At 49.9% G+C, this 230,686-nt stretch carries 217 protein-coding genes, 5 pseudogenes, 1 riboswitch and 2 other annotated features (2 of these 225 running past the window's edge); of the genes and pseudogenes, 61 read left to right on the forward strand and 161 right to left on the reverse strand.

The features are described 5' to 3' along the window. The 6 genes and pseudogenes from BN1247_RS09700 to BN1247_RS09725 all read right to left on the reverse strand — a co-directional run. Positions 1 to 807, reverse strand: partial view of an IS3 family transposase gene (locus BN1247_RS09700; protein WP_054948914.1) — the 5' portion only. It extends 120 nt beyond the left edge of the window; the window shows 807 of its 927 coding nt (coding positions 1-807); its start codon is at positions 805 to 807; the stop codon falls past the left edge of the window. Beyond that, on the reverse strand, positions 798 to 1,109 hold the full coding sequence (locus BN1247_RS09705; protein ID WP_054948915.1) for a transposase: 312 nt from the start codon (positions 1,107 to 1,109) through the stop codon (positions 798 to 800). The genes BN1247_RS09700 and BN1247_RS09705 overlap by 10 nt, the downstream gene beginning before the upstream one ends. Positions 1,110 to 1,130: 21 nt before the next feature. Continuing rightward, a pseudogene (locus BN1247_RS09710) lies at positions 1,131 to 1,865 on the reverse strand (UPF0236 family transposase-like protein); the annotation flags it as partial. A 94-nt stretch (positions 1,866 to 1,959) separates the two neighbouring features. Next, positions 1,960 to 2,565: a DUF2269 family protein gene (locus BN1247_RS09715; protein ID WP_054950203.1), complete on the reverse strand. Its 606-nt coding sequence runs from the start codon at positions 2,563 to 2,565 to the stop codon at positions 1,960 to 1,962. 329 nt (positions 2,566 to 2,894) lie between these two features. After that, the gene (locus tag BN1247_RS09720; protein WP_054950204.1) at positions 2,895 to 3,398 is read right to left on the reverse strand and encodes a hypothetical protein; all 504 of its coding nucleotides are present in this window, start codon (positions 3,396 to 3,398) and stop codon (positions 2,895 to 2,897) included. A 172-nt stretch (positions 3,399 to 3,570) separates the two neighbouring features. Continuing rightward, entirely contained in the window at positions 3,571 to 4,473 is a 903-nt protein-coding gene (locus tag BN1247_RS09725) for a LysR family transcriptional regulator (RefSeq protein ID WP_054950205.1), read from the reverse strand. 531 nt (positions 4,474 to 5,004) lie between these two features. Here BN1247_RS09725 and BN1247_RS09730 point away from each other — a divergent pair. After that, positions 5,005 to 5,565, forward strand: a complete 561-nt coding sequence (locus BN1247_RS09730; protein WP_054950206.1) for a flavodoxin family protein — start codon at positions 5,005 to 5,007, stop codon at positions 5,563 to 5,565. Between the two features lie 167 nt (positions 5,566 to 5,732). On the opposite strand, the gene BN1247_RS09735 is transcribed toward BN1247_RS09730, so the two are convergent. Together BN1247_RS09735 and BN1247_RS09740 are read right to left on the reverse strand one after the other, a co-directional pair. After that, on the reverse strand, positions 5,733 to 6,311 hold the full coding sequence (locus tag BN1247_RS09735; RefSeq protein ID WP_054950207.1) for a biotin transporter BioY: 579 nt from the start codon (positions 6,309 to 6,311) through the stop codon (positions 5,733 to 5,735). Between the two features lie 189 nt (positions 6,312 to 6,500). Then, entirely contained in the window at positions 6,501 to 6,821 is a 321-nt protein-coding gene (locus tag BN1247_RS09740; protein ID WP_054950208.1) for a metal-sulfur cluster assembly factor, read from the reverse strand. Between the two features lie 187 nt (positions 6,822 to 7,008). Between BN1247_RS09740 and pdxK the strand changes: the two genes are divergently transcribed. After that, complete coding sequence (gene pdxK, locus BN1247_RS09745) at positions 7,009 to 7,821, forward strand: pyridoxine/pyridoxal/pyridoxamine kinase (protein WP_054950209.1); 813 nt, start codon at positions 7,009 to 7,011, stop codon at positions 7,819 to 7,821. Positions 7,822 to 8,094: 273 nt separating this feature from the next. Here the strand turns inward: pdxK and BN1247_RS09750 are convergent, their stop codons facing one another. Continuing rightward, positions 8,095 to 8,784 (reverse strand): RluA family pseudouridine synthase, encoded by a 690-nt coding sequence (locus tag BN1247_RS09750; protein WP_054950210.1) that lies wholly within the window; start codon positions 8,782 to 8,784, stop codon positions 8,095 to 8,097. Between the two features lie 355 nt (positions 8,785 to 9,139). On the opposite strand from BN1247_RS09750, the gene BN1247_RS09755 reads away from it, so the two are divergent. Next, positions 9,140 to 10,270, forward strand: coding sequence for an iron-containing alcohol dehydrogenase (locus BN1247_RS09755; protein ID WP_054951597.1), 1,131 nt, complete (start codon positions 9,140 to 9,142; stop codon positions 10,268 to 10,270). Positions 10,271 to 10,493: 223 nt separating this feature from the next. Next, on the forward strand, positions 10,494 to 11,558 hold the full coding sequence (gene mnmH / locus BN1247_RS09760; RefSeq protein ID WP_054951598.1) for a tRNA 2-selenouridine(34) synthase MnmH: 1,065 nt from the start codon (positions 10,494 to 10,496) through the stop codon (positions 11,556 to 11,558). 2 nt (positions 11,559 to 11,560) lie between these two features. Here mnmH and BN1247_RS09765 read toward each other — a convergent pair whose 3' ends face one another. After that, positions 11,561 to 12,757 (reverse strand): ornithine--oxo-acid transaminase, encoded by a 1,197-nt coding sequence (locus BN1247_RS09765; protein WP_147675222.1) that lies wholly within the window; start codon positions 12,755 to 12,757, stop codon positions 11,561 to 11,563. 164 nt (positions 12,758 to 12,921) lie between these two features. Beyond that, positions 12,922 to 14,469, reverse strand: coding sequence for an L-glutamate gamma-semialdehyde dehydrogenase (pruA, locus tag BN1247_RS09770; protein ID WP_054950212.1), 1,548 nt, complete (start codon positions 14,467 to 14,469; stop codon positions 12,922 to 12,924). A gap of 422 nt (positions 14,470 to 14,891) precedes the next feature. Between pruA and BN1247_RS09775 the strand changes: the two genes are divergently transcribed. Together BN1247_RS09775 and BN1247_RS09780 are read left to right on the forward strand one after the other, a co-directional pair. Then, positions 14,892 to 16,370, forward strand: a complete 1,479-nt coding sequence (locus tag BN1247_RS09775) for a sigma-54 interaction domain-containing protein (protein ID WP_147675223.1) — start codon at positions 14,892 to 14,894, stop codon at positions 16,368 to 16,370. Positions 16,371 to 16,429: 59 nt separating this feature from the next. Then, positions 16,430 to 16,888, forward strand: coding sequence for a hypothetical protein (locus BN1247_RS09780; RefSeq protein ID WP_147675224.1), 459 nt, complete (start codon positions 16,430 to 16,432; stop codon positions 16,886 to 16,888). A 106-nt stretch (positions 16,889 to 16,994) separates the two neighbouring features. On the opposite strand, the gene greA is transcribed toward BN1247_RS09780, so the two are convergent. Further along, entirely contained in the window at positions 16,995 to 17,471 is a 477-nt protein-coding gene (greA, locus tag BN1247_RS09785) for a transcription elongation factor GreA (RefSeq protein WP_054950214.1), read from the reverse strand. A 446-nt stretch (positions 17,472 to 17,917) separates the two neighbouring features. Here greA and BN1247_RS09790 point away from each other — a divergent pair, with 446 nt between their 5' ends. Continuing rightward, the gene (locus BN1247_RS09790) at positions 17,918 to 18,250 is read left to right on the forward strand and encodes a DUF4870 domain-containing protein (RefSeq protein WP_054950215.1); all 333 of its coding nucleotides are present in this window, start codon (positions 17,918 to 17,920) and stop codon (positions 18,248 to 18,250) included. 195 nt (positions 18,251 to 18,445) lie between these two features. On the opposite strand, the gene BN1247_RS09795 is transcribed toward BN1247_RS09790, so the two are convergent. The 3 genes from BN1247_RS09795 to BN1247_RS09805 form a co-directional block, all read right to left on the reverse strand. Continuing rightward, complete coding sequence (locus BN1247_RS09795; protein ID WP_231633418.1) at positions 18,446 to 19,030, reverse strand: rhomboid family intramembrane serine protease; 585 nt, start codon at positions 19,028 to 19,030, stop codon at positions 18,446 to 18,448. Positions 19,031 to 19,039: 9 nt separating this feature from the next. Further along, complete coding sequence (asd, locus tag BN1247_RS09800) at positions 19,040 to 19,897, reverse strand: archaetidylserine decarboxylase (RefSeq protein ID WP_054950217.1); 858 nt, start codon at positions 19,895 to 19,897, stop codon at positions 19,040 to 19,042. A 63-nt stretch (positions 19,898 to 19,960) separates the two neighbouring features. After that, on the reverse strand, positions 19,961 to 20,764 hold the full coding sequence (locus BN1247_RS09805) for a mechanosensitive ion channel family protein (protein WP_054950218.1): 804 nt from the start codon (positions 20,762 to 20,764) through the stop codon (positions 19,961 to 19,963). Between the two features lie 150 nt (positions 20,765 to 20,914). Here BN1247_RS09805 and BN1247_RS09810 point away from each other — a divergent pair, with 150 nt between their 5' ends. Continuing rightward, positions 20,915 to 21,088 (forward strand): gamma-type small acid-soluble spore protein, encoded by a 174-nt coding sequence (locus BN1247_RS09810; protein WP_054950219.1) that lies wholly within the window; start codon positions 20,915 to 20,917, stop codon positions 21,086 to 21,088. Positions 21,089 to 21,207: 119 nt separating this feature from the next. Here the strand turns inward: BN1247_RS09810 and BN1247_RS09815 are convergent, their stop codons facing one another. After that, on the reverse strand, positions 21,208 to 23,178 hold the full coding sequence (locus BN1247_RS09815) for a peptidoglycan D,D-transpeptidase FtsI family protein (protein WP_054950220.1): 1,971 nt from the start codon (positions 23,176 to 23,178) through the stop codon (positions 21,208 to 21,210). 228 nt (positions 23,179 to 23,406) lie between these two features. After that, complete coding sequence (locus BN1247_RS09820) at positions 23,407 to 24,552, reverse strand: S8 family peptidase (RefSeq protein WP_054950221.1); 1,146 nt, start codon at positions 24,550 to 24,552, stop codon at positions 23,407 to 23,409. 90 nt (positions 24,553 to 24,642) lie between these two features. Between BN1247_RS09820 and BN1247_RS09825 the strand changes: the two genes are divergently transcribed. Next, positions 24,643 to 25,038: a hypothetical protein gene (locus BN1247_RS09825; RefSeq protein WP_054950222.1), complete on the forward strand. Its 396-nt coding sequence runs from the start codon at positions 24,643 to 24,645 to the stop codon at positions 25,036 to 25,038. A gap of 43 nt (positions 25,039 to 25,081) precedes the next feature. Here the strand turns inward: BN1247_RS09825 and BN1247_RS09830 are convergent, their stop codons facing one another. From BN1247_RS09830 to BN1247_RS09880, 12 genes are all read right to left on the reverse strand, one after another. Continuing rightward, entirely contained in the window at positions 25,082 to 25,432 is a 351-nt protein-coding gene (locus BN1247_RS09830; protein WP_054950223.1) for a hypothetical protein, read from the reverse strand. 180 nt (positions 25,433 to 25,612) lie between these two features. Continuing rightward, positions 25,613 to 26,125, reverse strand: a complete 513-nt coding sequence (locus BN1247_RS09835; RefSeq protein WP_054950224.1) for a hypothetical protein — start codon at positions 26,123 to 26,125, stop codon at positions 25,613 to 25,615. Between the two features lie 136 nt (positions 26,126 to 26,261). Further along, complete coding sequence (locus tag BN1247_RS09840; protein ID WP_054950225.1) at positions 26,262 to 26,489, reverse strand: alpha/beta-type small acid-soluble spore protein; 228 nt, start codon at positions 26,487 to 26,489, stop codon at positions 26,262 to 26,264. 76 nt (positions 26,490 to 26,565) lie between these two features. Next, on the reverse strand, positions 26,566 to 26,934 hold the full coding sequence (locus tag BN1247_RS09845; protein ID WP_054950226.1) for a hypothetical protein: 369 nt from the start codon (positions 26,932 to 26,934) through the stop codon (positions 26,566 to 26,568). A 112-nt stretch (positions 26,935 to 27,046) separates the two neighbouring features. Next, positions 27,047 to 27,616, reverse strand: a complete 570-nt coding sequence (locus BN1247_RS09850) for a manganese catalase family protein (protein ID WP_054950227.1) — start codon at positions 27,614 to 27,616, stop codon at positions 27,047 to 27,049. Between the two features lie 25 nt (positions 27,617 to 27,641). After that, the gene (locus BN1247_RS09855; RefSeq protein ID WP_054950228.1) at positions 27,642 to 27,908 is read right to left on the reverse strand and encodes a spore coat protein CotJB; all 267 of its coding nucleotides are present in this window, start codon (positions 27,906 to 27,908) and stop codon (positions 27,642 to 27,644) included. Next, positions 27,905 to 28,123 carry a spore coat associated protein CotJA gene (locus BN1247_RS17140; protein ID WP_074011114.1) on the reverse strand — a complete coding sequence of 73 codons (219 nt, stop codon included), beginning with the start codon at positions 28,121 to 28,123 and terminating at the stop codon, positions 27,905 to 27,907. The genes BN1247_RS09855 and BN1247_RS17140 overlap by 4 nt, the downstream gene beginning before the upstream one ends. A 155-nt stretch (positions 28,124 to 28,278) precedes the next feature. Further along, positions 28,279 to 28,659, reverse strand: coding sequence for a hypothetical protein (locus tag BN1247_RS09860; protein WP_054950229.1), 381 nt, complete (start codon positions 28,657 to 28,659; stop codon positions 28,279 to 28,281). Positions 28,660 to 28,780: 121 nt separating this feature from the next. After that, positions 28,781 to 29,074, reverse strand: coding sequence for a cell division topological specificity factor MinE (locus tag BN1247_RS09865; protein WP_054950230.1), 294 nt, complete (start codon positions 29,072 to 29,074; stop codon positions 28,781 to 28,783). A gap of 28 nt (positions 29,075 to 29,102) precedes the next feature. Continuing rightward, positions 29,103 to 29,903, reverse strand: coding sequence for a septum site-determining protein MinD (gene minD, locus BN1247_RS09870; protein WP_054950231.1), 801 nt, complete (start codon positions 29,901 to 29,903; stop codon positions 29,103 to 29,105). A gap of 370 nt (positions 29,904 to 30,273) precedes the next feature. Continuing rightward, positions 30,274 to 31,005, reverse strand: coding sequence for a glucosamine-6-phosphate deaminase (gene nagB / locus BN1247_RS09875; RefSeq protein WP_054950232.1), 732 nt, complete (start codon positions 31,003 to 31,005; stop codon positions 30,274 to 30,276). A 188-nt stretch (positions 31,006 to 31,193) separates the two neighbouring features. Beyond that, the gene (locus tag BN1247_RS09880) at positions 31,194 to 32,543 is read right to left on the reverse strand and encodes an ISLre2 family transposase (RefSeq protein WP_187119684.1); all 1,350 of its coding nucleotides are present in this window, start codon (positions 32,541 to 32,543) and stop codon (positions 31,194 to 31,196) included. A 299-nt stretch (positions 32,544 to 32,842) separates the two neighbouring features. Here BN1247_RS09880 and BN1247_RS17730 point away from each other — a divergent pair, with 299 nt between their 5' ends. After that, positions 32,843 to 33,139 (forward strand): hypothetical protein, encoded by a 297-nt coding sequence (locus tag BN1247_RS17730; RefSeq protein WP_147675225.1) that lies wholly within the window; start codon positions 32,843 to 32,845, stop codon positions 33,137 to 33,139. Between the two features lie 79 nt (positions 33,140 to 33,218). Here the strand turns inward: BN1247_RS17730 and BN1247_RS09885 are convergent, their stop codons facing one another. From BN1247_RS09885 to BN1247_RS17985, 3 genes are all read right to left on the reverse strand, one after another. After that, positions 33,219 to 33,860, reverse strand: a complete 642-nt coding sequence (locus BN1247_RS09885) for a hypothetical protein (protein ID WP_054950233.1) — start codon at positions 33,858 to 33,860, stop codon at positions 33,219 to 33,221. 270 nt (positions 33,861 to 34,130) lie between these two features. Further along, on the reverse strand, positions 34,131 to 34,256 hold the full coding sequence (locus BN1247_RS18410; RefSeq protein ID WP_261796036.1) for a hypothetical protein: 126 nt from the start codon (positions 34,254 to 34,256) through the stop codon (positions 34,131 to 34,133). 151 nt (positions 34,257 to 34,407) lie between these two features. After that, positions 34,408 to 34,533, reverse strand: coding sequence for a sporulation protein YjcZ (locus BN1247_RS17985; protein WP_197278550.1), 126 nt, complete (start codon positions 34,531 to 34,533; stop codon positions 34,408 to 34,410). Positions 34,534 to 34,791: 258 nt separating this feature from the next. On the opposite strand from BN1247_RS17985, the gene BN1247_RS09890 reads away from it, so the two are divergent. Further along, entirely contained in the window at positions 34,792 to 35,925 is a 1,134-nt protein-coding gene (locus BN1247_RS09890; protein ID WP_054950234.1) for a cation:proton antiporter, read from the forward strand. A 167-nt stretch (positions 35,926 to 36,092) separates the two neighbouring features. Here the strand turns inward: BN1247_RS09890 and BN1247_RS09895 are convergent, their stop codons facing one another. From BN1247_RS09895 to BN1247_RS09920, 6 genes are all read right to left on the reverse strand, one after another. Next, positions 36,093 to 37,301 (reverse strand): MFS transporter, encoded by a 1,209-nt coding sequence (locus BN1247_RS09895; RefSeq protein WP_054950235.1) that lies wholly within the window; start codon positions 37,299 to 37,301, stop codon positions 36,093 to 36,095. Positions 37,302 to 37,413: 112 nt separating this feature from the next. After that, on the reverse strand, positions 37,414 to 37,686 hold the full coding sequence (locus tag BN1247_RS09900) for a YlbG family protein (protein ID WP_054950236.1): 273 nt from the start codon (positions 37,684 to 37,686) through the stop codon (positions 37,414 to 37,416). A gap of 96 nt (positions 37,687 to 37,782) precedes the next feature. Continuing rightward, positions 37,783 to 38,493, reverse strand: a complete 711-nt coding sequence (locus BN1247_RS09905) for a hypothetical protein (protein WP_054950237.1) — start codon at positions 38,491 to 38,493, stop codon at positions 37,783 to 37,785. 144 nt (positions 38,494 to 38,637) lie between these two features. Further along, positions 38,638 to 39,060 carry a YlbF/YmcA family competence regulator gene (locus BN1247_RS09910; RefSeq protein WP_054950238.1) on the reverse strand — a complete coding sequence of 141 codons (423 nt, stop codon included), beginning with the start codon at positions 39,058 to 39,060 and terminating at the stop codon, positions 38,638 to 38,640. Between the two features lie 81 nt (positions 39,061 to 39,141). Then, positions 39,142 to 41,067 carry a helicase-associated domain-containing protein gene (locus BN1247_RS09915; protein WP_054950239.1) on the reverse strand — a complete coding sequence of 642 codons (1,926 nt, stop codon included), beginning with the start codon at positions 41,065 to 41,067 and terminating at the stop codon, positions 39,142 to 39,144. Further along, on the reverse strand, positions 41,064 to 42,773 hold the full coding sequence (locus BN1247_RS09920; RefSeq protein WP_054950240.1) for a DNA repair helicase XPB: 1,710 nt from the start codon (positions 42,771 to 42,773) through the stop codon (positions 41,064 to 41,066). Before BN1247_RS09920 ends, BN1247_RS09915 begins: the two co-directional genes overlap by 4 nt. Before the next feature lie 250 nt (positions 42,774 to 43,023). Between BN1247_RS09920 and BN1247_RS09925 the strand changes: the two genes are divergently transcribed. After that, positions 43,024 to 43,422 (forward strand): protease complex subunit PrcB family protein, encoded by a 399-nt coding sequence (locus tag BN1247_RS09925; RefSeq protein WP_187119762.1) that lies wholly within the window; start codon positions 43,024 to 43,026, stop codon positions 43,420 to 43,422. 44 nt (positions 43,423 to 43,466) lie between these two features. On the opposite strand, the gene BN1247_RS17735 is transcribed toward BN1247_RS09925, so the two are convergent. The 7 genes from BN1247_RS17735 to spoVAC all read right to left on the reverse strand — a co-directional run bounded on the left by BN1247_RS17735 (position 43,467) and on the right by spoVAC (position 49,557). Next, entirely contained in the window at positions 43,467 to 43,619 is a 153-nt protein-coding gene (locus BN1247_RS17735) for a hypothetical protein (RefSeq protein ID WP_157360859.1), read from the reverse strand. Between the two features lie 93 nt (positions 43,620 to 43,712). Beyond that, the gene (locus BN1247_RS09930; protein WP_054950242.1) at positions 43,713 to 44,396 is read right to left on the reverse strand and encodes a hypothetical protein; all 684 of its coding nucleotides are present in this window, start codon (positions 44,394 to 44,396) and stop codon (positions 43,713 to 43,715) included. A 415-nt stretch (positions 44,397 to 44,811) separates the two neighbouring features. After that, complete coding sequence (locus tag BN1247_RS09935; RefSeq protein ID WP_054948550.1) at positions 44,812 to 46,107, reverse strand: IS110 family RNA-guided transposase; 1,296 nt, start codon at positions 46,105 to 46,107, stop codon at positions 44,812 to 44,814. Between the two features lie 220 nt (positions 46,108 to 46,327). Next, a complete protein-coding gene (locus BN1247_RS09940; protein ID WP_054950243.1) occupies positions 46,328 to 46,645 on the reverse strand; it encodes a DUF2642 domain-containing protein in 318 nt (105 codons plus the stop codon). Between the two features lie 98 nt (positions 46,646 to 46,743). After that, a complete protein-coding gene (aroF, locus tag BN1247_RS09945; protein ID WP_054950244.1) occupies positions 46,744 to 47,754 on the reverse strand; it encodes a 3-deoxy-7-phosphoheptulonate synthase in 1,011 nt (336 codons plus the stop codon). Positions 47,755 to 47,802: 48 nt separating this feature from the next. Then, positions 47,803 to 48,014 (reverse strand) — a binding site (T-box leader). 73 nt (positions 48,015 to 48,087) lie between these two features. Next, positions 48,088 to 49,098: a stage V sporulation protein AD gene (spoVAD, locus tag BN1247_RS09950; RefSeq protein WP_054950245.1), complete on the reverse strand. Its 1,011-nt coding sequence runs from the start codon at positions 49,096 to 49,098 to the stop codon at positions 48,088 to 48,090. Between the two features lie 15 nt (positions 49,099 to 49,113). Then, entirely contained in the window at positions 49,114 to 49,557 is a 444-nt protein-coding gene (gene spoVAC, locus BN1247_RS09955; protein WP_054951600.1) for a stage V sporulation protein AC, read from the reverse strand. Positions 49,558 to 49,737: 180 nt separating this feature from the next. Here spoVAC and BN1247_RS09960 point away from each other — a divergent pair, with 180 nt between their 5' ends. Together BN1247_RS09960 and BN1247_RS09965 are read left to right on the forward strand one after the other, a co-directional pair. Beyond that, a complete protein-coding gene (locus BN1247_RS09960) occupies positions 49,738 to 49,935 on the forward strand; it encodes a DUF1657 domain-containing protein (protein ID WP_054950246.1) in 198 nt (65 codons plus the stop codon). A 92-nt stretch (positions 49,936 to 50,027) separates the two neighbouring features. Continuing rightward, on the forward strand, positions 50,028 to 50,843 hold the full coding sequence (locus tag BN1247_RS09965) for a DUF421 domain-containing protein (protein WP_147675227.1): 816 nt from the start codon (positions 50,028 to 50,030) through the stop codon (positions 50,841 to 50,843). 126 nt (positions 50,844 to 50,969) lie between these two features. Here the strand turns inward: BN1247_RS09965 and BN1247_RS09970 are convergent, their stop codons facing one another. The 6 genes from BN1247_RS09970 to BN1247_RS09995 form a co-directional block, all read right to left on the reverse strand. Beyond that, on the reverse strand, positions 50,970 to 51,224 hold the full coding sequence (locus BN1247_RS09970; protein ID WP_054950248.1) for a hypothetical protein: 255 nt from the start codon (positions 51,222 to 51,224) through the stop codon (positions 50,970 to 50,972). 152 nt (positions 51,225 to 51,376) lie between these two features. Next, entirely contained in the window at positions 51,377 to 51,583 is a 207-nt protein-coding gene (locus BN1247_RS09975) for a DUF1657 domain-containing protein (RefSeq protein WP_054950249.1), read from the reverse strand. 79 nt (positions 51,584 to 51,662) lie between these two features. Next, on the reverse strand, positions 51,663 to 52,859 hold the full coding sequence (locus BN1247_RS09980; protein ID WP_054950250.1) for a Ger(x)C family spore germination protein: 1,197 nt from the start codon (positions 52,857 to 52,859) through the stop codon (positions 51,663 to 51,665). Continuing rightward, positions 52,816 to 54,015, reverse strand: coding sequence for a GerAB/ArcD/ProY family transporter (locus BN1247_RS09985; protein ID WP_054950251.1), 1,200 nt, complete (start codon positions 54,013 to 54,015; stop codon positions 52,816 to 52,818). The genes BN1247_RS09980 and BN1247_RS09985 overlap by 44 nt, the downstream gene beginning before the upstream one ends. After that, a complete protein-coding gene (locus BN1247_RS09990; protein ID WP_054950252.1) occupies positions 54,012 to 55,601 on the reverse strand; it encodes a spore germination protein in 1,590 nt (529 codons plus the stop codon). Before BN1247_RS09990 ends, BN1247_RS09985 begins: the two co-directional genes overlap by 4 nt. A 125-nt stretch (positions 55,602 to 55,726) precedes the next feature. Further along, complete coding sequence (locus BN1247_RS09995) at positions 55,727 to 56,155, reverse strand: CBS domain-containing protein (protein WP_054950253.1); 429 nt, start codon at positions 56,153 to 56,155, stop codon at positions 55,727 to 55,729. A gap of 175 nt (positions 56,156 to 56,330) precedes the next feature. Here BN1247_RS09995 and BN1247_RS10000 point away from each other — a divergent pair, with 175 nt between their 5' ends. After that, entirely contained in the window at positions 56,331 to 56,684 is a 354-nt protein-coding gene (locus BN1247_RS10000) for a YugN family protein (RefSeq protein ID WP_054950254.1), read from the forward strand. A gap of 33 nt (positions 56,685 to 56,717) precedes the next feature. On the opposite strand, the gene BN1247_RS10005 is transcribed toward BN1247_RS10000, so the two are convergent. Together BN1247_RS10005 and BN1247_RS10010 are read right to left on the reverse strand one after the other, a co-directional pair. Beyond that, positions 56,718 to 57,107 (reverse strand): Asp23/Gls24 family envelope stress response protein, encoded by a 390-nt coding sequence (locus BN1247_RS10005; protein ID WP_054950255.1) that lies wholly within the window; start codon positions 57,105 to 57,107, stop codon positions 56,718 to 56,720. 26 nt (positions 57,108 to 57,133) lie between these two features. After that, positions 57,134 to 57,919: an SDR family oxidoreductase gene (locus BN1247_RS10010; protein WP_054950256.1), complete on the reverse strand. Its 786-nt coding sequence runs from the start codon at positions 57,917 to 57,919 to the stop codon at positions 57,134 to 57,136. Between the two features lie 657 nt (positions 57,920 to 58,576). On the opposite strand from BN1247_RS10010, the pseudogene BN1247_RS18185 reads away from it, so the two are divergent. Next, positions 58,577 to 59,156, forward strand: a pseudogene (locus tag BN1247_RS18185) (VanW family protein). Between the two features lie 124 nt (positions 59,157 to 59,280). Here BN1247_RS18185 and BN1247_RS10025 read toward each other — a convergent pair. After that, on the reverse strand, positions 59,281 to 59,544 hold the full coding sequence (locus BN1247_RS10025; RefSeq protein ID WP_054950259.1) for a hypothetical protein: 264 nt from the start codon (positions 59,542 to 59,544) through the stop codon (positions 59,281 to 59,283). A 214-nt stretch (positions 59,545 to 59,758) separates the two neighbouring features. Between BN1247_RS10025 and BN1247_RS10030 the strand changes: the two genes are divergently transcribed. Then, complete coding sequence (locus tag BN1247_RS10030; protein ID WP_054950260.1) at positions 59,759 to 60,421, forward strand: hypothetical protein; 663 nt, start codon at positions 59,759 to 59,761, stop codon at positions 60,419 to 60,421. 41 nt (positions 60,422 to 60,462) lie between these two features. Here BN1247_RS10030 and BN1247_RS10035 read toward each other — a convergent pair whose 3' ends face one another. Next, positions 60,463 to 60,696, reverse strand: coding sequence for a glutaredoxin family protein (locus tag BN1247_RS10035; RefSeq protein WP_054950261.1), 234 nt, complete (start codon positions 60,694 to 60,696; stop codon positions 60,463 to 60,465). Positions 60,697 to 60,811: 115 nt separating this feature from the next. On the opposite strand from BN1247_RS10035, the gene BN1247_RS10040 reads away from it, so the two are divergent. Beyond that, complete coding sequence (locus tag BN1247_RS10040) at positions 60,812 to 61,219, forward strand: hypothetical protein (protein WP_054950262.1); 408 nt, start codon at positions 60,812 to 60,814, stop codon at positions 61,217 to 61,219. Between the two features lie 72 nt (positions 61,220 to 61,291). Here BN1247_RS10040 and BN1247_RS10045 read toward each other — a convergent pair whose 3' ends face one another. The 5 genes from BN1247_RS10045 to BN1247_RS10065 form a co-directional block, all read right to left on the reverse strand. After that, positions 61,292 to 63,487, reverse strand: coding sequence for a thioredoxin domain-containing protein (locus tag BN1247_RS10045; protein WP_054950263.1), 2,196 nt, complete (start codon positions 63,485 to 63,487; stop codon positions 61,292 to 61,294). Between the two features lie 261 nt (positions 63,488 to 63,748). Then, positions 63,749 to 64,084 carry an AzlD domain-containing protein gene (locus tag BN1247_RS10050; RefSeq protein WP_054950264.1) on the reverse strand — a complete coding sequence of 112 codons (336 nt, stop codon included), beginning with the start codon at positions 64,082 to 64,084 and terminating at the stop codon, positions 63,749 to 63,751. A 104-nt stretch (positions 64,085 to 64,188) separates the two neighbouring features. Then, on the reverse strand, positions 64,189 to 64,944 hold the full coding sequence (locus BN1247_RS10055; RefSeq protein WP_054950265.1) for an AzlC family ABC transporter permease: 756 nt from the start codon (positions 64,942 to 64,944) through the stop codon (positions 64,189 to 64,191). Positions 64,945 to 65,094: 150 nt separating this feature from the next. Further along, the gene (locus tag BN1247_RS10060; RefSeq protein ID WP_054950266.1) at positions 65,095 to 65,910 is read right to left on the reverse strand and encodes a TrmB family transcriptional regulator; all 816 of its coding nucleotides are present in this window, start codon (positions 65,908 to 65,910) and stop codon (positions 65,095 to 65,097) included. Positions 65,911 to 65,928: 18 nt separating this feature from the next. Then, entirely contained in the window at positions 65,929 to 66,126 is a 198-nt protein-coding gene (locus BN1247_RS10065; protein WP_054950267.1) for an alanyl-tRNA editing protein, read from the reverse strand. Positions 66,127 to 66,573: 447 nt separating this feature from the next. Here BN1247_RS10065 and lepB point away from each other — a divergent pair, with 447 nt between their 5' ends. From lepB to BN1247_RS10085, 4 genes are all read left to right on the forward strand, one after another. Beyond that, positions 66,574 to 67,134, forward strand: coding sequence for a signal peptidase I (gene lepB / locus BN1247_RS10070; protein WP_054950268.1), 561 nt, complete (start codon positions 66,574 to 66,576; stop codon positions 67,132 to 67,134). Between the two features lie 130 nt (positions 67,135 to 67,264). Continuing rightward, positions 67,265 to 67,534 carry a hypothetical protein gene (locus BN1247_RS10075; protein ID WP_054950269.1) on the forward strand — a complete coding sequence of 90 codons (270 nt, stop codon included), beginning with the start codon at positions 67,265 to 67,267 and terminating at the stop codon, positions 67,532 to 67,534. 117 nt (positions 67,535 to 67,651) lie between these two features. Further along, complete coding sequence (locus tag BN1247_RS10080) at positions 67,652 to 67,984, forward strand: hypothetical protein (protein ID WP_054950270.1); 333 nt, start codon at positions 67,652 to 67,654, stop codon at positions 67,982 to 67,984. A gap of 181 nt (positions 67,985 to 68,165) precedes the next feature. Next, on the forward strand, positions 68,166 to 68,471 hold the full coding sequence (locus BN1247_RS10085; RefSeq protein ID WP_187119764.1) for a hypothetical protein: 306 nt from the start codon (positions 68,166 to 68,168) through the stop codon (positions 68,469 to 68,471). 89 nt (positions 68,472 to 68,560) lie between these two features. Here BN1247_RS10085 and BN1247_RS10090 read toward each other — a convergent pair whose 3' ends face one another. Both BN1247_RS10090 and BN1247_RS10095 read right to left on the reverse strand, forming a co-directional pair. After that, positions 68,561 to 69,178 (reverse strand): NUDIX hydrolase, encoded by a 618-nt coding sequence (locus tag BN1247_RS10090; RefSeq protein WP_054950272.1) that lies wholly within the window; start codon positions 69,176 to 69,178, stop codon positions 68,561 to 68,563. A 78-nt stretch (positions 69,179 to 69,256) separates the two neighbouring features. Further along, on the reverse strand, positions 69,257 to 69,880 hold the full coding sequence (locus BN1247_RS10095; protein WP_054950273.1) for a fumarylacetoacetate hydrolase family protein: 624 nt from the start codon (positions 69,878 to 69,880) through the stop codon (positions 69,257 to 69,259). Between the two features lie 130 nt (positions 69,881 to 70,010). On the opposite strand from BN1247_RS10095, the gene BN1247_RS10100 reads away from it, so the two are divergent. The 3 genes from BN1247_RS10100 to BN1247_RS10110 all read left to right on the forward strand — a co-directional run bounded on the left by BN1247_RS10100 (position 70,011) and on the right by BN1247_RS10110 (position 74,124). Further along, positions 70,011 to 71,375: a MurT ligase domain-containing protein gene (locus tag BN1247_RS10100; protein WP_074011116.1), complete on the forward strand. Its 1,365-nt coding sequence runs from the start codon at positions 70,011 to 70,013 to the stop codon at positions 71,373 to 71,375. Between the two features lie 170 nt (positions 71,376 to 71,545). Further along, positions 71,546 to 72,904: a magnesium transporter gene (gene mgtE / locus BN1247_RS10105; RefSeq protein WP_054950274.1), complete on the forward strand. Its 1,359-nt coding sequence runs from the start codon at positions 71,546 to 71,548 to the stop codon at positions 72,902 to 72,904. A gap of 89 nt (positions 72,905 to 72,993) precedes the next feature. Beyond that, positions 72,994 to 74,124 carry a serine hydrolase gene (locus tag BN1247_RS10110; protein ID WP_054950275.1) on the forward strand — a complete coding sequence of 377 codons (1,131 nt, stop codon included), beginning with the start codon at positions 72,994 to 72,996 and terminating at the stop codon, positions 74,122 to 74,124. Positions 74,125 to 74,225: 101 nt separating this feature from the next. On the opposite strand, the gene BN1247_RS10115 is transcribed toward BN1247_RS10110, so the two are convergent. Further along, positions 74,226 to 74,921: a DUF421 domain-containing protein gene (locus BN1247_RS10115; RefSeq protein ID WP_054950276.1), complete on the reverse strand. Its 696-nt coding sequence runs from the start codon at positions 74,919 to 74,921 to the stop codon at positions 74,226 to 74,228. A 333-nt stretch (positions 74,922 to 75,254) separates the two neighbouring features. Here BN1247_RS10115 and BN1247_RS10120 point away from each other — a divergent pair, with 333 nt between their 5' ends. Then, entirely contained in the window at positions 75,255 to 75,569 is a 315-nt protein-coding gene (locus BN1247_RS10120) for a hypothetical protein (protein WP_187119765.1), read from the forward strand. A 49-nt stretch (positions 75,570 to 75,618) separates the two neighbouring features. Here the strand turns inward: BN1247_RS10120 and BN1247_RS10125 are convergent, their stop codons facing one another. The 4 genes from BN1247_RS10125 to BN1247_RS10140 form a co-directional block, all read right to left on the reverse strand. Beyond that, positions 75,619 to 77,016, reverse strand: a complete 1,398-nt coding sequence (locus tag BN1247_RS10125) for an MFS transporter (RefSeq protein WP_054950278.1) — start codon at positions 77,014 to 77,016, stop codon at positions 75,619 to 75,621. 247 nt (positions 77,017 to 77,263) lie between these two features. After that, positions 77,264 to 77,557: an Fpa/YlaN family protein gene (locus tag BN1247_RS10130; protein WP_054950279.1), complete on the reverse strand. Its 294-nt coding sequence runs from the start codon at positions 77,555 to 77,557 to the stop codon at positions 77,264 to 77,266. 173 nt (positions 77,558 to 77,730) lie between these two features. Then, positions 77,731 to 79,296: a rhomboid family protein gene (locus BN1247_RS10135; RefSeq protein WP_054950280.1), complete on the reverse strand. Its 1,566-nt coding sequence runs from the start codon at positions 79,294 to 79,296 to the stop codon at positions 77,731 to 77,733. A gap of 327 nt (positions 79,297 to 79,623) precedes the next feature. Further along, positions 79,624 to 79,878, reverse strand: coding sequence for an AbrB/MazE/SpoVT family DNA-binding domain-containing protein (locus tag BN1247_RS10140; protein ID WP_054950281.1), 255 nt, complete (start codon positions 79,876 to 79,878; stop codon positions 79,624 to 79,626). A gap of 264 nt (positions 79,879 to 80,142) precedes the next feature. Here BN1247_RS10140 and BN1247_RS10145 point away from each other — a divergent pair, with 264 nt between their 5' ends. Further along, entirely contained in the window at positions 80,143 to 81,543 is a 1,401-nt protein-coding gene (locus BN1247_RS10145) for an alanine/glycine:cation symporter family protein (protein WP_054950282.1), read from the forward strand. Between the two features lie 123 nt (positions 81,544 to 81,666). Here the strand turns inward: BN1247_RS10145 and BN1247_RS10150 are convergent, their stop codons facing one another. From BN1247_RS10150 to BN1247_RS10170, 5 genes are all read right to left on the reverse strand, one after another. Then, positions 81,667 to 81,864: a cold shock domain-containing protein gene (locus BN1247_RS10150; protein ID WP_054950283.1), complete on the reverse strand. Its 198-nt coding sequence runs from the start codon at positions 81,862 to 81,864 to the stop codon at positions 81,667 to 81,669. Between the two features lie 161 nt (positions 81,865 to 82,025). Beyond that, positions 82,026 to 83,744: a phosphoenolpyruvate--protein phosphotransferase gene (gene ptsP / locus BN1247_RS10155; protein WP_054951602.1), complete on the reverse strand. Its 1,719-nt coding sequence runs from the start codon at positions 83,742 to 83,744 to the stop codon at positions 82,026 to 82,028. 186 nt (positions 83,745 to 83,930) lie between these two features. After that, a complete protein-coding gene (locus BN1247_RS10160; protein ID WP_054950284.1) occupies positions 83,931 to 85,052 on the reverse strand; it encodes an aminopeptidase in 1,122 nt (373 codons plus the stop codon). A 3-nt stretch (positions 85,053 to 85,055) separates the two neighbouring features. Further along, complete coding sequence (locus BN1247_RS10165) at positions 85,056 to 86,411, reverse strand: bifunctional folylpolyglutamate synthase/dihydrofolate synthase (RefSeq protein ID WP_054950285.1); 1,356 nt, start codon at positions 86,409 to 86,411, stop codon at positions 85,056 to 85,058. 113 nt (positions 86,412 to 86,524) lie between these two features. After that, entirely contained in the window at positions 86,525 to 87,145 is a 621-nt protein-coding gene (locus BN1247_RS10170) for a YqaA family protein (protein WP_390622069.1), read from the reverse strand. Positions 87,146 to 87,777: 632 nt separating this feature from the next. Here BN1247_RS10170 and BN1247_RS10175 point away from each other — a divergent pair. After that, positions 87,778 to 88,281, forward strand: coding sequence for a GAF domain-containing protein (locus tag BN1247_RS10175; protein ID WP_054950287.1), 504 nt, complete (start codon positions 87,778 to 87,780; stop codon positions 88,279 to 88,281). A gap of 156 nt (positions 88,282 to 88,437) precedes the next feature. Here BN1247_RS10175 and BN1247_RS10180 read toward each other — a convergent pair whose 3' ends face one another. Next, positions 88,438 to 88,872 carry an NUDIX hydrolase gene (locus tag BN1247_RS10180; RefSeq protein WP_054950288.1) on the reverse strand — a complete coding sequence of 145 codons (435 nt, stop codon included), beginning with the start codon at positions 88,870 to 88,872 and terminating at the stop codon, positions 88,438 to 88,440. Positions 88,873 to 88,893: 21 nt separating this feature from the next. Further along, positions 88,894 to 89,391, reverse strand: a complete 498-nt coding sequence (locus BN1247_RS10185; RefSeq protein WP_054950289.1) for a PaaI family thioesterase — start codon at positions 89,389 to 89,391, stop codon at positions 88,894 to 88,896. A gap of 303 nt (positions 89,392 to 89,694) precedes the next feature. On the opposite strand from BN1247_RS10185, the gene BN1247_RS10190 reads away from it, so the two are divergent. The 4 genes from BN1247_RS10190 to BN1247_RS10205 all read left to right on the forward strand — a co-directional run bounded on the left by BN1247_RS10190 (position 89,695) and on the right by BN1247_RS10205 (position 93,378). Beyond that, a complete protein-coding gene (locus BN1247_RS10190; RefSeq protein WP_054950290.1) occupies positions 89,695 to 91,038 on the forward strand; it encodes a right-handed parallel beta-helix repeat-containing protein in 1,344 nt (447 codons plus the stop codon). Positions 91,039 to 91,042: 4 nt separating this feature from the next. Further along, on the forward strand, positions 91,043 to 91,684 hold the full coding sequence (locus tag BN1247_RS10195; protein ID WP_074011314.1) for a nitrous oxide reductase accessory protein NosL: 642 nt from the start codon (positions 91,043 to 91,045) through the stop codon (positions 91,682 to 91,684). 139 nt (positions 91,685 to 91,823) lie between these two features. Further along, positions 91,824 to 92,648: an ABC transporter permease gene (locus BN1247_RS10200; protein ID WP_054950292.1), complete on the forward strand. Its 825-nt coding sequence runs from the start codon at positions 91,824 to 91,826 to the stop codon at positions 92,646 to 92,648. Continuing rightward, positions 92,638 to 93,378 (forward strand): ABC transporter ATP-binding protein, encoded by a 741-nt coding sequence (locus BN1247_RS10205; protein ID WP_054950293.1) that lies wholly within the window; start codon positions 92,638 to 92,640, stop codon positions 93,376 to 93,378. Before BN1247_RS10200 ends, BN1247_RS10205 begins: the two co-directional genes overlap by 11 nt. Positions 93,379 to 93,999: 621 nt before the next feature. Here the strand turns inward: BN1247_RS10205 and BN1247_RS10210 are convergent. The 3 genes from BN1247_RS10210 to BN1247_RS10230 all read right to left on the reverse strand — a co-directional run bounded on the left by BN1247_RS10210 (position 94,000) and on the right by BN1247_RS10230 (position 99,041). Then, complete coding sequence (locus BN1247_RS10210) at positions 94,000 to 95,526, reverse strand: amidase (protein WP_054950294.1); 1,527 nt, start codon at positions 95,524 to 95,526, stop codon at positions 94,000 to 94,002. Positions 95,527 to 96,528: 1,002 nt separating this feature from the next. Next, positions 96,529 to 98,637 (reverse strand): heavy metal translocating P-type ATPase, encoded by a 2,109-nt coding sequence (locus BN1247_RS10225; protein ID WP_054950297.1) that lies wholly within the window; start codon positions 98,635 to 98,637, stop codon positions 96,529 to 96,531. 29 nt (positions 98,638 to 98,666) lie between these two features. Then, positions 98,667 to 99,041 carry an ArsR/SmtB family transcription factor gene (locus BN1247_RS10230; protein WP_082415890.1) on the reverse strand — a complete coding sequence of 125 codons (375 nt, stop codon included), beginning with the start codon at positions 99,039 to 99,041 and terminating at the stop codon, positions 98,667 to 98,669. 340 nt (positions 99,042 to 99,381) lie between these two features. On the opposite strand from BN1247_RS10230, the gene BN1247_RS10235 reads away from it, so the two are divergent. From BN1247_RS10235 to BN1247_RS10245, 3 genes are read left to right on the forward strand one after another with little or no spacing between them, the layout of a single operon-like run. Then, positions 99,382 to 99,624 carry a FeoA family protein gene (locus BN1247_RS10235; RefSeq protein ID WP_054950299.1) on the forward strand — a complete coding sequence of 81 codons (243 nt, stop codon included), beginning with the start codon at positions 99,382 to 99,384 and terminating at the stop codon, positions 99,622 to 99,624. Positions 99,625 to 99,648: 24 nt separating this feature from the next. Beyond that, the gene (locus BN1247_RS10240) at positions 99,649 to 100,380 is read left to right on the forward strand and encodes a FeoB small GTPase domain-containing protein (RefSeq protein ID WP_054950300.1); all 732 of its coding nucleotides are present in this window, start codon (positions 99,649 to 99,651) and stop codon (positions 100,378 to 100,380) included. Further along, complete coding sequence (locus BN1247_RS10245; protein ID WP_054950301.1) at positions 100,352 to 101,749, forward strand: nucleoside recognition domain-containing protein; 1,398 nt, start codon at positions 100,352 to 100,354, stop codon at positions 101,747 to 101,749. The genes BN1247_RS10240 and BN1247_RS10245 overlap by 29 nt, the downstream gene beginning before the upstream one ends. Positions 101,750 to 101,837: 88 nt before the next feature. Here BN1247_RS10245 and BN1247_RS10250 read toward each other — a convergent pair whose 3' ends face one another. The 9 genes from BN1247_RS10250 to BN1247_RS10290 form a co-directional block, all read right to left on the reverse strand. Next, entirely contained in the window at positions 101,838 to 102,950 is a 1,113-nt protein-coding gene (locus BN1247_RS10250; RefSeq protein WP_054950302.1) for a GerAB/ArcD/ProY family transporter, read from the reverse strand. After that, positions 102,947 to 104,125 (reverse strand): GerAB/ArcD/ProY family transporter, encoded by a 1,179-nt coding sequence (locus tag BN1247_RS10255; protein WP_054950303.1) that lies wholly within the window; start codon positions 104,123 to 104,125, stop codon positions 102,947 to 102,949. Before BN1247_RS10255 ends, BN1247_RS10250 begins: the two co-directional genes overlap by 4 nt. Positions 104,126 to 104,309: 184 nt before the next feature. Beyond that, entirely contained in the window at positions 104,310 to 105,575 is a 1,266-nt protein-coding gene (locus tag BN1247_RS10260) for a Ger(x)C family spore germination protein (RefSeq protein WP_231633423.1), read from the reverse strand. Positions 105,576 to 105,587: 12 nt separating this feature from the next. Then, the gene (locus BN1247_RS10265) at positions 105,588 to 107,120 is read right to left on the reverse strand and encodes a spore germination protein (RefSeq protein WP_054950305.1); all 1,533 of its coding nucleotides are present in this window, start codon (positions 107,118 to 107,120) and stop codon (positions 105,588 to 105,590) included. A gap of 163 nt (positions 107,121 to 107,283) precedes the next feature. Beyond that, entirely contained in the window at positions 107,284 to 108,030 is a 747-nt protein-coding gene (locus BN1247_RS10270) for an ABC transporter ATP-binding protein (RefSeq protein WP_054950306.1), read from the reverse strand. Continuing rightward, the gene (locus tag BN1247_RS10275; RefSeq protein WP_054950307.1) at positions 108,017 to 109,381 is read right to left on the reverse strand and encodes an ABC transporter permease; all 1,365 of its coding nucleotides are present in this window, start codon (positions 109,379 to 109,381) and stop codon (positions 108,017 to 108,019) included. The genes BN1247_RS10270 and BN1247_RS10275 overlap by 14 nt, the downstream gene beginning before the upstream one ends. A 50-nt stretch (positions 109,382 to 109,431) precedes the next feature. Further along, on the reverse strand, positions 109,432 to 110,670 hold the full coding sequence (locus BN1247_RS10280; RefSeq protein ID WP_054950308.1) for an ABC transporter permease: 1,239 nt from the start codon (positions 110,668 to 110,670) through the stop codon (positions 109,432 to 109,434). Positions 110,671 to 110,855: 185 nt separating this feature from the next. Next, positions 110,856 to 112,511 (reverse strand): DUF6583 family protein, encoded by a 1,656-nt coding sequence (locus tag BN1247_RS10285; protein ID WP_054950309.1) that lies wholly within the window; start codon positions 112,509 to 112,511, stop codon positions 110,856 to 110,858. A 539-nt stretch (positions 112,512 to 113,050) separates the two neighbouring features. Next, entirely contained in the window at positions 113,051 to 114,400 is a 1,350-nt protein-coding gene (locus tag BN1247_RS10290) for an ISLre2 family transposase (RefSeq protein WP_187119684.1), read from the reverse strand. Between the two features lie 163 nt (positions 114,401 to 114,563). Here BN1247_RS10290 and BN1247_RS10295 point away from each other — a divergent pair, with 163 nt between their 5' ends. The 3 genes from BN1247_RS10295 to BN1247_RS10305 all read left to right on the forward strand — a co-directional run bounded on the left by BN1247_RS10295 (position 114,564) and on the right by BN1247_RS10305 (position 117,831). After that, positions 114,564 to 116,045: an IS5 family transposase gene (locus BN1247_RS10295; RefSeq protein ID WP_054949221.1), complete on the forward strand. Its 1,482-nt coding sequence runs from the start codon at positions 114,564 to 114,566 to the stop codon at positions 116,043 to 116,045. Between the two features lie 113 nt (positions 116,046 to 116,158). Beyond that, on the forward strand, positions 116,159 to 116,530 hold the full coding sequence (locus BN1247_RS10300) for a DUF423 domain-containing protein (protein ID WP_054950310.1): 372 nt from the start codon (positions 116,159 to 116,161) through the stop codon (positions 116,528 to 116,530). A 533-nt stretch (positions 116,531 to 117,063) separates the two neighbouring features. Further along, positions 117,064 to 117,831 (forward strand): CPBP family intramembrane glutamic endopeptidase, encoded by a 768-nt coding sequence (locus tag BN1247_RS10305; RefSeq protein ID WP_054950311.1) that lies wholly within the window; start codon positions 117,064 to 117,066, stop codon positions 117,829 to 117,831. Positions 117,832 to 117,902: 71 nt separating this feature from the next. Here the strand turns inward: BN1247_RS10305 and BN1247_RS10310 are convergent, their stop codons facing one another. Together BN1247_RS10310 and BN1247_RS10315 are read right to left on the reverse strand one after the other, a co-directional pair. Next, entirely contained in the window at positions 117,903 to 118,691 is a 789-nt protein-coding gene (locus tag BN1247_RS10310; RefSeq protein WP_054950312.1) for a DUF3153 domain-containing protein, read from the reverse strand. A 271-nt stretch (positions 118,692 to 118,962) separates the two neighbouring features. Continuing rightward, positions 118,963 to 120,552, reverse strand: a complete 1,590-nt coding sequence (locus tag BN1247_RS10315; protein ID WP_054950313.1) for a bifunctional metallophosphatase/5'-nucleotidase — start codon at positions 120,550 to 120,552, stop codon at positions 118,963 to 118,965. Positions 120,553 to 120,846: 294 nt separating this feature from the next. Between BN1247_RS10315 and phnC the strand changes: the two genes are divergently transcribed. The 3 genes from phnC to phnE (BN1247_RS10330) are packed head-to-tail and all read left to right on the forward strand — an operon-like array spanning position 120,847 to position 123,189. Next, positions 120,847 to 121,623: a phosphonate ABC transporter ATP-binding protein gene (phnC, locus tag BN1247_RS10320; RefSeq protein WP_054950314.1), complete on the forward strand. Its 777-nt coding sequence runs from the start codon at positions 120,847 to 120,849 to the stop codon at positions 121,621 to 121,623. Beyond that, entirely contained in the window at positions 121,616 to 122,395 is a 780-nt protein-coding gene (gene phnE, locus BN1247_RS10325) for a phosphonate ABC transporter, permease protein PhnE (RefSeq protein ID WP_054950315.1), read from the forward strand. Before phnC ends, phnE (BN1247_RS10325) begins: the two co-directional genes overlap by 8 nt. Continuing rightward, positions 122,392 to 123,189 (forward strand): phosphonate ABC transporter, permease protein PhnE, encoded by a 798-nt coding sequence (gene phnE / locus BN1247_RS10330; protein ID WP_054950316.1) that lies wholly within the window; start codon positions 122,392 to 122,394, stop codon positions 123,187 to 123,189. The genes phnE (BN1247_RS10325) and phnE (BN1247_RS10330) overlap by 4 nt, the downstream gene beginning before the upstream one ends. Positions 123,190 to 123,451: 262 nt before the next feature. Here the strand turns inward: phnE (BN1247_RS10330) and BN1247_RS10335 are convergent, their stop codons facing one another. Next, entirely contained in the window at positions 123,452 to 124,390 is a 939-nt protein-coding gene (locus BN1247_RS10335; RefSeq protein WP_054950317.1) for a phosphate/phosphite/phosphonate ABC transporter substrate-binding protein, read from the reverse strand. Between the two features lie 279 nt (positions 124,391 to 124,669). Between BN1247_RS10335 and coaA the strand changes: the two genes are divergently transcribed. Continuing rightward, complete coding sequence (coaA, locus tag BN1247_RS10340; RefSeq protein WP_054950318.1) at positions 124,670 to 125,623, forward strand: type I pantothenate kinase; 954 nt, start codon at positions 124,670 to 124,672, stop codon at positions 125,621 to 125,623. A 332-nt stretch (positions 125,624 to 125,955) separates the two neighbouring features. Continuing rightward, entirely contained in the window at positions 125,956 to 127,200 is a 1,245-nt protein-coding gene (locus BN1247_RS10345) for a DUF418 domain-containing protein (RefSeq protein ID WP_054950319.1), read from the forward strand. A gap of 100 nt (positions 127,201 to 127,300) precedes the next feature. Here the strand turns inward: BN1247_RS10345 and argS are convergent, their stop codons facing one another. After that, entirely contained in the window at positions 127,301 to 129,220 is a 1,920-nt protein-coding gene (gene argS / locus BN1247_RS10350; protein ID WP_054950320.1) for an arginine--tRNA ligase, read from the reverse strand. Between the two features lie 73 nt (positions 129,221 to 129,293). Then, positions 129,294 to 129,540: a binding site (T-box leader), on the reverse strand. Between the two features lie 215 nt (positions 129,541 to 129,755). Here argS and BN1247_RS10355 point away from each other — a divergent pair. Continuing rightward, entirely contained in the window at positions 129,756 to 130,367 is a 612-nt protein-coding gene (locus BN1247_RS10355) for a DedA family protein (protein ID WP_054950321.1), read from the forward strand. A 22-nt stretch (positions 130,368 to 130,389) separates the two neighbouring features. Here the strand turns inward: BN1247_RS10355 and hpaI are convergent, their stop codons facing one another. From hpaI to BN1247_RS10385, 6 genes are all read right to left on the reverse strand, one after another. Next, entirely contained in the window at positions 130,390 to 131,298 is a 909-nt protein-coding gene (gene hpaI, locus BN1247_RS10360; RefSeq protein WP_054950322.1) for a 2,4-dihydroxyhept-2-ene-1,7-dioic acid aldolase, read from the reverse strand. Positions 131,299 to 131,416: 118 nt separating this feature from the next. Further along, complete coding sequence (gene hpaD / locus BN1247_RS10365; RefSeq protein ID WP_231633424.1) at positions 131,417 to 132,436, reverse strand: 3,4-dihydroxyphenylacetate 2,3-dioxygenase; 1,020 nt, start codon at positions 132,434 to 132,436, stop codon at positions 131,417 to 131,419. A gap of 94 nt (positions 132,437 to 132,530) precedes the next feature. Next, positions 132,531 to 133,988, reverse strand: a complete 1,458-nt coding sequence (hpaB, locus tag BN1247_RS10370; protein ID WP_054950323.1) for a 4-hydroxyphenylacetate 3-monooxygenase, oxygenase component — start codon at positions 133,986 to 133,988, stop codon at positions 132,531 to 132,533. 217 nt (positions 133,989 to 134,205) lie between these two features. Next, the gene (gene hpaE / locus BN1247_RS10375; RefSeq protein ID WP_054950324.1) at positions 134,206 to 135,729 is read right to left on the reverse strand and encodes a 5-carboxymethyl-2-hydroxymuconate semialdehyde dehydrogenase; all 1,524 of its coding nucleotides are present in this window, start codon (positions 135,727 to 135,729) and stop codon (positions 134,206 to 134,208) included. A gap of 47 nt (positions 135,730 to 135,776) precedes the next feature. After that, entirely contained in the window at positions 135,777 to 136,523 is a 747-nt protein-coding gene (locus tag BN1247_RS10380) for a fumarylacetoacetate hydrolase family protein (protein WP_054950325.1), read from the reverse strand. 11 nt (positions 136,524 to 136,534) lie between these two features. After that, the gene (locus BN1247_RS10385) at positions 136,535 to 137,203 is read right to left on the reverse strand and encodes a GntR family transcriptional regulator (protein ID WP_054951604.1); all 669 of its coding nucleotides are present in this window, start codon (positions 137,201 to 137,203) and stop codon (positions 136,535 to 136,537) included. A gap of 288 nt (positions 137,204 to 137,491) precedes the next feature. Between BN1247_RS10385 and BN1247_RS17995 the strand changes: the two genes are divergently transcribed. Next, entirely contained in the window at positions 137,492 to 137,851 is a 360-nt protein-coding gene (locus BN1247_RS17995; protein ID WP_187119767.1) for an MFS transporter, read from the forward strand. 20 nt (positions 137,852 to 137,871) lie between these two features. Here BN1247_RS17995 and BN1247_RS10395 read toward each other — a convergent pair whose 3' ends face one another. From BN1247_RS10395 to licT, 8 genes are all read right to left on the reverse strand, one after another. After that, positions 137,872 to 138,654 carry a 3-hydroxybutyrate dehydrogenase gene (locus BN1247_RS10395; protein WP_231633237.1) on the reverse strand — a complete coding sequence of 261 codons (783 nt, stop codon included), beginning with the start codon at positions 138,652 to 138,654 and terminating at the stop codon, positions 137,872 to 137,874. 36 nt (positions 138,655 to 138,690) lie between these two features. Beyond that, positions 138,691 to 139,302, reverse strand: a complete 612-nt coding sequence (locus tag BN1247_RS10400; protein WP_054950327.1) for a histidine phosphatase family protein — start codon at positions 139,300 to 139,302, stop codon at positions 138,691 to 138,693. 16 nt (positions 139,303 to 139,318) lie between these two features. Beyond that, positions 139,319 to 140,494 (reverse strand): hypothetical protein, encoded by a 1,176-nt coding sequence (locus BN1247_RS10405; RefSeq protein ID WP_054950328.1) that lies wholly within the window; start codon positions 140,492 to 140,494, stop codon positions 139,319 to 139,321. 129 nt (positions 140,495 to 140,623) lie between these two features. Then, entirely contained in the window at positions 140,624 to 141,007 is a 384-nt protein-coding gene (locus BN1247_RS18190) for a histidine phosphatase family protein (protein ID WP_054950329.1), read from the reverse strand. A gap of 8 nt (positions 141,008 to 141,015) precedes the next feature. Continuing rightward, a complete protein-coding gene (locus tag BN1247_RS18195; protein ID WP_054950330.1) occupies positions 141,016 to 141,324 on the reverse strand; it encodes a phosphoglycerate mutase family protein in 309 nt (102 codons plus the stop codon). Between the two features lie 105 nt (positions 141,325 to 141,429). Further along, entirely contained in the window at positions 141,430 to 143,307 is a 1,878-nt protein-coding gene (locus tag BN1247_RS10420) for a beta-glucoside-specific PTS transporter subunit IIABC (RefSeq protein ID WP_054950331.1), read from the reverse strand. A gap of 36 nt (positions 143,308 to 143,343) precedes the next feature. After that, on the reverse strand, positions 143,344 to 144,438 hold the full coding sequence (locus BN1247_RS10425) for a DUF871 domain-containing protein (RefSeq protein WP_054950332.1): 1,095 nt from the start codon (positions 144,436 to 144,438) through the stop codon (positions 143,344 to 143,346). Positions 144,439 to 144,872: 434 nt separating this feature from the next. Further along, positions 144,873 to 145,739, reverse strand: a complete 867-nt coding sequence (gene licT / locus BN1247_RS10430) for a BglG family transcription antiterminator LicT (RefSeq protein ID WP_054950333.1) — start codon at positions 145,737 to 145,739, stop codon at positions 144,873 to 144,875. Between the two features lie 316 nt (positions 145,740 to 146,055). On the opposite strand from licT, the gene BN1247_RS10435 reads away from it, so the two are divergent. Together BN1247_RS10435 and BN1247_RS10440 are read left to right on the forward strand one after the other, a co-directional pair. Next, positions 146,056 to 146,802 (forward strand): ABC transporter ATP-binding protein, encoded by a 747-nt coding sequence (locus tag BN1247_RS10435; RefSeq protein ID WP_054950334.1) that lies wholly within the window; start codon positions 146,056 to 146,058, stop codon positions 146,800 to 146,802. Continuing rightward, positions 146,799 to 148,025 (forward strand): ABC transporter permease, encoded by a 1,227-nt coding sequence (locus BN1247_RS10440; RefSeq protein WP_054950335.1) that lies wholly within the window; start codon positions 146,799 to 146,801, stop codon positions 148,023 to 148,025. The genes BN1247_RS10435 and BN1247_RS10440 overlap by 4 nt, the downstream gene beginning before the upstream one ends. Positions 148,026 to 148,183: 158 nt before the next feature. Here the strand turns inward: BN1247_RS10440 and BN1247_RS10445 are convergent, their stop codons facing one another. The 5 genes from BN1247_RS10445 to BN1247_RS10475 all read right to left on the reverse strand — a co-directional run bounded on the left by BN1247_RS10445 (position 148,184) and on the right by BN1247_RS10475 (position 155,715). Further along, the gene (locus tag BN1247_RS10445; RefSeq protein WP_231633239.1) at positions 148,184 to 150,790 is read right to left on the reverse strand and encodes an endo-beta-N-acetylglucosaminidase; all 2,607 of its coding nucleotides are present in this window, start codon (positions 150,788 to 150,790) and stop codon (positions 148,184 to 148,186) included. 315 nt (positions 150,791 to 151,105) lie between these two features. Continuing rightward, the gene (locus tag BN1247_RS10450; RefSeq protein ID WP_054950337.1) at positions 151,106 to 151,711 is read right to left on the reverse strand and encodes a response regulator transcription factor; all 606 of its coding nucleotides are present in this window, start codon (positions 151,709 to 151,711) and stop codon (positions 151,106 to 151,108) included. After that, a complete protein-coding gene (locus tag BN1247_RS10455) occupies positions 151,708 to 152,871 on the reverse strand; it encodes a sensor histidine kinase (protein ID WP_231633241.1) in 1,164 nt (387 codons plus the stop codon). Before BN1247_RS10455 ends, BN1247_RS10450 begins: the two co-directional genes overlap by 4 nt. Before the next feature lie 102 nt (positions 152,872 to 152,973). Then, on the reverse strand, positions 152,974 to 154,125 hold the full coding sequence (locus BN1247_RS10460) for a DUF418 domain-containing protein (RefSeq protein WP_054951606.1): 1,152 nt from the start codon (positions 154,123 to 154,125) through the stop codon (positions 152,974 to 152,976). A gap of 888 nt (positions 154,126 to 155,013) precedes the next feature. Continuing rightward, positions 155,014 to 155,715, reverse strand: a complete 702-nt coding sequence (locus BN1247_RS10475; RefSeq protein ID WP_054950339.1) for an HD domain-containing protein — start codon at positions 155,713 to 155,715, stop codon at positions 155,014 to 155,016. Positions 155,716 to 156,015: 300 nt separating this feature from the next. On the opposite strand from BN1247_RS10475, the gene BN1247_RS10480 reads away from it, so the two are divergent. The 7 genes from BN1247_RS10480 to BN1247_RS10505 all read left to right on the forward strand — a co-directional run bounded on the left by BN1247_RS10480 (position 156,016) and on the right by BN1247_RS10505 (position 160,164). Next, the gene (locus tag BN1247_RS10480) at positions 156,016 to 156,369 is read left to right on the forward strand and encodes a YwqH-like family protein (protein ID WP_054950340.1); all 354 of its coding nucleotides are present in this window, start codon (positions 156,016 to 156,018) and stop codon (positions 156,367 to 156,369) included. A 72-nt stretch (positions 156,370 to 156,441) separates the two neighbouring features. Next, on the forward strand, positions 156,442 to 156,729 hold the full coding sequence (locus BN1247_RS10485; RefSeq protein ID WP_054950341.1) for a YwqI/YxiC family protein: 288 nt from the start codon (positions 156,442 to 156,444) through the stop codon (positions 156,727 to 156,729). 78 nt (positions 156,730 to 156,807) lie between these two features. Beyond that, positions 156,808 to 158,265, forward strand: a complete 1,458-nt coding sequence (locus tag BN1247_RS10490) for an LXG domain-containing protein (protein ID WP_261796037.1) — start codon at positions 156,808 to 156,810, stop codon at positions 158,263 to 158,265. A gap of 2 nt (positions 158,266 to 158,267) precedes the next feature. Then, positions 158,268 to 158,747, forward strand: coding sequence for a hypothetical protein (locus tag BN1247_RS10495; RefSeq protein WP_054950343.1), 480 nt, complete (start codon positions 158,268 to 158,270; stop codon positions 158,745 to 158,747). A gap of 50 nt (positions 158,748 to 158,797) precedes the next feature. Next, positions 158,798 to 158,896 carry a hypothetical protein gene (locus BN1247_RS18580; RefSeq protein WP_390622070.1) on the forward strand — a complete coding sequence of 33 codons (99 nt, stop codon included), beginning with the start codon at positions 158,798 to 158,800 and terminating at the stop codon, positions 158,894 to 158,896. After that, positions 158,893 to 159,153: an imm11 family protein gene (locus tag BN1247_RS10500; RefSeq protein WP_054950344.1), complete on the forward strand. Its 261-nt coding sequence runs from the start codon at positions 158,893 to 158,895 to the stop codon at positions 159,151 to 159,153. Before BN1247_RS18580 ends, BN1247_RS10500 begins: the two co-directional genes overlap by 4 nt. 459 nt (positions 159,154 to 159,612) lie before the next feature. Further along, on the forward strand, positions 159,613 to 160,164 hold the full coding sequence (locus BN1247_RS10505) for a GNAT family N-acetyltransferase (protein ID WP_054950345.1): 552 nt from the start codon (positions 159,613 to 159,615) through the stop codon (positions 160,162 to 160,164). A gap of 280 nt (positions 160,165 to 160,444) precedes the next feature. Here BN1247_RS10505 and BN1247_RS10510 read toward each other — a convergent pair whose 3' ends face one another. From BN1247_RS10510 to BN1247_RS10520, 3 genes and pseudogenes are all read right to left on the reverse strand, one after another. Continuing rightward, complete coding sequence (locus BN1247_RS10510; RefSeq protein ID WP_054950346.1) at positions 160,445 to 160,912, reverse strand: DUF3995 domain-containing protein; 468 nt, start codon at positions 160,910 to 160,912, stop codon at positions 160,445 to 160,447. A 39-nt stretch (positions 160,913 to 160,951) separates the two neighbouring features. Then, positions 160,952 to 161,155 (reverse strand): annotated as a pseudogene (locus BN1247_RS10515) (transposase); the annotation flags it as partial. A 383-nt stretch (positions 161,156 to 161,538) separates the two neighbouring features. After that, complete coding sequence (locus BN1247_RS10520) at positions 161,539 to 161,985, reverse strand: hypothetical protein (protein WP_231633245.1); 447 nt, start codon at positions 161,983 to 161,985, stop codon at positions 161,539 to 161,541. A gap of 193 nt (positions 161,986 to 162,178) precedes the next feature. On the opposite strand from BN1247_RS10520, the gene BN1247_RS10525 reads away from it, so the two are divergent. Further along, the gene (locus tag BN1247_RS10525) at positions 162,179 to 163,402 is read left to right on the forward strand and encodes an MFS transporter (protein WP_231633247.1); all 1,224 of its coding nucleotides are present in this window, start codon (positions 162,179 to 162,181) and stop codon (positions 163,400 to 163,402) included. A gap of 119 nt (positions 163,403 to 163,521) precedes the next feature. Here BN1247_RS10525 and BN1247_RS10530 read toward each other — a convergent pair whose 3' ends face one another. Together BN1247_RS10530 and BN1247_RS10535 are read right to left on the reverse strand one after the other, a co-directional pair. Next, positions 163,522 to 164,208: a Cof-type HAD-IIB family hydrolase gene (locus BN1247_RS10530; RefSeq protein WP_231633426.1), complete on the reverse strand. Its 687-nt coding sequence runs from the start codon at positions 164,206 to 164,208 to the stop codon at positions 163,522 to 163,524. Between the two features lie 432 nt (positions 164,209 to 164,640). After that, complete coding sequence (locus BN1247_RS10535) at positions 164,641 to 167,715, reverse strand: efflux RND transporter permease subunit (protein ID WP_054950350.1); 3,075 nt, start codon at positions 167,713 to 167,715, stop codon at positions 164,641 to 164,643. Between the two features lie 469 nt (positions 167,716 to 168,184). Between BN1247_RS10535 and helD the strand changes: the two genes are divergently transcribed. Further along, on the forward strand, positions 168,185 to 170,818 hold the full coding sequence (gene helD / locus BN1247_RS10540; RefSeq protein ID WP_074011119.1) for an RNA polymerase recycling motor HelD: 2,634 nt from the start codon (positions 168,185 to 168,187) through the stop codon (positions 170,816 to 170,818). Between the two features lie 89 nt (positions 170,819 to 170,907). Here the strand turns inward: helD and BN1247_RS10545 are convergent, their stop codons facing one another. The 5 genes and pseudogenes from BN1247_RS10545 to BN1247_RS18585 all read right to left on the reverse strand — a co-directional run. After that, positions 170,908 to 171,861 carry an ATP-dependent 6-phosphofructokinase gene (locus BN1247_RS10545; RefSeq protein ID WP_054950351.1) on the reverse strand — a complete coding sequence of 318 codons (954 nt, stop codon included), beginning with the start codon at positions 171,859 to 171,861 and terminating at the stop codon, positions 170,908 to 170,910. A gap of 88 nt (positions 171,862 to 171,949) precedes the next feature. Beyond that, entirely contained in the window at positions 171,950 to 173,323 is a 1,374-nt protein-coding gene (locus tag BN1247_RS10550) for a PTS ascorbate transporter subunit IIC (protein ID WP_054950352.1), read from the reverse strand. Between the two features lie 42 nt (positions 173,324 to 173,365). Then, positions 173,366 to 173,641 carry a PTS sugar transporter subunit IIB gene (locus tag BN1247_RS10555; protein WP_054950353.1) on the reverse strand — a complete coding sequence of 92 codons (276 nt, stop codon included), beginning with the start codon at positions 173,639 to 173,641 and terminating at the stop codon, positions 173,366 to 173,368. 31 nt (positions 173,642 to 173,672) lie between these two features. Further along, complete coding sequence (locus tag BN1247_RS10560) at positions 173,673 to 175,145, reverse strand: BglG family transcription antiterminator (RefSeq protein ID WP_231633249.1); 1,473 nt, start codon at positions 175,143 to 175,145, stop codon at positions 173,673 to 173,675. Beyond that, a pseudogene (locus tag BN1247_RS18585) lies at positions 175,146 to 175,631 on the reverse strand (HTH domain-containing protein); the annotation flags it as partial. Between the two features lie 315 nt (positions 175,632 to 175,946). Here BN1247_RS18585 and BN1247_RS10565 point away from each other — a divergent pair. Beyond that, positions 175,947 to 176,561 carry a DNA-3-methyladenine glycosylase gene (locus BN1247_RS10565; RefSeq protein ID WP_054950355.1) on the forward strand — a complete coding sequence of 205 codons (615 nt, stop codon included), beginning with the start codon at positions 175,947 to 175,949 and terminating at the stop codon, positions 176,559 to 176,561. A gap of 16 nt (positions 176,562 to 176,577) precedes the next feature. Here BN1247_RS10565 and BN1247_RS10570 read toward each other — a convergent pair whose 3' ends face one another. From BN1247_RS10570 to trxA, 18 genes and pseudogenes are all read right to left on the reverse strand, one after another. Continuing rightward, complete coding sequence (locus BN1247_RS10570; protein ID WP_054950356.1) at positions 176,578 to 177,594, reverse strand: LacI family DNA-binding transcriptional regulator; 1,017 nt, start codon at positions 177,592 to 177,594, stop codon at positions 176,578 to 176,580. Positions 177,595 to 177,848: 254 nt separating this feature from the next. Next, a complete protein-coding gene (locus BN1247_RS10575) occupies positions 177,849 to 179,954 on the reverse strand; it encodes an ADP-ribosylglycohydrolase family protein (RefSeq protein WP_054950357.1) in 2,106 nt (701 codons plus the stop codon). A gap of 15 nt (positions 179,955 to 179,969) precedes the next feature. Further along, positions 179,970 to 181,130 (reverse strand): ADP-ribosylglycohydrolase family protein, encoded by a 1,161-nt coding sequence (locus BN1247_RS10580; protein WP_054950358.1) that lies wholly within the window; start codon positions 181,128 to 181,130, stop codon positions 179,970 to 179,972. Positions 181,131 to 181,147: 17 nt separating this feature from the next. Beyond that, complete coding sequence (locus tag BN1247_RS18200; protein WP_082415896.1) at positions 181,148 to 182,818, reverse strand: extracellular solute-binding protein; 1,671 nt, start codon at positions 182,816 to 182,818, stop codon at positions 181,148 to 181,150. A 239-nt stretch (positions 182,819 to 183,057) separates the two neighbouring features. Further along, on the reverse strand, positions 183,058 to 183,972 hold the full coding sequence (rbsK, locus tag BN1247_RS10590) for a ribokinase (protein ID WP_054950359.1): 915 nt from the start codon (positions 183,970 to 183,972) through the stop codon (positions 183,058 to 183,060). 443 nt (positions 183,973 to 184,415) lie between these two features. Then, positions 184,416 to 185,051 (reverse strand): histidine phosphatase family protein, encoded by a 636-nt coding sequence (locus BN1247_RS10595; protein WP_054950360.1) that lies wholly within the window; start codon positions 185,049 to 185,051, stop codon positions 184,416 to 184,418. Positions 185,052 to 185,312: 261 nt separating this feature from the next. After that, positions 185,313 to 185,654: pseudogene (locus tag BN1247_RS10600) on the reverse strand (EamA family transporter); the annotation flags it as partial. Between the two features lie 242 nt (positions 185,655 to 185,896). Continuing rightward, positions 185,897 to 186,469 (reverse strand): RNA polymerase sigma factor, encoded by a 573-nt coding sequence (locus BN1247_RS10605; RefSeq protein WP_054950362.1) that lies wholly within the window; start codon positions 186,467 to 186,469, stop codon positions 185,897 to 185,899. Between the two features lie 362 nt (positions 186,470 to 186,831). Beyond that, complete coding sequence (gene nrdF, locus BN1247_RS10610) at positions 186,832 to 187,806, reverse strand: class 1b ribonucleoside-diphosphate reductase subunit beta (RefSeq protein WP_054951608.1); 975 nt, start codon at positions 187,804 to 187,806, stop codon at positions 186,832 to 186,834. A 66-nt stretch (positions 187,807 to 187,872) separates the two neighbouring features. Continuing rightward, positions 187,873 to 189,915 carry a class 1b ribonucleoside-diphosphate reductase subunit alpha gene (gene nrdE, locus BN1247_RS10615; RefSeq protein ID WP_231633428.1) on the reverse strand — a complete coding sequence of 681 codons (2,043 nt, stop codon included), beginning with the start codon at positions 189,913 to 189,915 and terminating at the stop codon, positions 187,873 to 187,875. A 17-nt stretch (positions 189,916 to 189,932) separates the two neighbouring features. Continuing rightward, positions 189,933 to 190,307 (reverse strand): class Ib ribonucleoside-diphosphate reductase assembly flavoprotein NrdI, encoded by a 375-nt coding sequence (nrdI, locus tag BN1247_RS10620; RefSeq protein ID WP_054951609.1) that lies wholly within the window; start codon positions 190,305 to 190,307, stop codon positions 189,933 to 189,935. Between the two features lie 168 nt (positions 190,308 to 190,475). Then, positions 190,476 to 190,677, reverse strand: a riboswitch (cobalamin riboswitch). A 353-nt stretch (positions 190,678 to 191,030) separates the two neighbouring features. Continuing rightward, positions 191,031 to 192,551 carry a sodium-dependent transporter gene (locus BN1247_RS10625; protein ID WP_054950364.1) on the reverse strand — a complete coding sequence of 507 codons (1,521 nt, stop codon included), beginning with the start codon at positions 192,549 to 192,551 and terminating at the stop codon, positions 191,031 to 191,033. Between the two features lie 115 nt (positions 192,552 to 192,666). Continuing rightward, positions 192,667 to 192,831 carry a hypothetical protein gene (locus BN1247_RS17755; protein ID WP_157360861.1) on the reverse strand — a complete coding sequence of 55 codons (165 nt, stop codon included), beginning with the start codon at positions 192,829 to 192,831 and terminating at the stop codon, positions 192,667 to 192,669. Between the two features lie 531 nt (positions 192,832 to 193,362). Continuing rightward, positions 193,363 to 193,665, reverse strand: a complete 303-nt coding sequence (locus BN1247_RS10630) for a HesB/YadR/YfhF family protein (protein WP_054950365.1) — start codon at positions 193,663 to 193,665, stop codon at positions 193,363 to 193,365. Between the two features lie 156 nt (positions 193,666 to 193,821). Next, positions 193,822 to 194,688, reverse strand: a complete 867-nt coding sequence (locus BN1247_RS10635) for a metallophosphoesterase (RefSeq protein ID WP_074011121.1) — start codon at positions 194,686 to 194,688, stop codon at positions 193,822 to 193,824. Positions 194,689 to 194,755: 67 nt separating this feature from the next. Then, positions 194,756 to 195,235, reverse strand: a complete 480-nt coding sequence (locus BN1247_RS10640; protein WP_054950366.1) for a DinB family protein — start codon at positions 195,233 to 195,235, stop codon at positions 194,756 to 194,758. 184 nt (positions 195,236 to 195,419) lie between these two features. After that, positions 195,420 to 196,340 (reverse strand): thioredoxin-disulfide reductase, encoded by a 921-nt coding sequence (gene trxB, locus BN1247_RS10645; RefSeq protein ID WP_054950367.1) that lies wholly within the window; start codon positions 196,338 to 196,340, stop codon positions 195,420 to 195,422. 83 nt (positions 196,341 to 196,423) lie between these two features. Then, positions 196,424 to 196,738 carry a thioredoxin gene (gene trxA, locus BN1247_RS10650; protein WP_054950368.1) on the reverse strand — a complete coding sequence of 105 codons (315 nt, stop codon included), beginning with the start codon at positions 196,736 to 196,738 and terminating at the stop codon, positions 196,424 to 196,426. Between the two features lie 271 nt (positions 196,739 to 197,009). Between trxA and BN1247_RS10655 the strand changes: the two genes are divergently transcribed. After that, positions 197,010 to 197,681 (forward strand): GntR family transcriptional regulator, encoded by a 672-nt coding sequence (locus tag BN1247_RS10655; RefSeq protein WP_054950369.1) that lies wholly within the window; start codon positions 197,010 to 197,012, stop codon positions 197,679 to 197,681. Positions 197,682 to 197,904: 223 nt separating this feature from the next. Here BN1247_RS10655 and BN1247_RS10660 read toward each other — a convergent pair whose 3' ends face one another. From BN1247_RS10660 to BN1247_RS10685, 6 genes are all read right to left on the reverse strand, one after another. Further along, the gene (locus BN1247_RS10660) at positions 197,905 to 199,077 is read right to left on the reverse strand and encodes a MalY/PatB family protein (protein WP_054950370.1); all 1,173 of its coding nucleotides are present in this window, start codon (positions 199,075 to 199,077) and stop codon (positions 197,905 to 197,907) included. A gap of 126 nt (positions 199,078 to 199,203) precedes the next feature. After that, positions 199,204 to 200,013, reverse strand: a complete 810-nt coding sequence (locus BN1247_RS10665) for a Cof-type HAD-IIB family hydrolase (protein WP_054951611.1) — start codon at positions 200,011 to 200,013, stop codon at positions 199,204 to 199,206. A gap of 148 nt (positions 200,014 to 200,161) precedes the next feature. Then, entirely contained in the window at positions 200,162 to 201,208 is a 1,047-nt protein-coding gene (gene fni, locus BN1247_RS10670) for a type 2 isopentenyl-diphosphate Delta-isomerase (RefSeq protein WP_054950371.1), read from the reverse strand. A 136-nt stretch (positions 201,209 to 201,344) separates the two neighbouring features. After that, entirely contained in the window at positions 201,345 to 203,681 is a 2,337-nt protein-coding gene (locus BN1247_RS17165; RefSeq protein ID WP_074011122.1) for a tripartite tricarboxylate transporter permease, read from the reverse strand. 115 nt (positions 203,682 to 203,796) lie between these two features. Next, a complete protein-coding gene (locus BN1247_RS10680) occupies positions 203,797 to 204,786 on the reverse strand; it encodes a tripartite tricarboxylate transporter substrate binding protein (protein WP_054950372.1) in 990 nt (329 codons plus the stop codon). A gap of 346 nt (positions 204,787 to 205,132) precedes the next feature. Then, a complete protein-coding gene (locus BN1247_RS10685) occupies positions 205,133 to 205,741 on the reverse strand; it encodes a DUF2238 domain-containing protein (protein WP_054950373.1) in 609 nt (202 codons plus the stop codon). A gap of 399 nt (positions 205,742 to 206,140) precedes the next feature. On the opposite strand from BN1247_RS10685, the gene BN1247_RS10690 reads away from it, so the two are divergent. The 3 genes from BN1247_RS10690 (at position 206,141) to brnQ (ending at position 209,771) form a co-directional block, all read left to right on the forward strand. Beyond that, positions 206,141 to 207,124 (forward strand): proline racemase family protein, encoded by a 984-nt coding sequence (locus BN1247_RS10690; protein ID WP_054950374.1) that lies wholly within the window; start codon positions 206,141 to 206,143, stop codon positions 207,122 to 207,124. 119 nt (positions 207,125 to 207,243) lie between these two features. Beyond that, the gene (locus tag BN1247_RS10695) at positions 207,244 to 208,221 is read left to right on the forward strand and encodes a proline dehydrogenase family protein (protein WP_054950375.1); all 978 of its coding nucleotides are present in this window, start codon (positions 207,244 to 207,246) and stop codon (positions 208,219 to 208,221) included. Positions 208,222 to 208,412: 191 nt separating this feature from the next. Then, positions 208,413 to 209,771 (forward strand): branched-chain amino acid transport system II carrier protein, encoded by a 1,359-nt coding sequence (gene brnQ, locus BN1247_RS10700; RefSeq protein ID WP_054950376.1) that lies wholly within the window; start codon positions 208,413 to 208,415, stop codon positions 209,769 to 209,771. Positions 209,772 to 209,836: 65 nt separating this feature from the next. Here brnQ and BN1247_RS10705 read toward each other — a convergent pair whose 3' ends face one another. The 18 genes from BN1247_RS10705 to acnA all read right to left on the reverse strand — a co-directional run. Continuing rightward, positions 209,837 to 211,225, reverse strand: coding sequence for a sigma-54 interaction domain-containing protein (locus tag BN1247_RS10705; RefSeq protein WP_074011124.1), 1,389 nt, complete (start codon positions 211,223 to 211,225; stop codon positions 209,837 to 209,839). Positions 211,226 to 211,469: 244 nt separating this feature from the next. Next, a complete protein-coding gene (locus BN1247_RS10710; protein ID WP_187119684.1) occupies positions 211,470 to 212,819 on the reverse strand; it encodes an ISLre2 family transposase in 1,350 nt (449 codons plus the stop codon). A gap of 471 nt (positions 212,820 to 213,290) precedes the next feature. Then, positions 213,291 to 214,268, reverse strand: a complete 978-nt coding sequence (locus BN1247_RS10715) for a siderophore ABC transporter substrate-binding protein (protein WP_054950377.1) — start codon at positions 214,266 to 214,268, stop codon at positions 213,291 to 213,293. Between the two features lie 276 nt (positions 214,269 to 214,544). Then, on the reverse strand, positions 214,545 to 215,303 hold the full coding sequence (locus BN1247_RS10720; RefSeq protein WP_054950378.1) for an iron ABC transporter ATP-binding protein: 759 nt from the start codon (positions 215,301 to 215,303) through the stop codon (positions 214,545 to 214,547). After that, complete coding sequence (locus tag BN1247_RS10725; RefSeq protein ID WP_054950379.1) at positions 215,297 to 216,247, reverse strand: iron chelate uptake ABC transporter family permease subunit; 951 nt, start codon at positions 216,245 to 216,247, stop codon at positions 215,297 to 215,299. The genes BN1247_RS10720 and BN1247_RS10725 overlap by 7 nt, the downstream gene beginning before the upstream one ends. Next, positions 216,237 to 217,190 carry an ABC transporter permease gene (locus tag BN1247_RS10730; RefSeq protein ID WP_054950380.1) on the reverse strand — a complete coding sequence of 318 codons (954 nt, stop codon included), beginning with the start codon at positions 217,188 to 217,190 and terminating at the stop codon, positions 216,237 to 216,239. The genes BN1247_RS10725 and BN1247_RS10730 overlap by 11 nt, the downstream gene beginning before the upstream one ends. 318 nt (positions 217,191 to 217,508) lie before the next feature. Further along, positions 217,509 to 218,576 (reverse strand): undecaprenyldiphospho-muramoylpentapeptide beta-N-acetylglucosaminyltransferase, encoded by a 1,068-nt coding sequence (locus BN1247_RS10735; RefSeq protein ID WP_054951613.1) that lies wholly within the window; start codon positions 218,574 to 218,576, stop codon positions 217,509 to 217,511. 161 nt (positions 218,577 to 218,737) lie between these two features. After that, positions 218,738 to 219,889 (reverse strand): MFS transporter, encoded by a 1,152-nt coding sequence (locus tag BN1247_RS10740; protein ID WP_315969597.1) that lies wholly within the window; start codon positions 219,887 to 219,889, stop codon positions 218,738 to 218,740. A 167-nt stretch (positions 219,890 to 220,056) separates the two neighbouring features. Beyond that, positions 220,057 to 220,467 carry an endonuclease/exonuclease/phosphatase family protein gene (locus BN1247_RS10745; protein ID WP_054950382.1) on the reverse strand — a complete coding sequence of 137 codons (411 nt, stop codon included), beginning with the start codon at positions 220,465 to 220,467 and terminating at the stop codon, positions 220,057 to 220,059. Between the two features lie 503 nt (positions 220,468 to 220,970). After that, positions 220,971 to 221,504, reverse strand: a complete 534-nt coding sequence (locus BN1247_RS10750; protein ID WP_261796065.1) for a hypothetical protein — start codon at positions 221,502 to 221,504, stop codon at positions 220,971 to 220,973. A gap of 232 nt (positions 221,505 to 221,736) precedes the next feature. After that, positions 221,737 to 222,945, reverse strand: coding sequence for an ATP-grasp domain-containing protein (locus BN1247_RS10755; RefSeq protein ID WP_054950383.1), 1,209 nt, complete (start codon positions 222,943 to 222,945; stop codon positions 221,737 to 221,739). A gap of 105 nt (positions 222,946 to 223,050) precedes the next feature. Further along, complete coding sequence (locus tag BN1247_RS10760; RefSeq protein ID WP_054950384.1) at positions 223,051 to 224,409, reverse strand: LLM class flavin-dependent oxidoreductase; 1,359 nt, start codon at positions 224,407 to 224,409, stop codon at positions 223,051 to 223,053. Between the two features lie 123 nt (positions 224,410 to 224,532). Next, positions 224,533 to 225,495, reverse strand: a complete 963-nt coding sequence (locus tag BN1247_RS10765; protein WP_054950385.1) for a D-2-hydroxyacid dehydrogenase family protein — start codon at positions 225,493 to 225,495, stop codon at positions 224,533 to 224,535. Continuing rightward, the gene (locus BN1247_RS10770; protein ID WP_082415898.1) at positions 225,492 to 226,613 is read right to left on the reverse strand and encodes a dipeptide epimerase; all 1,122 of its coding nucleotides are present in this window, start codon (positions 226,611 to 226,613) and stop codon (positions 225,492 to 225,494) included. Before BN1247_RS10770 ends, BN1247_RS10765 begins: the two co-directional genes overlap by 4 nt. Before the next feature lie 7 nt (positions 226,614 to 226,620). Then, complete coding sequence (locus BN1247_RS10775) at positions 226,621 to 227,907, reverse strand: MFS transporter (protein ID WP_054950387.1); 1,287 nt, start codon at positions 227,905 to 227,907, stop codon at positions 226,621 to 226,623. After that, positions 227,904 to 229,064: an ATP-grasp domain-containing protein gene (locus tag BN1247_RS10780; RefSeq protein WP_054950388.1), complete on the reverse strand. Its 1,161-nt coding sequence runs from the start codon at positions 229,062 to 229,064 to the stop codon at positions 227,904 to 227,906. Before BN1247_RS10780 ends, BN1247_RS10775 begins: the two co-directional genes overlap by 4 nt. Positions 229,065 to 229,177: 113 nt before the next feature. Then, positions 229,178 to 230,677 (reverse strand): DUF6025 family protein, encoded by a 1,500-nt coding sequence (locus tag BN1247_RS10785; RefSeq protein ID WP_054950389.1) that lies wholly within the window; start codon positions 230,675 to 230,677, stop codon positions 229,178 to 229,180. After that, positions 230,671 to 230,686, reverse strand: partial view of an aconitate hydratase AcnA gene (gene acnA, locus BN1247_RS10790; RefSeq protein WP_054951614.1) — the final stretch only. Its footprint extends 2,696 nt past the window's final position; 16 of the gene's 2,712 nt are visible here — the last part of the coding sequence; its start codon lies off the right edge, out of view; the stop codon is at positions 230,671 to 230,673. Before acnA ends, BN1247_RS10785 begins: the two co-directional genes overlap by 7 nt.

Here is a 230,686-nt window from a genome sequence, read left to right on the forward strand (position 1 = left end):
TATGACGGTACGATATGCTTCCTCGTACGTCTCAAAGGAATACTTGTTGAAGCATTCGTCCTCAACGATCCGATGAAACGCCTCAATATGGGCATTTTTATTCGGTGTGTTCGGCGGAATACGTTCGTGCTCACAACCGTAGTGTTCACAAGCTTCTTCGAATACTTTAGATACGAACTGTGGACCATTGTCCGTCCGGATGATCGGCTTTTCTTGTGCCTCCTGAAGCCCGCGTGTCGAAAGCGCTCGTTGTAGCACCTGAACAGCGTCTTGACCTTCGCAAGCTAATCCAACATGATAGTCAATAATCGAACGGTCATAAACGTCAATGTAGGAAAGCAGGAAGAAAAAGCGGTTTTCTCCGGCAATGTACCCATACTTGATGTCTGTTTCCCACAGCTCATTCGATCGCTCAACGAGGCGGTTACGTGCAAGGCGCCTAGGGTGGCGGATTCGCTTCCGTCGCTGCGGCAGTAAGATGCCTAACCGTTTGCAGAGACGGTACACTTTTTTCTTATTAATGACTAAATCGTACGTCGAACGGAGCGCCACCGTTAATTTTCGGTACCCATACGCGTAGCCATCACCCGAGACGAGCTCCATAAGCCATTCTTTAATTTGTTCGTCGGACACTTTTTGCCCGCTGTTTGTGAAGGAGTAACCTGGTGCCGGTCTCCCCCCACTTACTTTCTTCTCCTTCACCCGATAGTGTTTCTGATAGTAATAGGTGGAACGCGGTACGTGGACAATCCGTAAAACGGTTTGGATCGGGTATCCCTTAGAAATCCACTTGTCCGCTACTTCAATCTTTTCAGCAAGTGAGGGTGCTGCTTTTTTACAAGATCACGCAAAATGGCAATTTCTAAATCCTTTTCGCCCAACAACCGTTTTAGCTGATCATTTTCCTGAGCAAGATCACTGAATTCGCGTGGTTGGGCGGATTCGATCGGGACGTCCCCGTAGTGCCCGTCCTTATATTCGCGAACCCATCGGTTAAGCAAGTTAGAACCGAGATCATAGCGGCGAGCAACTAGCGCTTGGTTACCAACCTCCATGGCTTCCTTTGCGACTTGGATTTTAAATTCCTTGGTGAACTGACGGCGTTTCATTTGATTCTGCCCCTTTCATCACTAGTATAACTTAAAGTGTTTAGTGATGTCCAAGTTACTATAGGGGCTTAATAGTCTCAACGTCCCATTGGTAACGCCTTGTTGTACTTTCGCGATAGCTTGAGCCCCTTCTTCACTCCAGTACATGCCACGACGTTTCATGCGGTATGCCAGACGTCTCTGGTTCGATTCCATGCATCCCATCCTACGAGCATTTTTTGGCACGTCTGGACTAACCTCACGCCAGTCGCAGAGGATCTCCCAGTGCCCTTCAAGATACTTCTGCATGTTCTCGATACGCTTTTCCTCTCGCTCCGTCTCTGCATTTCCCTGTGCCGTATCAATCACCGCTTTAAACCTATCCTTATTTTTTTCGGATATTGCCTTTTCAATTTGAGGAATGAGCCTTGGCTGGCGGCTCAACCCGCGACGAATACTCCTCTTTACGTGAAAAGGATCCAATTGGCGGACAACCGATGTCGCTTCAGAAAAGGTATTTTGAACGCGTTCCTCAGAGATCCATGAAGCCGCATCCGCATTAGTCGCCACATGTGTATGTGAGAGATCCCAACGATGTCGAATCGCTGCATAACCTATTTCCCAAAAGTCATCCACCGATTCAACGGTAGAAAAGACGTGACGATCTGTTAACGAGACACGCTGTCCGTTTTGCTCCCACCCGGTATAGGCAAGCATATTTTTGATCTCTATTCCTTTGCCTCTCCCTTTGACGTATAAGCCATCCGCTTCGCAATATAAGTAGCTAACTCAGCCCCGAGCATCTGACGTCAAATAAATTGTTATTTCCCAAATAATTTGAATTAACCTTAATAATCACCCTTTTTTTGTTTTATAAGCTCTTCCTTATCCTTTGCTTAGAATTTCTTTTTCCTTTAGGTTTTAAATAAGAAATAACAACTAAAAAAATTAAAATGCAGAGACAAATTATAATACCACAAAACATCATTAATCGATTATCCAAATATGCCTGATTTTTTAGCGGATGCAAATCAACTGATAAAAGGCTTGGAAAGGTATTATGAATTCTTAAACCTATAATGGTTGAACCTAGCAAAATAGCCAATATATTACCGACCCATTTCATGATGATCCAATAATAATTTGCAAATCCCCAATTTGTTCGTACTGCGATCCATATTCCAGTAATTAGACAACCAAACCCGCCTGGTATGATGAGAAAATTATCAAAAAACAAGATAAACTTATGGGCAGCATAAATTTGTTCATTACTAACTGACAGAGTAGTACCTATAGCCATCATTAATTCGCCTAACAATCCTGCAAAATATAAAATGACAAAGAAAACGTGGGCAATAATCCACCATTTCTTTTTATTGGACTTTAGCTGTCCTTCTTTTTTCGTACCAATAAAAACAAGAAGAAAGACTAAGGCCAAAATTGTAACAGTAATTGCTCCAATAATTATAATTTCCATCGCGTTTTTACTCCTTTAACATTTTTTTTGCAACTTTTTAATTCATTAGTTAGCCATTCCAGCCATTCTAACTCCATAAGATTTTGCTGAAAAGGCTATCGTTTCAGGCACTACGATAAGCAGCGATGCTTATCATTCTTGAGGTGATTTGAGTGCGTATGTGTCAAGCTTTACTCGACGACCTTACAGGATCAAGGATTTAAAGAACCTAAATATATCATTCCCTAACGTTCACTTGTTGTTCGCCCTTGAGCATTAGTAATACACCTTTTACAACTTCGGTAAGCTACATGCTGCCTATAAACGATCCGCCAGATGCTGCAAATGCATCAAACGTTTGATTTCCGTCCAAAAAGCATGGCAATCCCTAGGATCATAATCGCGATCGGAACGATCGGCCACGCGATGGAAGCGTGAGTGAGCAACGTCCCGACGGAAAATACGACAAAAAACAAAAGCGATACCGCTGTCAAAATCGCAATTGGGATCAGCAAGCCTTTATGCCGGCCGCCGAACCAATACAACTCGAACAAACCGACAGCAACAGCAAAAATACACCCAGGCCACATGTAACTCCAACCGTCGACGAGCGTCGCCACTTGAAAGACGATCCCCGTTGTCAGTAAGATGCCTCCCGGAACTAACACCCCCACCCCGCGGCGATCCAATAATGAAAAATACATCCAATGAAAAAACAGTCCTAAAGGTATCACAAACATACTTGGCCAAAATAGTGCAAACATCGTCCCCACACCGTCAATCTCGCCGCGGTTAAACAGCATGTACACACCTAACAACATAAGAAGCACACCAAAAACGTGACGTCCTTTCATTTCTTCCACCTGCCCAGTTCCACATTAGTAAGTAAATTCAGCATACCACAGTTGCGCATGGATTCCCTCCACCTTCGGACGTATTTTTCTCCCTTCCGCAGACGTATGTGGCGCCGGTCGCTGGAAAGAAAGCAAAGAAGTAAGTAGTAGGTAGAAGTGACAATCTACCTCGCTAGCCTCCGTTATAAGTACGGAACGTTTCATGCGTGAACGCAATAAACGTACGTAACGGAAGGGACATCCATTTATCTTTATGCCAAGCGATTTGCGTAAACATGGGCGGCGTATCGTTTTGCCACGCTAGCTCCTTCATCGTCCCCTCCGCCAAATCTGCCGCAACGACCATTGCCGGTAAAACAGCGACGCCGATCCCGGCGATAACACACTGTTTAATCGCTTCGATACTGCCAAATTCGATTTTGTTTAACGGATAGACGTCAGCGGAATGAAAGCTGTCTTCCAGTAACGTGCGGTAGGAGCAACCCGTTTCTGTCAACAAGAGCGTCTCCCGTGCCAAGTCTCGCGGATATACGGTCGTTCTTGTTAGTAGTGGATGGTTAGGGGCTGCGACCATTTTCAGTTGCTCTTGAATGAGCGATTCGACGATCAGTGTGTCGCTCGATTGATTTTTGTCTGTTATAAACGCAATGTCGAGCAAGCCTTGCTGCAGTTGCTCCCTCGCCATTTCATCTGAATGCGCCGGTTTAAACACGAGCTTCACATGTGGGAACGCGGTCTTGAACTTTTTTAAAATCGGCGGCAACCGATACGTACACTGACTTTCCTGCGCGCCGATGACCAAACGGCCAGTCGGTTGCTCCTCTTCGCCCACCACCGTCTTCGCTTCAGCGGCGAGCGCGAGCATTTTGTCGGCGTACACTGTAAACTGACGCCCTGCTTCCGTTAAGGTCAACCGCTTCCCCAACCGTTCAAACAACAATGTGCCTAGTTCCTGTTCTAGCGCTTTTATTTGCGCCGTCACACTCGATTGAGCGAAATTCAATATTTTAGCAGTGTGTGTAAAATTCAAGTTCTCGCTTGCAATTTTAAACGTGAGCAGTTGTTTTATGTCCACGACCGTCCAACTCCCAAATCGTTTTTTACGATTGATATAATCAAAATAATCATCTTTAGTAATGGATGGCTTTAGTATATCATTTGTTTAACGGCTTGCGATCGTCGACCCGGTTTGTCGATCGTAGGCAACGTCATACGTGTCGATCAGTAAAGCGAGCGACAGTACAGGGAAGCAAGGTACATGTCGGTAAGAGTACAGGTAAGTAAGGGACATGTCGGTCAGGGTACGGGGAAGTAAGGTACATGCCGGTCAGGGTACAGGGAAGCAAGGTACATGCTGGTAAGAGTACAGGGAAGTAAGTACATGCCGGTAAGAGTACAGGAAAGTAAGAGACATGTCGGTCAGGGTACAGGGAAGTATGGTACATGCCGGTAAGAGTACAGGGAAGTAAGTACATGCCGGTAAGGGTACAGGGAAGTAAACGTACAGGTAAGAACGGCACAGGTTAAGCAAGGTACTAGTAAGTAAACTGCAGGTAAGTAAACTTTAGGTAAGTAAAGTACAGTATGGTGAAGGAGTAGATGCATCGTGTCTCTTGCAGTCATTTACGGCGGCAGCCGTGAAAATGGCAATACCGAAACGCTAACCGAACGTGCGGTACAAAAATTAACTGTGGAAAAAATATATTTACGAGATTACGCGATTCAACCGATTGTAGACGAACGTCATGCCGCAGGTGGCTTTCAAGATGTGAACGATGAGTATAACAGCATCATCGACCGCATCTTGCCCCACGACATCCTCATCTTTGCAACCCCGATCTATTGGTACAGTATGTCGGGGACGATGAAGACCTTTATCGATCGCTGGTCACACACATTGCGAGATACGAAGTATCCCGACTTTAAAAATAGCATGCAGGCAAAAAAAACGTACGTCATTGCCGTCGGCGGCGACGAACCATCCATTAAAGGCTTGCCGTTGATTCAGCAGTTTCGCTATATTTTCGACTTTATCGGGCTTTCATTCGCTGGCTATATAATCGGAGAAGGAAACAAACCGGGCGACATTTACAAAGATGCGAAGGCACTGTTTGCCGCCGAGCAGCTTAATCATACCTTGCGAGCGCTGTTGGAAACGCCTTTATAGGAATGAATCTGTCGAAACAGATGCAGCAAAAAATGAAGATTATACACCCTCACAATAAAGGAGTTAAGAGGCTATCTTGATCGATTCGGATAGCCTTCTTTTCTGTGAAAAAATACGCAAACCCATTAATGGATGGATTTACAAGCCAAGATCATGTCAGTCTAACATTACGCCGCTTCCTGCTTTCCACCTGTCACCGTCAGTAATCCTAAGTTGTGCAAGCGACGCCTGACGGCAACGCCGATAAATGAAGCCATAACGACTTTCAAAATATCGGTCCCGATGAATGGAACAACCCCTGCCAGCGCCGCTTCAGTCCAACCCATGCCAGTGACAAGCTTAAGCTGTACGATCCCGACAGCATAAATAACGATCGAACCGATTGCATTGGCGAAGACCGCCCACACAATACCTAGATTGTCCCGCCGTTGCATCAGCCATCCCGCAACGAAAGCTGCGATAATAAAACCGAAAATATAACCGCCCGACGGACCGATCAACGTTTGAAAACCGCCGCCAAATCCCGCGAACACGCGCACGCCGACCGCCCCGAGTAACACGTAGATGACCATCGATAACATACCATAAAACGGTCCAAGCACTGTCGCCGCCAAAAGGACCGCCAAGGTCTGTCCAGTTAACGGTACCGGCGAAAATGGAAGCGGGATCGTTATTTGTGCAAATACCGCCGTAATACCTGCAAAAAGTGCTGCCAAAACCTGCATACGCAATCGTCTTGAACCCATTAAGAATCCTCCTCTACTGATCGTCGTCCTGTCGTCGACCGTATGTAAACCTATTGTCAACCATTTATTACATTTAGGTTGACAATAAAAGTGTAAAAGAAGCAACGCCAGTTGTCAATACGCGTTGCTTAAAATTTGTCCATATCCATCATCGTGTGAGTTGTAGCGAAACGTGACTGCGTGCTCTCTTTAGCGGATCCCTAATGCCATGCGAGCCATGCGCGACATGCGCTCTTTCGTCCACGGCGGATTCCAGACGATGTTCACCTCGACCTCTTTTACGCCTTCCACGTCGCTCACCGCCGCTTCAACCATTTGGTTGATCATCCCAGCGAGTGGACAGCCCATCGCCGTTAACGTCATCGTCACCGTCACTTTTCCTTCGTCTGACACGTCGATACCGTAAACGAGTCCTAAGTCGACAATGTTAATCCCTAGCTCCGGATCGTCAACCTCGTACAAGCGCGCTTCCACTTCTTCTTTTATGTCATCTTTTTTCTGTTGTTCCATTTTTTCACTCCCCTTTGTGCGTTTACACACGACTATTTACTTATCGTATGACCAGTTGTCGGCTTTTTTATTAGAAGCCCTAATCGTTACTCCGATCGCCCTATTAACGTAACATACTTTACACTGTCAAACAAATTATAATAAAATAGGCGTCAGACCACTTTTCGTAATTGCTGAAGGGACTGACATGAAGATGTACAAAGCATTGACAATCGCTGGCTCAGACAGCAGCGGTGGCGCAGGGATCCAAGCCGATTTGGAAGCTTTTCAAGAACTCGGCGTTTACGGGTTAACAGCACTGACGACGATTGTCGCCATGGATCCAGACAACTATTGGTTTCACCACGTATACCCGATTGATATAGAAATCGTGAAACAGCAACTAAAGACGAGCGTCACGGGGGTTGGCGTCGACGCTGTAAAAACGGGCATGCTCGGCTCGCCAGCCATCATCGAGCTTGCCGCGGAGGCGATTGAGGCGCACGGGTTAAAAAACGTCGTCATCGATCCGGTGATGGTATGTAAAGGTACGGACGACAGCGAAGAGCTACAGCCTGAAAACACAAAAAGCTTGCGGGAAATTCTCGTTCCGAAAGCGACGATCGTCACGCCGAACTTGTTTGAAGCAGCCAAATTGAGTCAAATGCCGCCGATCACGTCGCGTGAACAGATGAAGGAAGCGGCAGTTGCCATTCACGCCCTCGGCGCCAAAAACGTGTTCATTAAGGGCGGTAGCAAGCTTGACGCGGTCGACCTGCTGTACGACGGCAACGACTTCGAATGGCTGGAGACCGAGAAGCTCGATACGACGTACACCCACGGCGCTGGCTGCACAACTGCCGCAGCGATTACCGCCGAGCTGGCTAAAGGGCGTACGGTGAAAGAAGCAGTAAAAACGGCGAAACAATTCATTACGCAAGCGATTCGCCATTCGTTCAAATTGAATCAGTACGTCGGTGCCGTCAACCGCTTCGCCTATCGGACACACGGGGAACAGTAGTCCGGATTAACTGACACCATCCCTGCCGTGACTCTTACTTAAAAAAGTAAAAAGCTCCAGGCAACACATCCTTCGATCTGAGGGCTACACTTAAGCAAATGCCTTTCCTATCAAGCGATCGGCTAACGAGGTAGAATATGCTCTACCTCGTTTTTATGGTTACGTTCGTTAGAAAATAAACAATTTGTACAGTAAGTGCCGACAATATGAGCGGTAACCAAACAGCGTCAGCGTCTCGTCACCGTGGACTCTCGATAGCAAACCGTTATAGTCTCAGTCGTTGTCGTGCAGCGTCGGCCACCGCACCCACGGTTCTTCCCGTGGCGGAAGTGATTCTACCTTCACGACGTCCTTTTTCGTCGGGTGGGCAAATTGCAGGGAATGGGCCCACAGTGCCAACTGCTGGCCGGGTCGGTTCACCCCTTGTCCATATTTTTGATCGCCGTACAACGGACAGCCACAGGCGGCAAGCTGCACGCGTATTTGATGGGAGCGTCCTGTGTGAAGCTGAATGGACAATAGACTAAAGTTGTCCCTTTGCCCAATTGTTTCGTAAGCGAGTACCGCTTTTTTCGCTTTTTTGTGAGATGGTGACACGGTAAACACTTTATTTTCCCGCTGATTTTTGACGAGATAGTGCTCTAGTACCGCTTGTTTCTCAGGGGGCGTTCCGTGTACGACGGCCAAATACTTCCGTTCAAGCGCCCTTCTGCGCAGCGCATCTGACAGGCGGGAAGCAGCCTTCGATGTTTTAGCGAACACGATAACGCCGCCGACAGGGCGATCGAGACGGTGGACGAGCGCGAGAAACACATTCCCCGGCTTCTCATAGCGAATTTTTAAATCGTTTTTCAAAACGGTCAGTAAATCGTCATCCCTTGAGCGATCTCGTTGTACGGGCACGTTAACCGGTTTTTCTACGACGAGTAGATGATTGTCTTCAAAAAAAATACGGATTTGCATGCAATACTAGAGCTCCTTCAACAACGTTCATGCTTCGATTGTACCGTATAAAATGAAAGGTATGCAACGACGAGGGGAATGACAAAGAAATCGTCGTCGAAATTAACGAAATAGGCGCTACATTCTAAATATGTTCATATAATTGTCGTATAATGTTAAAAATTATATCCTAATCTTTTGCCCAAAATCACTTATACTGTAAACGTATACTTCATTCATGATGACAGCGAACATTGAACATTTTTGCCACGATCCGATTAAAAGATTGCGCTCGTGACACAATGTATCATAACGACATCATGACCAATCTACAAAGGAGACGAACCAATTGACACAATCTCGCAGCGATTTCCAAATGCCGTCGGTTAACATCTTTGGTCGCGGAAGCGTCAACGAAGCAGGTGAGCGGTTAAAAAATTTAGGATGTAAAAAAACGCTCATCGTCACCGACGAGGGACTGTTTAAATTAGGTGTAGCGGAAAATATAGCCAACATTATTAAAAATGCTGGCCTCGAAGTATCGATCTTCCCGAAAGCGGAGCCAAACCCTACGGACAAGAACGTGGAAGAAGGGTTAGCTGCTTATCGCGGAGAAAACTGCGACTCCATCGTTTCTGTCGGCGGCGGTAGTTCGCACGATGCGGCGAAAGCAATCGGCTTAGTCGCAGCAAACGGCGGTTCCATCCACGACTACGAAGGTGTCGATCGCTCGGAAAAACCGATGGTGCCATTAGTAGCGATTAACACGACCGCCGGTACGGCAAGTGAAATGACGAAGTTCACCATCATTACCGACACGAGCCGCAAAATTAAAATGGCCATTGTCGACAAACACGTCACTCCGATGCTGTCGATTAACGATGCTGATTTAATGGTCAAAATGCCGCCAGGGCTTACAGCGGCTACCGGGCTCGACGCCTTAACCCACGCGGTTGAAGCTTACGTCTCTACAGCTGCTACGCCAATCACGGACGCTTGTGCGATTAAAGCGATGCAAATTATACCTACTTACTTACCGCGGGCCGTTGCCAACGGGGAAGACATCGAAGCGCGCGAACAAATGGTTTACGCTCAGTTTTTAGCGGGGATGGCATTCAACAACGCCTCACTCGGTTACGTCCACGCGATCGCCCACCAATTCGGCGGTTTTTACAACTTCCCGCACGGGGTGTGTAACGCCATCTTATTGCCGCACGTCTGCCGCTTCAACCTCGTTGCGCGCGCGGATCGCTTTGCCGATATCGCCGCCGCCCTCGGAGAAAACGTCGCTGGACTGAGCACGCGCGAGGCCGCAGAAAAGGCGATTACGGCCATCGAACGTCTCGCAGTTGACTTAAACATCCCTGCAGGATTCAAACAAATGGGTGCAAAAGAAGAAGACATCGAGACGTTGGCCAAAAACGCCATGAACGACGCCACAGCGTTAACAAACCCGCGTAAGGCGACGCTCGAACAAGTGGCACAAATCATCCGCGAGGCGATGTAACACTTGGCACGCCTTTAAATAACACTCCGATCGTTCTTTGATCGGTGGAAAAGGAACGCGTTCATATGGAACAGATTTGAAAAGGACGGGATGTTCCCCCCGTCCTTTTTTTATTAGGAATTGGCATTATAACCTGCATCACTTGTTTTACCCTGTTCCCATTAGATATACTTTTTAGGAGAGCAAACCTTATTTTATCGAGGTGTGTCCCTTGTTTAACGAAATGACAGTAGTAGAAGCAGAACAACGGCGCCAAGCCGTGCGCTTCATCGACGTGCGTTCGCCCGGTGAATTTGCACAAGGAAGTATACCCGGGGCAATCAACGTTCCGTTATTGGACGATGAAGAACGCGCTCGCGTCGGCACGACGTATAAGCAGGTTGGCCGTGCAGAAGCGACCCGGTTAGCGATGGATCTCGTGTCGCCGAAGATTCCACACTTCGTTCGCTGTATTGACTGCGAACTCTCTGGTGGACAAGCTCCGCTCATTTTTTGCTGGCGCGGCGGTAAACGCAGTGAGGCGATGGCGACGTTCGTCGATCTCGCCGGAACGCCAGTGTACCGTTTAACGGGCGGTTACCGCGCCTACCGCAACTACGTCGTCGAACGGCTAGCGTCGGCCCAGCTGAAAATGCCGTTGATTGTCCTCAACGGGCTAACCGGTGTCGGAAAGACAGATGTACTAGCACGTCTCGCTGCGCGAGGAGAAGCCGTGATCGATTTAGAACAACTCGCCGGCCACCGCGGTTCCGCCTTCGGTAGCTTGGGCGAAATCGAGCCGCGTAATCAAAAACAGTTCGACGCCCTTTTATGGGAAACAATCAAGCAGATTAACGATCGACCATACGTTTTTATTGAAGGAGAAAGTAAACGGATTGGGCGCGTCCTCGTCCCTGATTTTCTCATGGACGCAAAACTGCACGGTGTACAGGTATACTTAGAAGCCCCACTCTCCGTGCGCGTCGCGCGCATCGTCGCGACGTACCACCCACAAGGGACGAACGAAGCGGCGTTTCAGCAAGACGTGCGAGAAGCGATCTCCCGCATCGAGAAGCGGTTAGCGCCGGATGTCCGCCAGACGCTGCACGAAGCAGTCACTGCCGCCGACTATGAAGCGGTCGTCCAACTGTTGCTCACGAACTATTACGACCCGCGCTACGCCCATACGTTTAAACAGTACGACACGATGTACCGCCGCATCGATTCGACTGACTTGGAAGCAGCGACTACCGCGTGTCACGAGGCCGCCCGGGAAATCACAGCTACACAATCCGCGCACGGCACGTGACACTACTTTACTGCCAACACGTGACGGATCTTATCGATCGCCCAATCGAGGTCCGCTTTTGAAATAATAAGCGGCGGTGCAAAGCGAATCACGTTTTCGTGCGTCTCCTTGCATAACAGCCCTTCCTCTTTCAACGCCTCACAGTACGCGCGCGCCGGTTCGTATAACTCGACCCCAATGAACAAGCCTTTGCCGCGGACTTCTTTAATGAGCGGATTGTCAATCGCCCGCAATTGTCGTTGGAAGTAGTCGCCGAGATCGAGCGAGCGCGCGACTAAGTTCTCCTCCTCGATCACTTCTAACGCCGCAACGGAAACGGCACAGGCGAGCGGATTGCCGCCGAACGTCGATCCGTGCGAGCCCGGATTAAACACGCCTAAAATATCGTCGTTCGCCGCAACAGCCGAGATCGGGAATACGCCGCCGCCGAGTGCCTTACCTAAAATGTACATATCCGGGACGACACCTTCCCAGTCACAGGCGAACATTTTGCCCGAACGACCGAGGCCTGCTTGAATTTCATCGGCGATGAAAAGCACGTTTTGTTCCTTACACAGGTCGTAAGCTTCCTTTAAAAACCCTTCCGGCGGGATGACGATGCCTGCTTCTCCTTGAATCGGCTCTAACAAGAAAGCGGCTGTGTGGGGTGTAATCGCTGCTTTAAGTGCTTCTATGTCCCCGTACGGAATGAGCTTAATGCCCGGAAGCATCGGTCCGAAGCCGCGCTTGTATTCCGCCTCTGACGACAGTGACACGGCCGTCATCGTGCGCCCGTGGAAGTTTCCTTCACAAGCAATGACGACTGCTTCGCCGTCCGGAACACCTTTTACATCGTACGCCCAGCGGCGCGCCGCTTTAAACGCCGTCTCTACCGCTTCCGCACCCGTGTTCATCGGCAGCACCATGTTTTTGCCCGTTAACTGCGAGACCTTCTCGTAAAACTTTCCCAATTGGTCGTTGTGGAACGCGCGCGAGGTAAGGGTCACGCGCCCTGCTTGCTCGACTAACGCCTCAATAATTTTCGGGTGACGGTGTCCTTGGTTCACCGCGGAGTACGCACTTAACATATCGATGTACGTATTGCCTTCCGGATCTTTCACCCATACCCCGTCGGCTTCGGAAATGACGATCGGCAGCGGTAAGTAGTTTTGCGCCCCGTATTTTTCCGTCTGTTCAATAATTGCACGTGTGTCAGCCAAGACAGCTCCCCCTTTCCGTATTTAACCTAGAGCACCGTCCACACGCATGTGGACAGTGCCCTAAGAGGATTCGTCGCTTTTTTTCGCTTCATTCGCTATACGTTGCGCTTAACGCGCAACCGCTATCCCATTGCTCGCAGGTGGCAGCATCAGAACATCGAGCTTTAAAGCATCTCCGATACGGTCTTACCTTGCATGTGCAAAAGGAGGTAATCTGGTCCGCCCGCTTTCGAGTCCGTTCCCGACATTTTGAAGCCGCCGAACGGTTGGTAACCGACGATCGCCCCCGTGCAGTTGCGGTTAAAGTACAAGTTGCCGACGTGGAAATCGCGTTTCGCCCGTTCGATGTATTCGCGGTTGTTCGTAATGACGGCGCCAGTCAATCCGTACTCGGTATTGTTCGCTATGTCGAGGGCTTCGTCAAAATTGTTCGCCTTAGCGATTGCGAGTACCGGACCGAAAATTTCTTCTTGCATGATGCGCGCATCCGGGCTGACATCGGCGAACACGGTCGGTTCGATAAAGTACCCTTTCGAGTCGTCGCTGTTCCCACCGACGACGAGACGCCCTTCTCCTTTGCCGATTTCAATGTAGCCCGTAATTTTGTCGAAAGCGGCGCGGTCGATGACTGGTCCCATGTAGTTGTCATACGTTACGGGGTCGCCGACCGTCAGCTGCTTCACGAGTGCTTCTACTTTGCCGAGTAATTCGTCGTACACGTCGGCGTGGACGACCGCGCGCGAGCCGGCTGAACATTTTTGCCCGGAAAAACCGAAGGCAGACACGACAATCGCTTCGGCCGCGACGTCGAGGTCGGCGTCTTTCTCTACGATAACCGTATCTTTACCGCCCATCTCGGCGATGACGCGCTTCAAGTGGAATTGTCCCGGGTGTACTTTTGCCGCCCGTTCGTAAATACGTACACCGACGTCGCGCGACCCAGTAAACGTAATGAGCTTCGTTTTCGGGTGGTCGACGAGGAAGTCCCCTACTTCGGCCCCACTGCCGGGTACGTAGTTGACGACTCCTTTCGGGAGACCCGCTTCTTCTAGTACTTCCACAAACTTAGCGGCGACGACCGGGGTCGCGCTCGCTGGTTTTAAGACGACCGTGTTACCGGTCACAAGCGGCGCGACCGTCGTCCCACACATAATCGCAAAGGCGAAGTTCCACGGGGAGATGACGACTGTTACACCCATCGGCGTATAAAAGTACTCGTTGTGTTCCCCCACGCGACTGTTCACTGGCTTGCCTTCGGCGATGGCGAGCATTTGCCGGGCGTAATATTCCATAAAGTCGATCGCTTCCGCTGTATCGGCATCCGCCTCTTTCCACGGTTTGCCCGCTTCTTTCACTAAGTAAGCAGAAAACTCGTGTTTGCGCCGTCTGACGATCGCCGCCGCGCGGAAGAGGATGCCTGCGCGCGCTGCAGGGTCCCACTTACGCCACTCGGCAAACGCTTCATCGGCGGCGTTGATCGCTTTTTCCGCAATGTCGCGGGTTGCTTTCGACACAGTGCCGATCACTTCTTCGCGATTAGCCGGGTTAGTCGAAACGATTTTCTCTTCCGTTTCGATGCGCTCCCCTCCGACGACGAGGTCATACTTCCCGCCGAGGGCTGCCTCAACTTTAGTTAGTGCCGCTTGAAACGCTTCGCGATTGTTCACATCGGAAAAATCGGTAAAAGGTTCGTGTTTGTATACAGATACCATTCATATCCCTCCACAACTTATATGTATCCAAGGTTTAGCATTCATCAAGTCTAATTGCAAAATACGTGCCAACTACTCTCGAACGTTGTAGGTAGGAGACAAAACGGCGCTAGACAAACAATTTCGCTCGTTTAAACCCGTTGGCGGTAAGGTGCGACCGCCCCCCACGACTGCAAAAATTTCCGCCTCTGCATGATACGTTTGCAGTTAAACGCAAAATGAGTTTGCACCTTTGCAAGCGTTCACCTTATAATGAATGCATCACCTTGAGGCGATGCCGTATATGTCATGCCATGTACGGTAGCGATGCACAGGGCGTCGTAAACGGCCATACGTAGACGTGAGGCAGACTTTAAGCCCGCTACCTTACAACGTAACATCTCCCTCCCAAATACGCAACTTAGAAAGGAGCAACGACGCTTATGGCCATTCATCATCTATCACTCGCGAACGACCAACTGTCAGCGGTCGATCGCCTTCAACTTGAGCGGTTGTTCCGCATATACAAAAATTTACTCGACGAAATCGACGTCGGGATCCACGTCATCGACAACAACGGTAAAACGATCATTTACAATAAAAAAATGATGCACATTGAAGCGATGGAACGGGAAGATGTACTCGACAAACGCGTCCACGACGTGTTTATGTTTACGGAGCAACAAGACAGCACGCTCATGCAAGCGCTCAAACACGGCAAAGTGACAAGTCACACGAAACAGACGTATTTCAACAACCGCGGGAAGGAAATCACGACCGTTAACAATACGCATCCGATTTATGAAGACGGAAACATCGTCGGCGCGATCGAAATTGCGCGCGACGTAACGAAAATCGAGCGGTTAATGCGGGAAAACCGCGCGCGGGGAAATACGCGTTACACGTTTAACAGCATTATCGGGCATAGCGCGGCGATCCGCGAAGTCGTCGACGTCGCTCAGCGAGCGACGCGGACAAACTCGTCGGTGCTCATCGTCGGTGAAACGGGCACGGGGAAGGAAATGTTTGCGCAAAGCATTCACAACTACAGTAACCGCGCCTCAGCACCTTTCGTTTCCCAAAACTGCGCCGCTTTGCCGGAACACCTCGTGGAAGGAATTTTATTCGGGACGAAGCGCGGCGCCTTTACGGGTTCGACGGAGCGTCAAGGGTTGTTTGAGCAAGCAGAAGGTGGCAGCTTGCTGCTCGATGAAATTAACGCGCTCAATCCGAATTTGCAGGCCAAGTTGTTACGCGTCCTGCAAGAAAAAAGTGTACGCCGCATCGGGGGCACCCGCGATCAATTGATCGATGTACGCTTTTTGGCGACGATCAACGAAGATCCGATCGAAGCAATTAATCACGCGCGCTTGCGCAAAGATTTGTATTACCGGCTCAGCGTCGTCACCTTGTTTATCCCCCCGCTGCGCGAGCGAAAGGAAGACATCGTAGACTTAGTCCATCATTTTATTGCGAAGTACAACGACTTATTCCAGATGGACGTCGCCCGTGTAAGTGACGACGTGCTCAACTTGTTTTATGCGTATGACTGGCCGGGCAATGTGCGCGAACTCGAACACGTCATCGAAGGGGCGATGAACTTAATAGTCACGGAAGATACGCTGACGCTGTCACACCTGCCACCTCATTTTGCGCATAAATCGCGCATGCGGCTGGAGCCGTCGTCTTCGCCCAATCCCGCGCATGCTGTACGTCAACGCCCGCGCGGGCATCTACGGGAGCTCGCAAACGTGCGGGAAAAGGAGCCAGAAACGTTACAAGAGCGTCTCGCGCGCGTGGAGACGAATTACTTGCGCGAAACACTTGCGCGGTGCGACTTCAATGTGACACGGGCAGCGAAAGAACTCGGCATTAGCCGGCAAAGTCTACAATACCGCCTGCGCAAATATAATATTAACTGAATACGATAACTAAAAGCATATGAACCGAACGAAAGGGGAAAACTGGGGGTGTAAAGGATGTGACTACATTGAGGACGTTGCACAAATGGGATTACCGCATCCATCTCGTGTTCGCCGTAGCGATCGTCGCCATCCTGTTAGGTTTTAAACCGGATCAGTGGCTAAAGGCAGACGTCGTCACAGGAAAAATTGACGTCTACAAATTTGATGATAACGTACAAACAAAATTACAGCCGTCGCAGTGGACGCAATATGAGCTGTCGAAAGTGCTACGCTCCGTCAAAACGATGAAAGTGTCGAGTTACCGCCAGCTTCCCCCGCGCTATTTGCTGTTCAACTTTGAACGTACGGTCGTACTAGACGATTCACCGGTCCCGTTTGCTTTTAAGCAAATGATTGTTACCTTACCCGACAGCACGTGGCAAAAACCGCAAATGTTACTGAAAAACCCGCAAGGACAGTGGCTCGAATACGACATGTCGCACCCGCTGACGATGTTGTTACGCGACTATCGGTGAATGATGTGAGCCCCCTTGCATAACAGTTACCGCAGCACGCGTCACGTGTTATCATACGTTTCGCATGCTGCGGTTTTTTTGCTTACTTATTATGCAGTTTTTCGTGTCAACTGATCTCCAAAATTTTAAACTGGATCGTGCCGCCCGGTGCAGGTACAGTCACAACATCGCCAATCTGTTTGCCGATTAACTCGGCACCGATCGGCGATTCATTCGAGATTTTTCCGTCGAACGGATCTGACTCCGCACTCCCGACAATCGTGTATTCTTCGGTGTCACCTTGCGGCACTTCTTGAATTTTTACTTTCGCGCCCACACCGACAATGTTTTTATCCTGTTCGTCTTGAGTAATGATCTTCGCATTGCGGAGCACGTTCTCCAACGTGTTGATGCGCGATTCGATAAACGCCTGCTCTTCCTTCGCCGCATCGTATTCGGAGTTCTCGCTAAGATCGCCTTGTGCGATTGCTTCTTTCAACCTAATCGCTACCTCTTGGCGCTTAACCGTCTTCAGCTCATCCAACTCATCGTTAATCTTGGCTAACCCTGCTTCCGTTAGCAGTACTTCTTTTTTATCTACCATAACAACCTCTCCTTATGTATCATTTACCCGTCATTTCATTAATTGTTGTGAAAGAACTACACGTCCCTTAAATCTTCCCTAAAAAAGCGGATTTCATAACTTACCTCGATTTATCGATTCTGCCGCATCTCGCACAAATTTGCAAGCATTTTTTAAAAAACATTTTGTGAACAATTTAAGTGATTACACAAAAAATCATTGGAAACATGCAGCGTTAGTAGCCACTGGCGGCTAATTTCAACACTTTTTTGAATGTATTCCATTTTACTTTTCATTACTTACGTGCAGTTCTTCGACATATTGTAGCACACAGTCGCGCGATGTCCAATAGTTTAGTCGCACAAATACTTGCGTTAGCCGACCTTTCCGGTATACTAAATAAGCGGGCAGCGGATGTACGGACCGTATGCCTGCGATGCGCACGATACACGTAAAGGAGAATATGCATGGAATCTCGTCCGTATGCTACATGGGAAAAACTACTCGCCGCCCTCTGTCACCTAGTGCCAATCGTCGGGCCACTCCTCACGTTGTTGTTCGGAAGAAAATCGGCGTTTGTCCGCCGCCACGCGCAAGAAGCGGTCGTGTTCCAAATTTCGTGCCTCATTGCCTTAACAATTTCTGCCTTCTTGGCGATCATCCTCGTCGGTTATTTGTTAATCGTCTTCTTCTCCCTCGTCTACTGCGTGTCCACGATATACGCCATTGTGCTTTCACTTAAAGGAAAACCGTACACGTATCCGGTGGCGACATACGTCACCGACCAGTTGTTTGCCTGATGGTTCTCGCGGTGCTAGCCTCCGCGGAGCCCCCCAACCCGTTGTGCTAAAGCGCTTGCGCGTGGGAAGGGTATCCCTATGCGACGCCACTTATGCGCAAACAAGCATGATGGCAAACGCGTCAAACATGGCAAACATGGCAATCATGTCAAAAATTATGTCAAAATTTACAGGCGATTAACGTGCCCATATGTTTTAACGGTGCCTCGGAAGGAGAAGCGGCGTCAAAATAAAGCCGGTCACTAATCCACCGACGTGTGCCGCTAAATCAATGCCGGAACTCAAACTCATCAGTAAGTTAATCCCGACTAACACGAGAATGCCTTTCCCCGAATCCCCGTCGACGTACCGCCGCACGCGCAAGTACAAATACATGTAAAAACCGAATAAGCCATAAATCGCCCCAGACGCACCGGCACTAGTCGAATACCAATTAAACAGATAGCTCGCCACGTTGCCACCTATGCCAGCGACGACGTAAAACAGGGCGAAGCGCGTGTGACCGAGTAGCCATTCTACCGTAGGGCCAAACACATACAAGGCAAAACCGTTAAAAAACAAGTGCTCAACCCCGATGTGGAGAAAAATCGGCGTAATGAGCCGCCACCATTGGCCGTCGTCAATGAGGAAACCGACTTTAGCCCCAAAGCGCGTAAGTACTTCCGTCTCCGTCGATCCCCCACTGAAGGTCATCGCCAAAAAAAGGATCACGTTAATGCCTAAAATCACTGTGATGACAGGAAATTGTGTGCGAAAGGCGCGAAACGTCGGCGCAGGCATTCGAAACAATTACTTCCCCTCCTTCAGGGACAATACGTGGGCAATCGGTTCTCCGACGCGGACAGCTTCCCCTGCTTTAATCCTTGGTAAAAACGTTACACATTGCGGCGGAAACAACAGAATAACGGTAGAGCCGAATTCAAAACGACCGAGTTCTTCGCCCTTGTGCACGGCGATTGCCGGTTCGTACAGGCGTTCCGCTGGACGAGCGCCTTTCACATTCGTCCCGATCGTCGGGTCGTAGTCTACTTTAATACTTCCGACGTTTGTCGCCCCGACTTTTACTAACGCGACTGTGCCGCAGTCCGTCAGTAAATATGAAATGAGCCGCTCATTGCGTACGTACAGCTGCCTCACGAGCCGAATGCCCCGCTCGTTTACCGGATACAGCTCGCCCGGTATATAACGCATCGCCTCGATGCCAGCGGCGATTGGCGCGTGAATGCGGTGGTAGTCGCGCGGACTTAAATAAAGGGTAATAAAAGACCCGTTGTAAAAAGAGGCGGCTCGCGCCTCATCGCCCCCCAACAATTGTTCAACCGTGTATGCATACCCTTTAGCTTGGATCAATTGATTGTCGCGAATCGTCCCCCGTTCAGCAACCGTCCCGTCGACCGGACTGACAATCCGCTCGGGATGTGTGTCAATCGGACGTGCGTCGGCACGAAGGCGGCGAATAAAGAAATCGAGCAATGAGTCAAACTCCGAAACGTCTTTCACTACATCGCGCGTATCGATGCGATACATTTTAATGTACAGTGGTATGAGACGCCTGGACCACTTGCGGCGCATTAGCCGTCCGAACTGACGCGACACCCATCGTTTCGGTAACCACTGCATTAATTTAAGCCAACATTTATCGTTCATTTTATCACACCATCGTCAATCATTCGTTCCCATGTATTCATATTGTGATCCTCGCCGCGTGTCTTATGTCGCCTCTCCATCTTCAGGAAACGACTGCTGTAGCTCTTTGATCGCTGCTTGCAGCTGTTTGCGCAGCTCGCGCTCCACGTCCCACTGGGCCATGTTTTTCGTACGTGCAATGATGCGTAATACTGTCTTATCCGCCTCGGCACTCTCGACGCCGACGACATCCGGCCCTTCGACGATGTCGGGAGTCCGCTGCTTCAAGTCGTCGCACGCCGCTTGTAGGACGCGAATTGCTTCATCCGTATCGTAACTGTACGGAATCGTCATGTCGACGAGTGCGCGCCTATTGCCGCGCGAATGGTTCGTCAATGTACTGACGTTGCGGTTTGGCACGAAGTGCAGATCGCCGTTAAAGTCCCGTACCTTCAGTAAGCGCAAACCGACTTCTTCCACAATGCCCGACACCCCGGCGACGGTCACATATTCATCGACGTTCACTTGGTCCTCGAGTAACACAAAAAAACCGGTGACGATGTCACTGACGAGCCCTTGGGCGCCAAAGCTGATCGCGAGGCCTAGGATGCCGACACTCGCGATAATTGCCGACGTCGCGACGCCGAATTTGTCGAGAATCGCGACGACGGCGATAAAGAAAATCGTGTAGCCGATCGCACTCGTCGTCAGCGATTGCAATGTTTTGTAGCGGTGGGCTTGTCCGTTGCTTACTTGGGCGCCGCGGGCGAGTGCGCCTGTCGCGACTTTTTTTGCGACGACGTTTGCGACGAGCGCGACGAGGGCGATCATGACGGAATCGATCACCGGTTGCCAAAAGGATAGTTGTGCGATATTCCAACCCCACATAGACGCGAAATCAACTCCTATTCACTGCTGCAAATTGTACATTACTACTATCATAAAGTTTATCGGCAATACTTTCCATAAAAAAGTAAAAAAACTTGGTGTTATTTTATGAGACTTGGTTACAATAACCGTCAACGGAGGTGATACCAAGTGGCTTTTCAACCGAAAGGTGCTGCGAAGACAAATGCCAATAAGGTTCGCCAACAGAACCGCGCAGCCTCACAAGGCGCTAGCGATGCTGAATTTGCTTCCGAAACGGATGCGCAACACGTACGGCAACAAAATCAACAGGCTGAATCGAAAAAGCAACAAAACCAACAGTAACTGTGCGTAAAATACGAGGGGCCCCTCTTCTAGCGAAGGGCCCCTTTCAACCGTTCTGCATTGCGCTAGTCGTACAAAGGGGTCGCATGTATATATCTCCTCTATCAGATGCGCCCACGTTATTTCTTACCCTTGTGCATAAATTGTTCTTCGTACAGTTGAATTAACTTAAGCACGATCGGCCCGGCCCCTAGGGAACCGTAGCCGCCCTCCGGCACAATCGCCGAGACGGCGACTTGCGGGTCATCAGCCGGGTAATAGGCGAGCATGACCGCATTTTCAACAATGCGACCGCCGACGATTTGCTCAGACGTCCCCGTTTTCGCCGCTGCCGGTTTAGAAAGTACCATTAAATCTCTTCCCGTTCCTTCGGGGGTATTAGCGACTAACTTCATCCCGGCAATGATCGTATCAAACGCCTCCGGCTTCACGTCCTTCGCTTCACTCATCACTTTCGGCTTTAGCTTCTTCACGACCTTGCCGTCGGCGCTAACGATTTTGTCCACCACTTGGGGCTGCATCCGTTTGCCGCGGTTGGCGACAGTGGCCGCGTATTGCGCCAGTTGGATCGCTGTAGCCCGGTTGTACTGTCCGAACGACGCTTGAATGAGCGCCCCTTGTACACTCGTCGTCTTCGCAACGGCCATATACTCTTCTTCACCGCTACTCTCGCCAGGTAAATCGATCCCCGTCTCTGTAAACAAGCCAAATATGCGTGCGTATTTGCCTAACCGCTGCAAACTGTCGCCTTTTTCGCCACCCGTTTTGCCGTACAGTTTATTAGCGCCCCACGCCATGTACGTATTGGATGACTTCTGCAGAGCTGTTTTCGGGGTAAGAAAGCCTAATGAAGCGAATCCAGCGTTCGTAATCGGTGGCGTCCCGTTGGCATATTTGAAATATTGCGGATCCGACCACCCCGTATTTGGTCCAATCACCCCTTCGTTAATCAACGTAAAAATAGTAATCGGTTTAAACGTCGACCCCATCGGCAAAATAGACGACGGATGGTTAAAAATCTCCTTTTCCGGGTCACTTGCACGGCGCACGTCTGGAGGCGCATGTCCAATCGCCCCGTTGTTCATCACATACTGCATTTCTTTACGGTAGAGCTTATCGGAGACCCCTTTATTCCATATGTTCGGGTCGTAGTCAGGGTAACTGATCAGTGCGCGCACTTTCCCCGTTTTCACATCCATGACCGAGGCGTATGCCGTTTGCGGTGGATATTGATTGTCCCGCAAATGCTTTTCGATAAACTTCTCGCCTTCTAGCTGGATCCGTTCGTCGATGTTTAAATAGAGCGAGTTGCCGATTTCCGGGTTTTTGTGGTCCACTTCTTCGATGATTTTCCCGAGGTGATCGACACGTACACTCGTCGACCCGTGCTTGCCGCGCAAGTAGTCTTGATAGGAAAATTCGATGCCGTCATTACCGACTTGCTCCCAATCTAAGTACGCACTTGGGTTCTTCTTCTTAATTTTTTCGTATTTCGTCAGCGATTGCGATCCGGCAAACGGACGGACGTAGCCGATCGTTTGCACCGCAACGGTATCTTTGCGGTAACGGCGCAACGGCTCCATGACGACGTTGACGCCGGGGTAATCTTGCGGGCGCTCGCGGATTTTCGCCACTTGCGACTCTTTAAGGTAGTCCTTAATTTTTTTCGGCGAAAAAGCCGGTTGGATGCGGCCGCGTGCCTTGCCCTTAATATCGATGCCGACGTCCATCGCTTCGATCACTTTCTCCGGCTTCATCTTCAGCAGTTTGGCCAACCGTTTCGCCATAGCGATCTTTTCTTCATCCGATTCGCCCGTTTCGATATACATCGCGGCAAAGATCGGTTCGTTCGAAACGAGTGGCTCCCCCTTACGGTCGTAAATGACACCCCGCGGTGCCGTTATCGGTATCTCCTTAACGTCGTTCTCGCGCGCGATTTTCGAATAGTGATCGCCTTTCACGAGCTGCACGGCACCGACATTCAAATACAACACGGTAAATAATATAAAAATGAAAAACCAAAGTAAGTGCAGCCGATTGAACAACATTTTTTTTCGTTTAATGTGTAACTTTTTTTCTTTATCTATCATTTGTACGTCGCCCTTTTAATTTGTAAAGTGCCTATTACATCATATCACAAGTCGTCCTCCTTAGTATAACGGTACAAACGCAAAAAAGGTTCGATCCATCTCACCAATCGAACCCTTTTAGGGCGATGTGACGCGCACACGTGTAGGCGATCTTGCCTGTTTCGTTAAGCGTGACTTTTCTTCACTTCGGACTCATGCAGTTGCTGATTCACGCAGACACATACGAGCTCAGCCACTGACTGCTTTTACTGAGCTGTAGGCGTCAATCATGCCCATTTTGCGGCTCGATATGCCGGCGATCGGTCGACTGCCCCCTTGCATGATCGCGTCGACGTCCGCAGGGGTAAGCTCCGGATGCAAGGCAAGCAAAAGTGCGGCAGTGCCCGCGACGTGAGGAACGGCCATCGACGTGCCGCTCAACTCTCGCGTGCTGCCGTTGTTCCATGCCGACACGACTTTGTCACCCGGAGCCGCCAAGCTCACCTCGCGCCCAATGTTACTAAACGCCGCCAGTTGGTTGTTCTTACCCGTCGCCGTCACGGCGATCGTTTCTGGATAACGCGCTGGGAAGTCCAACTTCCCTTTCGTCCCTTGGTTGCCTGCGGCCGCCACCATGACGATGCCGCGGCTGCGCGCTTTTTGAATCGCGTATTTAAGGCTCTCGCTCATTTTATCCATGCCGAAACTCATATTAATCACCTGCATGCGGTTGTCGATGCACCAGTTGATCGCTGTGAGTAAGTCGGACAAATTAGCTGTACCTTTGCGGTTAAACGCCTTTACTGCGTACAAATGGGCGCGTGGCGCAACGCCGATCACGCCGCTCGCATTTTTGCGGCCGGCGATCGTCCCGGCGACGTGCGTCCCGTGGCCGTTGTAATCATACGGGGAAAACAGGGGCGACAAGATGTTCACACCACCGCGGTAATTGCGTTCAATGGCAGCGTGGTCGTAAGCGACACCGGTGTCGATCACCGCCACTTTCACCCCTTTGCCCATTGAGTGCCGCCACGCTTGCGGAGCGTTGATACGCTCAATTCCCCAAGGAATTTGCTTCAACGTTTGCGCAACTTTTCCTTTGAGCGGTTCATCAATTTTTATTTCAATATCGGGCTCCGAAATAATAAACCCTGGATGACGTCGTGCAAATTGCCTCGCCCACCTTTCTTGAGGGAAGTCGCCCACAATGGCTCCAATGTGTTTTAAGTAACGGTAGGAGCGACATCCGAATTGTTTTATATTGTGCAAACTCCAACGAATTCGGTCATCGTCCTTTAAATAAAAAATATGCCGGCACTGCTCTTTCTGCGAGAAAAAATGGCGCGGTCTTTCGTCGTACGGCTCGCCCGGCAGCCAGTTTCCGAAAGCAAACATTGCGCGGTCACTCCTCTTCACCATTTAATTTCTGCCCGAATATATTGAAACCGACTCTAAACGGTAATCATCGACAGGAGGTGTCACACGATGCAGACGAGGCGAGGATCAGGAAGACATCGCACATACCGTTCTCGCCGGCAACGACACACAAGGCGCGTCACCGCACCACGCAGTGACACGAGAGCTAATCGATCAAAAATTAGTGTCGCGGATCGCATCGAAGAGGTGCATATTTTATGCCGCGAAATTTCTTCTGCAGTGGCAAACGTCGAAACGTGGATGAATGCAGTCTTTAACGTCACGCGAGCTATTCGCGACAAGAAGGCGCTCAAAGATATCGTTGCGGCCATTTCATCTTTAGAAATGCACGATAACCAAGATGAGTTGAATGAAGCGGCGACAGACGATGGGGGTGAATCGACCGACAATGCGCGATACCGGTCGAATGTCGTGCAATACTTGTTAGATAAAATAAGTCGGTAATTAAGGGAAAAAGTTGGGCTACGTTCTGGTAGCCCTTTTTTTGTTAGCGCCGCTTGCGCCGTTTTTTCGTCACTTTGCTCCCTTTGTTCAACGTTTTGTCGATTTGGCTCGCTTGCGTTTCGTTAATGATCTTTTGGTTTTTTAACGCTTCCAGTGCTTTGTCTGGTCCCCCGGAGTTTTTTACCATATCTGCGATGCTTTTGATTTGTTCGTTACTGACAGGCGCATTCGTAATTTGCCGCAAATAGTTAAACAACCCTTCCGTGCCGCGGGTTTCCTTCGCCCTTTTGGCATCGTATAAAATGCGGTCTAATTTTTTCTCTGTCATCACGTCTTGGCCTAACACAGAGTTTATTAAGTTGGCGAAGTCCTTTTTCGACGGTCGTCCTTCCACGTCACTTACCTCCTTTTCCTTTAACTATGTTACGAACCTATACAAAAAAGAGTGATAGACATTTCCCTATCTAGTCGCAATTAGGCCGGTAAAACGTACCCGCGACGAGAAAAATGCGCACAAAAAAAACCGCTGGTCGTCAGCGGTTCGCGCATAAGCGAGTTCGGTTATTTTTGTTTGTCACTTTTTTAGATCGCAAGCTGCCGGTTTATCGAATGTCAAGTCCGTACCGACTTTGTGGGCGCGAACATAAAAATCGGCGACACAGTCTAACGGATCAGTCACCTCATCAGCTGCCGCGATGTAAAATGTAACAGGTTCATCGCCCGTAAACGACAAATAAAACACTCGGTACGGTACGACGCCACGCTGTTCGTCGTCAATCGGGAACTCGATATCGTGAGTGATGGTTGTACTCGCATACGGGTACGTGACTTGAGCGGTTTCGTTCGTCTCTTCATGACGGAACGTACACGTCCACAGCTGTTTTTCGCCGTCTGCCTCGACACCAGCTAACGTACCGTACTGATAAAGCGCATCCGGGTTTAACGTGATGGCACCAAACAACACGCGCCCGTGCGCTTCTATGTATTCGTTAATGTCTTTGGCGACTTCCTCCGGCGTCATCTCCCGCGACACACCTTGAAAACGACGTACGTATCCTTGTGCAATTTGATATCGCATCGTATTCATGTCCTTTCACATTCCTATTTCGCATACCTATTTCGCATAAAAATTATAACATACGCGTAGCGGGTTGTCCTAAACGACACATTAAAGGGCAGCGGCCGTGACCGCTGCCCAGAAACCATTTATATTTCATTTTTTATTACTGGGGGAATGCTGTGCCTCCGCCTAATTGCTGTTCTGCTAAAGCAACGAGGCGTTTCGTAATTTCCCCTCCGACAGACCCGTTTGCCCGAGAAGTCGTATCCGGTCCTAATTGGACGCCAAACTCTTGCGCAATTTCGAATTTTAATTGATCCAAAGCTTGTTCAGCCGTAGGAACCAGTAACTGGTTAGAGTTCCGTTCACGATGTTGTTGTTGTTGTGGCATAAGTTTCTCACCTCCTTTGGCTGGTGTGATTAGAATGTGAAGAAACGAAGGGCATCATGCGTACTACATTTTGGAATTAACGTAACGCACCGTGTTTTTTTAATACGTGATCCGCTTCTTCGCGGCGCTTCGTCTCTGTCACGACAGTGACGAGCCAGTTTTCCATGCTGTGGTGTGGTTCCCCGCCAGCCATGCCGCTCGCATCGGGCGAAGCGGCAAGAAGGACACCCTCGTCCGGACCTGCCACATCTGTTTCTAATATTTCCGTACCGAGTGAGGCGATCGGTTCGCTGATCGGGTTGTCCAAGTCAGACGCATTAGCGCCAGGATACGGTGACACGACACTTACTTGTACTTCTGTAAAATTGTTCTGTTTCAGCTCTTTCGCCGCGGCGCGGGCAGCAGCTTCCGTTTGAAAATAACGCAATAAGGCGCTTTCGTCCATTAAATACCTCCTCACATCCTCATATATGTGCCCTCTTGTCCAATATGAAAAGCGCTCGGCAGTTCCGAACGCCTTGCAGTACGTATAGTGTGGGTCAGTTGTACACATATTATTAATAGTATTTTTTTCGACCTTGCTCTTCCTTCAAAATTTCCACCGCCTCGCGGAAACGCATAGAGTGAACAATTTCGCGTTCACGTAAAAATTTCAGGCTGTCTTGCAGGTCGGTATCGTCCGTCATGTCGATAAGCCATTGATACGTGGCCCGCGCTTTTTCTTCTGCGGCGATGTCTTCGTACAAATCGGCGATCGGATCGCCTTTCGCTTGAATATATGTGGCGGTCCACGGGACACCGGCCGCATTTTCATAAAAGAGGGCGCGGTCGTGATTGGCGTAGTGTTCCCCTAAGCCAGCCGCCTTAAGTTGTTCGACCGTCGCATCTTTCGTCAGTTTGTACACCATCGTCGCGATCATCTCGAGGTGCGCAAACTCTTCTGTCCCGATGTCGTTTAACAAACCGATCACTTTATCCGGGATCGTGTAGCGTTGGTTTAAATATCTTAACGCCGCGGCAAGTTCCCCGTCCGGCCCGCCGTACTGTTCTAATAAGTACTTCGCCATGCGCGGGTCGCATTTACTGACGCGGACCGGGTATTGCAGTTTTTTTTCATACACCCACATCGTCCGTTCCCCTCCTGTTTAATAATTAAACTTGCCATGGCCACGGCGCCCTTGACCACTCCCAAGGATGTTTAGAAAGACTGTTGCCATTACTCTGTAGCGGACCGAATTGGCGCTCGAACGACTCTTTCATTTTTTTACGGTGCAACGCCAATCGGTTGAACTGTTTGATCGCTTTCAGATCGTCCGGGTGTGTGTCCAAATACAACTGTAACTCCATCAGTACAAAATCGATTGCCTGTAAATCGCCGAGCTCGCGGTAATACTGTTTTGGAAGGGCTTCTTCCTTCATGATCCGTCACCCCTCCCGGAGCTTTCGTAAGGACTGAAAAGGCACGGCCATAATGTGCCGCGCTTGAGCGCTTCGTACGGCCCGTATTGGGGTAAGTTAGGAGGTTGATACACCATATACAGTTGAGGGGGGGTTTCATACGTCTTTACCCGCTGCGGCGGACAAGGATCGAATGGACTAATATACGGATAGTAAGCTTTACGCTGTGTGAACATGACATTGGCCCTCCTTCCGCGTTTGTCAACGTCATAGTATGCGTTTCCGTTAGGTAAAGGCACATTTTCCGCAAAAATGGGCGCAAAAAAAGAACTCGCCCACAGGGGAGTCCCTTTCGCTGATTCGATCGCTATGTACCTGAGCGTTACAACGGCTAATCGCTCAGTTTGACGTTCAGTGCTTTCATCATGCGCGCAGCGTTTACGTCAGTCCACAGCCGCGTACCGGCGACGAAATCTCCGGCCTCGCCGCGACGTAAATAGTCGTATCGGCACAACACGTGTAACACGCGTTGACACTGTTCACGCCCTTTAACGATCGTTTGTAAGTCTATGAGTAGCGTTTGTTCAGAGCAAGAAACTGGCACTGCCGGCGCACATCGTAACTTAGCTAGCAAGGCCGGCAGCACGAGACGCTGCCAAATAAGTGGAAGCGATGCGTTCGCCTGCTTGTACTGACGTGTTTGCTGTAGAAGAATAGCATCTTTCGATATGGCGGCCGCAATAGCGTCATCTGGAACAACTAAGCTCCCCACCGTTGTCCACCCCCTAAAACTCTTACAGCTAAAGCTTACAGTTTTGCTTGCGCAAACCTGTATTAGTTTATTGTTCCCAGGGGCGGCACCCTTTATACGCATACGCTATGGGCGATGATCGTTACAAACCGCGCGCGCGGCGAACTTCTTGTTCGATGTCGGACCTGCCACGCATTTTTACCGGTATATTTGCATTGAGTACCGTATTGCGGGATGTGCTTTGCGGACGCACCTCTACTTGTCCGACGACATCAAATCCGAATCGTTCACATAATGCGATTAGTTCTTTTTCAAATGCTTCTAACCGCTCTTCGTTAATTTGCATCCGCTGGTAACTTAGCACGAGTGACAAGCGGTCGTCGGCTGTATCGGCGGATCGACTCTTTTGACCTAAAATACGTTCAATGAAATTCATCGCCTCGTGCCTCCCTACCGTATTTTTGTCAAGCGGTACTGAATAGCCGCTTGAGCTTCGCTAGAAAACCCTTCTCCTGTAACTCTAAAAACGGAACATCTTCCCCCGTCAAACGCTTGGCTATGTTAAAGAAGGCTTTTCCCGCAGGCGATTTTTCGTCGTTGATGACAGGATCGCCTGTGTTGGAAGAGCGAACAATGCGTTTGTCTTCCGGGACGACGCCGATCAAATTAATCGATAAGTGATTTTGGATCCGTTCGACACTGAGCATATCACCTTCGTCAATCATTTGCGTATGGACGCGGTTGATGACAAGATCTAATTCGTGCAGCTCCGCAGCTTCTAGCAAACCGACGACGCGGTCTGAATCGCGAACAGACGGAATTTCCGGGTTGACGACGAGAATCGCCCGATCGGCGGGGGCGATCGCATTGCGGAAACCACCTTCGATACCTGCCGGCGAATCGATGAGGATGTACTCGAAATCTTCACGCAGTCTGTCGACGACGTCTTTTACTTGTGCGGGTGACACTTCTTCCTTGTAGCGCGTCTGGGCGGCGGGAAGTAAGTACAAGTTCGTGTATTGTTTGTGGCGCACGAGTGCTTGTCTCAATTTACAAGACCCCTCGACGACGTCGACCAAGTCGTACACGATGCGATTTTCTACCCCGACCATTAAATCGAGCTTCCTGAGGCCAATATCGGTATCCATGAGACATACTTTTTTTCCTAAGCGCGCAAGCCCCATTCCGACCGAAGCAACTGTCGTCGACTTCCCGACGCCCCCCTTCCCACTCGTAACCGTAATCGCAACAGATTCGTTCGCCATTTTTACGGTCTCCTTTCTGTCTATCGCTATAACGAAACAGCACCGGTTGATCGCCTTGTACCGGGCTCATTTTCTTCGTAAGCTTTCATTATTCTTATTTTAACAGATTGCACGGCTGCTTGTCGCATAAATACGACGGACTGCTTGTCGCGCAGCGCGATTACTATGCAACTTTTTCAGCCATACGTTTTTCAACCGTGCGTTTTGCAGCCGTGCGCTTACTGTTGTGAACGAGGATAACTGTTTTGAAGTGTCACTAATGCATCGTCGGGAAATATCTTCCATATTTAAGAGGGGGGTGATCCGTTTCCTTTTTTTAATGAATAAAACCGAACCCTCTAACTGAGCAGTCCGGTTTCTCTCTCATCGATTATCGCGCTAATTGCGAAGCTGCTGCGGCATCGACATAAACGTGCACGTGACGGTGTAACCGTAGCAACGTCGCTGGAATTTGCGTCGTAATGCCACTCGTTTGCAGCTTTCCGATGACTGGGGCTTTCGCTTCCCCGTTCGCCAGCAACATAATTTTCTTCGCCTGTAAGATCGATTCCATCCCCATCGTGATCGCCGTACGCGGTACGTCAGCGGCGTTGTCGAAAAACCGTGCATTCGCTTCGATCGTCGCCTCAGCCAATTGTACGCGATGACAACGCGGCGTAAGTTCCTCCCCTGGTTCGTTAAACCCGATGTGTCCGTTCGTTCCGATGCCGAGAATTTGCAGATCAATGCCCCCTACCTCATTAATTCGCGCATCGTAGGCACGGCAGTATGCATCGACGTCGTCTGGAGTCCCTGACGGTATGTTGATGTTTTCCTTAGAAATGTCTATGTGCGAAAAAAGGTTCTCCCACATGAAATGGTGGTAGCTCTGCGGGTGATCCGGTGCGAGTCCGTAATACTCATCTAAGTTAAATGTCTTCACTTGTGCAAAGCTTAACCCTTCTTCGCGGTGAAGACGAATTAATTCGCGGTATAAACCGAGAGGAGTACTCCCTGTGGCCAACCCGAGGACGGCACGCGGGTTAGCGCGAACTTCCTCTGCTATGGCCACAGCAGCAGCTTTACTTAGCGCCTCATATGTATCGAACGTTTGGAATTGCAAGTTGAACGACCTCCCTGAAATAACCTGTCTCTAGTCATCATATCATAGCGCAGAGTGCCTGTTCACGTCTAATCGTGAATTGTATGTGTCAAGCTTTACTCGACGACCTTACAGGATCAAGGATTTAAAGACCTAAATATGTCATTCCCTAACGTTCACTTGTTGTCCGCCCTTGAGGAGTTAACTCTTCAAGGACGGCGATTAACCACCTTATCCAAATACCCAATAGCACTTGAAGCTGATGCGGCACCTACTTGGATCCTGCCAACTTGAACCCCAATGTGATCCGACTTACCTATTCGCCTCGCATGGCGTTTTAGTTTTTGTGTCACTTGGCGGTTGGGCCAGACAGTTAATAATGCCTGTCTCAACGTCCCATTGGTAACGCCTTGTTGTACTTTGGCGATGGCTTGAGCCCCTTCTTCACTCCAGTACATGCCACGACGTTTCATGCGGTATGCCAGACGTCTCTGGTTCGATTCCATGCATCCCATCCTACGAGCATTTTTTGGCACGTCTGGACTAACCTCACGCCAGTCGCAGAGGATCTCCCAGTGCCCTTCAAGATACTTCTGCATGTTCTCGATACGCTTTTCCTCTCGCTCCGTCTCTGCATTTCCCTGTGCCGTATCAATCACCGCTTTAAACCTATCCTTATTTTTTTCGGATATTGCCTTTTCAATTTGAGGAATGAGCCTTGGCTGGCGGCTCAACCCGCGACGAATACTCCTCTTTACGTGAAAAGGATCCAATTGGCGGACAACCGATGTCGCTTCAGAAAAGGTATTTTGAACGCGTTCCTCAGAGATCCATGAAGCCGCATCCGCATTAGTCGCCACATGTGTATGTGAGAGATCCCAACGATGTCGAATCGCTGCATAACCTATTTCCCAAAAGTCATCCACCGATTCAACGGTAGAAAAGACGTGACGATCTGTTAACGAGACACGCTGTCCGTTTTGCTCCCACCCGGTATAGGCAAGCATATTTTTGATCTCTATTCCTTTGCCTCTCCCTTTGACGTATAAGCCATCTGCTTCGCAATATAAGTGCTTAACGGACGGAGAGTTAGGAATTACCGTATCCTCAAAAATTCGATCCCTTTTTTCAGCATCCATGACAGCTTGAGCTTCACCTGCTTCTTTTACTAAGCGCTGAAACGTCGTATGGCTGATCGTTATACCGGCAAGTTTTTGCGTGACCTCTGAGGCGAGGCGGTAGGTCATTCCCGGCGCTGCAGCTAACTCTGCTCCGAGCATCATAAGGTCTGGGCTGTATCTTTTACGGCGTTTTAAACCGATTGCCTCATCGACAGGGTAATGTGCGTTTCCGTTTCGGTCGTACATCAAGTGGCGTTTATAGGACACTGTCCCAAAAAAACTGGTGAACTCCCGGCTGTCCAATCGCTCACTTTTCCAACCGTATTTTTCCTTGTAATGCGTCGTCATCATCTGATCGAGCTGCTCCAAAAATTCTCCGAACAGATCAGCCATCACTTCCATCAGGCGAATACGTAAGCTTTCCCAAAACGACAACATATCTGTAGACTGTTCCAAGATAGTAGCGATTTCTGGTATAATGGTTTTCAAGGAAGACCTCTCCTTTCGTGGTGGTTAGGAGTACTATTTAGGTCTTCCTTTTCTATATTCTCCCTCCAAATTCCTGCTAAAACCCTTCGAGAGAAATGTTACACATACTCGTGAATTTCTGTGGGCGTTCGCTTCTGCGTTCGGGAGAGGGGGCATACGCCTCAATTGATGCGTGGGGGGTCATTTTTTGTTATCAGAAAGACGAGCGAATTCATATGTTATAGTGTTTAAACGAGGAGATGAGGGCGATGTACGATCTACCATACACTGTGCACGGCTTAGCGATCCAATACCATCCGTCACCGATGTGTGACTGTCCCCAATGTCGGTGGTGGTTCTACGGACACCCTTACCCGTTTGATCCTTACGGCTACGTATCTTGGCGCCCCTCGCCCTTTGCGCGGTCGCGCACACTGGACGCTACTCCTCTGACGGAGCGCACACCTAGCGACACGAACAACTTCTTTACTAACCCGCGACGTTTGCTGTTACTCATCTTACTCATCATCGTCATCTTTTGGTTTATTGGGGGCGTACGCTTCTAACGGAGAAACACTGACTAGCCCCGTGAGACAAAAAAAGCTGTTGCCCGTAAGTGGCGGGCAGCAGCTTTCACTTATGTTGCTATAAATTCCTGCTCTCGCTCGGAAAACCCGAGCGTGGAATGGACACTCGCCCCATACCCGGGCTGATCCCTTGCACGCCCGGGGCGAACCCAGGACCAGACGGCGGACCACCCATTCCAGGACCAGGCGGCGGACCGCCCACCCTCGGACCGAATCCGGGTTCGTGTTCGATACCCAATCCGTACCCTTGTGGGCCCATGCCTAGGAAACCATCAGGACCGAACCCGGGACCAAGCGGTGGCCCGCCCATACCAGGGCCATAGCCAGGGCCACCCATACCTGGGCCGTCCATGCCGGGGCCGAAGCCGGGGCCACCCATACCTGGACCGTCCATGCCGGGGCCGAAGCCAGGGCCACCCATACCTGGACCGTCCATGCTGGAGCCGAAGCCAGGGCCACCCATACCTGGGCCGTCCATGCCGGGGCCGAAGCCAGGGCCACCCATGCCAGGATCGCCGTATGGGCCGTATCCTTGACCTGGCGGACCCCCTTTACCTGGTTTAAACAAGCGGCGTCTTTTGCCTTTGCCTAGGCGTCCTTTTTGCCGCATGCCGTACCGGGGAGGACCGGGGCCGGGGCCGAACTTGGAGACGCCCGGATACTTTCCACGCATCCGCCGCATGATAAGCGATTTTAGCAAATCATCCCCTCCTTTCTGCGCCCTTTCCGCCTTAGTTCCAAATGAACCAGAAGAAGATGATGATCAACAGGATTAACAACAACAACCCGCGATAGTTGTAAAAACCGTATCCAGCGTAATTCTTCATAGGCGACAGACCTCCTCTCTCTCTTCGCAATCACCATATCGTATGCCTGTATGGCGAGGTTCGTATGGACATTTGTTTAGCATAAAAGATAAATGTTTGAAAAAAATGCCCAGCTAAACGCCTAACCAGGCATCGTTAGAGGGCTAGTTCCATATGAACCAGAAGAAGATGATAATCAACAGGATTAACAGCAGCAATGCGCGGTAGTTAAAGAAGCCGTATGCTCCTTTCACCGGATAAGAGTAGCCTGCGTATCCATCTACTCCCATGTAGCAAAGTCCTCCTTTGTTATTAAATTCAACATATCGTATGCGTACAATCATCCTGCCGTATAGACGTTAGCGGTGGGCATTCGTTTAATTGTCACTCTAGATAAAAAAAACCCGGCATACGTGCCGGGCGTTACTTTGACAAGAGAGGTTAGTTCCAGATGAACCAGAAGAAAATGATGATCAACAGGATTAATAGGAGCAAGCCACGGTAATTGTAAAAACCGTAACCGCCATAACCTTTGTAACCGCCGTAACCGCCGTATCCCGTACTCATTCGTTTGTGTCCTCCTTCCATGCCAAAGTTATTACACTATATGGAACTGGCGTTAAACCTGTATACGCACTTATACTGAGTGAATGGCCCAACTTTTTTGAAACTGCCTCAAACGGCGACGTGACCCCCTTCTTCCGCTACCGCCGACCGTTCGTAATAGTTGCTATCACCTGACAGGAATATTATAATGTGAGCTGTACAAATCATTAACTCCCCCGGAAAAAATTGTGATTCGGTAGTTAGCGAAAGGAGTATGGCATGTTTTATGTAAAGCTTCTTATTATTTTGGTATGCGTTAAACTAGCTGGGGATTTATCCGCGCGCGTGGGACAACCCCCCGTACTCGGCAAGCTCCTCGTCGGTGTGCTCGTCGGACCGGCTGTGTTAGGATGGATCGAATACGATGATTTAATCCACCAGTTTGCTGAAATCGGAGTGTTATTGCTCATGTTCGTCGCCGGACTAGAAACAGATTTAAACGAATTGAACAGGAACCGTAACTCCTCGCTCGCCGTTGCAGTCGGCGGTGTTATTTTCCCCTTGTTATTCGGTTATTTAGCGGGGAAACTCATCGGGGTGAACGATATCGAGGCGGTTTTTTTCGGTCTTTTACTATCTGCGACATCCGTTAGCATTTCCGTGCAAACGCTGAAAGACATCGGAAAACTACAAACGCGGGAAAGTGTCACCATATTAGGCGCGGCAGTCGTCGACGATATTCTCGTCGTTATTTTACTCGCCTTTATGACGAGCTTCATGCTGGAAACCCCTGGCGCAGACGAAAGCGTCCTGCTCGTCATCGGGAAGCAAGTGCTTTTCTTCGTACTCGTCTTTTTAATTGGTTGGAAACTTATACCGTGGCTCATGCGCCTTATGTCAAAATTAAAAGTGACATACGTCATCGCCAGCGGTGGACTCATCGCTTGTTTCGGCTTAGCTTTCTTAGGGGAAAGTCTCGGTGTCGCGGGAATTATCGGTTCTTTCGCCGCCGGGTTAGCGCTCTCGCGCACCGAATACAAAGCAGAAGTAGAGCGTTCGGTCGAACCGATTGCCTACACGATCTTTGTCCCCGTCTTCTTCGTTAACATCGGATTATCGGTAACGTTTGAAGGGTTAGGCGACCAAATATGGTTCATCGTCGGAATGACAATTTTGGCCATTTTGACGAAGTTGATCGGTTGCGGCTTAGGCGCCCGCATGACTGGCTTCAACACGAGTTCCTCGATCGCGATCGGTTCTGGGATGATCTCGCGCGGGGAAGTGGCGCTCATTATCGCCCAACTCGGATTGACAGCAAAAATTTTACCCGTCGAATACTATACGGCGATGATCATTGTAGTTATTTTAACGACGATCGTGACACCGCCGATGTTGAAAAAAACGTTCGTTTAACGTTCGTTTAGAGAAACGACGACAAATCAATCGAACCACTACATGTCGACCGGACAATGTTACGCCAAACAAAATATGCGCCTCCGCACAGGACGTTGGCACGCGATCGTTACAACATCCTGCTTCGGAGGCGCATTGTCGTTCAATAAGTTCCTACCCGCCTAACGCTAACTACTCCTGATCGCCTTCCGCTTGAAGCTGACGAAGGAGAAACGGAACCACACGCTGTTAATTAACAGAAGCGCTGCTGTCACTAAAAACAACCCTTCAATACCGATCCAGTTAGCCACGTACCCACCAGTAATCGGTCCAAGCATGTTCCCGAGAGCCACGGCGCTGTTACTGTAGCCGTAAGCAGCACTTTCTTTCCCTTCCGGCGCGTGACGACTAATGAGTGAGTTGAGCGCCGGCAAGAGGCCGCCGATAAACAACCCTAACATGAAGCGCCAAATAAGCAATTCCCATACAGAACTGACAAAGGCGTGTGGAATGGAGAACAGACCCGCGCCGATTAAAGCAGCCATAAGGACGTACTGTGAACCGTACTTATCCCCTAATTTTCCGAGCTGTGGGGCGGCCATAATGTTCGCGAGCCCTGTGACTGCAGTGACAAGACCGGCAAAAAAGACGACATACCCGCCCGGGGCACCGAGTTCTAGGACGAACAGCGACATGAGCGGCGACGGACCCATCATCGCGAATTGGATGAGAAAAGCAACAGTAAACAGTGGCACGAGTGATTTGTTGTGCAAAATGAGGGCCGCATCGGCACGTACACTCGCTCTTTTCACTTTTGACGGATCCGGCTTATGCAATTCTGTGACCTTGAATAAGACGACCATCGTCGCGGCCAAGATGACGAATCCCGTTATGGTGAAAATTGCGCGGAAACCGATCCACTCCGCAAGTAAACCACCGAATAGCGGCCCCATAATCGAACCAGACACCCCGCCCGCTTGTAAAATGCCGAGGGCATACCCGACGCGGTGTTTCGGTGTATTCGTAGCGGTTAAGGCGATCGCCGCAGGCATAAAGCCGGAAATGAGTCCGTTGACGAAACGCAACAGCAACAAATGAACAGGGGATGTCGCCAACCCCATGAGGACGATTGTAATCGACATCCCGATCCCGGAGCGGATGACCATTAATTTTCGACCGTACTTATCGGCCAGTGTCCCCCAAATTGGCGAGACGAGAAAAGCCGAGAAAAAGTTAATCCCAAAAATAAAACCTGCCCAGATTTGCACTTTATCCGGGTCAGTGACACCTAAATCACGCAAGTAGAGCGGCAAGAAGGGGATGACCATCGTAACCCCGGCCATCACTAAAAATTGCGCTACGGCTAAAATCCATACATTTCGCCGCCATGAATCCATCAATTGTACATCTCCTTTAAGTCGTTCCCACTTCTACCAGTCATTCGTGCCGGTAATATTTCGCCTATCGAAATTTATCTTCAAATGAAACAGCCTGCTTCTGCAGACTGTCCTATTGTTGTCCTATGAGCGTCAGCCATGGTTGATCGAGTAACCCGTCGTATTCTGTAGGTATTTCCTTACGCTTAGACTTCTCGACGCGAATGACAAACGGCATTTTTTGGATGCGGTTCATGAGTTGACTTTCCTTCCGCGCATCAATATACATGCAGACGTAGTTCAACTTCTTCGACATGTAGTGTATGTTTCCGTAACGCCCAAGGGAACGGGCTTTACGTAGGTCTTTAACCCAAACAGCTAAGCCCGTGCGCTCTGCTATTTGCATTGCAAAAACTCCTTTTCGATAAGAAGGGGAAGTTCAACACTTTGTTTCATAATAGCACGAATAATGGCTGAAGGCAACAATTATTTGTTTAACTTTTCATTCGTTTAACTGTTCCACCTTCACAATGGCGCCACTCTGCGGTGAACGGTATGACACCTCACCTGCGTCAACGCTTAAGTCTCGGTCAGTTATTTTTAACTTGGCGACGACGTGTAACGGTTCGCCTTGCTCTTTTTCTGTCTTCCCGACGACCGTGACATCCCATACGCCCTTCGGGTCACTCGCCGTTAGGTTTTCAAAATAAAATTTCAGGTACACTTTTTTGTTTTTCAGGTTTGGTAACGCCTTGTACGCAGCTTGCCGCACGTGATCCGAACTGCTGCTGGCCATCAATTCCCCGCCATTTACGTTGCGCAATGTCACTTGCGGAAGCCGTTTGTCCTTCCACCAGCTGCCTTTCTCGATCCGAACCATTTTATGTAATGATTCCGTTTGTTCTCCTTCGTTATGATTGCTTTTCTCCCAATCTAACTCGATCTGTATTTCTTTGCTGTTCGCCTGCACATTGCTGACGAGAAGCGGGTACGAACCGTATTTTAGCGTGTCACCGCTAATGAGGATGTCGATGGCTTTGTCGCCAATATTAACGATTTTTGCTTGCGGTGTCACCTGGTCAACATCCGCTTCAGACGCGTCAAGTACTGTAAACAGGACTTGCGCCTGGTCGTTTCCGAAAATAAACTGACATCCAGAAAGAAGTACAATACTGATCGCTAGTACAACAACCATCCACTTTTTCCCCGTCACGGCTTTCTCCCCTCCTATATTATAGGACGATATAGAAGCCTATTCGGTTTCAATCGTTACGTTCTTTTCAAAAAAACCGCTGCCAAACGAATTTGACAGCGGTTGCGCGTTCTGTTTATAGCGCTTGCCGCGATCGCACACTGCTTAGCCACAACTGCTCTTCGACTCTTTTAGACCTTGTCGTTCTAAGCGCGGGTCGTTTGCCGACACTTTTACAGAGGTCGAAACGGCGTGCGCAATCGTCTTACTCACGTGAAACAACAGCTCGTCCACCTCGCGTTCGCTCTTTAAAAAAGCGCCGATTGTCGGATGGCGTTCCATTCGCTGTTGGAACGCACGCGCCTCTTTTTTTGCTTGATGATAATCCGGGTGATAGTGGCCAAACCGTTTGGCCTCTTCAAACAGCTGTTTCTTTTTTTGAAACGCTTGAATTAATTGCTGCGCCGACTCATCTTGGGCTAGTTGCCGCTTTAACTGTAAGTAGCGGGCGACAAGTGGCGTTTTAATTATTTCGTCAGAGACGCTGGAAGCCTCTGCTAAAATTTCAACAAAATCTAAGGAAGCCATCCCATATCCCCCCAAATTTATTGTAACAGCAAGCGCGCTATTTTGCACACTTTTTCTTAGTGCCGCTTGTAACCTTACGCTTTAAAACGTGGGGGTGCGTATGCGGATGTAGGTCATCTCACGCAACGGCAACTGCAGCTGCTGCGCGTCAGCAGCGACGCCTTCCACTAGCCATTCGCCGGCTGCGTTGAAAACCCGCGTCGGCCGGAACACCGTTCGTGTCGCCTCTTTTGTCGCTTGCCATTCGACGTCTAATTGTAACTCGAGGGCGCGGTTGACGATGTGCCGCAATGTCGACGGATGGTACTCGCGCAAGTCGCTCGTCCATACTTTCGGCAGCTGCGCCAAACGTGGAAGGGACTGCGCGACCGTTGGATACGTGTTGACGACTTCTAATTTTGGCCTCTTCCGGTCGTTCGATCGCGATCGGGTATGGTCGTTCAGGGGCGACAAGGCTACGGCGTCGGCGTCTTGCGTCCGCCACGCCGAACGGATCCCCGCCTGGACTAACTGTCGCTGTAGTGGCGCCCAATCGCTTTCTCGTACGAAAAACGCCTTTTCGCCTAGTTGCACCACGTTGCAGCCGTCCGCGATGATCGGCTCGCTAACTTTTTCCGTACGTTGTGTGCATTGACCGAACAGCTGGTTGATGCGAGCGGCGCTTTGCACAGTCGGACATTCGAGCAGCACGACGCGCTCACAGCGAATACACGCATACTGTTCTCCCCATTGGCGGATCGTCGCCGCAACATTTTGCGGGACGTCGGACACACTCGCAGCGCCGATGAACGAAACGATCTCTTCTGCCGTCCAGCCTGCGGCTAGCCCCCGCTGCACCGCTCTTTCGTTAAGCTCGTATACGCACATTTGCTCCGTTTTGATTAAATCGGCAAAGTGAGCGATTTGCCACCGCAGCGAGAGAGGGATGTGCAGCGGTAACAGCCATTCGAAATTCGCTTGCACGTAGCCGCGGTACTCAGCAGGTGCGATTGCTGCGCCGAACGGCGCAAAGGCGGACCAACGCCAATATGTGCCGCCACTATCCCCTTCACCCCATTCGAGCCAGCCAAAACCGAACAGCGGCTGCATCCATTCACCTTGCCATTCATCTTGCCAAATAGGCATTTCCGACGTACGTACCCAGCCGCGCTGTTGTTCCATCCACCAGACGAACGCTGCCATGTGTGGATGGGTCCCTAGTAGCATCGTTTTTATCGCCTCGTACAAGCTGTGCGCGGCATCGCGTAACTTTTGCCCCAGCCAGAGAGACAGGCGACGTGCGTCGAGACGCAACGTTCCTTCGCGTTCCGCTAGAAGGCCCATTTGCTGTGCGACTGTATAGACGAGGGCAAAGTTGCTCCCGCCCCCACTGTCGCAGCCTCTGTCGCTTCGATCGCTGTCTACCTTAGCAGCAGTAGGTAGCCAATTAGACGCCGTAAACGCTTTCTCCGGCATATCTAACTCGACGTCTAACTTGTGCACGGTCCGACGGTGTACCTCTCCTACCTGCGTTAACGGCAGTGGGTCGCGCGCAACCAACACGAGAAAATGAAAAAAGTCGTGCAATAGCCCCGGGGGAGCCAATTCGCGGACAGCGACTCCTTCTGCCGGTTCGCCTACCGGGTCATAAACCGTGCTGAGCCAAGCACTGCGAAGATCCGTCGGAAGCACGTACGCCGTTTCCCCCCAGCTTTGTCGAACCGCAAAAATGATACCGCGTTGCCGTAAGATGGTCAAGGCAATTGTAAAGGCAGTGCTAGGCAAAGGTAACGCCTTACTGGTCAGTTCGGAAAAAGTAAACGGGCGCGCGCCTATTTCCAGGGCAAACCAGCGTAAAACACGCTGTTCATCACCGTTTAACGCGTGCGCGTAAGTCTGCCAATAGGCGTGGTCGGCGAGACTTAGCGGCACTTGACTGCGGTTTAACGGCGCATGATGGGCAGCCATTTTCATTTGTACGTTATCAGACAACTGCTGCCAACACTCCGAGACGTTCATCGCGGTCATAGCCACTCCTCTTCCATGTCTTCGGCGTCGACGACTCGGTACGTATACCCTTGTTCGGCGAGAAACCGTTGCCGATTCAAGGCGTATGCTTGATCCACCGTCCCCCGGCTAACAATGGTGTAAAAATAGGCGCGGTTATTTTTTTTCGGACGTAAAATGCGACCTAACCGCTGCGCTTCTTCTTGCCGTGATCCGAACGAACCGGACAGCTGTACGGCGACAGTCGCTTCTGGTAAATCGACGGCAAAATTGGCCACTTTTGAGACGATGAGGATACGCAAAATCCCTAGGCGAAACTGGCGGTACAGCTCTTCGCGCGCTGCTTGTGCCGTGCGACCGGTGATCAGCGGTGCGCCGATTTCCGTCGCAATGAGCTCGAGCTGCTGTAAATATTGCCCGATGATGAGGATCTGGTGGTTGTTATGGCGTGCGATAATGCGCTTTAAGACGCCGATTTTGCGCGGGTTTTCACACGCTACCCGGTATTTTTGCCGCGCTCCCGCCTTTGCGTAGGCACGACGCCTGTCATACGTTAACGGTGTGCGCACTTCGAGACACGTCGCGGTCGCAAGCCACCCACCCGTCTCTAGCGCCTTCCACGACACATCCATCTTTTTCGGCCCGACGAGTGAAAAGACGTCTTCCTCGCGCCCGTCTTCGCGTACGAGTGTCGCGGTCAAGCCGAGGCGCCGTTTCGCCTGAATGGAAGCAGTAGCGCGAAAGACGGGAGCCGGCAGTAAATGAACTTCATCGTAAATAATTAAGCCCCAGTCCCTCTCTGCAAACAACTGCATATGGGAAAAGGGCTGCTCTTTGCCCTCTCGGTGTGTCAATATTTGATACGTCGCCACGGTAATCGGCTTCACTTCTTTCGCCGCACCGGTATATTCGCCAACGAAATCCCGCGGCACATCTGTTTTTTCTAATATTTCGCGGATCCACTGCCTGACGGACGTTGCATTCGGCGTTAGAATGAGTGTTTCACACTCTACTTTTTCCATAATACCGAGCCCGATGATCGTTTTACCGGCGCCACACGGTAAGACGAGTAGCCCGCTCCCCCCCGCCATTGACCCCTCACGATAAAAGGCGTCAACCGCTGCTCGCTGATAGGGGCGAAGCGCGAACGGTTTTCCGGAAGCCGTCTGTTTGAGTTGAATCGGCAGCCGTTCCCCTGTTGCATATCCGGCGCGATCTTCGACAGGGTAGCCTAATTTGAGCAACTGCTGTTTCACGCGGCCCCGCGCGGCCGCGTCGATTTCGACACTGTCAGTGCAACCGACATGTCCCTCGCCGACCGTATGATCGACAGCGAAACAGCCTCTGAGCGTTGGTTCAGTCACGAGTTTTCCCAACACAGACGGCTCTTTTGCCACGAGGAATATCTTTGTCCCCCGCTTTTCTAAGTAAAAGAGGCCGTAACGATTCATTTGCGTTTCTATTTCCCGTATAAGGGTGAGCGGAATGTCGAATTTGCTCCACTGTGTGAGACAGTGGACGACCTCGCTCGCACTCATAGTTGCCGCAGCGGCATTCCACAAGGAGAGTGGCGTTAACCGGTACGTATGTAAATGCGCCGGACTCTTTACAAGTTCGGCAAAAGTCGCTAGCTCTTCGCGAACTTTCGTCGCCACAGGATGGTCTGTCTCTAGTAAGACCGTATGATCGCTCTGCACAATCAAAGGATTGTTTGGTCGATAGTGCAACCTTTCTCACTCCCAATCGTCTTTATGAATAGCATGGTTCCGAGCGAACCTTTTTATCCATAAAACAGGGAGACTAGTAACGCTAACAGGAAAAATAGCGCAAAAGGTGGTATCAATAGTAATGAAGAGAAGTATAATAAAGCACACAGGACTATTACTAATGTTCGCGATTTTGTTTGTGGTCATCGGGTGTGGTTCACAGGTACCTGCTGCTGACACAAAAACAGACGACAAAGGGGGAACCACTGAAATGGACAAAGAAACAAAGGAAACCCTCGACTTTACGCAAGAGGAAACGACGCACTTGCCGGACAAGGTCGCTGCCGAGGCAGAAAAGCTCGCGCGCGCTAACAAGGACGGCGGTGAGCTAGCGATCCACGACGGCGAACGCACCTATTTTATTGTCGCGCTCGGGGAGCGGCCGACAGGTGGGTTTACGATACAAGTCGTCAAAGTTGAGAAGGAAGACGGACACGTGCACGTTTACGCCGCGGAAGAAGCGCCAGCGAAAGATGCGTTTGTGACACAAGTCATTTCTTATCCGTACACAGTCGTCTCTGTCGAAGGGGAGTATGCGAAAGACGATGTCACGTTTCACGTCGAAGGAACAGAAAAGGCGAAAGAAACGAGTATGACGAACGATCAGTAGTGGAACAGAACGCAACACGACATAAGTGCTGCGTTCTGTTCCTTTTAATCTTTCCGTTCTTTTTCGCGGTCAGGCGTATCTTCAGGGTTAGGGACATCCGTCGTCGGGGGCGACAATATTTCTGGATCCGGTTTAGGGCTATATATTTCGGGTTCGCCCATCGGATTGCCGATGTCAGGTATTTTCAAAAAGAGCACGTGCGGACCCCTCCTTTGCGTAGTACGCTTATTTTAACCGCTCCATCAAAAATTATGTTCCATTTGTGGCATCAAAAAATAAAAGAGGAGCACTTAGCTCCCCGATTGCTCACTTTCTTCTTTTGTCTTATACCACGCCGAATCGGGTGAAGATGACGATTCGTGGGGATCGTACGGCTGCCAATACGGTGGTCGACCATACGGATTGGCCACATATCCGTGCGGTGCGGGCGCTGTGGGTGCATAACCGTAAGTTGTCGCCCGTCGCTCACGACCGTACGGATCGTAATAATTGCCATACGGCATCCCCGGATAAAAGCCATTCTCCATTGGAAAACGGGATGCGGCGCCGCTGTGCGTGCCACTGGGCATACCCGAATGCTTGCCTATACCTGCCGGGTGACTGCCGATCCCTGCTTGAAAGCGCTTGTGGCCGCCGTAATCACTTTGGTAACTGCTATTCATACCGGGGTAGCCGCCGTACATCCAAGGGTAACCACCTGGCCGACCGTCGTAGTGGCCATACATCCAAGGGTAACCACCTGGCCGACTGTCGTAATGGCCGTACATCCAAGGGTAACGACCTGGCCAACTGTCGTCGCCGTACATCCAAGGATTGCCGCCCGGCCGACCGTCGTATCCGCCGTGCATCCACGGATAGGCGCCGTACATCCAAGGGTAACCACCCTGTATGCCGTGGTAGCCGCTTCCCTCAGGAATCGGCTGATTTACCCCGGCTTGCCACTTATTTTCGCGACTTTCATCATTGTGAACCAATCGCCTTCCCTCCCACTATAAATTAGTTTTATCTCGTGTTTCCTCACTCATTCACCGTATTTCAGCCCTTGACATTTGAGTGTGATGGATAATAAGTGCATAACTGTGTTTTTATGGGATCGGGGTTTGGTGCGGGAACAGAGAAATAACACTAAATTCCATATTCCCCCAGTCATTATGCGATGATCGCACCCTGGATCTCCACTTTCACCCTTGCGGTTTACCCTCCCATGTCACACGGGGTCTATTGCCCTTACATTCCTTCGTTCTACCTCTCAAGGGGTGGAGGCCGCTTCTTGCTCCCTTACTGGGTCGTTGCCCTTATGGAAATTGTACTGCGGCTACTCCGTGCTTCAGTTGTCTTTGCCTTCCCTACGGAAAAACTTAAGGTCACACGACGATTGGCTAATTCGTTTTAAGCAGCCATCTGTAACTGTTGCTGGCGCACTGGACCCAGAACATCCTTCGCATCATACGCAATCTGCCTCGTACCGAGCGTATGCAGAACTTTGATCAGTTTGCAGCATAGGGCAATAAGCGATTGCTTCTTTTTCAGGGGATTGTGACGACGTGTCGTGTAGTAACGATGCATCGCTTTAAACTCGGCATTTTTAGCGACCATCGGGAGGACACATCGGAATAGCAGGGCACGTAACCTTGCACGTCCTCGTTTACTAATACTCGCTTTCCCCTTCTTCTTGCCTGAGCTATTCTCTTTGAGATTCAACCCCGCCAAGCGGATGATTTGTTGCCCGTGGTCGTAGTCATTTAAATCACCCACTTCTGCTAGAAAACCAGCGAGTGTGACAATGCCCACACCGGGAATGGTCATCATTGCTTCGGTACCGGGGATTTTCTCAAGCAGTTGCTCCACTTGCCGCATGATCTCTTCTAGTTGGTCAGCTAACAAGGTGTACTGATCTAGCAGCATCGAACATTCAATCTTCGCGGCATACATGCCTTCTGTAAGCCCGATAGAAGTTGTCGCTACTTTCACCAACTTCTCGGCGCGCTTTATCCCGACAGCCCGCTTCACTTCCGATTTCCAATGCTTGAGAATGGCTTCGGCGCCTAAAGCGACAATCTCATTGGGCATTGGAAATTCACGCAAGGTCATTAGCGATGCTTTGCCTTCCCAGTCTTTAAACACTTGATGGTACTCAGGGAAGAAGCGGTCTAGCCAGTTCTGAATACGCAGTTTTGCTTGATTAAAGTTCACCATTACTTTTTCTCGCAGGTTCATGATGATCCGTAAATCGGCATAAACCTGTGTCGGGAACTTCGGTTCAGCGTAGTGACCGTTGCGGATAAGATCCGCGATCACTTTGGCATCTTTGTAGTCGTTTTTCGTCGGTGAGTTGTCTTCCAACTCTTTACTTCGGTTGACATGATGTGGGTTAACCACAACGACTTTGATGCCTTCTTCTTTTAAAAATGCCGCTAAAGGAAACCAATAGTGTCCAGTTGGTTCAACGCCAAACAGCACATCTGTTTTGTTGTGAACCTGTTTTAAGTCCTTCATCCACTTCACCAGTTTGGTTAGCCCTTGGTGCGTATTCTCGAACACGCAGTCTTTTCCGAGTTCGATCCCCCGAAAGTCGATCGCACGAGCGACGTGTGTCTGCTTGGCAATGTCTGCCCCAACGATTAAGGTTTTTTCGGTCATGCGTAAAATGCGTTGATTTTTCTTCTGTTTCATCTTATACTTCATGTGAGTGTCTCCTTTTGCCTTGGGATGAATGAGTGTAGCGCTACATTCTAACCCAAGCTTACTGGAGGCACTTTTTTTGTGCAAACCTCAAATTAATTCATTACAGGAATGGCTCCCTGTCATTAAAATATGAGAAGACTGTTTGGCCCAATTACAGTAATCGTTTCGCGATGGCAATACAGTGGCGTTCGCATTGCGCTGTCAGATACCGTTAATGAACTCACGGATCCATGATCGGACAAATGAAACATATCATTTTTATCCGGATGCAACATTCGCGCCCGTCGACGCGCAGCGTGATGTAGTCTTGTGCGACCTCCTTCAATACGCCCTTCAACGTTTTACAATCAGTCGCTACCTCGCACCTGTGCCCGAGAAAGCGGTGAATCCGCTCTACAAAAAACGGCTCTTTCGGGTGATGGTAGTGGTGCTGACGATGGCGATGGGGACGATGGTGAAACGGCATATACGGCGGTCGATGCATTTTTTTCATGTGACTGCTCGATTCGAACGGCATCATGGGCTTCTTCTCCCCCATAATTGACCTCCTCCATAGTAAAATGTGCCTCTCATCCGCCGATGACTATCGACACTTATACGATATGCAGGAGCCTGCCGTGTTGCCTGGGCATTTGCTTAAACTGCTGCGAGCGCTTGTTTTAGGCGGTGAATATCGTCCATGAGAGCGTTAAATTCCGGAATCGTGAGCGATTGCGGCCCGTCGGACAACGCCTTCTCCGGCTCGGGATGCACTTCGACGATCAACCCGTCCGCCCCGGCGACGATCGCCGATTTAGCCATCGGCGGGACGTAGCGCCGTTTGCCGACGCCGTGGCTCGGATCGACGACGACGGGTAAGTGGCTTAAATGTTTCACGACCGGCACGGCACTCAAGTCGAGCGTGTTACGCGTGTACGTTTCAAACGTGCGAATGCCGCGCTCGCACAAAATGACATTCGGATTGCCCTCACTTAGAATGTATTCCGCCGACATGAGCCACTCTTCGATCGTCGAGGATAGGCCGCGTTTTAATAGGACTGGCTTCGTCGTACGACCGATCTTTTTCAGCAGGTGGAAGTTTTGCATGTTACGGGCGCCAATTTGTAAAATATCGACGTACTCCGCCACTAGCTCTAAGTTTTCCGGATCCATTACTTCCGAGACGACGGGGAGTCCGGTTTCCTCCCGCGCTTCCGCGAGCAATTTCAACCCTTCTTCTCCCAATCCTTGGAAGGAGTAAGGCGACGAACGCGGTTTAAACGCACCGCCGCGCAAAATTTGTCCGCCTGCTGCCTTCACTGCCCTCGCCGTCGTCAGCAGTTGCTCGCGGTTTTCCACGGAACAAGGTCCGGCCATCATCACAGGATTGCCACCGCCGATCGCGACATCGCCGACTAACACGACCGAGTCTTGCGGATGAAAGTCGCGCCCCGCCAACTTGTACGGTTCACTGATCGACACGATTTTCGCCACACCCGGATACGTTTCCAGCGGTAATTCATTAATTTTTCGTTTGTCGCCGATGAGTCCGAGTAACGTCTTGTCAACTCCTTTTGACAGGTGAACTTGCAACCCTTGCTGTTCTAACTTCGCGATCATTTGCTGAATGTCTTCTTCCGCAACGTGCGGTTCTAATACGATAACCATCGATTTCTCTCCTTTACGTTTTTTAATATAAAAAAACCCCTCGCCCAATAAAGGGACGAGGAGTTGTGCTCGCGGTACCACCCTAATTGATTCGCTTAGTAGCGAATCCACTCGAAGTTGTTAACGGCTCATCGCCGGTGGCAAAGTCAAGCCACTGCTCCGGGAGTGTAATTCGAACGAAAACCCAAACTGGTTCGCACTGTCCACCAGCTCTCTGCATTGGGGAAAGTCGCTCTACTTTAACCCATCAACGCGTTTAAGTAAATACGTGTTGTATGACCGTTACTATACTACGGTTGCAAACGCGTGTCAACACACTTTTTTTGCCCAATTTTAACCTAGTTCAAAAGAGACGGCGTGCGCAACGCACGGAATCGATTCTTTTTGTTGGAAAGAAATGGGGCTAAACAAGGCACCGGTGGCTACGACGAGCACTTTGCGATACTTACCGCGCGCCATTTGCCGAAAAATGTGTCCGTACGTGACGATCGCACTGCTAGCACAGCCACTCGCCCCGCCGTAGTCGCGCTGCTTGGGATCATAAATCATTAACCCACAATCTTGGTAATTGTCGCCAATAATAATATCTTTTTTCCGCAGCAGTTCTTTCGTAATGTTATACCCGGACTGGCGTAAATCGCCGGTAACGATCAGGTCGTAATCGTCCGGCGTGCGCCCCGTATCGGAAAGATGCTTTTCAATCGTATGTGCCGCTGCGGGCGCCATTGCCGCCCCTAAATTGAACGGGTCTTTCACCCCGAGATCGATCACCTTCCCGATCGTACAGTGGGTGACGAGCGGGCCCACTTTGCCGTGGCCGAGGACGACTGCTCCCGCGCCAGTCGCCGTCCAACCGGCCATCGGCGGTTTTTGGCCCCCGTATTCGGTCGGATAGCGAAACTGTCGCTCGGATGAACTGTTATGACTGCTCACCCCGGCGACGACGCGTGCCATTAAGCCCCCTTCGATGAACAGCGCCCCCAACGTCACCGACTGCATGGAAGACGCACAGGCAGAAAAAACACCCATATGTGGAATTCCTAGTGCTTTGGCAGAAAAAGACGAGACGATGATTTGGTTCATTAAATCGCCGGCTATGTACAAGTCGATCTCTTGCTTTTTGTAGCCACTTTTGTGTAGCGCAAAATCGACGGCATCTTCAAGCATTTTTCGCTCGGCGCGCTCCCACGTATCTTGCCCGGCGTACGTGTCGGAATAGATCGCATCGTAATCATTTTTAAGTAACCCTTGGCCTTCTTTAGGCCCGACGACGGCGGCACTCGCTAGAACGCGCACGCCACTCGTCACAGCCCACGTCTGCTGCCCTAATTTTTTCTGGGACAATAGTCTACTCCCCTCTCACGTCACAATTGTTTTAATTAATGCGATGATAAAAGAGGCCACCACGCCGAACACGATAACCGACCCTGCCAACTTAAACGCATTGCCACCGACGCCGAGCACGAAACCTTCACTCTTGTGCTCAATGGCGACGGATGAAACAGCATTGGCAAAACCGGTTACCGGAACAGATGTCCCCGCTCCTGCCCACTGTCCAATTTTGTCATACAGGCCAAAGCCGGTAAGTAACGTCGCCAACAACACCATCGTCGCCACCGTCGGATTTCCCGCATCAGCCATACTAAAACCGAACACGCGGACAAAAAAACTTTGTACGACTTGCCCGAGCAAACAGACAAGGCCGCCGCTAAGGAACGCTTTTAAGCAATTTTTAGCAACGGGTCGCCCGGGCGTATATTTGTTCACAATTTTTTTGTAGTATTGTCGTTCTACTTGCTGCATCGCTTGGCGATAATCGCTGTTCGCCACGTACATTCCTCCTTATGCGCGCGGTTACGTATATTTTCTACTACAATGCGAGATTTTATGACTGACGGTGAGAAGTAGTTAGGAAAGGTTGAACGGATGACGCGGATCAGAAAGCTCGCGTATGTGAAAAAACGTGTGTAGGAGGAAGGTAAGGTGACCATTCATACAAAACTAAAGCAGGTACTCGTACAAGCGAAAACGGTCGCGGTACAGTTGGAGCAATTCGCGCTTGACACGGACGACCGACAAATACAGCAACTGTATCATGTGTTAGCGCGGCAGAGCGACGATGTCGCTAGCGTGTTACAGACGCGTATTCTCGCCGTAGAGAGCGAAGAGCCAACGTATTAGACGCGGTTGGCGCCGTTTGTCGTGGAGGATACCCGAAACGCGATGGCGTGGTTAACCCGAAATACGATGACAACGAGGAGCGAAAAAATAACATGATTAATTTTATGACGGAACTGACAGAACACGTGTTGACGCCGCTCGCAATTTTTGCTATATTTTGGATTTCCTTGCGCATTATGGGCAAGCGCGCGGTTTCTGAATTGTCGACGTTCGACTTAGCGATCGTCGTCTTACTCGGTAACTCCTTAACCGAACCGATTGCAAAGAAAGGGTTTTTTTCGAGTATGTTACTCGCAGCGGTATTCGTTCTCTCCCACTTGTTACTCAACTTTTTCTCGTACAACAACCGCTTGCGCAAAAAAGTGATCGGACGCAGTATTGAACTGATTCGTCACGGTAAAATTAACGAAAAAAACTTGAAAAAGGCACGCATGACGATCCCGCAGTTGTTAGGCGCACTGCGCGTTAAAGGGTATGTGAACCCGCAAAATGTCGAATTCGCCTTTCTAGAGGAGATGGGACAAATAAGCGTCATTGCGATGCCAGAACACCGCCCGCTTAAGCCGTCTGACATCGGTTTAACTCCGCCTTACTCAGGCATCCCCGTGCCACTCGTCATTGACGGGGTGATCCAGGATAACGCGTTGCGCCGCCTCAAAATTGACCGCGAGTGGCTATGGCTCAAACTCGTCGCCAACGGCGTCACGCGCGACCTCTTGCCGAACGTGGCTCTCGCCTTACTCGATGCGAAAGGCTCCGTGCACGTCGACTGGAATAACGATCCGCTGCAAGGTGCTTATCAAGACCATGCGAACACGGTGTCAAACCAAGTGAAACAAAGTTTACAGAAGGACCGTGCCTTGCAGGAACTGGGCTTCGCTGACGATTACTTAAAACCCCACCCTTAGCTCACCGGAAATAAACAAACTGGCTATGACGAGAGTAACGAGCGGGTCGGCGGCAAAAGCCGCCAAATGACCTACAAATAAAGCTAAAGCTAAAGCCGGCGTTGTTAAAAGCAAAATCATACGACTTTAGTCGTGTGGCGTCTCAATGGCGCTGTTTTCTGCAAACACGTATGTACGAATATATTGCAAAAACATCTGCCGCGCGTCCTCATACGTTTTAAACTCGATAAAGTCGACTTGATAATCTTCTTCCCCTGTCCGCTTCATCCATTTCACTTGATAACGCGTTTGACTACCGTGCCGCATTTTTGTTAACGAGATCCGCTCATGTGTCGCGTGATCTTCATACTGCAAGATGACGTTCGCTTCTGACTCCGCCATAAGTGCAAAATCCCCCCTCTCACCTTTGAAGTCACTCTTTCGACAAATTATAACATAACTCGGCAACTCCTTTTTGTTTTTTCTATTATTGCACCCGGACAAATGAGATAAGCCTCGGATGCGCGTGCACGCCGAGGCTATTGATGTGATCGTTACATTTGCTTATATTGTGGCTCTTCTTCTTGAATTTCGTTTAGGCGTGTGTTTAGTTGGTTAACAACCATGTCCATATTTTGCGCTAAGTTTTGAAACATCTGTTTCGCATTTTGATTTTGTGTATCGAGTGCAAACGTCTTTAAACTGGCGGCCACACTTTCCGCACTCGCAATCATCTGTTGCATTTTTGTACCTACCGTCATCACTATCCCTCCCTTCTTGCACTGTTAATATAGGGTTAATACGTGTCGGTTATGCGTGCCAATAACCGGCTGTTTCCTGTCAATTGTACTCGGCGCCTCGCCCGCGAATCCTGACCGTGTAAGCCACATCGATGGCCGCCTTCGGAAACGCCTTTTGCCAGTCGATCCGTTCCCACACATCCGGATAAAAAGCGCGTAACATCAACCCGAGCTTCAGTACATCGATATGTTGTTGCTGAAGTTTTCGCACGAGGCGAGTTGCACCTGCTTCGTACTGTTGCTTTAGTTTTTTTTCGACTAACGCAATATGTTTTTGTTGCGCTAAATCGAGCGCACACGTTTTTTCCTCGATAACGCCATCGATGCGAATGGCGATGCGAAACTTAAAGGCGGCTTCGTCGAACGTCACCTTGCGTCGCACATTTCTCGGGTCGACCGTAATGATGCCTTTACAATCATTCGGACAGGGCACACTTTTGTGCGACCCTCTGTTGCCGTCCCCCAGTTGCATTAGCAGCCAACTTTCAACTTCGTTTAACGAAGAAACCATGTGTGTTTTATTAAACAGCGCTGTTCCAGCCCAATTGACTGCTTTATCCGTATGTGCAATATAGTTAAGCATAGGTTGCTTCGAGTGATCCGAAAGGTCGGTAAGGAGATGGATCAGTTTTCGATCGAATATACTTCCCCTTTGTGAATGGCTCTCAAACATGTCCATTAAATAGACGGCGGGAATCGGTTCTAATTTCGGATTCGCATGCAACAAGTCGGACGCTTTCCCTTTGGACACGATTGGCCACAACTCACGGCGAATCTCGTGATTGCGTCTCAACCCGTCGATCACCGGTGCGAGGCCTCGCTCGGCAATCTCTTGGCTAAAGACGATCAGACGTAAATGGCCTAACGTTAAACTTTCGTCCAGCTGTTTCTGAATGCTTCGTAGCGCGTCGTCCAAGTCTTTACCGTTCCCGACAAAAAATTGCACCGCCTCTTGCCCACCCCCGCCACCATTTCCACCTGAACCGGCAATTTTTACGGGGATCGGCACTTGAATCGTCACCTGTAAACCGCTCTTATGTGTGTCAATCCCAAGTGCAGCGACAGATATTTGCTTCTCAATCTTTTGCTCGTCCCAGCAACCACTGAGAGAAACACATAACGTCAAAATGAGTGTAGCTGTGTACACTTTCGCCCAAGAACTTCTATGCGCGCGCCAGCCCCCGGTAACCCCGCTAACGCTTCTCGCTTTTCGACTTTCCTCGCGGCTGCTGCCCATTTCCTAACCTCCTCCGCAAAACCGTGATTAATAACAACAACGGCGGGATGACAATCGCGTAAAAAAAGCCGAACAAGCCCACTCGATCCGCGGCGACAAACGACCGCTGGATATCTTCCGGCCACATTGCCAAAAAGAAGATGACGACGATGACGATGGCGACGATCCAAAACCGCTTCGCCTGACTGATTGCAAAATATTCACCTACTAAATTTACAATGGTAGCCAAAAAGTTTGCCACCGTTGTAAAGATGGCCACAAGCCATACGGCGAGGAACCCGGAATCCATACGTTCGAGAATAAGTCCGGGCATGCGCGTCGATTTCACTAACTCGATTGTCGGCCACATCATTCTTTTTACCTCCTCGTGTCCGAAAACACCGATACAAGCGATCGTCGTGAACAAGTAGATGAAGGTGACCATGGCGACCCCGAGGGTGTGCGAACGGACAGCCTCCTCCGGCTGTTTGTACGACGCCATATAGATGGCGGTGACCGAAACGCCTTGAAAGGCATAGATCGCTTTAATGACTCCCCCCAAAAAACTGCGCCAATCGGTTCGAAATAACGGCAATAAGTTCGTCAGCTCTATGTTGCGCAAGACGAGCAAGCTAATGAGTAAAATCGGAATGACGATGAGCGGAAGTAAAAACTCGTTCAAGCGGGCGATCACTTCCGCCGGATTGTTCGCGACGAGCGCACAGAGCACGAGCATGCTGCCGACCATGAACCAAAGTGGCGTGTTCGGAAAGGCGATCGTACGCTGGGCTTCGCCAAACACGCGCAACACGAAAGAAACACTGAGTAGCCACCAAAGCGCGATGGATAGAATAAACGGGAAAGCGAGAATCCGTCCTAACCGCGGGTTCGACCGCTTTGCAAGTAGTTTTTGCGTATAGCCGACGTACGTTAGGTTAGGAAACTTCTGCCCTAATTTCGTGAACATCCAAATAACGAACAGTGTAAAAAAACCGGCGACGAAGACGGCAACCATGCCGTCCGTTTTCGTCGCTGTCGCTACGATACGCGGCAGTGTCAATATTTCAGCGGAGATTAATGTACAAGCGATGAGTGTCGTCGCTTGCCACGGAGTAAACACTTTTTTCGCTTGGCTCACCTGGTTTGCTTCTTTTTGCTGCGTCGATTCACTGTTCATCTTTTTTCCTCCTGCGGCTCGGTCTGCTCTTGGCGCAGTTCATTGACTGTTTTAAAAGGTTTCGGTCGCACATTCATCCACTTCCACGGCACACGGACGATCGAGTCTTTCATATCGGACAGTTTCAAAGGTGACAGCGGAGCTAAATAAGGGACGCCGAAGGACTTCAGCTTCACTAAATGCAACACGATGATCAGTAGCGCAAACATCGTGCCGTATAACCCGGCGATTGCGGCCGCAATCATCAACGGAAAGCGCAACATACGTACTGCAGTCGCCGCCCCATAGTTCGGATTGGTATACGAGCCGATCGTCGTCAACGCGACGACGATGACCATGAGCGGACTGACAATGCCAGCCGACACAGCAGCATCGCCTATGACGAGCGCCCCGACGATCCCGATCGTCGGCCCGATCGGTCCCGGCAAGCGGATGCTCGCTTCGCGCAGGATTTCTACACTGAATTCCATCAACAGTGCCTCGATGAGCGTGGAGAACGGTACCGTTGCCCGCCCCGCAGCAATCGCAATCGCCAGTTTTGAAGGGATCATTTCGGTGTGAAAGGAGACGAACGCAATGTAAAGCGCCGGTAATAGCAAGGCGATGAAGAAGCTAATAAAGCGAATGAGGCGGACGAGTGACGCAATGAGAAAACGGTTGTAGTAATCTTCCGGGCTGTAGTAAAACTGGGAAAACACAGCTGGTAAAACGAGCGCAAAGGGCGTACCGTCGACGATAATCGCCGCTTTTCCCTCCAACAAGTGGGCGACGACTGAGTCGGGGCGCTCCGTCGCCTGCAGTTGTGGAAACGGCGACCACGTATTGTCTTCAATGAACTCCTCAACGTATCCACTCTCGAGTACGCCGTCGATGTCAATATTTTCTATGCGCTTTCTGATGAGGGATAACGTATCCGCGTTGATGATTCCTTTGACATACGCGAGACAAATGTGCGTCTTTGTCCGTTTTCCGACGGTGAAACTATCGAAGCGCAAATCCGGATCTTGTAAGCGGCGACGAATGAGTGCCGTATTCGTCCGCATGTTTTCGATAAACCCTTCCCGCGACCCGCGTACGACCGCTTCCGTATTCGGCTCCGACACCGAGCGGTGCTCCCACCCTTTCGTGCCAATGACAACCCCTTGTTCACACTGATCGATGAATATGATCGTATCTCCGAATAACAGTGCAGCAACAATTTTTTTCATTTCGGTGGTTAGGGTCACTTCTCCCACGTGGATTAAGCGGTCCTTCAACCATTTCGCAATGTCGTACGTTTCTTCGACTTTCGCCGGTTCGACCGTCAGTGAGTGTAAAATAAAGTCGTCGATGACTTGGGAATCGGCCATACCGTCAATGTAAAAAAGAACTGCCTCGCGGTTAGACTCATGCGGGATGATAAAGCGACGGGAAATAATATCGCCGCTTTTGCCGAGTATTTTTTTTAAGAAGGCCACATTTTTGTCGAGATCGGCATACACTTGCACGTGAACTTTTTCTTGCAGCTTCTGTTCCGATTGTTGCGTAAGCCGTCGCTGTGCGCGCAGTTCGCGCGTTTTTTTCGGGCGAATAAATGACTTTTTCATCCGATCAAACCACCACTTCTTTCCGAGCTCTCCTTAGTTTGTAAGTAATACTAAAAAAATATGCGAAATCCGCTAACAACAATAAAAAAAGGCTACCGCAAGGAGCGGTAACCTTAGTTTGACTGTTACTGTAACGGCTGGCTCGGTTCCGAAATGTCACTTAACGCCTGCCCAGCTTCGTCAGTGTGCATTTGCCGTACCGCTAAGTCGCCAATTGCGACGATGCCAGCCAGCTTGCCGTTCTCGATAATCGGTAAGCGGCGGATTCGCTGTTCCGACATGAGCCGCGCCACGTCGTCGACAGATTGGTCTGGCGAAGCAGTAACGACATTGCTCGTCATTATATGCTCTACCGGGGTGGTGATCGGTTTCTCGTCAGCAACACAGCGCAGAGCGATATCGCGGTCGGTAATCATCCCGACGACCTGTTCATTTTCACAAACGGGAATTGAACCGACGTTATACTGCTGCATTTTTATCGCCGCTTGGTGCACCTGTTCTTGTGGTTCACAGCACGTCACATCGGTGGTCATAATTTCACGGATTTTTCGCATAGTTAATCCTCCTTCACGTAACGTTAACGTCACTTATACATAGACTGTCCGACAATAGAAGAACCTATGCACTCGTGTTTCCCGCTAAGTGGGAAGAATAATTGCACCTTAAGTAAAAACATACTATGATAAGTATGTATCGTTAATCGAGTTAATCGAGGAGGGACACACGTACATGGAATTAGCAAACAGCCACGTCGAAAACATCCAAGCGACGTTCGGCACTTTAAAACCGATTACAATGAAACTCGGTTTTTACCCGTCTTGGGACTACCACAAAGTGTGTTTTGATTTAAAGTTGGAAGACAACGGCACCGACCCGGAATTTTACTTACGCATACCGGCTAAAGTCGTCGAAGGATCGATGGAAAATCCGAAGTGTGTATTGGAATTGATGACGCCTGTATTCGCCCTGCACTACTATCCGCACGGCTTGGACTACGAAGCTGAAGTTCCTGATTACCTGCGGAAAAAAGCTGAAAAAACGGTTAAAAAACTTGTTGACACGTTAAAAAAACAAAGCGCTTAGGCTTATGCCTAGCGCTTCGTTCTTTGCTAGCTTTTACTTCACCCGCTGTTCGACGTCTTCGGGCGCTTTTTTCCCTTCGTCTTGGAGTGCGACACCTTCTACTTTTACATTCACCTCGACGACTTTTAATCCTGTCATCGATTCGACTGCTTGCTTCACGTTATACTGCAACTCGCGGCACACTTCGTGAATCTTGGCCCCGTACTGTACGATGACGCGTAGGTCGATCGCAGCTTCCACTTCGCCTACCTCGACGTTTACACCGCGCGAGGCGTTTTTTCCACTGACGCGCCGAGCCAGCTCCTCCGTGATACCGCCGGACATACCCGCGATCCCTTCGGTTTCAGTAGCTGCAATGCCTGCAATCACTGCGACGACGTCGTCGGCAATTCTTACAAATCCGTCTTGTTCTTTATGTTCCACCTAGCATTCCTCCACAAAAATGTAAGTTATAATGCTTGCACCATGCCACCGTCGACAAAAAATGTCGATCCCGTCATATATGTGTTCGCATCTGACGAAAGAAAGGCCACAACGCGGGCAAACTCCTCTGGTTCCCCGTACCGCCCTAACGGTATTTGACTTTCTACACTTTCCTTAACTTGTCGCACGCTTTTTCCTTCGCGTTCCGCTTTAGCCCCGTCTAGTTGGGCCACGCGGTCGGTCGCAATGCGCCCAGGACAGACGGTATTAACTAGTATACCGTAAGATGCCAGTTCATTCGCTAACGATTTCATCAAACCGGCGACCCCAGCACGCATCGTGTTAGATAATATTAGCCCGGGGATCGGCACTTTTACTGACGAAGAAGCAATGGTAACGATGCGCCCACCCGCTTCTTTCATGAACGGGAGCGCCCCGCGCACTAAGCGAACGACACTAAGTAAGTTCGTCTCGAAAGCCGACTGCCACGCAGCGTCGTCGAACATTTCGAACGTACCGCCTGGCGGCCCTCCCGCGTTACACACTAACACGTCAAGATGGCTATGTTCTTGCGCGATCCGGTCAAATAGAGGCGTTATCTCGCTAGCTGTGCTGACGTCAGCGACGAGTGGGGTTACAGCACGTCCAGTTTCTGCGCTAATTTCACGCGCCGTTCGCTCAATCGCTTCCTGCTGGCGGCTACAAATGTACACATGTGCCCCGCCGCGCGACAATTCGGCGGCAATCGCTTTGCCAAGGCCTTGACTCGCGGCAGTGACGAGGGCTACTTTTCCACTTAACGTTGCATTCATGTTGCGCCTCCCTTCAAAACGGTTACAATTTCCCCCTTAATCATAGTACAAAATCGCGCCTATTTCCATTTATCCATCCTAAAGTGGCGAATTGTTTTTGACTAGGGCATCGCGTGACTTAAAAGTCTACAACTTCATGCGGTGGCCAAACGGATGCATGAGACTGTAACAAACTATGCAAACTAACGGATATTATGAATGGCTCGCCACAAGGGGGGACTGTCGATGTTTCGGCGGCTCGTTATTTTTTGTATATCGTTTACCGCATCTGTTACCGTCATTTGTACTGATGGCACGCCCCCACTATCGTTCGCTGCTAGGGCCGCTAACTTACCTCTCGCGTATGACTCTGTTGGGATACGGTTTTTGAAAAAGCCAATTCCTGTCGCTTCCCAGCTTATTTTTTCGTTAGACGACCAGCTGTGGACGATCGATTTAGCCGCCTACGGCTTTGACGGCATCGACCCGACGACGATCGATCGGGCGCAGTTGCGACAAGAAATTATCGACACGGTCAAACAGAGTGAACGAAAACCGCGTGACGCTTACTTTCAAGGTGAACAGATTGTTCCGCACTTGAACGGGCGCCGCGTCGACCAGCGCCAAATCGCGTACATACTCGACCATCTCATTAGCTTGCAAAACCGGATTGTACCGATGCCCGTTACGGAGACCGAGGCGAAGATCACCGCTAAAACACTCGAGCGCCTATCAGAAAAAGTTCTCGGAAGCTACACGACAATCTACAACCCGTACAATCGCCCGCGTGCGCGTAACATCGGACTGTCGAGCACCGCGATAGATAGTGTCATCATTCCCGTCGGCGGCATTTTTTCTTTTAACGACATTGTCGGACCGCGCACCCCCGATCGCGGCTACAAGCGGGCTACCGTGTCAAGGAGAATACGCCGAAGATTACGGTGGCGGAATTTGCCAGACGTCGTCGACGCTGTTCAACAGTATCGATCAATCCGGCCTCAAAATCGTCGAACGCGCTGTCCATACGAAAATCGTCACATACGTCCCGCGCGGACGCGACGCGACAGTGTCGTGGGGCGGGCCTGACTTTAAGTTTCAAAACAACACGAACCGCCCGATCTTAATTCGCAGCTTTGCCTACGGCGGGTACTTAACGATTAAGATCTATAGTCAAGCCGACGTACAGTTTCAGCAGCGATCGGTGCCGAAGTCACCGCAAGAGAAGCTGCCGTCAGAACAGATTATAAATTTCTCCTAGAAGGGTGAGAGCAGCCAGTCATGACACTCACCAGCCACGACACTCACCACGATATTCGCTCCTCCAATCGACACGCAAAAACCCGCCCGCCTACTGCACAGGCAGCGATGCGGACGGGTTTTTTCTACACTTCGTCGCGTATGGCAGGTTCTCTTGCACTCGTACTCGGAAACCCTTCCTCAAGGGACAGATCGCCTGTCGCATCAGCCGTTAAGCGTGCTTCTGGCTCATCTGGCATTGCGGTCGCACCTTCGATTTGGTCGCGATTGACGCGGCCGCCAGCCATCCCCTCATTAATCATGCGATCAATGTCCATCATCACCGCACGGCGACCGTCGTCGAGGGAATCTTTGGCGCGCAGCCGTTCTTTTTCCTCTTCCGAAATCATCGCACGACCCCCTTCCTTTTTGGCGACAATACGTGTGGTCGTCTCAAACCACCTATGTAGTTATGTCCCCATTTCACACGTCAAACATGCAAGACGTTTTTTTTATCCTTATTTTGGCCTGTAGGGGACTAGCATGCTCGATACATATTAGGAACTTGCTTCACTCATATTATTGAATGCAAGGAAACATTACGCAAAAAGGAGGGTTACAGTCGTGCAGCAACACATTCAGACAATCGTGGGACGGATCAATCAAAACTTAAACCATGCCGCACAAATCGTGCAACAGTTGGCACACGTGGAGCGTAGTAACCAACAGATGGCGCAATCGACGACCAAGCCGCACCAAGTGGCTGGTCAAATGCATACATTCGCACAGCGGGAAGCACAAGCTGTTTCCAAGTTACAGGAAGTCGGCCGGATCATCCAAAACGTCTCGCGGGAAGTACAACAACTGTCGCAAACAGAGCAGTGGGCATACGCACACAGTCCGCAAACAGGCGTTCAGCCGCAAACAGCGATGGCGCCAAGAACGTACGCGTCACACATGCAAGCGCATAAACCCGTCATGCAGCAGCACATGCAGGCTAAACCGTCGACGATGGGGCAGCATGTACCTGCTACTGCGCCCATCGGCAAGCCGGCGCAACCGCGCGTGCAGCCATCGATTCAACCACCACTTCAGCAGCACGCCTATTCGCAACAGGCACAGCGACGGACGCGCACGTATGGCAATATATATGAACGTCTTAAACGGCATACAGAGCAACAGCCCGTGCACCAGTCCGCGTCCACCCAGATGCCACAAGCGGGCGCATCTGCAATCGGTTACCGTCCGCCGTCACAACCTGATCGCCACATCCCTCGCTATATGTAACGAAAAAAACGCAAGCCACTTGACAAGCGAATGTCAAGTGGCTATTCGCCCTTACCAAGCAACTGCAATATTTTTTCCGGCTCCAAGCCTTGCACCGCTTCATCGCCAATTACCGTAACGGGGACGCCAAGAAACCCCAACCGTTTAACCTCTTCGGTATATTCCGGATGTTTACTGCAATCGCGGTTTTCATAAGGAATGCGATAATCCTTCAAGAACTTTTTTAGCACATTGCATTCGAGACAGTGCGTCCGCGAATAAACGATCACTTTCATTACCCACACCTCCCCTCTCCAACATACACAAACGACGAATGATGTGCAACAAGTTATAGGACGAATGTAGCCGCCCATATGTATAAACAAAAAAGATGGAAACGAGGTGCTGTCCGTGAAACAGGCCATAAGACGAGCCGCTCAGTTGCTAGGTGAGAGCGATGAGGATCGCCGCTGGTCGTCATTAAGGCCGTACGGTTACGGTCTGCTATATCCGGGCGAATGGTTTTGGGTTTGGTACGACGACCAGTTGCTCGCTGGCGAGGCGGCGCAAACGGCTGAAGCGCCCCATCCAGCTGTTATGTCACACTCGTCGACTAACACGACACATTTGGCGAATACGACGGACAAGGGAGAGGCAACAAGTACGTCTAATGCAGCGGTGAATACGAAAAATGTGGTGGTTACGGCAGAGGCGATAGATTCGGCAATGGCGGCAGTTGCAACAAAAATGACGAATGCTGCAGGTGTTCCGCAAATCCGAGTCACGTTCCGAGCGAGACTCGATCGGGGGAAACCATAGGCCGGCGTTAAGTTTTCAACTTTGACAACAGAGCGGGCAAAATTGTCCAATGCCTAGTACACCATCTACATGCTACATACGCAACTGCTCGCGCAACTGTGCCGGATCGGTAAGCGGCGCCTGACAGGCGTAGTTTTTACATATGTATGCGGTCGCCTGTCCATCTTGCATTTTTTGCTCCGCGACGCTCGGTGCTAGCTCGACCAATTTCGCGCCTTCTTCCCCAGCGGAGTGGTACAGGAGAACCGCTCCCGGTAAGAACGCTTGCTGCACGTTGCGCAACATATGTGTGGTCGACTGTGTGGTCGACTGTGTCGTCGACGGTATGGCCGACTGTGTCGCCGACGGCATGGTCGACGGTATGGTCGACGGTTGACCGTCCCCAGCGACGACGACCATTTCCATCGGCCCTGTCGCCAATTGTACCGCACATAAGAAAAAGGCTGTACCGGTCGGTGCCCGCTCGGCGACAGCGGCAAACGCCTCGAGCTGTTGATCCGCTTTTTCCGCTAAATCGGTGCGTCCAGTCACATGTGCCAAACGGAATAGATTGTACGCCGCAACCGAATTCCCAGACGGTATAGCCCCGTCGTAAATTTCTTTCGGTCGCGCCAACAATTGCTCGCCGTCCGTCCCCGTAAAATATAGGCCGCCGTGCGCTTCATCCCAAAATAAACGTAGCATGTCATCGTTAAAGCGCTCGGCCAGTTGCAAATAAGTGACGTCCCACGTGGCCTCGTACAGTTCGTGTAGCGCCCACACGAAAAAGGCGTAGTCGTCCACGTATGCGAGATGGGCGGCTTCCCCGTCGCGGTAGCGTGCGAGTAATCGCCCGTCCTCTCGCTGTAGTCGGGTGAGAATAAACTGGACCGCTCGTTCCGCCGCTTCCCGGTAACCAGAATTTTGTAACACTTTTGCCCCTTTTGCAAAAGCGGCGATCATAAGCGCATTCCACGCCGTCAAAATTTTATCGTCCTTATGCGGGTGAACGCGCATCTCGCGCCGCTCAAACAGCTTCTCTCGCGCTTCCGCCAACTGTTCCTCCCACACATAGACGGAAAACCCTTTCGCATCCGCAAACTGCTCTGCCGAGCGCCCGATCACATGCGGAATGCTCTTCCCTTCAAAATTGCCGACGCGATCGATACCGTAATAGTCGCAAACGAGTGCGCCTACTTCACTGCCTAACACATTGAACACTTCCTGCGGCGTCCAAACGTAAAACTTCCCTTCGACTCCTTCCGAATCGGCATCTTCCGCCGAGTAAAAACCGCCGTCCGGATCCGTCATATCCCGCAACACGTACGTAAATATTTGCTCAGCCACGCGGGCATAATGTTCTTTTCCCGTCACTTGGTATGCCTCCAAATAGACGTAAGCTAACAGCGCGTTGTCGTACAGCATTTTTTCAAAGTGGGGCACAAGCCATTTTTCGTCCGTCGAATAGCGAGCGAAGCCGTAGCCGATGTGGTCGTACATGCCGCCGCGGTACATTCCGTCCAGCGTTTTTTCCACCATCTCCAGCGCGTGCTTTTCCTTTGTTTGTCGGTAGTACCTGAGCAAAAACATGCCATTGTGTGGGGAAGGAAACTTCGGCGCCTCCCCAAACCCGCCGTAAACGTCGTCAAATTGCTGCGCAAATTGCCGGTACGACTCGTGGACAGTTTGTTGGAACTGCGACTGTAGCTGCTCTTCTCGCTGATCCCGAGCTGCCTTTCCCTCCTTCGACGTGACAAACGATGTCGGGGTGGCGACGTGTGGTTTCACCGCTTCCGCAATTTTCTCTCCCATCTCGAGGACGTGGTCCCGATCCGCGCGCCACTTATCGGCGATTTGCGTCAATATACTGAGCAACCCCGGTCGTCCCCATTTGTTCTTCTTCGGGAAATACGTCCCGGCGAAAACCGGTTGCTGCTGCGGCGTCAACAAGACCGTTAACGGCCAGCCGCCGTGCCCGGTCATCATTTGGCAAACAGTCATGTAAAGGTGGTCGATGTCCGGTCGCTCCTCGCGATCGACTTTAATCGCTACGTACTCGCGGTTGAGTAGGGTCGCCACTTCTTCGTCGGCAAACGATTCTCTGGCCATAACGTGACACCAGTGACAAGTGGAATACCCACACGAGAGGAAGATCAACTTATCCTGCTTAGCAGCCTCTTTTATGCCGTCAGCCCAGTTGTACCAGTCGACGGGGTCGTAGGCATGCTGTAGCAAATAGGGTGACTTTTCGTTTATGAGGCGGTTCGGTGTTAGGTTCGGTTTTTCCACGCGGTGACACCTCCGTGTAATCGTTCCGTATGATAGCGATTGAGATAGACAGATTCCTCAGTTGGGACCATGGGATACTCCTGTACTTTCCCCAGCTGCTTTGCTTTTTACCCTAGCGGAGAATACGTGCGCTCTTACCGTGTACGTATTAACACTCCAAAAGGGGTACTACCCTTATTCACTATATTATCTTACCACCGCCCGAGATCATACTGATTTATACGCGCCATATGTTATACATGCAACTTTGAAAATCGTTTATTAAAGACCCAACAATGAACCAAAGTTTCGCAATAACATCATTGCCACTAAACCAGTTATGACGGTGGCTAATAAACTGCGTGAAATAAATGCAACGACAAACGCGGGTAGTGCGGCTATTAACCCCTGTGGCGATGGCGCGAAAGACCCATTCGACACGAGCAGCTCCTGTGCCAACAGCGCGGACATGACGGCAATCGGTATATGGTTCAGCCAGCGCATCCCCCACTCGGGCAACTCAATTTTACTTAACACAATGAGCGGTAGTACTCGCGGAATGAGCGTAACGACTGACACCCCAAGTAGCATCAAGAAAAAACTCCATCTCACTTCCAATTTAACGCCATCCTCCCAACTCCCGTTGTTTTAATTCCCTAGTCGGTGTTCTAATCCCTAGCCGCTATTTTAATCCTTGCCCGCCTTGGGCACTTGTCGTATTGTCAGAAGCCAGAAGCTTGACCCGTCCGCCTCCTCTCGCTCCACACCCCGATACTTGCAGCGACGACGGTAGCCATTAACACGCCGGCACTTTCAGACACAAACACCGATCCGACAATAACCATCGCCACCGCGCTCACTGCCACGACGAGATCGACGCCAAACTGGGAACGCTCCGTCAACTGCAGCATTAAGAGGCCGATAAACATCGCTGGCAACGCAAAGTCGAGACCGAACTTCTCGGGCGAAGTGATCCACTGGCCAAAAACTCCTCCGGCGAGGTTAGCGAGCAACCAATTCAAGTAAGCCGTTAGATTAAGTCCAAACATCCAGTACACGTTGCCGTTCTGCTTACCGGACAGTTCCGCGGCAGCGACACCGAACGTTTCGTCCGTTAATTGCGAACCGATTAAGACGTTTTTCCACACAGGCAAATGGCGAAAGTAGGGCGCAAGCGCTGCACTCATTAACAAATGGCGCAAGTTGACAAAAAACACCGTGAAGATAATGGCGGTCGTCGGATTGCCAGCTGCCAGCATTCCAGCAGCGATAAACTGCGCCGAGCCAGCATACAAAAGTAAGGACATTAACGCAATTTCCGCCAAGGACATGCCTGCTGTTTTTTCGACGACACCAGCTGCGAACCCGATGCTCAAATAACCTAAAACGGTCGGTAAGCAATCTTTCACGCCTTGTATGAAACTACCGTCGCCTTTAACGACTGACGGATTTGCTAACTGTATCTCTTTTTTGCTCATCATTCCTCCACCCAAGCCCGTACACTATATTTTTCCTGCTCTGCCCATCTATATCGTGATCACTCATTTGCCAACCGATCGTCGATTGCTCTATCACACTTGGCGATAGGCTGTTAACTGTAACAGCAAGTGTCCAAAAATTATGTGCTGTTAGTCGGAGCGCTTCCCCGTCACAACGTGAACGAGATCGGGATTATTTCGCCATAGGGCGTCCAATTTCTCTGATCCAAACTGTGCGGTAATTTCTTCGATCATAATATCGTGTCGGATGTATTCTGTTGCGACGAGTACGAGCGCCGGATCGTATGTTTTGACCGCCCAGCTCGTCGTTTTATCCGAAAAGTTGGCGATCAACACCTCTTCTCCATCGCGGGCGACAATCGTTAAGTGACCCGCTGTCCGCGCTTTGACGACCTCTGGCGTCATGTAATCGTGGTGGAATGTCACCCCGATTTCTGTATCCGGTGCCCCGAAAAGCACCGAAAACACATGAACCCCTTCTCTTTCGCTAAGATGACGCGCGACTGCCTCTTTTACGATCGGCACTTGCGGTTCCCAGATTGACAACCATAATTCCTTTTCAGCGCGGCTGATAATGTCCGCCATTTCGTGTAAGACGAGGTCGTCACTGCGAATGTGCCAGATGGTGTCCATCTCCCGCTCTTGCTGCAATTTCGGCAGCGTTTGCTCTAAAAATGAAAACGACCGCTCAAATTGATCCCTTAGCCGCCCGATTAAGTCTTCGGCGGGTAGCGGCGAGTACGTGACCGGTTCGGAAGGCACGAGGTGGACAGCGCCTTTGTCCATCAGCTTCCCCATTACCTCGTAAATCATCGAGCGCGGTACACCAGAACGTTTGCTTATTTCGTAACCTGTCACCGGATGGCCCTTCAACAGGCCGATATAAGCTTTGCACTCGTACTGCGAAAAACCGAGCTTTTGCAGTGCTTTAAAAATTTCTTCCATCGCTCACCCATCCGCTCATTAGTTATCGATTGCTCTTACACTTAGGCGCTTGTTGTTTTTTCCTTTACTTTTTACAGCAGTAATTTCCATGCGCCCAATTTCTGCTGTTCGCCCCACGTGCGTTCCTCCGCACGCTTGTTCGTCGACGGAGTCGATCGCGACGAGGCGGATCTGCTTGACCGAAGGCGGAAGCAAACTGACAACGGTCTTAATCATGCCGGGAGTTTTTTCTGCTTCCGCACGGCACTAACTACGTGAATCCTGTCGTAGAAAAACGGTTCAGCCTTAAGCGAACCGCGAATGATTATTCGGACTCTTTTATAAGAAAATGGGTTTCGAAGATGGAGCTTCTAGGAAGAAACTCATACATCTAATCGGGTTGCCCAGAAACCAGTCACTTAGTAGTTAGATTACTACTTACTATAGCTAACCACTTACAGAAAGTCAAGATAAAATAATCTGTGAAGACGGATTGTCCGCTCGATTCTCTCTTATTAATTTCTGGAGGTCGCTGCAATTGTTTGACTTGCGCTAGCCGCGGAAAGAATAGTGAAAAAATTTTAGGTGTTAAAATACCGCTGGCGAGTGAATAGATCATTTGTTTCAATTAAGGCCGTTTTATGGTATTCTTTTGGCGTACAGTTTAGGAGATTGAGGTGTTTTATGAATAAAGGTATGAAAGTCGTTGGAGAATGGCTCGCCGCGTTGTCATTCGCTGTCGTTTTAGCTATCGTTATCGGAATCTTTATCGTGCAACCTTCAATCGTATCCGGACACTCCATGGATCCGACACTGGAAAACGGGCAACGTATATACGTTTCGAAACTATCCCATACATTCAACTATGTGCCCGATTACGGTGACATCGTCATCATAGATAGTCGTGTCGATCGAAAGCGTTCGCTTGCCGACGATTTGTTCGAACACCCGCTGTTTATGTTACTCGGCCTCGGGAATAAGGAAGATCAATATGTGTATGTTAAGCGGGTAATCGGCAAGCCTGGTGACATTTTGGAATTTAAAAATAATCAAGTGTATCGTAACGGCGACCCGTTAGACGAACCGTACATTATGGAAACGATGGCCACCGACGATCGCGTGTTCAACGTTCCGGAAGGGCATGTGTTCGTCTTAGGTGACAATCGAAATGAAAGTGCAGATAGCCGTGAATTAGGCTACATTCCACTGAGCCATATCCTCGGAAAAAAAATATCGTGGAACTAACAGCTTACCATACAATAATTGGCCGGGGCTCAGCGACAACATCGATTAACTGAAGTGTATAAACGCCGCGCGAATGCACATGCTTAAAACTGTTAACTGTTAACGATCTGAACAAGGAGGTTTCACCTTTATGGCTCAGCAAAACCAACAACAGCAACAACAGTTGCAGCAGACGATTCAGGCGGCACAACAAGCGATTCAGCAGGCGCAAACGAGTGCCAATCCAGCACAAATTCAGCAGGCGCAGCAGCAATTGCAACAAGCACAGCAACAACTACAGCAAGTGCAGCAGTCGGCGCAAGCCGATGCCCAGCAGTTACAGCAGCTGCAAAGCGTCCAGCAAGACTTGCAACAGGCGCAGCAGCAACTACAACAAGCACAACAAAATAATTACCAATAGCACAGAGCGCGGGGAGAGCCTTGGAAGGCTTCCCCTTTTTTTTGAACAAAATTTAACGAAGTAGCAAATATGGCCCTAAATAGAACGCGCCGTATGGTAGGAGTGAAATAATAAAAAATGGACAAAAAAACGTACTATATCGCTGTCGGCAGCGGCACAATTCTCGAAGATCAAGCAGATGGGGCATTCGATTTCGAAATTGAAGCGACACCTAAGGAAATCGAACAGCTCCAAAAGTTGTTTACGGAACAATTTGCAACAGATTGGCAGTCATTTCTACGTGCACACATTCCGATTAAGCCGTATAGCGAAGACAAGCCGAACGACGCATACGATGAAAACTTGCACAATGTGTACCGAGCGATTTACCAATTAGGCACGCCGCGTACAAAGCAGTTTATCGAAGAACACGGTTTACTAACTTTAACGGACGACGCACACAGCATTTAAGCGAACAAGTGACGGTCAGCCCGACCTAAACGCCGCGAACCCACTCTGCCTATTCACCACTTTTTTTATTTCCTGCGGGATACTCACCCTTACAAACCCCTGTCCTCGAACATAATGTAAAGGGATCTCACAAAAGGAGGATACACCTTTAGTGCTCACTTGCAGGAGGGGGGTGAATATGGTGGGCTACGACGGAATGATGGGTTTCTGTCATGAGCACATCGGAAAGCCTGTGCAAATGCAATTTAAAGATGGTACCGTCATGGATGGCGTCATTCACGAAGTTCACGATGACGGGATCATGTTTGCGCCGATGGGAGACGGCGCGATATGGATGAAGGGCGGTAAAAAAGGTAAAACTGCTCACGCCATCGGTGACGCTAACAATTCCTCGCCACGGACAAAAACCGTCCAGTTCTTTTTTGCCCCGTTCTTTGTTCCGTTTGCAGCGATTGCGGCGTTTTCACTCGCTTGGTGGTGGTGGTAATTCTTAAATTTCTTCCAACTCGCCGCAATCGGCCCCGCAACTAGCGGGGCCATGTTCTCGCCTATTACCAAAATTAATCGCACACGTCATTAATCGAACAACGTCGCTTGTTCTGGATTTTGTAAGAAGGAAAACATTTGTTCAATTTGTGACTGAGTCACCCGTCTCGTCGACAGCGGCGGTAACGTTTCTACGGAAAAAAACTGCACATCGCTCGTCTCGGTCGTGTCGCGCGTTGCCAACTCCGTAATCTCACACAAGATGAACAGCTTATAGGCGTGATAAATCGACGGCGGGTGCGCGTGTTTCTGCTGATCGAACACCGCCAGCAACTTTACAGGCGTAACGACGTAACCCGCTTCCTCTCTAATTTCCTTTACGACAACTTCTGACGGCGATTGTCCGACGTCAGCCCAACCGCCGGGCAATGACCAAAAGCCATCCGTCCGTTCTTTAACGAACAAGAGCTGATCGTTTTGAAATACGACACCGCGCACGTCAATTTTCGGTGTCGCATAACCGGTACCACTCGCAAACGACTTAGCGATTTTTTCCGGGGCGGTCTGAGTGAGTGCCGCCATCATTTCCACACTCATTTGACGCAGCGCCGTAAACCGTTCAATGTCAAATACGTCTTTGGAATACGTAAGTCCGTTTTGACTGATCGCTTGAATGCGTTTGGCCCACTCGAGCCATTTGTTCGTCATCGTTAAGACCCCACTTTTTCGTTTACTTATAGATAGACGCAGGAAAACATGAGCTCTTGTACATCTTTTACAAAACTACTAACCGAGTCTCACTGTACACGTGCCGAGCGTCTCTGTTCCCCAGCACAAGTCTAAGTGATCCCCGTCCGCGACTGGCCCAACTCCTGCGGGAGTCCCCGTAAAAATAATGTCACCCCTTCCTAAGCCGAAATGTTCCGCAGTAAAAGCAATAATGTGTTGTAAATCGAACAACATTTCCCCGATGTTTCCTTTTTGTACTTGTTCACCGTTTTTGTAAAGAGAGAAGTCTGTCTGCTCGCATGATACGATGCTAGGAAACGACCGGAACGTCGTGATCGCTGCCGAATTCGGGAAACCTTTCGCCAAGAGCCACGGGTGCCCTTTCTTTTTCAATTTACTTTGCACGTCGCGCAGTGTAAAATCGATACCGAGCGCCATCTCGTCGACGACGTCTTCCACTGCCAAGCCTTCTGTGTACGGTTTTGCAATATGTACGACGAACTCGATTTCGTGGTGCACTTCCCCCCGCTTCCCGGGAAGCGTAATCTCCCTACCGTCTGCGCGCACGAGGGCGTGCGTCGGTTTGGAGAACAAAAACGGCTCCTTTGGTACCTCGTTCCCTAATTCCGCCGCATGTAGGGCGTAGTTTCGCCCGACACAATATATGTTACCAATGTCCATATTTGCGCTCCCCTTTTCACTTTTTGACTAAATCATAACATCTTTTCCCCATTTCCAGTACATTTTTTTGTACGCGCATGCTATCATTTTGTAGTAATGTGTGTGTCACTTTTTGTTTGGGGGGACTTATGTGAATCGATTACGCGTACATCTTGCGAACACGGCAGCTAAATTTGTCAAGTGGATACTGCGCATCTCTGGCAAAAAAGGAACGACCTTGCCCGGTAAAGTCGCCCTTTCCATCTGCCCGACGATCCTCGCCTATTACGGTGAAAAACTACAAGGAAACGTCGTCCTCATTACGGGAACGAACGGCAAAACGACGACGAGTAACTTACTGACTCAATTTTTGCGTGCTGACGGGCGCAACGTTATTTCAAACAGTCTCGGCGCCAACCTGATCCAAGGGATTGTGTCAGCACTCATCGACGGTTACGATAAAAGCAAGCCGGGGCAAACGGCGGTCATCGAAGTGGACGAAGCGACAATTTCTAAAGTGATCGAACCGCTGCAGCCGTGCGCCGTGCTCGTGACGAACTTTTTTAGCGACCAATTAGATCGCTTCGGCACGGTGGAAACGGTCGTAAAATTTGTCGAGGACGCCTTAAACAAGGCTCCCCTTCACACCCGAATCGTGCTCAATGCGGACGACCCTCTCGTGTCTTCCATCGCTCCGCAAAAGCAGAACGTCACGTGGTACGGCGTGAACTCTAGCACCCTCCCCTCCTCCGACGCGCGGGAAGGAGCGGACGGGAAGTACTGTCGCAAGTGCGGGACCGAGCTCGCGTACACGCGCTACCATTACGGCCAACTCGGTTTTTATCGTTGCCACGGTTGCGGGTTTAAACGTGCCAAACCAGACTTTGCTGTCGATCACGTCCGTTTGCACGAGGGCGGTATCCAGTTTTCGTTCAACGGACAAACGGGGTTTATTAGCTCCCCGAGCCTTTACAACGTCTATAATGCATCTGCCGCACTTACCGCGGCGCACTTTCTCGGAGTCAACCGCGACGTGCTCAGCGAACAAATAACATCCTTATCTACCGGTTTAGGGCGCATGGAACGGTTAAATGCTTCCGGTAAGCCGGTTCTGTTGACACTCGTGAAAAACACGACCGGATGTAACCAAGTCCTTACTGCATTACAGCAAGATGAGCACCCTTCATACTTAGTCGTCGTGTTAAACGACCGCGCCGCGGACGGAACCGACATTTCGTGGATCGAACAGACGAATTTTGAAAAACTGCGCACATTCTCCCGCCTCGAACGCATTTGGGCCACAGGAACGCGCGCGGCCGATATGGGTACGCGCTTAGAGAAAGCGGAACTCGGTCGTTTGACGAAAGTCGTAGACGGTGACGCGTTGTCCGCTGTCGACCAGGCACTCACGGCATTACCAGACGGCTACCAACTTTACATCTTGTCGACGTATACGTCCCTGTACGCGATTAGGGACCATTTGCTAGCCCAAGAACGCGTGCCGGCTGAAGGGTAAAAGACCTGCGTGTACAAAAATGCACGTCCGTCTATTGACGCGAATGTCTTTTACTTGTAAATTAGAAAAACCCTCCCTCGTCCGGAGGGTTTTTCTAATGATATCGGATGTTTCGCTCACGTCTTGGACAGTGCTATATAAGAAGTACCTAAAAAAGGAGAGGATATTTCATGACTGCCACCGCAACCCGCGAAGCACTGCTCGACGACATTCGCCACATCTTACAGAGCGACGATCCGGCGACCGCCCTACTCGAGCGCGTCGAATCGTTACAGCCGTATGACTTAGACGAAATCTTACAAGAGCTGACGTTAGATGAACAACTGACGTTCTTAAGCGCGTTACCGTTTTCGCTAGCCGCGGAGACGTTAGAATACGCTGAACCGGAACGGCAGTACCAAATTTTACACCACTTAAACGTCTCCATTACCTCACGACTTTTACGGCACATGTCAAGCGATACGGTCGTCGACATGCTCCTATCGCTTCACCCGCTGCAACAGGCGCGGCTATTAGACTTGCTACCGGACGACTACCGCCAAAAAATTGATACGTTAATGACGTTCCCCGAAGACACGGCCGGCAGTTTGGCCACGGTCGAGTACATTTCTGCTCGCGTCTCCTGGACCGTGGAACAGGCGCTTAGCCACGTACGCAAAGTCGGTCACGAAGCAGAACTCATTTCCTATATTTACGTCATCAATGTGTATGGGGAACTCGTCGGTGTCGTCTCGTTAAAAGATGCCATTCTCGCGCCGCCAGACACGCGTCTAAGAGATATCGTCACGAGCGATGTCATTTCCGTAAGCGCCCACTTACCTCAGGAAGATGCCGCCGACATTCTCACCCGCTACGACTTCGTCGCCCTCCCCGTCGTCAGTGAGCAGCGGTTAATCGGCATTATTACCGTCGACGACTTGATTGACGTCATTCATGAGGAGGCGACGGAAGACATCCAAAAATTAGGCGGCAGCCAGCCGCTGTCCGAATCGTATTTTAAAACACCGATCTGGGTGTTATTCCGCAAACGGATCGTCTGGCTCGTTTTTTTGTTCGTCGCTGCCGCATACACGGGCACGATCATGCACTACTTCGAAGACGTCCTATCGCAAATGGTGTCGCTGTCGTTTTTTATTCCACTGTTGATCGGCACGGGAGGAAATACCGGCTCACAGACGGTGAGTACGCTCGTACGCGCCTTAGCCGTCGGCGAGGTGACCTTCCAAGATATGTTTCGCGTCCTAGCGCGAGAAATAGCGACCGGTTTGTTGTTAGGCCTCGCTCTAGGGGCGATCGCTTACGTCCGCGCCGCGATGCTCGGGGTCGACTTCAAAGTGGGGGCCGTCGTCTCCTTAACCGCGTTTGCGATCGTCATTTGGGCCTCGATCGTTGCCGCTGTTTTGCCGCTCATTTTACATCGTTTAAAAATGGATCCCGCCGTCGTTTCTGCGCCCCTTATTACGACCCTCGTCGACGGTACGGGACTCATTTTGTACTTTACGATTGCGCGGCTCATCTTGAACCTGTAACACTGCCGAAATAATTGACCGGACCGCGTTTTATTGATACAACTATTGGGGAGTAGCATTCGCAAACTATTGGAGGGAACGACACTTAAATGTTTTGGTTTATCGTCATTACGATCGGCCTCATCCTGCTGGCCTTTATCATTTTGCGAGTCGGATACATATGGCTGAACACTTGGGTTAGGAAGCCGGATGCCGACTACGTGCTTAAGTTTATTCAAGAAAACCCGGAGCGCTCCTCACTGTCAGTCGTCCGGAACGGCGAAGTGGTCGCCGCCTTACAGGACAACTTCTTACGCCCGCTCGCCAGTACGGTAAAAACGATCCTCGGCATCGAATACGCCAAGCAGGCGGCCAGTGGCGCCATCGATCCCGCGGAACGCGTCGCCTTAGACGATCTTACCGCGTTTTACGTCCCAAATACCGACGGCGGCGCACACGGCGCCTGGCTTAGAAGCATCGAGGAAGGCGGCTTAGTTACTCATGGACGTGTCGCATTAGCTGAAGTCGCTAAAGGAATGCTCGCGTACAGCTCGAACGCAAACACTGAATATTTAATGATGCGCTTAGGCCTCGACCGCATAAACGCTAACTTAGAATCGCTACAATTATCGAGGCACGAACCGTTGTACCCGTTTGTGTCGAGCCTTTTCATCCCTTACGAACTGTGGCAGCGTTTAGGGACAGACTTGCCGAAAAAAGAAGCGCTCGATCGCGTCAAAAAGCAACTTCATCAAATGACGCCCAATGACTTCGCCGCCGAAGCGGAAGCGATCCACGAAAAACTGAAAAACGATCGCGACGGGTCGTACAAAAAAACCGCTGCGCTCAGTGAGTGGTTCGACAACGAGTTTGATCGGCTTCACTCGGTAAAATTTACGAAAGCGACAACGGCGGAATACGTGTCACTGATGCAAAAATTAAATAGCCGTACATATTTCCCGCCCGACGTTCAGTCCCACCTCGATACGATATTCGAGTGGCCGATGCAGCAAGAGAATAACGCCGAACAGTACCGTCACCTCGGCGGCAAGGGGGGCTCGACCGCGTACATGCTAACACAAGCACTCTATGCGGAAGACAACGCGGGGAATAAAACAGAGCTCGCCGTCTTCTTTTACGACATTTTAGGTTATGAGACCTCCAAACTGAAGCATAGTATCGATGCCTTTCTAAAAAAGGTGCTCATCGACGAGACGTTTCGCGGCCAATTGCGAGGATGAGATAGGCATAACCATCGACGCGTTGAGCGCAGAAGCGATTCGCGAGCGGGATCTCGTTTAAGTTGGCTAGCGGCCCTGACACATTGCTTTTTTGCTACGTTTTATTGGTCGACATCGACCGTGCCGTGCCGATTGTACGTCGCCAGCGAAATGCGGGCGACGTCTTTTTCCGTTAGGCCATACGCTTGCAATTGTACAAACAGCCAGTCGCGGTCTTTGTTCAAGTACCGCAAGTTAGGAGCGACAATATCCCCGTCGACGATGAGCGGAAGTGGAATGAACGTATGTTCAGGGACGACCGTCAACTGCTCGCCTGCTGTCGGTTGCACATCGCGCACCTGGAGCGGGCGGGCATGCGCTTTCGGAATGACGCTGACCTTCCCGGACAACTCCATCGTCGCCATTTCGACGTCGTGCACGTCAACATACCCTTTTACCCGCAGCTCTTTCAACAAATCTTCGACGGTTAAGCGGGCGCGGCGTAGCCCGTTCATGTCGATATCGCCGCCCTTCACGAGCACATTCGGCTTTCCTAACACCCACCGTTTCACTGGATTCATTAAGCGCAAGCGAGAAAAAGCGATAAAAAAGAGCGCGACGGCGAGCGAATAGTACGAAGCAATGCCTAAGCGCTTCGTCACGATCGGTTCCGTTACAGTCGTCCCGAGAATGAGCACGACGATTAAATCGAACGCGTCCATTTCCGCAACCGCTCGCCTCCCCATCCAGCGCAACAGCACGGCTCCGACGAAGACGACAACGAACGGCGTCCATACGTAGCGAAAAAAAATATCCATCCACACTCACCCATCCCTGTGCGCCACTTTTGCAGAGCGATCTTTAATAATGATCCTTAGTAAAAATAATTCCCCTAATGCGTGGAATTATTTTGCCACATGACAGAGGGGGGAGTACGCGCACGCATTCGACAAACGAGCACATGTGCGCGTGAATGTGCGAGTGAAGCGTAAAATCGCGCGAATGAGCATCTTTACATGCGGTTTGCGTCATACTAACAGGCGGATAATAACTGTTTGAACGGGTACGAGCTTGCAAGCCTTAAGAAAGAGGTGGCGACGATGAAACGACCATTGCTTACTCGATTAACGATACTTCATATAACACTTCTCATGTCATTAACATTTTACTTAAGCGCTTGCGGCCCAGCCACTCCCACCGACATTTCCGCTAAACTCGCCCGCGCGGAACAGATCATCCGGGAAAAGTCGTGGCAAGAAGCGGCAGATGTCGTGAAAAACATCGACGACGATTGGACGTACGTGCGCGCCGCCTACAAACCGAGCGACGCGCACCGTTTCGAGGAACTGTGCCTCCAGCTCAGCCTCGCCGTCGAAGGGGGGAGCCCCACCTCGATGTCCCTCTGGCAAAAGCTTAGCACCACGTGGAAACAGATGAATCTGCCTCCTTCTGCGAAAGTGCCTTAGTCCATATAAATGTTCCGATCGACGCCATTACCTTAAAGTGAGGCAAAGCTCAAGCCGTCTTCGACTCCCCAGCAGGCACTTTCACTCTCGCCAAGAAAAACCACCCGATCACGATAAAAACGAGTAGCGATGCGACAGCAAAACGGTTGCCGAGCGCCGCTGCATGACGCGGAAACATCGCCGTGACGGCACCCCACACGAGCGGTCCGAGAACGGCAGACATGCGCCCGGAAATGGCGTACAACCCGAAAAACTCCCCTTGCTTCTCTACCGGACTGAGCTCGACGAGTAACTTGCGACTGACGACTGATGCTGAGCCCATCCCGATGCCCGCCAAAATCCCCGTGATCCAAAACATGCTCACCGTGAAACTAAAGGCACCGACGACGAGTGCGACCGTCCACAGTGCTAGCACGATGTACAGCGCCTTCTTCGAGCCGATCCAGTCCGACACGAGCCCGAGGACGAAGGAACCGACGATCGCGAAGGACGTCGAGCCGATCAAAAACAAGGTGAGTTCGCCAGCCGTAAAGCCGATGACCCGCGTCGCATAAATAGACATAAAGGCGACGACTGTATTGACAGCGTCCATATAAAAGAAATAAGCGATAAGAAACAGAAACACACTGCGGTAATTCGTCTTCGCTTCTTTAATCGTTTGCATGACGCGCCGATAGGCAGCAGCGACTGTCCGCTTCTGCTGCGAGGCTGCTTCGACGACCGGCTTCACTTTATCTTTGCCGAAAATAAAAAGTGGCAGCGCAAATAGAAGGAACAGGAGCGCTGTCGGCACAAAGGCGTTGGCGTTGACGTCCTCCCCCTGTCCTGCAGGCAAAAGCAGCAGCAAATCATTTAGCCACTGCGGCGTATTTCCCTTCACAAACGGCTGTACAACGATTAAGCCAGTGACCGTCCCGCAGTAACTGACGGCAATCCCCCAACCGGAAATGCGTCCCAACTCTTCCTTTGCCCCTAGATCGGGCAACATCGAATTGTAAAAAACGATTGATGCATTATAACAGACGTTACAGACGACAAAAATAATGAGACCGAACATCAAATAAAGCGACAAATTACTTCCTTGCGCAAATACGGTCGTCGCCAATAAGCCGAGTACGATCATTAAGGCGATACAGGCCAGTCCGAACAGGCGGACATACGGCACCTTCTTTTGCCGCCAATCAATGAGCACTCCGAGAAGCGGTGAAAGTAAGACGACAATAATCATGGAAACGGAGACGGCGAGACTGTAATATATGTCCGGCGCGCCGTTCGTTTCTGTCACCCACAACGAAAAATAACGAGAGATGATGTTCATTGAAAAAATAGTAGCGCCGAAATCGTACAATGCCCACGTCATGACTGGTACGGAAAACAACAGGGCGATGTTGCGTTTAAAATTGCTGCCAGGCGATTTCTGTTGACCTGGCGGTGCGACTTGAGCCATAGCCTTTCCCCTTTCTATCCTCTGTGTATTATGTATTCACAATGATAAGGGGAAAATCCTGCTTTTTTACCCAACCTTTACAAAAGAATAATATACATGCCCCCTAACCTTCCGCGTATTGTTCCCCCTGTCAAAAGAGACACGAAAACCTTTGAATGTAGACCTGTCCTAAAAAAATAAAAAAGACCCCTGAGCGGAGTCTTTAACTGCTTAGTATGGTGCATGGTATAGGGGATGGATTGACAAATCAGTCTTCTTTCGACTTCGGAGTCGAAAGAGTGTACAAATAAGCAAGTTTTTGCTCTAAATTGTCGAGAATTTCGCGTCCAACTTCCCGCGTGATTAAGCCCGCGCGTACGGCAAAATCAATTTCCCGCGAGAGGCCAAACATTTGCGTATCCAACACATCTTCGTACAGTGGGCAAGACGGCAAGGTCAAATTGTCCAATTGTACTGAAATCAAGTGGTGAATTTTGTTGGCATCTTCCTGGAGAAGCTTTAACGCTAAATGATGTAAATCTGTTTGAGCTGCGGTTGTCAAAGGTATATCCCTCCATCCCAACAAATAACGAAATATATCACACCGTGACACCCGTTTTCCACAGTTAGATTTACTCCCAGTTTATCATGAACGTCGACGCTTTGCAAAACGACCTCAGCACACACGTGTAAGTCTGAGGTCAGCCTTTGCCTAAGCGCAGCCTCTGTCTAAGCTTAGTCTTCCAATTCGCGCAGTAGCTTTTCAAATGTTTTGTTCCGCGAGTCTTTCCGGTCCCCCCGGCGCAACTCTTCGATGAGTGCAGTGGCACGTTCCCCGTGACCGAAGATGTTAGCGATCGCTTCCTCGGTCATTACTGGATCTAATTGTAACGCTTTTTTCCACATGGATTCCACTTTGTCATAGTCGCCTGCAGTCCAGTAAATAATTCCCAATTGAAAGTAAGCCGCGGCGTTCTCTGGATCGATGCGTACGACTTCCTCGTACATCGCTTGCGCCTGTTCAAACCTTTGCTCCCGTAAGAACTGCTCCGCTTTCCAAGAGAGGTGCGTCGGATCTTGCTGCACTTCCTCGTTGCCGTAAACGAACACGCCATACATACCGACGACGAGTACGAGCGCCGCGAGTAGTCGCCACACAGGCCGATGTTGTTTGCGCGGCAAGCTGATCGCGAGCGCTGCCAAATAACCACCGAGCAAGCCACCGATATGTCCATAATTATCAATCGACGGCGTTACAAATCCGATGACTAAGTTTAAAATAAGAAAAAAGATAATGTCGCGTCCTAATGTGCGGAAAAACAACTTCGGGTAAAGCTGCCCGAAAACGAGCATCGCCCCGAAACAGCCAAATATAGCGCCCGACGCACCAGCCGAGATATTGCTCGTAAACGCAAAGCTAGCGAGCGAGCCGCTAATGCCGGCTAACAAGTAAATGGCCAGAAAGCGCCAGCTACCGTAAATACGTTCCACTGCACTGCCGATGAAGTAGAGCGCCATACTGTTAAATAAAAAGTGTAAATGTCCTAAATGCAAGAAAATCGGCGTCACGAGTCGCCACCATTCACCTTCGGCAATGAGAGAGTTAAACTTAACGCCAAAATTGATCAACGTCTCTCTATTGTCGACTCCGCCGTTTAATAACACTAAACCGTAAACGATCGCATTGACAATTAACAGCAACCACGTGAATAACGGTTTACCGTGACGGAATACGGAGAGCATTTTTTGTTCGCGCTCTCGCTCAGTATTGTGAATTTGCAACCGAATCTCTCGCAAGTCGGTCACTTCACGGGCCGCCGCCATACTACCCTGCAAAGCGGGTAGCGCTACACCCCAGCGTTCGAGTGAACTTACTCCTCCTACGCACGTTCCCTGCTCCAAATTGAAAAAGAGCGTTTGGAGTGTAAACGGCGCACGTTCAGGTGCTGCACTCGCCGCACGCGCGCGTTCCACCATCTCGTCAGAAGGACTCTCCGGTAGCACGTAAATATTTACTGCTTCAAGTGCAGTCCGAGCACGCCGCGCCAGTTGCTGAAAACGGTGTTTGCTCTCCATCACATCGCGTTCCACGACTTGGGCCCAGTAACTTTCGAGCGGAACTAAGCGCAAATAAAGAACTTTCTTGTGTCGTTCAGAGACGAGGTGAAGCGCCTTCGCGTAAGGCTCGTCACCTTGTCCACTCGTATCATCTTTTTCGATATAAAAAAGCGAACATTGGTTGTCGTGCACGAGCTTCTTCGCCATTAACCAGATCGCCGATTGTAAATGGGACGATTGCATACAGTTATCTCCTCATAAAACTCATAAAATCACTCATTCTCTTATCATATCAGATATGGCACACTGACAACAGTCCTCGCCTACCGAGCGGATGTATGCTTTCATTTCCTTATTACGACAGGTTACTATGAGAAAGTCTATGAGAAAGTACATGAGAAAGTCCTCGTTACTATGAGAACGTCCACGAATAATATTGAATAACCTCAAATAAAAACGAGGCGTTCCAAAGGTTGGAACGCCATTCATTCGTACGTTTATTATTCATACGCCTTAAATAGCTATCGGATCAATAACGAGGGTTAGTCACGCGGAATACCCGCTGTCACCTCATACCATCGCCCTCACTGTCGCTAAAGATTCGATACAATCGTCACACACCATCTTCCCCTTGTACGGTTCGACTCGGTCGGCACTGCCGCAAAAAATGCAGGATGGACTATATTTCTTGAGCACAATCTTGTCGCCGTCGACGAATATTTCTAATGGGTCTTTAACGTTAATTAGCATTGTCCGCCGTAACTCGATCGGTAGCACGATTCTCCCAAGCTCGTCGACCTTCCTCACAATTCCCGTTGCTTTCACATTTCCTTCCTCCTTATGCTCTTTTTTCTTTTCTCTTCTTCCTATACCACAAAATGGTGTGAAAAAAACCACATTTATGCAAAAGAGAAGATTTTTTTTCGTGCGCGCATCGCGCAAACCTTGGGAGATGCACTTGTAATATTTGGTGGAATCGGTAATTGCTTTTTATTTTTAGAAACAGCAGGAATTTCCCCCCCGACCGCGAATAGTTATCAAAGGCATTTAATTTCATTAACATCTTTAGTGCGAGGTGATAGTATGACGATGAAGGACTGGGAAAAAATAATCGATTCGATTAACGGAGTCGTTTGGGGTCCGGCTATGCTGGTCTTACTCGTTGGCACAGGTATTTTTCTAACGTTTCGACTAGGATTTTTGCAAATTTCTCAACTGCCTTATGCGTTAAAACTCGCTTTTAGCCGCAAGCAAGATAAACAATCTACAGGAGATATTTCTCACTTTCAGGCGTTAATGACGGCGCTTGCGGCGACGATTGGAACCGGTAACATCGCTGGTGTGGCCACTGCTGTCGTCGTCGGTGGACCTGGGGCAATTTTTTGGATGTGGATCACAGCCGTTTTCGGCATGGCGACGAAGTACGGTGAGGCGATTCTCGCCGTAAAATACCGTGTGACGAACCAACGAGGGGAAATGTCCGGCGGTCCGATGTATTACATCGAACGCGGTCTAAAGGAAAAGTGGGGCTTTAGTTGGAAGTGGCTGGCAATTTTGTTCGCATTGTTTGGCTCACTCGCTGCCTTCGGCATCGGCAGCCTCGTGCAATCGAACTCTGTCGCTGAAGCTCTTCACGACTACTACGGAGTCAATCGCTGGGTCACTGGTGTGACTCTCGCCGTGCTTACTGGTTTAGTCATCCTCGGCGGCATTAAAAGTATCGGCCGCGTCACGAGTTATATCGTCCCGTTTATGGCGGTCTTTTACATTATCGGCGGAATGATTATTATTTTTACTAATATCACGCATGTCCCTGACGCCTTTGCCTTAATCTTTAAGGAAGCGTTTACCGGGGCATCTGTCTCTGGCGGATTAATCGGCACCGTCATCCAACAAGGGGTGGCGCGAGGGCTCTTCTCCAACGAAGCCGGCCTCGGGTCCGCGCCGATCGCCGCTGCCGCTGCGAAAACGGATCACCCTGGGCGGCAAGCGCTCGTCTCGATGACCGGTACGTTTCTCGACACGATTGTCGTCTGTACGTTTACCGGTTTGTCCCTCGTCATGGCTGGTAACTGGATCGGGGCAGATAAAGGAAAAGGGGCTGCGCTCACGGTTGAAGCGTTTAGCAGTTTTTTGCCCTACGTCGGTGGATTCATCGTGACGGTCGGTTTAATTTTCTTCGCCTATTCCACCGTCCTCGGATGGTCCTATTACGGCGAGAAGTGTTTTTCTTACCTGTTCGGGGACAGCTCCATTACCTTCTATCGGACAGTCTTCGTTTTCACGACATTTGTCGGCGCCGTACTGTCGCTGAAAGTTGTGTGGGGCTTTGCCGATCTGTTTAACGGACTGATGGCTATTCCTAACTTGATCGGCTTGCTACTCCTGTCGTCGGTGATCGCTTCGGAGTCGCGCGACTTCGCCGCACTCCGCCGCAAGGAAAAGCTGGCTGGGCGGGCGACGACAACAGAGACGACAGTCGACCAGTAACGCAAAAAGGAAAATTGCAGAGAAAGCCGTAAGAAAGGTTATAAGGAAAGCTCCAAGTAACGCTGTAAAAAAATAAGGCATTAGGCTGCTAAGTGCGCCTAATGCCTTTACTTTTTTGGTCAATTACAGACGAGTAACGTTAGCTGCTTGCGGCCCGCGGCTGCCTTCGACAACTTCAAACGTCACTTCTTCGTTTTCTTCCAACGTTTTGAAGCCTTCACCTTGGATCGCCGAATAGTGAACGAATACGTCACCGCCGTCTTCTTTTTGGATAAAGCCGTAACCTTTCTCCGCGTTAAACCATTTCACTGTACCCTTCATGTCTTGGGCCTCCTCTGGCAGCGAGTTGAAAAAGCGGAACACGAACATGCCTTAGTGACACAGGCCACAAGATCATGAATTCGCTATTCACGTACTTTTTTCACGCATAGTGCCAAAAAAATTTTCGAACAATTTCACTATACCAGATGTCCGGCAAAAAATCAATTTTTTATTTCGTTCTCCACAAAAAATCTTACGTCTTGTGCCGTCTTCTTGTACAGCGCAGCTTCGGCCATCTGCTTCATGTCCGCTTGCTTTAAGTGGCGCAGTTGTTTCCGTGCTGGCAAGATCGAGGACGCACTCATACTGAACTCGTCCAACCCTAAACCGAGTAAGAGCGGGATCGCTAACGGATCGCCCGCCATCTCGCCGCACATGCCGGCCCACTTACCTTTGGCGTGCGCCGCGTCGATGACTTGTTTAATTAAGCGAAGCAGCGACGGGTGGAACGGTTGGTACAGACGCGTCAACTGTTCGTTCATGCGGTCGACGGCAATTGTGTATTGGATGAGGTCGTTTGTCCCGATGCTGAAAAAGTCCACTTCCTCCGCGAACAAATCGGCACTGACAGCCGCAGCGGGGATTTCGATCATGATCCCGACTTCCATCGCTTCGTTGAAGGCGATGCCTTCGTTTTTCAGTTCCGTCTTCACTTCGTCTAAAATGCCGTTTGCCGCGCGCAACTCTTCGATCGTCGCGATCATCGGGTACATCATTTTAATGTTGCCGTAGGCACTCGCCCGTAAAATCGCCCGCAATTGCGTTTTGAAAATGTCCGGACGTTCGAGGCAGAGGCGAATCGCCCGCACCCCTAGGAACGGGTTCATTTCTTGCGATAACTCTAGGTACGACAGCTCTTTGTCCCCGCCGATGTCTAACGTGCGAATGACGACTGGCGCGTCGCCCATCGTTTCTGCCACTCGCTTGTACGCCGTAAACTGCTCTTCTTCAGAAGGAAAGTCGTCGCGGTCCATGTACAAAAACTCGGTCCGGAACAATCCAATCCCTTCTGCACCGCGTGCTTTTGCCGCGATGGCATCTTCGGGCGAACCGATGTTCGCCGCCAGTTCGACGCGGACGTTATCTTTCGTCACACTCGGTTCGTCGACGAGTTTTTGGAGTTCTTTTTTCTCGGCGAGGAGTGCATCGCGTTTGGCGCGATACTTTTGTAACTGTGCCTCGTCGGGGCGAATAATGACTTCTCCTGTCGTCCCGTCCACGATGAGCATGTCCCCTTGGGCGACTTCTTCTAACACCGTCTTTAAGCCGATCACGGCCGGAATTTCTAAAGACCGCGCCATAATCGCGCTATGGGATGTACGGCCACCGATGTTCGTCGCAAAGCCGAGCACTTTCTCCCGATCCATTTGCGCCGTATCGGACGGCGTCAGATCGTGGGCGACGACGATCGACGGTTCGCTAATTTCAGCAAGTGAGCGCTGCTCGATACCGAACAGCAAATAGAGTAGCCGCGTGCCGACGTCGCGAATATCTGCCGCCCGTTCACGCATATATTCCATATCCATATTTTCAAAAATAGTTACAAATTGATCGATAACGTCTTTGACGGCATTTTCTGCTTGCATTTTCTCAGCGGTAATTTTCCCCTCAATGCCGCCGGTCAACTCGGGGTCTTCCAACACCATGAGGTGAGCATCGAACACGGCCGCTTTATCTTCACCCATTTCGCGGGCGGCTTTGTCGCGCAGTTGGCCAATCTGTTCTTTCGCTTTTGCCACCGCTTGGTGATAACGATTGATTTCGTGATCCGGGTCTGTGGCTAGGTCAGTCGGGAACGTTAATGTGACTTCTTTAACGACCCACGCTTGCCCAATCGCAATGCCCGGCGATGCAGCGATACCAGATTTCACGTTAGTCAGCTCCTTGTCAGTCATGAAGTGTTAATTGCCATATAGTGTAAGGCGCATTCGTTTAACTCGTGCTGCTGGCCTAGCTATCGCTGTTAGTTTATCATAAAAACAGTCCTCACTTACCGATGTTCAATAAAATAACTTTAATAAAAGCGCGTACATCGCATTCTCGCGCAATTATGTCCATATATACGGTTACTTTAAGTTTTCTGGATTGAGCGGCGCTAATTCGGGCAACACAAACCGCCCGTCTTTGCGAATTAACACGTCGTCGAAAGTCATTTCTCCACCACCGTAATCGGCGCGCTGAATATTGACAAGATCCCAGTGAACGGCGGAGCGGTTGCCGTTATCGCAGTCTTCGTACGCGTTCCCGGGCGTAAAGTGAAAACTGCCGGCAATTTTTTCATCGAATAGGATGTCTTTCATCGGGTGCAAAATGTACGGGTTGACTCCGATCGCAAATTCACCGATGTAACGAGCCCCTTCGTCGCGGTCTAAAATGTCGTTAAGGCGCGTCGTCTCATTGGCCGTGGCAGCGACAATTTTCCCGTTTTCAAATGTGAGTGTAACGTTCTCGAAGGTCGTTCCTTCGTACACACTTGGTGTGTTGTACGTCAGTGTCCCATTGACGGAATCGCGCACCGGCGCCGTGTACACTTCCCCGTCGGGGATGTTGCACTCGCCCGCGCACGGAATCGCCGGCATGCCTTTAATCGAAAACGTTAAGTCCGTCCCCGGTCCAGTGATGCGGACGCGGTCAGTTTTTTCCATTAACTGTTTGAGAGGCTGCATCGCTTGCGCCATCTTCGCGTAATCTAACGTGCACACGTCGAAGTAAAAATCGGTAAACGCCTCGGTACTCCTATTGGCCAACTGTGCCATCGACGGCGTCGGGTAACGGAGGACGACCCACTTTGTCCGATTGACTCGTTCATCGATATGTACTGGGTTATTGTATGTCGCTGAGAACATTTTCATCCGTTCATTCGGCACGTCCGAAAGTTCACTTACGTTGTTGCCGCCGCGCAGGCCGATGTACGCATGCATGTCTTTCATGCGCAGTAAGTCGTAGCGAGCCATATCTTGCGCTTGCTCCTCCTCTACGCCCATTAACAGTTCCCGGCGCAGCGAAGGCTCGTGCAGTTGCACGTAAGGGTAGCCGCCAACGCGGTAAGCTGCTTTGACAAGCTCCCGCGCTAAGACGAGCTCGCAATCATTACCGAACACTTCGATGAGTACTTTCTCCTGCGGCTTAAGGCGACAAGAATACTCGATTAATAACTTTGCCAGTTTTTGTATACGCGTATCGCTCATGTGTCAACTCTCCTCTTTTTTAAAAAACGTTTGTGCCTCTCCGACGAGTGACTGTGTGCCGACAATTGCAAGCCATTCATCGGGCCTAAGTTGCGTCAGCGCTTCGCGGAACGCTGTCTCCGCGTCCTCTTCCAATTGTACCTGAGAAATAAACGCCTCGGCAACGTCTAACGCATCGTGTGGAAACTTGAGGTAATCTCGGTTCGTCGTCGTCCATATCACTTTGCGCGCGAGCGGCGCTAACACTTCTAACACGCCTTTGTAATCTTTGTCGGCGGGAATCCCGACGACGAGGATGCCCTTGTTCTGCATCCCCTGATTGCGACTGAGTATGGTCAACGCCTCAGCCACGTGTACAGCCGAACGGCGATGAATCGTGCCGTCCACAAGAACTGGGGGATCGGAGCTGACGAGTTCCAAGCGTCCCGGCCACGTCACGTTGCCAAGCGCCTGCCGCACGTCTTCACTGCGTAAACGGCTTTCGAGGACTCCCTCAGCTACCGCAATCGCAAGCGCCGCGTTCTCCGCTTGGAAAGCGCCGAGTAACGGCAGTCGCAGGTCGTTGTACGCGGCACGTGCCGTCACGACGTCAAATTGTACACCTTCCGCCCCGCTCCGGAGGTTTGCGAGGCGGACATCGCGCTCGCGGTCGAGCCAAACGCTCCTCCGATCGGTCCGATCGTTAACATACGTTGCCAGTTCCCGGCGGGCGATGTCACTTTGCCGCCCGACGTAAACGGCGTGCACTGACGGCGTGACGACCCCCGCTTTATGCCGTACGACATCTCTTAGCGATGGTCCGAAATACGGGAGGTGCTCGGCGAAAATCGGAGTAATTACCGCCCGCTCGTGTGCGATCTGGTTCACGTCGTCATACAACGCGCCGCGCCCACATTCCCACACGTTCACGTCCGTCCGCTGCTCCTGAAAATAAAGCGCTGCGATAATAGCCGTCAGTCCGACTGGTCCGAAGTATTCGTCTTTCGCAAGGTGCGGCGCGAACTGTTCCGTCGCGCGCCGTACCGCGCGGCCTAAGCGTAGGAACGCTTCTGGTACGATGTCGCTCTCGTTCACCCGAATGCGCTCTGTAAAGTGGACGAGGTGAGGACTCGTAAATAGACCGACCTTAAGCCCGTGCGCCTGTAAAATGTGCTTAAGCAGCACTGAGGTCGATCCTTTTCCTTTACTTCCCGTAACCGTCACATTCCGCATCGACCGATCGGGGGCTTCAACGCAATCTAAAAGGCGCCGCGTCAACTGCGGGCGCCGTACGTGTTCATCTAGCGTTTCTTTAATATGGGGGCGTGCGTCCATATAACTCGCATAAATCCACCGCTCAACATCGGCAGGTTGTCTCATCTGTCCACCTCTATTTCCCGGGAAAGATCAACTGCTGTTTATTACTGTCGTATGCCCTCATCCATCCAATTACTTATTTGTAGCCCCACTTACTTTCCGTACCTATTACCCTCTTACCCTTGTACGTCTTGACTCGCTTCATTTTTCACTTTTACTTCTTTCTTTTCGTCGCCTGCCGCTTCACTCATCGCGCGGTGTGCCTTCTTTTGGTCGTACTTTCGTTTCACAATCCAGATGACTGTAATGAGCAAACCAATCCCTAGAAAGACCCACGTTAAGTAGTTATCGACAAAATGTTTCGCGACACCACCGTAAAGGTAAAAGAGGATACCGACGATATAAAACTTAAAGGCGCGACCTAACGCCGCATAAATGAGCAATTTCCAGAAGGAAAAGTTTAGCGCTCCGGAAAAGATCGTAAACACTTTAAACGGGATCGGCGTAAAAGAGCCGACTAAAATCGCCCCTTCGCCATTTTTATGAAACATAGCAGCAGCGGCGTCAATCCACTTTTCCTTAATGATTTTGTAAAGCACTTTTTTTCCGAGAAACTTACCGATGAGGTATCCGAGCGGAGTCCCTAATAAACAGCCTATATAGCCGACCGTCGCATACGTTAACGCATCTTGCGGGTTGACCAAGCTGAATGATACTTGGAGAAAAAAGGCCGGTATCGGGAAAAACACCGCATCGATAAACGCATGCAAAAACATTCCCCAAGCGCCATAATCCATGAAAAAGTCGATAACCGTTTGCACTATCCCACGTCTCCCCTTGTTTAAAACGTATATACGATCGTTTCTCGACCCTTACCCCTAATTTAATGTACGACTTGTTCCGATTAACCATGCCAGGTAGGCTAACAATATTTGGTCACCTTAGTCTGGGACAGACTTTTATCGTACGGCCTCGTCGACAAAAGCCATACGGTACACTTCATGCCGCGCAACTTATAGTTCAACTCAAAAATGGTTACATCTTAACAAAGTTCAGCTTAATTTGATGCTAGTCCCCTATAGTTCTAGCAAGATGGCTCTAAATCCCTTTAATGTTATTAATTTACATTAGGCTGAACAGTTAAGTATTACCTGTTAACAGTATAGACAGAACGACAATTATATAAAAATCATAGCAACAGTTGGTAGCAATTTCAAGAGATATTCGCCCATTTTCACCCGTTATAACGCGCGCCTACCTCTACTCTACCTCTCATGCATACGGTGCGGACGCGCGATCGGTAAAGTTGCTACCGCTTCGTATTAGCGGCTACCCGCTGCCACTTTTTTCTGACACTACTATTTGTCCGCCGCTTCTAGCTGCTATGCATCGTAGAAACGTGTTAAGATGAAGCTTGGGGTGATCACGCATGTTTAACTTTGAGAAACTTACCGGTCATAAGGCGGATCGCTATCGACAACTGTTATCCCAATTAGACGCGTTGCTCAGCGGGGAGAGCCACTGGCTCGCTAACGCCGCCAACACCGCCGCACTGCTGTACGAGCAGCTTCCCGACGTCAATTGGGCCGGGTTTTATTTTATGGAAGGGGACGAACTCATCTTGGGCCCCTTCGGCGGTAAACCTGCCTGTGTACATATTCCGATCGGGAAAGGGGTGTGTGGTACGGCTGCAAAAACACGTCGTACACAAGTAGTCGCAGACGTGCACGCATTTCCCGGCCACATCGCCTGCGATGCCGCCTCGCGCTCAGAAATCGTCGTCCCAATCGTCTTTAAGGACTGTCTCGTCGGTGTACTCGACATCGATAGTCCCGTTGCCTGCCGCTTCGACGACACCGACCGCCGCGAACTCGAGCGCGTCGTCGCACTTCTCAGCCGGCACACCAATTGGAACGGGCGCCCTCGCGATTGATACCCGTTCACTTATAGGGCATATCGAATCGAACAGCTTCTTCCCCCGCTCGCCAGCCATACACATCGAGCATCGAGCAGCCATACACATCCATGTAGTGAGCGATCCGCTCCGATAGCGTATGAAAAGCGGGCGGCCTGTCGCATTTAAAGCGAGTCACAACGTATTGCGCACTGGAGGATGTTTGAACACGTGCCAAGCGCGAGCGATCTCCTCTTTCATCCATTCCGGCAATACGCTTGCGGCCACTTCGTCGATCGCAAACCAATGCGCGCTTTCGTGTTCAGCGCTCAAAGAGAGCGTTCCGACTGGTCGGTGACAAACGTACTTTATGACGACGAGATGTTTTTCCGCTTGAATTTCGTCGTAAATGTACGCCGGAGCGATCACTTTGACGCGCAGCCCTGTTTCTTCCTTCACCTCTCTTGCCAACGCATCCATGATCGGCTCGTTCGCTTCCAGCCCGCCTCCGGGAAAATCCCAGCCGTGATGTTCCTTCGCCGTTCGCTCCTCTTCTGTCCGCCGCAACACTAACACGCGATCATCCTTAAAAATAATTGCCTTCGCCGCAATTTTATAAGGTTTCCTCATGACTCATCCCCCCGTCTATTTTTACTTGTGATCGGGACGGTGTTTCAGTTGGTAGAACGTACCGTTTGCGGTAGCGATCACTTCATTTTGTTCGTCGTATACGCGCGTCTCCATAACGATAATCGTACCGCCTTTTTTGATTACTTCAGTCTTCGCCGTCAACCAGCCGACAGTCGCCGGTTTTAAAAAGTTGACCGCAAGGTTAAGTGTGACGGCGCCATTCGCTCCCCCAGTCATCTGAAACGTCGTCGCCCCCATGGCAGTGTCGATAAATGTTGCTGTAATTCCCCCGTGCAACATGCCGTAACGATTTTTTAAGACGTCGGTCACTTCCATTTTATGCTCAAACACTTGCTGTTCTGCATCGACATCTTCTTCCCCGTCAAAATTGATCATCGCTTCGACAAAAGCGAGTGGCGTCACCCGCGAACGTTTTAACGCTTGAATCAGTGCATATATTTTCGCCCGCTCTTCCGGATTGAGTTCTCTAATTTCATTTGCTAATGTTTCGTACGTCACTTTCTTCTCACTCTTTCTCGGTGTTAGTTACTTATATGTCCACCTTCCTATTTTAACTGAGATGTGATGGGATAGCTAGTCGACCCCGCGTGCAAAGCGGTCACTCGCTGTACTTACTGCCTCACGAGGCGAAGATTAATTAGCGACGAAAACGCTATTAGTCACGATTTATTCAATAATCGTTCACATCACCGCCTTTTTCCCCTTCCCGATTTGATGTAAGATATACGTGATACAAAATAACAATATATATACTTTGTTAACAAAGTATCACATGGCATACACAGAGAGAAGGAGTGATTCATGCGCCATACGCGTACCGTATTTATTAAACGTTCTTTCTTAATAAGTTTTTGTCTCGTGTTAATCGGGCTGCCCTTCGATTCGTGCCTAGCGGAAACAGCCGCCGAGCCGCGCAATGAACGCACAAATTCGTTGCAACAGTTAATCGACGAAAGTCTTCCGCACGATACGCTTACAATCCCGAACGGTACGTACGATGGACCGCTTACAATTGATAAGCCGCTCAAGTTGACGGCTACCGGTCGCGTTGTAATCCGTGCGACGAACGAGTTGCCAGCCGTGACGATTCGCGGGCGCGATGTCACACTAGAGCGCGTCCAACTGACGAATCGGGAGAAAACAGCGCCATCGGCATTAAAAGTAAGCGGCACCGGACACGTGGTGCAACATGTTGTGATTGACACCGAGTCAATCGGCGTACAACTCGCTGATGCGAAGCTCGTGACGGTGAAAGACGTTACCGTTAATGGATTGACCCCGGAGAATCAATTACATAAAGGAAACGGCATTGACTTAGACAATGCCCATAACAATACGATTATTGATTCGCAAATTGCGCGCGTCCAAGACGGCGTTTACGTCGAACACAGTAACGATAACATTATCATGAGGAATACGATCACCCATTCGCGTTACGGTGTGCACCTCATGTTTACGAGCGGTACGAAACTCGTGCAAAACGATGCGTCCGAAAACATTACCGGTTTCATGATTATGGAGACGGAGCAAGCAACCGTCGGTAAAAACCGCGCGTACAACAATAAGCGTCACGTGCACGCACAGGGTATGTTGCTGTTTGAAACGTACGACTCGAATATCGCGAACAACGATCTCGTGGACAACAGCGTCGGACTCTATTTCGAAAGTGGCACGGACAACCGCGTCGCCTACAACGACATTAGGCAAAACTTTATTGCCTTACGCGTAAAAGACGCGAAAAAGAATGAGATCGTGGCCAACGACTTCGTGGCGAACGTCGTACAGGGACAAGGGATTGGCGCTGCAGACAACGCCATGCGCGCCAACTATTGGGACGATGCCGCCGTGTTAGATGTGGCGGGAGACGGAAAGAGCGCCTGGAGGCACGCCATGGATCCGTACTTTTTAGTGGTCGTACAAAAACATCCCGCTTACCAATTACTGTTTCAAGCACCTGGCATGTTTTTTATCCAAAAACTGCTACGTAGTCCGGAAGAACGCATTTTTTTCGACGACGCGCCGCGGGTAAAACCGAACCGCGGGCAAGTAGCCGAACCGACTGACTCAGAGCGATCGGTCATTTTATCGCTCAGTACATTATTACTCGGATGCGCGACACTATTTTACTTATTTGGGAGGAAATAAATTGATGAAACGAATGACAGTTGGCTTTGCAATGTTACTAGTACTTTCACTGCTCGTCGTCGGTTGCGGGAACGAACCGAAGGTCGAACCAGCCGCGATCGACGAAAGCGCCGACAAATGCGCCCTCTGCCACATGGCAGTAGCTGACGGTGCCCACGCGACCCAATTGACGACGAAGGACGGAGAGACACTGAAGTTCGATGACATCGGGTGCATGGTGCACGAATGGATTCCGAAAAACAAGGATAAAGAACTGGACGCTGTCTTCGTGCGCGACTATGAATCGAAAGACTGGGTCCTGCTCGATGACGCTCACTTCGTGTACGACGCGTCGTTCAAAACACCGATGGCTTACGGCATCTACTCCTTTAAAAACAAAGACGACGCCCAAAAGCTGATCGACAAAGAGGGAAAAGGGAAGCTGCTCACGCGCGACGACTTGGATAACCACTCTTGGAAGCGCAACAAGGAAATGATGAAACAGATGAAGCACGACCACGGTGACAAGAAAGATCACGAAAGTCACGGGGATGACAAAGACGATGGACACGGCGAAGACCAAGACCATGACCATAACAGCCACGAGGATGACGCGCACGGTGACCACAGCGACGACAAGGACAAAAAAGAAGACGGGCATAACTAAGCACGCGTGACGCTCTGTCCCACTCTTGCTCGCACTTCTCTTAGTACGCGACGCCGCTAGCAACGTAGGAAACCGTGCAAATCGGGCAATCGCTGTCGCCTACGGCGAGTGGTTGCCCGTCTTAAGGAGACGCGAAACGATGAACTTTTTGACAATTTTTGCTCAAGAATTGCGGATTACGTTACGGCAGCGCGCATCGTATACGTTTTTAATTTTGTTCACGCTCACCGTTACACTCATCCTGTTACTGCAAAAAAACGTCGCGGCAATGGCAGACTACACGAATTTAACCGCGAGTACGATGAACGTGCTGTTATATTTGTTGCCGCTCATCGCGATGATTATGGGTTCTTTTTCGATTGCGCAAGAAAAAGAGGATGGACAGCTAACACTGTTAACGACTTACCCCCTCGCGACGTCAGTCTATGTCTACGGAAAATATTGCGGCCAATATGCGGCACAACTCATCGTAATCACGTTCGGCTTTGGCGCCGCGGGCGTCGTCTCTTCCCTATTCGGTTCGCCGCCGACGGTTAGGTCGTACGTGCTTCTCTACTGTTTCGCTTTAGCGCTCTGCGGTCTGTTCCTCGCCATCGCCACCCTAATCGGCGCCCGGTCAAACACGCGTTGGCAGTCGCTCATGCGCGCCATCGCGACTTGGTTTGTCCTAATTATCGTCTGGCCGGCACTAGTCATCGGCGTGTTAGGCTTACTTCCTTATGCGTACATACAGCCGGCACTGCAATTAGCGACACTTCTCAACCCGGCGGAAATGTTGCGGATTGCCCTTACCGCTTTACTCGGAGGCGGCACTGTTTTCGGGCAACCGTACGACACGTTGATGTACAAGCTGTCGGGAGCGACCGGCATGTTGTTTACCGTGGCCTACGCCTTCGTTTTCGCTGGCACGATTTTAGCACTCGCGGTACGCACGTTAGAGAGGAGGCGTCGCTATGGCTCATGACACCGTGTTATCCGTGCAGGATGTCGCTAAACAATACGGGCAGAAACGCGCGGTGCACCCGCTTTCCATCGACGTCGCCCGCGGGCGAGTCGTTGCACTGTGCGGGGGAAACGGCGCCGGCAAGAGTACACTATTAAAAATGATCGCCGGCATCGTCCCGCCGTCGCAAGGGACGATTTGCGTTAACGATCAGACGTACAGGAGTGCCCGCCAAGCGTATACGGCGGCGATCGGTTATATGCCCGACGATTTTCTCTTTCAACAACCGCTCACCGTGCACGAATGGTTAACGTTTTATGCCAAATTGCGCTACCGCGACAAAAAAAGCCGTACCGCTGCGCTAACGGACGCCTTGCACACGGGAGGCTTACACGATAAACGACAGGAAAAAATAACGAACTTGTCCAAAGGGATGCGACAACGGCTCCTGTTTGCACAAGCGATCGTCGGAAATCCCGCTTTGTTACTGCTCGACGAACCGACGAACGGACTCGACCCGTACTGGACGTCCGCCTTTATCGACATCGTCACCTCTCTCAAACGGGAACAGCGGACGATCCTCTTTTCAACGCACCAGCTCGACGTTGCCGCAGAAACGGCCGATATCATTTTTGTGATGCACGAAGGTAAGGTCGTCGAGCGCATAGAAACAGGGGCAGTAGCGACTGAACAGCTCACTTTACAACTATTGCAGCTCAACCGCGAACTCGCATCGCCCACGTCAAAGTAACGTATAACGGCGTAACGTCGACGGAGCGAGTGTCACCCATTTTTTCCGACCTTTAGACAGCAACTATGTGTGTTGTCTGAATGAATGCTACGAATCAATGATCCTCATCGCATAGTATGCTTGTTGAAAATCCACCGTACTGATGTTAAACTAAGTATATAGTAAGAAAATGCAGCATATAATATGAAGAGCCTCTGCCGCTGCAACGGCAAAGGCTCCAGGACGCAAGCAGTGGATGCCCACGGCGCGATATGATAGAATTACAAGCGAAAAACCCACTCGAACCTACCCTTTACGCGGTGGGTTTTCGCTTGTTACGGCGTCTTCGTTTCCAAAGTCGACATAGCTTCCGTCCGCCAAGATAAATACTTAGCAACGTAGCGACGATCTTCAAAACGAGCAACAACGTACCAAGCATGACCATCGTGCCACCCCCTTTCACAAAGGAAGTGCGCGCCATGGTCAATTCCACCGACTTTTGTCCGTAAGTATATCATAGCATGACTAATAGCACTTATCTACATATTCTTTCGAACAAACATTCGCGTTTTTGATTGAATCCCAAAACGTGATCATTCCTTACGATGACCCCTACCGTTAAGCAGTTTCAGGCGGTTTCTCTTAAGCCGGAAAATGAACCTCGCATTCTGCTACTGCTTGGCAACGCACATACCCGCGGAACTCCTGTTCTAGCCGTTCCCCTAGCTCGAAAATTGCATCTTCGTTTCCGACGCTACTTACTACTTGTACGGCAATCGGTAAACCGTCGCTGCTCGTTCCGACTGGAACCGTCAGCGCTGGCAAACCCCAAACATTGGCATAAGCAGCATAAGGCATATAAGATAAATACGTTTTGCGAATCGAGAAAATCTGTTTGTACACTTGTCCGTGCGCCGGTGCCGGCGTATGGTAAACGGGTAGAATGAGCAAGCGGTTTTGGAAATAATGCGCCAGCTGCTCATCCCCCGCTTGAATCGTCGCTTCGATGTCCGTCAACCGCGCCGCATTTGGCTTGAAGAGGCGTGCACCGATGATCGCCCACGTGAAGTAGTCATGTAGTTCGGATCGTTTAAATACCTTCTCGCGTAAAAACTCGCGAATCGGGCGTACCGGTCGGTCACAAAACGCAGTCGCGGCGACTTGCTCGGCACCGTCAATCGACATGATCAACTGCCACAACAGTGCTGCCTTTTCATACAACGGCGGTTGCTCGTCGCGAACGGAAAAATCGGCAGCGAGCCGATTGCTTACTTGTGCGAGCAACGTGCGCGTCACTTCATCGAGCGGATAACGGATGCTGTTCCGCGGGATAACGACTTCAAACGAGTCCCAGGCTTTCAAGTCAAAGTCTTTTAAGTCGAATGCTTTTAAGTCAAGTGCGTTCGAATTTCGCACCTCCCCCGTCGGGGGTGCCTCGGCGATGATCTCGTTAATAAGCCGCGCGTCGCGGACTGATTTCGCCATCGCACCGATGCCGAGCATGCGCGCTTGCAGCGCAATATCGACGAACGGAAATGAACCTCGCTGCGACACTTGCGCATTGCCGCTTTTGAACCCGACAACACCGTTAAAGTGACTCGGAAAGCGAATCGAACCGCCAATGTCGGAGCCGACGCCGACCGCTGCTCCGCCAGCGGCGATAAGCGCCCCTTCCCCGCCGCTCGATCCCCCCGCCGTTTTCGTCACGTCCCATGGGTTGTTCGTCCGCCCGTACAGTTTGTTATCACTTTCTTGGCAAAAGCAGAGCACAGGTGTGTTCGTCTTGCCGAGAATAATCGCCCCTTCCGCTTTTAACTTCGCTACGACGTCTGAATCCACTTCAGCCACATGATCCTTGCGGGCAACGATGCCCCCCGTCGTGTGCATACCGGCGACGTCAAACGATTCTTTCACACTGATCGGCACGCCAAACAAGCGCCCGTTCCCTTCTCCGTTCCGTCGTTGCTCGTTCTTCTCGCGCTGCAGCTGTTCATCCGCACGTATCGCTTCTTGCCGTGCGGTTGCGAAACGGTCTTCTACTAAACAGTTAAGATGGGGATTAATCGCTTTCAATTGTGCGATGTATGTATCGGTTGCCGCCACGGAAGAAATCTTCCCGGTACGAATCTGCTCTGCTAAAGCAGTTGCATCACTATCGAGAATTGACATGTATGTGCTCCTTTCCCCGTACCTTTTCATGGTATGACTCTATTTCATTGATAGCTGTCAAGGCAGAAATCACGGATGTCCGCATCAGGGTAACTCGTAATTGATGCCTATTTGTTTCTCGAATCACAGTTAGTCGTTATCCGGTTTGTAGACCTTTTTGACTGAATGGTCACTATTAAATACGTAAATCCTATCACAATTTGTACAATGCCATACGTCGTGTTTCGGGTCGGGAATATCTAACGGATCGATTAAATCCCCCATATTCAAAATATAATTCCATTCCGAATCGCTATAAACGTAGAGCTCGACATCATTCGGTGCCTTAATTGTTGACAAACTTTTCCCGCATTTACATAAAAACCTTGCCATACCTTAACCTCCTTTAATTTTTCCTTCATTTATCCATATTTCCGCTTTATTCTATAATAATGCTAATCACCCTTCCTATTTACCTGTTTGTTCGTGTAATCTAATTGTTGAAGTGCCTCAAGGGCAGCCCCTCTAACTTCTTTATTAGAGTGGTTCAAATAGGATTTCAATATTCTTTCATACCTTACGTTTTCCGAGTAACCCAAAAAACTTAGTATATAAGATACATTTTCCTCATTTGAATTCTGCAACGCAGAAATCAAGAGTGTATTTATTTGATTGATAAATCCCATCGTTACAAAACCACCGCGTGTAAGGCGGCAGCATCCAATACTTTTGGCATTGAGCATCCCACACCTTCATCATTTAATCTACTGAAAATTGTATGTAAATAAGATTAACATAACGAAAGGGCTATTTCAATAAGTATTGTCTAAATTCCGATAGTTTCTTTCTAAGTGCTTTCTAAAGCACAAAACCTACCGCTTTCCCTTCCCTTTACACACGGTCGGGCGTTTACGATAGGTTTATGCTTTGAAATTCCACGATCGAATGCTCGTGATTGGGCTATACCGCTTCACACCATCGGCTCACTTCACACCATCGGCCCACTTCACGCCGTCATACATCTCACCCTGTCACGCGAACACTGTCGCTTTTACGCTCCCACAAAATCGTCAAGCTAAACAACGTCACGAGCACCGTAGCACCCATGTCGGAAATGATCGCGATCCACAACGTCAGCAGGCCCGGAATCGTCAGCAGCAAGGCGAGTAACTTCAAACCGAGAGCGAAGGCGATGTTGAAGCGAATCGTACGATTCACCCGTTTGGCGACGGCAATGGCGCTCGGAAGCTTACCTAAGTGATCCTGCATTAACACGACGTCCGCCGTTTCAATGGCGCTGTCCGTACCTTTACCCATCGCGATGCCTAAGTCGGCCGTCGCGAGTGCCGGTGCGTCGTTGATGCCGTCGCCAACCATCGCGACTTCGCCCTTGCCCGCCAACGCTTTTATTTTCTCGACCTTGTCTTCCGGCAACAAGTTACCGTAAGACGCATCCACCCCGACCGCTTGCGCCACTTTTTCCGCTGTTTTCTCGTGGTCACCTGTCAGCATCACCGTCTGGTGCACGCCCGCACGGTGTAAGGCATCGATCACCTCGCGACTTTCTGCGCGAATTTCGTCGGCGATGCCGAAGATCCCGAGCACGTGCGCGCTGTCGGCCACGAGGACGAGGGTGAGCCCTTCTGCCTTCATTTGCTCAATATCGCGCTGTACGTTCGCCGGAACGGCAATGTGAGCGATGCTTTTCTCATTGCCGACCGTGTAAATCTCCCCATCGATCGTCGCCTGCACACCTTGGCCGGGAATCGCCTCGCTATCGTCTGGCTCACTGAGCGGAACGCCGCCTGGCGCCATCTCCCGCGCAACCTCCTGCATAATCGCTTGTGCCAACGGGTGGGCTGACGACTTCTCCACCGCCCCCGCCACTGCAAGAAACCGCTCATGGTCGTAAGTGATTTTTTTGGCAACGTGTGGTGTCCCTTTCGTTAACGTCCCTGTCTTGTCAAAAGCGAGTGTATCGATTTTACCGAGCTGTTCGAGGTACACGGAACCTTTCACTAAGATGCCGTTGCGCGCGTTGCGCGTAATGCCGGCAATGTTGGCGATCGGCGAAGAAAGAATCAACGCACACGGACAACCGACGATGAGTACGGCCAACCCTTGGTAAAACCAGTCGCCCCACGTCCCACCGAACAACAGCGGCGGCACCGTCATCACGACGATCGCAATGACGATGATGAGCGGCGTGTAGTATTGTGCAAACCGATTGATAAACAATTCGGTCGGCGTTTTCGTCTCTTGCGCTTGTTCGACGAGGTGCAAAATCTTCGCCAGCGCCGAGTCTTCGTACGGTTTGCCCACTTTCACTTTTAAGACGCCTTCGTTATTTACACTGCCACCGAACACATTGTCGCCATTCTGTTTGTCGACAGGTAGCGACTCCCCGGTGATCGCCGCTTCGTTGACTGAACTTTTCCCTTCGATGACGAAACCGTCGGACGGCACTTGATCGCCGGGACGGACGCGCACGATGTCACCGACTTGCAAGGAGGCGATCGGCACGATGCGCTCGCCGTCACCGTCGATTAAGAGCGCTTCTTTCGGCGCAACTGCTAACAATTTCTCCACGGAGTCGCGCGCCTTTTCCATCCCGAGCCCTTCCAAGTGTTCGTTGAGGCCGAATAAAATAGCAACCATCGTCGCTTCTTTCCACTCACCGATGCACACCGCGCCGATTAAAGCGATTGTCATGAGTGTATCAATGTTAAACTTGAAGCGCACTAAATTTTTTAACCCTTTAATAAACGTTTGACGCCCGCTGAGAATTATCGCCGCGAGGTACAGCGGAATGGCGACATACGCGTAGCCGCCGAACGAAAGCGCCACAATAAAAATGACAGCAGAGGCAATCACCTCGGTCGGTAAATGTTTTGTCCATTGCCACCGCCTACTTGCTGCTGTATCGCCTTGTGCGGCAGACGTCTCCAAGCGAACGCCGTCGGTTGCCAATATTTTTTGTACTTTGTCTAAATCCGTAGCTTCGTCGACCGTTAACTTCCCTAGCTGATAACTGATCGAGGCAGACTCGCCGCCGGGAAGTTCATTGATTTGTTCTTGTAAATCGGCTGCGCAGTTCGGACACGATAAACCGACTAATTTGTAATCTCTCACGGTAAGCCCACTCCTTCCCCACTTGCACGTCAGTCATGCTGTGCGTGCTTAATCGTCTGCTTAAGTATGTCCATGACGTGCTGGTCGTCCGGCGAATAAAAAATGGTCGTCCCTTCACGTCGAAACTTCACAAGGCGTAAGTTTTTCAAAAAGCGTAGCTGATGAGACACAGTAGACTGCGCCAACGATAAATGTTCGGCAATATCGTTCACGGAATGCTCTTTTTCTGCGAGCAAATGTAAGATGCGTACGCGCGTCGGATCCGCCAACGCCTTAAACGTCTGGGAAACGATAAACAACGTTTCTTCATCTAGTGGCTCATTTGATCCAGACTTAGCAACAACCGCCTTCTGTTCCTCTTTACTCGTTTGCTCCTTTTTGTTCACGTATATCCCACTTTCCATATGTTTTCCAAAAACCGTATCGCAGTTGCCTACTTTGCTTATATGTGCATATGCTCATATATCTAATAACAATATATAACAACTTTTCGGTACTGTCAATGCGTATTAACTACAACGTAACAGTAACAGCTTATAACGGCCCGTCCACTTTTATTGCAGTCATTTCACATGAGCACTGTCACCTTACGACTACACGGGTCATACGCTGGCTAACGATCGCACTAATGTCACCATTTGTCAATTGACGACACAACGGTGACCATCATATAATTATAGTAAATAGTTTACCATGGGCAATTTATTATCTCTAGTACAAAAGGTAAAGGGGAGAGAAACTATAATGACCAAAGCAAATAAATTCCCCCTCAATGACGCGCAAGTCGGCGATCGCGTACGGATCGTGAACGTGGCGATCGAAGGCACGATGCGGCGTCGCCTGCTCGATTTAGGATTTATTCCCGGCGCGATCGTCGAAGTGTTACAAAAGAGTCCGTTAGGCGACCCGATTGCATACTATGTCAGCCACACGACCATTGCACTGCGTCAAGAAGAGAGTTCGCAAATTTTTGTTGAAATATGTTGAAATAATAGAAAGAAGGGAACCGGCATGAGAAGCCGCGAATACCGTATCGCGTTGGCAGGTAACCCCAATACTGGAAAAAGCACCTTATTTAACTTACTGACGGGGTTGCGTCAACATACAGGCAACTGGCCGGGCAAAACCGTCCTCCTCGCCGAAGGTACGCTCGAACACGGCGACTACACGTATACATTGATCGACTTGCCCGGTACGTACTCGCTCTACTCCAACTCTGCGGACGAAGAAGTCGCCCGGGATTACATTATTTTTGAAAAACCGGACGTCACTGTCGTCGTGTTAGACGCGACAGCGATTGAGCGAAACATGAACTTAGCGCTGCAAGTGTTAGAGATGACTGACCGCGTCATCGTCTGTGTCAATTTAATCGACGAAGCGCGCCGCAAAGGCATCACCGTCGACGCGAAAAAACTGTCCGCCCGCTTAGGTGTTCCCGTTCTTACAATGTCTGCCCGCAACCGGGAAGGCATTGACGAGTTTTTGCACATCCTAGAGCAAATGGCGACAGGGCAACTCACCACCGACCCGATCCAAGTGACATACAGTGACGAGATGGAAGCAAAAATAGCACAGCTGGAACCACTCGTCCTCGAAGCCGTCGGCGAGGCGTACCCCACCCGTTGGATTGCACTGCGCTTGTTGGACGGCGATGAACAACTACTCACTTCACTGCGCCAAAAGTTACAAGAGGATTACGAGGAAGTGACCGCCTATGAGCATCCCGTTCGCGTTGGATCTTAAGGCGTTTGACAACGCCGCCCTCGAAGCGAAAAAGTTACACAGCGCAGACAGTCGCGATGAAATCGTCACTCACATCTACCAGACGACGCAAACGGTGTGTGACGGCGCGATCACTTACCCGGAACAACCGAAATTGCGTTCACAAACGTACGACAAAATTTTAACGTCACCGATCTGGGGCTTCCCGATCATGCTGGCGATGCTCGGGATCGTCATCTATTTAACAATCGCCGGAGCAAACGTCCCTTCCAATCTATTGGCACAAATGTTCGGCGTCATCGAAGGGTATTTGACCGCTGCCTTCAACGCCGTCCACGCCCCGGGATGGCTGCACGGCTTATTAGTGCTCGGCCTTTACCGCGGCACGGCGTGGGTGATCAGCGTCATGCTGCCGCCGATGGCCATCTTTTTCCCGATGTTTGCCTTACTAGAGAACCTCGGCTACTTGCCGCGCGTCGCCTTTAATATGGACCGCCTATTCAAAAAATCCGGTGGACACGGCAAGCAGTCGTTGACGATGGCGATGGGCTTTGGCTGTAACGCGGCGGCAATCGTCTCCACGCGCATCATCGAATCGCCGCGCGAGCGAATGCTGGCTATCTTGACGAACAACTTCGTCCCGTGCAACGGCCGCTGGCCCATGCTCATATTACTGTCGTCACTGTTTATGGCTGCCGGGTACACCGGTGGGTTCCAAACGTTCGTCACCGCAAGCATCGTCGTCGGTATGGTCTTATTCGGCATCGTCGTCACGCTGACTGTCTCATGGGTGCTGTCGAAAACCGCCTTGCGCGGCGTACCGACCCATTACACGTTGGAACTGCCGCCTTACCGTCGCCCGAAGTTTTGGAATACAGTCATCCGTTCCTCCGTCGACAAATCGTGGTCGGTGTTAAAACGCGCTGTCGTCATCGCCGCCCCGGCCGGGCTCATCACGTGGATTTTGGCCAACATTACGGTCGGCGATCTAAGCGTGTTAGAACATATGGCCGCCTTCTTCGACCCGTTTGCCCGCTCCTTAGGCATGGACGGCTTTATTTTAATGGCGTTCATTCTCGGACTACCGGCAAACGAAATCGTTTTGCCGATTTTGTTAATGGGTTATTTAGCGACAGGCGCAATGGTCGACGCCGACGGTATGGCCGGCATTAAAAACATTTTCGTCGCGCACGGCTGGACGTGGCTAACCGCCCTCAACACGATGCTTTTTTCGCTCTTGCACTACCCGTGCGGCACGACGTTATTTACGATTTATAAAGAAACAAAAAGCGCGAAGTGGACCTTCTTGTCCTTCGCGATTCCGACAGTGATCGCCATCGCCGTCACGTTTGTCGTCGCACAAGTCGTACGCGGCCTCGGCCTCGTCTAGAAAGCACGCGAGGCTCCAATTGACGTACCCTTTCTCATACAGCCGACATTACACGCGACACAAGCGATTTAGCGTCGGCTGTCGCTTTTTATTCGTTTGAACGCTGCTTGTGCTTCTTCCTAACGATCCCCCACACGAACACCGCAGTGACGATCACAAATAAAGTAAACGTGTACGATGTCCAATCCTTTATCGAAAAAGCTATGTGACTCGGACGGTTCGGGTGCAATTGATTCACCAATCCCCAAATGAGTAGTGCTACCGGTAGGATAAAAGGACCATACTCTCCTTTATGCGCCCCTTTCCTTTTTTGCAAATGAGCCAGTCCAAGTATAGAGGCGAGAAAACCGATCGTGATCTTGATATATACCGTAAAAATCCACACCGAACTAATAAACGCTTCCATCCGTTCAAAGACGGGGCTAACTGTAAGTTCGCGCAAAAGCGAAATGCCTGGATACAAATCGCGCCGCACAATATATACCCCCTGTACACCGAGTGTGACGACGACTTCGATGACGAGTGAGAGACCGCCGATTAAAATCGCCAGCAAAAACGTGCGCGATACGTGCCGTTTTTGATTAATAAAGGTGAAAAAACTGCCTATCAGGATCAGTTCAAAAAAAGGAAAGCCAAGCGTTACATAGGTGCCGTGCCAAATCGGGAACAACCCTTTTGCAAAAACGGGCTGCATATTGTTCAAGGTAAACTGATTGAGTACTAAGAGCAGTGATCCATAAAAAAGGAAGAATAATAGCGGACTGAGCACTTCGTTCAACTTGCCGATGTTGCCAACACCTTTACTTGCCGAGTACATCGCTAGCGCTAGCATGACTAATTGAAAAATCCACGGGTTCGTCTCGGGCATGACGACGTCGACCATATAGTCACTTACATTGCGGACGACGAGTGCAGTTAAATGGATTGAGAAAAAAACGATCGCCACCGTCACTAAACTCCCCAACCATTTACCGAGCACGCGGTCAAATATTTCGTATATGGACGCATAGTCGTAGCGACTGAGCAAATAAATCCAGCCCATATTGAAGAGGAGTCCTACTCCTGTCGCAAGCAACGTCGAGAGCCAAGCGTCGGTGTACGCAAACTTAGAAGTTAAAGACGGCACAAACAAAAACGAGCTACCGATTATGAAATTGATCACCATGAGAAACAGTTGCCACTGGCTCAGTTTACTGTTCACGTCGTTCCCCCGCTGCTCTTATTCTTCTTGGAAACGATCCCCCAAATTAAGACAGCCATCACGAGCAAATAATACGAAAACGTGTACGGAGTCCAATCTTTTATAGTCATCTCCATAAAGTTGGAACGATTTGGGTGTAGCTGATTGCTTAAACTCCATATTAGAATGGCAGTAGGCAAAATATAATGCGTGTACGTTCCCGAACGACGTGCGAAAGAAGTGCCCGTTCCACCTTCCGCACCTGCTTTTGCACCTGTTTGTCCCCGTCCCCCTCCTGCTGTACCCTGTAAATGCGCCAACCCGAGGAGAGCAACTAAAAATGCGACCGTTATTTTAATAAAAATAGAAAAAATCCATACAGAAGCAATGATTGGTTCCATCCGTTCAAACACGGTGCTTAACGTAATGTTGCGCATAATCGTGATACTCGGATACATATCTCGCTGCGCGACATACGTCCCGCTCACACTGAGCACGGCGACGACAGCGACACCGAGTGCCAACCCACTGATTAACAGGCTAGACATATATGCCCGGATGACGTGTGTTTTGTCCGTAAGAAACGTAAACAGTGCCCCGAATAGAATGAGGGTAAAAAAAGGAAACCCGAACAACGGAAACGCGCCGTGCCAAATCGGAGCCATCCCTTGCGCAAAAAAAGGCTGTAAATGCTGCAGTTTCATCTGGTTGGCGACGAGAAGACCTGAGCCGATAAAACAGACGAGCATAAGCGGAGAGAGCACTTCGTTCACTCTCCCAATATTAGTGGCACCGTGATGAACCGAATAGGCCGCTAGTGCGAGCAAACCCACTTGATACAGCCACGGGCCTGTCTCTGGCATGACGACGTCAACCATAAAGTCACTCGCATCGCGCACGACGAGTGCACAAAGGTGGACAGCGAAAAAAATGAGCGCGACCGTAACGATTTTTCCAAGCCACTTACCAATCACCAAGTCAGAAATTTCGAAGATGGACATGTAATTGTATTTGCTTAACAAAAAGATCCACGCACCGTTGCACGCCACCCCGACAGCTGTGGCGAGAAATACGGCTAGCCAACCGTCCGTTTTCGCGTGCAACGCGGTAATCCCTGGTGCGAAAAGCAGTGAATTGCCGACGATAAAATTAATCACTGTCAAGGAGAGTTGCCACTGGCTCAGTTTATGGGTCATGTCGTTCCCTTTCGCTCAACGTATATTTTTTCATGATGTCCTCCCGAACAGCCACTCGTAAACGGGATCGTAAACGCGCTGTAACCAGTCGGCGATCGGGAAGACGTTATAGCCGAGCAAGTAGCCGCCGGTATAGACGATTGTCACTAGCCATGTGACAATAAGTACGACATTGTTTGCTAGCTTATTTTTTCCGCTCGTGGACACTTTCTGATCTCATTCCCGTCGTCATAATTTGAATATGCGCACTTACCTTCACCTTGAGTGCTGGAAGGTCTTTGCGCCAATTTTTTTTTCGCTTCTCCCACTCGCGCGGCTTCTTGCGGTATAGCGCATCACCAAACCCAAAATTATCTATCCGATGTTTCTTTGCTTTCACCACGGCCTGCAACATTTTTTCTTCTAGAAAGCGTTCGGTCAGTTGCTGTAGCTGTTGGATGGTACGCTCATCCTCGACCTTCGCGTCAAAGTTGATTTCTTTTAAAATCGCCTCGCCCTTCACCTTCACCCGGTAACTTAGGTGCTCACCCTTAAGTTCTGGCGTTAGCTTAGTTCGCACATTACGCAATAAAATCCCGAAGGAACTGTGCTGTCTCTCATTTGGAATGCGTAGCAGCATACTCCCCTTGTAGCGATCGCTCATGAGCGTCCACCCGAGCGATTCGTCTAACGTCATCCAATCGAGGAGACGACTCTCGCGAAACAGAGCTAGCCCGGTCAAGCGAAACGCATCGCGATTGGCGTCGATATGTTCCAATTCCTTTGTCGTTTTCGCTTCTTCGGGAGTAGTTCCCGGCTCCACCCCGTGCAACACCGGATCGCGATTTTCGCCGTAGCGCCAACGAATGACATCTTTTACTCCGATGACTTGTTGCCCGTACGAACTGCCTGATATCATCACGCTGTCTCTTAGCGCCATGCCAGGATTTTTTTCTATCGGCGTATAAACTTTAAGAATACTACCGGCAGTTGTTCCTTTAGCGACGAAAAATAAATATGTTCCACGCAATTCATTACTGCGTTCGAGGAGATCGACGATACTGTCCAATCCTCGCTTACGCGCGAACTTTTCTCCGAGCACGATAAAAAATAAATGCGGATAAAACAGTTGCCTCGAGACTAAATTATCCGCTTTCGCCAACGCGTCGACAAATGTCGTACCTGTCGTTTCAAAAGTGTATACGCTTCCGCCGGACATCCCGCCCATTTGGCCCGATTGCATACCGCCTGTCGGATTGACAACCTGCAAGTAGACGACGATCTTCCCGTCCTTTTCATCGATCCCTAACGCGGTTACCAACGCTAAATCGGTTAATTCCCGCTTGGCAGCACAGGCGGATAAGAGCATCCCGGCTAAGACCGTCCACGTCAGCACTGACGCACATAAGGCGGCAATTCTTTTTTTACCTTTTTTCGGTACACTTATCGGTTCTGTCGTTTGTTCTGGCATGGCCACTTCGCATCACCTATTACTTTTTGCGCGATTGGATAATTTTTTGTAGAGGCTCGTCTTACTCCACCTGAGTGGAAAACGAAACAACGTATCTTTTTGCTGCAGCCAGTCAAACGGAGCAATCGGGGCGAAATACGGCTGGCCCATCGACTGTAATGCACACAAATGGATGAGCAAAGCGACAAAAAAGACGGCCATGCCGAACAGTCCCGCCGTTGCTGCGAGTACCATCAGGAGAAAGCGTAGCATGCGAATTGTTCCGCCAAAACTGTAATACGGAGCTATAAAACTAGCGATTGCCGTCAACGATACGACGATGACGATCGCCGACGACACGAGACCCGCCCGTACAGCTGACTCTCCGATGACGATTGCGCCGACGATGGAGACGGCGGGCCCGATCGGCCGCGGCATACGGATCCCCGCTTCACGCAAAATTTCAAAAATCGTCTCCATAAGTAAAGCTTCGAGAAAGGCGGGAAAGGGGACTCCTTCCCGCTGGGCCAGTAAACTAATCAACAGATCTGTCGGGATTAACTCTTGATGGAAGGTCGTAACGGCGATATATAACGCGGGTAAGCCAAGCGCAATCGCAAAGGCGATCACGCGTATGATGCGGATAAAGGTAGCGAGGTCGAAGCGCTCGTAGTAATCTTCTGCCGCTTGAAAAAAAGAGATAAACGTCGCTGGTGCAATTAGGGCGAACGGCGAGCCGTCGACAACGATGACAACCCGCCCATCGGAAACGTCTGCGGCAGCGACATCCGGGCGCTCCGTTGACTGGATCGTCGGAAATGGCGTATATTTTCGCTCTCCGATCAATTCTCCTAGCATGCCACTGTCCAATATTTTATTTGCTGTGACGTTTTCCAACCGCCTGAGCACTTCCGAAAGCACATCGCGATTGACGACGTGTGCCATGTAGACGACAGCAATTTTCGTGCGTGTCACTTTTCCGACAGTCATTTTTTTTACGCGCACGTCTGGATGGCGCACCTTAGCGCGAATAAGTGCCGTATTGACGGCTAGCACCTCAACAAACCCTTCGCGCGGACCGTGAATGACCAGTTGACTCGCCGGTTCCTCGACATTGCGCTTCTTTCCACCGGCGACAGCGAGGGTATAGGCGTGGAAACTTCCCTCCAGGAATAAAACGACTTGCCCGGTTAACAGCGCTTCGATCACCTTGTCCATGTGCGTGTGCCGCTCAATGCTGGACACTTCAACCCGCGCAATGAACTGTTCTGAGGTAACTTTTTCGCGTTTCTGCGGCTGATACGAAGTGAGCGGGGAAATAATAAAATCGTAAACCGATCCTTCCTCGACGAGGTTATCAATATATAAAAGACTGCAAGGAACAACGGCCTGCGGCAGTTCACGACGAACTAAGTCGTCACTCGCTAATACGTTTGCGACGTGGGTCGTATTCGCTTGTACGCCTGATGCAACCGTCACCCGACTCAATGTCGACGAGCCGGGAGCAGTTGTCGTCTCGTGCTTGTAGCGTCGCCACCTTTTGTGTTGTTGCCACCGTTTGAACACTGTGGTTACCCCCTCGCTTTCCTCGATAGTGTGTGCCGAACTTGTTTTTTTATGCAAGAATGGGCACGTATGAACGACATCGCAGGGGAACTCATGGCGGCGCAGGGATGGGACGCGGTTTCACCCGGCAGGGGCACAACTGTTACCTTGTCAGAACCGTCGCTTATGTTTCGCTCGTCCACTGGCCTAACCGCGCGAGTAATTGCGGGAAGGAAGGGACGTCTAAGTCAGAACTGCCGTGATCCCGCACGGTGTCGTACGCTCGCACGACAGTGCCGTAATATTGCAGTTTACCGCTGTTCATAATGAGTAGCTTGTTACTCAACTGTTCTATTTCTTGGGCATCGTGACTGGAGTAGAGGATTGTCTTGCCACGTGTGCCGAGTTTCTTAATGAATGTCACAATGTCTTGCTTCGATTGAATGTCGATGCCGACAGTCGGCTCGTCCATGATGAGAATGTCCGGATCGTGCAGCAAGGCGACGGCGATGTTCAACTTGCGCTGCATGCCTCCCGACAGACGACTCACTTTTGTCGTTACCTGCTGCGTTAACCCGACGATGTCCGTTATGTGCGCGATACGCGCGCGGGATACGTCGGCACCGGCCATTTTTGCCCAAAACGATAAATTGTCTCGCACTGACAGATCGGTATACAGCGCCAAGTCTTGCGGCACGTAGCCAATTCCCCGGCGCACAGCTTTCACCTGTTTTACACTATCCTTCCCGTCGATGGCGATCGTTCCCGCGGAAGGTTTCAACACGGTAGCGATCATTTGCATGAGCGTCGATTTTCCAGCCCCGTTTGGACCGACGACACCGACGAGATCGCCACGTCCGATGTGTAACGTAAGCGGTTCGACGACTGTTTTTTTCGCGTATGACTTTGTGAGTGCGTTAAGCGCGATCATGACGTCCCTCCAACAGTAGCAAACTTATACTTAACAACACGACACCCGCGGCGGCAAACACGCCGAGCGACGGCAAAATCTTTGGGACGGTCGTCCAAAAATCGCCTTCACTAAGCGTCCCGCGCACGGCCGACAGCAGCCACTGTTGCGGCGTTAGCGCGGCGAGCGATGCAAATCGGCTCGATACTTCGGCCAAGTTAATAAAGCTGCCGCCGATGACGCTCGTTGCGACAACTGTCATTAAGCCGAATAAGTGCATCTGCTTGTGCCCCCGTGCAAAACTGGCAAACAACGTAGCGATCGAAAAACAGGCGCCGATATACGCGGAGACGACGACGCATACGAGCACTATCCGCCACCAAGAAAGCGAAGCACCGGAAATAAAGTAGCCCGCCGCAAGCAGAAAACTGACAAACACGAGTAACGAGGCACCACAGCCGTTGCCGACGATGTAGCGCAACTTGCTGGCACCAACGACTGACACACGTGTCAACACATGCTGTTGCTTCTCCTTGACCAGCCAATCGTTTAAGTAAAAAGTGAGCAACATGAGGGCGAGGGAAAGTAGTCCGAATGCCCGCATCCCTTCGTCAGTTAGTTTGTGCGCTTCCGTGGTGGGGGCGTCTGTGCTAGCTGTGTTGCGCACCTCGGGATTCACGTCCCCCGCTCCGTCTGTATCCTCGTTCGGGCGAGCCGCATCCACTTTGCCGCGGAGGTCATCGCTTTCGGTATCATCGCCATTCAGCGAAAGGACGTCGCCGCTTTCACGATATACCATCGTCGCCAGCGGTTCCGGCTCCCACTGTGCATCCGTATAGTGCCACGCTTCCTGCCACAGCGGTTTTTTTTCTTGCGCCGTAATGAGACCCTTCTCCGTATAGTAGGCGACGACGTCGTTCGCAGCCGTTGCATTGCTTACGAAACGCATAGTTTCACTCGCCACGACTTCTTTTAGTAAGCCGCTAGAGAGCGAGGCCGGCGATTCAATTAAGTCGACAAGCTCACGGTATTGCCCTTGCGCGATGTTCGCCTGAAAGCCCTCCTTAAAGACGAACGCAAGATCGGCCGTCTGTGCTTCAATGCGCCGTACAGCTTCTTTGCGCGAACACATTTCGAGAGCGACGTGCGGCGTCTTAGCGACACGGGCGATGACGGTCCGCGAATAGTCGCTGTCGTCTTCGTCGACGACGGCGATCGGAATTTTCCCTTCTACGACAGTTTTAGAGATGACCGTTTCGAGAAGGGCGACGACGAGGAGCGGCAAACACAACAATAACAGTAGCTGCTTCGGGTTATGTACGATGATTTTCATGCGGTAAAACATAAACGTAATAAACTGCTTGGCGCGCATCGCAACCTCACCTTTTATTGCCTATCAAATATTGCCTATCAAATATGTCTTTATCGACTTCTTACGCGATCTTTTAACCTCTCGCACAACGTTGCAGCCGCTAGAAGTAACAACGCGCTTACCGATAATACAGCGGCACTAGCCCAAACTTCGCTCGCCTCATCGAGGAAAAGCGCGTGTAACGTCGCTGACACGATCCATCTGACGAGTGTAAATTGGCTAAGCGTCTCAAAAACTTCCGGTAAATAGGCGAGTGGCAACACCGCGCCACCGACCACCGCCATACTGACGATCGCTGCGAGCGCTAGGAGCGCCTTGGCACCCTCTTTGAGCGGCAAAGAAGCAAAAAACGTAAACAACGCACTGACAGCGAGGACGGCAGTGAAGGTAGCGACGAGTAATAGCAGCAGTGATCCGCTCGCCGACAGATCGAAAGCCGACCCGTCTAATAACAGAGCAAGTAACAGTAAAACGCCTGCGACCTGTACGAGTAAAACAATCGATAGAAATGTAAAGTTAGCGACGACAGCCGTAAGCGGGCGGACCCCAAACAGCGCCAGCCGCTTTTGGAGTGCCTCGTTTTCTGCCGTCCCGAGTTGTGACAACCCGAGTAAACCGGCGAACGTCAGTAGCACCGTGCCACCCGCAACTGCATAGTAGTCATGTGGTGAGAATCCGCCTAGCGCCGATACCGTCTCTTCTGCAAACACCTGCTTCCGGCCTAACGTTTGCAAAGAATAGTCAGCGATGAGTTGTTTTAACGTCTGACTGAGCGCCTCGCTGTCCACCCCAGCCTCACTTAAGTAGTGGTAGACTGTATTGATACCGCTTTGCGCTGCAGTCACAAGACCGAGACCCGCTTCGAGCATCGACTTAAACAAGCTGGCCTGCAATGGCCGCTGTGCGTTGCCGATCACTTCGATCGGGACGTTTTTACCACTGCGCATCTCTTGCGCAAAGTTAGCTGGTAGCCGGACAAGTACGGCAACGCCATCTTCCGTAAGCAGCTGCTCTCCTTTTGCGTAATCGACGCGGACGAACCGGACGATCTTCTTAAAGTCGTCCGCCGCTTCAAACTGGCGGATTAACGTTCGCGTCTCAAACGAATTGTCTTCGTCGACGAGCGCCACTTGAAACGGTTCAACAAAGCGGTTATCCGCAATGAGAGGTTCCAATCCGTACGAGAGAAACGCAGCCAAAAAAAGTGGTGCCAACAGCATAACTGCTAGCGGAAATGGCTGTTTTAAGACCGCTTTTAGTTTATATGTAACGAGTGCAACAACTCTCATTGCATCGGTTCCACCTTAATAAGTACTATTAAATACGTATGATCATTATTGCTCTTGTGCGTAACTGGCCGTTTTTCTAGTTCCAGTACGTAAGGCATTGTCGCTAGCTATAAAAAAGAGGGCAAGTGCTGCACACACTTGCCACCTTCTGCTTTGCTGTTACTGTTGAACGAGGTTCGTTCGTCCTATAGCCCGAGCGAACCTTCGAACAACTGTTGGTTATTCATGATAAATTCTTGCAGGCGCTTCTGCATTTCCTCTACGATCTTTTGCAGTTCCTCGTCCGATTGCTCAGCGACGTTTACCCCTTCATTTTTCAAGTTCGGGAAGGTCGGTTTATCCTTAAAGCTCGTCTTCGACTTCACATCAGCGGTGAAACCGATGGTGCGCCCCAATCCGGCGTCGACACTAAGCCCGAAGTCAATTGCGGTATTTGAGTGACCTTTCCCGAGGTTTTGATCCGTCTTGCGATTGTAGTGACCGTTAATCGGCAGTTCATCCGCCCCGATTTCACTTTCTAACTCAGGACTTATTACCGTCACAGTGAAATCCGTTTTTTCGTCACCTTTCTTTCCTTTCGTCGTCGACTTATATGTTAAGCCGAATAGGTCTTCCTCGTGTTCCGTCACTTTTAGCGCGAAGTCGAGCGCGCGCTTGTTCTCACTCGTTACTGTTTTCGCACTCGCGTTAATTTTTCCGCCAACGTCTTCCGGAACCTTCATTTCCAACTTCCAATTGCTTTCATTCTTTTTGTCGTCTTTATCCCAGTCTTCCGATTTATAGGAAAGATCGACGGTTTCGTCGGCATTGTCTTTTTGAGCAATTTTCAGCTTCACATCGCGGCTAACGATCGTTTCGTTTTTGTCGACCAGGACGACCGCTTTATAGCCACCGGGAAACTTCACATCGTCTACGCCGTCCTTCGCTCTTTCGATAGCTTCTACAAGCTTTTCTTTAAATTCTTCCTTTAACTCCTCCCCATACGCCATCGGGAATTGGCCAAATACTTGCCCGTAAAGGAACTCGGAGAGACTTTTATCTTTCTCGATTTTACCTAATAATCCTTTCATTACTTTTTTCACTTCTGCCTCCGACAAAGAAACGGTCAGTTGGCGCATTTTTTCGCCGTGAAACTCGACATTTTTTTCTAATGTCACGTGCTCATCTTTAATAAACTGGGCCAAGTACTCCGCGTAGTCTTTACCGATTTCGTTTAATTCTTTGAGTGTTTTGGTCGCATCGGCTTCAATGAAGTACTCAATTTCTTCCGGTCCGTCGTATGTAGGATCCATGCGACGGGCAAATTCACCGAGCTCTGCGTTCGGTAAATACAAGTAGTCGTCGTACAATACCGGTACTTGAAATCCTGTTTCTTTTTTCGAGTGAAACAGATTCACGTCGGCAATGGGCGTATCGTTCAAATGGTAGCCCATCGAAACGGCAGCCTTTTCTTTTTTCGGGTCCAGCTTACTGACTATTTTAATCTTTGAGTCTTCCAACAACTTCTGTACCATCGCGAGATCCGGAACTTGACTTTCCATCCCGTCTGCTTGTAACCCGAAACGAACTTCCATCTCGTTAACCGACGGTTCTTTCCCCGATTTTTCCGCCAGTTCCCATTCGTCCTTGTACGTATCTTTTAACGACTCTATCGCTTTTTCGTACGTGTTTACTTCTGCCGCTAAATATAGTTCGAGCGGACTCTTGCTAAAAATAAACGCGTATGATAACCCGCCTGCAACGAGCACTAAAACGGCCACTAGGGCGATGATCATGAACCCTTTACCTTTGCCTTTCGGCGCGGGTTGGTTCGGATTCACTTCCGTTGACATGTCGCTCATTTAAGTCCCTCCACCTTTTTTGTTTTTTTTCAGAGCAAATAACTATTTGTCTTATATGTATATATACGCAGGACGTCACGCTAGGTTCCGCATATATTTTAAGAAAAAACTTATTCATGTTCCGTTATAAACTAGCGAATAGTTATAGATGTCAATTTTTTATATTTTTCTTAGCTGCTAAATGGTGAAATTTACGCTTGCAACGTATTCACTGTCATTCGAGGAGACGGAAACACGAGCTATTTACCCTGATTCTACTACTCTAGCAAAAATGAGTACGCTGATCAATCGGCAAATTTCACTTCTCTTAAAGGAAAATAATTCCAACAGCTATTGTTTCAATAGCGATCCCTTTAAAAGCCCGGTGAAAAAGTCGTCATCGAAGTTATAATCGTATAAAATAGAGTGAGTGACAAGATCTTGTGAAATGAGGTATGTGTCAAGCTTTACTCGACGACCTTACAGGATCAAGGATTTAAAGACCTAAATATGTCATTCCCTAACGTTCACTTGTTGTCCGCCCTTGAGGAGTTAACTCTTCAAGGACGGCGATTAACCACCTTATCCAAATACCCAATAGCACTTGAAGCTGATGCGGCACCTACTTGGATCCTGCCAACTTGAACCCCAATGTGATCCGACTTACCTATTCGCCTCGCATGGCGTTTTAGTTTTTGTGTCACTTGGCGGTTGGGCCAGACAGTTAATAATGCCTGTCTCAACGTCCCATTGGTAACGCCTTGTTGTACTTTGGCGATGGCTTGAGCCCCTTCTTCACTCCAGTACATGCCACGACGTTTCATGCGGTATGCCAGACGTCTCTGGTTCGATTCCATGCATCCCATCCTACGAGCATTTTTTGGCACGTCTGGACTAACCTCACGCCAGTCGCAGAGGATCTCCCAGTGCCCTTCAAGATACTTCTGCATGTTCTCGATACGCTTTTCCTCTCGCTCCGTCTCTGCATTTCCCTGTGCCGTATCAATCACCGCTTTAAACCTATCCTTATTTTTTTCGGATATTGCCTTTTCAATTTGAGGAATGAGCCTTGGCTGGCGGCTCAACCCGCGACGAATACTCCTCTTTACGTGAAAAGGATCCAATTGGCGGACAACCGATGTCGCTTCAGAAAAGGTATTTTGAACGCGTTCCTCAGAGATCCATGAAGCCGCATCCGCATTAGTCGCCACATGTGTATGTGAGAGATCCCAACGATGTCGAATCGCTGCATAACCTATTTCCCAAAAGTCATCCACCGATTCAACGGTAGAAAAGACGTGACGATCTGTTAACGAGACACGCTGTCCGTTTTGCTCCCACCCGGTATAGGCAAGCATATTTTTGATCTCTATTCCTTTGCCTCTCCCTTTGACGTATAAGCCATCTGCTTCGCAATATAAGTGCTTAACGGACGGAGAGTTAGGAATTACCGTATCCTCAAAAATTCGATCCCTTTTTTCAGCATCCATGACAGCTTGAGCTTCACCTGCTTCTTTTACTAAGCGCTGAAACGTCGTATGGCTGATCGTTATACCGGCAAGTTTTTGCGTGACCTCTGAGGCGAGGCGGTAGGTCATTCCCGGCGCTGCAGCTAACTCTGCTCCGAGCATCATAAGGTCTGGGCTGTATCTTTTACGGCGTTTTAAACCGATTGCCTCATCGACAGGGTAATGTGCGTTTCCGTTTCGGTCGTACATCAAGTGGCGTTTATAGGACACTGTCCCAAAAAAACTGGTGAACTCCCGGCTGTCCAATCGCTCACTTTTCCAACCGTATTTTTCCTTGTAATGCGTCGTCATCATCTGATCGAGCTGCTCCAAAAATTCTCCGAACAGATCAGCCATCACTTCCATCAGGCGAATACGTAAGCTTTCCCAAAACGACAACATATCTGTAGACTGTTCCAAGATAGTAGCGATTTCTGGTATAATGGTTTTCAAGGAAGACCTCTCCTTTCGTGGTGGTTAGGAGTACTATTTAGGTCTTCCTTTTCTATATTCTCCCTCCAAATTCCTGCTAAAACCCTTCGAGAGAAATGTTACACATACTGAAATGAGCGTGAGAGCCTTGAAAGCACAAAAATCATCCGCAACCCAACCGCAACTGTTTCAATTCATCGATATGGAAGCACTCATACCCAAAAGTCATATTTTACGACAATTAAATGAAGCGATCGATTTCTCCTGCGTTTACGACTGGGTGGCTCCGTTATATACGGAACGAAGTGGACGACCGGCTGCCGACCCGGAACGCATCGTGCGATTGATCCTACTTTCCTATTTATTTAACCACTCCGAACGCGGCCTGTATGAGATACTTCCTATGCATGCGGGATACTTGTGGTTCTGTGGGCTCGATTTTGAATCAATTCAACATCCTGATCCCTCCCGCCCATCGCTACCGGATCGGACGACGCTTGTCAAGACTCGGAAACTTTGGCGGCAACACGGTATATTTGAAAAGCTTATGGTTCATGTAATCAATCAATGTATTGCAGCAGGATTGGTCAAGCCCGATGTTCACGTTGGCGTCGACGGGACTCAGGTGCGGGCTAACGCTTCGATTCACAGCTTAAAAGAAATGACTTGTACACCCGTAGAGTCCATTGAGGACTATTTGGCGAGAATCGCTCAACAAGACGGTCAAGCTGAACCGTCTTCATCGCCTCATGACACCGACGATGACCCGCCATCGTCTCCCGGTTCAGCCGACAAAGCATCGAGAAAAAAACAGGGACTGCAGGAAGAAGCCACACATGAGAACTTTCACGGAAAGACTTTTTCTAACGCGACACACCGCAGTAAAACAGACCCTGATGCACGGTTGTATAAAAAGGCAAAGGGGCAAGAGGCTCACCTACGGTATTTAATACACAATGTAACAGATGTCACATCGGGCGTCATTTTGTCGACACAAGCCAGCATAGCATCTGGAGTGGCTGAACGTGAAACGAGCATGCAACAACTTGCGGCGATTCGTTTTTGTCATCCGACCATTCGTGTGTGCACCCTTTCAGCCGATAAAGCATACGGTACGCCAGACTACTTGAATGCCCTGTTCGAACAGGGGATGATCCCCTTGGTTTCTTTGCGAAATCTAACATTAGAGGACGTCCCTACATGGAAACGCCAAACGCGAAACCCTAAATTACAACGCAAACGGCTGGCCAAAGTCAAGGCCGTTCAGGTTAAGAATAAAGCGAGACTTATTCAGCTATCTAGTAAGTATCGCCACCTCCAAAAGCTACGCACGCGATGCGAGCATATATTTGCCGAGAGTAAATGTGATCACGGACTCGACCGCGCACGCAGCCGGGGACTAGACTGCATGCAAGAACAAGCGCTATTGACAGCAATGGTTCAGAACCTCAAAAGACTTTGCCGGTTCCGGTTTAAGAAAAAACCAACTCAAACCGGGATTTTGGCATGCCAAAATCCAACTCGCAGGACAATAGGGACAAAGGTTTCCATGTTTTTTTCGTCACTATTATCGTTAATCGCTTCGCTTCACTTACAGGTAAGGCGGTTTAGTTGATTTAAATCACCGGGCTTTTAAAGAAAAGGGTTAGACAGGTTTGTCAGCGCTCCCCGCGCTCGCTATAATGAAGAGGTACATCATACTTACAGTTTGGAGTTGAATACTCAATTATGAGACTGTTCCTTATTTTAGGTGCGTTCAATATGTTCCTTAGCGTCGCCCTCGGCGCGTTCGGCGCCCACGGCCTAGAAGGAAAAGTATCTGAGCGCATGTTAGCCAATTGGCAAACCGGTACGCAATACCACATGGCGCATGCTCTCGGCTTGCTCTTGATCGCCTTACTCGCTGGCAAGCTTAGTGACTCGGCACTCGTTACTGCTGGTGGCTGGTTCATTGTCGCTGGCATCGTCCTCTTCTCTGGCAGCTTGTACGTGATGGCTTTAACGAACATCACCAAGCTAGGTATGATTACGCCGATTGGCGGCGTGTCGTTTCTCATCGGGTGGCTGCTAGTGATGTATGCAGGCATTCGGCATTTGTAATGGAGCGAAGCGAGGCCATCGTCAATTTAAACTGTGGCCTCGTCGTCTCCCCCTTCTCTGGCTCTTGGGAACATCGACGCCAGTTACAAACACGTTGCGTTCACTGGCAAACACGTTGCGTCACTGGCAAACACCTAGGTGCTACTCGGGGCGCTGTGGCACCCAGGCGGAAACCGTCGGAACGAATCCAACGACGTCTATAGGCTGCATCCGCGGTCGTTGCCGCCTGAATGATCATAAACAGTCCCCTCTCTCCTCGCATTATTTTTAATATTTTACACGTTTTACTCAACTTGCACAGCATACATTCGCTGCTTCACGACTGTGAGGGCGCACGAGCATCTCGGGTATCCTGGTAATCTCGGGATCTATATGTAAAGCGTGACATCGTATAAACCGAACATTTAGGTCTTGCATTTGCGAGCAACTGCTATGTTATATATATGTAACATATATAACATGTGTCTAACAGATATAACTCATGGCGGCAGTTTCTCAACAGTCAAGGTGAATAAAAAAGGAGGTAGCTACATATGTCCAAACCGTCGCTCGTCAATTGGAAACTGTTTTCGTTGTTGCTTATTGGGGGGGTAATCGGCTCTCTGGCGGTGCTCCCCTATCAACTGACACTCACACCGACCGACGTTCCCCTCCCCGCAATCATTCTCAACGCTTTGATCAATGGCGTTCTCATTCTCGCTCTCGCAACATTTCTCGGATTATTACTGGCACAAAAGGTGGGCTTAGGTGCACCCATTTTAGAGAAGGTTGTCTCCGGTGAGAAAGTTTCTATTAACTGGTCGCGCTACGTCGGAATGTCTGTTTTATTCGGTGTCGCCGCAGCCATATGTATTATCGTGTTCGATGGAAGTTTCGCCGCGTTTATAGCCGTCGAGACGCCCGCTGCGGAAACAGTAAGCAGGCCGAGTTGGTGGCAAGGGTTACTTGCCTCGCTTTACGGTGGGATCACTGAAGAAATACAGCTTCGCCTCTTTTTTATGACGCTCCTCGTTTGGTTGTTTGGTAAAGTGACAAAAAATGCGCATCCGAAAACGAGTTCCGGCATCGTGTGGACAGCTATTATCGTTGCCGCAGTACTGTTTGGTGTCGGACACTTACCGCTCGCTGCTGCCATCGAACCGCTTACCACGTGGATCATCCTCCGGGTCATCGTCTTAAACGCAGTTGGCGGGATCATCTTCGGATGGCTTTACTGGAAAAAAGGACTGGAGGCCGCGATGATTGCCCATTTTTCTGCTGACATCGTGCTACACGTTTTGCTTCCGCTCATCGCCGCATAAGGAGACTTAGCCACGGGGCGAGTGAAAACCGACTCAGTTGAGCGAAAATAATACGGTGCGTACTCACCGTCTTACGCACCGTATTTTCTGTTCTTGCCGCGGCGTTGTCGTACGATCAAAATAACGGCGATGAGGAGTAGGAGGACACCACAAACTATAATGACGATATTCCTAATGTGCGGAATAGCAAACTGCACATTGATCGTGTTGTCTTCGACCGGATTAATTTCCCAGACGATTGTTTTACCGTCATTCTCCACCGTAGTCCCATTGTGGGTCACACTTAAATCGTACGGGAGCGTCAGTTTCGCCTGTAAGTTCATTTGCTTTAAAAAATGACCGATCATCTGATCTTCAAAGTCTCCGAGTTTACCCAAAAGTAGTGGCGATTGACTGTACAACACCTTTTGCACGTTGACGACGGCTTTTACGTCGTACTTCTTTTGCAACAGCGTTTCTTCGACGCGAGAGTCGACTCGCCAGCCGCGGTCGTTCGCTTGTTTCGTTGCCGGTTGCTCCCCTGTCGTATCGGTGCGCTTTTTTTGCTTCTGTATGTCGCCCGCCATTTTTTTTAGCTCGCGCAACGAATAATGCCTCGTCCCGACATAGCCGGTGTATCGGTCATCGCCGTACGCTTCCGGTTGCAAGTTCATTTTGTTGAGGTTCTTTTCAACTTCTTTTAGCAACTCGCCGGAGTAATTGGCGATCTGTTTATCGAGGCCGACGGTCGTATGTAGATCGACACTGAAATCTTTGTTGACTTCCACTTCCACGATCCCTTGTGCACAGCCCGTCAGAGCGACTGTAACGACAAACAGTAGAACAAGTGGCACCGCGTTTCTGTTACGCCTACGCCCCATACATCGACACCCCCGCAGCATCCAGTTAAACCGTTCGATCCACACTAGAAAAATTCACCATTAGACTAGTTTACGTCCACTGCCAAAACATTTATGCGCAAATAGAGGAAACGACAAACAGTTGTCACGAACGCACACTTGTCGTAACGGACAGTTGTTGCCAACGCGCAATCGTTGCGAACGGACTTGTGTGTTGCGACCAGACAGTTGTCGCGAAAGCGCGATTAGCGCAATTGTTGCGAACGAAAAAGCAGTCGCTACCAGTTGCATCTCAATCGCAAACGACTGCCCAGTTTCCGTCGACTGTCGCTTCGATCGTTCCCCGTTCGCGAATGTAATCGGCGATAAGCTCGGAAACGTCTATCGGAATGTCTTTAATGACCGGCTTTCCTTGGAACATAAAATAGTCGCCGCCGCCTCCGGCGCGGTAGTTGTTCATGACGACGTCGTACGTGCCGTCCATGTCGAGCGGTTCGCCGCGATAAGTCAGTTTGACGACGCGTTCGCCGACTGGCCGTGAAATATTAATGACGTAGTCGATCCCTTCCCACATGTCATAGTTGTAATGTTGCGGCTTCGGCTGTTTGAAAGAAGCGCTCACTTCAATTGCCCCACCGGTGTACGGTGCAAAGTAGGAGGCGCTGCGCTCAAGAGCTGCTTTAATATCTTTGCCTTGTAGGCGGAGGACGCGCAAGCTGTTCGGATAAATGTAATTGGCGACGACGTCGCGCATCGTCACGTCACTCGGCAACCCTGGCGCGTAATTGTCGAATAGCGCCGTGTTCGAAATATCGACTCCGGCGTAAGCCATTTGCACTTTGTTAAAAAACTCGATTAAGGCGTTATCTTTAAGCCTAATCTGCATCGGATCGTGTACGCGCATATCGCCTTTAATGTGGCCGATTGGCTGGTCGAGCCACTGCTGGGTTTTTACTTCGTACGGCTCGGTCATGCGCACGACTGTTTCATCTGGCGTCACGCCTGCAGCGGATAGCAACTGCACCCCTTTTTCCACAATCGCCCAACCGCCTGCCTTCTTCTCGACTGTCAATGTCACCTTTCCGAGTGCCGTCCCTTGGCTACCCGGTTGCACGATCGCGACGCCGTTCACGTCGTCCTGTGCAAGTAAGCGGTGCTGATGACCCGTTAACAGGACGTCGATCCCCGGCACTTCGTAGCACAAGCGATACCCTTGGTTTTCTCCCGTCTGCGCCTCTGTCTCTCCCCCGCCTTCAAGGTCGCGTTCAAATCCGCCGTGGTAAGAAACGACAAGCACATCGACGCCTTCTCGGTCGCGTAAAACCGGCACCCACTCTTTCGCGGTTTCCAACGCGTCGCGAAAGTCGAGCGCGGCAATGTGGGCCGGCTTTTCCCAGTTAGGTATGTAATGTGTCGTCAAACCGAGTACCCCTACCTTTAAACCGCCCGGCAACGTCTTGACGATGTACGGCTTTCCGTAGTACGGTTCATCGGTCCCTTTTTTGACGATGTTTGCCGACAGCCACGGAAACTTAGCTTCACGCATCGCCTTCTGCAGAACATCTTGTCCGTAATTAAACTCGTGGTTGCCGAATACGGCTGCGTCGTACTTGAGCTCGTTCAACGCGCTAACTAGCGGGTCGACCGGTTCGTTGTCGATACAGGCGTGGTAATACGACAGCGGCGTCCCTTGAATTAAATCGCCGTTGTCGATTAAAAGCGTATGCGGGTTTTGCTTCCGCTCGCGGCGAATGAGCGCAGCCAGTTTGGCAAGCCCAAGTTCCATCGGGCGGTTGATCCCGTAATTGAGTGGAAGAATGTTGCCGTGGACGTCACTCGTTTCCAAAATCGTCACTGTCTGTCTCGTGCCTTGCTTTTCCATGAAAACACCTTTTCCGTTCCGAGATTAATTTTCGATACAGTGCTACAACGTATTGTACGCCTTTTCCCGCTCCGCTTCCAGTTTCCGACCTGTTTCATATGGAGTTCTGTCTATTTTCGTACTATAATATAGAGTGGCTCTGATTATTTACTAACGAAGGCTAGGAACGACCACAGCTGTTGGAGGGTTGCGTAGGAAAATTGGATCTACCTGAAGCTGAATCTACTTTTTATGATCTAGGAAACGACTCACACAAACATACGCACGTTTACTTGAGAGAAAGTTGGTTAGCGAATGATTACATTTAATAGCGTCTCCAAAGTGTACCCAAATGGAACGGTCGGTCTAAAAAATATAAACTTGCACATCGACCCCGGCGAATTCGTCGTCATCGTCGGCTTGTCGGGCGCAGGTAAATCGACGCTCCTACGCTCGATTAACCGCCTGAATGAAATAAGCGAAGGCGAAATTCTCATCGATGGCCGCTCCATTACGAAAGCGTCGGGAAAAGAGTTGCGCCAGTTTCGCCGCGACATCGGTATGATTTTTCAAAACTTTAATCTAGTAAAACGTTCGTCCGTGATGCGTAACGTGTTGTCCGGGCGAGTCGGCTACCATTCGACATTGCGCACGTTGTTCGGCTTGTTCCCGAAGCGCGATGTCGAATTAGCGTTCGACGCACTAGAAAGGGTTAACATTGCCGAAAAAGCGTATGCGCGAGCGGACGAGCTTTCTGGGGGACAACAACAACGTGTGTCCATTGCGCGCGCCCTCGCCCAAGAGGCAAAAATCATTCTCGCCGATGAGCCCGTCGCCTCGCTCGACCCGCTCACGACGCGGCAAGTGATGGACGACCTAAAGCGCATCAATACGGAATTAGGGATTACGACGGTCGTCAACTTGCACTTTATCGACTTAGCACGCGAGTACGCCACGCGCATTGTCGGGCTGCGCGCTGGGGAGTTGGTATTTGACGGACCAGTGGAGACAGCGACAGACGACGCGTTTTCCGAAATTTATGGCCGACCGATCCGCGAGGACGAACTATTGGGAGAGGGAAGCGATGAGTAGAGACTTAGCCAAGCGTCCGCCGCGCACGAAAACGTATATGACCGTGCTGCTGATTGCCGTGTTACTCGTCGGTAGCGCCATGAAAACTGGGGTCGACTTTGCGGAACTCGTAACGGGATTACCAGAAATGAAACGTATCCTTAAAGAAATGTTCCCGCCAAATTGGGGTTACTTCGGCAAAATTGTCGACCCGATGTTAGACACAATCCGCATGGCGTTACTCGGGACGACCTTTGGAGCGATTCTCGCAATCCCACTCATCTTCTTAGCAGCGGCTAACGTGTCGAAGTCGCCTTTTATATACCAACCGGCGCGGTTTGTGATGAACTTAATCCGCACCGTACCCGACTTGCTCCTCGCGGGCATTTTTGTCGCCATCTTCGGCATCGGACCGATTCCGGGTATACTCGCACTCGTCTTTTTCTCGCTCGGCTTTTTCGCCAAACTGGCGTACGAGTCGATTGAAGCGATCGATCCTGGCCCGTTAGAAGCGATGACGGCGGTCGGCGCCAACAAGTGGCAGTGGATTCAATACGGAGTGGTGCCACAAGTACTGCCGGCCTTTATTGCCCACGTGTTGTACACGTTCGAGGTGAACATCCGCGGCGCAGCCATCCTCGGCTTCGTCGGTGCCGGCGGGATCGGCCTTATCCTCGAACAAAACTTAGGGCGGCTGAAATACGACAACGTGATGACAATCATTCTCTTTACGTTGTTGATCGTCTGGATGATCGACTTCGTCAGTACGAGATTACGGGAGAAACTACTATGAGCTATAAGAAACCGCAAAAACCACTACAACAGCGAATTGTCACATGGATGATCGTCCTGTTCCTCGCGATGCTGTACATATGGGCGTTTTCCGGCATCGCCTTCGACAAAATTAACGAAACGGCCGGCGAGGTGACGCGTTCGATTTTAGACGGGTTGTTTCACCCGAACTGGGGGTACGTCTACGATCCCGCCGGAGAAGATTTAATAGACGCCCTGCTCGAAACGTTAGCGATTGCCATCTTGGGGACGTTCATTGCCGCGATACTTTGTATTCCGTTCGCCTTCTGGGCGGCGAACAACATGTCGCGGTCAAAAATCGTCAGCCAGACAGGAAAAATGTCCTTAAGCATTATTCGCACCTTCCCAGAAATCGTGCTAGCGCTGTTGTTTATCGTCGTCGTCGGCCCCGGGTCATACGCCGGTGTGCTCGCGCTCGGGTTACACTCGATCGGCATGCTCGGCAAGCTCGTGTCGGAGGCCATTGAAAATATGGATTTAAGTCCGACCGAGGCACTTACAGCGTGCGGCGCCAACCGACTGCAGACGCTATGGTTTGCCGTCGTGCCGCAAATTATGCCCGAGTTTCTGTCGTTTGTCTTGTACCGCTTTGAAATTAACGTGCGTGCGGCCTCGATCTTAGGGGTCATCGGCGCTGGCGGGATCGGGACGCCGCTCATTTTCGCCTTATCGACGCGAGACTGGCCGAAAGTCGGTATTATTTTGCTCGGCATTATCGTCATGGTCACGATTATCGACTACATTTCTAGCTTCATCCGCAAACGCCTCGTCTAACGGTTGCAGTGAAGATGTGTACTGTAGCGGATTCATGAAACGTGATGTGTACTGTGGCGGATGCGTGATACGTGATGTGTACTGTAGCGGATGAATGATACGTGTAGAAGATATAGAATGTGTAGGTCGTGCTTCAGGCGAAAAAAACCGTTCAAGCATCTTTGTGCTTGAACGGTTTTTGCTTATCGTACAAGATCGTGTGAGATCGCGCAAGACAGACTACACTTATCCGTACTAATCCGCATCAATAATGTGTCGCAAGTTACTCTCCGAGTTCTTCCTCGTACTCGCGGACAGTGTCAAAGTTGCTGTCCTTAGACGGGGAGTATCCTTCGTGGGAGTAAACGTCGCGAATGATTTCTTTCCCTTTTTCGTCCTTACCGATTTCGATAAAGGCGTCACTTATTTTTTTCTTCCACTCATCCGTCAGATCCGGACGCACGGAAATCGTATCGTTCGGGATCTTTGCCGTCTTCTTCAAAACGACCGTATCTTTGAAGGCGTTCGGGTAGTCTTTTTTAATGTTGTTGCGTGCGTCTTCAAATACGGCAGCAGCGTCAACCTGTCCGTTCAACAGTGCGAGCACAGCTTGGTCGTGCCCTTTCATCGTGACGCCTTCGACGTCATTTTGTGGATCGAGGCCGACTTTTTGCAGTTCCATCGCCGGCCAGACATATCCAGCGGACGAAGTGACGTTTTGCCATGCCACCTTTTTCCCTTTCAAATCTTTCACATCTTTAATTCCGGAGTCTTTTTTCACGAGAATGATGGAGTGGTAGAAGTCGACCAGTTCATCCGTATTTTCCCCGGTGTTGTCGTCTTTAATGCCGTAACGTTGCGCTTGTAAAATAACGTCGGCCGCCTCTTTTTTGTGTGCAATGACGTATGCGGTCGGAGGGAGAAATCCGACGTCAATCTTTTTACTTGCCATCGCTTCAATAACCGTATTGTAGTCCGTCGAAACACTGACTTTAACCGGGATACCCAGTTTGTCCTTTAACAACTCCTCGAGCGGCTTAGCCTTCGCTTCTAGCGTGTCTGCACTTTGCGAAGGGACGAATTGCACCGTGAGCTCTTTTGGCTCATACCCTTTAGCACCGTCTTTCCCTTCACTCCCCTCCTCTTTACTGCCACCACACCCTGCGAATAAGGCGACACTAAGGACACAGCAGAGCGCAACAACCGTTAGCTTCTTAAACATCGCGTTCCTCCTAATAACAACAATTTGAGTACCAACTTTAATATAGCATATGTTCCACCTTTTCGTGTCTTTTTTTTGTAAAGATTGTACGCCACAAACTGCCCTTGAATTGCCCATAACACCCAACTTTGTAAAAGGCTAGTTTAAACGGCGTTACTTTTTTGTTAAAATAATGGTCATGTGAATATTTACGGGCTTAACGGGCTTAATCTGTCCATTTTTTTATGACCATTTGTACTAACGATTCGCTTGATCGATCATGCCAATGGGGGCCATCACATGAAAAAGACGAAGAAATTTTCCCCGTATATGAGTTTTACTAGCGATAAATGGCGACAGTTGCGAAATTCGACGCCACTTCTATTGTCAGAAGCTGAATTAAATAAGTTACTCGGACTCATCGAACAAGTGTCACTGGACGAAGTAGCGAACGTTTATTTGCCGTTATCGCGGCTGCTCAACCTTTATGTCGCCAACAGTCAACACATGTACCAAACGACGAAAAGGTTTCTCTGCGTTCCCGAGGAGAAAGTCCCCTACATTATCGGGATCGCTGGCAGTGTCGCCGTCGGCAAAAGTACGACCGCCCGCATTTTACAAACGTTGCTCTCGCGCTGGCCGAATCACCCGAAGGTCGATCTCGTGACGACAGACGGTTTTTTGTACCCGAACGCCGAACTCGAAAAGCGCGGTTTGATGAAGCGAAAGGGATTCCCCGAAAGCTATGACATTCGCGCCTTAATGAAGTTTTTGGCGGAAGTAAAATCGGGAAATCCCGAAGTTGTGACGCCTGTTTATTCCCACCTCGTTTACGATATCGTCCCGAACGAATACCAAGTCATTCGCCAGCCGGACATCGTCATCGTAGAAGGGCTAAACGTGTTACAAACAACGCGGACGAGAAACGGAAATGGCCCCGTACCGCAATTGTTTGTATCAGACTTTTTCGATATATCACTCTACGTAGACGCAAACGTGAAAGACATTTCGCGATGGTATGTGGAGCGTTTTAAGCTGCTGCGGCATACGGCGTTTAAAGACCCAACGTCGTACTTCCGTCGTTACGCCGATTTATCTGACGATGAGGCGACGGAGAAGGCGCTGTCCATTTGGCGCGAAATTAACGAACGCAATTTATTGATGAACATTTTGCCGACCCGGGCGCGCGCTGACATTATTTTACGTAAAGGGCCGAACCACGACATACAGGAAGTGAAGCTGCGGAAGTTGTAGTAAGTGTTGACCGGATTGACCCGGATAACACGGTAAGTTGCCCTTGGTGAAACGACGAATGAGTGCATAACTAACATTCCTTTGTGTCCAGCTATGTGGCGGTTAGGCGCTTATGCGCATGGCTTACCTGTCCCCTGTGAGATGGGGCCAGGTAAGCTTTTGATCAAATAGCGTTACTTCTCCTCTTTCGCTACATACGCTTGCAGAAGGTATAAGCGCCCAATCCTAAAAATTAGGGTGAGAATTAAGCTGTTTTTAAGGCAGCGTTTAACAACAGTTAAACTGCAGTTAGTAGAGTGATTGCAAACGCTTACTATTGGGAGGTTCGTAGTATGCATTCACTCCATGTTAAAAACCGGATCAAAGTGATCGATGTCATTCGCGGCTTAGCGATTTTCGGCATTTTGCTCGTCAATATTTTTTTCTTCAGTTCATCGCAGACGGCAATCGCGTCCGGTGTGCCACTTTGGACGGGGACAGCAGACCGCGTGACAGAGAAGGTTATCGAACTGTTCGTTAATGGTAAGTTCCTTTGTATCTTCTCTTTTTTGTTTGGTTTCGGCACCATCTTATTCAAAGAAAGCGTACTGGCAAAAGGGAAGCGCTTCGGCCGCCTCTATGTACGCCGTTTATTCGCACTCGCGATTTTCGGGGGCATCCACGGCCTACTCATTTGGTACGGTGATATTTTATTCCATTATGCGTTGCTAGGCTTCGCCCTCCTCTTATTTCATAACTGTCGTGCAAAAACGTTACTCACCTGGATTGTCGTGTTGGCGTTACTCGTTCCGCTCTTGTTCACGTTGTCGAATTTAGTCGTTCCAACCGATCAACTCATTGCCTCAGACCAAGCGCAAGTTGAGGTAAAAAAAACAGGGAAGGCGCAGCAAGCTCACGATCAAGCGATTTACGGCAATGGGACGTACACGAAAATCGCCGCGCAGCGCATCGCTGATTGGAACGCTAGTGTTATAAACCAGCTCATCTTTTATCCACAACTGCTGAGCATGTTTTTACTCGGCGCGTATTTTTCCAAGCGACGGTTGTTACACGACGTCACCACCCATCGCACGACGTTGAAAAAAATCGGTGCCGTATGCGGTAGCCTCGGTTTATTCTTCGCATTTTTACCGATGCTCATCCAGTTAGTGCCATATAACTTCGCTTTATCGCCGCGCCTGCTCGCCATCGTAGACACGGTGCCGATTTTGCTTAGCTGGCAGCTGCTTGCACTGTTTTACATAACGGCACTCGTCCTCTTATTTACACGCCCTCGCTGGCGGAAAGTGTTAGATCCGTTCGCGGCTGTCGGCCGTACCGCGTTCAGTAACTACATCTTCCAGTCACTACTCTGTACGACGATTTTTTACAGTTTTGGCTTCGGGCTGTTCGGCAAAGTTGGGCCGTTCGCCGCCGTATGGCTCGTCTGTGCGATTTTTGTGTTGCAAATGGGCTTGAGTGCACTCTGGTTGCGCTACTTCCGCATTGGTCCACTCGAATGGGTGTGGCGGGTGTTCACTTACATGTCCGTTCCGCCGCTACGGCGTCCAGCGACGGAACGGTCGACACTCATTTGAACCAACACTTGCCCAGAGCTACGTTTATCCGGTCCGTCCATACGTTTAGCCGGACCACGTTTATTCAGTCTTACGTCTGTTCCAGCCAACACTTACGGACCTACATTTGTTCGGGAGTGGCAATGCCGAGAAGGCGCAACCCTTCGCGCAACACGATGGCGACTGCGGCGACGAGCGCTAACTTTGCATGCCGCTCTCCTTCCCCTCCTGCCAAAACGCGCACACTGCTGTAATATTTGTTAAACGCTTGGGCTAAATCGAGCACGAACTTACTTATTTGCGACGGATCGTTGTCGTCTAGCGCTCGGCGTACGACGTGCGGAAAGTTCATGAGCGCCGTTGCGACAGCCCACGCTTTCGCGTCGCCATACACGTCCTTTCGCTGTGGCATATCACTGCTTTCGCCAGGCAGCCCCTCGCTACTCCTTAACCGCCCTTCACCGCGCCCCGACTGCCCATCGGCTGCCACTAACGCATCTTTGTTCAGGGTTAACTGCAGACTGTCATTCACGAGAGCGTCACCAGCGACACATCGTTGTTCCAATCGCACGCCACCCTTCCGCAACAGCGAACGCGCACGCGTGTAGGTGTACTGCACGTACGGCCCCGTCTCCCCTTCAAAGGTGAGCATGTCGTCGAGCGAAAACTCAATGTCGTTTAAGCGATTATGCTTCAGGTCGTTAAAAATGACGGCACCGACTCCGACTTGTCGCGCCACCGTTTCAGGATCCACAAGCGATGGATTTGCCCGTTTGATATGCTCACGCACCTTCGCAATCGCCCGCTCGAGCACGTGTTCTAATAGCACAACCTTCCCTTTGCGCGTCGACATTTTTTTCCCGTCTTGTAGCAGCAACCCGAAGGGGACGTGCGCCATCTGTTCGGCCCACTCAAAGCCCATTTTCTTTAACACGGCAAACAGTTGCTGAAAGTGCAGCCGCTGTTCGTGTCCGACGACGTACAGGGCGTGTGCAAAACGGTATGTCCTGTAGCGGTACAGCGCGGCCGCTAAATCGCGCGTCGCGTACAAGGTAGCTCCGTCCGATTTTTTGATTAAACACGGCGGCAAGTCATATGCGGCGAGGGACACGACGTCTGCGCCTTCCGACCGTTCTAACAACTGTTTCTGCTCGAGCAAGGCGACGACCTCATCCATTTTATCGTTATAAAACGCCTCGCCGTCGCTCGAATCGAAGCTGATCCCGAGCAAGTCGTATATTTTTTGGAATTCTTGCAGCGACTCGTGGCGAAACCACTTCCACAGTGCGACTGCTTCGGCCTCACCGTCTTCCAATTTTTTAAACCACGCGCGCCCTTCTGCTTCTAAGGACGGGGAAGTTGCCGCTTCGTCGTGAAAGCGGACGTATAGTGCGAGCAAGGTGGGAATCGGTGCTTTCTCCACCTCAGCCGCATCTCCCCACCGTTTGTAGGCAGCCATCAGTTTTCCGAACTGCGTGCCCCAATCGCCCAAGTGGTTGATACGCACCGGACGATAGCCGCACTTTGCATACATGTTGGCGAGCGCGTTGCCGATCACCGTCGAACGCAAGTGCCCCATAGAAAATGGCTTGGCGATGTTCGGTGACGAAAAATCGATCGGCACCGCCTCTCCTCGGCCAATGTCACACGAGCCGTACCCGGGCCCCTCCGCGAGTACGTTCGCGACGACCGCCTGCCCGACGCGAGTCCGGTTGAGAAATATGTTGACGTAAGCCCCGACTTGCTCCGCCTTTTGTATTGGAGCTTGCATCGCCTTTTCTGAAACCGATTTTTCCCGAGGATGTTGCGCCACCTCTTGCACACATTCGCCATGTACATACGCTGTCAGCTGTGCGGCAATTGCTTGCGGTGGGCGACGAAAACGTTTGGCCAACGCAAAACACGGCAAGGCGAAATCACCGAGCGTCGGGTTAGGCGGAGTTTCCAATAAACGGTATATATCCGCCACTGCCACTTCGGCACCGTTTAACGATTGCACAGCAGAGGTAAGTATTTGTGCCACTTGTTTTTTTACATCCATCTTGCTCCCATCCTTTCGTAAACGGACATTTTCTATAAAAGAAAAAAGAAAAACCTCTCATCCCTATTCAACACATAGAGACGAGAGGTTATTGCCTTCTCCCGCGGTACCACTCTTATTGCTTCCGTAGAAGCCTACTTTTCGTCACACGGACTTGAAGCGTTAACGGGCTTTTCCCGGCACACCCTACTAAGCGCACGTCGTTCAGGTGTACATCTACAAGGTCCGCTTCATCTACCGCCGGTGCATCGGGCTCTCACCGTTCCCCGACTCGCTGCACACCGCCCGCGATAAACTACTGTCCTCATCATCGATCGCATCTGTCGTTTTGCTCATTATACCGATTCAGGCCGCTAGTCGCAACTACGCCACACATTTGAAAACAGTGTTATGTGGTCGGATTGGCGAGATACTGTTCCTCCAAAGCCTCTTCTACAAAACGGACAGCTTATCGTATAATAACTATAACACGCCAATACGCCCTGAGCGTATGCGTTTCTCTTACGGAAATGATTACTACAAAAGGGGACAAGTAATGGATACGAGTGTTTTTATTCATTGGATTACAGAATATGGCTACATCGCCCTGTTTATTAGTTTATGGCTTGGGATTGTCGGTATGCCGATCCCTGACGAAGTGATCGTCATGAGTGCAGGCGCGGTGTCGGCGATGCGACTCCTCCAGCCCGTCCCCTCTTTCCTCGTCACCTACCTCGGCGTTATTTCTGGATTGACGATCGGTTACCTCATCGGTAGAGTGGCTGGTACGCTGCTGCTCGACAAGCTGCTTCGAAAAAAGAAGTGGCAGAAATACGTCGACAAGTCACGGCATTTATTGGACAAATACGGGCCGTTCGCTCTCTGTATTAGTTATTTTTTTCCTTTTGTCCGGCATCTCGTACCTTATCTCGTCGGCATGAACAAAATGTCATTCGGCCGTTACACGTTATTCTCGTTTACGACCGGATGTGCATGGACCGCCCTTTATTTTGTCCTCGGCTTCCTTTTCGGATCACACATCGAAAAAATTGGGCGCCTCGTCAACCAATTTGGCTGGTACGCCCTTTACGCCTTGCTACTAATCGCAACAATAGCACTCGCGGTCAAAGTATACACTGCCGTTAAGTCCGCACCGAAAGGCGAATAAGAAATGAAAACGTAAATCCCCCTCACTTCGGACACGCAACTAAATCGTAACGGTCAAGCACTTTGCGCAATTTTTGCTGTACCTCATCCATAGGCAAAGCCAGTGGTTTACGGATGACGGGGCGAATTTTACCCATGAGCGCGAGACTCGCTTTCAGCGGGCCCGGGTTTGTCTCCCAGAAGAGCGCTTCGTTTAAATCTAGCAAGTAGTAGTGTAAATCGAGCGCCTCCTTCCACTGTCCTCGCGCCGCCAAGTTGTACAGCTCGGCTACTTCGCGCGGCATCACATTTGCGGTGGCACTAATGTGACCAGCCCCGCCTAACGTCAGCATCGGGTAGCACAGCTCTTCGATCCCGGAGTAGACGTGGAAATCGCGGCCACACTTGTGCAACACGTGACTGACCTGCTCAAAGTTTTTGTTCGACTCTTTCACGCCGATAATGTTGCGGCAATCGCGGCGCAAGCGCGCCATCGTCTGTGGCGCCATGTTCACCCCGGTGCGCCCGGGAATGTTGTAAATGACGAGCGGGATGTCGATTGCGTCCGCTACCTCGCGAAAGTGACGGTAGAGCGCTTCTTGCGACGGTTTGTTGTAGTAAGGGACGATCACCATGACGGCATCGGCACCGATTTTCTCCGCAAATGTCGTCAAATGCATCGTTTCCTCAAAATTCGTCGAGCCGGTGCCGAGTAGCGTCGGCCGCCGCCCTTTCACCGCATCGACCGTCACCTCGTACAAATACTTCCGTTCGTCGAGAGTGAGAGAACTCGGTTCTCCCGTCGTCCCGGAACAAGAAATGCCGTGACTGCCGCTGTCGATTTGCCACTCGATCAGTTCGCGATACGTTTTTTCATCGAACTGCCCGTCGTCCGTAAACGGCGTCACCATCGGGCAAATGGACCCTTTAAATTTTTCCACTTCTAGCGCCATTTTTATCCCCTCCGTTAAGCATAGCGCGTGATGCGCGTGATAGCGTGTCGCCGTAACGCGCGATTGCACGATTGCCATTGTTTGTATGAAATGCTTTTTACGTCCAGCGTGCGTTGCCCTATTTGATGTGCCGCTCAATGCCGTCGACTGCTGCCGCAGTTTGCGGCGTGACGAGCGCATCGTCGTCGAGGCGCGCAACCGGCGACGCTTCGCGCCACCAACTGTCCGGCGTTCGATGTCCCCACAACGTCTGTCGCCGCGGGTCGGTCGCACTCCAGCGAATCGGTTGGAAGTCGGGGTCGAGGGTCAAATAGTCACTCGTGTACAGTTCGATGCGGTGACCGTCCGGGTCACGCAAATAGAGGAAAAAAGCGTTGGAGATGCCGTGCCGCCCCGGCCCCCGCTCGATCGCCTCGTGCATTTCTGCCGCCCCCAAAATGTCACACGCGCGAATGATGCTGTTCACGTCGTCCATCCAAAAACCGATGTGGTGGACGCGCGGACCGTCACCTTGCATCAGAGCGAGATCGTGCACCGACGGCTTGCGAAACAACCAAACGGCCACTTTTTCCCGCGGTTCGTCATCCGTTTCCACATATTCGCTCAGTCGAAAGCCCAGTTCATCGTGCCAAAAGCGATACGCTGCTGCCAATTGAGGCACAAAACAGTTAAAGTGATCAATGCGCCGCACCGCCGCACCGCGGTGTAAATGATACTGTTGCATGTACGACGGCGCTGCGTCCATATCGGCAAAAAAAGTGAGTGGAAACCCGAACGGATCCTGCACATCGACACTTAACCCTTGCCCGCGCATCCTACCCGTTTCGACATAGCGTGGCTTACACCCGCACTTCGCGTAAAAGTCGTACAGATGTTCCAGATCGTTCGCTCTTGCAACGCGAAACCCGAGCCGCCCGACTGCCGCTCGCGGCGCCTCCGTCAACACGAGACTGTGGTGGACGCGCTCCTCCACACCGCGCAAATAAAGCTGTGTCTTCGTCTCTCCACTAACGATCAACCCGAGCATGTCGACGTAAAAGTGACGCGACCGCGCGAGATCCGTCACGTGCAACTCAGCAAATGCACTGCGGAGAATGCGCATGTCATCCCCCGGAACACCCTTCCCTTCCCTTGGCATACGACCCACCTTGCTCCCCCTTCCCTCTCGTTTGACCCGAAAACCAACTTATTTTAAAATGTAACGGCATGTGGTGGAATGTGACAGCAGTGCACTACGCCTTCACCGTTTCCCGCGCCAGCAACTCGTTCACTCGAGCGACCGCAGGCGCCTTGTCATACGATTGGTACAGCGCGCCGAACATGCGCACCGGATCGCCGAAAAAATACCGTTCATACAGCACCTGGCGCGAGCCAAAGGCACTTAGCGCCGCATCCCAGGCGAGGCGGAACAGTTTCAGCCGCTCTCGCGCCCCGGAATTGCGAGCGACGAGGTATTTATCGATGTCGTCTCCGGCACCGCTTTCGAGATCCGCATCCCCGGGAATGGCCATTAACCCACTAGCCCCGAGCAACTGAATAATTTCGACGAGGCGAGGATACGTTTTCGGAAACACGTTGCGCGCCGCGTTTAACGGCCACCACGCCGGGGTCATCACCCCGTACGGGTCGAGCGCCGCATCGGCCTCCGATGCCCGTACAAACGCTTTCATCGTTTCCACCGCCAAAATGACTTCGGCCACTTTTTCTTGTACGTGTTGAAACTGGCCGATGCCGATCGTCTGCACAATGCTTTCGGCAATGCCGAGAATAAACTCCGCTTTGGCGATATTTTTTTGTAACACTTGGTACGTCATGTGTACGACGGCGTTCGTCTCCGCATGCATCTTGTTGCAGAGCGAGGCATTTTCGAGTAAAAAGATACGATCCCAAGGGACGAGGACATCGTTAAACACGACGACGGCATCCATTTCTTCAAAACGCGAACCGAGGGGGTGGTCGTGGTGACTGAAGCCGTAGTCGAACGACTCGCGGCATATGTAGCGTAAGCCCGGGGTGCTGCTCGGAATGGCAAAGGCGAAGGAGTACGGATCGTCTTCGGCAGCCCCTTTGAGCACAGTGGAAGGAAACACGAGAATTTCGTCGCTGATCGGTCCTTGTGTCGCCAGCATGCGCGCCCCGCGCACGATGACACCTCGCGGTGTTTTATCGACGATGCGGGCGGCGAGGTACGGGTCGGACTGTTTACTCGCACCGACGCTGCGGTTTGCCTGCGGGTTGATAAGCGTGTGGGTCAACGTCAAATCGTTCGCGCGCGCATAGTCGTAGTAGGCGCGGACGTTGTCACTAAAGCGCGCATCGTTTTGGGCAAAGTAACTCGCCGCTTGCCCCATCGCCATGACGGCACTGTTCAAGTAGTCCGACGAGCGCCCCATCATTCCGCCGCTGTCGTCAGCCCATTGCTTCATCATTCGCCGCCGTTTGATTAAGTCGTCCACCGTTCGCGGCACCATAAACGACATGCCGTACCTCTCCCCGCCTTCCTCGTACGTCATTCGTTCCACGAGGTCGGGATCGTGTTGCATGTCGTACAAGCGGGCCATACTTTTAATGACGTTTTTAAATGCCGGGTGCTCTGATATTTTTCCCTCGACGCGTGCCCCGTTAATCCAGACGTCGCGCGGTTCGCGGTCGAGGCGTTCGATATATTGCACCCCCGTTTTTGCTCCCATCGTTCTCACTCCTTTTTAAGCGTACGTATTCGCTTACTGTTCCCATCGACATAGCCAGCGGTCAACGAACTTGACAGTAGACAAAACAAATCTCGCGTGCTTGCAACCTCCCATTCTTACCTGTTGACCATGTTTTCTATGATGTGTTCTACACGGATAAAACCACCCGCACGACGCGATCTTAAGACAATCCCACACGCATCGTTACACGGTATCGTCACTTTTGTTTTGGAGACAGGGCGCTCCCTTCTTCCGCCTCTTGCTGATCCCCGAAGCGTGGAATCGGGTGCTGGCCTAGAGCGACGTGCACTGTCTTCCATTCCGTGAAAAACTCAAAACTGTGTAAGCCGCCTTCCCGTCCGATGCCGCTCATTTTCGTCCCGCCGAACGGCGTGCGCAAATCGCGCACGTTGTGTGAATTGACCCACACCATGCCCGCATCGATCGCTTGGGCGACGCGGTGGGCGCGCCGTAAGTCGTCCGTCCACACGTAAGCAGCTAAGCCGTATGACACGTCATTCGCTAACCGGACTGCTTCTTCCTCACTGTCAAACGGTACGACGACGAGGACCGGGCCAAAAATTTCTTCCTGCGCGATACGCAGGTCGTGCGTCGTTGCGACGAACACGGTGGGGGGGACAAAATTACCGCGAGATAGGTGCGCGGGATTTGTTCCTTTCGCCGCAACGCGGGCACCTTCCGCTTCCCCGCTCTGAATGTATGCTTTGACCCGGGCACAATGATCGGCGTGAATAAGTGGGCCGACTTCAGTCTGTTCGTCGAACGGATCGCCGACGCGAATGTGTCGCACCCGCTCCTGCAACCGCTCCGCAAAAGTCTCTAATAAGGAACGGGCGACGAGAAGGCGCGATCCCGCCGTACAGCGCTCGCCGTTTAAAGAAAAAATGCCAAAGACGACCGCATCGACTGCCCGCTCCACGTCTGCATCGTCAAAGACGACGACAGGTGACTTTCCGCCTAATTCCATGGAAAAACGCTTTAAGTAGCTCGCCCCGTTGCGCATAATTTCTTTCCCCGTCACCGATTCTCCCGTGAACGAGATAAGCGGAACGTGTGGATGCGCGACGAGTGCCGCCCCTGCAGTCTCGCCAAATCCGTGCACGACGTTGAATACGCCCGGAGGCACACCTGCATCGCGCACGATTTCCGCCAGCTTCGTCGCCGTGAGCGGTGACCACTCAGCCGGTTTTAACACTGCGGTGTTCCCGGTAGCTAAACAGGGAGCGATTTTCCACGTCGACAGCATAAGCGGCGTGTTCCACGGCGTGATAAGGCCAGCCACGCCGACGGGACGGCGCATCGTATAATTGAGAAAGGTGTGGTCGACTGGATATGACTCACCCGTCAGATGAGTCGCCATTTCTGCGTAATAACGAAAATTCCTCGCGGCGCGTGCCGCCTGCCCGCGCGCCTGCGCAATCGGCAACCCCGTGTCTAACGTCTCCAAGGTCGCCAATTCTTCTCCGTGTCTTTCAATGCCGTCTGCGATCGCATGCAGCAGTTGCACCCGCTCCTGCACGGTCATCGTCGCCCACGGTCCGTCGCGAAACGCACGCCTTGCAGCTGCAACCGCTCGCTCGATGTCAGCAGCAGTCCCTTCTGCCACCTCCGTAATTACTTCGTTCGTCGTCGGGTTTAGCGTCGGAAATGTCAGTTGCTGTTCTCCATCGCAAAACTCCCCGTCAATGAAATGTTGGGCTGGCTTTACTTCGACAGTCATTGCGTCCCCCTCCTAACCCCTTTAACCTGTATTCGCTAAAACATGAATCATTCCTCAGCGACGACCGTGTTTTCCAACCGCCCGATGTGATCGATTTCTAACGCCATCGTATCGCCGGCGTAAACGTGGGACACGCCTTTCGGAGTACCAGTCCATATCATGTCGTCCGGTTCCAGCGTCATAAAGGAGCTAATGAACGCTATGAGCTCGTCAATTTTAAAAATGAGGTCACGCGTGTTGCCTTCCTGGCGCCGTTCCCCGTTCACATACGTGCGCAAGCCGATGGCGTGCGGATTGGCGATGTCGTCGCGGTCGACCATCCACGGCCCGATCGGCCCGAACGTGTCAAATCCTTTCGCCCGAATCGGCGGCCGATACATATTGCCGACAAAGTCGCGTACCGTCACGTCATTCGCAATCGTGTAACCCTTTACATATTCGAGCGCATTTTCCCGCTTAATGTTGCGCCCAGCCGTCCCGATGACGACGGCGAGCTCCACTTCGTAATGCATGTATCGGGCGCCCTGCGGATAAACGACCGGTTGCTCATGCCCGATAAACGTGTTAGCTCCCTTGAAAAAAAGCACCGGTTCCTTCGGCACATCCAACTTTAACTCCACCGCGTGATCAGCGTAATTTAGCGCTAAACCGATCACTTTGCCCGGCTGCACTGGCGGCAGCCAAACGACCTCCTTCGAATCCACTGTGCTGCCGCGTGCATCGAGCAAGATCCCGTCTTCGACAACTGTGCCACTATGTATGCGGCCATTTGCTATATAACGCGCCCGCTTCACGCAATCCCTCCTCATTTCTTTTCCTTTTGCCACTGTTTAAACGCTTCCATCGTCGCCAGCTTATGTGCCCGTGCAAACCGTTCGATTTCATTTGCATCAGTGCGCTGTTCCATTAAGCGGATCAACTGCTCGTGCTCCGCGACTGAATCGGTCGTGCGATGTGGGATGAGCATAAATACTGTCGTGCGTACGGCGTCGAGCCGCTCTTGCGCGCTCTCGATTTCATGCCGCAAATACGACTGTCCACAAGCGTCTAATACAACTTGGTGAAACTGCTGATTGAACGCACTGTAAGCGGTCAAGTCAAACGACTCCCGCGCCCCGCGCATCTGCTCATTAATCGCCCGCAACTGTGCGAAGTCTTGCGCGGTCAAGTGCTGGCAAGCTAACGCAGTCGCGTACCCTTCGAGCACGGCAAGTACTTGCAGCGTCTCGATATACACGCCTTCGTCAATTTTGATCACGCGCACGCCGCTAAACCGCTCGTATTCGACAAACCCTTCTGCTTCTAACCGCCGAATCGCTTCGCGAATCGGGATGGCACTAAACCCGAGCTCCTTCGCCAACCGATCGATGACGAGCCGATAACCGGCTCCATACGTCCCATCCAAAATTCGTGCCTTAATTAACTCGTACGACTTCTCTTGCTTGTTTTGTGTATTGCCATTAGTTCGTTTCATATTCGTAATCATATATGATTTGCTACATGGAGTCAACCGAGAAAGGTTAATAAAAAATCTAAACCCCAAACGCGGAGAAACATTCGACGAGTGGCTGCGACCGTCGGTATCACGTTTATAGCAAGTATAGCTAGCTTAGGTTTATACACGTATCTCGCAACTGTCCTACAAAACTTGGCAAATAATGAGCAAACGACGCCCTACCTTTGGGCATGGGGAATCGGTGGGGTCATCGGAAGTGTTTCGATCGGTGCGCTCATCGATCGCACGGGGTGACCGCGGGTGCTGATGAGCAGTATTTTATTTCTGTTAGCTGTTTCTATGTTCTCGATACCTTTCGGGTTGACATTTCCAGTACTCGCATTCTTACCCTTCATGGTGTGGGGCGCTGTCGGATGGGCTTCACAAGCGCCGCAGCAACACGTGTTGCTTCAGTTACAACCTAATCACGGCGCTGCTGCGGTCGCCTTAAACAGTTCTGCCAATTACTTAGGGGGTGCTGTCGGCTCCACCCTTGGAGGAGTGGCGATGCTGGCCGGATTAACCCCCGCCCTCCTCCCGTATGTTGCAGGGTGCTTCGTACTCGTCGCCTTACTCGGACAGTTGACTATAAATAAGCGCGTGCCATTGAATCGTGAGCATGAATGATAGACAGCGATCCTCATACCTTATCGCGCCGTATAACCGCCGTCGATGACGACCGCTTGGCCCGTAATGCCCCGCGCGGCGTCACTCGCTAAAAATAAGACGTACGCAGCCACTTCTTCGGGCGTAAGTAGCCGCTTTTGTGGAACGAGCGGGTAAATGACGTCCGCGAGCACGTTTTCTAACGGCACGCCGCGGCTTATTGCCAAATCGCGCAGCTGGTTGCGCACGAGCGGCGTATCGACGTATCCCGGACAAATTGCGTTAACCGTAATCCCGTCGTCCGCTGTCTCCAGCGCCGCCACTTTCGTCAGCCCGATGACACCGTGCTTCGCACTGTTGTACGCCGCTTTTCCCGCGAAACCGATGAGTCCGTTAATGGACGCCATGTTGATCACGCGCCCGTACTGCTGCCGCTTCATGATCGGCAACGCGTGTTTTAACGCGATAAATGGAGCGACGAGCATAACGTCAACCATTTGTGAGAAAGTCTCCGTCGGAAAGTGTTCAATAGCCGCGACGTGCTGAGAACCAGCGTTGTTCACGAGCACGTCCAATCGCCCGAACCGTTCTAACGTGTCGTCTAGCATACCCTTAATGTCTGCTTCCTTCTGTACGTCACAGGCGAACCCGAGTACGTCGTGTCCAATATGTCGCAGTGCGGCAGCTGCCTCCTGTGCCTTTTCTTCGTCAATGTCGGCAATGACGACTTTTGCCCCATTTGCCGCGAACGTTTTCGCGATAGCCAATCCGATCCCACTCGCCGCCCCAGTAATAACCGCTACTTTGTCTTTAGCTACATCCACGACCTTCCCCTCCCGACACATATAAAAGAAACGCGGTTACGATCGCAAGCGTGTTAAATGAGCGACATCGTTAACCGCGCCAATCTCCCAACCCGTTTCCGCGCTGTACGTCACTTTCGTCACACCCGTGTTGACGATCTTCGTTACGCCCGTCCCTAAGCGTTTGTCCGTCATTACGTGCAGGAAAGCATTAATCGTGCCTCCGTGGCTCACGGCGACAACCGTTTGCCCGGGATGGTTCCGCAGCAACGCCTCTAACTCCCCGATAATCCGCCGCTGTAACGCGGCAAACAATTCGACTCCGTACTTCCCACCGACCTGCCTGACCTCCTCGCGATCCGGATAGCGGGCTGCGATTTGCTCCCACGTCAACCCTTCCCATTCCCCGTAACCGCGCTCGCGCAGACGAGCCCGCTTATGCACTTCCAGTCCGTGATGGTGCGCAATTTTTTCCGCTGTTTGCACCGCTCGTCCAAGGTCACTCGTATAAACGGCGTGAATCGGTGTACGTTGTAAGTAAGTACCTAACTTTTCTGCCTGCTTCATTCCTGTATCGTTTAACGGGATGTCCGTAAAACCTTGACAGCGCCGCTCACAGTTCCAATCCGTTTCCCCGTGGCGGACGAACAAACATTGTGTAGCAGTCAAATATGTCAGCTCCCCATTATTTTATGAGTTGGAACGTGCGCTTTTCCCCATCCCAGCGCCACTGTAACGTTTGCGTTAACTGCTCTTTCCCATCAAACACGTCGACGACTAGCAGTTCCGCTTCCCCCGGGACACTGCTCGGAACGAGCACGACTTCGTACTGACCGTCCGTCAGTTTGCCGCTGAGCGTATCCTTTTTTTTATTGAATATACCGCCCCGATCCGCCCGAACGACCAACTCGCCTTTCTGGTCAAGTAACACAAACTGATTCACGCGACCGCTGTACAAAGGCGAGCCGTCACTAACCGGTTTCGCTTCGCCGTCGACCGCTAGTAGGCTGAGCGAGTTGGCCGACGACGGGTAGCGATAGACGATTACCGGATGATCCAACCATTCCTTTAACGTTTTTTCTACCCTCTGCTCCGACGTATTCGCCTTTAAAAGCGCCGTATTGACCGTATACACGTACGGCGTCACCGGTTCACCTTTTTTAGTCGTATATACCATAATGTTTACGCGATCCGCTATTTGTGGGTGAATGGCTAACATATACTGGTCGGCGATGCGACGCCCTTTTTCTAGCGGCGCCGGATCGTTGACGACAACCCACCGCTGTTCCTCTTCATCACTCACGACGATGCGAAAGGTATCGTCTTTTTTTGCCTCGATCTGGAATTGGTACACACTTCCTCCTTCACCTTGTTGCTCGAAGATCGGCTGTTGTTGCATTGTATGTACCGGAGGTACTTTAATGCGGTACCCCATGTCGAGCGACTCTTGCGCCGTACTCAACAAGTCGATACTCACTTGGTCACCGCTCGTCAGTTGTTCCTTATTGGGCACAAACCCTTCGTAGACGACTTGATTGCGCACCGTATGCGTAATGCCGACGAGAAACCCTCCCTTCTGCTTGTCGTAAACGACTGTCGCCACGTAATCTCCTTCATAACTATAGCCGAGCAAGTACGGCTGTTTGGTCACATACTTCGTAAACCCATCCGAAAAAATGAGTTTCTTCAGCGAGGGTACTTCGTTGTATTCGTAAGGGCGAAACGGCTCCTTTTTCGCGTTCTCTGCAGCATCGGTTTTCTCATTATCACTCGTGTCGGCCGCCTGTTCACAGCTGGTGACGGCGACAATGGTCACAATGGCCACAATAGCTGTAAAGAATGTCACTAATAATCGTCGCACGTGGACGCTCCTTTCCCGAGTGCGTGTAGCGTCTACTTTTATATATAGTACATAATATCACATGCTGATTCGCTTAAGTGGCATAAGATTGGCGGGAAACAAAAAGCAAAACTGTCTGGATCAGTCCTTTTATTGGCCCGCTTCTACGTAACTTAAATCACCGACCGTTTGTACATCGAACCTACCGTCTCGGAAAACAATTTTAGTAACACTCGCATTGGCTAACTGATCGTTTTTGGCAGGGTCATCTGTCATAACCGAGATCATGGCCAAAATGGACACGCCGTGGCTAACTACGAGAACATTTCCGCCACCTTGCTTAGCTTGTTGTTTCGCAATGTGAGTAAGTTCCTCTTGCACGCGCCTACGAACGGTCTGCAAATCCTCGGCAAGACCCAACGTATCAAGTTTTTTAACGGTCGCCATCGCTTTTTCCAATCCGAAATTCGAGAAGTTTTTTATCGTCTCTACGAATGTCCTGTAACCTAGTTCTCTACCAATGTCTCCCCACATTTTTTCCTCTAAATCACCTTCATAAATACCGAAGTACGCCTCCCAATTTTTTTATTTTCAGTTATAGTTAACTCTCTTTGTCCTATTGAATCTAGGACAATCCGAGCTGTTTCACGCGCACGGCCTGAATCACTTGAGTATGCGGCATCGAAATGAACGTTTTCCTTTTTTAGACCTTTACCTAATTGTTCAGCTACCCTGACACCTTCGTCGGTAAGCGGCGTATCCGACCAACCTTGTACGCGGCGTACTGTGTTAAAATGCGTTTTACCGTGTCTTGTGACATATAAGACGACTTCGTTACCTTTCTTTTTCATCGCCCATATCCTCCCACTATTTCTCGTCATTTCGACATTCTCTCTTTAGGATATACGCAATTTATTGCAAGAGGAAGATGTTGAACACCTCCCCTTGAATAGACGTTATTTCACGACAGTGAGTAAGCGATCGCCGACGTTGACAGTCGCGGGGTCAACGCTTACGATGTCGAGATAGTCATTCGTATTAGTTATGACAATCGGCGTTGTAAGGTCGTACCCTTCCTTCGCAATTGCTTCAAGGTCACACGTCGCTATGAGCTGTCCTTTTTCCACGGTATCTCCTTGTTTCACTTTTGGGGAAAAATATTGGCCTTCGAGCTGTACAGTATCGATCCCGATGTGAATCAATATTTCTACACCACTGTCTGATCTGATTCCGAACGCATGTCCTGTAGGGAACACTGTGGTCACTTTCCCCTTCACAGGTGCGTGCACATGCCCCTCGCTAGGAACGACCGCCAATCCTTTTCCCATCCCTTGTGAGGAAAAGACGGCGTCTTTCACTTCTTCTAACGGTACGACTTTCCCCGAGAAGGGGCTGGAAATAATGGTACTTTCCATAATTCCCGTATGATTTTCGCCTTTCCCTTGTCCGTTTTTGCCCTGTCCTTTTGACTGTTCACTTTGCGCATCTTCTTCCACGTCTTTATAGCCGAACAAATAAGTGAGGACTGCCGCCAAGAAGAAGGAGACGACAATCGCCACGACAAACATGCCGAATCCTTCCCCGTAAAAGACGGGCAGGCTCGCTAACCCCGGTACAGCAAACGACTTCGAAGCAGCACCTGACATCCCTGAGATCGCGCCGCCAACCGCCCCAGCGATTGCACCCATGATAAACGGCTCTTTGTGAGGAAGGGTTACACCGTAAACAGCCGGTTCCGTAATGCCGAATATGCCGGCAATCGTCGCCGGTGCGGCGATTGCCCTTACTTTTTGCTGTTTCGACTTCAACAGGACGCCTAAGGCCGCCCCCGCTTGTGCAAATACAGTAGGTGCCACGAGGGCAGTAAATGTATCTGAGCCGAATTGCGTTAAATTGTTTATCCCAATCGGGATTAGGCCCCAGTGCAAGCCGAAAATAACGAAGATTTGATTGAAAAAGCCTAAGAACATCCCCGCTAAAATTGCACTGTTATCGTAAATCCACGAATACCCCGTCGCCAACCAGGCGCTCACGTACGTACCGAAGGGCCCGAAGACGATTAAGGTTAACGGTACCATCACGACAAGCAACATTAAAGGAGTAAAGAACGTCCGTACCGTCGAATGAAAAAAGTTGTTGAGCACCTTTTCTAACTTCGACATTACATAGACGGCGAGAACGATCGGAATGACCGATGTGGCGTAATTCATATACACGACCGGAATACCGAAAAAGGAAAGTTTCCCTGCCTCGCCAAAAGCTTCAATCAATTGCGGGTGCAGCAACGCACCGGCAATGACGACGGCAACGTACGGATTAGCCCCGAACTTTCTCCCCGAGGTAAAGGCGAGCAACATGGGCAAGAAGTAGAACAAACTGTCGGCGGTGGCGTTTAATATTTGGTACGTGCCACTTTCTACGTTTAGCCAACCGGCAGCGGCCACTACAATTAAAAGCCCTTTTAAAATACCTACTCCAGCCATCGCGCCGAGTAACGGCGTGAAAATGGCGGAAATAATGTCGATCGCCTGGTGAAGAATATTCCCTTTTTCTCCAGCTTCCTCTTCACCTTTTCCCCCGTCGTCATCGAGCTGAGTGATCTTCATTATTTCGCGATAGACGTCACTCACCTCATTGCCGACGACGATTTGAAATTGGCCGCCGCTGATCATCACTTGAATGACGCCCGGCATCTGCTCGATGCGCGTTTTATCCGCTTTGTCCCTGCTCTTTAGCCGAAATCGCAACCGCGTGGCACAGTGGACGAGTGAGCGTACATTTTCCTCGCCGCCGACTCCCTTCATAATGTCGCGGGCTAATTTGGCATGATCCATCTCATTCTCCTCCTCTATTCAGTAAGCGGCATAAATTTATCGCTTATACTCAGTAAACGAAAATTTGCCCCACGGCTTAATATAATCGATCAAGAACACTTCCTCTTCGCGGATCCGCCCAACGACGTTCGTCTTACCCGAGTTGTCCATATTACGGCGCGCAATTTGCAGCTCGCCGGCGTATTGCCCGTACAAGTCGTTTTCGATTAAAATGTCTCCGCGCTGAATCGGCTGCGTATGATGCGGCGGGAACGATTGTCCGCGGAACTTCATCCGACTTTGCGACGAGCGGATCATGTAATCCGACACATCGCCGCGATAAAAGTGAAATTCGTCAAAAACGATCTTCCGTTCTAAATCGGTAACCCCTTCGTGTAACGTCACCGCAAGCGAGATGCTTTCTCGATTGACCTCACTTAAGCGCTGTAACTCCGCCTCAGAAGCGTAAGCGTTGCCGACGATGACGTCCTCGATTAATCCCGTCGCGTACAAATGCTTCGCTTGCACGTCGATCGGTAGGGTCCGGTGCATTTCGAGAGTTGGCAACCCTTCGACGATCGGCCACGGACCAAAATCGGCTGCTTGCGAGGAGACGAAGGCGGCTGTGCGCAAACCGTGTGCCTTGAACTTTTTACTGCAATCAATAAAAAAGTCGTAAGATAGTCCAGCGTATTTATGCGGGTAAAAGTTGTGACACCCGATTAATCGGGTACGGTTCGGTTCGTGGCACATGATGTTATCTACGTACCGCGTCCCCATACTCATATTGATTTCGATGTTCAACCCGTAAGGATTGTACGTCATGTTCGCCTCTTCCAACCCAGAAAATCCCATGTCGAGGCGAATGCCGGCTACCCCTAACTCGTGAAAAAAAGACAAGTCGTCAAACGAAAGCTGTAACTCTTTTAACACGCGCGGGCTAATGTCGACGATCACTTCCATCCCTAATCGGTTCGCACAGGCGAGTGACTCTTTAAAGTCTGCCAAAACCTTATCTTTGTTCCCGTCGACGGACAACAAACACGTAAATACGCGCTCAAAACCGTAGCGATGAGCCGTTTCCAAGTAATTGACATCTCGCGTTGCATCCGATTGATGCGGGTAAATCGACACACCTAAATGCTTTTTCAAGATTTATTCTCCTCCTGTAAGTGCCTAATTTTTCTCAATTGCGTAGTGCGTATGTTGATGACCAACAGATCGATGCGAGCTAATTAAGCGATGCGAATGTCGTGATGATCCCTCTCACTCTCCTCCTTTAATCGACAAGTGGCGAAAATAAAAAAACCTAAATTTGAGAGCAGAAATATCGCTACGGATATTCCTCACAAACTTAGGTTTTGCCTGCCGAACAGTAACAATCCTTATGCAATTGTCTGGTCGATCCAACTACTATAATATATTGTCTAGGGGTAACAATCAATTTTATTAACATTATGTCACTAGTATGTCATATTGTCTGTCATTACATTGTCACGCCTTACACAGTCGGCCTACAGACGGTTGTTCGTAACACGGTGACCTGATCCCGCTGAGATTGACGTTGATTCGCACGCCGCACACCGTTACTCATCCGTCGCTTCCTTCACTTCCTGCCGACTTGTCACGCGATGAATATGCAGCGTTAAATATATTTTTTCGTCAGCGGAAATCACCCAGTCATACGTCCGTTCCAAAAACAAGGCGATCCTTTCACTCGCCTGAAACGCCTTCTCATACTTATTTCTCACCTGTTCATACAAAAAATTATCCAGTTGCCCGCACAACTTCACTTCTTTTCGCACATACCGCAGAGCAAAAAAACGGAGATGAGTGAGGAAGCGCTCGTAACTGACAGAGCCCTCGTTTAATTCCATATGGTAGTGGTATTTGACGATACTTAAAATACTATCGACTATTTTCGTCACTTGCACCATATAGTCGATCCCTTCGCCGCAATTTTGACCGTTAACGAGATGCATGGCAATGAATCCCGCTTCGTCCTCGGGCAAACTGACTCCCGTTTCCTCTTCTATAAGATTGAGAGCGGTGAGAGCAATTTGAAATTCTTTTTTGTAGTACTTCCTAATCTCCCACAACAGCACATTGCGGATTAGTACCCCTTGTTCATGCCGATTGATGGCAAAGCTTAAGTGATCGGTCAGTGCGACATATAAATAGTCGTCTAACGGCGTTTCCAACTGCGACTTCGCATAAGAAATAATTCGGTCTGACAGGGCCAAGTACTGTTCCGGGATTTCCTGTAGCAAATCAGCTAGCTTGTCCGATACGCCTGGTTGATGAAAAATGAAGGTCTTTTCGATTTTGGCTGGGTCGATCACCTCCCCGGCACGCTTCTGAAAGGTTAGTCCTCGCCCCATCACAACCATTTCCTGTCCTTGTTCATTTTGCGTCAAAGCGACATTGTTGTTGAACACCTTTTTTATTTTCATTTAAATCGTCCTTATATTACTATTATTAACACAACCCAACTCGGCACGTATAGGATCAACCGATGTCAACAAATAGAAACTAAAAAAACCCAAATTTGCACAAAAAGACCACGACCGATCTTCTCCCACAAACTCAGGTTTTGCCTGCTGAACAGTAACAATCCCTTTTTAATTGTAACGCTTACTTTTCCTACACCTTCACCATACCTTAAACAATACGTGAAGTCAAGTTTTTGCCGCCGAACCGTTGGACAATATCCCCCAACTTAAGGTAGCATAAGAGAAAACGGATTAAGAAACGGAAAGAGGGCAATCGATGGACAACCGTTTATTAGACGTGAGCCAACTGACAGGTGGTTACGGTAGCAACCGGCAAGTCATTCACGATATTTCTTTTCACGTGCGCGAACGCGAACTGGTCGGGCTAATCGGTATGAACGGCGCCGGAAAAAGCACGACGATCAAGCACATTCTCGGCCTGATGCAACCCGTTTCTGGCACGATTACGTTAAAGGGGCGGACACTGCAAGAAGATACGACCGCCTTTCGTTCGCAAATCGCCTACATACCGGAAACGCCTAGGCTTTACGAAGAGCTGACGCTGTACGAGCACCTCGAACTGACGGCGATGGCTTACCATCTCGACGAAGCGACGTTTAAGACGCGTGCAGACGAACTGCTAAACGAATTTAAAATGAGTAAAATGGTGAAATGGTTCCCAAGTACGTTTTCTAAAGGTATGCAACAAAAAGTGATGGTCATGTGTGCCTTTCTCGTCCGACCGGCGCTATTGATCGTCGACGAACCGTTTGTCGGACTCGACCCGCTCGCCACCCACTCGCTGTTGAACCTTTTTTCCGAATTAAAAGAAGCTGGCACAGGCATTCTCATGTCGACACACATTTTGCCGACGGCGGAAAAGTACGGCGATCATTTCGTGTTGTTGCACGGCGGACGAGCGGTGCTCAAAGGGACGCTCGCGGACATGCAGGCGCAAGCGAAACGGCCACAAGCGAGTTTAGAAGATTTGTTCATGCTCGTCGCAAAGGATCGGTTGCCATGAACAGTAGCGAACGTATTTTTAAACGGCGGTTTGGCGAAGCAGCGGCCAAAGGTATCCGTTACTTTATGCTCGTCGCCGGCGGCGGCGGGATGCCGATCTTGTTCATCCTCGCCGCGGTCGGTGTCGTATACGGTTACGTCTCCTTTCTAAAGTGGCTACCGACTGACTTTCCAGCCTACGCACTGATGGCTGTCGTCGTGTCGCTCGCCCTTACGCAAACGTCGGTACGCACATTTATCCAACCGGCCGACGTCGTGTTTTTGCTCCCGCTGGAAAGCGAAATGCAGCATTATTTTCGCCGCTGCTTGACGTACAGCGTATTTATGCAAGTCGTGAAGGTTGGCGCCGTAATGGCACTGTTGCTTCCGCTGTACCGCGCCCGCATTGGCGATGAAACGGGTTTTCTCATCGCCCTCGCCTTTGTCGCACTGTTCAAAGCGTGGAACGTGTACGCCCACTTTCGCGAGCTACACTTACAAAACGGTCGCGGTGTACACATCGCGTTCCGCTTGGCTGCCAACGTGCTGCTCACCGTCCCTTTGTTTTACGGTGGATCCGTCTTGCTGTACACACTGATCGCCGCGCTGATTCTCGCCATGCTCACACTGTACTATCGTAAAGTGGGCGCAGGCAATCGTTACCCGTGGTATACGTTCGTCGCCTTGGAGCAAAGGCGCGTCAATGCCTTGTACACGTTCGCCAGCTTTTTTGTCGACGTGCCACACATTTTACAGCGGACAAAAGCACGGGCGTGGCTCGCCGTGCTCCTGCAGCGAATTCCTTACGGGGCGCGCAACACGCACCTTTATTTGTACGCGCGGACGTTTTTGCGCAGTGGCGAGTACTTCAGCCTCTTTTTGCGTTTAACGACCATTACGGCGATCGTCATCGTGTTCATTCCGACCGAGTGGGCCGTCTTTGCTGCCTTCCTCGTCGGCTTGACGCTTACCGGTATCCAACTGCCCGCCGTGCGGGCAAAGCATCTGCACGCGTTCTGGCTAAAGCTGTACCCGGTCGAGCAGGCGGAGGACAAACGGGCGCTCGCCCAATTAGTATGTATCGCTCTCGCCGTGCAAAGTGTGATCGTGAGCGCCGTTTACTTAATCGTCCACCAAGGCCCGTTACTTGCGCTCGCGCTCGCCTCTTGTGGCCTGCTGTTCAGTTATGCATTTAGTTTTGTTTATTTGCCGGGGCGCTTGAAAGATGAAAGTTACGAGGTCTAGGGAAATTATAGAGTTAGAGAGACACTTTAGGATGCGGAAGAAAAAAGGGGCGGAGGAAAGGTATTTATACCTGATGATCCCCCGCCCTATTCGCGAGCCAACTCTCGGAGCCACTAAACGGAAGTGACAGATCCGTTACTTATTTGACCACGAGCTAATCATTTCACAAGCCCGTGTACTTCAAACTCGTAAATGCGCGCCGCGGTATCCCCTCCCTGGGTCGGCTTGGAAATGTAGAGCCGCGCATAGCGCGCTTCCGTTAACGGAATGGCGTGTTTACTTACCCCCTGTGCATTTCCATTCACGCAGGCGACATCTGTCCAAGATTCACCGTCGCTACTTAATTGGATGCGATAGTCACTCGTGTTAAACGCCGCAGGCTCTCCACCTTCCTCTGCATGCTTAATGACAAATTCACTTATTTTATGCATTTCTCCTAAGTCGACCGCTACCCAGTGGGGGGCGTCTCCGACCGCGCACCATTTACTGTTATCGGTCACCTTCCCGTCAAAAGCGAGATCTGGCTTCTCGCTGCCAACGAAACTGCTGGCAGTCGCTTTTTTGCCGAGCGCTAAGTTCTTCACGCCGCCCTTCGCTTCCTTCGTGACGGTAATGAACGCTTCTTTTGTGATGACATCTTCGCCTACCGCATTTTTAGCCGTTAACGTTACAGGGTAAACTCCCTCTTCTTTGTAACGGACGACTGGCTTTTTCTCCGTACTCGTCGTCGGTTCACCTCCCGGGAAGTGCCACACAACTTCCTGTGTCACTTCCGACGACTGATCGAAAAATTGCACCTCTTCACCAGGAGCGACGACGGTTTGATTTGCAGTAAATGCAGCAGCAGGCCGTGGGTAAGCTGGCCACTCGAACGTTGCACGCGCGCGTTTCCCCCGGCGGTCGTATTTGTCTAACGCGACAATTTCTAACGTCGTCTTTTGTTCAGCGCTCGACTGGCGCTTCATTTGTGGCACGTAATAGACGTCGTTCGGCGTCGCCCCGAGAAACTCTTTTTTCCCGTTCGACTGAATACGGTATACCTCATACCGTGCGGCGTTTTTCACCGGTTGCCACGCGACGCGCGCATCGGCGTAAATACCTTCTTTAAACGCGTTGTCGATCGTCACGTTAGACACGCGAGGTAATTTTTTCAATGAAGCTTTATTTTTTATCGACAGTTGCCCGACGTTGAGCGAAAAATCATCGATCGGCTTTTTGCTGTCAAACTTGAGCGAGACCGCCGTAATCGTCTTGCCGCGATACTTATTTAACGACACTTTTTTCGTATCCCACTTATTTCCCTTTAACGGACCCGTTTTGAGGAACACAAACTCACCGGGTTTGTCCGCGAATTCGAGGCCGACTTTCATCTCTGCACGTTTAAAGGGCGTCTTATAAGTGACGGACAACTTCGTATGTTTCTCCACTTTCAAGTCTGTGCGGTACAATTTGAGGTGCGTCGCGTTTTCCCGGCTTAAATCGCCCGTTACTTTCAACGAGCTGCCCCCGTAGTACGCGCGATCGAAGTCGAGGCTCGGTTTCAACGCTTTGCCTTCACTGTCCGCGATCCACCGCCACGTCGGCAAGACGTCCTGCAAACTGCGGTTGTGCCACTCTTTCTCACGCAATACTTTCCCGTCGACAGCGAAAAACTTGCCGTGCCCTGTATTAAAGTGTGTCGTAAACGGCAGTTTATCGATCGGCGACCGCTCGACGATATAATGGGCAATGCCTTTCCAGTTGGCTTTCGTGTCCGTATGACGTGGATCACCGTTTTCGCCTACCCAAAAGCGGTCTTCTTTAGCATAAAATTGTTCAGCACTATCGGAACTTTTATAGCTCCAGTCCGGACGGTAAATGCCAAGCGATGTTTTCGCTGCTTTACCAGCAGGAAACAATCCGTCCCAAGACACTTGCGTGTTGTAACCATTCGCTTCGACATCGATGCCGGCGAATAAATCGTATGGACTTCGCGCGACACTTTTCGCTTTGTCGTGGGAAGACTGCATATCCCGCCACCAAAAGTTTAAGAACATACTGTCGGCCACTTTTGCACCGTCATCATGAAAAAACATCATATTTTGATCCGTAAGCGCATTCTGCCAACGGATGCTACCGTTCTCAACCATCGAATCATACCACATAATGTGCATGTCTTTCGGTTTGTGCTGCTGCATGTATTGCAAAAATCGCTGCATGTTAGCGGCGTCCTCAGTGTTACCGCCTTCAGTTTCTTGGTTGAAAAACCATCCGTCAAAACCGTAGTATGTCGCAACTTCGAGCAGCTTATCGGCGAGTGGGAACGATCCGTCCGCCTCCTGTTGCAACAGTTGCTCCACCCATTCGTATTTTCCCCCGTAAACTTGCGGCGGGAAGAAAACGGTGCCTAACACTTTCACCCCGTTTGTGTGTGCCGCGTCGATGACGTCGGCACTCGGTGGGACGATAATGCCTTCGCCAGCCGACCCGCCCCACATGACGAGCGTATCGACGTATTGCCAGTAGTTAAACGCGTACACATCGAAAGAGTCCCCACCTTGGGACGGCGCACCACTCGTTGACGGGTACATCGCTGACAGCGCCACCAATTTAGGTTCTTTCGTCGCGTTGGCATTGACCTTGTCTCCAATCACACGTCCTTGCAGCGGGATCGTGCCCCGATTAAACGTTGCATCCGGATCTTTCTCCGGCGACCACTTCAGCAAATCCTCCGGATACCAATACGACGATTCAGGCTGTGCAGCGTAACTAAGTGGTGCAAACACGAGGAGTACAGCAACAAAACAAAACAGAACCACCCACCGTTTACAATTGCATCGTCCACTCATTGCAATGGCTCCCTTTCTGTGATGTATATAACTTTGTTATGAGAATAACAAGAGTTACCGCTAACAAAAGGCAAGCATTTATTATACTTAATATAAATATATTTCCATTGTAGTAAATTAGTCCCATGAATCAAGTAGAATTATAGTTTATTTTTTGAGCAAAGTAAATGGACATCTGGTGACTTTTTCACGTGGTTTAAAGACAAACCTCCCGATCCACACATCGAGCGGTTCGGGAGGTTGTTGATCCGTTTAGATCCATCCTTTTTCCTCTGCCTTTTTGATTGCTTGATGCCGGGAGCTAGCCGCCATCTTTTGGATCGCAGACGACAAATAGTTTCTAACCGTGCCGTTCGTTAAAAAGAGCTCCTTCGTCATCTGTCGCGTCGTTTTTCCCTCTTTCACGAGACGTAGCACTTCCTGCTCCCGCTCCGTCAGCGGGTTTTCCTCACGCCTAAATAGTGTCGTCGCCAGTTCTGCACTAATGACCTGCTCACCGTTCATCACTTTGCGAATGGCTGCAACTAAAAACTCAATCGGTTCATCTTTCAACAAATACCCTTCTACTTGTGCAGCCATTGCCTGTTGCAAATATCCTGGCCTCGCGAACGTCGTGACGATCATAATTTTACACGATGAACCGCGATCGCGAAGTGCTTCCGCAACCTCGAGACCAGTCATGTGCGGAATTTCGATATCTAAAAGGCAGACGTCAGGTTGATACTCGGCGACGGCATCAAGCGCTTCTTTGCCGTCGGCTACTTGCGCCACCACTTCGAAATCGCCCTCGAGTTGCAAAAGCGAAGCGAGCGCACCGCGCAACATTTTTTGATCCTCCGCGATGACGATGCGTATCATCGATCCTCCATCCTTTCTCGATTGTTCGGCGAATCACTCAACTCACCTTCGCTCAGCGGCACGCTCAACGTCACTGCGACACCGCCGTGAGTGGAAGCGGTCAACTGAACGCATCCTTGTAACAGACGCATGCGCTCCCGCATAGACGCGAGACCGTTTCCTTCCGTCTCTTGCTGCGACAAACCGACGCCGTCGTCCACAATGTGTACGTGGTACCAGCCGTCCGTCAATTCCGTCGTCACGTGACACGTTTCCGCTTGGCTATGCTTCAAGATATTCGTAAACGCCTCGCGTACCGACAAGGCGAGCATCGTTTCTGCTACTTTGGACAGACGTGGTGCGGGGGTGCTCTCCTCGACGATTAAAGTAATCTGTGCGACGCGCATCAGTTCCCGTGCATACTCGATTTCATCTATTAGCGACACGTGCTTCATCGCAGTGACGAGTTCGCGCACTTGATGTAACGCCAAGCGGGCAGTACGCATCACTTCGTCCATTTCCTGTTTCGCCTGCTCCGGCTGCCGTTCGATCAAGCGTGTGGCCAATTCACTTTTTAATTTGATCATCGTTAACGTCTGTCCGAGCGTATCGTGTAAATCGCGCGCGATCCGGTGCCGCTCTTCTTCTTGAATGTACTTTTCAATCGTTTCGTTAGCCGTCGCCAGTTCCCGCTGTAAAAATTTCGTGCGTTCCGTAATGTATACGACTGCCGGGACGAGTAGCTGTAAAATTAGGACCGGCAAATGAACCGTCTCGACAAAAGCGAAGGGGGCACCTTTTAGGTATGTAAAAGACGCCAAGTACATCGCGGCGAATCCGAATAGCCCAACTAAAATGTGCACCTTCGACCGCGCCCGTCCAAGGAGATCGGAAAAAATAAAGCCGTACAACAAGAGCCACTCATTCGTATACGAACTAAAAATGGCTAGCAGCCCGCAACCACAAATCGCAGCGACGGGCAACCGCCAATCCCGGTTCCACAAACTGACATAAAACGCGAGCAAAAACAGCGCTAATAACGCAAGACTGCCGAGCAGCCCGAAGGGGCTGTCGGCTTTGAGTACGTGATAAAACAAAAACACGAGAACGATTAGATCGATATAAAGATATCCGATGTGGTTGGCTGGGTATAAGTTACGTTTCATCCATTGCAGTATCATGTACGGTTCCCCCGAACATTTCATCTGTCGGTATGTCCGCCAAACATTCCGACGGAACTTTATGAAACGGTTTATTTCTTGCTTATCTCGTCGATCGAGCAGTCAGTTTTCCCCGACAGTGACTCGCGCCAAATATTTGCGCACCGCTTCCATTGGTCCAAGTTTAAACGCGTGTAACCACAAAGCAGAAAAACTTATTTGCACGAGACTAATGAGCACCCACGCCGCAATCGTGGAAAGAGAATCGAGCTTACCACCCAAACCTAAGCCCCAACCGTAAAAAATGAACGCTGACAACGTATTTTGCAACACATAGCAGCTGAGCGCCATTTTTCCGATGCCCTCCAGACGCGACCAGAGCCAAAAGTTTTCGCTTCGCTCGACCATTTTAGCGATGAGCGCCATATAACCGATCGCAAGTATCGGGGCGAATAAGTAGCGCAGCGGAAGATCTAACACGCCTCCCGGGACAAAAATGAGTACGTTTAACGGGACGCCTAGCAGCATGCCGACCCGCAACATTTTTTGCCGAATGCTCCTCCCCGTTTCATTCGGTAAAAACGCCCCTGCGCGCATCAGTCGCACCCCGGTGAGAAACAAAAAGATATTCATTGGAATCACGAAAATAACTTCGCTTCTCAAGAGCAAAAAATTGTTCAATCGGTAGGCGACTTGTTCGAGCCACGTCCCCTCTTTATAAAGCACAGTGACCTCGTCCATTTTTCCAAACGAAACGTTCGCGCCAGAAGCTTCTAACCATACACTCGCGAAAAAAATGAGCAAAATAACAATCAGGTGAAAGCAGCCAACAACTTTCATCGTGCGGTTAATCGCTCGATCACCCCGCTTCACGACGAACGACACGATGATTGCCGTGACAGCGTAACTCATTAAAATGTCAAATTCCATCACGAGTGTGAAATGAAGCAAACCTTCTAGTAACAATATAACCGATGTCCATACGTAAACGCCTGGCCACGTCTTACCTTTACGTAACGCTTGTTGGTACTTCAATTCTAAGCCGACGCCAAACATAATCGTCAACAACCCCAACAGCTTACCATTCACCAAGAACAAAACGGCCAATCTTAAAAAATCGTCGAACGACACCCACCACGCCGCATGATCGACGGTAAACATGTACGCAATATCGGTCAAGTTGGCAAACAGCCAAATGTTCGTCCCTAACGTCCCCAAAATAGCAAACCCGCGCAAAATGTCGAGCAAGCGAATTCTCGCACGCCCTGTCGTCATCGTCGTCACGATCTCTCCCTCTTTCCTCATAAATTCTTCCTTTACGGTAAATGTTACTCTGGAAAGGGAGATGAACGGTATTCACAACGGTCAGCAATTTCACATGACAAGTGTCATTTTTTTAATCTTCAAGGAGGTTGAAGTTCGTCGTCAATCAGCCGTTCGATCACATCGCGCCGTTCGATCGTGTCCTAAATTACATATCCTTGCGAATCTCCCGTACGACGTGACCGAGTTCCGGTAAGATGAGTTTATGCATCGCCAATTTCACGGCGCCGCTCGACCCCGGCATGGCAAAAACAGCCGTGTCGTCCACCACCCCAGCAATGGCGCGACTCAAAATCGCGGCAGAACCGATATCTTCCGTATAACTGAGCATGCGAAACAGCTCCCCGAAGCCGACAATCTCCTTCGTCAATAGCGCTTGGACTGTCTCGATCGTCACGTCGCGCGTCGCAATGCCGGTACCACCGTTAATGAGAACCACATCGACGTCCGCAGCTCGGCAGCCAGTCACAATCGCCTCGCGGATGGCCGCCTGCTCGTCCGACACGATCTCGTATGCCGTCTTCTGCTTGAAAAAAAAAAAAAAAAACAGTTTGATCACCGCCCAGCACTATTCCGACGCTAATGTACGTGAATCTCACACAGTAACAACTTTACAACGTAAGAGAGACTGCACTTCTATTTTATGTTACAAGCCACTTCACAATCGCCTCGCGGATGGCCGCCTGCTCGTCCGACACGATCTCGTATGCCGTCTTCTGCTTGAAAAAAAAAACCAACAACTGTTTGATCAACGCCCCGCTCTTGTCCGTCGCTTCTGTACGTGTATCACTCACTGTAACCACTTTACACCGTACGCGAGACGGCGCTTCTCTTTTATGTTCAACGACACTCATCGTGTCCGCCTCCCCATTCGCGATAAAATTGCTCTAAAAACGTCTCCATAAACTGATGCCTGTCGCGCGCTAGTCTTTTAGCCGTGTCTGTGTTCATCAATCCTTCTAGTTTTAACAATTTCTCGTAAAAATGATTAATGGCCGTCGTCTGCTGCTGACGGTACTCTTGCTTCGTCAGTTGTTCGCGCGGACGTCGCGCAGGATCGTGGATGAGCTGCCCCTTCCAGCCAGCGTATGCGAAGGTGCGCGCGATACCGACCGCCCCTAGCGCGTCTAAGCGATCCGCGTCTTGCACGACTCGTCCTTCTAGCGTGCGCATCGGCGGGTTGTGCCCACCGCTGTACGACATCGTCGCGATGATTTCTAAGACGTGCGCTGCCGTCGCCTGCTCGACCCGGTGGCCGTCCAGCCAGTCGCGAACTTTCCGCATCCCACTTTCGTGAGACTCATTTAATTTCTCGTCGGCAATGTCGTGTAGTAAGGCAGCTAATTCGCATACGTATGCGTCCGCCTGCTCCGCACGGGCAATCTCCTTCGCCAAGTTGGTCACACGGTCAATGTGCCACCAATCGTGACCGCTATGATCTCCCGACAACTCGCTTTTGACGTAATCTCGCGCTTTGAGTAGCACGTCATATTGCTTCTGAAGCTTCTGTAGCTTCTGTGGCTTCTGTGGCTCGTCTACCAATCGAAACACCTCTTTTTTTTACAGACATACTGGGGACCCTCTATCACAGGCGATCGACTCACTTTAGTCGACTCACTTTGGTCGAAAAATAGTTACGTCTACTACTATGTGCAAGCTATTGTACCACGTCCTGGGAACCGGAACATAACCGCCCTCCTAATCAAAACCTCTGTTTTCGACGTCGCGCTTACAATGATAATTAACCCCCTAATCGGAAATTATTTTTAGATAGACTATTTACTTAAGTCTACCGATAGGTTAAGATATAGGAAACAAATTCAAGTGGTGGGAGGGTGCAACTTGCTCGATCCGTCTGTCGACTCGTTAAACGCTTCAGTGAAATTAAAAGAAGAACAACTCGCGCGACTAAAAACGTGTCACGCCAAATTGAAGATGACCCAGCAGGAGTTCATCAGATACAAAAATTGGTGCACACATCCATCCCTCTCATCTTATACGTGGCAAGGAAGTTTAGCTGAACAGTTCGATCAGATGCGAGAAAGCAACATCGTCAGAAGTTATGAAGACATTGCGGACAGACAGTTGAAAAATGTGATGCAAATGGTGCTCAATCGCACGACCCAACTCGAGGAAGAAATCGTCTCGCTCAAAGAGTCCATTCTCTCGTTAGAAGCGCAGTCCCGTTCAAAATAAGCACCCGCGTGTAAGATTGGGCGTTCGCGTTGGTAAACAAGCGTACGCTTAAGATTAAAGGAAGTGAAGCAAATGAGTAGTGAAATTAGGATCGTCTTTCAAGAGGTGGAACAAGCTTTATCCGAATTAAATGCGTCTTCACAGTCGCTTGACCCTTCGTTCCCCCTCAACAGTCGTGAGAAAAACGTCCTCGATACAGTGAAGAAACTGAAGGAATGCCAGCAGCTTCTGCAACAATCGATGCTCGCCTACAAACAGTTGCTGTTGAAAAACGAACAAGCGACGCGAACGGCTATACAGACGATGCGTGAAGCAGATCGCGACATCCTGCAGAAAACGGGCGCACGGGAGGTTTTCTAATGAAGACCTTAGACGTCGCGGAACTTAGCCTCACCGCGAACGACATGCTGCGTAAACTACAGTCTTTAAACGAATCACTTGAAACTATTACAACGCGATGTCGAGAACATGATCTCACTGGACGATTCCTTTAACGGCCGAGCTGGACAAGCGATCCGTTCGTTCTACCTCGAATGCCACATGCCCTTCTTGTTGCTCAGCCAAACGTGTATCGAGGCGTTCAGCGAGACGTTAAAGCAAATAAATCAAGCGCTTAACGCATTGGAACCAGCTCCAAATGGCGTCATTCGGGAAGACTTTTTGGAGCAGGAGCTCAAGCATGGACTACAGAGAGTAGCTGATACGACGTGTGACCTGACGCGGGAAGCAAATGTCGCGATGCACCAAGTACAGGACATTGTTTCTCTTCCCCTGCTAAACGATACCGCCTTTATGAGTTATGTTCATGTGGCAAAAACGTTTAGCGCTGACACGGTAGAGAAACTATACGCTTTTGACGCCGAACAGACAAAGTCACTCGATTCGGTACAACAAAGCCTGTCGTTAATGATACAATATGTGCAAGAAATTGATGCCTTGTTTCAGAGTGGGGATCTGTCAATTGCGGACTACCGTGTGAAGCAACTGTCTGACAGCGAACCGTATAATAACGTGCTCGACGACATTGAAAGTAAGCTCAACAAGCATTTTATGACCGTCAACTCGACGATGCCCGCGGATGCGTTTATTAACGATCCGGACAAGCAAAAAGCGTGGCAGTATTTTAATCAGATTCGCGGTAAGACCCTAACACGAGAAGAATTTATGACGTTAAAAAGCCAGCTTGTCGAGGTTGTTGAGGTCATTGATGAACAACCAGACCTAAAGCCTGGAGAAGATCCAGACCTGAACTATATCGGGGGGAAATACTACGTATTCAAAAATGGCCTTATTGTTTGGTGGAACCGTTCCAAACGTACATACGAAGTAGTGGATGATATCCCTGAAAAAAGGGTCGGTGGGGCAATCCCGAAAGACTCTATTTTTGAGGATACCCCTTTGGAGTTTTTGGATTATGTATCTCCGGGGAGTGTTGTAAAAAAGGTTGTAGTAAAGTCTGTTCAGGGAATCATAAAGAAAAATGTAAGAAATGTAACGAAAAACAGCAAGAAACCTAATATCTCCAAGCACCACGATAAAGTCGCCCACAACGAATACTTTAAGCGAAAAAACGAACGGAGGGAATTATATAATTCGATCAAAAGTGATCGGAAGACTGCAATCGAGACAAGCAAAACTATTAAACCTAATAAACCGATAGAAACGACGATTAAAGGACGTAAGGTAAAGCTCCGAGTAGATATCGAGCCGGATGGAAATAAAATGCAAATACAAACGGGAGGGGGTAGTAATTCGTTTATCGATGAACGAATAAAGCCAAATAAACCAATAGAACCCCAGATTCCCAAATATATAAAGAGAAGTTTAACGAAGGGACAATATGAAGAGTTGGTTAAAAGGTTGAAGCAAGGGGCTAAATATTTAAAGGGGGAATAAATATGGAAACATACGTGCTTTATAAAGATGGAAGGCTATCGTGTGATATCTTTGGATTAGCGTATTATATTTGGGATGACGGTATAAGTCTTTCCTATTTTAAATCTGATGTAGACGTGAACGATAGTGATGAAATCAGTCTGTCGTGGGACAAATGGATCGACAACCCTGAGTGGGATAGCTCCGATAAATTTAAAGAGCATATCTACATAGAGCGTATGTCGCCTTCCAATATTACAGTACCCAAGTTGCGAAATAAGGCTACTCTATTAACTATAGAAAACATTTATTTAATTGAAGTAGCAGAAGATGCCGTAATCATGGATATAAGAGCATATAAAAGATTGGTTTATTATCTCTCAAAAGAACTCGACGGAATCGTTTATCTCCCTTCGGAGGATAGACTTCTTAATTGTACGGACTATTATCAGGTGAATAAAAGTATAATAAACCTTGCCTTCACGCGAGATGTTACAAATTAAGGCTACCTCCATCACTGGACGATTCCTTTAACGGCCGAGCTGGACAAGCGATCCGTTCGTTCTACCTCGAATGCCACATGCCCTTCTTGTTGCTCAGCCAAATCGCGACATCCTGCAGAAAACGGGCGCACGGGAGGCAAAAAAAGTGAATTACTATAAAGTACTTAAGGATCGCAGCGACGTGCGTGATATCATCTGTTATTGCGACGATGCCCATGGTTTTGAACAGTACGAATTACTGGAGGGTAGATTGATTGATAACTGGCCAAGCAAAATGTTATTCTATTATAATCCAGATGAAGGTCATCGAATAACTGATTGTTTGCTGAATGACCTTGGTTGGTTCGTTGTTTCTTCTAAATTCAAGAATTTATTGGATAAAATGGGCGGTCATAATATCCAATAATTTCCAGTACATATTATCAATCGTAAAGACGGATCAGAACTATTAGGTTACTCTGTAGCTAACGTTTTAAATATGCGAAAATTGCGAACAATCTATTGTCTCGTTTTAGAATAACGTCAACGAGGTATTGACAGGTAACCCGTATCCATAATTCGGGAAATTATAAGATTAGTGGATCGTACGTTAAACTGTACTGAATGGTTGTGCCAAATAAATTGTCTACTTGACAACGAGCCATTAACTTTATACGATGCTAGTGTACTAACATTCGCTGGTGGGGCTCCGACCCCTTCCAGCGCCTACTAAGAATCGGGCGCCACGGTCAACGGCAAGCAGACAGCTATCGCTGTGGCTTGGAGAAAACTTTAACTTTCAATAATCACGATAAAATTGATGAAAATATTTGATTATCAAGGAGCAATTTTTGTTCTTAAATATATAATACGAGGAGTGATCGTTATGTTGTTTGAATCATCAAGGGTGAAACTAAGAAAGATGACAAAGGAAGACACAGAACTTTATCATAAGTGGAGAAATGATATTGAAGTTATGCATTCCACCAACCCATCTTTAGATGTTTATCCGATGGAAGCAACTAAAGAATTTGTAGATCATGTTATTTTGGGATCTCATACAGCCAAAAGCTATATCATGTTAGAAAAAGGAAATGAGATACCAATTGGCATTGTATCATTAATTAACATTGATTATAAAAATAGAAATGCTGAATGTATTATCGATATTGGGGAAAAGGAATATTGGGGAAAAGGATATGGTTCAGAGGGATTGAAATTACTGCTGGATTACGCTTTTTACGAAATGAATCTTCATCGAGTTTCCCTTAAAGTATTTTCATTTAATGATAGGGCTATTCGTTTGTACACTAAGATTGGTTTTCAAAAGGAAGGAAGCAATAGACAAAGTCTATTTAGAGATGGTGAATGGCATGACATCATTCATATGGGTCTTCTGCAAAAAGAATACTTTGAGAAACAAGTAAAGAATGTATAAAAATTGTTCCACCATATAAGGCAATGAATGATTGGTAAGAAATATTTAATTATTTAGACTACACTATCACAACCGCTTATACACAGTCCCTCAATCTTTTAATTAAGACAATGATTCATATTTGGTCGTGGAAATACTCTTTTGAAGCTCTTAAAGCAAAGATTTTATTCACTCAATCTTATCGTAAAGTTGAACAGAGAAAGACATTTAAAAAAGTAGATGTTACTTTCGGAAAAATGTTACCTGATCAATTGCCCATTTCCTTTTACAATGTCTGTCCCTATAGTTTGACTGACGTCTGTTTTCTTTTAACGGAAAAAAAGTAAAAGATACCACCAACCATCCAAAATGGTTCCCAAAAAAACAGCCTCCACAACACTGCATATAATTCCAAGTCAAAATCTAATATATGAAATTGGCTTAATAAAATCGTGATAAAATTAAAAAATCCGTAAAAGAACAGAAGCATCCCCACTATTTTAGTCACATAAAAGAGAACATCTGTTATAAGTGGCTTCCTCCATCGAATAGATAGTAAAAACAATAATAGAAAACCTAGCATTTTAATGAAACCTGTAAGCCATAAAATAACCAAAAAGGAGCGAGAAGGATTCATGGCCATTTCATAAATGGATCCACCAAGCGATCTTGCACCAATAAGGCCACCCATCGCCCAATAAAAGCTCATCGCTGCAAAAACAACCGTCCAAACCATCCCTAATGTGATCATCCAATAATTTTTCTCCAAAAAAAACGCTCCTCTGAATTCAATTTGTCTTATATTTTACTGATGGGGGTATGACCCGTTACGATAGGCACGACGATCTTCGGTGTGCTCGTAAGGTCCAGCGGCTATTTGTTCCGTCACTTGGGCTTGAAGCACTTGGTTTAATACCGATTCGAGCAACTTAGCGACACCGGCATCTTGGGAATTTCCTAAAAAAAGTTTGTGCAATAATTCCTGATCTACGGTAATCTGGTAGTGAGCCATTTCAAAATCTCTCCTCTTTAGAATGTGGTCTCTCAACTTTCATTCTAACCGAGGATTTTGAAACTGTCTCCCTTTATTTTCTTGAAACCCTTTCTACACAATTATACGGACTCAACTTGCTGTTCAACACTGTTTGAATGTGGTTGTTGTCGTGGAATTGTTTGATCTTTGATCGGACTGGAAAAGAGCCAAGATACGAATGAGAGGCAGCCAGCCCCTCATTCTTTCACACGGCCATTTCGGTATTATTTCGGTATTCATTATGCCGTTTATGCCGTTTTTTAACAATTATTTTCTGCTCCCGCTTACTCCCGCACACTCCTGCACTACTGACCAACACTTACACTTCCCTACACTTACACTTCCCTACCACTTCCCAATACTTACACTTCCCGCACATAAATCGCGGCCGACATTTTCCTCACCTTACAGTCTTCCAACGTATCGGGCGCTAACAAGCCGAGCGTCACGGCGGCGTCTATTTTTTGTTCATCGGGACGCTTCACGATTTGCACGCAGTCCGTCAACTGGAGCGCCTCTAACTTTTGCACTGTTTCCTGGGGCAAATAGCTTTCCGAGGTGCGAATTTGCCGCTGCAACTTATAGTTTCCGAGTACAAATTCTCCTTTTTGCCGTTCACCGACGAGTTGATCGAAATAGTCGTTAAAGGTCTTTTTTAGTTTTGCGAGCTCTTTTTCAATCGCTTTTACCTCTTTGTTTAGTTGAAAATAGCGGGCGAGCGTCTCTTCTGTAAGCGAGATGGGCACACGACTAGTACTTTTTACATTTGTCGCGCAGCCATCTCTTTCAACATTTCCTGACCTTCCCATACCATTTCCTATCCTTCCCACACCATTTCCTGACCTTCCCACATTGTTTCCCCCATCCGTCTCACGGTTTACTCCATCGTATGGCTCGTTAGGAAGCAATATGACCGTTATCCTCCGAGTTTGATGAACACTTCTAGGGCAATTGCCATATAACATAATGCCCGATAATTTATAGAAGGAAGTGAGGATCACTGTGAAGCAGCAGTTGACGGTCACCCCTAACAGCACAACGATCCCTTCAAGGCGCATCTTGATCTTATCCGGGATCGGTCTGTTGTTTGACTCGATGGACATCGGTTTGTTGTCTTACGTGTTAGTAGCGTTAACGAGTGAATGGCACTTGGACTCGACGCTCACCGGCGTCCTTGCCAGTATTAGCTTTATCGGGATGGCAATCGGCTCCGCTGTGGCCGGTTCGCTCGCCGACCGTTACGGGCGCAGAAATATTTTTATGTGGACATTGGTCGTTTTTAGTGTGGCCACTGGCCTGACAGCGTTGGCGACGACGGTCGCTATCTTTATCGTGTTACGCTTTATTACCGGGCTCGGACTAGGTGGGGAGTTACCAGTGGCGACGACGTACGTCCTCGAATCGTCGCCGGAAGCGATTCGCGGGCGCCGCGTCGTCTACTTGAATTCGTTTTACGCCTTCGGATCGATAGCAGCTGCGCTCATTTCCTTTTTTATCCTACCGTCGTTTGGCTGGCGCATCGTGTTTGTCATCGGTGCGATTCCCGCGCTGTATGCGATCGTCCTGCGCATTGGCCTGCCGGAGTCGCCACTGTATCAGTCGTTGTCGTCGCGCGTCTCGTTAGGGAAATCGTTTACGGCTTTATGGAATAACCACCTTGCACGGCGTTCGCTCGTCACGTGGACGTTGTGGTTTGTCATGAACTTTACGTTTTACGGGATGTTTTTGTGGTTGCCGTCTGTCTTGTCGATGCGCGGCTACTCGCTCGTGAACAGTATCGGCTACGTGCTCGTGATGACGTTGGCGCAAGTACCTGGTTATCTAACGGCGGCGTGGCTCGTAGAGAAGTGGGGGCGTAAACGAACACTCATTACCGCGATGGCCGGTTCTGCCTTGGCCGCACTCGGCCTCGGGTTTGCGCAGTCGACGGTATGGATTATCGCGTGTGGGATGTTATTGTCGTTTTTCATGCTCGGTTCATTCGCCGCGACGTACATCTTCACCGTGGAACAATTCCCGACGAAAGTACGCGGCAGCGGGATGGGCTGGGCAGCGGGATTCGGACGCATCGGGAGCATCATCGCCCCGTTTATAACCGGAGCACTCATAAATGCAGGCGTTTCCTTTCCACTCGTGTTCGCGATGTTTTTCGCTGTCATGTTTATCGGCTTCGTCGTCGTCGCACGATGGGGAATCGAAACGATCGGCACAGACATTCGCTCGTGAACGGGTAACGGCATTTTTACGATAAGCCCATCTGCTTCACAGTCAGCCGAGACCCCGTCACACGAGAACCCGATACACTTCAAAGTCATCCGGTACGTTTATGGGAAATGTGACTCGTTTCACAACAATCCGATGCGCGTCAGTCCGTAGCGAATACCGTCTAACGCCACGTCGCGCGTCACAAAGTCGGCGGCGCGCTTTGCTTCTTCGCTGGCGTTGCCCATGGCAATCCCCGTACCGACGTACCGCAGCATTTCAACATCGTTTAGGGCATCTCCGAATGCCACGGCACGTTCCCTCCCGATCCTGAGGTGCTGCAGCAGTGCGGCAATTCCGACCGCCTTCGACCCGTGTAACGTCAACACGTCTAGTGCGTAGTCGTGCCAGCGGATAAATTTGAACGCCTCAAACCGTTCCAAATAACGCGCCTTGCCCTTTGCACAAAAAAGAAGGGCATAATAAATGTTGCGGCTTCTCGCACGGCGTTCCTTCTCAAGTTCCGCTTCAAAACAAAGCGACTCCAAGGCGGCGCAGACGTATGGATGGTCGACGTCGGTCGTCCACAACGTATCCTGATCGGAAAAAACCATCGCATCCCCGTGCGCATCTGCTTTTCGGCGCAAAGCTGCTAACTGTCGTTCATCGAGCGGCCTTGCAAAGACAACTTTCCCGTCGTAGACGACATATGCCCCATTGCAGCTGACGTATGAGAAAATATCCAACTCTTCCATTAAATGTTCGAACATCTTCGGTGCGCGCCCAGTGGCAAAAGCGACCTCTACCCCCGCGGCTTGAAGTGCGCGAATAGCTTCTTTCGTCGAACGAGGTACTTGTTTTTTTCATCTAAAAGCGTACCGTCAATGTCAAAAAAGACAATTTCCGCGTTCATTCAACTCTCTCCTCTCCATATCTGATTTGATTATAATGTATGCATGGTTGTCTCTCAGTTAACGCCATGTTAACCAAACGTAAAAATAGCCCCCGGATCATTACACTGATCCGGGAGCCGTGCGCGCATCTGTACCTGCCACACTTACTAATGACAGCTGCACTCGCTTTGGCGATATGCCGTCTCCAATGGTAAGTGAATTCCTCTTCAATGGATGGGAGTTCGCATGACGCATGGGAGTTGCAACGCCATCATTGCATGGTTACCCAATGACCCATCATTGCCTTCTGTTTCGCGGCTTCCTGATGACATGTCGGCCGCTGTTGCTTTCGACTTTCGATGTTACCCGTCAAGCCACCGTCGTCCCCTCGGCTCTACCACCAGTCCTAAGCGCCTTTAACCGCTGTTCTTTCGACTTGCGGAAGTAAAGCAGTTCGTAAAAGACAGGGACAATGACGAGCGTGAGCACTGTGGCGACGGTCAGGCCGCCGATGACGACGACAGCCAACCCTTGTGAGACGAGACTCCCATCGGCCGAATGCCCGAACAGAAGCGGTAGCATCGCACAAATTGTCGCTATCGCGGTCATCAAAATCGGGCGCAGGCGTGTGGCCGCTCCTTCGAGAATCGCTTCGCGAATCGTCATCCTTTCCTCGTTTTGCTTCACCCGGTCGATGAGCACAATCGCATTCGTGACGACGATCCCGATGAGCATGAGCGCGCCAAGCATAGCGGTTGGATCGACAGGAACTTGCGTCACGAGCAGTCCGAGTACAGCGCCGATCGACGCGAGTGGCAGTGTCATCAATATCGCGATTGGCGTCCGCAGCGACTTAAACGTAATGACCATGATCAAGTAGACAATCCCGATCGAGGCCAGCATCGTCAACCCGAGATCGGCAAACTCACTCGCCTGTTGGTCGGACGCCCCACCTGTTTGCACGGTAACACCTTTGGGTAGATTTACTTGCTTTACTTTTTCGTCCATAGCCGCGGAAACGACCGACAGTTGCTGCGGATCGACTTCGGCACTGACGCGGACGTACGATTTTCCGTCTTTATGGAGGACTGTGCTACTCCTTTTCTCCTTTTCAACTTTGGCGACAGATGAAAGCGGCACGATACCTTTCTCTGTAACGAGCGATAGTTTTTTCAAGTCTTTCTCAGACTTTGGTTCAATGTTGGCATCGACGTACACAGGTGTATCGTTACCGTCCAATCGCACCGTCCCAAGTGGCGTTTCATTGAGCAGGCCGCGCAATTGCATCGCCGTCTGTTGCGTATTCCCTTTGGCCGTATCGACGACAATCGCATAAACCGGCTTCTTTTCCTCCACATTGCTGGACACTTTTTTGACACCTGTGACGGTTTTGAGCGCTGCTGTCAGTCTGTTAGCGGCGTCGTCGAGTGCCTTTTCATCGCCCCCGACTATGTCAAACGTGACGACCGATCCGTTCGCGCCCCCCATCATCGATGCGGTAGAGGCAGTAATGTCTGCATCCGGATACTGTTTTTTTAGCGCATTGATCGCCGTCACCGTCTTTTCCGCGTCTGCCCCTTCTTTCATGACGACGGTAAATTCGACTTCTGTCGGGTTGTTCACCTGCCCCCACGCTGCAGCGTCGGCACTATTCCCTTGCTGCATAATGACGTGTTCATGACCTTTCATTTGCAAAATTTGTTTTTCCAAGGCAAGGCCTTTTTGTTTCACTTTCTCCAGCGGGGTATCACTCGGAAAAGTCATCGTCGCCGAAACCATCGTCGCATCTTCGGCGTCGACCGCGCCCTTCGGCATCGCGGCGTACAGCACGACCGATCCGACGAGGACGACAACCGATAGTGCGATCGGCACAAACTTGTGATTCAGCGACCACCGGAGCACGCGTACGTACCGCTTTGGCTGCTTGTGCCGCGGCAACTTGGCTCTTTTTAATAAGCTGTTACTCATTAACGGCACGACGGTTAACGCGACGATGAGAGACGTGAGGAGCGAATACGTCACCGTTAGTGCAAAAGGTAAAATAAAGCTACGTAACGAACCAGAAATTAACCCGAGCGGCAAAAAGACGGCCACAGTTGTCAATGTAGACGACGTGATCGCTTTCCCCACTTCGCCCGTCGCCGCGATCACATCTTCTTTGCTAAGCGTCTTCGCTTGCATGCGGCGGAAGATGTTCTCGACGACGACGATACTGTCGTCGACTAACCGCCCGATCGCCACCGCCACCCCGCCGAGCGTCAAAATGTTTAGCGTTACGCCGGACAGCCACAACAGCAACAGCGTGAGCCCTAAGGATAGCGGGATGGAAATGATCGTAATGAGCGTCGAGCGGACGTTGCGCAAAAAGACCATAATGACGACAGTCGCAAACAGTGCGCCGAGCAACACTTCGCGCAACATCGTATTCACCGAGTCGACAATCATGTCTGACGTCGCGAAAACGACTTCCCCGCGCACGTCCGTGTGTTCCTTGTTAAGTTTTTCGACTTTGTGTTGCACCTCGTCGGCAACAGAAACCGCACTCGAGGTACTATCTTTCGTGACCACGAGTAGAAGCGATTCTTTCCCGTTAATGCGCGTCGTGCTCTCTTGCGCGACAGACGTATCGATCGTCGCGACATCTTTTAGCCGTACAGTAGGTGGTGCAGCGGATGCGGAATTAGCCTCCCCCGTAGCTCCTCCCGGAAGCGGCAGCGTTAAGTTTTTAAGCGCGTCCAAATCGTCGAGGTTGCTGATCACTTTTAGATTCGTCGTTTGGCCGTCCATCGGTTTCTCCCCGACAGCGACAGCGAAGTTTTGCCCCTCTAACACACCCATAACCGACTGTAGCGGTAGCTGGTACTTCGCCATTTTGTCCTTGTCGAGGCGAATGACGACGCGCGGGTCCGTCTTTCCGTAAACGGCCACTTGAGCTGCGCCTTTCACACTCTGAAATTGCGGTAAAATCTCTTTCTCCACTTTTTTAATATTTTCTTTCGTAATGCCGTCATTAAAAGCGAGCGACACTTGCGCGACCGGAATCATCGACGTGTTTAACTGCACGACGTGCGGCTTGGCAATCCCTTCCGGAAACGTCAGCGCACTTAACGCATCTTTCACCTCTTGAGTCGCTGCTTTCATATCCGTATCAGATGCAAAAAAAATGTTCACTTGCGAGTAGCCGTCACCCGTTTGGGAAAAAACGTCCCGTTTCCCTTTTACTCCTGCGACCGCCTGCTCCAGCGGCTCCGTCACCGCTTGCACCATCGAATCGGCGTCATATCCTTGACCGAGCGTGGCAATCGTTATTTGTGGATTGTCCGCCTCCGGCAAAAATTCCATCGGCAACGTAAAGTAGCTAAGTACCCCTAAGCATAGGACGAGCAACACGGAAACGACGATCGCTGCCCGGTTGCGAAAAGACCACGTAGTAATACCCTTCATATGTACTCCCCTTTCTTTCACCTACACAAGCGAAACTTGTAATGTTTTTGAGAACAAAATTAATGATACGCGACTTTGCTACCCCGTTTGAGTGGCCACAGGTTGATTTTTCTCTCCGCCTTAAGTCGGAGATTCATCCGTGTCGCGTCAGCATCATTAGTTGTTATATTGTTGGCATAAGAAGAAATGATAGGATGAAGACGACCGTATGAAATAATAAAACGCGTTGCTGATCGATTAATCAGCAACGCGCTACGATTTTCGAGGACAAACAAATATTTTAAACAACAAAAAAACGACTATTGAAAGTCCTAAAACAACATGCTAAAATGGAGGATGGCTTACTCGACCATCACTCCTCGTGAAGGTAATAATTTTCTATAATAATCTTATCACGGGGGAGCGCGTTTGTCAATTCTTTTTGGCCAAAACATGTCATGGCAGACAGACTGTCAAAAGGAGCGGTTTAATGAATTTAACGGACAAAGACTGGCAGAAAGAACAACAGCGGGTCGATCGCGTCGTCGCCGACATCGACGCGCGCATCACCTCTCTTGAGCAGCAGACCGATCAAGCGAAAACAGAAATCGTGGACATCCGCAAACACTTTTGGGACGATGTAACTGTCAACCTCGATGATGCCATCGAAGCGATAGAAACGTTCACGAGTATTCGGCAGCAAGCTGAAGTGCTTTCGGAAAGAGAGCGCAGTCACGGACAAGCGCACAAGCAACTGACGACGATGCGCCGCCTCAAGCAGTCACCCTATTTCGGGCGCATCGACTTCGTGGCGCACGATGCAGCGATCAGGAGTGCAACCGACGCAGCCACAGCTCACGTGCCAACGGAAGTAGCGGACGAAGCGCACGAAAATACGGCCATTCACCCAGATCAGTCGCTAGGGGATCCGTCGCAAAAGGATTCGTCGCCAGCCGAAACAGCGTTGCACATTCGTTCGACTGCGGCAAAATCGCAAGTAGAGGCGGAACAAATCTACCTCGGAACCGCTTCTTTTTACGATGAAGACAGCGAACAGTTTCTCGTCTACGATTGGCGCGCCCCCGTGTCCAGCTTATATTACGACTACTCGCCAGGGCCTGTGCAATACGAAACGCCTAGCGGCACGGTCAGCGGCAACATGACACTAAAACGGCAGTACATCATCCGCGACGGCCGCATCGCCAGCATGTTTGACACGTCGGTAACGATCGGCGACGAACTGTTGCAAGAAGTACTCGGCAAACAGTCAGATACCCAAATGAAAAGCATCGTCGCTACGATCCAAAAAGAGCAAAACCACATCATTCGCAATGAAAAAAGTCGTCTGTTCATCGTGCAAGGCGCAGCAGGTAGCGGTAAGACGTCAGCCGCGTTGCAGCGAGTCGCCTATTTGCTCTACCGCTACCGCGAGACACTCAAGGCGGAACAAATTGTGCTATTTTCACCGAATGACATGTTCAACAGTTACGTCTCCTCCGTCCTGCCGGAGCTCGGAGAAGAAAACATGCAACAAACGACGTTTCAACAGTATTTACAGTATCGACTCGGCAGTGACTACAAGCTCGAAGATCCGTTCACCCAGCTCGAATACGTCCTCACAGCGATGGATGAGCCTGGTTATGCGGAACGAGTGGCGGGCATTCGCTTTAAAGCGTCGATCGATTTTATGGACACAATCGAAAAATATATCGCTTGGCTCGGGCAAGATGGGATGATCTTCCGCGACATCACCTTCCGCGGCAAAATCCTCATTTCCGCCGCCTACATGAAAAAGCAATTTTACGCCCTCGACGCGTCCATCTCGCTACCGAACCGTATCCAGTTACTCGTAGAAAAGCTGCTCAAAAAGTTGCAGCGCCGCGAATGGATGGAACGAGACGAACAATGGGTGGAAGAAGCGATTGAACTGCTCGACGAAGAGACGTACATGCGCGCCTATCACGAATTGCAACGGAAACGAAAAAAACGTCGTACAACCGACACGTTTGACGATTATGAGCAGGAGAAAAAGTTGCTCGCCTCTTGGGTCGTGGCTAAACAGTTTAAACCGCTGCGCGCCCACGTACGTAAGTTGCGCTTTATCAACATGCACGCCATCTATCGGCAATTGTTTGCAGGTTTTGCCCATCCCGCGTCCGACAGCCCCTTACCACCGAATTGGGCAACTATTTGTGCCCAAACGGTCGCAAAGCTGGACCGCAACGAACTTGCCGCTGAAGATGCAACGCCTTACTTGTATTTACACGAGAGAATTACCGGTTTTCAAACGAACACGACGGTACGGCACGTCTTCGTCGATGAGGCGCAAGACTATTCACCTTTTCAGTTTGCCTTCATCAAACGGTTGTTTCCGCGGAGCAAAATGACGGTACTCGGCGACTTAAACCAAGCAATCTACGCCCATGCTGCCGGCAGCGGCTATGCGCTCCTTTCGTCGCTCTTCGGCAGCGAACAGACAGAAACAGTCCTCTTGACGCGCAGCTACCGTTCCACGCGGCCGATCGTCGAATTTACGCGCGGCATGATTGCGGGCGGTGAAACCATCGAACCGTTTAACCGCGCCGGCAACTTACCGACCGTCACCCGCGTGGCCGACAAAGACGATCGCGTCGCAAAAATCGCCGCCCGCATCCGCACGTTGCAACAAGACGGGCTGGAGACGATCGCCGTCATTTGCAAAACTGCCCGTGAAAGCCGTGAAGCGTACACCGCCCTCCAAGAAAACGGCAGCGTCCCGGTACGGCTAATCGCGCGAGAGACTGCTTCCTTTGAGGCAGGCACGGTGATCATCCCCGCTTACCTCGCCAAGGGCGTAGAATTCGATGCAGTGATCGTTTACGACGCCTCCGAGACGCAGTACGGACGGGAGAACGAACGCAAACTGTTGTACACCGCCTGTACACGGGCGATGCACGAGTTACACCTTTACTACGTCGGCGAGGTGAGTCCGTTTATTGCTTCGCTTTCGCCAGATACTTATGTGGCGGATACTCTTGTGACGAAACCTTCTGCATCGGATCTGCCGGCACACATACGGAAAGCAGCGTTGAAGCTATCGCGAAACGAGCCCCGTGATGAACGGCAAAATGGGGAATGTATTTAATATATAAAGACGGTAGGTCGCCCCTACCGTCTGCTTTGTAAATCACTGCATTTTAGTCAAACGCCTACAGAAAGGTAATGGTAATCTTCCTAACGTTTATGTGTCGTATACGGCAACAGTGACAGATCGATCACTTTCTTACGGTCTGTTAGTGCTGATAACGATACTAATATCACCTCTTTATCTTGTAACGTGATGAAAACGTTAACGTCCCCCTGCATAATTGTCTTTATTGCTGCCTCCGCGAATTGTCGTGCGATCAGTCTTTCATAAACAGTCGGCTTACCGCCCCGTTGAATTTGCCCAAGCACCGTAACCGTCGTCTTTATTCTCGCTCTTTTTGTTATCTCTTCACTTACCCGCTGTGCTGAATCCGCTCCTTCAGCTACGACAATCAAATGGTTGGTAAACCCTTGTGCACGACGTTTGAGCAAATCCTCACACAGGTCATTATAGTCAACGTCCATTTCCGGAACGATAATATATTCCGCGAAGGACGCCCTGCCACCGTGAAGGGCGAGCAGACCGCAATCTCGCCCCATCACTTCTACCACATGTGTCCGGTCGTGAGAAATGGCCGTGTCCCGAATGTTGTCTAAACTATTGCTGATGACATTTAGACTCGTATCAAAACCGATCGCGTAGTCACTTTCATATACATCGTTATCGATCGTGGCCGGGATCCCGATCACGCTAACTCCCATCTCGCTCAAACGCGATGCACCGTGCAATGAACCATTTCCACCTATGACAATTAACACATCTAGGCCCAAAGCTTGAACTTCTGAGACGACCCGTTCCCGTCCGTCAATTGTTTTTAGCGCTTCAGTTCTTCCCGCAAGTAAAAAGCTCCCGCCCAAGTTATAAATGTGTCCAACATCTTTGCTAGTCAAAGTGATATATTCTTTGTTAAAAAAACCGTTAAAACCTCTTAAAATCCCTACGGTTTCATGATCGTACAGTTCATTCGCCTTAACAATTGATTGGATTGCGACATTCATCCCTTGTGCGTCCCCACCAGAAGTCAATACACCAATTTTCACTCACTAGTACACCCTCTACTCATGAATATACCCCAGTTTATACCAAAAATACTCAAGCATTAATCTAAAGGAAAACACTATTATGCGTTCATTCCGTCTCCTCTGTATACTGGTTGTTTAACACTGGAGACTTCGTTTTTATGAACGACGGAATAATTAGAGCCAACAAGAACAGCGCAACAAGCGCATATACGCCTACTTTTCCCACTAGCGAAGCCTTGCCGAACAATATACCAATCACACCGAAATCCGTGTCACCAAAGGTCGTATTCTCAAACCCTAAATCACCGAGAACGGGTAAGAGCATGGCTGGTAAGAAAGAGATCGCCAAACCGTTAATGAAAGCCCCGACGATTGCCCCCCTCCTACCACCTGTAGCGTTACCATAAATGCCAGCAGTTGCCCCGCAGAAGAAATGGGGCACTAATCCCGGAATAATTAACGCTGCCCCAATGCCACCTAAAATGAACATCCCGACAAGGCCACCAATAAAACTTGCGACAAACCCGATGATAACTGCAGTAGGCGCATATGGGAAAAAGACGGCGCAGTCGACGGCGGGAATCGCATTCGGGACAACATTCAACGCTATCCCTTTAAATGCTGGAATCAGTTCAGCAAGGATCATACGTACACCTGCGTAAACAACTGCTACCCCAACACTAAATTTAAGCGCCGCTAGGAAAGAGAAGATGATATAGTTCATGCCGTCAGAAAACTCATCAACAACTTGGGGACCAGCTACTAAAGCAGCGATGATGTAAAAAAACGACATCGTTAGTGCTGTCGATATGGTAGTGTCTCGCAAAAACCCCCAGCGATCCGGAATCTTAATCTTTTCTGTACTCTGTTCTGGCTTCCCGACAAGTTTCCCGACCCAAGCCGATAAATAATAACCGAGACTACCGAAATGACCCATGGCGACTTCGTCTCCGTCTGTTACTTTCAACGTGTATTTCTGGCAAATTGCCGGTGATATTGCGCTATATGCACCTAGTGAGAAACCGCCGATTAAGATTAACTCTGTCCCGGATAACCCTGCAGTTTGCAGTACAGCTGACAGAAGACAAGCCATGAAAAACGTGTGGTGACCGGTTAAAAAAATATATTTGTACTTCGTTAATCGGGCTACAAGAATATTGATGGCAAAACCGAGGACCATAATGAACATCGTCTCTCGGCCTAAAACGGTTTGTGCTACCGATACGATCGCCTCGTTGTTAGGAATAATCCCCTTTAAGTTAAAGCCAGATTCAATCATTTTCCCTAATGGATCTAAGTTACTAACGATAATATCGGCACCTGCACTGAGCATTAAAAACCCTAGTATCGGTTTTAAAGTTCCAACCAATATTTTGTTAAACGATTTCCTTAACGCGATTAGACCAATCATAGACATTAAACCTATAAGAAAAGCCGGTTGGGTCAAAATATCGTTAGCAATTATATTTAGTAACGACATCGTTATTCCTCCCCGTCGAAGATTATAGTGTCTTTAACATTGTCATTCTGACATTTCCTTAATTTTCTCCAAGACATCTTCCTTTACTTTTCTCTTGTTCATGTAGCTCCTAACTGTAACAACTTCCCGTTCATGGAACTGATTGGCAAATTCTTTTACCGTAATGATTAAGTCTGCTGGTTTACCTTGTGCTGCAGCAAAATCACAAGACTCCACCTCCGCAGCAACCCCCTCCTCGTTACAAATCTCTTCGACTGTCATTTTTAACATCAAACTACTACCAATGCCATTTCCACAAACTGTGATAATGTTAAGCATAGTAACTCCCCCCAAAAAGAATTGTTTATAACTAAAATTTGCTGGCTGCGTGAATCGTCCGCAAGATGCTGTCCTTATCCGCCGTCATCAGTATTTTTTTTGTATCGTCGTCTCCGAGTACATGCGCTAATTGTCTTAAGGCATTTAAATGCATTTCCGCATCAACGCTACTTAAACAGACGACGAGTTTCACCGGATCATGTTCTTCGTGGCCAAATGCGATAGGTGTCTTCAGTCGCAACAAACAAAAACCTAGCGCTTTTGCTCCATTTTCGGGACGCGCGTGAGGCATCGCTACGGCTTGATCAATCACGATGTACGGCCCACTTTCCTTTACCATGTTCACCATTGCGTCCACGTATCGGGGCTCGACAAGATTCTGCCCGACAAGCAGCTGTCCTGCTTGGCGGACGGCCTCCTCCCAATTTTGCACTTCGACATCTAACATGATTAACTCCGGCACTAATACTTCTTCCAGCACAGGTCCATTCACCCTTTCTTCTATGCCTGTTTCGTACGATTGATGTAACAGTGTACTGATTTGTTGTCGATCTTGTGCCGTTAAAAACGGATTTACGACAATGTGTGGGATCATCGTTTGATGTATAGGGATTGTGGAAATGATCCAATCGACGTCAGCTTCTCTTAACCATTCATCGGTCAGATTAAACGATGCCCGCGTGTCAACAATATCCAATTCCGGAAAATAACGCCTCAACCGACTCGACAACAACTGCGCCGTTCCAATGCCACTTCCACACACCAATAGCACGCGCGGTTTTTCCTCAATTACAGCTTGCCGCTCGAGAGAAGCCCCAATGTGTATTGCCAGAAAGGCACATTCATGATCGTTAAAGGAAACATTGAAGGCGTTCTCCAACGTGCGTACGCTTACTTTAATAACTTCCACAATGTCGGCGTACCACTTCATTATTTCTTCGCGCAACGGGTTTTCTAAACGTAAATTGTACTTTAAACGGTACAAAGTCGGACGTAGGTGCACGATTAAACCATCCCTTAACTGTTTATCTTGGGACAAATCTGTCCCAAGACGTGCCCCCGTTTCGCGAATAAATTGCCCAACTGCCTTCTGTAGCGAGTGGCGTGCAGGCGACACTTCCTGATTTTCGTGTAACATTTTTGAACCGAGTAAATGCAACGCGATGTAACCGGCCTCGGCTTCGGGAATTTCAAGGTGCAATTCGGACGAGAGGTCTTCAGTGATCGCCATCGAAACAACAAACTCCTCCGTTACGCGCAACTCGTATAACTCCCGCTCCGGCATCGCAATGTTGTAGCCTTTTCGCAAGCGTTGAACCGCAACAGCAATATGAAATACGATTCCATCTAGAGAGAAATCCGTCAGGTCGTAAGGGAGTGGTCGAAGATGAGCCAGCACAATCTCTCGTATGGTCATCAGCTGTCTTTCCGTTAGATCAGTTAAGCGATACACGATCTCATTTAACGTTCTATTACGGTTCGGGTTCGGGATTAGCGCTGCCATGGCCAAACGAATGTCTCGCTCGTTGCCGTGAACACAATATCCTTTGTTGCTAATGTATCGCAAAGTTAAACAATGTTGCTCCAACCACTTTTTTACACTTTTAAAATCATCTGAGATTGTTCGTCGTGTGACATGCAACAATGCAGCAAGCTCCCTCGAATGAACAGGACGATTCGACCTGAATAAAACCCCAAGAATCGTATCACGGCGTTCTGTAGGTGAAAGTACGTTGTAGTATTTTGGTTCCCCAATAAGTCGTAGCAACCTCCACCGACGTTCATCTTCCGGTATAATGACACGCACTCCCCGCTGCTTGTGCCTTTCGCCCCCATATCCACATTGCTCTAAAAAGTATTCAATTTCCTGTAAATCGTAACGAATGCTACGTTCACTCACTCGACATCGCTCAGCGATTTCGCAAACACGTACATATGTGCCGCACTCAATAATCATCCGCAAAATATAGCGCTGTCTTTGGTTGAGCATCACCGTCCACCCCTCATATTTATTGTACGGGAATAATGACTTGCGTAGATGCGAAATAAACCGCCGCGTACAATCGGAAACTTTTCATACCTAATCTTACCTTTCGTCAAATTATCAAGGTACCATTTCTCAAAATAGCCATTACCATCAAAAGGGGACGCAATCAGCTACGACATATGCGACAGAAGAGTTAACCGTAACAAAAGCGATGTTTTTGCTAAACTTGTTAGAGTGGCGTTAATGCGATATACTCGATTTCACTCTCATGTGCCATTATAAGTCATACAGTCATAGTATAAGATTGAGGAGCAAAAAATGGAAAGAACATTTCTCGAACAAGACACGGTTAAAGTAGCAGAACTATTAATCGGCTGTCACCTCGTCAGACAGACAAAAAACGGACTCATCCGCGTGCAAATTACAGAAACAGAAGCGTACAAAGGGAGCGAAGATCCAGCTAGCCACGCCTACCGCGGCATGACGCCGCGAAATCAAGTCATGTTCGGAGAGGTCGGTGTTTTGTATGTTTACTTTATTTACGGCATGCATTTTTGTATGAATATCGTCGCCCACGAACCGGGAGCGGTCGGGGCAGTGCTCATACGAGGGGCCGTTCCGATAGAGGGCATCGAATTAATGCGCACGAATCGCGCAGGTGTTCCGGATAAAGCCCTTCTAAACGGTCCGGCGAAACTGACACAAGCACTTGAAGTTACGAAGGAGCTAAACGGATACGACCTCATTGACGACCCGGAACGGCGGTTAACGTTGGAACTGCCTCCGACCACTTCGCCAGAGTCACGAGATAAGACAAACAAGCTCCCGCAGACGAAAAAAAATCGGCGAACTCCCCGCATCGGCATTTCTTCTGGGACTGAGCTGTTATGGCGTTTCGTCGCTGTCGATTCCGCTACCCGTTGCAAACAGTAGCGGTTTATCCATTAAACTAACGCGCCTTGAACCCCAACGTCGACTCCCGTTTAACAAGACGGACGTCCAGCTCAAGATCCAAGGTATCATCGACTGTTTTCTCGATCAAATGAATCAGTTTATTCGTAGCAACGACACCGATCTCATAAATTGGTTGCTCGACTGTCGTAATTTCTGGCTCGACCATTTCGGTTAATTCTATGCCGTCAAACCCTACAAGTGCCACATCTTTCGGCACATTAATCGCCATTGATTTTAGCGCTTTAAGCGAGCCAATCGCCATTAAATCATTGGCTAAAAATATACCGTCAACGCTCGCATCGTCGTTCAGTAGTTGTTTAGTCATTTTTTTCCCGCTGCTTAGTGTAAAATTACCCTCATAAACAATCGGTTCCTCGTCCGGAAACCACTTCATTACTGTATCGGCGAAACCGCAAATCCGGTCAATCGACGGAGGATAAGATTTAGGGCCACTAATATGGGCAATTTTTTTACAACCGATTTCCAGTAAGTGTTCGGTCGCCAGTTTAGCTCCTTTATAATTGTCTAGACCAATCGAATGAGGCGTTTCGTTGGATGCGGCTCGATCTACACGAACATAAGGAATTTGCAAATCATGTATGCTTTTTAATACATTTTTGTTAAACCGGAAAGCAGCGATGATAAAACCATCGACATATCTGCTCTGTAAACTTTTCCAAAAGTTATTATCTTGCAACTCATCTTCCACTGTGTTAATTAAGATAATGCTATAGCCTTTTGATCTCGCGACCTCATCGATCGCTACAACAAGCTCTGGGAAAAAAGGGTTTTTTATATCTGGAATGATTAAGGCGATAGTATTCGTTTTTTTTCTTGCCAATCCGCGCGCAATTTCGTTAGGTTTATAATCTAATCGCTTCATCACCGCCTTGATTTTCCCTTTGGAAACGTCACTCACATAACCGTTTTTATTCAAATAGCGGGAAACGGTTGCTACTGATACACCAGCCTCTTTCGCAACTTCCCTAATCGTAACCTTTTTTTTCTTCACTTCACGTACCCCTTTTCCAAAGTCAATGACACTTTTGCCAATCGCCGTTTTGCCAACGGGTAAGTAACAACTTCGAACGAAATAAACAACCGAAAAGCTTGGTAAAACGGCATCCTATTCGTTGCAGGTGGTGCCGATTGTTTACCAAGCTCCTCGACTGATCCTTCACCATTTATTCGACAGATCGCCCAGCATCGCTAAGTGAAACCATTCACACGAAAACGTTAAAATGACGCGTTATTTGCCAGCAACAATTAAAGGTCCCGTATATGAAAATGCCGAATGTTTGTTTCACCTTCTGCTAAACAACCGAAACCAAACATGCCGTACTCAAAGCGATCATCCTCACACTCTAGAACGACTTGCCCATTAATGGAAAAAACAAATCGACTTCCCCTACATTCTATATGAAAATAATAGTTTTTTCCATGTTCCCAAGCGAAGGGAACCGTTAGTAGTCTTTCATAGCCAAAATCGTTCTTAATAAGAGAGACTCTCCCGGGACCATCAAAGCCTACTAAATAATGACGTTTAATCCCAAGCGCTCTAAAAATGAGGCAATGACTCTCACCGCTAATCGGTTGGACGTTGGCTGCAATTGAGGCATCTTGCGCATAATAGTTTCCGCTATACGCGGAGCACCCTTCTTTAGGAGCCACACACGTCATATAATCCCCGGTTAGCGACCACTCTCCGAGATTATGAGCGAAAGGCGTTATGCACTTGAACTCCTCAAACTGCTTAGAGAAATCGATCGTGTAATCCGCGTTACCAAATACGTGGAAGTTATCGATGTATAAGCAACCTAACGCCCTGTTCGTCAACGGAGAAGGACTCTGAATAATATAGCCGATTTCATCAATCACGGCACCATCCGTGTCCGGTATGGTAAATGTGATCTTCTGCCACGCTTTATTTTGTAACGTGATAGATTCCGACGTCAAATCCTCTTGCGTGTACGTGTCGCGAACGTACGGTGTGAGAATAATGTCTTCGCCATGCCATTTATCCAAATAAATGTCGGCACTTACCGTTTGTCCACAATATGCCTTCGGTGCAAAAGTCGGCTTATAGCGTTCATCACTAAAATCAAATCTTCTATAGAACGGTTTGTAAAAGACTTTGCTGCGATCCGTTTCTACCATGCGGTCGAACAACACTTCTAACGACCCCGTACTTTCAAAACCGACTTGATCCGAATGGCGGAGCAATGTCTTAAACGAATGATCGGTTCTAAAGCCATGGGTGGAACCAGGAAGTTCAAAATCGAAATAAATGTCATCCCGCTTATATCCGTTTACAAGTGCTGCTGGAGCCTCTGCCCCCGACAAGCGATAGCCCAGCAGCGCAAGTTCTTTGCAAAATGTCGGGATGTCGACGATGTTTAAATAACCCGAGACACTCGATGTCACGATAAAATCGTTGATCGGTTGTCGATAATGATCGGGGATGTGAGCTAGCCCGTACATCACACCAGCAATCGTACCGACGTTACCCGCATTACAATCAGTATCCCATCCACACATCGTCGCAATTTCAATCGTGCGGGCAAAATCGCCAGCTCCGTATAAAAGGGCAAGCACACAAACACCCGCGTTCGGGATAATGTGACACACCCCAGTGTACTTATCGTACCCCCACTCCTCTTCCAAGTATTGCCGACACGCTTTAAAATCGTCTGGCTGTTGCTGGTGAAAGTCGACAACAGCCTGAACGACTTTCGCGTATGTCGAATCCTCGGGAATAGTGCTTAATCCCGCTTCTATCACTTCCAGTATCGAATGGGTTGCAAATGCCTTAGAAATACATGCGGCCATAAATCTCGCACCGTAAAGGCCGTTCTTGTCGTGAGAAACACTTGCTGCCTTCTCCGCGTACTCAGCCGCTTTGTGTATGTTGTTAGGAAATAGTAGTCCCCACGTATCGATAAAGATTTGGCCGCCAATTTGTTCTGCCATCACGAGCCCGTTAACTTCCGCTGATCCCGACTTCGGGGCTGGGATCCCGCGCGTCAAGTTTATGTACGCTGTATGTTCAGTACTAACACCTTCCCCACCCCACCAAAAAATTCCGATTCCGTGCCGTGCGTAGTTGAGCCATGCGTTACCGACGTCGGCCGCTTCAAGCTCGCGATCACTGGCATCGTCATACAGGGCGCGTATAAAAAACACCGGACCATTTGCATCGTCGTCAGCAGCGAAATTTTTATACTCCTTGACATAACCGCGAATATCTCCGTAGATTTGTTCAATACGTTTATCCGTCCAGACAGGCGGCTCGACAGGCGCGCCAAGGCGAATCCCTGCATTCATCCCTAAAAAACCGGCATAAATCGTTTCTAAATAATTGTTCGGTATCAATGAAGTCCCTCCATTTTAATCTATAACACTTAAATGCTGTTTCCGCTCGTCGTTCAGCTCTAAATCATCGGTAATGATTTTTTTCGCCACTTGCGAGAAGCGAGTAGCAAGCTCGCTAAAGGCTATTCGGTTCGTCGCCTCTAGTAAAGCCACGTGCGCTTTCTCAATAACTCGGTCACCGTACATCGCTCCTAAAATAACACCAATCATTACTCCAATCGAATCGGTATCCCTACCAGAATTAATGCCATCTAACAGCGATTGATAGTAATCGCCGTCGTTTAAAACAATAAAAGCGAGTGCCATCGGTAATTCTTCAATCGAAAACAAACGGCTTGGCGTGTAATGATTGGAGGGAATCCCGATCTTATCCACCTGTCGATGAACATCGTCCCCCATGGGTGAGTATTGAGCGATTACCTGATGAAAAGTCTTGACGACACGGTCCATGTCGTGTTTAACCGACCGCAGTTCTCGTGCGGCATCCGTTAGTGCCTTTATCGCTTGTTTTGTACCGTCCTTGGCGTAATAAATCGCGGTATCGACAATGTCATCAACGGTTACATGTTGTTGAAATGCCTTGGCCACACAGGCGGCGAGGACACCCGCAGCCTCCAGCCCGTAACTACTTTGGTGGCCCATCGCAAACAAAATCGCTTCGTCGTACGCCGCTTTCGGATGACCAGCGTTGACGACTCCTACAGGAGCTATATACATTGCCGCACCACAGTTAATCATATTGCCGATCCCCGCTTCGCGCGGTTCACAGTTAGCCAAAACATGGCGTGTAAAAATGTGTTTTTCTGGATAGAACAGTCGGTCGATAATGAGTGCTTCTCTCCCGAACTCTGGAATGTACGTCTTTTTAAACGCAATTTCCTTCACAAATGCATTCCCGAGATCGTAGGCGTCCAAGTGTCGCCGTTCCTTCAGATAGACATTGATGAGGGCGATCGTCATCAATGTATCGTCTGTCACGATGCCGTTGCCGCGCTGTTTTCCTTGCGTCACCTCGAATGGCTCGTTCGCTTTATACCATTCAGTAGTAAGTGTCTCTACTCGCGTATACCGTTCTTTTATTTGTTCGTAACTTAATTTTTCGACGGGGGCGCCAAGTGCATCCCCTAAAGCGGTGGATAAAATGACGCCCTTTACTCGTTCTTCAAAAGAAAGCAATGCGACAGTCCCCTTTGTTATTTTTCATTGACAAAATCCGTAATCTGCTCGCCACCGGCTTGTTTCCATTCGTCGACAAACTTATCGAAATCATCGATCGGGCGTTTGCCAGTAATCATGTCCGTTGCATATTCTTTATACAAGTTGTCAATCGCATCCTTACTGGCAACCAATTCTTCCGGAATAATCACGTTGTTATTTTCACTGTAATGCTTTTGCACTAATTTTTGCGACTCAGTAGCCGGCTCACTGAGTAACGGTGTTTTTAGCGGTTTTTCTGGATCAAACGCCTTAGGCTCCCAGAAGCGCGAGTACCACTCGTTGTAATATTTTTCATCTAGTGCGATCTCACCGTCTACTACTTTGTAGTGCTCCCCTTCAAACCCTAAGCGGTCAAACATTTGCCCCTTCGGACTGGCCAAATAGTCCAAGATCTTGAAGGCAATCTCTTTGTGCTCCGATTGCGACGAAATCGCAATCCCTCTCGCTTCTTTCGTCACGTCGGTCGGTCCGTAGCCTTGCCCTTCCCCTTTGGCCGGTGGAAGGACGACTAACTCCGCATCCTTACCATTCACTTGTTTCATTTTCCCGTTGTAAATGTCGATAACTTTACCAGCTGTTCCTACGATGACCGCTGCTTCGCCATCGTAAAATGCCTTTTCCTTTGTGTCCCATTTTTTCGTAATATACTGCGGATCAATCAAGCCTTCTTTATACAACTTATTGTAGAAGGTTAATTTCTCCTTCTCTTTTTCCGAAACCTTCGCGTATTCTAAAGTGCCGTCTTTCTTTTTCAGCCAGTCTTTATCAATCCCGAAGGCCATGTCAAAAATATAGTCTAACTCGGCAATATCACCTGCTGCCGTAAACGCATACTTCGGATTCTTACTGTCTCCCGAAGAATGTAAGATGTAAGGGTGTTCTTTTTCGTAAAACGTATGAGCGGCAACGCTCGTCGGGCTACATTTTCGAAGCGGATTCAACGACTTTACGGTAAAGTAACCGTCCCCTATTTTTCCCAAAATACTATCTTTCGTCGTTCCAGGTTCAGCACAAAGTGCACCACACTCTAAAATTTTCCCTAAGTGATAGGATAGGGCTAAATCTTTCTTATGATAAACGCCAATCGCTGCAAATGGTGAGGGATCATATGCCCTGCCACAAACAATAATGTCGCTTCCGTTTTCCAGCGCTTCCAAAATTGGCTCGTGGCCCATTTGCGCGACGATATTTTCCGTCTCCAAGATGATAGCTTCCGTAAGCGGCTTTACATTAGGGGACAACGGTTTTATTTTCCCTCGCTTGTTAGCTTCAACTATGTACTCCTTCTCAAAGTCAGTCCAAATGACAGCAATCTTTGCCTTTAAGTCTGCTTCGTGTAGTATTTCTTTTACAATACCAAGTGTCCAGTCCACATGCGGTTTGGCACCTGCCCCACCTGCTGAACCGATCACTATCGGGATTTTTCTCGGCAGGCCGTTTTGTATAATGACCTCCAGGTCCTTTTTTGTCGCCCTTCGACTGACGATTGGCACACCTGCACCTAATTTATGCGGACCAGCATCCGTAGAGCCAGCGTCAACGACAATGCCGTGAAGGTTTTCTTTTAAGCCTCTCATAAAAGATTCAACCGGAAACCCGTAACCTAACATACCGCACGGAGATAAAATATTGATTTCGTTGTACATTTACATCCCTCAATTTGTCCATATTATATTGATCTATTGGACGTACCATCTGGAACGATCGATGACTTCCTTAAATTAAGGCGCCAACCGATCCACTCATACGTATTAATTATTCAGTTAAATAGTAACCGGTAACACATAGGGAAAAAATAAATGAGCAAGCCCTACCCTATCATAAAGAATGTGTGACCGGTTACACACGTCTCTGCTGTAATTATAATAGTACTGCGCGTGATGTGTCAATAAGATTTATCGCGCAAAAAAGCCGCCACATCTTTTTCAGTCGGCATGCCGCCTTGTGCACCGAATTTTGTTACTGACAAAGCCCCTACGGCAACCGCGTAACGCACGGCCTCTCGAAGGGATGTCCCTTGGCTTAACTTCACAGCTAAACCGGCGTTAAAAGAATCACCAGCACCAGTTGTGTCGACAACTTCTACAGCAAAACTCGGAACGTGGACGACTTGTTTATCGTCCTTATAGTAGACGCCCTCGCTACCTTTTGTCATCACAATTTCCCCGGCAAATGCTTGAATAAGTTGGGTAAAACCTTCTACGCGATCTGCTTGCTCCCCACTTATTACCGCCAGTTCGTGTTCGTTCGGAGTCAGTACGGTCACTTGATCCAACAAATCCTGTGGCAATTGGGCTGCGGGTGCCGGGTTTAAAATGACAGGGACTCCGTGGCGGTGGGCGATCGTTACCGTCTCACGTACTGTCTCTAGCGGTATTTCCAACTGTAACAATACGATATCCGCCATTTCTATCGCTTCTTCCGCACGTCGTACAGAGTCCGGTGTCAAGTGGTGATTAGCCCCTGGAACGACGATGATCGAGTTATCGCTGTTCGCAATCGTGATCACAGCAATCCCTGTCGACACGTCGTCAATCCTTTCAACAAATCGTGTATGTACGTTTTCACGGCTTAAATTATCGATAAGTTCTTGACCAAATCCGTCACCGCCAACACAGCCGACCATCGTCACATCGGCACCGAGACGGGCGCATGCAACAGCTTGGTTGGCTCCCTTTCCCCCAGGAACCGTAGAAAAACGCGTACCGATAAGTGTCTCCCCCAAACGTGGCACGCGAGGCGTTTCCGTCACGAGATCCATGTTGATACTTCCTACAACAGTTACTTTCGATTTAGACATGATGTTCTCCTCGCCTTAATTTATCTATTCTTCTGTTACCAATAATAGCCGTTCGATATCTCCCTGTCTACTTTCCCCTCTTCAGTAGCCCTCCCCTGATCCCCTGATCCGCGGCACGGAAAGGCCATCGGATTGTCGCTACGCCACACCTCCCAACTATGCCCGCAAAATCACTTCCAACACTATCTAATAGTATCCGGTACCGGTTACACATGTTTCAAAATAAGTAACCGGTAACACTCTAATGAAGTATAGTACGTAACCGGTTACGGTTTAAGGATAGATTATCACGATTTGACGTACACTGTCAACACACCTAACCACCTGTCACACATTTATGATCAACTGAGGCGATACATAATACGCAAAAAATAAAAAAAGGGCACCCAACCTTACCAACCACAGTCGGTGCCCACCCTTACTCGAAATTCCCACCTCACAAACTAACGCTCCGCCACTTCCTTCCGATAATGCGACGTATCCCCGTACAAACGAATGCTCGGCTGTCCATCGATCACTTCCACTACATTGAGTGACGTCGGGTGCAAATAAGGCGGCTCCCAAAGGCGGTCGATGTCGCGCCCTTCAAAGTGGGCCATCATTAGCTTCACCGCTACCGAATGGCTGACAATGAGGATCGTCTCGCCCGCGTGCTCCTGCAACACCTTATCTAGTTCGGCTAGTACCCGCCTTTGCACGTCGAAAAACGTTTCCGCACCCGGTAGCCGAAAGGTAGACGGCTTCTTCCAAAAGGCGTGAAATTGCTCCGGATCTTGCACGGCTAGCGTTTCTTGCTCTTGGCCTTCCCATTCCCCCAACTGTATTTCCCGCAATTGATCGCGCGCGACGACCGTCACATCTCGCTTTTTCATAATCAATTGTGCCGTGCGCAGCGCACGCGTACTCGAACTCGCGTACGCCGCATCGAAAGGCACATCCTTGAGCGCGGCTCCCAACCACTCCGCCTGCATCACCCCGAGATCCGTAAGCGGTGAATCCCAATGACCTTGCATCCGCTTCGCCACATTCCACTCCGTCTGGCCGTGCCTCGCAATGTATAGCTTCGTTGAACGACTCATTTTAGTTCCTCCCCTATAATGGCATACGTCATCTCTACCATAATAGCAAATTGCGTATCACTCGGTTATACAAGCCTTACCATTGTATCGCCCTCATTCTACATATTGCCTTCACTCTACTTGCTTACGACCATACCGTCCTTCTCACTCGGTAGCGCCGGCTGCGGTTGCACCGTCGCAATCAACACACTCACAATGACGAGCGCCATCCCGCACAGTTGTTGCCACGAAAGGGAGGCGCCGTAGATTACGACAGCAATCCATAAAGACAGGGCCAGTCGCGACAATTAACGACCCATTGACGGCAGACGTAATATTAAGTCCCACAAAGAAAAAGGCGTTATACAAAAAAATCCTCGTGACAGACATGAGCAGCAAGCCGCGCCAATGTTTGTGCACGGCGCGGGCATCCCATTCCGAACGTGCGACGAGGATCATGAGTAAAATAAGGCCAGCTGACGCAAAGCGAATCGTAGCTGCCGTAAACGGAGAAATTTCACTGACGACGTGTTCCGCCGCCCCAAACGCACCTCCCCAAAACAGCGGCACGAGAAGGAGCAACAAATAGATCGCTAACTGATTTTTAACGAATTTTGTTTGCACGCTGCCAAAACCCCTTTCCTTCTATATATAGAGATTGTATAAGTATACTCTTTTACGAAGTAAAGGGGAAGGTAAAACAAGTGATCAAACCCACGTTATATGCCGCCTGTCTGGCAATCATACGTGAACCGATCACCATAATCTCGCTACCGTCTAGGTGAAATCTCACTGTTCGTTTAGGAGGAATCTCATTGTTCTAGAAGGACTGTCCTTACCCAATCCCTCTTACCGATGTCGTTCTGTTACCCGATATGACTCTCCACATAATAACTTTTCTCGCATAACGCCCGCATTTTCCGACGCGCGCGAAATACGGCCGACTTTACTGTCCCGTGCTTCACTCCTAAGCGCGCGGCGATTTCCGTCTCCTTCAATTCATGAACATACTTTAAAACGATCATCTTGCGGTAGTTCGGCGCAAGCCGTTCCATTTGGCGCAGTACGTCGCGATAGATCAGCTCGTTTTCGACCGTTTCTTCCACCGATCGCTCAGCTGCAAACGCTTCCGTCTCTTCCACCGTCACGTAGTCGATCGGTACTGCCACTTGACTGTTTCTTTTGCGTAAAAAATCGATCGCTGTCCGTTTCGTCACGGTCGTCAGCCACGCCCGTACTTTCCTGCGATCGCGACAGTCGTCGAGATGACGATACGCCTTAATAAACGTTTCTTGCAACACATCTTGGGCCAAGTAATGATCTTTCACAATTTGCAAAGCGATTCCGTAAAGTAGATGGTAAAATTGTTCGTATAAATAAGTGCACGTCCCTTGACGGTCTTTTACTTCTAACGGTGTACAAGCAATTAATTGTTCCATAAGTATAAATCCTTTCATAATGGCTCCATATACGCTCGAGCGTACGGTAGCAAATAATTTGTTACTCCTATCATACAGCCCGCTTTTTAACTCCCGCTAATGAATTTCTTAAGAGTGCCTTAATTTTTTTCTCGTTTTTTAAAGATTAGGAAGCGAGTTGCGCGCTAACTAATCAACGCGCGTTTACGTACTCCTTCAGTATAATAACTTTATGTAAAAAAAGGTTGCAAAATAGTTACATATAACCTGGGAATAATCGGTACATACAACAAAAATCGGGCGAACCAGTCAAATTTTGACCGATTCGCCCGCTTCCTTCCATTTAGCAATGACTTCAACGATATGATACTGCATGATCCTATTTACACCACATCAAACACGAAATCTTCATCGCGCAGCGGTTCGACGTTTAAGGCCATGACGTAGCCGTTCCCTTTCACGCTAAAAAAGTCGTGGTTTTTCGTGTCTGTCTTCAGACCGTTTAAGACGATTGGGTTTACCGGCTCCTCGGGAAAGCGCAGTTCGCGCCCGAGATTCATTAGCGCCTTATTCGCATTGTAGCGGACGAAGCGGCACACGTCGTCAGCGAGGCCGACCTTACCGTAAACTTCGTTCGTGTAGGCGACTTCGTTTTCGTAAAGCTCGTCGAGGAGATCCGCCGTTTCTTTATCTGCTCGCGCCCGATCTTCGGCTGACATGGCGTTGTACACTTCTTGTGCCAACGTACCGACGTACAAACCGTGAATCGATTCGTCGCGAATGATGAGCGAGATGATTTCGCCACTAGCGACGAGCTTACCGTGCCCGGCCATGTACAGCGGGTAGTAAAAACCGCTATAAAAGAGGAAACTCTCCAGAAAGACAGATGAGACCATCGCTGTATACAGCTCGTACGGCGTCGCGTCGCGCTTGTGCAACGCGTGGTAACGGCCGCCGATCAACGCCGCTTTGCGTTTGAGGTGCGGCTGGTTCGGTACCCACTCGTCGAGATAGTAGTCGGTCATCCTAGAGGGCAACAGCGTCGTGAAAATATGTGAGTAACTTTTGGCGTGAATGTGCTCCATCATCCCCATCCACGACAGCACCGCTTTTTTCTGCATGTCATCGACGTGCAAAGCGATGAGCGGCATACCGTCGTCGCCCTGCATCGTGTCGAGTCCCGTCAATCCCGACAACGCCATGACATACGCCGTCTGTTCCTCTTTCGTCAGTGTGTGCCACGTTTTTAGGTCGCGTGAAACGGCGATTTCATCCTCGGTCCAAAACTGTAAAATGTTTTGTTTCCAGAACGCCTCACTATATTCGTCGTCTAGCCGATTCCAGTTGACAGCGCGCATGTTTTTCACGTCAAACGCCTCCTAATTTCTAGCAAAACGTATTCCAAATGTCAGTCTCGCTGGCACTTACACGGCGCAACTCGTGCACTCGGCAATGTCGATCGTCTTATTGCGCGTGTAATACAAGCTTTTCAGCCCTTTCTTTTGCGCGTAGACGTAGTAGCGGACGAGCTGCCGCGTCGAAATGTCGCTCTGTACGAACAAAATCGTACTGATCCCTTGGTCGACGTGACGCTGTATTTCCGCAATCAAATCGATCAACTTAAACTGGTCGACGTTGTACGCCGATTTGTAGTAGTAATAGTTGTCCTGCGACAAAAACGGCATCGGGTAATACGTCGTCGAATTCTCGTACGTCCGGTTTTCGATGTGATCGACGATCGGCATCACGCTAGACGTCGCGTTTTGAATGTAACTGATGCTTTGCGTCGGCGCAATCGCTAGCCGGTACGCATGGTACAACCCGTCTTTTTGCACGCTTTCCTTTAGCTGCTGCCAGTCGTCGGGCGTCGGAATGTGAATGCCTTTGAACAGCTGCTGCACGGCGTCCGTACGCGGCGCAAAGTTTTCTTCCAAGTACTGCTGGAAATACGTGCCTTTTGCATATTCGCTCTGGTTAAAGTGTTTAAACGTTACGCCGCGTTCCCGCGCGATTTCGTTACTTTTTTCCAGCGAGTAGTAGTTCATCATCATAAAAAAAGTCCGCACAAAGTCTTTCGCCTCGTCACTTTCGTACATGATGCGGTTTTTCGCCAAAAAGCCGTTCAAGTTCATCGCACCTAAACCGACCGCGTGCATTTCTTCGTTCGCTTTTTTAATACTCGGCGCGTTCGATACGCTCGTCATGTCGGAAACGGCAGTGAGTGCCTCGATGCCGGCGTGGACAGAGCCGCGGATGTCGCCCGATTCCATCACGTTGACGATGTTGAGCGAGCCTAAGTTACAGCTAATGTCGCGGCGTACATCATCTGCAACGCCGTAGTCGTTAATCGTCGACGTCTCCTGAAGTTGAAAAATTTCCGTGCACAAGTTAGACATTTTAACCTGTCCGATGTCTTTCAAGGCGTGTACGCGGTTGGCGTTGTCCTTAAACACGATGTACGGGTAGCCGGACTGCATTTGCGTCGTCGCAATTTTCGTCAGCATTTCCCTGGCGTCGAGCTCTTTCTTTTTCACGCGGTCGTTCGCCACGAGCTCGTCGTACATTTCGTCCATGTCCAGGTCGTCCAAATGTTTACCATACGCATTGTACACCGAATAAGGCGCAAACACGTAGAACGGCTCGTCTTTCTCCGCCAACTCAAAAAACTTGTTCGGCACGATGAGGCCGATGGACAGAGACTGGATCCGAATCTTCTCGTCGGCGTTAATTTTTTTCGTCTCCATAAATTCGGCGATATCCCAGTGAAAAATGTTTAAGTACGCCGCCCCCGCACCTTTGCGCTGCCCTAATTGGTCCGCGTACGAAAACGCGTCTTCTAACAGTTTGACGACTGGGATGACGCCGCTCGCCGCCCCTTCGACCCCTTTGATCGGTTCGGCACGCGCCCGCAGTTTCGAGAGGTTGAGCGCGACACCGCCGCCGATTTTCGACAGTTGCATCGCCGTCCCGATGTTAAAGGCGATCGAATTCAGGCTGTCGTCCATTTCGAGGAGGAAACACGACACCATTTCCCCGCGCCGCTTTTTGCCAGCGTTCATAAACGTCGGCGTTGCCGGCTGGTAGCGTTGCTCCATCATCGCCCGTACGAGTCGCATCGCTTTGGCATGATCCCCTTGGCCGAGGAAAAGCGCCGTAATTGCCACGCGGTCCTCGTAATGCTCCAAGAAGTGGCGTTTGTCATCCGTCTTCAAGGCGTAGTCATTGTAAAACTTCGACGCGGCCATGTACGACTGGAAGGTGAATTCATAGCCGTACGCCGTGGCGAACACTTCCTCGATTTGTTCCGCACTGTACTGCTCGTACACGTCGTCGTAATAGTTGTTGGCGATCATGTAATCGACTTTGTCCAAGTGCGAATCGAAAGTGAGCATATTCCCTTCTACCTCGCGCATGAACGCCTGTACCGCTTCGTGGTCTTTTTCCAGCTGGAAAAAGCCATCTTTCATCATCATCATTTCGTTATTTAGTTCAATGTGACTGCTATTTGCCATAGTTGCTCCGCCCTCTCTTGAAAAAGTAATACGTCAGATTCCGTTCCCGATAGTTCAAACTTGCTCACTACTGGGACGCCGTACGCTGCGGCGATGAGGTCCGCGCTTTTGGCGAACGAATGACCCCAGTTGCGGTTGCCGCTTGCGGCTACTCCGACTAAGTGCTTACCGTTCCGCTCTAAGAAAGCAGCGACGCGTTCGGGGACTTGTCCAAATCCGGTCGTGTACGTGACGAGAATGAACGGTTCGTCAAGCTGTAACTCGTCGTCGATTTGCACGTGGTCTAACGGCAATTTTTGTACGAAACGGCGCACGTTGCCGGTCCGTGAATCGTATGTAATGAGCATGCGGAACACCCTTTCTCCCTTCTTTAACCAATAAAAAATCCCTACCGTTAAGGTTGGGGTGGGCATGTGAAAGTGGACTTGCGGGCGCAGTGATTGAAGCGCGCAAAAACAATCGACGGCATCGTTTACGGCGCCTATTTCCACTTCTAACACTCACACCCCGAAGGTTAGATCTTGGCGCGTTAGGCAGGTCTCCTGACTCGTGCATCACCCTACTCTCGTCCCTTCCCACACAAGAAGCGTTAACCGACCTGTGCAGTGGGCGTTCCGATTTCGTCCACACTTACAGTTGCGGGGGCAGTTCCGGGCTTGCACCGGATTCCCTTTTAAATCTACCAACCTAGTAAATACCTAAAGCGCTAATATATACAATCTTTCTTTTTGTATCAATATGTTGTTGAGCACATTTAATAAGATACTATATATAGTATTAAAAAGCAATACTATCGTCTGTTCGTTAACGTGACACCAATGGTCACGGAACAGTGTCACGCGTGGTAGAATCCTCTTTCGAAAGCACAAACAGCCGCTAAGACAGAGGAAATCGCGTGCCCTCAGATCGCTCAACCAGCCGCAACCAGTCACAACTGGTCGCAACCGGTCTAGCACCGATTCACATGCCTTAACGGCTCCTTTTTTTGCTTCAGGTTGCTTTGACTTGCTTTGGCTTGCTTCGGATTGCTTCGGTTACTTTGGCTTGCTTCAGGGCGCTTTTTAATGCTACTACGTCGAACGAATGTCGTCACCTAACTGCTTGCGGCTCGTTCGACTGACGATTACCGCAGCGACAATCATCGCCGCGACGGCCGCCCAGCCGAAGGTGACCAGCGCCGCACGCGGATATCCTTCGTACGGTCGGGCGATTTCGTCCAGCACACTGCTGACCATCGTAAAGCCGAGCACGGCAGGCGTCACATACTTAATGCAGACGTCCCACCATTTACCGACCGAGAGATCCGACACAGCATTCACATACGACCGCATGATGTGAGCCTTGTACACGTATCCGAGCACGATCGCTTCCATAAGGCCGACGAAGGCGATGCCAAAGCTGGTGACGAAATGGTCGACGATGCTAAGCAAATGCACACCGGCCCGCGTCGTAAACAGGACGCTGACGCAAAAACCGACGACGGACACAATGGCGACGAGCTTCTGCCGCGACACGCGAAACTTATCCAGCACAGCTGAACTGAACGACTCGGCCATCGACAAGACGGACGAGATCCCCGCCATCATTAAGCTGAAGAAAAACATTGCCCCAAAAATGGCTTGCAACACGGGTCCGCCGGGTAGTAAGTTAATCGCTTGCGGAAAGACGACGAAGGCGATGCCGGCGCCGCTAGCGGCAATCTCCTGCAAGGGAGTGCCCGACACCTGCACGATGTAGCCGAGAATGCCAAACACGGCGAGTCCGGCGACAAAGTCAAAGCTGCCGTTAGCGAGCACTGTAATGTACGAGTTGTTGACGATGTCCGATTTCCGCGGCAAATAACTGGCGTAGGCGATCATCACCCCGACACCGAGAGTCGCCGAAAAAAACACTTGCGCATAAGCGGCAATCCACACCTCGGCATTCATAATTTGCGCGAAATCGGGACGTAAAAAGGCGTCCAACCCGATGGCTGCTCCGGGCAAAGTCACACTGCGCAACAATATGAACAAAAACAATAGGCCTAACAGCGGTGTCGTCACTTTGCACACCCATTCGATCCCTTTGGAAATGCCGCGGCGACACGCCCAAAACGTAAATAGCCAAACGAGCGCGGTCGCGGCAAAAATCGGCCACTGAATGCCGCCGAACTCCCACGGTCCACTACTGACCGCCAAAAATTGTTCATCAAAAAACGCTCCGGGGTTTTCTCCCCACATCTTTGTAAAACTATACACGAAGTATAGCAAACTCCAACTGACGATCACCGTGTAAAACACCATGACCGCAAGTGGGATGAACACCATCCACCAGCCGAGCCACTCCCAGCGCTTGCCGATCTCTCGCATCGCTCCTGGGGCGGCGAGGCGCATTTTATGCCCGAGCCCGAACTCCATGACCATGAGCGGCACACCGGCCGTTAGTAGTGCAAACAAGTACGGGAGCAAAAATGCGCCGCCCCCGTTTTCATAAGCCATGAAGGGGAACCGCCATAAGTTTCCTAATCCTACTGCTGCGCCAATCGTCGCATAAATGAACCCGCGGCGCGACGTCCACTGATCGCGTTGCCCATTGTGATCCTCTACATTCATCTTACTCACCTCATCCATCCTCTGCTATCGCTCGTTCACTCGGTAAGACAATTACACGCGAAACGCGCCTGGCAGTGATTCGTCACTTCACTTGTCGACACGTTTTCGTGTACGTTCACTCCCGCACACTAGCGACGCGTGAGACGATGCGCGCGTCGACAAGGTCTCGTTCCGCTCGTAAGGCGGCGACTTTTTTCGCCGTCTGGCGCTGCTCCACGTGCAAAACTGGAATCGCCTTCCCATTCCCGTCTTCCCCAGTGCCATCATCCCCTCTGCCCAAGTAGTATGGCGCGCCAACGTCGGCACGGCTGGCAGTGAGTCTTCTGATTCGAAATCGGGGACGACGCCGTAATAGTCTTTAACGTTTTTTGCACCGTAAATCTCCCCCAGCTATCCGTACGCCTCTCTAGTTTATGGAATGTTCCACCTTTTTAGGGCAACAAAAAATGGTAGATTTTCCCCGCGCCATACGGTATAGATAGTCTACCATTTTTTTTAGTCATTTTCGACGATATTTTACGATATTATTCCGTTTTCCTCGCGCGCCATATGATCGGCCATTAGCGGCGATAAAATGCCGAGCAAGTATGTAGCTGCACTTCGGTAAAAGGCGGTAATTGTCCGGTCGCGAGCGCATCCTGCATAAAGCGCGCATGGTCGCCAAGCACTTATAGCCAATAGCGATGTTCGGCCACAACAGCAGGCGACGCACGGGCCGATTTGGTCCATAGGCACCTACTCGCTGCTTACGAACCCAAGCATTGCCACGCAACTTTAGTCGTCAGGCGCAAACCGGGAACTCACGTCGAAACTACTCCTTCGTTCGCGCTGGATACGAAAATTCGATTTCATTCGTCTCACTGTTCACAGCGACGCGGAAATCGTGATCGTCAAAATACCAAATGTCGTCTTCCTCGACGAAAAAAGTAATGCCGTCCTCTTTCGCATACGCCGCTATGTGGCGCGGTTTTTGTACGTTCACCCCGATGGAAAAGCCCGCCTGAATCGGACTGTGACCGCCATAACGCACAAAAAAGCGTACAAAGTCGCCAGCCTGTGCCCCAATTTCCTCTTTAAACCACGTGAGCGCATCGGGTGTTATAGAAATATTCATCGTGGCACCTCCTCATGCTGTTTACTTTATTATAGTGTTTACGTTACGCCTTATTCACCAATTATACCGTTAGCTACGCGCAAGCGTCGACCTTATCATGTGTGCGTCGTGCAAACGGCAGCCGTTCGATCGTCGTTGTTCACAAAGATTTAACACCTATGCGCGATGCAACGTAATGACCGATAGCTCGGGGCGGCAATGCACGCGAAGTGGTAAGCGGGTCGTCCCAATGCCGCGCGTCGTGTACACTTGCAGTCGGCTGTCCGGTACTGTGTACAAGCCACTCGTATATTTTTTAGCGAGGGCGGGGGTGTAAATTGAACCGAGGAGCGGCAGACGAATTTGTCCGCCGTGACTGTGGCCGGACAATTGCAGGGCAAGCGGGTAACGGGTGTAATCGTCGGCGACATCCGGCTCGTGGCTAAGCAATATCGTACAAGCCCTTTCCGGAATGCCGCGCAGCGCCTCCTCTACATCGGACGCACCGGCCAAGTGGTCGTCGACCCCAGCAACGTACAACGTCTCCTCTTTATGCATCAATGCAACATGTTCATTGATGAGCATATCAAAGCCCGCTGCAGTTAAGCCACTGACGACCGGCTCGCGGTTGTTCCCGTGGTCGTGATTGCCGAGCACCGCCAGTTGTCCAAACGGGGCGCGCAGTTGTGACAAATAAGAAACGGCCCCAGCGACGACGTCTGTCTCGTGATCGACGAAATCGCCGGTAAAGCAAATAAGATCGGGACCTAGTTCGTTGATGTGACTGATCAAGTCCGTTAAATCTTCGGGCCATAAATAGTGTCCTAAATGCAAATCGCTAAAATGCACAATACGAAACTTGTGAAAAGCTGGCGGAAGTTGCTCAAGCGTCACATCGACGTGTTTCACTTCTAACCAGTTCGGTTCTACCCAATAGGCATAAGCACCCGATAGACCGCCAAGTGCGCATGCACCTAACACCCATCGGGTACTTTTCTTCAAAAATTGCCGCCGCGTTAGTACGAGCGGACTATTGTTCTCCATGACTTCTCCCGTCCAACGTAGTGATGATTATGTTTCTGTCCATTTACCTCTCACGAACGGACGAACGTTACTTCGCCCCACCCCCGATCGCCCGCTTCATCGCATTGATGTACCCGAGGTGCATCGCCTCGTGAGTAAGCGCGAACAGTAACACGTCGTCATAAGTGGCGAAATCTAGCCCCGGCCCGAGCGAAAACGGCTTCGGCAACGGTTGGCCGAGTCGCCCTTCCATCGTTTCTTGAATGCGTGCCACCTGATCGTGCAACTGCGTGCGCAACGTCGCTAGTGACGGCGGTTTTGCTTGCCAGTCGGCTGGTTTCGTGCCGTTGCCGAATATTTTTTTATATTCGACTGGGATGTGCGACGTTTTTGGAAAACCGAAGAAGAACTCTTCGGCTGTCTCTAAAATGTGTCCCGCGTTCCAGCGTACCGTATTGTTAAACCCTTCTGGTCGAACGTCTGCCGTCTCTTCCGTCACATTTTCCAACACTTTTAGCAAATAACCGCGCGTCATCGCATATTGTTTCAGCATTGCTTCCTTACTCATCGCTATACCACTCCTTCTTAACGTATAAAAATAGGGTTCATCCATAAACACATACCCTTTTATTCATGCTACAAAACATAATAGCAACGCGCCTAGGCGCGTTGCTTCGCGTATAAGTGTTTGCTTGCACATCGGGGCGTTGCATTACCAAACAAGTGTATTACCTCGGCTGTTTTAGCGATTTTTATTGATTTTCTAAAAAGCGTTCCGCATCGAGCGCAGCCATACAACCGCTACCCGCAGCTGTCACTGCTTGACGGTACGTCCGATCTTGGACGTCCCCACAGGCGAACACGCCGGGAACGTTCGTCGCAGACGTCCCTTCTTGCACGACTAAGTAACCGAGTTCGTCAGTCGTCAACTGGCCGTCCAAGAAGGCGGTGTTCGGACGGTGGCCGATCGCGACGAACACGCCGTCTGCCTCGATGATCTCCTCTTCGCCGGTGTCGCTATCCCGCACTTTTAGCCCGGAGACACCTTGGTCGCCAGCAATTACTTCTAGCGGCGTTTTGTTCAAACTCCAGCTAATTTTTTCGTTACTGCGGGCACGGTCTTGCATAATTTTTGACGCGCGCAACTCGTGACGCCGGTGTACGATGCGTACGTCGCTCGCAAAGCGGGTCAAGAAGGTCGCTTCCTCCATCGCCGAATCGCCGCCACCGACCACGATAATTTTCTTCCCGCGGAAAAAGAAACCGTCACACGTCGCACACGTACTAACACCGCGGCCCATGTTTTCTTTTTCCCCAGGAATACCGAGTAACTTCGCAGAAGCGCCCGTCGAGACGACGACAGTTTCCGCCACGATTTCCCCGATTCCTTCGACTTGCAGTTTAAACGGTCTTTCAGATAAATCGACGCTGTTTACCCATCCCGTACGAAACTCTGCCCCAAACCGCTCGGCTTGCTTGCGCATGTTATCCATTAGCTCCGGCCCCAATATCCCTTCCGGAAAGCCGGGGAAGTTTTCGACGTCTGTCGTCGTCGTCAGTTGCCCGCCCGGCTCTTGCCCTTCAATGACGAGGGGGTTCAAGTTAGCACGCGCTAAGTAGATCGCCGCGGTTAAACCAGCTGGTCCTGTACCGACTACAACTGTTTTATACATCGACTTTCGCTCCTAATCCACTAAGTGTTTGTCACCTTATATCTTACATATTTAAACGGACGTATTCAAACGCTCCGCCGTCATTAAACGTGGGCGAGGACGGCTTTCTTCAGCGTGCCTTCATCTTGTAAGCCGACAAAGCGATCGACGAGTTCGCCGTCTTTAAAAATGAGTAAGGCAGGAATCCCCGTAATGCCGAATTGCGCGGCGAGATCGCCGTGTTCATCGACGTTAACTTTAGCGACCGTCGCTTGCCCGTCCAATTCGGTGGCCAACTTCTCGATAATTGGCAATTGTACGCGGCACGGCCCACACCATTCTGCCCAAAAGTCGACTAGCGTCACCCCAGATTGAATTTGCCCTTGGAACGTATCTTTCGTGAGTACTTTAGCTGCCATTAATATTTCCTCCTCATGATTTAAAAAAAGAATCGTATAAGGTTAAAGCGACTTCGCGGTTCCACAATTACATAGTTGCTTAGTTAACCTGTCAAATACATCATATGCGGAATGCGCGCGTTTGTCAACACCTAAATTGCGCGGTAGCACAACTATACAGTTACAATGTGACAAACAGGATCGTCCATCGCGGACTTGCTTTTTTCACATACATTGATTATGCTAAAACTTAACTGGGTTACTAGTCAATTAGGAAAGTTGGTTTTACCTTATGACTGAAGCAAGCTTATTTAAAATCGACACGCGCTCCCCGTTGCCGCTCAACGTTCAAATAAGGGAGCAAATTAAGTGGTTAATCGGCAAAGGAATTCTTAAGCCGGGAGACCCCTTGCCGTCGACGAATCAGTTAGCGGAACAACTGTCGGTTAATCGCAACACAGTTCAAACAGTGTATACGCAATTGAAAGAAGAAGGGCTGCTCGTGATTATGAAAGGACGCGGCACGCGCGTGGCCGACCAGGAGCAGGTGGATGCGTTTAAGCAGCAGCATCCGTACGTTCCTTTTGTGGAAAACCTCGTGAAAGAGGCACTCGATGCGAATTACAGCGTTGAGGACGTGCTTTTATCGGCATTCGCCTTTGTTCAACTGTTCGGACAACCGTTAGCAAAAAAAACGCGCTACCTTTTTTTCGAGTGTCGCAATAGCGCCTGTATTTTTTATTTAGATGAAATTAAACGGATTACGGAGGCGGAGATTGACACGATCGACATTTTTGCCCCGGAGGACGTGCGCAATGAAGCGATGCGCAAGGCGGACGTCATCGTCACGACGCAAGACCTTGCCCCGAAAGTAAGGAGATTCGTCGGATCAATGCCGACGCCGGTCATTACGGTCGGCTCTACGAACGACGTCTCCCTGCTTTTAAACATGCTGCGACCGTAATCTTACCGCGCGTAAAAGCGCGTAAAGTTGCCGGATATACTCTCGTCTCGATCCACCCCACTAAAAAAAGGGTTGCTACGGCAACCCTCATTTAGTGTAAAAAAATCACATTTGCAACTTCCGTTGCTTTGCAGCACATCGTGTGCGCGATTGCAGGTCGTTTTAACCGTGGACAACCTTGTCGTCGGCAATGTCGCAGTGTGTGCTTTAGTGCTTTAGTGCTTTAGTCGCGTGATGCGAACGCCGCTTCTAAGCGCGTAAGCGCTTCGGTTAACAGCGACCGCGGGCAAGCGAAGTTGAGTCGCATAAACCCGGCGCCTTCCTTCCCGAACGCCACACCATCGTTCAAACCGAGTCGCGCCTTCTGAACGATAAAATGAGGTAACTCCTCTGCCGGCACCCCGCTGTCGCGGAAATCTAGCCAAGCGAGATACGTCGCTTCGGGTACGTGCATCTTCACTTGCGGTAGGCGCTCGCGTAAAAAGTTACTCGCGTATGTCGCGTTATCGTGCAAATAGGGGAGCAATTCATCCAACCACTGTTCGCCTCCGTTGTAAGCAGCTGTTAGCGCCTCGATGCCAAATGCATTCACGAATTGCAGCCCCATTCGCTGCTGCATCCCCTTAAACCTTTGAAGTAGCTTGCGGTTTTTGGCGATCGCAACGGACGTAAACAAGCCGGCTAAATTAAACGTTTTACTACCGGAAACGAACGTCAAACTGTGGTCGGCCATTTCTTCGCTTAATGAAAAATACGGCCGGTGCGCGCCCTTTTCAAACACTAAATCGGAATGGATTTCATCAGAGATGACGATGATATCGTTCTCGCGGCAAATGTCCGCGAGTTCACGCAGCTCTTCCTCTGTCCACACCCGCCCGACCGGGTTATGCGGGCTACATAAAATGAGAAGCCGCGTGTCAGCGTCAATTTTACGACGTAAATCGGCAAAATCCATCGTATAATAGCCGTTCGTTTCGACTAACGGATTTTCGACCAACTGGCGGCCGCGCTTCTTGGCAACGTCAAAAAACGGATGGTACACCGGTGGCTGGATCACAATTTTATCCCCCGGCTCTGTAAATGCTTCAACAGCGACATACAACCCTGACACGACACCGGGAAGTTCTGTCATCCATTCTGTGTCTACCTTTACGCCTAAGCGGCGGTCAAACCAGCTAGCCGCCGCTTGAAAAAATGACGTTGGCATCCCTGGATAGCCGTAGATCGGATGCTTCGCACGCGCGACTAACGCCTCGACGACGGACGGTGGCGCAGGGAAATCCATATCTGCTACCCACAATGGCAATACGTCGTCAGTACCAAAAACTTGCTCGGAATAATTCCATTTAATCGAGTTTGTATGAGCGCGATCAATGACTGTATCGAAATCGTTCATCCAACTGCCCCTTTTCTGTGAAAAAACTCTAGTTGACGGTTGTTTATTTATAAAGAGCTACGAGAAAGAGCTACGAGAGCAAAGGTGTTACCAGTTTTGAGCGCGAAAAGTCTGGCCCGTGTTCTGTTAAATACCGATCACTTGGCGCAAATAATGGGCGATGCCATCGTCTTCGTTCGTCTTTGTGACGTCGTCAGCAATATTTTTTAAAGTTTCAATCGCATTACCCATCGCGATACCATGTCCGGCATACTCGATCATTTCTAAGTCGTTGTCCTCGTCCCCGAAGGCGATCACGCGCTCGCGCGGGATATTGAAGTATGCGGCAACCTTTTTTAAGCCGACTGCTTTGTTCATCCCCGCCTTTACGATCTCGATGACGTGCCACGGTGCGCCCCACGTGCGCTGGTCAATCACTTCAGCATGTGTCTGTTGTAACGTCTCGCGCAAAGTAGCGACATGCTCAGCTTCCGGATGTACGAGAATGGACGTCGGATGATCGGTTAAAATATCGCCGAGTCTTCCTGTTTTTAACGCCGTAGGCTCGATCGTTAACGCGCTAATGATCGTATCGTCGTGTTGCTGCAAATAGACGTCGTCGAGTACTTCGGCCATCATATTTTTGATGGCGAATGCCTCACACGCTTCAAACACCGTTTTCGCTGTCTTTAATTCGAGTGGCGTATGATAGATGCCCCAGCTCGGATCGAGCGGGTGATGGACGAACGCTCCGTTAAAATTGACGATCGGTGTATCTAATCCTAATTCGCGATAATACGACACACTCGAACGATACGGTCGACCGGTCGAAATGACGACCTTATGTCCTTGTTGACGAGCCGCCTTGAGCGCTTGCTTCGTTTTTTCTTGAATCTTTTTTTCATCGTTCAACAGCGTACCATCGAGGTCAACGGCGATTAAGTACGGTTGTGTCATGGAACGCTCCTTTCTGTTGCCCTTTTTAAACAAAAACATTTTGAATTGTTCCGTCTCTTTGTATTTGTGTAGTAACCACTATTTTAGCGAACTTTATACCGCCTGACAATGTAGAGCTGTTTAGAGTTGCCCAGTATAAAGGCTCGGCTCAATCGCATTCCACAAGGTAGTTACCCGTTTTTAATTGCTGCACGTCGCTCGCACCGACTCCGAACATGGCCGTTTGCAGTTCCAACTCGATACGCGCACAGACGCGACTTAGAGCGGCACGGGAATGTACGGCGGCAGCGAGCAAGGGACGCCCAACGCCGACTAAGTCAGCGCCGAGGGCGAGTGCTTTCGCCGCCTCGACTCCGTTTTGGATACCGCCGCTGCCGATGACCGTCACCTCTCGTACGCGAGTGTGCACCTCGCGGATACACGTCGCCGTTGGAAGACCCCATCCGGCGAAGGACTCCGCCGCCAAGCTACGCACCGGGTCGCGGGAACGGTATTTTTCCACTTGGCTCCACGACGTCCCCCCGGCACCTGCCACGTCAATGAATTGCACGCCGCGGGCGGCGAGTGCCGCCGCGAGTTCACCACCAATGCCCCAACCGACCTCTTTAACCCCGACGGGAACGTCGAGGGTGTGGCACAATTGCTCGATCTTAGACAGCAGCCCTTTAAAATTCGTATTTCCTTCCGGTTGAAACACTTCTTGTAAACTGTTCAGATGCAAGACGAGTCCGTCCGCTTCTACTAACTGTACGGCGCGGCGGCAATGGTCGAGCCCGTATCCGTAATTGAGCTGGACGGCTCCTAAGTTGGCAAAAATAGGAATCGTCGGCGCCTGCTTGCGCACTTGAAAGGTCGCCACCAGTTCCGGTTCTTCCAGTGCCGCCCGCATGGAACCTAATCCCATCGCCCACCCGCGCTGTTCGGCGACCGTCGCCAAACGCTCATTAATCTCGGCCGCTTCCGGCGTCCCGCCAGTCATCGAACTGACGACGAGCGGAACCTTGATCCGTTTGCCCAAAAACGACCCGGCAAGACTAATCTCGGAAAAATCGATCTCCGGTAGCGCTGTGTGGCGCAGGCGGTACTTTTCGAAACCAGTCGTGACGTTTTGCCCGCGCACATCGCCGTGTAAACATATGTCGATGTGCTCGCTTTTTCGCCGTGCCGTATGTGTTTGTCGCTCGTCTTTTTCCATTGTTTTGAAACCCCTTCATATGTAGCACTTCATATGTAGCAGCAACCGCAACCATCGATGCGCTTCATTATTAGTCTTAAATCAGTCACTATCGATAGGTTCTATCCTCATCTCTATTTCATACTGTATCACACTTTTAACGTATCATGCCGAGCGCTTCAAACAAGGCACCGGTAGGAAGTGGTACGAAAAAAATGAAGCGAAAAACGACGTACAACGTGCCGCTGACGAGGACAGCGAACAGCGCTGTATATACCGTACGTAGCTGCATCGTACGCCATCGCATCGTCCGGAACTGAACCAAACGCCGCCTCATCGCGGGAACCTGCCTCGTATACGGCTGCATGGTTGGCCGGTGCTCCGTTTTCGACTGCAACATACGCAATAGACGCGGTTGCACCGCTCGCCGCCCGTTGCCACGCTGGTGTGCACGTTGTAAATACCCAGCAAAAAACATTAGAAAGCTCACGCTTGCGAACAAGAATCCTACTGCCCACAACAACGCGGCAAAAACCGCCATGTGGCACATACTCGTTAACACGCGACGCCACTCGCTCCTAAGAAGTGATGGTTCACGCACAGGGAAGCGTACGCTTTTTGTAAAATAGAGTAAGCTTAAGCCGAGCGCGATCAATGCAACCGTACGCGGAAAGACGGCACTCGTTACGTGAAGGGAAAACGTGTGCCACACGGCAGTCCCATATATAACGAGGAGAATCACTGCGAGCACGCTATGGCGATTCACGCGCCACTGACGTTCCCCTGTACTGGACACGCTAATCGCTGCTGAGGCGGGTGGTTTCGGTTCCCCGTCCTCCATTGCCTCCGCCTGTCGGGCAAGTACCTCCGGTTGCATAGCTACCGTTAGTTGTCGATGTTCTCCCGGGTGAGTGCGTTGCACGGCTTCTGTTGCCTGAATGACTTGTTCGTACGCCGCTCGCGGCATCTGCTGTTCGTCCGGGGAAGGCGACGAAAGTTGTCGTCGTCGCTCGCGACGCCTCGTCATGACTGGCCACGCGAGGGAGAAGAAGCACAATGCGATCAGCGCGAGCGACAGCGGTCGGGTGAAAAACACGAGCCATATACTGCCCTGCGCCTGCCCCGTCAACATCGACTGCACGAGGCCGACCTCCGCAATCGGGCCTAAAATTAACCCCAACACGATCGGCCCCGGATCAAAGCCGAACCGTTTTAACACGTAGCCTACGATGCCTAAGACGAGCATCGCCGCCACATCAAAAAAATAATTGCGCAGCGCATAAGAACCGACGACGGTTAGGCAAATGATCAAAGGCGCCAAATAATACGTTGGGATGGCAATCGCACGGGCGACGACCTTTGCCCCGAAAAAGGCAAAGACGAACATAAGCACGTTAGCGATGATGAATGCCCACGAAAACGTATAGACGAGCGCCGCATTCGTACTAAACAAGTCCGGTCCAGGGCGGATCCCTTGCATCGTCAACGCCCCTAACAATACCGCCGCCGGAGCGGCGCCAGGAATCCCGAGCGACAACAGCGGCACGAGCGACCCGCCGACTTCGGCGTTGTTCCCCGCTTCCGAAGCGGCGACTCCTTCAATATTCCCGCAGCCAAAGGACGCCTTGTCTTTCGCAAACCGTACCGTCATGTCGTACGAGAGCAGACTAGCGACATTGCCCCCCGCCCCAGGAATAATACCGACGACAATACCGATGAGTGACGAGCGGATAAAAAGAAGCGGCTTGCGCAGTAACGCGCGAATCGTCTCGCTGGCTACACCTTTTTGTGGGCGATAAGACATCTTCCCATGTGTCACCGCGATCTGTTCCACCATGCGAATCACTTCCGGGATACAGAACAACCCGATTAAGGCGACCGTTAGATCGACCCCTCCTTGCAGCGTAGCAAAGCCAAACGTGTAGCGCGACTCACCGCCAATCGGGGCAATGCCTACCGTACTGAGTAACAACCCGACGCTACCGCCGAGGAATCCTTTTAACAGAGAAGATGACGCCAGATTCGCAATGATCGTTAGCCCAAACATAGCGACCCAAAAATACTCCGGTGGCCCGAACGACAATGCCAGCTTCACTAACACCGGTGAAATAAAGAGCAGAGCAAAGCCTCCGAGGATACCGCCGACGCCGGAACTGAACGCAGCGGAAACGAGCGCGTGCTCCGCCTTCCCACGCTGCGTCAAAGGAAAGCCGTCGAACGTCGTCGCAATCGACGACGGGGTCCCCGGCGTATTAATGAGAATCGCGGAAATCGAGCCCCCGTAAATCGCGCCAATGTAAATACCGCCGAGCGCGATGAGTGCCGTAATCGCCTCGAGGGAAAACGTAAACGGCAGCATGAGCGCTAACGCCATCGTCGCCGTCAGCCCCGGCAGGGCGCCGACGACAATACCCCCGGCAACGCCAGCTGTCATCGCCAGTAAGTTAATAGGATCTGTGAGCGCACTTAACACGTAAGAAATAACGTCTCCCATATACTCACCTTCCCTCACTTCCCCCTGCTCGTTTCCTCTACGTCTGCCTGCTCTTCATTGCGCGGTTGCGCAGTTACGCTGTTACACTTGCCTGTTCGTCACTTTGCGCCATGCGTCACTTCATTAGGGCGTCCAGCGACTCGAGAACCGGCTCATATTGTTTCTTCTTCTCCGCTATGTACTGCTTCGCTTCCGCCGCCCCCATCGCTTGTGGCGCAAACCCGTCTTTCTGCATCTCCTTTTGCACTTTTGGGTCGTTCGCAACCTCGAGAAACGCCGCTTCCAGCCGTGCCACGATTTCCGGTGGCGTTCCCGGCGGCACGGCAACCCCGCGATCGATACTCGCCGTTAAGTTAAACCCGCTCTCTTGGAACGTCGGCACATCGGGCAAAGCCGCGAAGCGCTCCTCCGAACCGATCGCCAAAATCGTCATTTTTCCCTTATAACTGACCAAGTCGTCGGAATTGGCTAAGATCGCTGTTGTATTGCCGCCGAGAAACCCTTGGATTTGCGTCGCACCCCCGGTAAACGGCACGTACTGCAACTCGATGTCGGCGAGTTGCTGCAGTTGCCCGAAGGCCAAATGGTGCCCGGAATACGATCCCGAACCTGCAACCGTCAATTTCCCTGGCTCTTTTTTAGCCGCCTGTACAAACTCCTCCAATGACGTGATGCCACTTTCCTTCGTCACCGCCAACCCGATCGGCGATGTTTGAAAAATAGCGATCGGCTCAATCTGCGCTGTTTCGTAACCGGCGTCTTGTTGCGCGAGCGGCTGCAAAATAATGTGGGGGACATTGATTCCGGCGATATAGTAGCCATCTGCCTTTTGTTGCACGAGTTCGGCCCAACCGACGGCACCGCCGCCCCCCGGCTTATACGTCACATTCACTTGCTGCCCGAGCAACTTTTTTAAAAGCGGTTGTTGCCGCCGTGCCTCGACGTCCGATTGCCCGCCTGCATCGAACGGAATCATGTACGTGATCGGTTGCGCTGGATAGTTGTCCGCCTCGCGAGCGGCTTTGCCAGTTTTTCCACCTGTTCCCGCTGCACCCGCACAAGCTGTAAACAGCACAGCCAGTAACACCGTCGCGACGAGTACCATTAGGCGTCGCCCCCCGCAGCCCTTGCTACAGCTTGTGCTAAAGCCCCCCCTTACGTTTTTATATTTATATATGATCCAATCGACCACCATTGCTACCAACACCTCCCCTTCCCCTTGTGGCAACACTTTTTTCGCTCTAGCATGGAATTCCTCCTCGTATGCCCTCGCTTTACATTTCCTTTCCGCTACACCGCTCGCTAACCGTTTCCGTGCATGCGTATATATACGACAGTGGCACGCATTTCATAACATAAAAAAACACCGCATACGATGCAGTGTCAAAATGAGATCCGATTTACAATTTCCTGTCATCTTTTTCGGCCATTGGTACTGAATGCCACTCTAATCACGCCTCTTGCTTCTGTTTCACAGGCGACCCTTCGGGCTGCCTTTCGCGCCACACGACCCATACCGCCGTCACGAGGCCTCCTAACGTATCGGCGATTAAGTCCAGCATCGTGTCCGTATTCCCTTGCTGTGCTTGCGTGTGCAGCAATTGGTCAACGCTGAACTCATATATTTCCCACACCACGCCGACAAACGCGGTGAACGAAAGCACGAACAGAAAGACGATCTGCGCAGACAAGTGCTGTCGTGTCAATTCATCCGTCATGCGGTCGAGTAGGGCAAATGCAACATAAGCGAGTAAAATACCGCTCAAGAAGTGTAACATTTTGTCCCACCACGGAAACTGACTGTAAAAGTCGAGAAAAGACCCTAAGCACTGTGACCCGATGAGAAACAAAAAGTACGCGATGACGAGACGCGGTTGTAGGCGGACGCGCGTAAATTTTTCTAAAAGGTACGGCACTGCCCCGCAGATGACCCCGCCGAGCGCGATCGGATATCGATACACATCGCCACTGGCGTAAAAGACGACAAGTGCTACGACCATAAAAAGCACATAGCTCAAACATAGCACGTTATTCAACGTGCGATTCACACGACGTTTCAATAATAGCACCTCAAAAAAAGGAGCGAACCAGATGCAAACCATATCCCGTTCCCAAATTTTTTTTTTGGAAACCCGTCCGCGCGATCCTCTTATTTTTCCTAACCTCAGTATATATGATATCGGGCGCTAACGTACAACGTTCGCGGTCTCCGATGAAAGTGTCATCGATTAGCCGCAATTGCAAAGCGGAAAGACAGTTGCAAGACAAGAAGTAACAAATCAAACAAATTGACAACTGTTAAGCGCTTATTAACAAAAGTGTAAACTAAATGAACACCTTCACCTATTCACCTGCTAGCAAAATACGAAAAAAGGCCGTCATACGCACTCCAACAGGTTGGCACGATCTTTGCTTAATGTAACCACAACCTACTTTTTATATATGTTGGAGGCCTTATTATGATAAATGGAGAGCGTTATATTCAGACGATAGACGCCCATACGATGGGTGAAGCCGCGAGAATCGTCGTCGACGGCCTTCCGCCCATTCGCGGAAAAACGATGATGGAAAAAAAGCAATATATGCAGTTGCACATGGACGATATCCGTAAATTTTTGATGCATGAGCCGCGTGGCCATTTAAATATGTTTGGCGCGATTCTTACGGAGCCATGCGCATCGAATTGCGACTTCGGTGTCCTATTCATGGACAGTGGCGGTTACTTGAACATGTGTGGTCATGGCACCATCGCCTCTGTTACAATAGCAATTAATAGGGGGCTTATTCCTAAAAAAGATAGCGTATTCATCGATACCCCTTCCGGCATCGTTGAATGCCAAGTTGCCTATGAAAACAACAAAGTAAAAGAAGTCTCCTTCATTAACGTCCCTGCCTTCTTGTTTGAACAGGACGTCGACATTGTCGTTGAAAATATCGGTCCCATCAAGGTAGACATCGCCTTCGGCGGTAGCTTCTTTGCCATTGTCGACGCCGGTCAACTCAACTTAGAATTGGACATCGACGAACAACGACACCTCGCGGACCTCGGCATGGCGATTAAAAAAGCGGTAAACGAACAAATTAATGTCAAACACCCTGAACTGCCGGAAATAAATACGGTGGATCTCGTGGAATTTAGTATAGAAGCGGGTAGCAATCATTATAGAAATGTCGTTGTATTTGGCGAAGGACAAATTGACCGCTCACCTTGCGGCACCGGCACGTGTGCAAAACTATCGACACTCGACCTACAGCCGGGTGAACACATTATCCAAGAAAGTATCATCGGTTCAACCTTTAAAGGAACGGTCATCGGGCAGACGACAGTTGCCGGTTTTCCGGCAAGCGTGCCAAAAGTTACTGGTTCAGCGTGGATGACAGGCATGCATCAATTTGTGTTGGAGGATACGGACCCGTACACCGAAGGTTTTTTACTCAAGTGACCTTCCATTCAACTGACGTGTGAACGTTCACCCTTCGTTGACCACGTGGCTGGTAAAAACTGCACTCGGACACGGTGTACAATCTACTTACTTTCTTAATCAAATTGGAGGTTTTTACAATGGGATTAACTAAGGACTTTTTTATTATGCTCTCGCAAAATAAAGCGCTTAATAGCGGTGCGAAACGTTGGGGACTAAAGCTCGGCGCCCAGTCTGTCGTCGCTGGCACAAACATCGAAGAAATGATCGCCAGTGTAAAAGAGTTAAATGCGCAAGGCATTTCCGCGACGATCGACAACTTGGGCGAATTTGTGTTCGAAGAATCCGAGGCGCTCAAAGCTAAAGAAGAAATTTTGAACGTCATCGGAGCGATCCACGCACACGACATCGCTGCCCACATTTCGTTGAAGCCGACGCAACTCGGACTCGACATCGACTACGACTTCTGCTTGGACAACTTGCGGGAAATCGTCGCTAAAGCGCATGCATACGACGTATTCGTCAACTTTGACACGGAAGATTACGGCCACTTGCAACCGACCTTCGATCTTCTCGACGACCTTTCCAAAGACTATGACAATGTCGGGACGGTCATTCAGGCGTATTTTTACGAATCAGAAAGGAATATCGAGAAGTACAAAGATTACCGTTTACGCATTGTGAAAGGCGCTTACAAAGAGCCCGAGGACTTAGCGTATCAAGACAAAAAAGAGATTGACCGCAACTACATCAAGTTAATCGAATACCATTTGCTCTATGGAAAATTTACGTCCATCGCGACGCACGACCACCGCGTGATTGACCATGTAAAAAGATTTGTACGGGAACACAACATTCCGAAGGACAAGTTCGAGTTTCAAATGTTGTACGGTTTCCGTCGCGAATTGCAAATTAAACTTGCCCAGGAAGGTTTTAACTTCTGCACGTACGTGCCGTTCGGAGAAGACTGGTTTGGATACTTTATGCGCCGATTGGCCGAGCGCCCGCAAAACCTCAATCTCGTGACGAAACAAGTGTTCAACAAAAAGACAAACACGCTCATTGGCGTCGGCGTAGCCGCATTTTTGTTAGGCCGCCTAAGTAAACGCAACAAGTAGTCGTCGCCAGTTGCCGCCAGATCCCGGGCAGGGGCAGATCACTCGCGATCACGCGCGTTGCCTTTGTAACCGGCACTCATTTTTCTCGACGTATTTTTTGACGGACATTGTGCCGCTTTACTGGCACCCGGTGCGCGTCAATCGATCGCCCGGGTGCCAAGCACGTAACATACGAATACTAGGGGGAGACTATGGAAAAGAAACTACCGTTTTCTCAAGTTGTAGCGATCGGATTAATGCTTTTTGCCATGTTTCTAGGTGCGGGTAATGTCATTTTTGCTCCGATGGTCGGTCAGCAGGCAGGCACGAATACGTGGATCGCCATGGGCGGTTTCTTAATTACAGGCGTCGGATTAGTTTTACTCGCCATTATCGCCTTAACGCGCGGCGGCGGGACAGTGGAAAAACTCGCCGGAAGGGTAAACCCGCTATTTGCAACGATCTTCTCGATCTTACTCTTCCTCACCCTGGGACCTATTTACGTCATCCCGCGCACCACGTCGGTCGTGTATGAAATTGCGATCAATCCGCTCGTTGAATCGGGAGCGAATCAACGTCTTTATTTGTTCGTCTTTTCCACGATCTTTATCGTCCTCACCGTCATACTCTCGTGGAATACATCGAAGTTTGTCGATCGACTAGGGAAAATCATCACACCAGTGTTCGCCATACTGTTATTGGCGCTTATTATAAAATCCATCGCGACACCGATGGGTAGTCCGAAAGCACCATTAGAGACATACACGACAGGCGTTTTCTTGAAAGGCTTTACCCAAGGGTACTACACAATGGACGTACTGGCAGCGTTCGTGTTTGGTGGCATTTTTATTAAATCGATCGGGTCGTTAGGTATCCGCTCAGAGAAAGAAGTGTCTAAGCTTTTCATTAAATCCGGTATGATTACGATTATCGGGTTAATCGCGCTGCAAGTGTCCATGGCGTGGATCGGCGCCTCCAGCGTCGACGCTATTGGCTACAAGGAAAACGGAGGGGAAGTGTTGGCACAAAGTGCAAAGTTCCTCTTCGGACAAGTCGGTATATATATTATCGGCACCGTCATTTTCTTAACCGGCATTACGACGAACGTCGCGTGCTTGGCTGCTGTTTCTGAGTACTTTGAACGGATCGTGCCGGCAGTTTCTTACAAAATGTGGCTCATCGTCTTCGCGCTACTGAGTTTAGTTATTACGAACTTTGGCTTAAACACGATTTTGACGATGGCTTCGCCGATTTTACTGTTATTGTATCCGATTGCGATCGCGCTTATCGCCTTGATTTTTGCGAACAATTTGTTTAACGGGCGTAAATCCGTCTATGTCGGCACAATCGTCGGCGTCGGTTTCGTCGCCATCCTCGACGCGTTGAAAGATGCAAAAGTGGCACCAGAGGCGATCAATAATGCCTTCAGCTTCATTCCGCTGTTCGAATTTGGAGCCGGATGGATTATCACCGGATTGATCGGATTTGCAGTCGGGTTAATCGTGGCGAAAGTAAAGAATGATCCCGTCACTCTGATTAATATGGCTGGCCAAGAAGTGGAAAAAACTTAAGGTCTTTCCATGCGTTCTGTCTACAACAAGTCCCCGTTAAGTCCCCGTTTCGCCGCTGCGGGGACTTAACATTCTATATTGTACTCTTTTAGTTTTTTATACAAGCTGACGCGGGAAATGCCGAGTATTTTTGCTGCGGCTGTTTTATTGCCGTACGTCTCCGTTAGCGCCTCTTTAATGCGCTCCTTTTCCAGCATCGCTTTCTCTTGCGCGAGCCCTTCCCTCTCCTCACTTGCTCCTCTAGTCTTTTCACCGATCGACACTGGAAATATATCGACGAGGTCCTCTACCTGCAAACGACACTTATCGTTAAAAATAATCATCCGTTCCACGACATTTTTTAGTTCACGAATGTTGCCTGGCCATTCGTAACTTGTAAACAAGTTGAGGGCGCTCGGTTGCAACTCCGACATTTGCCTGTTGTATTTGATGGAAAATTCGTTCATAAAGTTTTTCACCAAAACGGGAATATCTTCGCTTCGCTCGCGCAACGGCGGGATGTTTAACGTGACGACATTCAAGCGATAATATAAGTCGTCGCGAAACGACCCATTGTCCACCATCTCACTTAGATTGCTATTCGTCGCCGCTACGACGCGGATGTCCACCTTTTTCGAGCGATTGCCGCCAATGCGACAAACTTCTCGTTCTTGCAGTACACGTAACAATTTGGCCTGCATATCTAGGGGCAAAATGCCGATCTCATCCAAAAACAGCGTGCCGCCGTGGGCCATCTCCACTTTCCCGGGCTTCCCATCGCGGCCGGCACCGGTGAAGGCACCTTTTTCATACCCGAAAAACTCACTTTCAAACAGCGCTTCCGGAATGGCGCCACAGTTAATGGCCACGAAAGGTTCGTTCTTCCTTAAGCTCGCATCGTGAATCCCTTGCGCAAAAAGCTCCTTGCCGACGCCACTTTCCCCTTGGATTAATACGGTCGCATCCGTCGTAGCCACTTTATACGCCAGGTCGCGGGCCTTTTGGATCGCAAGGCTATTTCCGCGAATATCGGAAAAGGGCCCCCCTTGCGCTCGCAAGCGATACTGCTTTTTTATCTTTTGCAATTGCGACGTCGTTAACGTCAATTTTTCGTTTAGTTTGACGATATTCGTAATATCTTGGTCAATCGAGATCGCCCCGATTAAATGGTCCTCGTCGTCAAAAATCGGCGATGAGCTAATCAACACGTGCTTATCGGGTCGCGGTTGATGGTACACACTAAACTGCGGTTCCCGCGTTTGGAGGATTTCCAGCAATTTTAGATCCTCATCTTTAAAGAACTGGTTGATTTTCTGTCCTTTAATGTCTTTTAACGGGATGCCGTACATTTGCTCGGCTATGGAATTCCAGTATTGCACGTCACCTGACGCATTAATAATCGTAATCGCTTCAGAACTCGTTTCAATGAGAGTCTGTAAATAACAACCTGTCAAGTCCTTAGGAATGTCGTTCATTGTCCACACCTTTACAAGTAACATGCCTGCAATCGGTTCCATCTAAAGGTATACGTGATCGGATCCCATCTGATCCGATCCTAATACGTACATTTTACCACAAAAGGTGATTCATTGTTACGACTACAGTCATTTCCGTATGTGTCAAGCTTTACTCGACGACCTTACAGGATCAAGGATTTAAAGACCTAAATATGTCATTCCCTAACGTTCACTTGTTGTCCGCCCTTGAGGAGTTAACTCTTCAAGGACGGCGATTAACCACCTTATCCAAATACCCAATAGCACTTGAAGCTGATGCGGCACCTACTTGGATCCTGCCAACTTGAACCCCAATGTGATCCGACTTACCTATTCGCCTCGCATGGCGTTTTAGTTTTTGTGTCACTTGGCGGTTGGGCCAGACAGTTAATAATGCCTGTCTCAACGTCCCATTGGTAACGCCTTGTTGTACTTTGGCGATGGCTTGAGCCCCTTCTTCACTCCAGTACATGCCACGACGTTTCATGCGGTATGCCAGACGTCTCTGGTTCGATTCCATGCATCCCATCCTACGAGCATTTTTTGGCACGTCTGGACTAACCTCACGCCAGTCGCAGAGGATCTCCCAGTGCCCTTCAAGATACTTCTGCATGTTCTCGATACGCTTTTCCTCTCGCTCCGTCTCTGCATTTCCCTGTGCCGTATCAATCACCGCTTTAAACCTATCCTTATTTTTTTCGGATATTGCCTTTTCAATTTGAGGAATGAGCCTTGGCTGGCGGCTCAACCCGCGACGAATACTCCTCTTTACGTGAAAAGGATCCAATTGGCGGACAACCGATGTCGCTTCAGAAAAGGTATTTTGAACGCGTTCCTCAGAGATCCATGAAGCCGCATCCGCATTAGTCGCCACATGTGTATGTGAGAGATCCCAACGATGTCGAATCGCTGCATAACCTATTTCCCAAAAGTCATCCACCGATTCAACGGTAGAAAAGACGTGACGATCTGTTAACGAGACACGCTGTCCGTTTTGCTCCCACCCGGTATAGGCAAGCATATTTTTGATCTCTATTCCTTTGCCTCTCCCTTTGACGTATAAGCCATCTGCTTCGCAATATAAGTGCTTAACGGACGGAGAGTTAGGAATTACCGTATCCTCAAAAATTCGATCCCTTTTTTCAGCATCCATGACAGCTTGAGCTTCACCTGCTTCTTTTACTAAGCGCTGAAACGTCGTATGGCTGATCGTTATACCGGCAAGTTTTTGCGTGACCTCTGAGGCGAGGCGGTAGGTCATTCCCGGCGCTGCAGCTAACTCTGCTCCGAGCATCATAAGGTCTGGGCTGTATCTTTTACGGCGTTTTAAACCGATTGCCTCATCGACAGGGTAATGTGCGTTTCCGTTTCGGTCGTACATCAAGTGGCGTTTATAGGACACTGTCCCAAAAAAACTGGTGAACTCCCGGCTGTCCAATCGCTCACTTTTCCAACCGTATTTTTCCTTGTAATGCGTCGTCATCATCTGATCGAGCTGCTCCAAAAATTCTCCGAACAGATCAGCCATCACTTCCATCAGGCGAATACGTAAGCTTTCCCAAAACGACAACATATCTGTAGACTGTTCCAAGATAGTAGCGATTTCTGGTATAATGGTTTTCAAGGAAGACCTCTCCTTTCGTGGTGGTTAGGAGTACTATTTAGGTCTTCCTTTTCTATATTCTCCCTCCAAATTCCTGCTAAAACCCTTCGAGAGAAATGTTACACATACGTCATTTCCGGCTTTGGACGGTCTCGCCCTTCTTCGCTCCGCAGCGCGAAATGGTATCCTACCGCCCAATTCCGGGTTTCAACCGATACTCCTCAATCGCCTTTTGCACCATCGCCACCCCGACTGGTGTCCTAATGTTCCTCGACAAGACGAAGCGACGGAAATGGTGACAACGGCAAAAGCTGACCTCCGTATTATAGTCGAGGTCAGCTAAGCGGGGGACATCTTCTAAGTTGGTCAGTAATCATCGTTTGCTTTGTTATTGCGCGGCCTGCGCGGCCATTCCGCCGTCAATCGAATAGGTACAAAAGCCTACTTCAGACCTGCTTCCACTTCTTTCGCCATTTCCGCCACGGAAACGAGACCGCCGCCAGACAAATACCAGTAGTTCGGATCTAAATAAACGACATGATCGTTTTTGTACGCTTTCGTCGTTTTCACCAATTCGTTTTCAACGACTTGTTTCGCCGACGATTCACCGCCAACGACAGCGCCGCGATCGACAATAAACAAGTAGTCAGGGTCTTTTTCTACGATGTATTCAAACGACACGCTTTGCCCGTGCGTCGCTACTTCAATCTTCTCGTCCGCCGGCTTAAGGCCAAACACATCGTGAATGATGCCAAAGCGAGAATTCGGCCCATACGCGCTCACTTTGCCGTCGTTCGCTAAAATGATTAAACCGTTCTTGCCACTCTTGGACGCTTTTTCATGCAATTTGTCAATTGTCTCATCGATTTTGGCCAACTCTTCCTCGACGGCCGACTCTTTGTCGAAGATTTTCCCTAACGTTTTCGCATTTTCTTTAAATGATTCCATGTACTTGCTCGGGTCGATGCCTAAATAAATCGTCGGCGCAATTTCTTTAAACTGTTCGTACAAATCCGCTTGTCTTCCGGATATAACAATCAAATCCGGACCGATTTCGTGGATTTTCTCAAAATCCGGGTCCTTTAAGCTGCCGACATTTTCATACTTGTCGTCCTCAAACTTGGACAAATAGGGGGGCACGTGGCCTTTCGGGAGTGCTGCCACTTCGACCCCAAGTTTATCTAACGTATCGAGGGAACCGTAATCGAACACGACAACTTTTTGCGGGTTTTTCTTAACGATCGTTTCATCGAGTTCGTGCTTAATCGTCAGTTCTTCGCTGGCGCTCTCCCCGCCCGCTTTCTTTGTCTCCGTCCCTTTGGACGGTTCATCCTTCGCCCCGTCAGCCCCGTTCGCCCCACACGCGACGGCCATGATCGCAAACACAGCAATAAATACAAATAGAAAAGCCCTTTTCATGCGATTCACCTCAGTTTATATTTAATTTCCTTGTCTCAATCGACATCAAATGGAAGACTTGCTTCACCCACACTATATAGCTCTCTTGCCGATTAGCGATAACATCTTGGTTACTCCCTTACACGTCTACATTCGAATCACCCCTTTAAAAAGGTAAACATCTGTCGATTGCGATAATCATTCTCACTATCAGCTTAAAAAAAGACGCAATGTATGGTCAGACGGATCGGTTTATCGCCTACGGCCGCAACTTTCGACTGCTCACCTAACATCGCACTAAGCAAAGTACACGCAGATTTTACAGCGATCAATGTCGCGCACATGAATGTCCATATCGTATATTTCTTTTAATGCCGCCTGGTTTATAATCTCCTCCGTCGCCCCTTCCCGCACGACCTTTCCCTCCCTAAGCGCCACGATGTAATCGGAATAAACGGAGGCAAAGTTAATGTCGTGCAGCACGATGAGGATTGTCTTGTCGAGCTCGTCTGCCAGCTTGCGCAATATTTTCATAATCTGCACTGAATGTTTCATATCTAAGTTGTTAAGCGGCTCGTCGAGCAAAATATATTCCGTGTCTTGGGCGATCACCATCGCGATGTACGCCCGTTGCCTTTGCCCTCCACTTAACTGGTCTATATACTTCTCTTGAATGTCCTCGAGCCCCATATAGTGAATGGCTTCCGCTACGTATTGCCAGTCTTCCTGCGTCAACCGTCCTTGCGAATACGGAAAGCGACCGAAAGAGACGAGCTCCCTTACCGTCAGGCGCAGCGCAATGTGGTTTGACTGCTTTAATATGGAGATCTTTCTTGCCAGCTCGTTGCTTTTACACTGACCAACCTCCCGCCCTTCGATAAAAATCTCCCCTTCATCGCAAGAAATGAGTCGACTAATCATCGCTAATAACGTACTTTTGCCCGCGCCGTTCGGTCCGATGAAGGAAGTGATTTTTCCTTTAGCGATACGGACGGAAACGTCGTCTACGACCTTCTTGTTACCGTAAGTTTTCGAGACGTTCTTCACTTCTACCAAGATTTATTCTCCTTTAGCAATAAATATATGAAGTACACGCCACCGACAAAGTTGATAATGACACTGAGCGTCGTCGCAAACGTAAATACGTGCTCCACGATCATTTGTCCGCCTACTAACGCGATGATACTTATACATACAGCACCTAAAATCAAGTACTTATGCCGATACGTCTGCAGAAACTGATACGTCACATTGACGACGAGCAACCCGAGAAACGTGATCGGCCCGACTAATGCCGTCGCGACGGAAATGAGCACCGCTACGACGATCAGTAGCCGTTTGACGACGTGATCGTAAGCCACTCCCAAGTTGATCGCCTGTTCTCTTCCGAGTGCGAGGACGTCTAAGTACTTCGTAAACCGCAAACAATACAGCGTCGCAAGGAACAAACAAAGGCCGGCAATGAACAGCAAATCGGTATTAATGTTGTTAAAGCTAGCGAACATTTTGTCTTGTACGATCTGAAACTCGTTCGGGTCGATCAACACTTCCATAAACGTCGCTAAACTTTGAAACAGCGTACCAAAAATCAATCCAATTAAGAGGAGGAAGTAAATATTTTGCTCTTCCCGCTTAAAAAGCACCTTATACAACACAGCCGAAAACAGTACCATCAACCCGACCGACAGTAAAAAGTGGGTTTGGCTGTTCATCAACGTCAGCGTCGTCCCACCAAAGGCGAACACGATCACCGTCTGGATCAACATATAGAGCGAATCTAACCCTAAAATACTCGGCGTCAAAATGCGGTTGTTCGTAATCGTCTGAAACACGACGGTCGAGAAAGCGATCGCCGCCCCAGTAAGGACGATGGCTAGTAGTTTCAGCCCCCGTCGCGGTAAGGCGTATTCCCAATTGCCCCCTAGTTTGACAGACAAAAACGAAACGACTAATAGCGCGGCGACAGTTGCGAGCATTCCCGTTTTCGCTTTATAACCCATATGTCCTTCTCCTCATGAGTAAGTAAGCAAAAATCCCACTGCCGATCACTCCGACGGTCAAGCTGATCGAGATCTCGTACGGATAAATGATCACCCGGCCGAGAATGTCGCAAAACAACACGAAGGAAGCCCCTAACAGTGCCGTGTGAGAAAGACTCTTCTTCAAGTGATCCCCTTGGTAAATTGTGACGATGTTCGGGATGATCAAACCGAGAAACGGAATCGTCCCGACAGTTAGCACGACCGCGGACGTCACTAAGGCGACGATGATTAAGCCGATATTGACAACCTGTTTATAGTTTAACCCTAAGTTCTTCGCGAAATCTTCCCCCATCCCCGCCACCGTAAACTTATTGGCAAACGCGTAAGCGATGATGACGAGCGGAATGCTTATGTACAACAGCTCGTAGCGACCTTTAATAATCATCGAAAAATCGCCCTGTAACCATGCCGACATGTTTTGAATGAGGTCGTGCTTATACGCAAAAAACGTCGCGAGCGAACTCATAATGTTCCCGAACATCAACCCGACGAGCGGGATGAAAATCGTGTCCTTAAACTTAATCCGCTCGAGAATCTTCATAAACAAAAACGTCCCAAGTAGTGCGAACACGAACGCGACAAGCATTTTCTGCAACGGACTCGCCGCCGCAAATAGCATAAGCGAAACGAGAACGCCCAACCGTGCCGCGTCCAACGTGCCTGCCGTCGTCGGGGAGACAAACTTATTGCGGCTTAAGTTTTGCATAATGAGCCCGCAAATACTCATACTCGCCCCAGCTAATACAATACTAATGAGCCGCGGCAACCGACTGACGAGTAAAATTTGTGTTTGCTCGTCAGTCAGACGAAATAAATCTAGCGGTTTCACATCTTTTACCCCAATGAACAGTGATGCGAACGACAACACGATCAGTGCGATCCATAAGTATCTTTTTTTCATGAGCCATCCTTTTATATATTAATAATGATATTCATTATCAATGATGCTAATGAGTATTATAACACCCCTTTAGCAACAGTCAATACTTTCGTCTTATTTTGTTGGAAAAAATTATAGGACACTGCCTTAAATAGCATCTACTATAAATTAGTGGCAAAAAGTAGAAAACCACCCTTGAGACTACTGGACATCTCATTGGGTGGTAACCGTTAGGTGATAAACGTTAACACGACTCACTCTTCTATGACATACATGCTCAGCACGTACAACTTCTACGCTCTCGACATGCACAAATCCCACGCTCTCGGTGTACACAGCTCACTTGGCGCTTTCTTCTAGTAGGGCGATCACTTTGTCAATCGCTTCCTCGCCTTCTTTTTGCTCCATTTGGCGGGTAATTTGCGCCCTGTTCTCATACACGCGGCGCACAGCAGCGACGAACGACTCGTCGGTCAACGCTTCTTCTTGCAACACTTCCGCATAGCCCGCGTCCGCAAACGACTTCGCATTCAAGATTTGATCGCCGCGACTCGCAGCCCGCGACAGCGGGATGAGCAGCATCGGTTTACGCAAGGCGAGAAATTCAAAAATCGCATTCGAGCCCGCCCGCGATATGACAAAATCAGCCATCGCCATTAGGTTCGGCAATTCTTCGCTCACGTACTCAAATTGTTTGTAGTGGCGTTCCTCGATCGACGGGTCAACTTGCCCTTTTCCGCAAATGTGTACGATTTGAAACTCAGACAGTAATGTGGACAAGTTGGCGCGTACCGTTTCGTTGATGCGCTGTGAGCCTAAACTGCCGCCCATGATCAATATGACCGGCTTCGTCTTCGTAAATCCACAGTACGTAAACCCGCGGAGCGCATTCCCTTGCTTCAACTCGTCGCGCACGACTGCCCCGACGTGCACAACCTTATCGCCTTTCAAATGCTTAGCCGTCTCCGGAAACGTCGTACACACTTTCGTCGCAAAAGGAATCGACAACTTGTTCGCGAGTCCCGGCGTTAAATCCGATTCGTGGATAATCGTCGGTACTTTATTTAACCGTGCGCCGATGACGACCGGTACCGACACGAAACCGCCTTTGGAAAAAATGACAGCAGGTTTCTCCCGTTTAATAATCCGGTATGCCTGAAAAATCCCTTTCATCACCTTAAACGGGTCTTTAAAGTTGTTCCAGTCAAAATACCGCCGCAATTTCCCTGTCGCCACGGCAAAATACGGCACATCGTCCAAGTTGCCGACGAGTTGCTTCTCGATCCCGTCACGCGACCCTATGTACGCAACGTCCCATCCTATCTGTTTAAATCTAGGTATTAACGCTAAATTTACCGTCACATGCCCCGCCGAGCCGCCACCGGTAAATATGATTTTCTGTTTCAGTTTGCCCACCCCTACCTTCGGTACGCTTGTGCAACGCCCGTTGCCAGTAACGATCAATCCTCATTAATGCTATTATAACATCTCCGCCCAGTTTTTCCTGTATCGTTGTATCATCTAAACAACGCACGCCTCGAATAAAGCGGGGGTTAAATAGGTTTTCCTTAAGCTTTGCTAGTTTTTTTCTCCTGCTTTTGCCGCCGATAGTCGATGACCATCAGGACGATGACTCCGAGGAAGAAAAAGCTAGATATTTCAAACAGGGCTGCCGTTCCGACGAACGGTTTTAGCGCCCCCATCGCAAGTGCACTAATCCCGATGCCGAAATCGATCGCTGAGTAAAACATCCCGTTAGCGATGCCGCTCTTTTCCCGCGTCGTCCGCGCGAGAATCCACGCTTGGATCGCCGGAAGCATCGAGCCGTAACCGAGACCGAACAAAACGCCAGACAATATTAAATGTCCATTGTTTTCCGCAAGCGCCAGCGCCCACATGCCGAGAAACGCTAAGACGGCGCAAACGATCGTCAGCGACCACGGCCCGCGCCGGTCAAACCACTTACCGGTAATTGGGCGCACGACGGTTGCAGCGATGGCATTACACAAATAAAAAAGGTAAACCTTGTCTAGCTGCTTTTCTTCAGAAAAAATGACGATGAAGGTGACGATCGCTCCGTATCCGAACGTTGTAATGAGCGTTACGAGTGCCGGAAACAAACTGTTTTTCTCGATGAGTGACCCGAAGAAAGAAAACGATTTAATAGATAACTCATTCTTAGTCACACTCTCGGGCGTTTGAAACGTTGTCGCGACAAATAGCCCCAAGGCGATTACACCCAAAATGGCTGCGACGACGATCAACTGCTCGAATGGATAGTGTTGATAGACGTAAATCCCTAAACTCGGCGCAATAATCATCCCGAGTGTTATAGAGAGACCGTAATACCCCATCCCCTCGCCGATTCGCTTCGTCGGTACGAGGTCGACTGCCGCCGTGCCGTTCGACGTCGTCGCCCACCCCCAGGCGATCCCGTGGACAAACCGCAACAACAGAAAGGCGCCGACAAGTGGAAACAGCGCATAGCAGACGGTGACGATTAAGAGCGCCACGGAACCGGAGAGCACGAGCTTTTTCCTCGTCTGGCTTTCTAAGATGAAGCCGATCAGCGGGCGGATGACGACGGCTGCGATCGAAAAAAGCGTCGTCGCCAACCCGACTGCAATTTCCGACCCGCCCAGCTGCTGCAAGTACGGAGGTACCGTCGGCACGAGCATTTGGAAACTCATAAACGTGAACAGGTTGGCAAGTATTAACAAAATAAAGGACTTCGTCCATAATTTCGGTTGTATACGTATCGCCCACTTTCCGAATGAATAAGCACCATTGTACCATAAGCAAACACGTAAGGAATGATGTTAAACAGTAATACTAGCTTTATAGATTCGCTTCTCGGAAAAAAACGGCACTTTCTTCCACCATTCGCTTATCGTTTTTTGTACGGTAGCACAATTTCAGCCATTGGTGGTAAATGGTCGGAAGCGTTAGTCAGTAACACTTCGGTGCGACTTATTTTAAATTTTTGGATCGAAAAAATATAGTCGATCCGGGCATACGGAGCAGATACAGCCCCCGTTTTTGCATGTTTGTACGGAGTCGGATACGTGTACGCTGCAGTTTCACTCGCAAACACATCGTTGAAATGTGATGCGAGCCATAGTATTTCTGGACTTTGCGGATACGCGTTGAAATCGCCGACGACGATGCTGTGGCCATTTCTTTTTGTAGTGATCGCCAGTATTTCCTTAGTATGGCGCGCTCGTTCTTGTGCCGATAAACCAAGGTGAGTCGAATAAAAATATATGTCTTGACCACAGACGTTAAGACGTACTTCCAACAAACCGCGCCGTTCATGGTTGCCGCGCCTTTTCCTAGTAGAACCGCGGTATTATGTTCGTCCTTTGGCGTGCTAACGGGCTCTTGAAAGAATACCTCAACGATAAAAAACAAAAAAGTAACTGCAACAGTAAAAACAGCAGTAATAACGATCCTTACTGCCGTTCTAAATCGTGTTCTCCGCGGCTCTCTCATTTTTCTCTCCCACAAGGTGAAAATATATGTACTAGATGAACGATACAATTATTACAATTCGCACCTAACATTTTACTATACGATCCGCATGTATGGAATGATTGAATCCTTTTGATGTAAACATTTGATGTAGACGTTTGAAGTAAACATTTGATGTAGACGTTTGAAGTAAACGTTTGATGTAGGCGTTTGAAGTAGACGTTTGATGTAGAAGTTTGAATAGGGTTGAAGCAAAAAAAAGGGGCAACCTGTCAGCGTGATCACTGAGCGAAGAGCGATCACCTGGGGCAGCCCCTATCGTTTCAAATGTTAGTCATTTACATAAAAGTGAAGCGGGTACGTCCGGTACTTAGCAACTGGCATTTTTTCCGTCGTATAATAACCTGCTGGCGCTTCAAGGAGATCGGGAATGCGGTTTACAACTGTGGCACACGTTAATTCAACGGTTGCCGGGCAAGCGATATTGACCACCGTTTCCGGTTCGCCGCGCAGCACCCAATCGTTACGGTCCACTTCCCCTTCGGCATACACTTTTCCGATACATTCGGTTACGACGACCGGCCCTTGGTGGGTGACGGTCGTGACGATGGCCGACATTCCCGTCGCGTGACCCGCTGGAATCGTTTTGCCTAACGTTTCCGAGTGTAAGTCGTGATCACAAGTCATTGGCACTAATTGTTGCACTGTCGATTTAATCGTCCATCCGAACTGCGAACACAACCAGTCGTTCGCGTTGCGCATAAACGACGGAAGATCTTTGTTGCTGGCGATTTTTTCTTCGAATTCTTCTAACGAAAGCCCGGCTCCGTGTACTTCGGCTAAAGCAATGCCGTAAACAGGCAGAAAAGCGCGGAGAAAGACCCGATTCGGAAGAGCGACAGGCCTATACTAACGATTCTGCTTAACGTTCAACAGTGGCAATCTTATTCCGGCGCCGAAACGAACCGACCCATGCAAAAACGAACGAGAATAAAAGCAAAAAAACAAACCGATACGCAGACCAAAAGCAAAGCTCATATTGCCGCCACTCTTTTTCTTTTGCTTCAGAGACAGCGGGCGACGAGAAGTTAGACCTTTACGCTTCGCCCATATCAACACGAATTTGCACCGTACGATCAACCTCTTGGCAGCGGTTTATAGCTTCCTGTACGTTAGTCCCTCTAGCCACAACCCACCCAAAACGATCATACGATTCCCTTAAGCGATGTACGTAATCTCCACGTTTAACCCCTATATTAAGTTCGACAACTCCTTCTAGATGCTTAACGTCATCCTCTCCAGAAACCTCTTGAACGATGCCCTCACGCGTCGTAAAAAAATGGATCGCCGATCCACCCTGAATTTGTGGTGAAGTCTCCAATGGTTCCACAAGCCCACAGGGCCACCCGAGCGTCATTTCTTTCATATCGACACCGTATGCGAGACGGACTAACTCGTTAATGCGATCGCCCCCGGGGCGATCGTGAGACTCTACGATCCTCGGCCCTTTATGCGTGAGCTTAATTTCTGTATGCGCCGGACCTTCTGCGAAGGTTACTGCATCGAGGAACGTATGGACAAGGTTAACGACGAGATCGTACGTCTCCTTATCAAGTTGTGCGGGAATTGAGTGGCCAATTTCCACCGCGTCTAGTGTTCGCTTATCGGTAACTGCTAATATCACGTGTCTTCCGTGAAATGTAAACGATTCTACGCTGATCTCCGGACCGTCGAGATACTCTTCTAGCAAGAACGGCGATATTTTCAAGGCTTGTATCTGCCGCCATATATCCTTTAACTGCACGGTATCATCTACACGGAATACGCCAAAACTACCCGCTTCCGCCGTCGGCTTAATTACAAATGGCGTGCCATGAGTATCCCCGAAAGCGATGATATCTTCCAGCGTGTGACCAACTCGAGCAGCGACGGGACTGATCCCTAGCGTATTTAATTTCTGCCGCATAAGGGATTTATCCTTAAGGAGCTGTACGGTTTTCGTTGAATTACCGGATAACCCTAATGCATCACGCACATGTGCGGCAGGAACAAGCGCATCCTCACTCATTGAGAGTGCACATGTAAACGGAAAGATAGTCTGTAACGTCTTCGCGATTGGAATGAGGACATTATTGTCTCTGTAATCAATTAGAACAACCTTATCGACGTAGTCTAACAACATATCATTGAATTTATTCTTTTGTTGAATGTAGAGGACTTCTAAATCGAGAGACTTGGCCTTTTGCAATGTCTCCAGCGCCTCCCGCCCTCCGCCGATGTAAAGGATTCGCTTTCCCGACGACATTTTGCCGCATTCCCCTTCCGAATGATTGGTTTCACAACACATGCGTTCATTCCCCGGCTAGTGATCGGCAGGCCTTCGCCGATCACTAGCGTTATTCCTTGGCTGTTATTCTGTGTATAAAGAAGGTTCTTTCTGTACGACATAGTTCGGACGTTCCAAACCGAGGTTCTCGCGCAACGTCGTCCCCTCGTAATCTTCGCGAAACAACCCGCGATTCTGTAATTCGGGTACAACCATTTCTACAAAATCTGTTAGGCCGTCCGGCAGGTAGGGTGGCATAATGTTAAACCCATCTGCCGCACCGTTAACGAACCAATCCTCTAACTCGTCTGCAATAGTCTGTGGCGTTCCCAAAATAAAACGATGCCCACGAGAACCCGTAACAGAGAGATAGAGCTGGCGGATGGTCAATCCTTCGCGACGCGCTTGTTCGTAAATAAGTTTTTGGCGGCTCGTACTCCCCTCTGTTTCAGGCAACTCGGGTAGCGGACCGTCCAGCGGATATTGCGAAATATCCACGTCGCCTAACAATCCCGTAAGTAAACCGAGTCCGACAACTGGGTCGACCAAATCCTGCAACGTCCTATACTTTTCCTCCGCTTCGGCTTTCGTCCGACCGATGACGGGAAATACACCCGGAAGGATCTTCACTTGATCTGGCGAACGACCGTAATTTGCGGCCTGTTTTTTCATGTTACTGTAAAACGTTTGCGCCTGTTCAAGAGTCTGGTGAGCTGTAAATACTACCTCTGCCCAACGTGCGGCGAAATCTTGTCCATCTTTCGACGCGCCTGCTTGTACAATTACCGGATATCCCTGCGGGGGGCGCGCCACATTTAACGGTCCACGGACAGAAAAAAATTCACCCTTATGGTTTAAAATATGTAGCTTCTTCGGATCAAAGTAACGCCCAGATTGTTTGTTGTATAGAAAGGCATCGTCTTCCCAACTGTCCCACAATCCAGTGACAACCTCCATAAATTCCCGTGCCCGCCGATACCTCGTCCTATGTGTCGGCTGCTTGTCTAGGTTGAAATTTTGTGCCTCTACGTCCGTAACAGAAGTGACGACGTTCCACCCGGAGCGGCCACCGCTAAGGTAATCCAACGAGGCGAATTTGCGCGCAATGTGAAACGGCTCGTTGTAAGTGGTCGAGGCGGTAGCGGCTAAGCCGATATGCTTAGTAACGACTGCGAGTGCCGACAGTAAAGTCAATGGTTCAAAGTGGACGATACGCCCCCAGCGGCTTAACTCGTCTTCGTCTTTATAGTGGGTACGAATACCTACCCCGTCAGACAGAAAGACCATGTCGAACTTTCCGCGCTCCGCCGTCTGAACGAGTGAACGGTAATAATGAAAATCGAGTCCGCCATCGGGTTGCGCATTTGGGTGACGCCACGCCGCCACGTGGTGACCCGGAGCTGGTAGAAAAGCCCCCAGTTTGAGCATCCTTTGTTTTACCATACTTTTCAACTCCTTTTTAATAAACCCATTCGGCCACTGCTAGTCTGTCATCGCATCAACCGATCGATTAGAAACGTGCTCGCTCGTAACCGTGCAAGCGCTCCTAGTAAAAAAACAGTGCCATTAAGACAGTACTCTTATAGGAGAGTCAGTTAGAAAGGCCTGTATGTTCTCCACTACTTCACGGTAATACGTCTGGTAATTCGCTTGCGACACATACCCGATATGCGGGGTACAAAGAACGTTAGGCAGCAAACGAAAGATATCGTTCTCCGGCAGAGGCTCCGTCTCGAACACATCAATGCCTGCACCGGCAATCCAGCGGTTTTGTAGCGCCTCTATGAGCGCCGCTCGATCGACAATGGACGCGCGCGACGTATTGATTAAATATGCCGAAGGGCGCATAAGCTTAAGTTCTGTAGCCCCGATCAAACCTCTCGTTCGTTCACTCAACTTAAGGTGGATCGAGACAAAATCACTGCTCGCAAGCAATTCCTCTTTCGACGTGGCTAGGCTTACCCCTACGTCTTCAGCCCGTTCTTTAGTCAAATTTTCACTCCACGCGACGACTTCCATGCCGAAGGCGAGACCGATACGCGCAACCTGACTACCAATCTTTCCAAGGCCGAGTAGCCCGAGTCGTTTACCATATAAATCCTCCCCAACCGTGCTTTGCCACGGACCATTGTGGCGTAAGGCATCATTTTCTTGTACGATATGGCGTGCAAGCCCGAGGATGAGTGCCCACGTTAACTCAGTCGGGGGCTGGGAACTACTTTTTGTCCCGCAAACGACGACACCGTGTGCAGCGGCAGCTGCCAAATCGATCGACGCATTGCGCATACCTGTTGTAATCAATAACTTTAGTTGCGGCAGACGCTTAAAAAGCGATGCGCGAAAAGGCGTTCTTTCCCGCATAATCACGACAATTTCACAGTCGTCAATCGCCTGTACGAGATCATCTTCCTTATCAATATGTTTGTAAAAGGGTCTAACCTCTACTGTATCCGCAATCTTTGACCAATCGGCTACGGTTAATGCCACCTGCTGGTAATCATCCAATACCGCACAGCGAAATTTTTTCATTGTTGTTCTACCTCCGTTCGAGTTTTCCGATACTTCTCAGACTGCGTCGTCACACCGATTCCTGGCTTTTCCGGTAACAAAATCTGACCGCGTACAACGGTCATCCCACTGTAGGGATCATCGGACAAGTCGAGGTGTCCGTCAAGATCTAAGTAGTCGGCAAGCCCTGCCAGTTGCGCCATCGCTGTAATACCGACGACACTCTCTGTCTTACAGCCAAGCATAACTGCAAACCCTAAACGGCGCGCTAACCGTATCATTTCTAAGGCTCGACGTAAACCGCCGCACTTGAGAAGCTTGATATTAATAACGTCGGCACAATCTTTGACCCGCAGCACATCTTGAGGTCCGAAACAATCTTCGTCCACCACAATCGGAATCGGCGAATACTCGCGGACAACGCGTAAACACTCAAGTAAGCCAGCTCGAATGGGCTGCTCTAAAAGCTCCACACCGCATTCGTAGAATACTTCTGAGGCAGCAACAGCCTCTTTGGCATCCTCCCAAGAGCCGTTGCCGTCGATCCAGATGCGACCGGCATACACGTCCCGAAGACGGCGAACGAGATGGACGTCATGCGCAGCTGTCAACTTGATTTTAAGAATCGGCCACTGTGCAAATTGCTGCACGCGTTCGATTAACTCTTGCTCATGCCTAACACCGACAGAGAGGCCAGTCGACGGCAACGGTAAACCGTCGAACCCCCATAATCGATGAAGGGGCAAACCGACGACCTTGCCGAGGAGGTCGTGAAGCGCCATGTCCACCGCAGCAACAACTGTTGGTTGCCCTGGCACAACGGCTTCGACCAGATCAAGAAGGTGCTCGATCTCAAAAGGTGTTGCGCCGCTGAAAAGTTTCGCACATTTGGCGAGCGCCTCCTGCACAGTATGGGCGTGCATGCCGTACTCTTTCGCAAAGACAGCGGTTCCTATCCCTACATACCGTTCCCAATGCAGATGAACGACCATCTGGCGAACGTTTGTCACACTTCCTTTGTTGCTGACAAACGGTTCATCGAGGTGTAGGTTCAATATATCGAGGGTCAGTTTTATAAGACTCACCTCCTCTCTAACTCTCTGTAGTCCCCCCACATGCATACATTCCCCCGTCGCCATTCACAACCTATCCTCTTCCCGTCGTCACATGCTTTCCTTGCGGGTGTTCCCCCAACAAGTTTGCTCCCAATACACGAGAAAGTCCGAATACGATCGCGATCGCTGTAAACGCTAAGCAAATACCGCCGCTTAGTATGAACGCCCACTCTAGAGAGAAGTCTAGTGTTTTAGAAACTAGTGGGACTAAAGCTGCTGCGGTAACCGACGTTAGCAAATTGCGCGCAGTGCCAATCCGACCTTTAATCGGCCGTCCTTGGACTCTGAGCTGCAAGGTAGTCATTAACACGGTCCAAGATATCGTGTTGCACGCACCTATTCCGAAAGTTAAACCTAACGTTAGCCATGTTTGATCGGTAAGACCTAGCAACAGGAAACATACGGCTTGACCACCAACACCGATGACGACTGTCGTATGCGACCCCCAACGGTTCGTTAGCGGTGCAACTACGACAGCTGTCGCCATCGCGCCGACAGCGAAGGCGCCGTCCACGATTGAGAGCCAGTAAGCGCTACCGCCGTACCTTACTGCCACAAGTGGAACTAATACAAGATTGAACAAGATGACGGCAAGCGAGTCGACAGTGTTCAACATAAGGTGCCATCCGAGCCCAATTTCTCGCCGAAGAAGCAAGAAAAATTCACGCCATTCCTTTAGTAACTGTTTCCATGAAATACGTGGTGACATGCCGGTTGCGCGTACTATCTCCGCATGGGGAACAGTGATGAAACTTATTGACACGGCAGAAAAAATAAATGTCACTCCATTTATCAAAAACGCAGCTGGTGCCCCCCAATAATGAATAACCACACCGGCCAAAGCGACACCCAACAGCTGTCCCCCTTGTAGACAAATATTCGAATAGCCGTTAAAACGGCCGAGTGACTCGCTCGACATCACTGCTGGCGCTAAAGCAAATGTTGCCGCGCGGTAAAAAGGTTGGGTCACTTTAATACTTAACGTCATCAGCATGATCCATAAAAACACATTGTGCGAAACGAGCATGGCCAGCGCAAAGCCGATTAACAATCCGCCGCGTATCAGTTCAACTTGGACACACGTACGTTTCGGATCGCTACGATCAACTTTAGGACCAGCGACCACTTGCATCAGGAAGCTGATGACTTGCTCAAAAATGATAACGGCACCAAAGGCGGCAACTGATCCCGTACTGTCGTACAGAAGCTTGCCGGTGGCAAGCGTATGCATCCCGTTTCCCACAGTCGTCACGAGTGTTGCGGCCAACAGCCAACGGCCAGCTGGGGGCACGCCTAAACGGCCCGCAAACTTACTCATGATACGACAAACCTAAGATGTTCTGCCGCCTTTTGTGCACGTACCGTCGCCTCCGTACTCGTATCACCTACCGCAATGACACAAGCCCCTCGCGAAAACGAATCATAGGCCCCTTGCACTTTGGTCCCTAAATCTTGAAGTACTTCAACGCGCACGACGCCGGCCATCGACGAAGCGTCTTCTACTCTCTCGACCCGTTCGAGAGTTCCCATTCCCCGCGGTGTGACAAAATAGATGGCGGCGAATCGGTCTAATCGGCTGGGAACCTCATCAAACACCTGCTCTCCAGCAGTTTGCCGAATCCACAGCTCGTCGAGATCAGTGCCGCTCACCAATTGGATCAAATCGACAATACTGTCGCCTCCTAATCGCGCATGAGTTTCAACGATACGCGGGCCATCCCCCGTAAGAATAACCTCTGTGTGCGACGGCCCATTTTCCAAGCCTAGAACAGTGAGCGCACGTGTTACGAAATGCGCAATAAGCGTATGCGTGTCATCTGTAATGGGAGCTGGTAGACAGTGACCTGTTTCGACACTCGTTATAGGATCTTTAAATTTTTGTGTGACACAAACGACGCGGTGCCTGCCCCTTTCCGAGAATGCTTCGACACTGTATTCCTCACCCTCTAAAAATTTTTCTACGAGCATCCCATAACCCGGCGACCACGTGTTAAACCAATCGAGCGCAGCTGGAATTTCTCGACTGTTACGTACAATAGAAACTCCCAAACTACCGCGTCCATCTACAGGTTTTATCACGAGCGGATAGCCGTAATCTTCTCCGAATGCTGCGATTTCGTCGGGACTAGTAACGAGAAGTGAGGGGGTCGGATCTAGCCCATTTTCGCGCAACACCCGTCGCATCTCGTCCTTTTTCCCTATACGGCGAATAACTTCCGGTACGTGAAACGGAATCTGTAAGGCACGCGAAATAGTGGCTGCATATCCCTGAAACACTTCGTTGAATCCGCCTATGGCGTCAATAGGATCCGAACGGTGAATCATGTGTGCTGCCGCCACCCATTCCTCGACCGGTGCCGTCGCGGGCAACCCAACGAGACGATCGTAAAGGTTTAAACGGTTCGGCGTTTGAAGCTTCGACATCGGAATCAGCATGCTTAGCTTCATGCCTAACTGCTTCGCTTTAGCGTGCACTTGTCGTGACCTCCCGACAAGTAACATATGACAGGACATGGAGAACACTCACTCCTTTAACGCGTTTTTTCTCGTTTCTACTACATCTATAATTCCTAATTCTCGCAAGGACATTATGTGTTAAATAGCGCCCCGACAATCATACACGCTTGTCGGATCGTTAACTCCCGAAATCCTGCGGGCTCTACTGGGGTACTAAAGGTATGGCTTTCTCCCTCGTTCAAAATACCTTGCCGGGGGTAGAAACGATTAAGAAAGTATCTCGACAGCTTCCCCTCGTTATTTTGCAACCACTGCGCCACCACTCGTTCTACTTCTTGCATCATAAGATCCGACTGAGGAGAGAAAGGATCCGTCGACCGCTTCACTTCTCTAAACAATACCTCCAAACGTTCACGATCCCCAGCGTGGCAGTCTGTCGGACACAACGCGAAGATCACGACGGGCATGAGAACAATAAAGATAGGATCGACGGTTGAAAAATTCCTAATTATGGTCTGACAAATCTTTCGATAGCTCTTTATCGTAGATTTCTCATAAAAGTAGCCTCTCCTTTTGGGCGGATACCCTGCCATTGCCCGTGCTCCCCAGTGAAAATGCGGATTGAACGGTTGAGTCATTAATGCGCGCTCGATCGAATATCCCGGGTAGTGCGTACAGAAAATCGCCGAGAGGACACCGGTTAATACATTAGACATGATTGGAAGATAGTTCGGAAACTCCCTGATTCGATCGAAAAACACATTAGGCTCAGTTACGGCAAGATACGGTAGTATCGCGGCATCAACCAATTCCTCGGCATTTGCGTAATACGCCTTACCCATCCGATAACCGCGTCCCACACGCTGAAGATCCATACGCCGCATCCGCCCATCCAATGTGACCTGATGACTCAACAGATCCTGAAAAGCGCGCCGCGCGTTATTTTGATGAGCTGCTTCATCGAGTAATACGTGCAAAATTTCTTTGACAAATGCTTCGTTCTCACGTATTATCGACGCTTCCAAACGAAACGGAAATGTCCCCAACCGTTGCATCCGCCTCCAGTGAAACTCGGTAATCGAGATTAAATGGCCTCCGACTTCGGTCTGAACGAACGGTGTAAACAGCGGCTCTTCACGGCTACGCCTTACGAAATGGGTGCCATCCCACGTAAAGAGTGGCAATACTGTCCGTTGGCCATTTTCAACACTTGAGCCCGGAAGGTACACCCAATCACCATGCTGCATGGCGGCATCTTCCGTTTGGTTAAAGCAGTAGATTAGCGGATACCCGTACCTTCCTGCACAGACAGACTTGTTAAAATCCATCATTCCCGCTCGTCCCCGCACAATCTCTTCCCAATTTCCCATATGTCCAGTGCGCGGTGGCAACAACTGTGGCGTATTGTGGATTAGGTCTAAAAGCTTCCCGATCGTAACGTCTGTCGTTCCTAGATGAATCCATTCGAACGCACGTTTGCGCGTTCTGAATTGTTCTATTAAAGATGCCAGGGAATTCTCACGAAGGTTTTCTCTAGTAAGGGACAGTTCGGAAAGCAGTTGGACAGGCGTAACTGTACCAGGCTCCACAGCTTTCCTTGAGACTAGGTCTTCCTTTGCTCGGATTACCATACTGCAATC

This window comes from Numidum massiliense (genome assembly GCF_001375555.1).
GTDB lineage: Bacteria > Bacillota > Bacilli > Thermoactinomycetales > Novibacillaceae > Numidum > Numidum massiliense.

Coding starts and splice junctions, on each gene's coding strand:
- BN1247_RS09975 (WP_054950249.1), bottom strand. CDS start 51,583: ATGACGGTAGGTACAAAAATGCAACAGATGATTGCGAGTGCGGAAAGT.
- lepB (WP_054950268.1), top strand. CDS start 66,574: ATGAATAAAGGTATGAAAGTCGTTGGAGAATGGCTCGCCGCGTTGTCA.
- BN1247_RS10090 (WP_054950272.1), bottom strand. CDS start 69,178: ATGACGAACAAATGGCTCGAGTGGGCCAAACGCATTCAAGCGATCAGT.
- BN1247_RS10630 (WP_054950365.1), bottom strand. CDS start 193,665: ATGAATATTTCTATAACACCCGATGCGCTCACGTGGTTTAAAGAGGAA.
- asd (WP_054950217.1), bottom strand. CDS start 19,897: ATGAACGATAAATGTTGGCTTAAATTAATGCAGTGGTTACCGAAACGA.
- BN1247_RS09865 (WP_054950230.1), bottom strand. CDS start 29,074: ATGAATTTCATTGAACGTATTTTAGGTCAAAAGAGTCGATCCGCCGAT.
- BN1247_RS10125 (WP_054950278.1), bottom strand. CDS start 77,016: ATGGCTCAAGTCGCACCGCCAGGTCAACAGAAATCGCCTGGCAGCAAT.
- BN1247_RS10115 (WP_054950276.1), bottom strand. CDS start 74,921: ATGGATATTTTTTTTCGCTACGTATGGACGCCGTTCGTTGTCGTCTTC.
- BN1247_RS09935 (WP_054948550.1), bottom strand. CDS start 46,107: ATGAAGTATAAGATGAAACAGAAGAAAAATCAACGCATTTTACGCATG.
- BN1247_RS09985 (WP_054950251.1), bottom strand. CDS start 54,015: ATGAACAGTGAATCGACGCAGCAAAAAGAAGCAAACCAGGTGAGCCAA.
- BN1247_RS10725 (WP_054950379.1), bottom strand. CDS start 216,247: ATGGGTTATAAAGCGAAAACGGGAATGCTCGCAACTGTCGCCGCGCTA.
- BN1247_RS10505 (WP_054950345.1), top strand. CDS start 159,613: ATGTTGTTTGAATCATCAAGGGTGAAACTAAGAAAGATGACAAAGGAA.
- mgtE (WP_054950274.1), top strand. CDS start 71,546: ATGACTGCCACCGCAACCCGCGAAGCACTGCTCGACGACATTCGCCAC.
- mnmH (WP_054951598.1), top strand. CDS start 10,494: ATGACAGTAGTAGAAGCAGAACAACGGCGCCAAGCCGTGCGCTTCATC.
- BN1247_RS10770 (WP_082415898.1), bottom strand. CDS start 226,613: ATGGCGACGGGGGAATGTATGCATGTGGGGGGACTACAGAGAGTTAGA.
- BN1247_RS10335 (WP_054950317.1), bottom strand. CDS start 124,390: ATGTTTAAGAAGCTAACGGTTGTTGCGCTCTGCTGTGTCCTTAGTGTC.
- BN1247_RS09990 (WP_054950252.1), bottom strand. CDS start 55,601: ATGAAAAAGTCATTTATTCGCCCGAAAAAAACGCGCGAACTGCGCGCA.
- BN1247_RS10055 (WP_054950265.1), bottom strand. CDS start 64,944: ATGAGCAAAAAAGAGATACAGTTAGCAAATCCGTCAGTCGTTAAAGGC.
- BN1247_RS10170 (WP_390622069.1), bottom strand. CDS start 87,145: ATGGATTATGGCGCTTGGGGAATGTTTTTGCATGCGTTTATCGATGCG.
- BN1247_RS10255 (WP_054950303.1), bottom strand. CDS start 104,125: ATGACCCATAAACTGAGCCAGTGGCAACTCTCCTTGACAGTGATTAAT.
- BN1247_RS10485 (WP_054950341.1), top strand. CDS start 156,442: ATGAGTAGTGAAATTAGGATCGTCTTTCAAGAGGTGGAACAAGCTTTA.
- BN1247_RS17165 (WP_074011122.1), bottom strand. CDS start 203,681: ATGGGAGACGTTATTTCTTACGTGTTAAGTGCGCTCACAGATCCTATT.
- BN1247_RS10305 (WP_054950311.1), top strand. CDS start 117,064: ATGTCCAAACCGTCGCTCGTCAATTGGAAACTGTTTTCGTTGTTGCTT.
- BN1247_RS10285 (WP_054950309.1), bottom strand. CDS start 112,511: ATGAGCGACATGTCAACGGAAGTGAATCCGAACCAACCCGCGCCGAAA.
- BN1247_RS10110 (WP_054950275.1), top strand. CDS start 72,994: ATGTTTTGGTTTATCGTCATTACGATCGGCCTCATCCTGCTGGCCTTT.
- BN1247_RS10245 (WP_054950301.1), top strand. CDS start 100,352: ATGAGCATCCCGTTCGCGTTGGATCTTAAGGCGTTTGACAACGCCGCC.
- BN1247_RS10060 (WP_054950266.1), bottom strand. CDS start 65,910: ATGGAAGAAATTTTTAAAGCACTGCAAAAGCTCGGTTTTTCGCAGTAC.
- BN1247_RS10355 (WP_054950321.1), top strand. CDS start 129,756: ATGGATACGAGTGTTTTTATTCATTGGATTACAGAATATGGCTACATC.
- BN1247_RS09965 (WP_147675227.1), top strand. CDS start 50,028: ATGATTAATTTTATGACGGAACTGACAGAACACGTGTTGACGCCGCTC.
- licT (WP_054950333.1), bottom strand. CDS start 145,739: ATGAAAATAAAAAAGGTGTTCAACAACAATGTCGCTTTGACGCAAAAT.
- pruA (WP_054950212.1), bottom strand. CDS start 14,469: ATGGTATCTGTATACAAACACGAACCTTTTACCGATTTTTCCGATGTG.
- BN1247_RS10440 (WP_054950335.1), top strand. CDS start 146,799: ATGAACAGTAGCGAACGTATTTTTAAACGGCGGTTTGGCGAAGCAGCG.
- BN1247_RS10200 (WP_054950292.1), top strand. CDS start 91,824: ATGAACTTTTTGACAATTTTTGCTCAAGAATTGCGGATTACGTTACGG.
- phnE (WP_054950315.1), top strand. CDS start 121,616: ATGAGTAGAGACTTAGCCAAGCGTCCGCCGCGCACGAAAACGTATATG.
- argS (WP_054950320.1), bottom strand. CDS start 129,220: ATGGATGTAAAAAAACAAGTGGCACAAATACTTACCTCTGCTGTGCAA.
- BN1247_RS09795 (WP_231633418.1), bottom strand. CDS start 19,030: ATGCCTGCGCCGACGTTTCGCGCCTTTCGCACACAATTTCCTGTCATC.
- BN1247_RS18195 (WP_054950330.1), bottom strand. CDS start 141,324: ATGAAAAAGAAAGGTAACGAAGTCGTCTTATATGTCACAAGACACGGT.
- coaA (WP_054950318.1), top strand. CDS start 124,670: ATGAAAAAGACGAAGAAATTTTCCCCGTATATGAGTTTTACTAGCGAT.
- BN1247_RS09915 (WP_054950239.1), bottom strand. CDS start 41,067: ATGACCGCGATGAACGTCTCGGAGTGTTGGCAGCAGTTGTCTGATAAC.
- aroF (WP_054950244.1), bottom strand. CDS start 47,754: ATGGTTATCGTATTAGAACCGCACGTTGCGGAAGAAGACATTCAGCAA.
- BN1247_RS09740 (WP_054950208.1), bottom strand. CDS start 6,821: ATGGAACAACAGAAAAAAGATGACATAAAAGAAGAAGTGGAAGCGCGC.
- hpaI (WP_054950322.1), bottom strand. CDS start 131,298: ATGGCGCTAGAAGTGGAAAAATTTAAAGGGTCCATTTGCCCGATGGTG.
- BN1247_RS10640 (WP_054950366.1), bottom strand. CDS start 195,235: ATGAGTAAGGAAGCAATGCTGAAACAATATGCGATGACGCGCGGTTAT.
- BN1247_RS10760 (WP_054950384.1), bottom strand. CDS start 224,409: ATGGTAAAACAAAGGATGCTCAAACTGGGGGCTTTTCTACCAGCTCCG.
- BN1247_RS17995 (WP_187119767.1), top strand. CDS start 137,492: ATGAGCAGTATTTTATTTCTGTTAGCTGTTTCTATGTTCTCGATACCT.
- BN1247_RS10655 (WP_054950369.1), top strand. CDS start 197,010: ATGACTGAAGCAAGCTTATTTAAAATCGACACGCGCTCCCCGTTGCCG.
- BN1247_RS10025 (WP_054950259.1), bottom strand. CDS start 59,544: ATGATTTCGGAAGAGGAAAAAGAACGGCTGCGCGCCAAAGATTCCCTC.
- BN1247_RS10705 (WP_074011124.1), bottom strand. CDS start 211,225: ATGAACGACATTCCTAAGGACTTGACAGGTTGTTATTTACAGACTCTC.
- BN1247_RS10135 (WP_054950280.1), bottom strand. CDS start 79,296: ATGCAATCGTCCCATTTACAATCGGCGATCTGGTTAATGGCGAAGAAG.
- BN1247_RS10295 (WP_054949221.1), top strand. CDS start 114,564: ATGAGCGTGAGAGCCTTGAAAGCACAAAAATCATCCGCAACCCAACCG.
- BN1247_RS09815 (WP_054950220.1), bottom strand. CDS start 23,178: ATGATAGATAAAGAAAAAAAGTTACACATTAAACGAAAAAAAATGTTG.
- BN1247_RS10595 (WP_054950360.1), bottom strand. CDS start 185,051: ATGAGTCGTTCAACGAAGCTATACATTGCGAGGCACGGCCAGACGGAG.
- BN1247_RS10235 (WP_054950299.1), top strand. CDS start 99,382: ATGACCAAAGCAAATAAATTCCCCCTCAATGACGCGCAAGTCGGCGAT.
- BN1247_RS10625 (WP_054950364.1), bottom strand. CDS start 192,551: ATGAATGTAGAGGATCACAATGGGCAACGCGATCAGTGGACGTCGCGC.
- BN1247_RS09790 (WP_054950215.1), top strand. CDS start 17,918: ATGGAATCTCGTCCGTATGCTACATGGGAAAAACTACTCGCCGCCCTC.
- BN1247_RS10150 (WP_054950283.1), bottom strand. CDS start 81,864: ATGAAGGGTACAGTGAAATGGTTTAACGCGGAGAAAGGTTACGGCTTT.
- BN1247_RS10165 (WP_054950285.1), bottom strand. CDS start 86,411: ATGAGACAACCTGCCGATGTTGAGCGGTGGATTTATGCGAGTTATATG.
- BN1247_RS09755 (WP_054951597.1), top strand. CDS start 9,140: ATGCCGTCGGTTAACATCTTTGGTCGCGGAAGCGTCAACGAAGCAGGT.
- BN1247_RS10690 (WP_054950374.1), top strand. CDS start 206,141: ATGATAAATGGAGAGCGTTATATTCAGACGATAGACGCCCATACGATG.
- helD (WP_074011119.1), top strand. CDS start 168,185: ATGAATTTAACGGACAAAGACTGGCAGAAAGAACAACAGCGGGTCGAT.
- BN1247_RS10695 (WP_054950375.1), top strand. CDS start 207,244: ATGGGATTAACTAAGGACTTTTTTATTATGCTCTCGCAAAATAAAGCG.
- BN1247_RS10435 (WP_054950334.1), top strand. CDS start 146,056: ATGGACAACCGTTTATTAGACGTGAGCCAACTGACAGGTGGTTACGGT.
- BN1247_RS10145 (WP_054950282.1), top strand. CDS start 80,143: ATGAAGGACTGGGAAAAAATAATCGATTCGATTAACGGAGTCGTTTGG.
- BN1247_RS10730 (WP_054950380.1), bottom strand. CDS start 217,190: ATGAAAAAAAGATACTTATGGATCGCACTGATCGTGTTGTCGTTCGCA.
- BN1247_RS10665 (WP_054951611.1), bottom strand. CDS start 200,013: ATGACACAACCGTACTTAATCGCCGTTGACCTCGATGGTACGCTGTTG.
- spoVAC (WP_054951600.1), bottom strand. CDS start 49,557: ATGCAGCAAGTAGAACGACAATACTACAAAAAAATTGTGAACAAATAT.
- BN1247_RS09910 (WP_054950238.1), bottom strand. CDS start 39,060: ATGGCTTCCTTAGATTTTGTTGAAATTTTAGCAGAGGCTTCCAGCGTC.
- BN1247_RS09900 (WP_054950236.1), bottom strand. CDS start 37,686: ATGCAAATAGCAGAGCGCACGGGCTTAGCTGTTTGGGTTAAAGACCTA.
- minD (WP_054950231.1), bottom strand. CDS start 29,903: ATGGCGAACGAATCTGTTGCGATTACGGTTACGAGTGGGAAGGGGGGC.
- BN1247_RS09995 (WP_054950253.1), bottom strand. CDS start 56,155: ATGCGAAAAATCCGTGAAATTATGACCACCGATGTGACGTGCTGTGAA.
- BN1247_RS10385 (WP_054951604.1), bottom strand. CDS start 137,203: ATGAAACGAACTAATGGCAATACACAAAACAAGCAAGAGAAGTCGTAC.
- BN1247_RS10535 (WP_054950350.1), bottom strand. CDS start 167,715: ATGAAGGGTATTACTACGTGGTCTTTTCGCAACCGGGCAGCGATCGTC.
- BN1247_RS10300 (WP_054950310.1), top strand. CDS start 116,159: ATGAGACTGTTCCTTATTTTAGGTGCGTTCAATATGTTCCTTAGCGTC.
- trxB (WP_054950367.1), bottom strand. CDS start 196,340: ATGTATAAAACAGTTGTAGTCGGTACAGGACCAGCTGGTTTAACCGCG.
- BN1247_RS09775 (WP_147675223.1), top strand. CDS start 14,892: ATGGCCATTCATCATCTATCACTCGCGAACGACCAACTGTCAGCGGTC.
- BN1247_RS10455 (WP_231633241.1), bottom strand. CDS start 152,871: ATGATACTGCAATGGATGAAACGTAACTTATACCCAGCCAACCACATC.
- BN1247_RS10210 (WP_054950294.1), bottom strand. CDS start 95,526: ATGTCAATTCTCGATAGTGATGCAACTGCTTTAGCAGAGCAGATTCGT.
- BN1247_RS10765 (WP_054950385.1), bottom strand. CDS start 225,495: ATGAAAAAATTTCGCTGTGCGGTATTGGATGATTACCAGCAGGTGGCA.
- BN1247_RS10775 (WP_054950387.1), bottom strand. CDS start 227,907: ATGAGTAAGTTTGCGGGCCGTTTAGGCGTGCCCCCAGCTGGCCGTTGG.
- BN1247_RS10195 (WP_074011314.1), top strand. CDS start 91,043: ATGAAACGAATGACAGTTGGCTTTGCAATGTTACTAGTACTTTCACTG.
- BN1247_RS09850 (WP_054950227.1), bottom strand. CDS start 27,616: ATGTGGGTGTATGAAAAAAAACTGCAATACCCGGTCCGCGTCAGTAAA.
- BN1247_RS10680 (WP_054950372.1), bottom strand. CDS start 204,786: ATGGTACTCGTCGCGACGGTGTTACTGGCTGTGCTGTTTACAGCTTGT.
- BN1247_RS10000 (WP_054950254.1), top strand. CDS start 56,331: ATGGAATTAGCAAACAGCCACGTCGAAAACATCCAAGCGACGTTCGGC.
- BN1247_RS10120 (WP_187119765.1), top strand. CDS start 75,255: ATGTCATTAACATTTTACTTAAGCGCTTGCGGCCCAGCCACTCCCACC.
- BN1247_RS10035 (WP_054950261.1), bottom strand. CDS start 60,696: ATGAAAGTGATCGTTTATTCGCGGACGCACTGTCTCGAATGCAATGTG.
- BN1247_RS10315 (WP_054950313.1), bottom strand. CDS start 120,552: ATGGAAAAGCAAGGCACGAGACAGACAGTGACGATTTTGGAAACGAGT.
- BN1247_RS10345 (WP_054950319.1), top strand. CDS start 125,956: ATGCATTCACTCCATGTTAAAAACCGGATCAAAGTGATCGATGTCATT.
- hpaB (WP_054950323.1), bottom strand. CDS start 133,988: ATGGGAGCAAAAACGGGGGTGCAATATATCGAACGCCTCGACCGCGAA.
- BN1247_RS10715 (WP_054950377.1), bottom strand. CDS start 214,268: ATGAAAAGGGCTTTTCTATTTGTATTTATTGCTGTGTTTGCGATCATG.
- fni (WP_054950371.1), bottom strand. CDS start 201,208: ATGGAAAAAGACGAGCGACAAACACATACGGCACGGCGAAAAAGCGAG.
- BN1247_RS10275 (WP_054950307.1), bottom strand. CDS start 109,381: ATGCGCGCCAAGCAGTTTATTACGTTTATGTTTTACCGCATGAAAATC.
- BN1247_RS17985 (WP_197278550.1), bottom strand. CDS start 34,533: ATGAGTACGGGATACGGCGGTTACGGCGGTTACAAAGGTTATGGCGGT.
- BN1247_RS10175 (WP_054950287.1), top strand. CDS start 87,778: ATGTTTAACTTTGAGAAACTTACCGGTCATAAGGCGGATCGCTATCGA.
- BN1247_RS09855 (WP_054950228.1), bottom strand. CDS start 27,908: ATGAAGGAAGAAGCCCTTCCAAAACAGTATTACCGCGAGCTCGGCGAT.
- BN1247_RS10450 (WP_054950337.1), bottom strand. CDS start 151,711: ATGATACGCATCGTCATCGCGGAGGATCAAAAAATGTTGCGCGGTGCG.
- BN1247_RS18190 (WP_054950329.1), bottom strand. CDS start 141,007: ATGTGGGGAGACATTGGTAGAGAACTAGGTTACAGGACATTCGTAGAG.
- BN1247_RS10240 (WP_054950300.1), top strand. CDS start 99,649: ATGAGAAGCCGCGAATACCGTATCGCGTTGGCAGGTAACCCCAATACT.
- BN1247_RS10270 (WP_054950306.1), bottom strand. CDS start 108,030: ATGATCGCGCTTAACGCACTCACAAAGTCATACGCGAAAAAAACAGTC.
- BN1247_RS10660 (WP_054950370.1), bottom strand. CDS start 199,077: ATGAACGATTTCGATACAGTCATTGATCGCGCTCATACAAACTCGATT.
- BN1247_RS09750 (WP_054950210.1), bottom strand. CDS start 8,784: ATGCAAATCCGTATTTTTTTTGAAGACAATCATCTACTCGTCGTAGAA.
- BN1247_RS10010 (WP_054950256.1), bottom strand. CDS start 57,919: ATGAATGCAACGTTAAGTGGAAAAGTAGCCCTCGTCACTGCCGCGAGT.
- BN1247_RS09705 (WP_054948915.1), bottom strand. CDS start 1,109: ATGAAACGCCGTCAGTTCACCAAGGAATTTAAAATCCAAGTCGCAAAG.
- BN1247_RS09840 (WP_054950225.1), bottom strand. CDS start 26,489: ATGCCACAACAACAACAACATCGTGAACGGAACTCTAACCAGTTACTG.
- BN1247_RS09805 (WP_054950218.1), bottom strand. CDS start 20,764: ATGTGGGGTTGGAATATCGCACAACTATCCTTTTGGCAACCGGTGATC.
- BN1247_RS10290 (WP_187119684.1), bottom strand. CDS start 114,400: ATGTTGTCGTTTTGGGAAAGCTTACGTATTCGCCTGATGGAAGTGATG.
- BN1247_RS09925 (WP_187119762.1), top strand. CDS start 43,024: ATGGACAAAGAAACAAAGGAAACCCTCGACTTTACGCAAGAGGAAACG.
- BN1247_RS17730 (WP_147675225.1), top strand. CDS start 32,843: ATGTACGATCTACCATACACTGTGCACGGCTTAGCGATCCAATACCAT.
- BN1247_RS10310 (WP_054950312.1), bottom strand. CDS start 118,691: ATGGGGCGTAGGCGTAACAGAAACGCGGTGCCACTTGTTCTACTGTTT.
- BN1247_RS10420 (WP_054950331.1), bottom strand. CDS start 143,307: ATGGATCATGCCAAATTAGCCCGCGACATTATGAAGGGAGTCGGCGGC.
- nrdF (WP_054951608.1), bottom strand. CDS start 187,806: ATGCGCGCTGTCAACTGGAATCGGCTAGACGACGAATATAGTGAGGCG.
- BN1247_RS09940 (WP_054950243.1), bottom strand. CDS start 46,645: ATGGGGGAGAAGAAGCCCATGATGCCGTTCGAATCGAGCAGTCACATG.
- BN1247_RS10555 (WP_054950353.1), bottom strand. CDS start 173,641: ATGCTTAACATTATCACAGTTTGTGGAAATGGCATTGGTAGTAGTTTG.
- BN1247_RS10520 (WP_231633245.1), bottom strand. CDS start 161,985: ATGGGAAGGTCAGGAAATGTTGAAAGAGATGGCTGCGCGACAAATGTA.
- BN1247_RS10560 (WP_231633249.1), bottom strand. CDS start 175,145: ATGGCAGCGCTAATCCCGAACCCGAACCGTAATAGAACGTTAAATGAG.
- greA (WP_054950214.1), bottom strand. CDS start 17,471: ATGGTAGATAAAAAAGAAGTACTGCTAACGGAAGCAGGGTTAGCCAAG.
- BN1247_RS09845 (WP_054950226.1), bottom strand. CDS start 26,934: ATGGACGAAAGCGCCTTATTGCGTTATTTTCAAACGGAAGCTGCTGCC.
- BN1247_RS10160 (WP_054950284.1), bottom strand. CDS start 85,052: ATGAGCGATACGCGTATACAAAAACTGGCAAAGTTATTAATCGAGTAT.
- BN1247_RS18200 (WP_082415896.1), bottom strand. CDS start 182,818: ATGTACAACGAAATCAATATTTTATCTCCGTGCGGTATGTTAGGTTAC.
- BN1247_RS09895 (WP_054950235.1), bottom strand. CDS start 37,301: ATGGATTCATGGCGGCGAAATGTATGGATTTTAGCCGTAGCGCAATTT.
- nrdI (WP_054951609.1), bottom strand. CDS start 190,307: ATGCTCATTACATACGATTCACGGACCGGCAACGTGCGCCGTTTCGTA.
- phnC (WP_054950314.1), top strand. CDS start 120,847: ATGATTACATTTAATAGCGTCTCCAAAGTGTACCCAAATGGAACGGTC.
- BN1247_RS10080 (WP_054950270.1), top strand. CDS start 67,652: ATGGACAAAAAAACGTACTATATCGCTGTCGGCAGCGGCACAATTCTC.
- phnE (WP_054950316.1), top strand. CDS start 122,392: ATGAGCTATAAGAAACCGCAAAAACCACTACAACAGCGAATTGTCACA.
- BN1247_RS10635 (WP_074011121.1), bottom strand. CDS start 194,688: ATGGAGAACAATAGTCCGCTCGTACTAACGCGGCGGCAATTTTTGAAG.
- BN1247_RS10785 (WP_054950389.1), bottom strand. CDS start 230,677: ATGGTAATCCGAGCAAAGGAAGACCTAGTCTCAAGGAAAGCTGTGGAG.
- BN1247_RS10495 (WP_054950343.1), top strand. CDS start 158,268: ATGGAAACATACGTGCTTTATAAAGATGGAAGGCTATCGTGTGATATC.
- brnQ (WP_054950376.1), top strand. CDS start 208,413: ATGGAAAAGAAACTACCGTTTTCTCAAGTTGTAGCGATCGGATTAATG.
- BN1247_RS09970 (WP_054950248.1), bottom strand. CDS start 51,224: ATGGCGGAGTCAGAAGCGAACGTCATCTTGCAGTATGAAGATCACGCG.
- BN1247_RS10280 (WP_054950308.1), bottom strand. CDS start 110,670: ATGAGAGTTGTTGCACTCGTTACATATAAACTAAAAGCGGTCTTAAAA.
- BN1247_RS10230 (WP_082415890.1), bottom strand. CDS start 99,041: ATGGAAAGTGGGATATACGTGAACAAAAAGGAGCAAACGAGTAAAGAG.
- BN1247_RS10550 (WP_054950352.1), bottom strand. CDS start 173,323: ATGTCGTTACTAAATATAATTGCTAACGATATTTTGACCCAACCGGCT.
- nrdE (WP_231633428.1), bottom strand. CDS start 189,915: ATGAAAGATGGCTTTTTCCAGCTGGAAAAAGACCACGAAGCGGTACAG.
- BN1247_RS10605 (WP_054950362.1), bottom strand. CDS start 186,469: ATGGAACAATTAATTGCTTGTACACCGTTAGAAGTAAAAGACCGTCAA.
- hpaE (WP_054950324.1), bottom strand. CDS start 135,729: ATGACTGTCGAAGTAAAGCCAGCCCAACATTTCATTGACGGGGAGTTT.
- BN1247_RS09880 (WP_187119684.1), bottom strand. CDS start 32,543: ATGTTGTCGTTTTGGGAAAGCTTACGTATTCGCCTGATGGAAGTGATG.
- BN1247_RS10755 (WP_054950383.1), bottom strand. CDS start 222,945: ATGTCGTCGGGAAAGCGAATCCTTTACATCGGCGGAGGGCGGGAGGCG.
- trxA (WP_054950368.1), bottom strand. CDS start 196,738: ATGGCAGCTAAAGTACTCACGAAAGATACGTTCCAAGGGCAAATTCAA.
- BN1247_RS09735 (WP_054950207.1), bottom strand. CDS start 6,311: ATGGGTTCAAGACGATTGCGTATGCAGGTTTTGGCAGCACTTTTTGCA.
- pdxK (WP_054950209.1), top strand. CDS start 7,009: ATGAAGATGTACAAAGCATTGACAATCGCTGGCTCAGACAGCAGCGGT.
- BN1247_RS09715 (WP_054950203.1), bottom strand. CDS start 2,565: ATGGAAATTATAATTATTGGAGCAATTACTGTTACAATTTTGGCCTTA.
- BN1247_RS18410 (WP_261796036.1), bottom strand. CDS start 34,256: ATGGGAGTAGATGGATACGCAGGCTACTCTTATCCGGTGAAAGGAGCA.
- BN1247_RS10710 (WP_187119684.1), bottom strand. CDS start 212,819: ATGTTGTCGTTTTGGGAAAGCTTACGTATTCGCCTGATGGAAGTGATG.
- BN1247_RS09835 (WP_054950224.1), bottom strand. CDS start 26,125: ATGAATACGATGCGATATCAAATTGCACAAGGATACGTACGTCGTTTT.
- BN1247_RS10260 (WP_231633423.1), bottom strand. CDS start 105,575: ATGCCAGAACAAACGACAGAACCGATAAGTGTACCGAAAAAAGGTAAA.
- BN1247_RS17140 (WP_074011114.1), bottom strand. CDS start 28,123: ATGTTCACACAGCGTAAAGCTTACTATCCGTATATTAGTCCATTCGAT.
- BN1247_RS09720 (WP_054950204.1), bottom strand. CDS start 3,398: ATGAAAGGACGTCACGTTTTTGGTGTGCTTCTTATGTTGTTAGGTGTG.
- BN1247_RS09825 (WP_054950222.1), top strand. CDS start 24,643: ATGCAGACGAGGCGAGGATCAGGAAGACATCGCACATACCGTTCTCGC.
- BN1247_RS10460 (WP_054951606.1), bottom strand. CDS start 154,125: ATGACGACAGGGCGTGCGAGAATTCGCTTGCTCGACATTTTGCGCGGG.
- BN1247_RS10190 (WP_054950290.1), top strand. CDS start 89,695: ATGCGCCATACGCGTACCGTATTTATTAAACGTTCTTTCTTAATAAGT.
- BN1247_RS10065 (WP_054950267.1), bottom strand. CDS start 66,126: ATGATTAAGACCGTTGTCAGTTTGCTTCCGCCTTCGGTCAAGCAGATC.
- rbsK (WP_054950359.1), bottom strand. CDS start 183,972: ATGTCTAAATCGAAAGTAACTGTTGTAGGAAGTATCAACATGGATCTC.
- BN1247_RS09980 (WP_054950250.1), bottom strand. CDS start 52,859: ATGGGCAGCAGCCGCGAGGAAAGTCGAAAAGCGAGAAGCGTTAGCGGG.
- BN1247_RS10075 (WP_054950269.1), top strand. CDS start 67,265: ATGGCTCAGCAAAACCAACAACAGCAACAACAGTTGCAGCAGACGATT.
- BN1247_RS10565 (WP_054950355.1), top strand. CDS start 175,947: ATGGAAAGAACATTTCTCGAACAAGACACGGTTAAAGTAGCAGAACTA.
- BN1247_RS10205 (WP_054950293.1), top strand. CDS start 92,638: ATGGCTCATGACACCGTGTTATCCGTGCAGGATGTCGCTAAACAATAC.
- BN1247_RS10180 (WP_054950288.1), bottom strand. CDS start 88,872: ATGAGGAAACCTTATAAAATTGCGGCGAAGGCAATTATTTTTAAGGAT.
- BN1247_RS09820 (WP_054950221.1), bottom strand. CDS start 24,552: ATGTTTGCTTTCGGAAACTGGCTGCCGGGCGAGCCGTACGACGAAAGA.
- BN1247_RS09890 (WP_054950234.1), top strand. CDS start 34,792: ATGTTTTATGTAAAGCTTCTTATTATTTTGGTATGCGTTAAACTAGCT.
- BN1247_RS10095 (WP_054950273.1), bottom strand. CDS start 69,880: ATGGACATTGGTAACATATATTGTGTCGGGCGAAACTACGCCCTACAT.
- hpaD (WP_231633424.1), bottom strand. CDS start 132,436: ATGCCAAGGGAAGGGAAGGGTGTTCCGGGGGATGACATGCGCATTCTC.